Origin of the sequence: Enterococcus sp. DIV1682a (assembly GCF_051711005.1) — a bacterium.
Taxonomy (GTDB): Bacteria; Bacillota; Bacilli; order Lactobacillales; family Enterococcaceae; genus Enterococcus_B; species Enterococcus_B hirae.
Genome location: NZ_JBIOLT010000001.1, coordinates 2307501 through 2538186, shown reverse-complemented (window position 1 = coordinate 2538186; position 230686 = coordinate 2307501). Strand labels below are relative to the sequence as shown.

Genomic DNA, 230686 nt, shown 5'->3' with positions numbered 1-230686 from the left:
ACATTCTCACGGAAGAAACAAGTAGTAAAGCAATCCTTGAAGAAGCCAAACGTTTAAAAGAAGATATCCAAAAAGGAATCGAAGACTATGCGCTGACTAAAAACCAACAAGGAGAAACTATCTATGCTTATGAAGTTGATGGATTAGGAAACGCTTCTATTATGGATGACAGTAATGTACCTAATTTGATTGCTGCTCCGTATTTAGGTTACTGTTCTTCCACAGATGAACAATATTTGGCAACAAGAAAAACGTTACTAAGTAAAGAAAACCCTTACTTCTATGAAGGGAAATATGCAAAAGGGATCGGATCATCTCACACTCCAGAAAATTACATCTGGCCGATTGCATTAGCGATGGAAGGGATGACCACTGAAGATAAAGAAGAGAAAAAGCGGATTTTAGATTTATTAGTTGCGACAGATGCTGGTACACATTTGATGCACGAGGGGTTTGATGTCGATGATCCAAACAACTACACCAGAGAATGGTTCTCTTGGGCGAACATGATGTTTTGTGAATTAGTGATGGATTACTTTGATATTCGAGTAGCGAAATAGGAGGAATAAAATGAAAAAGAAAGTATATATCATTTCACACAGTCATTGGGATCGTGAATGGTACATGGCTTATGAACAGCATCATATGCGTTTAGTCGAATTGATGGATGATCTTTTGGAATTATTTGAAACCGATCCAGATTTCAATAGTTTCCATTTAGATGGACAAACGATTATTTTAGATGATTATTTACAAGTACGTCCAGAAAAGAAAGAAGCGGTGCAACGAGCAATTGACGCGGGGAAATTAAGGATCGGTCCTTTTTATATTTTACAAGATGATTTCTTGATCAGTTCAGAAGCGAATGTCCGTAATATGTTGATTGGAATGGAAGAAAGTAAGAAGTGGGGAACGCCTGTGATGCTCGGTTATTTCCCGGATACTTTTGGAAATATGGGGCAAACACCACAAATGATGAAACAAGCAGGACTTTCAGCTGCTGCTTTTGGACGAGGCGTAAAACCAATTGGCTTTGATAATCAAGTCTTGGAAGCAGAAAATTATTCTTCTCAATATTCTGAAATGTGGTGGAAAGGACCAGATAGCACAGAAATCTTTGGGTTACTGTTTGCCAATTGGTACAGTAATGGAAATGAAATCCCGACTGAAAAAGAGAAAGCAAGAGCCTTTTGGGACCAAAAGCTGGCAGATGCAGAGCAATACGCATCAACCGATCATCTGTTGATGATGAATGGAGTGGATCATCAACCGGTTCAAAAGGATGTAACAGCAGCAATCAAATTAGCGAATGAATTATATCCAGAGTATGAATTTATCCATTCCAATTTTGTCGATTATCTTGCAGCGGTGCAAAAGGACTTGCCAGAAGAACTTGGTTCCGTTGAGGGAGAGTTGACCAGTCAGGAAACAGATGGCTGGTATACGTTAGCGAATACTGCTTCAGCACGTGTCTATTTAAAACAATGGAATACTAAAGTTCAAAGACAAATTGAAAATATCGCTGAGCCATTAGCAACGATGGCTTATGAAGTTACTGGTAAATACCCCCATGATCAATTAGATTATGCGTGGAAAACGTTGATGCAAAATCATCCACATGACAGTATTTGCGGGTGTTCGGTTGATTCTGTCCATCGAGAAATGATGACACGTTTTGAAAAAGCAGATGAAGTAGGGAAGTATTTAGCAGAAGAAGCGATCAAACAACTTGCCCAAGCGATCGACACTAGCAGCTTACCAGCAAAAAGCTATCCTTTCTTAGTTATGAACACGGCTGGATCAGCAAAGACTGGTGAAGCAGAAATAACGATTGAGTTAGAAAGAAAATGTTTTGCAGAAGGAACACCTGAGAAATTATATGAAGAATTAGAAAAGCAACCACCAAAAAGCTATCATGTAGAAACATCCAATGGTGAAGAAGTCCCTGCATCACTATCAGAAACATTTGTGACGTTTGATTATGATCTGCCCAAAGATCGGTTTAGGATTCCTTACATGGCGAGAAAAATCACGGTCACTTTACCAGTGAGCGAAATGCCAGCTTTTTCTTGGAACACGTACGTATTAATAGAAGGAAAAGCTAAAGAAGAAAAAGAGACGATGATCCAAAAAGATGGACGAGTATTAGAAAATCAACAAGTTCGGCTAGAGATCCAACCGAATGGCACCTTGACGTTGAAAGACAAAACGACGGGCAAACAACTAGATGAATTATTGACATTCGAAGATGTTGGGGATATTGGAAATGAATATATCTTCAAACAGCCTGAAAATGACCAACCTATTTTATCAAAGGAAAATGATCAAAGTACCGTAGAAGTCGTAACTGATACGAGTGAATTAGCACAAGTAAAAGTTACCCAGGAATTATTGATTCCAGTAGCTGCTGATGAACGTTTAGCAAAAGAACAACAGATGGTCATTGAGTTTCGTCACCGTAAAGCAGGTCGTTCAAAAGAAAAGCGTATGTTAGAAGTAACAACTGTTATCACTTTAAGAAAAGACAGCAAAAAAATCGACTTTGAAACAAAAGTGAATAATCAAATGGATGATCATCGCTTACGTGTGTTGTTCCCAACAAAGTTACATGTGAAACAACATCAAGCTGATAGTATTTTTGAAGTGGTTACCCGTCCCAATGATGTATCAAGTAGTTGGGGAAATCCAACAAATCCACAGCATCAACAGGCGTTCGTTCATTTAGAAGGAAACGATTATGGAGTAACAGTTGGCAATTATGGATTAAATGAATATGAAGTAATCGATGACAGTGTGATTGCGGTGACTTTACTACGTTGTGTAGGGGAATTAGGAGATTGGGGATATTTTCCAACACCAGAAGCCCAATGTCATGGGGTACATTGCTTTAACTACAGTATCGAAGTGCATCAGCCAGAAGAAAAATTTACTAGTTACCATCATGCTTATAGCGCACAGATTCCTTTTTCTACCACGCAAATGGCGATTCAAACAGGAACCTTGCCAGCTGAAAACAGCTATTTAACTTGCGAAGGGGAAACGTTTGCAATTACTGCTTTGAAACGAAGTAAATTTAGTGATAAAGTAGTGGTGCGTGGGTTTAATCTGTCCGGTCTTGATTCACCATTACAAATCACTAAAAATGGGAAACAAGGGGAATTATTGAATCTGCTAGAAGAAACAGTTGAGCAAACGATTGCTCCGACCGTTAGACCTTATGAAATTCGGACAATCGGATTCGAGGAGGAATAAGCAATGTATGGTGGAATAGAAGCAGGGGGAACAAAATTCATCTGTGCCGTTTCAAATGAAGGCGTTATCGTAGAAAGAGTAAGTATTCCTACAACTACACCTGAAGAAACACTAAAGCAAGTATTTGATTTTTTTGATCAATATGAACTAGAGGCGTTAGGGATCGGTTCGTTTGGTCCGATCGGTATTGATAAAAATGCCGATAATTATGGGTATGTTTTAGCAACACCTAAACCTGGATGGGGCAACTACAATTTTTTAGGCAGCATCCAAGAACGTTACGGGATTCCGATGGCTTGGACGACAGATGTGAATGCAGCAGCTTACGGCGAATTGCTAAAAGGAGCCGCACAAGGGAAAAAGAGTTGTATTTATTTGACTGTCGGTACAGGGATCGGTGCCGGTGTGGTCCTTGAAGGAGATATTTTTTCTGGACTTGCCCACCCAGAAATGGGGCATATATGGGTAAAACGTCATCCAGAGGATACCTATGAAGGAACATGTCCTTACCACAAAGATTGTTTGGAGGGGTTAGCGGCTGGACCTTCAATTGAGGCACGAACTGGAATCAAAGGCCAAGAACTTCCTCAAGATCATCCAATATGGGACATCCAAGCCTATTATATTGCTCAAGCATTGATCAATTATACGTTGACGTTAGCTCCTGAAAAAATCATTTTAGGTGGCGGAGTGATGAATCAAGACCACTTGTTGCATAAAATTCGACAACAATTCGTTGAGTTAATGGGTGGGTACATGGAAACGCCACAAGTAGATGAGTACATTGTACGCTGGGGGCTGCCGAATGAGAGTGGAATTATTGGCAGTTTGCTTTTAGCAGAAAAAGAACATGGTAAACAATAAGGTGTATATATTCTATATATAGTAATAAAAAACGGCTAGAGGTGTATCCCTAGCCGTTTTTTGATTGTGATCAGTAGTGGATCGCTCCTTACAATAGTGTCTTTACCATAAACCAGGGAGGGCTTTTGCGACAATGGTTTCTTGCGTGAAAGGATGAGACATGTGTAATTCTAACGCATGGAGCATGAGACGGTTCGCAGGCCGTGTTTGGTAAAGTGGATCACCGACAATGGGATGACCAATGTGAGAGAGATGGACCCTGATTTGATGAGTACGTCCGGTTTCCAAGACACAGTAAACCTGAGTCTGGCCATTTACTACTTGATCAACGGAAACATGTGTGAGAGCCGTTTGACCTTTATGAGGATCTACCACCCGTTTTCTGCGATCGTGCCGATCACGACCGATTTTATCTTTTAAAATCAAATCCTCTTTGATTGTTCCCCAGACAAGTGCTTGGTATCGTCGATAAATCTTCTTTTGTTCCAACATTCTGCCTAGGATAGGTAAAACAAAGGGATTTTTAGCAAATAAAATTGCACCACTTGTTTCTTTGTCCAATCGATGCACGACATAAGGGCGTTGCTCTTTTTTCTTTAAATACGCAGCTAAATGATTCAATAAAGTATCATTTTCGGTTGGTTCATTCGGATGAGTTTTCATGCCGGCGGGTTTATTGACAATGAGTAAATGATCGTCTTCATATAATGGTTGGACGAAGGAAGCTTTACCCAATTGGACTTCTTGGTATTGATAATCAGTTTCTTCAAAACGTAACGTAATATGGTCACCAGCGTGGACTTCAAAATGAAATAAGGCAGGTTCTTGATTGATCCACACATTTTTTCTTATACGTAAAAAGTGGCGGACTTTTCTTGGAACGAGCCATTCTTGTTCTAATAATTCTCGAATGGTGGTTGTTGGCTGGGTGTCAGGTAACGTAATCGTGATTTCCATAAAAATACTCCTTTTAGCAAAAATGCAGCTCTATTGTACCATTTTTAAAACTTATTTAAGAAAAAAGTGACTAATTTCTGATACTTCTTATGCTAAACTATCGTCAAAACTTAAAAAAACAGTTTGCCTACATCTCAAGCAGGAAGAATGAAGAACGTACCTGTGGTAGAATAAGGCGATTCAATCAAATAGACAGGAGAAGAATAAATGGATTTTCAAAGCATTTTAAGTAAAATAAAAGCTGCTTTGATCAGTTTTTGGCATTGGATTAAACCTTATTTAGGGCGATTCCATCGATGGCGAAAACGTATATGGAAAAAGTATCATATCAATAAACTGATCCTATTGATTGGCTTGATCTGTGTATTGATCGTCAGTATCTATCTTTTTATTTTAGCAAAACAGGCAAATGTCTCCACATTAAAATCGGGGCTAAGTCAGTCTACCGTTATCTATGATAAAAAGAATGAAGAAGCAGGCACCCTGTATGCTCAAAAAGGAACTTATGTGGAATTGAATGCAATCTCTCCAGATATCCAAAATGCGGTTATCTCAACCGAAGATCGTAATTTTTATCAGCATCATGGATTTGATATCAAAGGGATCGCTCGGGCAGCAGTTCGGATGGTCCTTTCAGGTGGCACTTCTGGTGGAGGTGGGAGTACAATTACCCAACAATTAGCTAAAAATGCTTATTTGACACTTGATCAAACTTTTGACCGTAAAGCAAAAGAATTATTTTTAGCCATTGAAATTGAAAAGAAATACAGCAAAGAAGAGATTTTGACCATGTATCTCAACAATGCTTATTTTGGAAATGGGGTATGGGGCGTACAAGATGCTTCAAGGAAATACTTTGGGGTAGATGCTAATCAGGTTAATTTAGCAGAAGCGGCAACGTTAGCTGGGATGCTTAAAGGTCCGGGTATCTATAATCCGATCGATCACCCAGAAAATGCAAACAATCGAAAAAACACCGTATTGAGTGTCATGGAAGAAAACGGCAAGATCACGAAACAACAATACCAAACGGAAAGCAAAGTGGATATCAAACAATACGTGAAAGATACGTATGATAATTCGGAATCAGGCTATCGCTATCCTTATTACTTTGATGCCGTGATTGATGAAGCAGTCAATGATTATGGTTTAGATGAAGAAGATGTGATGAACAAAGGATACAAAATCTATACATCACTTGATCAAAATTATCAAAAACAATTAGAAACAACGTATCAAAACAATGCACTGTTTCCGGCAAATGCTGCGGATGGGGCAATGGTTCAATCCGCATCAGTCGCATTAGATCCTAAAACTGGTGGAGTTGAGGCGCTGGTAGGGCGACGTGGCGAACATGTTTTCCGAGGATTCAGTTTTGCAACACAAATGAAACGTTCTCCTGGCTCAACGATCAAACCTTTGAGTGTGTATGCACCAGCGTTAGAAGCGGGATACACCCCAGCAAGTATTTTGAAAGATGAACCATTATCTTATTATAAAGCTCATAATTACGACGGAACGTACCGTGGTGAAGTACCGATGTATCAGGCGGTTGCTGAAAGTTTGAATCTTCCTGCTGTATGGTTGCTTCATGAAATCGGTCTTCAAAAAGGTTATGATAAAGCAGAAGAATTTGGATTACCTCTATCGAAATCAGATAAGTATTATGGTTTAGCATTAGGTGGTTTAGCTAAGGGAGTTTCGCCGTTAACGATGGCTGGAGCTTACAGTGCATTTGCTAACGCTGGTAAAATGTACAAACCACATCTGATTACTAAAATCGTGGATTCAACGGGTGCAGTAATTGTTGACAAGACCAATGAAAAACCTAAACAAGTCATTTCAGAAGAAACGGCTAATCAAATGACTTCAATGCTGCTTGGGACTTTTTCTAATGGGACAGCCGTTGCAGCTAAACCGGCTGGTTATACAGTCGCAGGGAAAACAGGAACGACTGAAACCAATTTTGATCCTACCAAAGCTAACGACCAATGGATTGTTGGCTATACGCCTAATGTCGTGATTTCAACTTGGATGGGATATGAAGAATCTAGTGAATTGCATTATTTAGCAGGAACAAGTGGGAATGTGGTTGGTAAAGTCTTCAAATCGGCCGCAGAAGGCATTCTTCCTTATACTGAGCAAGAGCCTTTCCCTGTAGCAGATGCATATGCGACTGGCGGAAAAGTAGTCCCTGCTGATCAAGTCAATAATAATACGCAAACCAATGAGAACTCAGAACAATGGAAAGAAAATCTGAATAAATACGGGGAACAAGCTAAAGATGGGCTGAAAAATATCGGTGATATGGTAAAAGAAGGCGTAAGAGGTTTAGGTGAAGCTGCGAAAGATCTCTGGCGGAAATATCAAGGACAGTAATCCTATGAAAAACGATAAACAAATGGTACAATAAAACTAAACGATCTATAGAAAAGAGGCTAACTATGTCAAATATTTATGATAGCGCAAATCAAATCGAACGCGAGATTCGCGAATTGCAAGAATTCAAAGCTTTAGAAGAAGCCTATGCAAAAGTTAAAGCAAATGAAGAAGCACATCGTCTATTCAAAGATTTTCAAGCGATGCAAATCGAATTGCAGGAAAAACAAATGAGCGGGCAAGAATTTAGCGATGAAGATGCAATGAAAGCGCAAGAAATGGCAATGAAAATTCAATCAGAAGAAGTGATCAATGATTTGATGCAAAAAGAACAACAATTCAGCACGATCATCAATGACTTGAATCGCATCATCATGACACCAGTTAGAGATTTATACAGCGAGTAATTAACGTTGTAGAAAATAATTTAGCCAGAACAAGCAAAAGCAACGTAAAACAAAATTGTTTTGCGTTGCTTTTTTAGTATGAAGAAATCAGACGGGGATAACTCATAGAAAATTAGCTTATTTTTCATTGTTTAATAAATAATTATTGTTAACCTAGCTATAATAGCTGATTTTGTCTATTATAGAAGCGTAGAAATGTCTATTCAAGTAGTGAATTTCTCTCATATAAAGCAAGGAGGTGGAGCGATGAAACACAAAAAATTTTCTTGGAAAGATTTTTGGGAAATCAGTGGCTCGTATCTTTTCACGATTATTTTGCTACCCGCATTTTATTCTTTAACTACAAATCAGCCATTAACAAATGTTTTTAGCGACCAATATCTGATCGATATTCTTCTCTTGTTTCTTTTTGTGATCTTGCCATTAGCTATTTATAAAGGTGTGCGGTATCGAAAGTAAGATATGAGAGATATTTGATGATTGAGCATGAAAATAGCTAGCCATTGCAGTAATCGTCTGAAGTACCGATGAGTCTAAATAAGAAGATAGGCAACTAAAGTAGGTTAGACCAATAGAGAGAAATAAAGTAAGGTGCTACTAAAATTAATTTTTAGCTTGACCATTCTTTTTTTTAATGGTAAAGTAATTGACGTTGCTGAAAAAGAGAAAAAGATAGTGGAATTTATTTAGAAAAATTCATTGACATTTACTTTTTAAGGTGATAAGATAACTGAGTCGTAAAAAAGCGATAGCTTACGAAGCTTGATTCTATCGAAAAAAACTTCAAAAAAGTTGTTGACAAATAACAAACGACGAGTTATGATGAATGAGTTGCTGAAACACTTCTAAAAAACGAAGTCAAAAAAACTTTTAAAAAAAGAGTTGACAAACAAACGTCGCTCTGATATGATGTAAAAGTTGCTACGGCAATCTCAACTGATTAGCTTTTAATCAAGTAGACCTTTGAAAACTGAACAAAGCAAAGACAAACCAAATGTGTAGGGCGTCTTGATTGATTCAAGACAACAAACATTTTTAACAAGCAAGCAATATGCTAGCAAACAATTGAGCTTAACAATCGTAAGATTGTTCGAACTTTTTATGAGAGTTTGATCCTGGCTCAGGACGAACGCTGGCGGCGTGCCTAATACATGCAAGTCGAACGCTTCTTTTTCCACCGGAGCTTGCTCCACCGGAAAAAGAGGAGTGGCGAACGGGTGAGTAACACGTGGGTAACCTGCCCATCAGAAGGGGATAACACTTGGAAACAGGTGCTAATACCGTATAACAATCGAAACCGCATGGTTTTGATTTGAAAGGCGCTTTCGGGTGTCGCTGATGGATGGACCCGCGGTGCATTAGCTAGTTGGTGAGGTAACGGCTCACCAAGGCGACGATGCATAGCCGACCTGAGAGGGTGATCGGCCACATTGGGACTGAGACACGGCCCAAACTCCTACGGGAGGCAGCAGTAGGGAATCTTCGGCAATGGACGAAAGTCTGACCGAGCAACGCCGCGTGAGTGAAGAAGGTTTTCGGATCGTAAAACTCTGTTGTTAGAGAAGAACAAGGATGAGAGTAACTGTTCATCCCTTGACGGTATCTAACCAGAAAGCCACGGCTAACTACGTGCCAGCAGCCGCGGTAATACGTAGGTGGCAAGCGTTGTCCGGATTTATTGGGCGTAAAGCGAGCGCAGGCGGTTTCTTAAGTCTGATGTGAAAGCCCCCGGCTCAACCGGGGAGGGTCATTGGAAACTGGGAGACTTGAGTGCAGAAGAGGAGAGTGGAATTCCATGTGTAGCGGTGAAATGCGTAGATATATGGAGGAACACCAGTGGCGAAGGCGGCTCTCTGGTCTGTAACTGACGCTGAGGCTCGAAAGCGTGGGGAGCAAACAGGATTAGATACCCTGGTAGTCCACGCCGTAAACGATGAGTGCTAAGTGTTGGAGGGTTTCCGCCCTTCAGTGCTGCAGCTAACGCATTAAGCACTCCGCCTGGGGAGTACGACCGCAAGGTTGAAACTCAAAGGAATTGACGGGGGCCCGCACAAGCGGTGGAGCATGTGGTTTAATTCGAAGCAACGCGAAGAACCTTACCAGGTCTTGACATCCTTTGACCACTCTAGAGATAGAGCTTCCCCTTCGGGGGCAAAGTGACAGGTGGTGCATGGTTGTCGTCAGCTCGTGTCGTGAGATGTTGGGTTAAGTCCCGCAACGAGCGCAACCCTTATTGTTAGTTGCCATCATTTAGTTGGGCACTCTAGCAAGACTGCCGGTGACAAACCGGAGGAAGGTGGGGATGACGTCAAATCATCATGCCCCTTATGACCTGGGCTACACACGTGCTACAATGGGAAGTACAACGAGTCGCAAAGTCGCGAGGCTAAGCTAATCTCTTAAAGCTTCTCTCAGTTCGGATTGTAGGCTGCAACTCGCCTACATGAAGCCGGAATCGCTAGTAATCGCGGATCAGCACGCCGCGGTGAATACGTTCCCGGGCCTTGTACACACCGCCCGTCACACCACGAGAGTTTGTAACACCCGAAGTCGGTGAGGTAACCTTTTGGAGCCAGCCGCCTAAGGTGGGATAGATGATTGGGGTGAAGTCGTAACAAGGTAGCCGTATCGGAAGGTGCGGCTGGATCACCTCCTTTCTAAGGAATATTACGGAGACTACACTGTTTGTTTTTCACTTTGTTCAGTTTTGAGAGGTTTACTCTCAAAGAGATATTTTTGTTCATTGAAAACTGGATATTTGAAGTAAATTAGTAATACAAACCGAGAACACCGCGTTGAATGAGTTTTTTAATAAGTTCAATTGCTTATTTTCTTGATCGGACTTCTATCGCTAGAAGAAAGATCAAAACCCAACCGCAAGGTTGATAAGGTTAAGTGAATAAGGGCGCACGGTGGATGCCTTGGCACTAGGAGCCGATGAAGGACGGGACTAACACCGATATGCTTTGGGGAGCTGTACGTAAGCTATGATCCAGAGATTTCCGAATGGGGGAACCCAGCATCTTTTATAGGATGTTACGTTTGCGTGAATACATAGCGCATTCGAGGTAGACGCAGAGAACTGAAACATCTAAGTACCTGCAGGAAGAGAAAGAAAATTCGATTCCCTGAGTAGCGGCGAGCGAAACGGGAAAAGCCCAAACCAATGAGCTTGCTCATTGGGGTTGTAGGACTCCAATATGGTAGTTCTTTCAGATAGTCGAATGACTTGGAAAAGTCAGTCAAAGAGGGTAAAAACCCCGTAGATGAAATTTGGAAGGCACCTAGGAGGATCCTGAGTACGGCGGAACACGAGGAATTCCGTCGGAATCCGGGAGGACCATCTCCCAAGGCTAAATACTCCCTAGTGACCGATAGTGAACCAGTACCGTGAGGGAAAGGTGAAAAGCACCCCGGAAGGGGAGTGAAATAGAACCTGAAACCGTGTGCCTACAACAAGTCAAAGCCCGTTAATGGGTGATGGCGTGCCTTTTGTAGAATGAACCGGCGAGTTACGATTGCATGCGAGGTTAAGTTGAAGAGACGGAGCCGCAGCGAAAGCGAGTCTGAATAGGGCGTTTGAGTATGTAGTCGTAGACCCGAAACCATGTGATCTACCCATGTCCAGGTTGAAGGTGCGGTAAAACGCACTGGAGGACCGAACCCACGTACGTTGAAAAGTGCGGGGATGAGGTGTGGGTAGCGGAGAAATTCCAAACGAACTTGGAGATAGCTGGTTCTCTCCGAAATAGCTTTAGGGCTAGCCTCGGAATTGAGAATGATGGAGGTAGAGCACTGTTTGGACTAGGGGCCCATCTCGGGTTACCGAATTCAGATAAACTCCGAATGCCATTCATTCATATCCGGGAGTCAGACTGTGAGTGATAAGATCCATAGTCGAAAGGGAAACAGCCCAGACCACCAGCTAAGGTCCCAAAATATATGTTAAGTGGAAAAGGATGTGGGGTTGCACAGACAACTAGGATGTTGGCTTAGAAGCAGCCACCATTTAAAGAGTGCGTAATAGCTCACTAGTCGAGTGACCCTGCGCCGAAAATGTACCGGGGCTAAACATATTACCGAAGCTGTGGAGTACACCTTTAGGTGTATTGGTAGGAGAGCGTTCTAAGGGCGTTGAAGGCAGATCGTGAGGACTGCTGGAGCGCTTAGAAGTGAGAATGCCGGTATGAGTAGCGAAAGACAGGTGAGAATCCTGTCCACCGAATGACTAAGGTTTCCTGGGGAAGGCTCGTCCGCCCAGGGTTAGTCGGGACCTAAGCCGAGGCCGACAGGCGTAGGCGATGGACAACAGGTTGATATTCCTGTACTCGTTGTTTTTGTTTGAGCAATGGAGGGACGCAGGAGGCTAAGGAATGCAGACGATTGGAAATGTCTGTCTAAGCAGTAAGTCTTGATAGGAGTCAAATGCTTCTGTCTGTACGGACAAGCTGTGATGGGGAGGGAAATAATAGTACCGAAGTTCCTGATGTCACACTGCCGAGAAAAGCTTCTAGTGAGAAAACAACGACCCGTACCGCAAACCGACACAGGTAGTCGAGGAGAGAATCCTAAGGTGAGCGAGAGAACTCTCGTTAAGGAACTCGGCAAAATGACCCCGTAACTTCGGGAGAAGGGGTGCTGATCTAAGATCAGCCGCAGTGAATAGGCCCAAGCGACTGTTTATCAAAAACACAGGTCTCTGCAAAATCGTAAGATGAAGTATAGGGGCTGACGCCTGCCCGGTGCTGGAAGGTTAAGAGGAGTGCTTAGCGTATGCGAAGGTACGAATTGAAGCCCCAGTAAACGGCGGCCGTAACTATAACGGTCCTAAGGTAGCGAAATTCCTTGTCGGGTAAGTTCCGACCCGCACGAAAGGCGTAACGATTTGGGCACTGTCTCAACGAGAGACTCGGTGAAATTTTAGTACCTGTGAAGATGCAGGTTACCCGCGACAGGACGGAAAGACCCCATGGAGCTTTACTGTAGTTTGATATTGAGTGTCTGTACCGCATGTACAGGATAGGTAGGAGCCGTAGAAATCGGAACGCTAGTTTCGATGGAGGCGCTGGTGGGATACTACCCCTGCGTTATGGCCACTCTAACCCGCACCACTGATCGTGGTGGGAGACAGTGTCAGATGGGCAGTTTGACTGGGGCGGTCGCCTCCTAAAAGGTAACGGAGGCGCCCAAAGGTTCCCTCAGAATGGTTGGAAATCATTCGAAGAGTGTAAAGGCAGAAGGGAGCTTGACTGCGAGACCAACAAGTCGAGCAGGGACGAAAGTCGGGCTTAGTGATCCGGTGGTTCCGCATGGAAGGGCCATCGCTCAACGGATAAAAGCTACCCTGGGGATAACAGGCTTATCTCCCCCAAGAGTCCACATCGACGGGGAGGTTTGGCACCTCGATGTCGGCTCGTCGCATCCTGGGGCTGTAGTCGGTCCCAAGGGTTGGGCTGTTCGCCCATTAAAGCGGCACGCGAGCTGGGTTCAGAACGTCGTGAGACAGTTCGGTCCCTATCCGTCGCGGGCGTTGGAAATTTGAGAGGAGCTGTCCTTAGTACGAGAGGACCGGGATGGACTTACCGCTGGTGTACCAGTTGTTCTGCCAAGGGCATTGCTGGGTAGCTATGTAGGGAAGGGATAAACGCTGAAAGCATCTAAGTGTGAAGCCCACCTCAAGATGAGATTTCCCATTTCTTTAAGAAAGTAAGATCCCTGAGAGATGATCAGGTAGATAGGTCAGGAGTGGAAGTACAGTGATGTATGGAGCGGACTGATACTAATCGATCGAGGACTTAACCACATTGGTAAAGAAAAAAACTCGGTAGAGTTTACGAAATACTTCAAATCCAGTTTTGAGTGAGCAAAAGCAAACTCAATAATGATAACACCACAGTGTGGTGGCGATAGCGAGAAGGATACACCTGTAACCATGCCGAACACAGAAGTTAAGCTTCTTAGCGCCGATTGTAGTGAGGGGTTGCCCCTTGTGAGAGTAGGACGTCGCCACGCAAATGGTGAAAAGCAGATGAATTTAGTTCATCTGCTTTTTTGTTTGCATAAATTAAGAGAAAATAAAAAGTTAGGAATAATCGTATTTGGGATTGTTCCTAGCTTTTTTACAAACAAAGGAATATTAAAACAATGAAGATGGAAAAGCGAGGCATTCCTCCTATTTAGCTGGTTTTTAGTAAAAGATGAAAGGTGACAAAATTAAATATAGTTAACAGGTTGTTTGACGAAGTGAGGCTGCCAAGTAAAAAAATTGCACTGAAATTTGCAAACAGATTAAAGATAGACAGCTGGAAATACAAGTTACGCTACATATCAAAAGACAGTGTGTTAATTCCCCATTTTCTTTTTCTATCCTTTTAGAGAAAAAGGAGTAAATAATCCTCATGTTTCTACTTTTACCATAAAATACAAAAAAGTTAGGCATAAAGCAAGGGGAGAATTGGTCGGAGTAATCTATTCGAGTGAATGCGAACAAATTTTCGGTTTTTGATGAAAAAAAGCAATGAAAATGGTATGATAAAAGGGCATATAATTTTATAAAGCAGTACCTATTTTATAAAAATTATTCAAATAAAGCCGGATAAGGCATAAATTCATCTTGAGTAAAAAGGAGGACACTCGATGGTTAAATTCATCCATGCAGCTGATTTACATATCGATCGCTCTTTTGAAGGACTAGTAAATTTAGATAAATCGGTACAGGAAAAATTATTAGAGGTTAATTTAAAAGTTTTAGCAAATATTGTAGACAAGGCTATAATAAATGAAGTTGATTTTGTTTTACTTGCGGGAGACACCTTCCATCAAAATCGTCCTTCATTAAAAATTCAAAAACATTTTTTTGATCAAATCGAACGATTGAATGAAAAAGAGATTGCTGTCTATTTGACATTTGGAAATCATGATTATTATCAATCAGAGCGCTACTGGTTTACTTTTCCCGAAAATGTCCATTTATTTACTTCGGAAGAGGTAGAAACAAAGACATTTTTATCTAAAAAAGGGGAAAAGGTCGCCATCAGCGGGTTTAGTTATTTACACCAATGGATACAGGGAGATAAAGTTGCTGAATTTCCTTTACGACACTCAGTGGATTATCATATCGGTCTGTATCATGGCGAAATAGGGAGCAATCAGCGGGGAAACTATGCACCTTTTCAGCCGTCTAAAATGCAGGAAAAAGGCTATGATTATTGGGCATTAGGACATATCCATGTGCCAATGTCTTTAAACGAAAAAGAAACAATGAATTATCCAGGGGCACCTCAAGGCCATACCCAAAAAGAGCAGACAGCTAGAAATGTTTTATTGGTTGAATTGACCTCCAGTGAATGCCAGACGATTCCGCTAGAGGTCGCAGAAGTATACTGGGAGAGTAAGACCGTGTCTTTAAAAACTGCTCGGACTACGCAAGACGTGTTACAAGTGATCCAAGAGCAGTTAACTATGGGAAATCCAAAACTGACGTTGTTAGATTTAAAGGTAACAGAGTATCATCACTTGAACCAAGAAGTGATTGATCGAATCTATTCTGGCGAATTACTTGAGTATTTAATGGAAAAAATAGCCAACCTATCTACAAATTTACTTATTTGGCGTATATCTATTAAGGAAGATGAAAGAATGAATCGAGTATCGTTGAAGGTCTCACAGACATTAGTTGACCAACTCTTTGAAACTTATCGGGTAAGTGAAGATTTCCATCAGATTTTAGGTGAGATGTACAGTCATCCTGATGCGGTTCGCTTGATGAATGATTTACCTGAATATCAGGAAGGTACCTTGACTAAAGCCAAGGCAATACTGGAGCAAGATTTTGTGTTTGAGGAGGAAAGTATATGAGAATCCTTCGAATCGAAATAGCTGCATTTGGTAAGTGGAGACAAAAAACATTTGATTTTATTTCTGGAAATCAATTGATCTACGGTGAAAATGAAGCAGGCAAGTCAACGATTTACCAATTTATTCAGGCTGTATTATTTGGCTTCCCTTCAAAAGGAAAGAAGAAAAAAGACTATACGCCGAAAGATGGGGCTGCCTATGGTGGGAAAATTTGGTTAGAACATCCAGTTCATGGAGAAATACTAGTTGAACGTTACAAACAGCAAAATCGTGGGAAATCCAAAGTCCTTTTTAATGAGCAACAGGGAAGTGATGAATTATTAGAGAAATTACTTTCTCCACTAACAAAGGATTTATTTCAGCAGGTTTTTACTTTTCAACAAGAACAGTTAACTGAACTAGATCATCTACGAGAAAAAGAATTACATGATGCACTGATCTCATTAGGGATTACGGGTAGTTCGTATGTTTTTCAAAAAAGACAAGAATATTATCAGCAAGCCCAACAGCTTTTTAAGAAAAAAGGGCAGAAACTGCTTATCAATCAGAAATTGAATGAGTGGAAGAACCTTCAAGAAAGAGTCCATCAAAAACAAGAGCAGGAATCTTTTTTCGGTGAACTCGTTCGACAAGAACAAGCCTACAGTCAAGATCAAAGAGAGCTACAAAAAAAACTCCAAGAGATAAACGAAAAAATTTCTCAGATCAAGCAGCAAGAGCTGAATTATTCTTTATACGAAGAGTGGCAAACACTTAAAGCCAATACCTTACCACAAGTTCCTGAAGAACAGTTGCTTTTAGACTTAGAGGAATTCACTAAACGCTATCAGCAGATGACGGAACGCCTAGATGAGCTCGAAGCTACTTTAGAAAAACATAGCGGAATGGATCAACAGTCGGCACGATATTATTTCTATTTGGAACAAGAGCAAGTACTAAAAGAATTGCAACAACAGCAAACACAAATCGAACATTGGCTGAATGAGTGGCAAAGACTCCAAGTGGAAGAACGAGAAATTGATTCAGAATTAAAAATTTTAGAACAAAGCTGGCAATGGCAACGGACACAAGAGCCACAAGAATTTTTGCATACTGAAGAGTGGCAACAACTATTTTCTGAAAATCGTTTGTTGAAAGAACAAGTCAATCAATTATCAATCAGATCAGAAATCGTCTTAGAGCAGCAGCGGACGATTGAAGCGGAGATCAACCAATTAGAAGCCACACATCCAGAATTATTACAGTCGGCACCTTCAGAAGTTCGTTCAAAGAACAAAACACCGTTTGCTATTATCGGCGGATTCTTTTTTGTGGTGGGAATCTTCCTACCAATGCCTTGGAAACTAGGAGTCTTTTTATTAGCCTTAGGTACATTGGGGTATTCATTTTATGAAAGGAAATCACTGAATGGTCAGAAAAGTGATTTATCAGAAATCAAAGGTAAGTGGCAAGAAAAACTGGGACAATTAGACAATACGTTAGCTCAAATCGAAGAAATCAATCAAAGTAAAAATAAGCTAGTGATTGAACAACAAAAAATCCAACAAAAAGCCTTCGATTTTACAAAGGTCCATCACTTAGGAACGATGAATACCTTAGAAGCGATGAAGGAATATGGGCATGAAGTATCCGATTATCAAGACTTGTATAGCCGCTTGATCAAGAAACAAGAACGAGCAAATGAGATTCAACAAAAGTTGGTACAGCTTGATCGTCAGTTTGAATTGATTAAGGAATGGTTACCGTTACAAGATAAAGGAATCGCTGAAAAAATGGTGCTTTTAACGAACTTCATCCAAGAAATGGAACAATTGAAATTCGCTAGAAGTTACCAACAAAATACACTGTTGAAACAAGAAATCAACCAATTGAAAAAGAAACAAAAAAGTTTGATCGAACACTATAGCGGACAGATGGAACAGGTCGGACTTGCTTATCCATCCGAAGTAGCTGCTTATTTGCAAAAAGCGCAACAAACAAAAACACAACTTCAACGACTAAAAGAGTTGGATGAGATTCTCGCGCCACTTTTTCCAAAAAAACGGACACGGGAGCAATTAAGTACTGAACTGTATCATAATCAAGAGAAACAACGGCAGTATCAGTTTGAAGAAAAACAATTGATCGAACAACGTCAGCGGTTAAAGATCCAAATCGAGGAATTACAAAAAGATGGTACGTTGGATGAGATGTACCAAGAAGAAAGTTTATTGAGAGCACAACTGCAACAACTGATGGAACATTGGGGCGGTCTAATGGTCGCTGGGACTTTTTTAGGGGATCTGTCTACAGAAATGAGTGAACGTCAATTACCACAATTGTTAAAAGCTGCTGGTCACTATTTAGGAGTCTTAACACAAAATCATTACCAAGAGATATTATTGAGAAATGATACTTTGACGCTAACAGACGGTGTAACTGATTTTCCCATTTATGAATTATCTACAGGAACGAAAGATCAACTGATTATGGCCATGCGCTTTGCCTATCTATCGTTAGAATCAAAACGTTCGATTTGTCCAATCATCATTGATGACGGTTGGTTGCATTATGACCATCAAAGAAAATATCAATTAGCCAAATTGTTAGCTGATTTCGGTCAAAATTATCAAGTTATTTGTTTTTCTTCTGACCAAGAAATGGTAAGCTATTATCAGGAGCTTCAACAATCTGTGAATATATTAAAGGATGTATAAAGAATGAAAAAAATTCGTGAATTAGTTGTCGATGAACAATTTGAATTGTTTGTTTTAATTAAAAATGCTGATGTCAGAGTTGCGAAAAACGGAAAAAAATTTATTGCATTTACTTTTCAAGATACGTCTGGAACGATTGATGGCAAATATTGGGATGCTTCTGAAGAAGAGATCAACAAGTTTACTGCTGGGACAGTTGTTTTCTTAAGTGGGAAGCGGGAAATTTATCAAGGAAACCCACAAGTAAAGATTTTGCATATGCGATTGACTAAACTTGAAGAGCCAAGTGATCCTAGTTTTTATATGGAAAGGGCTCCTTTGAAAAAAGAAGAAATGGAAGAAGAAATCAATCAATTATTATTTGATATAACAAATGCTCATTGGAATCGGATTGTCCGTCATTTACTAAATAAATATCAAAAGCAATTTTTTGAATTTCCCGCAGCAAAACGGAATCATCATGCTTTTGCGAGTGGATTAGCTTACCACACATTGACTATGTTGCATTTAGGTAAAACGATTGCTGATGAATATCCAGAATTGAATCGATCGTTGTTATACGCAGGAATCATTTTACACGATCTCGGAAAAGTGATTGAATTATCTGGACCGATGAGTACGGAATATACTTTAGCGGGTAATCTAGTGGGGCATTTGGTACTAGTAGATGAAGAAATCACGAGAGCATGTATCGCATTGAAAATAAATGAAGCAGATGAAGATGTTTTGGTATTAAGACATATGGTCTTAGCACATCACGGCTTATTAGAATACGGATCGCCTGTTCGACCACGGATCATGGAAGCAGAAATCTTGCATCAGATCGATAATCTCGATGCTTCAATGCAAATGATGTTGACGTCGATTCGTCAAACAGAACCTGGAAAATACACTGAACGGATTTTTGGAATGGAAAATCGTAGTTTCTATGTTCCCAAAGAACTATAGATAACTAAAGGCACGTAGCCTAACACGAACTACTTGTGAGCCTACGTGTCTTTATTATTGGAAAATTTATTTTGTTATTGATAAAAATCTACAATAGTGTAAGATTGTAGTCAGATGAGAAACCGTTTTACTAATAGGGGGAAAATAGTTAATGAATCATTATATCCAATCTCTTGGCGTTCAAAGAGATCCGCTATTTTTCTGGGTATTGGGAATTTTCTTCTCAGTATGTTTGTTGTATATGGCTTATAAATTGAGAAACAAATCCAAGATTGCTTTGATTACTTTAACGACTACGGGCGTCTTTATTTGTATTTTTGCTATGTTTGCAACGATCGTTACACTGATGACCAGAATCAGTTACTAAAAAACAGCTCTTTGTCAAAGTGAATAGGTAGCGAAAAAACATCAAAGTCAATCATTTACTTTGGTGTTTTAATATATGCTTATCTTTTATAAAAAATAAGGTGGAAATTACGATCCTTCTTAGAAATTATAGCGTCAAAAAAAACAGACCTGGATAGGTCTGTTTTTTTCATTTTATTTGCTTGATGATTCAGTTGTTGATGATTCAGAAGTTTTTGTTGATTCAGTTGTTTTAGATTCAGAAGATTTTGTTGATTTTGTTTTAGACTCAGATGTATTGGTATTAGCTGTTTCCATAGTAAATGGCGTTAATACATTTTTAAAGGCATCATCTGTGACTTTTACATTTTCTTCTTTTAATACTTTAGCGATAATTTCTTTTTGTAGGTCTTGATCACTTTCTTTTGTATCTCGGGCGATTGATTCTAATTGTTTCTTGTATTTATTCATGTCATCGCCTTTATTTTGGTTTTTGACCATTTTTACAACATAATAATCTGTTGAGTATGAAGTTGTATTTGTCGCTGAGATAACGTCAGATACTTGACCGTCTTTTAATTTGAAGGCTGCTTCTTTCACTTCAGTTGGAACATCTGTCGTTTGAGAGTCAAATTTGATTTTTCCGCCATCTTTTTTAGTTGCTTCATCGGTTGATTTTTCTTTTGCCAGTTTCGCAAAATCAGTTCCATCATCTGCTGATTTTTTCACTTCTTTTGCTTCATCTTCACTGCTTACTTTAATGATTTGTGCTTCAACTTCTGGATGGAAAGTTTTCCAAGCTTCTTTTAAATCTTTTTCTGTCACTTTGACGTTAGCACTTATACCAGCTTTTAATACTAAACTGCTTCTAAGTGCTTGTTTATATGAGTCTTCTGTATAACCAGCTGCTTCTAATTGTGATTTAAAGGTGTCACCGTAAGTTTCTTCATTCTTTTTGTATTCAGCATTGACATCTTTATCCGTTACTTTATCGCCATATTTATTTTCAAAGGCTTTGTAAATAATCATATTTTGAACTAATTGTTGGTTGTTTTGCGTATGTTTTGCTTCATTATAAAAATCTTCAACCGTGATAGTTCCGCCTTTCATTGTGGCGATGTCTTTATTTGTACTACCTGAACAAGCAGCTAATGCTAATACAGCTAGCGCACTAGTTGCAGCTAAAATTATTTTTTTCTTTTTCATTAAAATTGCTCTCCTGTGATTTATTATTATTCTTACAATAATAACTATACCATATCTATTTATTAATAAAAACGTTCTCGTGATAGTTTCAAATAAAATTCAAATTTTGATCACATTCCTAACTAAAAATTAAAAAAACAATAAAATTAAAATCAAAAGTGTTATAAAATTCCGCATTATTGCATGTCTTGTGGCAAATCATTTGTTAATTTTTCAACTTGTTCTTGGATTTGTGCAATTCTTGGTTCTGCTTGAAATTTAAAATTTTCAATATCTTTTTTCATTGATTCTTGAAAAGCGGGGATCAAAGTATTAGCTGTTTCTTTTGTGTCAACTAATGCTTGTTTGAAATTATTAAGACTGTTATTTAAATCATTTGTTAATTCCGTTGCTTCGTCTAGTTCAGCGATCAATTTTTTTCTGGTTTCGTTCCCGCTTCTAGGAGCAAATAACAATCCAGATATAGCTCCAACGGTCGTTCCGAAAACGATTCCTTTTAAAAAGTTTTTAATCAATGTTCTTCACCTGCTTTACAATGGTATGTTGAATTTGTTGCAATTCTTCCGCACTATATTCTGACTGATGGTTACCAAAGTGGATCGAAAAATCATCTTCTTTACTATAGCGAGGGACCAAATGGACATGTGAATGAAATACAGATTGATAAGCCAATTCACGGTTATTATTCAAGATATTCAGTCCTTGCATCTCAGGAAAAGCTTCTTCAATTGAACGAGCGATTTTAGGGATACGTGAAAAGACATCAGCTGCTAGTACTTCGTCATATTCAAAAATATCAGAAACGTGTTGTTTTGGAATAACTAGTGTGTGTCCTTTTGTAGCTTGGGATATATCTAAAAATGCATAGACTTTTTCGTCTTCGTAGATTTTATAACTAGGGATTTCTTGCTTAATAATTTTACAAAAGATACAGTTTTCCATAGGAAACATCCTTTCCATCAAAAATATTATTTATGTTAACTTTACCATATGTTCAAAGATTTGTATGAAAAAAAATAAATTGACTTTGTTTTCTTCATGGTATAATAAAAACAATCGAACGACGGAGGAAAAATTATGAGTCTAATTGTGGAACATGTAACAGGTGGCTATGGACATCTACCTGTTTTAAAAGATATTAGTTTTAGTGTACAGCCTGGCGAAATGGTAGGATTGATCGGTTTAAATGGCGCTGGGAAAAGTACAACGATCAAACATATCATTGGCCTCTTAGAACAAAAAAAAGGATCTATCACGATTAATGATCTGAGTTTGAAAAAAAATACTGAAGAATACCGAAAACAAATCGGTTTTATACCTGAAACGCCTTCTTTATATGAAGAACTAACTTTAAGAGAACATATCGAAGTGACTGCGATGGCCTATGATATTCCAATCGATATAGCGATGCAACGAGCTGAGAAATTGTTACATACGTTTCGTTTAGAGAATCGTTTGGAATGGTTGCCAGCCAATTTTTCAAAAGGGATGAAACAAAAGGTGATGATCTTGTGTGCTTTCTTGATCGAGCCTTCTTTGTACATTATTGATGAGCCTTTTTTAGGATTAGATCCATTAGCAATCAATGCTCTTTTAGAACTAATGGTAGAAATGAAAAATGAAGGTTCAGGGATCTTGATGTCTACGCATATTTTAGCTACGGCAGAAAAATATTGTGATCGTTTTGTAGTTCTGCACAATGGAGAAATACGTGCAGATGGAACCTTAAAAGACTTACAGGAGGAATTCCGACTACCTGATTCTTCACTGGATGAAATTTATATCTCCTTGACAAAGGAGCAGGATCATGAATAATTTCTTTCAATTGCGATTAGCAAAACACCAGAAAAAAATGATGAAGTATTTGCGTTATGTACTAAATGATCATTTTGTATTGGTTTGCTTATTTCTATTTGGCGGAGTCGGCTTTTACTATTCAAACTGGTTAAAAACGTTAACGACTCCTTTTCAAATGGGTGGGATTATCCTTACGATCTTTTGGTTTATTTGTTTGTTTTTTGGTAAATTTGCCACTTTCACGCAAGCGGCCGATCTGGTTTTTCTACTACCGAAAGAAAAGGAGATGCATCAGTATCTCCAACGAGCTTTTCTTTATTCCAGTCTATTTCCTTTTCTGTTCTTAGGACTAGCTTGTGGCTTTTCAATGCCCCTCGTGGTTGTGACAACCGGGCAGCCTTTTTCTTTTTATTTCGTTTATTTACTGATTCTCTGGGGATTGAAGAGTAGTCAACTACAAATCAAACGAGTGGAGCTTTTCCGAATTGAAGAGAAAAAATTGATGGTATGGAAAGCTTCTTGGTATCTTTCGACATTGCTGATCTTGTTGCTTACGGTCTATGGATGGCTCTGGCTTGGATTGTTAGCTATGTTGATTCAATTAAATATTTACTTTTGGTTTTTATGGAAAAATATGACGTATCGGTTGGATTGGGAAAAAATGATACAAAAAGAAGAGCAACGTTTACATCAAATCTATCAATTCATCAATCTTTTTACTGACGTGCCGGAAATCACTTCTAAAGTCAAAAGAAGAAGGTATTTAGACCCGTTGCTTCAACATACGAAGAAAACGAAAGATAATACTTATTATTATCTTTATGTCAGAAGATTTATTAGAGGTTCTGATTTCAGTGGTCTTTTCTTACGCTTAGTGTTGATTGGAAGTATCTTGATTGCAGGTATTGAAGATGTTTATTTTATAACTGCTATTGGTGCGCTTTTTATCTATTTGATCGGATTCCAAGTGATTCCTTTATACAATCAATTTCGTTACATGACACTTGTCCAACTTTATCCAATCACGGAAAAGCAAAAAGAAGTTGCGCTGCAAAAGTTATTGTTAAATCTTTTGCTGATTGCCGCTAGTCTTTTTGGATTGATTGGTGCGATCGTATTAAATGGTCTAGACAAACTCATACCGATTATCAGTTATTTGATTGTCATCGGCTTGTTTATTAAAATCTATACACCGACTCGGATCAAGAAAATGAACGAATAAAAGAGGTGAAAAAACGAGAGAATAAGGCAGATTTGCTTTTTCTCTCGTTTTTTTGATAAAAGATGGTTTTTTAGAGAGGAATACAGGAAAAAAGAACGTATATGTGCTTGACGTTCGGGGCTTAGGCGACTAGAATAATAAGTACTGCAAATCATAGAGTTTAGAGGACGGGAGAATGCATGATGGAGTTTCAGTTAGACCAAGAATGGCGTTTACGCCCAATCAAAGGTGATACGGGAAAAACATACATAGGCATGCGCGATGAAGATAAGGTCTTTATTAAACGCAATACGACTCCAATGCTTGCTGCACTATCCCGAGAAGGAATTACACCAAAACTGGTATGGACGAAACGGACAGGAAATGGCGATACCTTAACAGCACAGGAATGGCTAGAAGGACGTTTATTAACTCCGACAGAGATCGGCCAGCGAAATGATGTTATTGATGTCTTGTATCATTTGCATCATTCTGCTTCACTTAAAACGATGTTGACTCGGATCGGTGGCAGAGTGATGACACCAGAAAAAATGTTGCAACAATATGAACTGGAGTTACCTGAGACACTCAGAAAGAATCGATTTTTACAAATCGTTCACCAGTTTTTGCGTCAACAAATTCCACAGATGGATAAAGAGAACTTTGCAGTTGTACACGGAGATGTCAATCATCGGAACTGGTTAGTGTGCAAAAATTATTTGTATCTAGTTGATTGGGATTCAATTATGTTTGCTGATCCAGCGGTGGATATTGCCACGATTTTAGGGAATTATGTTCCATTATCTAATTGGAATCAATGGCTCGTTACTTATGGGATTCGCCCAACGGATGAGATATTAGAAAAATTACATTGGTATGCTGCGATGAATCTTTTACAAGAGATTACCCGATATTGTCAGCGTGAAGATCATCGACGAATGAATGAAGAGATCTTACAGTTGAAAAGAATTTTTAGTGGTTGAGCAAAGAGTCAAAAAGAATGAGTACGGTGTACGAATAAAGCATTTATTGTCGATTATTTATTCAGAGTTAAGATCAGAAGAGTAGAACATCACTTGTCTGATCTTTATTTTTTTAGGAAAGAAAGGAATGGAGTTTTCATGCGTGTACGTAATCGCCCAGGTGCTGCTGAAATGCTAGCAGCGCATCCAGATCTAGTAATAAGTGAACCAACCAAGTGGAGAGGTAAGTGGAACGAACTATTTGGCAATGAGCAGCCGATCCATATTGAAATTGGTATGGGAAAAGGTCAGTTTATCACAGGAATGGCTAAGGCTCATCCTGAAATCAATTATATCGGGGTAGAAATGCAAGTCAGCGTTGTATCAATTGCTTTAGATAAATTAATTGAACAACCATTACCAAATTTAAAATTATTGCATGTTGATGGTTCAGCGTTGACGGAATATTTTGCAGATAGTGAGATTGATCAAATCTATTTGAACTTTTCTGATCCGTGGCCTAAAAAAAGACATGAAAAACGCCGGTTAACGTATCATACATTTTTAGCGGTGGATGAACAAATTCTACGCCCTAAAGGAGAAATCCATTTTAAAACAGATAACCAAGGACTATTTGAATATTCATTAGCTAGTTTTTCTCAATACGGCATGATCATCAAACAAGTATGGTTAGATTTACATCAAAGTAAATATGAAGGAAATATCATGACTGAATACGAAGAAAAATTTTCTTCAAGAGGTCAAAGAATCTATCGTGTTGAAGCTCAATTTCCAGATAAAACGAAGAAATAATGACTTCATTTAATCAAAAGCAACCGAAACATTTTTGTTTCGGTTGCTTTTTTGGTTGTAGATGCAGCTGTTCGAGCAAGGAAAAATTGTAGGACAAAATATTTTCGTATTTATTTTATATAGAAGGTTCAATCAAGTTAAATTTAGAAAATGAAAATAAGCCTTTATCTGTAATCTTTAATTCGGGGATGACAGATAATGTTAAAAATGAAAGTGTTAAAAATGGATCGAATGATTGACTGGCACCTAACGCATGTGCTTCTTTAGTTAAGGAAACTAACTGCTCATTCACAGCTAAAAAAGGTTCTTGAGACATTAAGCCACCGATTGGTAAGGGTAAACAAGCCAACTCTTGACCATCTGCAACAGCGATCATTCCGCCACCTTTTTTGATTAATTGGTTTGCTGCTATTAACATATCTTCGTCATTCGTTCCCACCACGACGATGTTATGGGAATCATGCGCAACAGTTGTTGCAAGAGCTCCTTTCTTTAGTTGAAATCCCTTAACGATCCCAACGCCAACATTTCCTGTTCGATGGTGACGTTCGATCACAGCAATTTTTAGTTGGTCGTTGGCAATTGAAGGAACAAAGACACCGTTTTTTGTGTCTACTTCTACGAGACAATCATTGGTCAATAAACTATTAGGAATGACTTCGATCATGTGGGCTTTTTCAGTACAAAGTGGTAAAGCAAAAGAATCGACCGTTAATGGTCTCACATCCAGTTTTGGTAATTTTTGAGCATAAGTATTTTTTTGTCTCTGAAATTGTTCCAGATTCAATTGTGCATCCTCTACCACGACTTTTCCATTAGAAAAGACAGTATTGATTGGAAGGTTCGTTAAATCATTGGTTAAGAAGAAATCAGCTTGATAGCCAGGTGCGATGGCGCCTAGCTGACTTAAGCCAAAACATTCGGCCGCGTTTAGTGTGGCCATTTGAATAGCTTGTAATGGTTCCATTCCTAAATGGATTGCTTGGCGTATGATGTGATCGATAGAGCCTTCTGCAACCAGATCATCGATCAGTTTATCATCCGTGACAAATAAACAACGTCGTGAATTTTCTGGTGTTACAACGGGCAGGAGTGCTTCGAGGTCTTTTGCAACTGTCCCTTCTCGAATCATTAAATACATCCCTAAAGCTAGACGTTCTTTTGCTTCTTGTGCGTTAGTCGCTTCATGGTCGGTTTTTATACCAGCTGTCAAATAGACGTTTAGCTCATCTCCTTGAATACCAGCTGCATGACCATCGATTTTCATATTTTTCTCATGCATCAATTGTAATTTATCAATGATGGTTTTTTCGTTATTTGCAACAGCTTGGTAGTTCATCACTTCAGCAAGTCCCAACACTTCAGGACGATCAAGAAAAGGAGTGAATGATTGGGCGTCTAGCACTGCGCCGCTTGTTTCAAAAGGTGTTACAGGAACGCAGGATGGCAGCATGATAAAAATATTCATTGGTACGGATTGGGCATCTTCAATCATAAAATCAAGCCCAATACTCCCTGCTACGTTTCCTATTTCATGAGGATCAGTAATTACCGAGGTGACGCCATGTAATAAAGAAATTTTTGCAAACTCGCTTGGAGATAAAAGTGAACTTTCGATATGCACATGCCCATCAATAAGTCCTGGTACGAGGTATTGATTTTTTGCATCATAGATTTCTTTGCCTTCGTATTGACCGATCCCCACGATTTTACCGTCACAAATCGCAACATCACCGGTTAGGATTTCTTTTGTAAAAACGTTGACGATTTGTGCATGTTTGATTACCAGATCAGCTGGTTCTTTTTTCCCAGCGACTAAAATATGCTTTGTTCGTAATGATTCCACCATGTTCCCTCCAAAATAAATTTTTAATAGTATAACATAAATTCGGATTTTGCCCATCTTTTAGCATTTAATGATACAAAAATAAAATAGTATTAGAAAAAAGACGTATGTTTTTTATGGAGGGGATAAGATGGATATAAAGAAGATATCAGATGATCTCATTAATGAAAGTTATAAAAAACGTGTTCAAGATATCTATATAATGCCTAATCAAACTGATTTCAATATTTATTACCGCTATAGTAAAAAACGAACATTCCAAAAAAGTATTGCATCAGATATTGGACAACAATTAATCTCACGCTTTAAATATTTAGGAGAGATGGATATCGGTGAGAGAAGAAAAGCGCAATTAGGTGCAATGACTTACGTCTTAAAAGAAAAAGAGGTCAGACTGAGACTGTCTTCTGTAGGTGATTACTTACAAAGAGAAAGTTTGGTGATTCGATTACTTTATGATTTGTCTGAAAAACAGTTCCGCTGTTTTTGTCCTGAGGATTTAAAGGTGATCAATGAGCGGAGTAAAAAGCGTGGGCTCTATTTGTTCAGCGGACCAGTTGGATCAGGAAAAACTTCTTTGATGTACTATTTGGCACAAGACAAAGAGGTACAAGTAATTACAATAGAGGACCCAGTAGAAATTGAAGAAACAGCCTTTTTACAATTACAAGTAAACGATAAAATCGAACAAACGTATGAGGAATTGCTGAAGCTTGCATTACGTCATCGTCCAGATTTATTGATCATTGGAGAAATCAGAGATAGCAAGACAGCGAATGTAGCAATTCGAGCAGCGTTGACAGGTCACCGTGTATTTGCGACGGTTCATGCCCGCCATTTAGATGGAACCGAAGCGAGAATTCTTGAATTAGTTGGCAGAAGCGATGAGTTTTTTGAATGTTTATCTGGCGTAATCTACCAAGAAATCCTTTTAGACCAAACACAAGCAGCAGCGGCTTTATGGGGTTACAACTTTACCTACAATGATTTTGAGAGGAAAGGGTGGGACCAAAGCTATGAAGAAGCAAAAAATAGTCGCTGGCGATCGTTTGCCTTCTAAGAAAATGTCACTGAACCATCAAGCAAAGTATATTCGACTGATGGGGGAGTTACTTGACCATGGATTTAGTATTCAAGAAGCAACGGAAATATTGTTGAAGATCACACCTGTCCCCCATATTTATTTACAGCAAGGACACCGTTTATTGCAAGAAGGACATTCTTTTTATGAGGTTCTACAAGCATTGGGTTTTACTCAAGACAAGCTTGTGCAAATCGAGTTAGCCAGTGCGCATGGGAACTTGATCCAAACATTGAATGGGATGGCAGAACAATTTCGTCTCGTAGCAGAATTTCGAAAAGAATTAAAAAAGATGATCAGTTACCCGTGTTTACTGTGTTTGTTTTTATTTGGGATCTTAGTTGCATTACGCCAATTTATTTTGCCACAGTTATTAACTTCGGAAATGGTCATGGATACGCATTGGGGAATCCGATTCTTGCAGTCCTTTCATTGGTATGTTCTTCTTGTTTTACTATCTGTTGGTTTATTATGTCTGTTTATCAAGATCAGGCTCCTAAAAATGGATATGATTCAACGAGGGGAATGGTTCAGCAACAAACCATTGATTGGTTCGCTTTTTTCCCTCTACCAGTCTTCTTATATCGCTTTAGAATTTGGAAAATTATTCTACGAGGGATTAGAATTGCGCCAAATTATTTTTTGTTTGAAAGAAACAAAACAAGGGAGTTTGATCCAACTATTAGCATTTCGTCTGACAAAAGGGTTAGAATCAGGAATTTCTTTAGCACAGCAGTTTGAGACTTATTCATTTTTAACGGCTGAATTTAGTCAAATCGTTTTACAAGGGGAAGCAAAAGGAAACTTAGGTAAAGAACTTTTGTTTTACAGTAAATTAGCAAGACAGCATTTTTTCCAAAAGGTGAACCGTGGACTTTCATGGATACAGCCAGTCCTTTTTCTAGGAATTGCCAGCTTGATTCTATTGATTTATGCAGCAATTTTACTGCCGGTTTATGGCAACATTGAGGAGGTTTTATTATGAAATATCTAGTCAATTTCAGACGAAAACAATTAAGGAATGTTGAAAGTTTTACGTTGATCGAAATGCTGATCGTCTTATTAGTGATCAGTGCATTAGTTCTCTTGTTCATCCCTAATATTTCCCGCTATCGAGATCATGTCAATCGAGAAGGCAAACAAGCAGTGATGCAATTGGTCGATGCTCAAAAAGAATTGTACTCTTTGCAAAATAATGGGAAAGTCCCAACGATCGCAGAACTCTTAAAGGAGGGATATATAAAGCAAGAACATGCAGATGCCTATAACCGCAAATAAACCAATTTGCTTTACTGGTTATACTTTGATTGAAACCTTATTTGTTTTGACGATCACTTTAGGATTATTTCTATTCCCTTCACTTTCGGTCTCAGCTTGGCAAAAGCAGATGACAATAGAGCAATTTTTTGCACAATTTGAAAGTAGGATATATGCCACGCAGAAAATAGCCATTGTCAGCCAACAAGCTACAAGAATCTTTTACGATCAATCAAAGAATCAAATTGTTTTTGACGTACCTAATCCAAATCTCGGTTGGTCAACTTTAGAGGTGCCAGATGAAATTACTGTCCAACAGATGGAAAAGCTCATATTCGCTTCGGGAACCGGCAATGAAAGTTCATTGCAAGCCTATCGGTTCTATTGGACAAATAAAAGACAAACAATCGTTTATCAATTTCAGCTAGGGAGTGGCCGATATATTAAAAAAATCGAATAGACATGCTTTTGTTCTATTAGAAACAGTAATGGCTTTATCCATTACCTTATCGTGTATCTTTCTTGTCAGCCATGGGAATTTGTATTTATTAAATGCAGAAAAGCAAAATAATCAGGAAATCTTATTACTTCGCAGGCTATATGAAGATGTAAAAACCTACCGAATGTATGAACAAATACCGAATCGAACGTTAAATGGACCAGATAGTCAGACAACCATAACCGCTAAAAAGAAAAAGATTGAAAAAGTGAAGCTCACACAAGGAGACAAAGTGATTGAGATTACCAAAATACCAGAATAAAGCTGCCTTTACACTGATTGAATGTTTGATTTCGCTTGCCATTTTAAGTGCTATTTTACTTTCAATCAGTCTTTTAATCAGGCAAACAACGAAAGTGGAACAATATTTACAACGAAAGGATCAAAAAGAGTGGCTGATTTTTTTAGCTCAGTTTGAAGAAGAAATAAAAAAAGGAAAAAATGTCGTCATTAAAGATAACCGTATTTATTATGAGTTGGAAAAGAAAACCTATTTATTTGAGCAATATCATGCGTTGATACGTAAACGAGAAGTATCAGGGGGACACCAACCTGTGTTGACACAAGTTAAGCATTGGGAAGTGAGAGATTCTACTGCAGCTATCACATTTTTAATCGAATTTATAAACGGAGAGAAGTATGAGGGAATTTGGACCAAGCCACTATCATAAAAAGCATAACAAGGGATTCAGTAGTAATATCTTATTCTCAACCTTACTATTGTTTTTAGTTTGTAGTTCCTTATTGTCGATCATTGTACAAACTTATCGCTCGACAGTAGATTTGAATCAACGCACCAAAAATTATTATGTAGCAAAAATAATCAAACAAATGGTTTTATCTGAAAGTAACGAGTTGAAAGAACAGGGAATGTATCAATATAATTTAGGAAAGGCTCATTACAAAAGAAAAGCGAATCAGCTAACGATCGAAATTCAGATCGAATCTCAGCATTTTCAGTTCATGGAAATGCTTAACAGTGATACAGAAAGTAACACAGAAATCGAGTGAATCCATGAAAACGCACTCTTTTCTGTGTTACCGCTGTTTACATAACGTTTATGTTTTTTATTTCACAAACAAAAAAGTGTGAAAACGATTGAAATTTTGCTCATAGTTCGTTAAAATTAAACAGGTAAAATAATTGTTATAATATATCTAGAAATGAGGTGCACCATGTTACCAGAAAAAATGGAACAGGGGTTTGAACAAAACCTAAAAGCGATTCAGCTTTTACAAAATGCATTGGGAACTTCCTTTTTAGAAGCCTATGTCGAAAATGCTGAAAACCTAATCGACAACTATCAAGTACGAGTGGTAGATGGAGTACCGTCTGAAGAAATCAAGCAACAGATTTCTGCTTTGTATAAAGAACTCAGTCAACTTTCCTTTGAACCAGAAGAGTGGCGCCGTCTGTCACAACTACTGTTACTAAAGGGGAGTCAGACAGAACATCTTCAAGCGAACCATCAACTTACTCCAGATAGTATTGGTTTTTTATTTGTCTTTTTAATTGAACAGCTATTCACAAATAAAGAAGAACCAATCAAGATTTTGGACATTGCAGCAGGAATGGGCAACTTGTTATTAACAGTTCTTTTAAACCTATCAAGTGCGGGATACCAAGCGGAAGGGATGGGTGTAGATATTGACGATACGTTATTAGCGGTTGCTGCTTCAACAAGTGATCTGACTCAGGCGAATGTTCAATATTTTCACCAAGATGGCTTACAAGAATTACTGATTGATCCAGTGGATGTAGCTATCAGCGATTTACCGATTGGTTATTATCCGAATGATCAAAAAGCAAAAGAGTTTTTAACAAGCACCACACAAGGGCATAGTTATGCCCATCATCTGCTATTAGAACAGGCAATGAAGTATGTCAAACCAGATGGATTCGGTCTGTTTTTGATGCCAAGTAACTTCTTAGAAACAGAACAAAGTGAAGAAGTCAAAAGATGGTTTAAAGAAGAAGGATATCTTCAAGGAATGATCCAATTACCAGATGAATTATTCCGTAACAAGCAATCACAAAAAAGTATTTTGATCTTGCAGAAAAAAGGAACAAAGGCAAAACAAGCACAAGAAGTATTACTTGTAAAACTTGATTCACTAAAGAAACCAGAGAAGGTGACTGAATTTTTTAAAGAATTTGAAACATGGAAATCGTCTTCTCTTTAATCACGCACTAAGAAGGAGAATTATATGTCTAAAACAATTGCTATCAACGCTGGAAGTTCAAGTTTAAAATGGCAGCTATATCAAATGCCAGAAGAAACCGTAATTGCTAAAGGAATTGTCGAAAGAATCGGTTTAGAAGATTCAATTTTTACGATCAAATATGGTGAAGATCAAAAATTTGAGAAAATCATGGACATCGATGATCATGAAGTAGCAGTAAAAATGTTGTTAGATCAACTGATTGCATTACAAATCTTAAGTTCTTACGATGAAATCACTGGTGTAGGACATCGTGTGGTTCATGGTGGAGAAACTTATGCTGATTCTGTAATCGTGGATGAAGCTGTGATGGATCGCATTGAAGAATTAGCAGAGTTTGCACCATTGCATAACCCTGCTAATCTAATGGGTATCAAAGCATTTAAAAAAATCTTACCAGATATCCAAAGCGTGGCTGTTTTTGACACGTCATTCCACGCAACAATGCCAAAAAGCAGTTATTTGTATAGCTTACCTGTTTCTTACTATGAAGATTTCAAAGTAAGAAAATATGGCTTCCATGGTACAAGTCATCGCTATGTAGCAGAACGTGCGGCTAAGATGTTAGAGAAACCAATCGAAGAGTTGAAATTGATCACTTGTCACTTAGGGAATGGTGTTTCAATTACGGCAGTAGATGGTGGAAAATCAGTTGATACTTCGATGGGATTCACACCACTGGCAGGTGTAACAATGGGAACACGCTCAGGGGACATCGATCCAGCTGTTTTACCTTATCTAATGGAAAAATTAGAGATTGATATTGATGAAATGGTCAACATTTTAAACAAAAAATCAGGTTTGTTAGGTCTAACAGGTTTATCAAGTGACATGCGTGATCTTGAGAAAAACTATGAACAAGAGCATATCCATTTGGCATATGACATCTTTGTAGACCGTATCCGTAAATATATTGGTGGATATGTGACAACGATGAACGGCGTTGACGCAATTGTTTTCACTGCTGGAATTGGCGAAAATGATGGGCACGTCCGTAGTGAAATCATTAAAGGCATGACATGGTTTGGTTGTGAAATTGATCCTGAAATGAATAAAAAACGTGGGGAAGAATTAGATATCTCCACAAAAGATTCAAAAGTCAAAGTACTTGTCATTCCAACTGATGAAGAATTGATGATCGCTCGTGACGTGGAACGTTTACGTAAATAAATATTCTAATGAAATAGTTGTTAGCCTTTTTTAGGTATGAAATAGTGTAACGAACGTATCATAATTTTAAGAATAAATTTTTTCCGAAGTGAACATTGTTCACTTCGTTTTTTTGTTTTGTCTATAAAAAGTGATTGATTGAAAAAAAGAAATGTTCTTTTTTAAATCAATAAAAAATATAGAAATAAAATAAAGTATTATGAAAAAAAGGGAGGAGATTGAATTGAGAAAAACAAATCGATTAACGATAACGATTATGAGTGTACTAATATTAGCTAATTCATCTATAACTGCCAGTCCATTTGTATACGCAGAACAAAATGAAGTCTCAGGAAAGAAAACAATGAAAAGTGAAATCAGCCAGGCAAATATTTCAGGTGAACATTCAGATGTGAAACAAACGAACATTCCTAATGATCAAAACGTTAAGAAAGCGACTGAGGCAGTGAAACTTCTGTTTGATGAAACAGGAGCAAAAACAAGTAATACCCAAGCAAAAATTAATGAAGTAAAGCTACAAGTAATGGAATTAACAGAAAGTGTACAAAAAACAAAATTATTTGAAAAAATTGTTCAAGCGCAAGAAATGTATGATTCAAAACAGACTAAAATGACAAATTCTAAAGAAAAAAATGGACAAAAAGAATTTGACGAAAAAACTCCTTCCTGTACGATCGACCCCTATATTTATGGAAATGTATACATGACTGGTGCTTATGAAGGGGAAATCAATCAATTTAAACTGATTGTTGGCGATAAAGAATATACCCCAGGTTTTACTTTGTTACCAAATAATCAGTTCAAACTTTATATTGGAAAGAAAATTCCGCCTTCAATTTTTTCAGTCACAGTAAAAATCTTTGATAAAAAAGGAAAAGAGACAAGTTCACAAAACGTTTCAGTTCAAGCACCGAAACTCACCATTAACAATTACACATTAGGAGAAAACTATGTCAAAGGTGAGTTTATTGGTGATGTTGCTAAATTTAAATTGAGGGTGGGGACCACAGGAAGCACGAAAGAATACACTCCAGGTTTTAGACGATTAGCGAATAATCAATTTGAAGTCTATGCGAAAGATAAAATATTACGTGGAAGTAAAAGAGTCGTTTTGGTTGCTCTGAATTCAGAAGGAGATTTGTTAAAATCTGGTTTAGTTAGAGTCCAATCTCCCTACTTAGATATAAATGACTATAAATTAGGAAATGAATATATTACAGGTACCTATGCTGGGGCAGTAAAGAAATTTAAGTTAGTAGTGGATGGAAAAGAGTATTTTCCAGGATTTAAATTGTTAAAGGATAATCAATTTGAAGTCTACGCGAAAAACAAGGTATCGGCGCTAACTAAATCTATTACTTTGATTAGTTTAGATGAACAAGAAAAAGAAATCGTTAGTAAGCAAGTGGTTTTCATTGATTCAACGAATAAAGACTGACTATTTTTATAGCTGAAGCATTAACGACTCGTATAAAAAGTTACTTGAATAGAAATAGAAGAACAGCCAGTGTCACAAACAAAAATTTTTTTACCGAAGTGAGTAACTTTAACATTGTTTTTTATTTTATAAAATAGTCTATTTAAAAAAATGACATTTTTTTTTAAATAATTAAAAAAAATAGCGAGCCCGAATAGGTTATTATTTCCTTAAATCAAATAAACAAAAAAGGGTGGTTTTTAATTGAAAAAGGGGAACTTGAAAAAGAATTTAGTGTCGTTTTCAACTACGAGTGCATTAGTATTATCTAGTTTATCTGGAGTAGTGACACCAATGGTCCATGCAGATCAAAATGGGGCGGGAGAAGGCATCACTATTACTACTTCGGAAAAAAATGAGAAAAAAGAAGAAGCAAATCAATCAAATCAATCAAGTCAGGCGAGTGAAACAAGTCAAACACACGCTTCAGAAGAAAAAGAAAATAAAAAAGTAGAAGAAACAACAACATCTTCCACTACAAAAGAACAGAACGCATCAAGTGTGCCAGTACCGGAACAGAAGAATACACTTGCAGATGAAGTGATTCAACATGCTACTGATGCAGTCAATAATCTATTTGATGGAAATGGAGCAAAAGTAGGCAATACTAAAGATCAAATTGATGCGGCGAAACAACAAGTCGAAAGCTTACCAGATAGTGATCAAAAAACAGCGTTGTTGGAAAAAGTCAATCAAGCACAAAAAGCATACGATACATTGATGCAAAAATGGCAAGTTGCGAATGAGACGATGGATAAACACTTTATTGATGGAGATATCGGTAATCCTAAAGGTAGTTTTACAACAGAAGAAATGATCGATCTTGCAGAAAAACTAGGTGAACTTCCTTATATAAACATTCCATTTTTAGAAGGCTATACGACCAATGAATTGCATGAAAAATACGATCAGTTAATTGCTGTATCAAACGCAACGCCAGTGGTGGATCGTCTGTTTTTTAATGGTAAACCAAGTACAAACAATACTCAAAATGATATTAATACTGCATTGAATCTTGTCCACCGTCTTGTGGATGGACCTTATAAAGACAGACTATTAGCGAAAGTACAAGAAGCACAAAAAGCTTATAATGATGCACATATTGTCCAAGATCCTGCAGAAAAACAAGCGGTAGAAGCTGTAAATCAGCTCTTTAATGGAGACACTCCCAAAGAAAGTAATACTCAAGAAGCAATAGATGAAGCTAGAAGAAAAGTAGATGCGGTAAATAATATATCTCCTGTTAAAGCACAATTATTGAAAAAATTAGAAATCGCTCAAGCAGCTTTGGATGATAGAGTAAATGCATTCAAAGTGGATGTTTATCATTATGGAAATGTCCATATGACGGGAGAATACAGTGGGAAAATCAAGAAGTTCAAGTTGATTGTTGATGGCAAAGAATACACACCAGGATTTAAATTATTAGCAAACAATAAATTTCAACTTTATATTGGGAAAAGGATTCCTTCGACAACAAAAACAGTTACAGTGAAAAGTTTTGATTCAAATGGAAAAGAAACAGGTACAAGAGAAGTTGCTGTACAATCACCTAAATTAACGGTGGAAGAATATACAGTAGGTAAAGATTACATCAAAGGTCAAATTGCAGGTGAGGCTAAACAATTCAAATTAATTGTTGATGGCAAAGAATATACACCAGGATTTAAACTTTTAGAGAATAATAATTTTGAAGTGTATGCAAAAAATAAAGTAACAGTAGATTCTAAAAAAGTGATTTTAAAAGTTTTAAATGCTGAAGGTATAGAAATCGGCATGCAAGAAATCACCCTTAACGCTCCAAGCTTAGTTGTAGATTATTATAAAGTAAACACTGATTATATTACAGGAAGCGTGACCGGCAATGTCAAGAAATTCAAATTGATAGTAGATGGAAAAGAGTACTACCCAGGATTTAAGTTGTTAAAGAATAATCGATTTGAAGTATATGCAAAAAATAAAGTATCAGCAACGTCTAAAACAATTACTTTAGTGAGCTTAGATGAACAAGGGAAAGAAATTTTGAGCAAACAAGTTTCTATCTTGAATTCAGCAATCGAAGATGCTTTAACGATAGTAAATAATTTGTTTGATGGAAATGGAGCAAAAGTAGGCAATACTAAAGCTCAAATTGATGCGGCGAAACAACAAGTCGAAAGCTTACCAGATAGTGATCAAAAAACAGCGTTATTGGAAAAAGTCAATCAAGCACAAAAAGCATACGATACATTGATGCAAAAATGGCAAGTTGCGAATGAGACGATGGATAAACACTTTATTGATGGAGATATCGGTAATCCTAAAGGTAGTTTTACAACAGAAGAAATGATCGATCTTGCAGAAAAACTAGGTGAACTTCCTTATATAAACATTCCATTTTTAGAAGGCTATACGACCAATGAATTGCATGAAAAATACGATCAGTTAATTGCTGTATCAAACGCAACGCCAGTGGTGGATCGTCTGTTTTTTAATGGTAAACCAAGTACAAACAATACTCAAAATGATATTAATACTGCATTGAATCTTGTCCACCGTCTTGTGGATGGACCTTATAAAGACAGACTGTTAGCGAAAGTACAAGAAGCACAAAAAGCTTATAATGATGCGCACATTATTGTACTTCCTAAAGGAAATAAATAGGCGAATTGATGACAAAGAAATATTTTTATCATGAAATCGATTAGGTTAGAAAAAATGATTGATTGGATAAATAATCTAAAAAAGAGCTTGGAACAAAAGAACGTGCCAAGCTCTTTAGCATATGTAAAAATAAATAAAAGCGGTTGTGACATACTTTTGTCACAACCGCTTGTTTAGTAATTAATCATTCTTTTTCAGGTAATTTATTCTCTAAATCAGTACGTACCACTAGAACATCACAAGTGGCGTTACGAATCACATATTCTGAAACAGAACCAATAAATAGACGTTCAACAGCATTCAATCCTGTTGCACCTAACATGATTAAATCTACATGGTTATCCTCAGGAATTTCTTTAGCGATGATTTGTTTCGGCGAGCCGTATTCAATCACGGTAGTAACATTGTTCAATCCCGCTTTTTTAGCATTTGCTTCATAATCAGCTAGCGTTTGCTTCGCCATTTCAGTTGCTTGCTCTGCCAACATGCCATCAAATGATGAAACGGTTTGGAAAGAACGAGTATCAATCACGTGTGCTAATAAAAGTTCTCCATTATTTCTGATAGCAACGTTTACGGCTTTTTTAAAAGCTAATTCAGCTTCATCAGAGCCATCTACGGCAACCATAATTTTTTTGTACTGTTGTAACATAAGCATTCACTCCTTCAGATAAATCAATCATTTATAATTCTATTGTAAAACAAGTTGAACAAAAAGAGAATTATTTACTGTTTGGTTTGACCATTTTCCGAGCGAAAGTAAAACTGAAGACAGAAGCAACAATAATGACCAAGAGCAGGTAAGCCAAAGCAATAAATCGTTGATTGAAGAAGGCGACAAAAATACCTAACACCCCTAGGAAAGCGTAAATGGCACCATAGAATTGTAAATAGCCACGATTTTTTTCTGTTTCTTCTATTAATACGAAAAAGATGGGTTGTTTTTTTAATAAATAATAGCTAACAAATAATAATAATAATGCGGCAATGCCCATTAAAAGTTGAATCATAGAAATTCCTCCAAAAGTCTAAAGATTGGTCAAATAATGTTTTTCAAGGGATCTACTCGAAAAAAAAGGAGCTGTACCAAGTAATTGGCATAGCCCCTTAATCTTCAAAAAATGGTAATCTCCGTTAATGCCGTTGTTCGTCCTGTAGTATTGATCCCGCGAATTCAAGCAGGTGGGTCCCACGGTCGTAGCCTCGAACTACCAAATGATAAGGCATGTTACCAGCAGTGACACAAGACGGGTCCCAAGATATCAATAAAAATGTTCGGTCAACACACAAAGAGGACAATTCGAACATCACAGATTTCCCACCTCTATAGTAGCATATGGAAATAAAAAGAGCAATGAGAGCGCTCATGGAAAATCAAGTCTATGTCGTTGGCTTATTGCCTCCTGATTTTTTCCATTCTTTGATTCGCTGATATTGTTGCCCAAGGGCTTGTTCATATTTCCCTGTAGTCTTCGGATGATAATAAGACGCTTGTTTTAATTTGTCGGGTAAATATTGTTGGTTCACCCAGGCTTGATCAAAATTGTGAGGGTATTGATAACCAATCCCACGATTCAATGCCTTGGCTCCTTGGTAATGACTGTCTCGTAAATGATCGGGCACTTCGCCAGCGTTGCCTGAGCGGATATCAGCAATCGCTTCATCTAAAGCGGCATAAGCAGAATTTGATTTAGGAGAGAGACAAAGATCAACTACGGCATCTGCTAAAGGAATCCTTGCTTCGGGAAGTCCTAGACGTTCAGCAGCTAAGACAGCATTGACAGTTCTAGCTGCGGCAGCAGGGTTTCCTAGACCAATATCTTCATAACCAATCACCATCAAGCGCCGACAGATACTTGCCAGGTCACCAGCTTCAACCAAACGGGCTAAATAATGAAGTGCTGCATCAACATCGCTTCCTCGGATCGATTTTTGAAATGCTGAAATCACGTCATAGTGAGCATCTCCATCTTTATCATGAGTAAGTGCTTTTCGTTGGACACATTCTTCAACGATCGTTAGCGTTAAGTGAATGATCCCCTGTTCATTTGGCTCGGTCGAACGAGCCGCTAATTCCAAGCCGTTAAGTGTGCTTCGAAGATCGCCGTTCGTTGCGCGTGATAGATGGAGCAAGGCGTTTTCGTCTAGTTGAATAGCTAGATGACCAAGTCCACGCTCTTTATCACTTAGTGCTGATCGAACCGCTTGCTGGATATCTAATTCGTTTAAGGGTTTTACTTCAAAAATCTGTGTTCGACTGCGAATAGCAGGATTAATCGTGATATAGGGGTTTTCAGTTGTTGCGCCAATCATGATGATGCGTCCATTTTCCAGATGAGGGAGCAAAAAATCTTGTTTCGTTTTATCAAGACGATGGATTTCATCAAGTAAGAGAATGACAGTGCCACTCATTTTGGCTTCTTCGGCAACTACTTGTAAGTCTTTCTTGGAATCAGTTGCTGCATTGAGCATGCGAAAGGCAAATTTGGTTGAGCCAGCAATCGCACTAGCAATACTGGTTTTACCAGTTCCTGGTGGACCATATAAAATCATGGAAGACAGCATTTTGGCATCAACCATTCGCCGAATAATTTTTCCTTCACCAACTAAATGTTCTTGTCCTACGACTTCATCGATCGTTCGTGGACGCATCCGATAAGCTAAAGGTTGCTGCATAAAACGGCCTCCTTTTTTTATTTTTCGTTCGTTAATTATACCATACATTAAGACAATCCACTTTATGGTAACGCTAATTTAGAACGCCGTAAACCGTAAAGTGAAAGGAAACGAGTTTACTCATATTCAAGCTAAGTTTAACAGAGAGGATCCTTATTGAAAGGACTGGGGGACTTTTAAAATAAAGCACCAGTTTCCTCGTTTATTCTGATTTGAGGTAAAATAAAGGGAGTGAAGACATAGATGGCTTGGAGGAGGAGAAAAATGAAAGCGACACGATTATTGAGTGAAACATTGTTACGAGCACAAGAACGGTTTGAAGAAACGTTAGACCAGCTAGATGTAGCAGAAGCAAATACGATGCCGGCACCTTTGATCAAATCAGTAACTTGGCTGATCTGGCATACTGCTCGAGAATTAGACCTTCAAATATCCGATTTGAAAAATAGTGAACCACTGTGGTTTAGTCAAGACTGGTCTGGAAAATTTGCATTAGATCTGCCTGATGATACGCAAGATTGGCAACACACACCTGCGGAAGCAAAAAAAGTCGTCGTAACAGACAAAAAACTACTTACAGATTATTTAGCTAATAGTGTTTCATTGACGATTGAGTACTTGGAACAAGTCGATGAAGGAACACTTGATGAAGTCATTGATTCCAACTGGACACCTCCTGTCACACGTGAAGATCGTCTCGTGTCGATCATTGATGATGCAGTGATGCATTCTGGTCAGGGAATCTATACTCGCCGACTGGTGATCGGTAAATAATGAATGCTAAACCTTGTTCTGGTTTGAACGGTCTATGTAAAATCCTATAAAAGGCTGTGACAGAAGTGTCTAGTTCTGAAAAATAAGCCGGAGAATCCGAAGATAGTTCTTCCTATTTTTGGGATTTTTCGGCTATTCTTATCTGCCTGTCTATTGCTGTAGGTTTTTCTTGGTTTCCATAGCTTATGCTTTCAATATTGTGTATGATAAGGGTGGTGAATAAAATGACAAATAAAGAGCAATTAGATGAACTTTTATTGAATAAAACAACACCCGAAGTTGCCAGAGATCTTTTAGGGATGTATTTAGAATATGTTACGCCAACTGGTACCGTTGGTGGTTACATCGTTGATGCAGAGGCATATCTTGGTCCAGAAGATGAAGCGGCTCATAGTTTTGGGATGCGCAGAACCCCACGAGTGGCAGCGATGTATGAAAAGCCAGGAACGATTTATCTTTATACGATGCACACCCACCGTATTTTAAATATTATTACGCAACCTGAAGGGATTCCACAAGGGGTAATGATTCGTGCGATCGAGCCTGCAACTGGTGTGGCTCAAATGAGCATTAACAGAGGTGGGAAGACTGGTCCTGATATTAGTAACGGTCCCGGAAAATTGGTAGCGGCATTAGGATTACCACAAGAACTTTATGGACAATCGATTTTAGACAGTCCGTTGCATTTTGTTTTTGAAAAAACAAAAATACCTAAGAAAATCATGGCTTTGCCAAGGATCGGTATTCCTAACAAAGGAGAATGGACAGACAAACCATTACGTTTTGTGGTGGCTGGAAATCCATATCTATCATTACAAAGAAAGAACCTGGTGGAGGAAGACTGGGGTTGGAGGAAGAGAAAATGAAAAAAACAAACTTACTTGACTACTTAGACAAAACAATCGAAAAAACGATCACTGATTATGATGTGGCATTAGACTGGGATACGAAAAACCATACGATTGAAATCATTGTCCGACTATTTGCAGAAAATAAAGCGCATTTGGAAATCGATGATGCCCAAGGTGTAGTTTCCGAAGAAGAAATCATTGAATTTGAAGATGGTATTTTATTGTTCAATCCACAAAAATCCCATTTTGATGAAAAAGATTATCTAGCGGTTATTCCTTATGAAGGGAAGAAAGGGATAGCCAAATCGGTCATTGATGCATTGATTGAGTATTTGAACGAAGTATTAGCGCAAGGGCAAAGTGATCTCTTAGATTTTCTTGATGCAGATGATGAAACGGCAGTGTTTGAGTTGAATTGGGACAATCAACAGTTAGCAAAACTAGTCGAAGAAAAACAGCAAAATGAGACGGACGTCTATTTGCCTTATCCAAGTTATTAAGGAGTGAATGTCATGAAATGGAATGAAGTAAAAGTTGAAACCGCCAGTGAAGCAGTGGAAGCTGTGGCTAATATACTAATGGAAGCAGGAGCAAGCGGTGTTGCGATTGAAGATGCTTTAGACGTAGAAAATTTCAAGTCTGATCAATATGGGGAAATCTTGAATAAAGAAGATTTTACTTCATTGACAGAAGGCGCACTGGTGATGGCTTATTTCCCTGAAACGATTTTTTTACCAGAAATTTTGCCTTTTATCAAAGACCGTGTAGCTCAACTCCCAGAATTTGGCTTGGCGATCGGTAAAAATATCATCACCGTTAGTGAAGTGGAAGAAAGCAACTGGGCAACTGCTTGGAAAAAGTATTATCACCCAGTACGGATCACCAGAATGTTAACGATCGTGCCTAGTTGGGAAGCGTATCAAACAAGTGATCCATTAGAAAAGATCATTACATTAGATCCTGGAATGGCATTTGGAACAGGGACACATCCAACTACCTCTTTAACATTGCAAGCATTAGAAACGGTATTGCGTGGCGGAGAAACACTTTTAGATGTAGGAACTGGTTCTGGCGTCTTAAGTATCGCAGCAAAATATTTAGGAGCCAAAGATGTTTATGCCTATGATCTGGATGAAGTGGCTGTTCGTGCAGCGAAAGAAAATATGGATATGAATGAAGTAGCCAAAGATGTTCACGTAGCTGCTAATGATTTATTGAACGGCATCACAATCGAAAGTGATGTTATCGTGGCGAACATCTTAGCAGATATTATTTTGTTGATGATCCCTGATGCTTGGCGCTTATTAAAACAAACGGGGCGCCTGATCGTATCTGGTATCATTGAAGAAAAAAAACAAATGGTCATTGACGCCATGAAAGAACAGGGATTTGTCGTTGATCAAATTTTCCAACAAAAAGATTGGTATGCAATTATCTTGAAAAAGCCTGAGGTGGAATAAATGCAACGTTACTTTTTAGAAGAGGCGTATCAACCAAATACACGCTTCGAACTTTCGGGAGAGGCATTTCATCATATCGTACGGGTCATGCGCATGGCGCCAAAAGATCAAGTCTATTTAGCATTCAACGATCAAGTATCGATTCGTGCAGAGATCACAGAAATCAGTGAAGATACCGTTTATTTGAGCGAGCTTGAAAAAGAAAAAAGCCAAAAGGAATTACCCAATAACATCACGATTGCCAGTGGTTATCCAAAAGGGGATAAACTAGACTGGATCGTTCAAAAAGGAACAGAATTAGGTGCGCATGGATTTATTGGCTTTCCAGCTAAAACATCTATTGTAAAATGGGATGCAAAAAAAAGAAACAAACGGCAAGAACGTTTGAACAAAATTGCTCAAGAAGCAGCTGAACAATCTCATAGACAGATTGCGCCCCAAGTGGAATTATTGGAAAGTCAGAAAGCTCTTTTTGATCGACTATCTGCTTATGATGTGTTGTTGATTGCTTATGAAGAGTCAGCAAAACAAGGAGAACTAGCCAATTTAGCTAAGGTATTCCAAGAACTCACTGATGGTAGTCGGATTTTAGCCATTTTTGGTCCTGAAGGAGGTCTTGCTCCTGAAGAAGTTGAAGCCTTTGTTGCAAAAGGTGGAATCTTATGTGGATTAGGACCACGGATTTTACGTACGGAGACGGCACCTCTTTATCTTTTAAGTGCGGCAAGTTATCAGTGGGAGCTCACTCACTGATAATAACTGAATAAAATCAGGAAAAATTGAAAAAATTCCGAACAATCTGTATAATAAAAACAATTATTTTATTGTAAACAACGGATGACATCAAATGAATGGTGTGCATGAGTTTGTTTCTAGTTATGTTATAAAAAAGAAGAATGGTTTTTAATATTATTCGGAGCAACAGCTGTTGTTCGTAACCTTTGAAAGGGGGATGTTCCATGCCAAAAGAAGAATTATTGACAGGTCCTGGAGTGATTAAATTGGTTAGCCAATACATGGGACCTGATCATGTAGCATTTGTTCAAAAAGCTTGCGATTATGCAACGGCTGCTCACGATGGCCAGTTTCGTAAATCAGGCGAACCATACATTATCCATCCTATCCAAGTTGCTGGGATCTTAGCTGATTTAAGAATGGACCCCCATACTGTTGCAACTGGTTTTTTGCATGATGTTGTAGAAGACACCGACGTTACTTTGGATGATTTGAAAGAAGAATTTGGTCCAGACGTTGCGATGTTAGTTGACGGTGTAACGAAACTAGGGAAAATCAAATACAAATCACATGAAGAACAATTAGCAGAAAATCATCGAAAGATGTTATTAGCTATGGCGCAAGATTTACGTGTAATTATGGTGAAATTAGCTGATCGACTACATAACATGCGTACGCTAAAACATCTTCGTGAAGATAAACAACGTCGAATCGCCCAAGAAACATTAGAGATTTATGCACCATTAGCTCATCGCTTGGGGATCAGTCGAATCAAATGGGAATTAGAAGATACCGCACTTCGCTATCTCAATCCTAAACAATATTATCGAATCGTGCATTTGATGCAAACGAAACGAGAAGAACGAGAAAAATATGTCAACGCCACAGTCGAAGATATTCGTCTAGCAACAGAAGAACTAGATATCTATGCAGAAATCTATGGACGTCCTAAACACATTTATTCCATTTATCGGAAAATGAAAGACCAAAAGAAACAATTCAATGAAATCTATGATTTACTTGCAATACGGGTAATCGTTGACTCTATCAAGGATTGTTATGCTGTTTTAGGAGCAATCCATACCAAATGGAAACCAATGCCAGGGCGGTTTAAAGATTATATTGCTATGCCTAAAGCAAATATGTATCAATCCTTGCATACAACAGTCATTGGACCAGCTGGAAATCCGGTAGAGATCCAGATACGAACTCAAGAAATGCACGAAATCGCCGAGTTCGGGGTGGCTGCACATTGGGCATACAAAGAAGGTAAAAATGATAAGGTCGAACCAGATGGTATCACGAAACAATTAAGCTGGTTCCACGAAATCATTGAACTGCAAGATGAAAGTTATGATGCTTCAGAATTTATGGAAGGTGTCAAAGGAGATATCTTTAGTGATAAGGTCTATGTTTTCACTCCTAAAGGGGACGTGACAGAACTGCCAAAAGGTTCTGGACCTTTAGATTTTGCTTATAGTATCCATACTGACATTGGAAATAAAACAACGGGTGCCAAAATCAACGGCAAAATGGTTCAATTAGATTATAAGTTGAAAAATGGAGACATTATTGAGATTTTGACTTCACCTAATTCGTTTGGTCCAAGTCGAGATTGGTTGAAATTAGTTGCTACGAGTAAAGCTCGCAATAAAATCAAACGTTTCTTCAAAGCGCAAGACAGAGAAGAAAATATCATCAAAGGACATGAAGCAATCACAAAATGTATCATCGATCTAGGCTTTGCACCAAAAGAAATTTTAGCAAAAAGTAAGCTGCAAGATGCTTTAGAAAAGCTGAATTATCAAACGGAAGATGATATGTATGCAGCTGTGGGTTATGGTGAAGTCAGTGCATTGACGATGGCGAACCGTTTGACTGAAAAAGAAAGAAAAGAACAAAAGATCGAGCAACAAAAACAAGAAGCTGAAGAAATCATGAACCAACCGAAAAAAGAACCGGAAAAAATGAAGGTTCGCCATGAAGGTGGTGTCGTGATTCAAGGTGTCGATAACTTGTTGATTCGGATCAGTCGTTGCTGTAACCCGATCCCTGGAGATGATATCGTGGGTTATATCACTAAAGGAAGAGGAATCTCGATTCACCGAAGAGACTGCCCGAATGTCCAAGTAGACAAGCCGAATGTGGCCGAACGCCTGATCGAAGTTGAATGGGAAGATACCTCGAATACCAGAAAAGAATATGATGCTGATCTGGAAATTTATGGTTATAATCGTTCCGGCATGTTAAATGATGTCTTACAAACGGTAAATACCATGACTAAAAACTTAAACAGCGTGGAAGCGAGAACCAACAAAGACAAAATGGCAACGATCCATTTAACAGTAGGGATCCAAAATCTTGCTCACCTAAAGAGCATCGTGGATAAAATCAAAGCTGTACCAGATGTGTATAGCGTGCGACGAACCAATGGTTAGGAGGAAAACACGTGAGAGCTGTTGTCCAGCGAGTAAGTAAAGCTTCAGTGACGATCGATCAACAAGAAGTTGGGAAGATCGATCAAGGGCTGGTTATTTTACTAGGTATTCATGAAAAAGATACGCAAGATGATGTTGATTATTTAGTAAAAAAAATTGCACAAATGCGTATTTTTGAAGATGAACAAGGAAAAATGAACCGTAGTGTAGAAGATGTCGAAGGACAAATTTTGAGTGTGTCCCAATTTACGCTGTTTGCAGATACTAAAAAAGGAAATCGTCCAAGTTTTATCTCAGCAGCTCGTCCCGAAACAGCTATTCCACTATACGAGGCTTTTAATGAAGGGATTAGAAATAGAGGGATTACCGTAGCAACCGGCCAATTTGGAGCTGACATGGCAGTATCTTTGATCAATGACGGTCCGGTTACTATCATTATTGATTCTCAAAATAAATAAGAGATATTAATGTATTCATAATTGATTGAAATAAGATGGGCACGGCTCGTCAAGACCTTTAACCGATCTTCAGAGATTCGCACAAGCGATGAATCTTTGAGTGATCGGTTTTTTGTGTGCCTACTCGAAAAGTGTCATACAGATGGGGGAACCTATTTTTTAAGGAAAAAAGAGTGATTTTAGAGGAGAAATAGTTCTAAAATCGAGTCCATTTGGTCTTTTTGGTTTTAGAACACTTTTTTTGTCAGCTATCTAAAAAAAAGATAAGCTAATAATAGATGAAGTGTTCTATTGGAGGAGATAAAAGATGAAAGAGGTACCAGTAGTCGATATAAAGATAACCGAGATTAAAAAAAGATATGAGCAAGGTTATCACTTGTTAGAGGAATTACGTAAAGAGGCAAATGCGCCAGTAGTGAAAGCAAAAATCTTCAATAAAGAAGCGATTGTGATCTACGGAAAAGAAGCCGCTCAAATTTTTTATGATCCAAGGAATTTCAAACGAAAAGGAGCAATGCCTAAATTAGTATTAAAAACGTTGTTTGGGAAAGATGGTGTTCAAACACTAGACGGTGCCCAACACCATCATCGCAAATCGATTTTTATGGATTTGATGACACCGGAAAGAATGGATACGTACCATCAAATTTTAGAAAAAAATTTGTCTCAAGCGTTAAACGAACAACATGGACAATTTGAATTATTTGATTTAAGTAAACAAGTACTATTTACTTCGATTTGTGAATGGTCAGGAATCAACTTAGCAGAATTGACCGATGAAGAAATCAATCAGCTCGCTGATTACCAAATTTCTATGATCAGTGGGACATTTACGTCGCCAATCGAACATATCAAAGGGGTTGAAAATCGTAAAAAATCTGAACAATGGGCTCAAAGGTTGATTGAGGATGCACGAGCAAACCCTGTTCCAGGTAAAAAAGATGTCGCTTTATATGCTTTTGCCCAAGCAACTGATCTTGATGGTAATTTGTTGCCAATCGAAGTGGCTGCGGTGGAATTGCTCAATATTATTCGACCAACTGTAGCATTGACAGTCTGGGCAGCTTTGATGGGACATGCTTTATTCAGTCGACCAGACTTAAAACAGCAGTTAAAAAATGACTTTACAGAACTTCAAGATCCGTTTATTCAGGAAATGCGTCGTTACTATCCATTTTTCCCAATGTTGCCAGCCATTGCTTTAAAAGATGTGTCAGTTGACGGCTATCTTATTCCTAAAGATAGTTGGGTTATTTTGGATCTATACGGGACGAATCATGATGAGCGTACAATCGATGCGCCAGATTCATTCATGATCAAACGTTATTTAGGGAAAGCAAAAGATCTTTCTTACGAAGAGGAATATGAGATGATTGCTCAAGGTGGAGGAGACTTTCGACAAATGCATCGCTGTGCAGGAGAATGGATCACTTTACACAGTTTACGGGTCTTTTCTGACCAATTAGTCAACCATTATGAATTTTCAGTACCTGAACAAGATTGGACGATCCCTAGTAATCAATTTCCAACTTATCCTAATAGTCGTGTACTCTTATATAAAGAATAGTGCGTAGAAAATAAAAAGTCTGAAATATAAATCTCATTCTGTAGCGCCCCCCAAAAAAAGTTAGACTAAAAAAACTAACTTTTGGGGGGCGCTTTATTTTTTATTCTAAAACAAGTAAACGGTGTTCAAAGAGCTGACCTTCGGCGATAAGTCAAAAAATCTCAAAACATGGGGAGCTGTTTCGAGATTTCCCTCCTTAACGCTCAGGTCAAAACGCTCTTTTCACAACCTCTAATTCACGGTGTTCAAGAAGCAACTCCTCAGCAATAAGCGATGATTTTCTAAAATATGAGAAGCTATTTTACAAAATCCTCTCTTATTCGCTCGGAGCTGATCGCTTCTTTCACAACCTCTTGTTTTAAACGGTGTTCAAGCAACAGCTCCTTGAAATAAGCCTGAATTTTTCAAAACATGAGAAGCTGTTTTAAAAAATCCTTTCTTATTGTCATCGGAGCTTCCCGTTGCTTTCACAACCTCTTTTTTCAAAAGTTCTTTTAGTTTAGCTTTTTTTCTTTTTGTTTTAGACTAAAGAAAAAAGGAGGAATTGCGAATGGCAGAAATAAGAATTGGACATTCACAAGTTTACGCTGAACAACTTGGCTTAGGAGCGAATGCGATCGGTGGTCATAATCTTTTTGCTAACTTAAAAGATGAAACTGGGAAAGAAGTTGTACGAACCGCTTTGCAAAACGGCATCAATTTAATTGATACTGCTTATGCTTATGGAAATGGACGTTCAGAAGAACTGATCGGTGAAGTCTTGCAAGAAAATGAATTTGATCGTTCACGGGTGATCATTGCCACTAAAGCTGCCCATGTTCCTGGACAAAAAGGGGTATTCAATAATTCACCAGAATTTTTGACCCGTTCTGTAGAAGAAGCACTCCGACGTTTACAAACTGATTATATTGATATTTTTTATATCCATTTTCCAGATAAAGAAACGCCAAAAAATGAAGCAGTCGCTGCCTTGCACAAACTAAAAGAAGCAGGGAAGATCCGTGCAATCGGAGTCTCTAATTTTTCGATGACTCAACTGAAAGAAGCAAATCAAGATGGCTATGTTGATGTTGTTGAAGATAAATTTAGTTTGATCCATCGTGAAGCTGAAAAAGAACGTTGGCCTTATCTTGAACAACATAACATTAGTTTTGTCCCTTATTTTCCGCTTGCTTCCGGCTTGTTAACGGGAAAATATCACTTAAATAGTCTTAAAAGTATGGCGTCAGATGACCCTCGTAAGAAGAATCCGGATTTTCAAGGAGAGAGGTTTGAAAAAATCATTCAGGCTGTCGAACAACTTGCACCGATTGCGAAAAACAATCAAGCTAGTATTGCTCAACTCGTTTTAGCTTGGTATATGAAAAATCCACGGATTTCTGTCGTGATACCTGGAGCAAAAAAACCGGAACAAGTTAGAGATAATGCTCGTGCATTAGATATTCATTTATCGTCCACTGATTACCATACCATTGATCAACTCTTTAAAGATTTTTAGAAAAATACAGAGAAGGTCGTGACAGAAGAAGTTAGCTCTGAAAAAATGAGCGTATGCTGGAATGAAGGATGCTAGTAATTAAGGAGATGTTTCATTCAGTTAGTCGGTTAGCACCTTATTAATTCTCAGTTGATTTACAGATTTTTCTTGACTTTACGCCTTGTTTTTAGTAGGTTATAGGTAATATTGAAAATATCAATGAAAGAGCGAGTAAGTTTCTGAAGCTTTACAAGAGAGGATCATCAAGGCTGAAAATGATCTAAAGTTTTAGGTTCTAAAAGACACTCTGGAGATGGACGAGTGAAAAGCCGTCCCGTGTACGAGCGTTAATCGTTAGAGGAAAGAGCAATCTTTCAAAAATAGGTGGTACCGTGTATGAATTAGTCATTCACCCTTGTTCGTAATGAATAAGGGTGGATTTTTTTTTACATAGAAAAGTAAAGGGGAGAAAAAAATGAGTTTCCAAAGACCAAAAGGAACAAATGATATTTTACCTGGTGAGTCAGAAAAATGGCAGTTCGTGGAAGAAACAGCGCGTTTATTGTTTAGAGATTATCAATACAATGAAATCCGCACGCCTATTTTTGAACACTATGAAGTCATTTCTCGAAGTGTAGGGGATACAACGGATATCGTGTCAAAAGAAATGTATGATTTCTATGACAAAGGGGAACGCCACATCACTTTACGTCCAGAAGGAACAGCACCGATCGTTCGTTCTTTTGTGGAACATAAATTATTTGGACCAGAATATGCAAAACCTTATAAAACATTTTATATGGGACCAATGTTTCGTTATGAACGCCCTCAAAAAGGTCGTTTACGTCAATTCCATCAAATCGGAGTAGAAGCTTTTGGTTCTGACAATCCAGCAACTGACGTGGAAAGTATGGTTATGGCCCTTGATTTCTTTAAACAATTAGGAATCACTCAAATTCGATTAGTGATCAACTCGCTAGGAGATAAAGAAACGCGTCAAGCATACCGTCAAGCATTGATCGACTATCTTTCACCATTTGAAAAAGAGTTGAGTGAAGATTCACAGCGTCGTTTGCATGAGAATCCGTTGCGGGTGTTAGATAGTAAAGACAAACGTGATCAAAAGTTTGTTGCTGATGCACCATCGATTTTAGATTTCCTAAGCGAAACAGCACAAAAACATTTTGATATGGTCGTTGCTATGTTGGATGCACTTAATATACCTTACGAAATCGATAGCACGATGGTTCGAGGGTTGGATTACTATACACATACAATCTTTGAGATTATGAGTGATGCACCAAAGATGGGCGCACAAGCGACGATTTGTGCAGGTGGACGTTACGATAATTTGGTTGAAGAACTAGGCGGACCTCAAACACCCGGTTTTGGTTTTGCGATGGGGATCGAACGCTTGCTGTTAACAATGGAAGCAGAAGAAGTCGTGATTCCGGCATTTAATGAATTAGATGCTTATGTTGTGGCTTTAGGCGAAGAAACGAATATCGAAGCATTGAAACTGGTGCAAACGATCCGCAATTTTGGGTTTTCAGCTGATCGTGATTTTATGGATCGTAAAGCAAAAGCACAATTCAAAACGGCTGATAAAGCGAATGCTAAGTTAGTGTTAGTTATTGGCGGAGATGAGCTGGAAAACCAAACGGTCACAGTCAAATCAATGGCTAATAGAAAAGAAAAAAGCTTTAGTTTAACAGAAGTTTATGAACATTTTGATGAAGTCTATGATGAAATGACTTTATTCGAGTAGGAGGAAAAAGAAAAATGGCACAAAGAACAACTTATTGCGGTTTGATTTCAGCAAAAGAACTAGATCAAACTGTTACATTAAAAGGGTGGGTACAAAAGCGAAGAGACCTAGGGGGAGTAATCTTTATTGATTTACGTGACCGAGAAGGAATCGTCCAAATCGTTTTCAATCCTGAAGTCAATAAAGAAGCATGGGAAATCGCGGATAAATGTCGGAGTGAATACGTGATTGAAATCACTGGTGTGGTTCGTAAACGTGAGGAGCTAGCCATCAACCCTAAAATGGTCACTGGTGAATATGAAGTATTTGCAAACGAAATTGTTATCTTGAACAAAGCAAAAACACCACCGTTTTTGATTGAAGACGATCAAACAGTCGGAGACGAGATCCGTATGAAATATCGTTATTTAGATTTGCGTCGACCAAAAATGACAAAAAATATCAAAATGAGAAATGAAACAACGAAAGCAATCCGTCATTATTTAGATGATAATGATTTCATGGATATCGAAACACCTTATTTAGGAAAATCAACGCCAGAAGGGGCTCGTGACTATCTTGTTCCTTCGCGTGTTTACCCAGGGCACTTTTATGCGTTACCTCAATCACCTCAGTTGTTTAAACAATTATTGATGAACGCAGGGTTTGATCGTTACTACCAAATCGTTCGTTGTTTCCGTGACGAAGATCTTCGTGGTGATCGTCAGCCAGAATTTACTCAAGTAGATATTGAAACGACATTCTTGACGGCAGAAGAAATCCAAGATTATACCGAAGGCTTGATTGCGAAAGTGATGAAAGATGTTCGTGGAATCGACGTTACTTTACCGTTTCCTCGCATGACGTATGACGAAGCAATGAATCGCTACGGTAGTGATAAACCAGATACACGTTTTGAGATGGAGTTGATCGACTTAAGTGAAATCGTCAAAGATGTTGATTTCAAAGTCTTCCAAATGGCTCTTGAAAAAGGTGGCGTCGTCAAAGTTTTAAATGCTAAAAATGCTTCAAGCAACTATTCTCGTAAAGATTTAGATAATCTTGGGCAATACGCTAGCCAATTTGGTGCGAAGGGATTAGCTTGGCTAAAAGTAGAAGAGGACGGCTTGAAAGGTCCAATCGCTAAATTTATGGGAGATGCAACAGAAGCAATCGTTCAAGCGACAAACGCTGAAGTTGGAGACATTTTATTATTTGGTGCGGATACAAAAGAAATCGTAGCTGCAACACTAGGGGCAATCCGTACACGCTTAGGAAAAGAATTAGGCTTAATTGATGAATCAAAATTCAATTTCTTGTGGATCACAGAATGGCCACAATTTGAATATTCTGCAGAAGAAGGACGCTACGTATCCGCTCATCATCCATTTACGATGCCAAAAGAAGAAGATCTTGAACGCTTGAGTACAGATCCAGCTAGTGTCTATGCAGAAGCATATGATATCGTATTGAATGGCTATGAGCTAGGCGGTGGCTCAATCCGGATCCATACTCGTGAAATTCAAGAAAAAGTCTTAGAAACTTTAGGCTTTACGAAGGAACAAATGGAGGAACAATTTGGTTTCCTATTAACTGCATTGGATTATGGGTTCCCACCACATGGCGGTATTGCTCTTGGCTTGGACCGTTTTGTGATGTTACTTGCTGGTGAAGAAAACATTCGTGAAGTTATTGCTTTCCCTAAAAATGGTAGAGCAGCAGATGTCATGAGTGATGCACCAAGTACGGTATCAGATGCCCAATTATTTGACTTGAATATTGATGTAACCAGCATGGACTAAGTTTATTCGTATTGAACAAAAGACTAGTAACTCAATTCCATTGATCGTTTTATAAATAATAAGTACGGGAGTCTGGACTAGGTGTAAAAAGACTCTCGTACTTGTTTATGTTGTCTTGATTTAATTCCAAAACGATTTATAATTAAGCCATAGCGTATAATGTCAGTTGAGTTTTAACCCATATTTTCAATGGATGCTACGTTTAGTGATGCGATAGGCGAAGAATGAATCCTTCTTTTTGGTTAGTGTAATGATGGATCATTATAGAGTAGTCACTGAACGTAATCGTTCGTTCTTTCATTATATACTACGTATCTTTACTCACTATCCAAATTAAAATTAAGAAAGGAAATTCCGGGAAAAGAGAGAAATTGACTTCCAGCCAATGATTGTCTCTTCATACGAATTCATATGAAAGTACGAGATCGTAACCGGAAATACAAAGCAATGAAAAAAACTTTCGAAAATTGGGCGCATCATGATTATACGACCAAGCTTTCGGTATCTATCGTTTATGCATTGATTGCATCAGTAGCACTAAACTTTTTTTATCAACCAGGACATATTTATTCAAGCGGAATCACTGGCTTGGCACAAATACTGACTACTTTATCTAAATCGTTGATTGGATTCGAAGTACCCGTCTCAACGACTTTATACTTATTGAATATTCCTTTATTTGTTCTTGCTTGGGTGAAAATCGGTAAGAAGTTTACGATTTTTACATTTATCACCGTGACATTGACGTCACTTTGTATCCATATCCTTCCTCTAACGGTTCTTTCAACTGATCCAATCATCTGCGCGATTTTTGGGGGTGCTGTGATGGGGTTAGGGATCGGGTTAGCCTTAAGAAATGGCTTATCCTCAGGTGGTTTGGATATCGTCAGTATCACTATTCGTAAAAAGACAGGAAAATCGATTGGTTCAATTTCGATTTACTTCAATGCATTGATTGTTTTCGTAGCTGGTATCCTTTTTGGCTGGCAATACATGTTTTATAGCGCACTTTCGATCTTTGTCAGTGGGAAAGTAACCGACGTGATGTATACGAAACAAAAGAAAATGCAAGTGATGATCGTAACGAAGCATCCCGAACGAGTAGTCAATGAAATCCAAAACTGTATGCGTCGTGGAATCACGATCATCAATGAGGCAGAAGGAGCTTACAAGCACGATAAACAAACGGTGTTGATGACGATCGTTACACGCTATGAGTTGCCTTTGTTAAGAGAAGCGATGAAAGCTTCTGATCCACAAGCGTTTGTCAGTATCGCCGAAAATGTCCAAATTCTTGGTCGGTTTTATGAAGAGGGCGTTTAGTGCAAGTGCAACTTATTGACAGAAAAAGTGACATATCCAAATAAATGAATCGATCAGTGTGGCTGGAAACAACTTTATTCTACAAATCGTTTGATAAAGTTGGGCATTGTGTAGCTTGATTTGTATCTGGAGGGTGAGAATCTTCAAACAGTTTATCCTGTTTTGAGATTTTCACCCTTCATTTTGCTAAATTTGTCGTAACGATCTTAGTAAAGTGATTCTTTCAGTTAGATGTAATCTTACTGAGACTTCAAGGTTATTTTTAGTTATATGTTGTTCATAGTTGAATTTTTATTAAAGTTGCGGAAAAAGTTATTCTTTTTTTCAAAGTTTTATGGGAAGATAGAAATGATAGCGAAAATCACATGAATTTTTCTTGCTATTTTTGTACAATACACGTATATTACAAATGAAAAAAGTTTATGAAAAGTTGGAATATTGAATGGAAAAACAAAAAAGGTTAAAAAATAGTCGCTACATTACTGGTTTTGACGGTATTCGTTCTTTGGCAGTAGTAGGAGTGATTTTGTACCATTTGCTCCCTACAAGTTTGAAGGGTGGTTATTTGGGCGTCCCGATATTTTTTGTTGTATCAGGCTATTTGATCACTGATTTACTACGGCAAGAATGGGAACAAAATGGCAAAATCAATATTTGGCAGTTTTATGTCCGACGAATGAAAAGGTTATATCCAGGATTAGTGTTTTTACTAATCACTGCATCTGCTTATATTACGTTATTTCAACGAGGGTTATTGAATAACTTACGAGGAACAGTCGTTAGTAGTTTATTGTATGTCAACAACTGGTGGCAAATAAAAAATGGTTTGTCTTATTTTGATCGATTTGCCAATGAATCACCGTTTACCCATATTTGGTCATTGGCGGTGGAAGGTCAAAACTACTTAGTTTGGCCCATTCTTTTTGTTTTGTTAATGGTTTTTGTACGTAAAAAGAAGTGGATCGTTTATACAGTCTTAGGAGGATCACTTATTTCTGCGATCCTCATGATGATCCTGTTTACGCCAGGCGGCGATCCAACTCGAGTATATTATGGAACAGATACGCGATTGTTTTCAATTTGGTTAGGAAGTGCTTTGGCTTTTGTCTGGCCAAGTACCCGATTGAAAAAAAATATTCCAAAGCAAGCAAAACGGGTGTTGAATCTAGCCGGATTGATTTCACTGATCGCATTGATCCTCTTCTTTTTCTTGTTAGATGATCATTATAGTTTTGTCTATTATGGGGGCATGCTGTTAGTTAGTCTCTTCTGTGTCGTTTTAGTTGCGGTAACAGCGCATCCAGGCGCAAGTGTGAACAAATGGTTAACCAATCCTGTGTTTTCTTGGATCGGTAAACGAAGTTACGGCATCTATTTGTATCAATTTCCAGTCATGATTTTTTATGAAGCAAAAGTTGCGAATATTGCGGATCATGTTTTGCTTCATACATTGATCGAGATTTCATTGATCCTGATCATTAGCGAACTTTCTTATCGCTACATTGAACGTCCTTTGGCACGATTCGATTATGGACAAACGATTCAAGTAGTCAAAGGCTGGTTCACTAAGCCGATTATCAGCAAGCAAAAACCTTGGGTCATTCCGGGAACATTGATGGTGTTGATCGCTCTTGTTGGTTTTGTTACAGCACCTAAGAATTCAGTGACTGCGGATCAAAAAAAATTACAAGCACAAATTGCTGAAAGTAAAAGATTGGCGGAGGAAAGCCAGAAAAATGAAGATAATAATTCCAACACCGTTGATCAAGCAGTTCTTGATAAATATGGGCTAACAGCTAAACAAGGAAAGAAAGCGCAGAAATTAGAATTGACAGCATTTGGGGACTCAGTCATGTTAGATGCAGCGACTGATTTGAAGGAGTTATATCCTAAAGTTGTTGTTGATGGAGACGTTGGTCGACAATTATATGCGAGTGAGCCATATATTGAAGAACTGAAAAAACAAAACCTATTGAAAGACACGGTTTTGATTGGCTTAGGAACAAATGGAGCCTTTTCTGAATCGCAATTTGATAGCATCATGAGTGCCTTAGGAGATCGTAAAGTTTACTGGGTAAATGTCCGCGTTCCTACAAAACGTTGGCAAAACGATGTGAATGCCTTGTTAGCACAAATGGCTAAAAAATACGATAATCTTACATTGATCGACTGGTATGATTATAGTAATAGCCACAATGATTGGTTTTATGATGACCAAGTACATCCAAATCCAGAAGGAATGAAACACTATATCCATTTAGTAAGTGAAACTTTATTAGGGAAAGATAAAACGAAGAAAACTGTTTCAAGTGAATCAACCCAAAATGATACGAATACTAATAGTGGTAGTGTAGCTAGTTCTGCTAATGGAAATGGTAGTACGGAATAGTTGAATAAGAGATAAGACATCTTGATTTTCCAGCTCTTTGTCAATAAGGACTGATAAGTGGTATAAATTCAAATACGGGTCAGAATGAACCTCATTCTGACCCGTATTTTTTGTTATTTCACGTTAATTAATTGATTGCTCAAAAAGATTCTAATATTCATGTTCTCAAATGATTTAAGTCCCTAAGCTACGCGTTTGATTGTCTTTATATGGGGATTCTTCTTCTGGAAGGTTTCGTAAGCAACCTTGGTAATCGTTAAATTTTTGTCTATTAATCTTAGCATTTTTTTGATAGGATCATTCATAGAGCATATCGTTCTCTCAGTTGTTTATTTTATGGTGATTTAATCATACTAGAGAACGATATGTTTTTTAATAGCAAAAATGAAAATGGGCCTGAAGAATCAATTCTGATTCATCAGACCCATAAATTATATTATTGATTATACCAATATTGATAACGGAAATTTTTATATACAAATACTCTACCATGCTTGAATTCTTTATCCGCAGTAACTACACCAGCTATAGCAAAGATTACATAACCAGGTAATCCAGGTATTATTTTAGCTATCGCACCAATTCCCAATGACTTTAAATTAGTTAATACATTTTTGCTAAGATAAATTTTAAAACTACCGGATGTTAATGCTCCTTGAATTTTGTTTACTCCATTAGACCTTGGAGCTATCATTACTGGAATGTCTTGTGAGTCTGCTATAGACTCGTATATCGCAGCATCAGAAAACGTAACTGTAAAATTATCTCCATCTATTTCAACATTATAATTCGGATTCTTATCAATCTCTTGTAACATCTCTCGCATCTCATCCGATTTTTGTTCCACTGACACTTCATTTACGTTCTCTTCCGCACTAACCTTACTTAAACTAATAAAACAAGGAAATAGTAATAATATTGAGCAAAAGTAAACACAAGTTTTCTTCATTCCTTTTTTCATCTTATTCCTCCTAGGTCAATTAATAGTTGAAAAAATAATAAATAAAACCAAAAGTATAATTCCAATCAGTGGTTCAATCCAAATTTTTTCTGAATTTATAAATACATTCTTTTTATTTTTAACTAGTCCACCACCATATTCTTTTGGAAGTATTAGTTCCAAGAGAAAACCAAATAATAATGGTATTAAAAATACATACTTAGATCCTTTTATTAGTAAGTAGACAGAAGAAAAACTAAGTAAGAACTGTATTACTTTGACTATTCTAATAGAACGAATCGTTTTTAATTTCAATATACTGTCACCTTTCGTTTATACAAGAATCATAACTTTATTTTTCCTATAAAGTTAATACGCCAGTGTATTGATAATATGCACCAATATGCGTGCCGTTTTTATACTTACCCGTCCACTTCACATAGCCTTGGTATTTTTTTCCGTCTTTATATTTAACTTGCCAAATTTTTGTCAAGCTTGGAATCCAACGACTTGATCCATGTGGTTTGTTTTGCATATAAACATACTCAGAAAAATTAAGCGTGCTGGCGCTACTATGTATCATTAATCCTGACATGTCATACTGTATATTATTAGTGGGTTCGGCTATAACTTCTTCAGTACCAGCCATAGTGTTTTCACTGGCAAAAGCAACTTCACCTATAATAATCATTGAACACGTCATTACCATGTATGTAGTTAAAATTAAGCCTTTTAGTATCACTTTTTTCATTATTCTTCACCTCCTTAAATTAATTTGACACCATACTTCCTATTTCAATTTACCACGTTAGCTTTAAATTTAGCCGATATTTTCACAAAGTATCGTTTTGAACTCATAACTGTTAATAATTTTTGATTTTCGATTGTAATTTTATGTAAAAATCATTAAATCCATAAAACGCCTCAATATTATTTTAATTATTTTTCAATAAGAACCGATGAGTGGTATAAATTCAAATACGGGTCAGAATGAACCTCATTCTGACCCGTATTTTTTGTTATTTAACGTCAATTAATTGATTGCTCAAAAAGATTCTAATATTCATGTTCTCAAATGATTTAAATCCGTAAGCTACACGTTTTGTTGTTTTTATATGGGGATTCTTCTGGAAGCTTTCGTAAGCAACCTCGATACATCATCAGTCCCATAAATTATAGAGCCGATTTTCCTCTATCAATAAGTGCTGAACTCATTTGAAAGGATCTCAAGATGTTTTTTCAATTGTTTGAAGTAGGTAACAATCAACAGCCAAAAAACTAATTTTTGTGTTTTTGTTTAGTTCTCGTACATTCCCTTAAAAGGTCGATTCAGCCCCAGTAATATTGACCCAAATTATTGTTCTGGCAACATGTGAGAGGGCTGTGTCTTTAAATACCGTTCTTTTTGAGTGCGCGTGAGTTTTTTAAAGGCTGCTTCGGCTTTTGTTGCGTCACTCCTAGTTGCAAACACCTCAGCATGGATCATTTTGACGGGTCGCCTTTTTTGTAATCGGGTATATTTAGCTCCTGTCCCATGATTGTGTTCTGCTAATCTTCTTGAAAGATCCGTCGTATAGCCACCGTAAAACGTGCCATCTTTACAAGCTAAGACATAAAAATAATGCTCACTGGCCATAAAGAATTTCTCGGATTTCATTTGTATAGCTACCATCAGGCATGTATGTGATCAACGGTGAAGCAACTTTAAAGCCATCTAATTTGCCTTCTTTGATTCCTTCGATCAACAAAATATTTGCCTCTTTCCCCATTTTTGGATAAACGAATTGAATTTTTTTAGGGGCGATACGGTGTTTTTCTAGTAACTGAATAATTTCTAAAAAGCGGTCTGGGCGATGGACCATTGCAAAGCGTCCATTGGTTTTTAATAATTTACTAGAAATTTGGATCACATCTTCAAGGGTAGTATGGATTTCATGTCGAGCAATCGCTAAATGCTCATTCGGATTTTTTTTATTGGTTGGTAATCCCTTAAAATAAGGGGGATTACAGACGACTAAATCACATGAATTATGACGAACAACGGATAAACTTTCTTTTAAATCAAGCGTATGGATGGTCATTTGGTGTGTTAGCTCGTTTAATTGGATACTACGTCTTGCCATATCCGCTAAACGTGGTTGAATTTCGATGCCATCAATCAACGCATTCGTTCGTTTGCTCAAAAAAAGACCGACTGCACCATTTCCTGCACAGAGGTCAATGATTTGTCCTTTTTTCGGTACACGTGCAAAATGAGCAAGTAAAACAGCATCTAGTGAAAAAGAAAAAACGTGAGGACTTTGAATGATTTTAATATCATTTGCATATAATTGATCGATCCGTTCATCTTCGTGAAGCATGGGTTCCCTCCAAAATGAAAAAACTAAGTGATTGTATTATACTATTTTTATAAAAAAGAACCAAGGTACCTTGTAAAGTTTCCTAAATTTAGGCATACTATGACCATACACCTAGAAAGGAAGAGACTATGTTCTATCGATTTATGAGAGGGCTAGTCCGAGTGATCTTAGCAGTGATCAACGGCAATGCCCGATATGAAAATAAAGAAGTTTTACCACAAGATGAGAATTATATTTTGGTAGCGCCACATCGAACTTGGTGGGATCCTTTATATCTTGCTGTAGCAGCTTCGCCTAAAGAATTTAGCTTTATGGCAAAAGAAGAATTATTCAAAAATCCAGTATTACGCTTTATTTTGACACATGCCCATGCGTTTCCAGTAAAAAGAGAAAATCCGGGACCTAGTGTCATCAAAACGCCAGTTAAAATTTTAAAATCTACTCATTTAGGTTTGATTATGTTCCCAAGTGGAACAAGACATGCAACGGAATTAAAAGGCGGAATGGCATTGATTTCTAAAATGTCAAAAGCAAAAATCGTTCCTGCTGTCTACCAAGGACCATTAACTTTGGGTGACTTATTCAAGCGAAAACGGGTGGTTGTGCGTTTTGGTGAACCGATCGATTTGTCTGATATCAAAAAAACAGACAAAGAAGGAATGGCAGAAATTGAACGTAGAACACAAGCCGCTTTCGATCAACTAGACAAAGAAGTCAATCCTGACTTTAAATATGAAATCAAAAATAAAAAGTAAATGATTCTTTTTCAATAAAAATCAAAGCGCAAGGTAATGATAAAAGTTGCGATTCTTTCTAAGCATGGGATTATCTATGTTTATACGGAATCAGCAACTTTTTTTCATCGCCTATTTGTTTTAGTCCGTAATGATCCTAGGTATCATGTAATGAGGGGAAGTGTTATAATAATTAGAAGGACATTTTTTGAGGTGATGAGATGCGTTTTTTACATACAGCTGATTGGCATATTGGAAAAAAACTACAAGGATACGATCGAATCAAGGAACAAGAGCATGTTTTAACCCAGATCTTAGCAATTGCAAAAGAAGAAAATGTTGATGCAATCGTGATTGCGGGAGATCTTTATGATCGAAGTGTTCCGTCAGTGGATGCCATTGAAGTGTTCAATCAATTGATGGTCGAATGGAATCTACGGGAAGAATTTCCGATTTTTGCGATATCCGGAAATCATGATAGCGGTATTCGACTTTCGACAGGAACACCTTGGTTCAGTCAGTCCGATTATTATTTACAAACTAGATTGGCAGAAGCCTTTCAACCAATCATATTCAAGGATACGCAATTTTTCCTTTTGCCTTATTTTGAACCAATCTCAGCGAGGATATATTTTGAAGACGAGCAGATACGCACCATTCAACAAGCAATGGAAAAAGTCATTGAGAAAATGAAAACGCAGTTTGACTCAACGAAAAAACAAGTATTAGTGAGTCACTTTTTTGTGACCGGGAGTATGAAATCAGATTCAGAAACCAAAATTGAAGTAGGCGGATTAGATGCTGTTCCAGGAGATTTACTTGAACCATTTGATTATGTCGCATTAGGACACCTCCACAATCAAGCAGCATTGAATCAAAAAAATGCCCGTTACAGTGGGTCGCCTTTAAAGTTTTCATTGTCAGAAATCAATCAAAAAAAAGGTGTTTGGATCGTAGATTTAGAAGAGGACGTCTCTTTGAATTTTCGAGAACTGACCCCGTTATATGATATTGAAGAAATAACAGCAAGTTTTAAAGAGCTGTTGAATCCAGATTTTTATCAGACGATCAATCGTGAAAATTATCTCCAAATTTATTTGGAAGATCGAACGATTATCCCTAACATGATGAATCAATTAAGAAAAATCTATCCACGGATACTTGGTGTGGAACGTTCAAACGGTCGAGTAGAACTGAAACAGGGAAAACAAAAAAAGATGATGACAAAGGATCCACATAAGATCGCACAAGGCTTTTTCAAAGAAATGACCAAGGAACAGTTGACGAACAAGCAGGAAATCTGGTTAAAAGAAACGCTACAAGAACTCACGGACAGGAATGATCAGTAATGAAACCCAAGAAATTACGACTAAAAAATTTTGGTCCTTTTATTGACGAGACAATTGATTTTGCGAAATTGACCGAAGCACCACTATTTTTGATTACTGGAAAAACAGGTGCAGGAAAAACGACTCTTTTTGATGGAATGACTTATGCATTGTTTGGTGAAACTTCTGGCAGAATCAGGACTGGTAAAGAAATGCGGTCTCTTTTTGCTACGCCTGAAGAAGAAACGTGTGTCTTTTTTTCATTTGAGCATCAGCGGCTGAATTATGAGATTGAACGTAAGCCAGAACAACTCTTGGCCAAACGTAAAGGTGAAGGCAATCGAAAGCAAGCAGCAAAAGTTTCTTTGACGATCTTTGATGAAGCGGGCAAAGAAATGCGCCAATACACGAAACGTAGTGAAGTGGATCAATTAATCAAAGAATTAATGAATCTGGATGCGAAACAGTTTTCTCAAATCGTTTTACTACCTCAAGGAGAATTTCGTAATTTTTTAATTTCATCAAGTAGTGAGAAAGAAATTGTCTTACGTAATTTGTTTGGCACGCAATTTTTCCAACAACTTAATGAACAATTGAAAGAAAAAGCCAAAGAACATCAAAAAAAATTAGATCATCTTGAGCAAGAATTGAGTTTGCTGCAAAAACGGTTTATCCCTTTGGACACAGGAACGGTTCCTGAAACCTTAAGTTTCGATGCGTTATTCACTTATTGGCAGGCAGAGCAAACAACATTACAAGAAAGACTTCTCCAAGAAAAAAATAAACTGGTTCATTTACAAGAACAACAAAAGCAATTAGAAGATACCTATTATCATTCGCAAACATTGCAAACACGTCAGGAAGAAAAGCAAAAATTAGAGCAAAAACATGCAGAATTGATCCAGCAAGAAAGTGAAATCAATGAAATAAAACAATGGATCATTCATTATGAATTTGCTGAACGACTGGTCGATACGTTGACACGAAGTCAAGAATACCAGAAAGAACAAGCAGAACTGATTGATAAAGAACAGACTTGTTCTGAAACATTCGTGCAACAAGAACAAGCGTATGCACAGTGGCGTAAAGATGAACCTGAACGAAAAAATGCCCAACAAGAAATGGAACATGCAGCGAATCGATTACAAGTCATGAAGTCATTGATCCCAATTGCGGAAGAATGGCAAAAAAAGAAAAATGAAAGTGAAGAATTACAAAAGGCAAAGAAAAAAGCAGAAGAAAAAGAACAAAAAATTCTTCAAGAACAAGTCCAGTTAAAAGAAGAAGAACAAAGACTAGCCGAACAGCTGCTTGACCAAGATCGCTTGCACAGTGATCAATTGTGTTACGAACAACTTCGGCATGAGCAAGAAAAGTACCAAACTATCCTTATAGAAAATCACCAGAATACAGAACAGTTAAAGATGAATCAAACCAAGTTGTCCGAACTGATCACAAAACTCCAAGCTCAACAAGTAATGTTAAGCAAACAAAATAATCAAGTTGATCTTTTAAAGAGTCAATGGGCAAGCCAACAAATTGCGAAGTTGCAATTGCTATTATTACCGGGGCAACCTTGTCCAGTTTGTGGGTCAACGGAGCATCCTAAACAACAAAATGAGCATGTATTGCCTAATCAAGAAGAATTTGTCCAACTGGAAGCAAATTTAGCCGAGGCAGAAACAAACCTTGAACAAATCAATCAAGAAATAGGGCGTAGTGAAGCAGAAAAAGCACAAATAGAACAAAAAATAGCTGACTTTGAAAACTTCGGAACAGAAAAACAAGTAGAGATCCAAAAAAGCAAAGAACGATTACAACATTTGATCCAGCAATCGTTTAAATTTGCCATAGCAGATGATCCTCTTGTATCCTTAGAAAAAATTCAGCATGATTTGGATTCGCGTGCAGAGGCCATCACACAGGCAAAAATCGCTACTCAAACACTAACTGAACGTTTAAGTCTTATCGAAGATCAGCGAAAGAAGATCACCGAACAAATCAGCCAAAACAAAGAAGAGCTCCAACAAGTACAAGGGGAGCTTGTTACCTTGACGAAACAGTTAGAAGGACAAAATACTCAGACTTTGATTGAGGATGTCAACCAATTAGAAGAAAATGTTGCGATGAAAGCCCAATGGTTAGCAGAAGAAAAAACAAAAGAACTTCGTTTTTCTCAAGAAATCAGTTTGTTAAAAGCGCAAATGGCTAATATTCATGAGCAACAGGCAAAAATTGAAAATAAAATTCAGCGTATCCAAGAGCAAATTTCAGCAAAAATAAAAGAGCAAGCTTACTTTAAAGAAGCAGATGAGGTATTGGCATTTGCTAAACAAACAGTTGAATACCAAGAGAAGAGTCAACTGGTCAACGCATATGAGAAAGAACGATTAATCGTTGAAGACCGCTTAAGCCAGTTGAACCATGTTGCTTTAGCTGAAACACTTCCTGATTTAGAACAATTGGAGCAACAACTAGATGAGCTAAAAGCTGCGGTTCAAACACAACAGGAACATTGTTATCACTTGCAAGAGCAAGAACAGCAGAATCAGCAAATCATCGAAGAATTTTCTTCGATTTATCAAGCGAGTCAAGAACAATTAGATGAATTGATCCAACTACAACAATTATCGCAAACGATGAATGGGGAAAACCCTAGAAAAACCAGCTTGGAAAGATACGTACTACAAGTGTATTTACAAGAAGTACTACAAGTGGCAAATGTGCGATTGCAACGTCTGACGAAAAATCGTTACCAATTTGAGCTTGCAGATGAAGTGGGAAGTTACCGTGGGAAAACAGGGTTGGAGATCAATATCTATGATGATGAAGCAGGTCTGACACGTGGGGCTCATACGCTATCTGGTGGCGAAAGTTTTATTGCAGCTTTATCCTTAGCGTTGGCTTTAGCTGAAGTGATCCAGACACAAGCCGGTGGTGTGTTGATCGAAGCGTTATTCATTGATGAAGGATTTGGATCGTTAGATGAAGAAGCACTTGAAATGGCGATTGAAGCATTAGAAACAATTGAAAGTGAAGGTCGTATGATCGGGATCATCAGCCATGTGAGAGAATTAAAAGAACGAGTAGTACAACAAATCAGAATCGAAACAGAAGGTAGCGGACAAAGTAAAGTACGCTATCATCTTGGATAAGAGGGGGATTAACTGATGAAATGGAGCATTCCAGAAAAAGTCATTGCAAGAGGACGTCAATATCTGCAAGAAGGACGGGTATTATCGGTTGTCCCTGACCAAGAAGAAAAAGTTTGGCATGCGGAAGTCTTAGGCAGTGAATTGTATATGGTCGATTTAGATGGGACAGCCAAAGAAGTCGATTTCTGCCAATGCCCTTATTGGGAAGAACATCATTATTGTAAGCATACAGTGGCAGTCGAACTGTACTTGCGCTCTAAGAATCTTTCACGAATAATCAAGGCAGATCAACCTACGTTAGAACCAGTCAAAAAAAGTAGCGAAGGTGAAATTTTAACGAAAGGTTTTTCAAGACTAACTGTCAAAAACCATTCACCACGGACGCAACCATTAATTGTGGAATATCAAGTAGAAACGATTGAGACCAATCATTATCATCCGGAATTAGCTATTTTAGCCGTTTATTTGCGGATTGGTTATTTAGATCAGCCAAAGAAAACGTATATCGTTAAAAACATTTTTGATTTTTTACATTCCTATATGGAAAATGAACGCTACACTGTGAATAAACAATACCAGTTCCATCTAGATCAACGAGCTTTTCAAGGAGAAGATCAAGTAATCTTAAAAACGTTAGCTGAGTGTGCCCAAACGCAACTTCTTTTAGGTGCAAACGGCCTACAAGTCAAAGGGAAATTAGATAAACGTTATTTGTTATTACCGATCGAACAAGCAAAAACATTGTTAGAACAGATGAACCAAACGACAAAACTCCAAATGAAGATCGGAGAAGTGAATTATCAAGGGGTTCGATTTTCTGATAATGAGCCTTCCTTAGAATTTGAAGTAACAAAAAAAGAAGAGACCTATCAATTAAGCGCACTGAATGACTTTGAGTTGTTCTTTACTCACTATCAATGGGGAATGATCCAAGGAACTTTTTATTCATTAACAAAACGTCAACAAGCAGTCTATTTAACTTGGAAACAGCTTATGAGAAGATTTGAGAAACCAGAAGTATTGTTTCTTAAGCAAGAACTATCCTCATTATTCAAAGAAATCATTCCATTGCTATCTGAAATTGGTCAAGTGAGCATAGCGGATGAAGTGAAAGCAGAAGTTGCTGACGTGCCAGTGGAATTTATTTTCTTCTTTAGAAAATCAAAAGGCAAGATCCAGGCTCGTGTTGATTTTGTCTATGATGAAGTCGTTTTTTCAACAGATAAAAAACATGAAGTTATTGCTGAAAATGCTTCTGAAGTGTTAAGAGACAAAGCCCAAGAACAACGTGTATTAGACTTGTTCAAAATGTATCGCTACCAACGAAATGATACAGGCTATGAACGTTTATTGCCAACAGGAGAAGAGTTGTATACTTTTTTCCGTACGGAGTTAGCCGTTTTTCGTCAGTTTGGTGAGGTCCGCCTTGGGAAAAAACTTCGGGAATTGTATTTAGATGCACATCGACATCAACCGAAGATCGAAGTGGAAGAAACCAGTTCATGGTTAGATATTCGTTTTGATGTGACTGGGATTGAGGAACAAGAAATCAATCAGGTCTTACAAAGTTTGTTGCGAAATGATGCTTTCTATACGTTAGAAAATGGGCAAGTATTGTCCTTTGATTCCGAAGAGTTTCAGCAAACAAGTCAAATCTTGCAACAATTCCGTGAATCGATCCGTTCAGAATCTGGAACGATCCATGTGCCTAAAAACCAAGGATTGATCATTCAAGATAAGTTAGCAGGAAGTTCAGCAACTTTTGGTGACTCCTATCAAAAAATGATCCAAGATCTAATACAACCTGAACAATATCAAGTATCCTTGCCAGCAGGTCTACAAGCTGAATTGCGTGATTACCAAAAACAAGGATTTCGATGGTTGAAAATGCTGGGAAATTACCAGTTTGGCGGAATTTTAGCAGATGAAATGGGTCTAGGAAAAACCCTTCAGACAATTGCCTATTTGCTTTCAGAAAAAGAAGAAAAAGGCGAACTCTCTGCTTTGATCGTCGCTCCTGCTAGTTTGATCTATAACTGGCAAGCAGAAGTGAAAAAATTTGCTCCTTCTTTGAGCATCCAAGTAATCAACGGGAATAAAAAGGAACGAGAAGAACTATTAGCTCGTAAGGCAGATATCAGAGTCACTTCTTATGCTAGTTTAAGACAAGATTTAGCAGATTATCAAAAACATGCGATTAATTATTTGATCCTTGATGAGGCTCAGATGGTTAAAAATAGTAGTACCAAAACAGCTCAAGCGCTACGAGAATTAAGTGTACCGCAACGTTTTGCCTTAAGTGGGACGCCAATTGAGAATAATCTGGAAGAACTATGGTCGCTCTTTGCGACGATTATGCCGGGATTTTTCCCGAATAAGACCCGCTTTAGAGAGCTGGCACCTGAAGAAATTGCCCGAATGATTCGTCCGTTTGTGTTACGAAGGGATAAGCAAACCGTGTTAAGCGATCTACCAGAAAAAACCGAGATGAATCTTTATTCTGCATTGACAGAAGAGCAAAAAACCGTGTACTTGGCTTATTTACGTCAGATGCGAGAAGAGATTTCTACTATGGACTCAGAAGCTTTTAAAAAGAATCGCATCGGTATTCTAGCTGGTTTGACACGATTACGCCAAATTTGCTGTGATCCAAGATTATTCTTGGAGGATTATGAAAGTGGCTCAGGAAAGCTAGAACAAGTCAAAGATCTACTGGTCGCAGCCAAAGAAAACAATCGGCGGGTTCTGTTGTTTTCTCAATTTACAGGTATGTTGACCATCTTACAAGAAGAACTAGCAGAATTAGGAATTTCTACTTTTTACTTAAGAGGAAGCACCAAACCGCAAGATCGTTTAACGATGGTAGATGCATTCAATGAAGGAGAACGAGATGTCTTTTTGATTTCATTGAAAGCTGGCGGAACCGGACTCAACTTAACGGGAGCAGACACGGTAATTCTGTATGATTTATGGTGGAACCCAGCCATTGAAGAACAAGCGGCAGGACGTGCGCACCGTATCGGACAAAAAAATGTGGTCGAAGTTTGGCGCATGATTGCAGAAGGAACGATTGAAGAGCGGATGGATTCGTTACAACAAGAAAAAAGAGAGTTATTCCAAAAAGTCATCCAAGGAAATGAAGACCAATTAACCAAATTAACGGAAGATGATATCCGGATGATTCTGAGTGTCGGAGACCTGGAAGACTAAAAATTTTGAAACAAAAAATAATTAAATCTTAAGACTCAATAATAAAAAACTCTCGAAACAAGATTATGTTTCGAGAGTTTTTTAGTTATTTGTTTTGCTAGGAGCTGTGCATGGATGCTTTAGCTGAAAATTACTTTCATCGTTTCTAATAATTGATCAAATGAGGTGATTTCGATATCACAGTTCAATGGACCATCAACTTTTCGTTCACGATGGTTAAACCAAAGCGCTTGCCAACCAGCTCTTTTAGCACCTAATACGTCATTGTCGTAGTTATCGCCTACATATAGAGTTTCTTCTGCAGTTAGATTGAAACGTTCTTCAGCAAGTTGAAAAATCTCTTTTTCTGGTTTCTGAAATCCTGTTGCTTGCGAAACGATCATATGCTGTGAAGGAATCCAGTTTGCTAATTGAAGTTGATTCAATTTTTTGGTTTGATGATCGGTGGGACCATTGGTAATGATTCCGAGAGGGATATTCATTTCAGTCAAGAAGTCCAATGTTTTCTTTACTTCCTCATGAAGACAGATATTATCTAATTCTTCTTCATAAACTTGTTGGAAATAAAGACCTTCTTCTTCAGTAATATGTGGATAATCTAAGTCTTTTAGTGATTGGCTGATTCGATGTGCACGCATATACTCCAAGGTCCATTTTCCTGCCATCACTTTAGGGAAATTTTCATCACTGTGATGACGGAACCGGAGATATAATGGTCCCATATCTATATCTGAAACAAGCGGCACTACTTTTTTTACCGCATTTCTAAATGGCTGTTGTTGATCGTACATCGTATCATCAACGTCAAAAACAACTGACTTAATCAAATTCTACACGCCTTTCGGTTTTCATCATTTTTTTCATAAATCCTCGACTATTGTATCAGAAAAATACCGGTTAAAACGTTGTTAAATAAAGGTTTTTATTACTATATTTCGCTTTTCTTGACAGAATAAGCTTTTTAAGTTTCAGTTTTTTTCACTAAAATAGTAAAATTGAATATCATTTGATTATCTGATGAATAAATTAATCCTCAATGAAACGAAATTCTGACTAATTTTAATAGAATAATCCTATTTTACTTGATAAAGAATGTTTTTTTTAATACAGAAAAACGAAAATGATTAAAATATAAAATAACACTTAATGATGACGATAAGGCGTTTTGTAGTGATTTTCATTTTATAACCATTGTAATATAAAAGGGTGCTTAATTAGCGGACAAAATAAGGGTTAGGTTCAATTAAAAGGACTGTTGTAATAGCAAACAAAATAAACCAGACAGAAATAAAAAACATAATTTTTTCAAAGAAACCGTTTTTTTGTGGGGTGAGTAATAAAATAATAGTACAACTTTAAAGCCTGTTTCAATGGCGGGTTATATTTGAATTAAATTTGAAAACTCTCATTTTTTAATTGCTAACTAAACGTAAAGCGTTGGTTTTACGGAATATAAATCTTAGATAACTTTCATTTTTTTGATAAAATATTATGAAAAAAGCTAGCTATTTAAAAGTTGATTATGTATAATAGAAACAGATGGAAGATTATAATGATCTTCTGTTACAAAAAAGTGACATTAGTCATGAAAAGGAGTGGTGCACGTTGTTAACACTATATACTTCCCCAAGTTGTACTTCCTGTAGAAAGGCCCGTGCGTGGTTACAAGAACATCAAATTCCATTTGTTGAACGAAATATCTTTTCTGAACCATTAAATAGTTCAGAATTAAAGGCAATCTTACAAATGACTGAAGATGGCACAGAAGAAATTATTTCAACACGTTCAAAAGTTTTCCAAAAACTAAACATGGATCTTGATGATTTACCATTGCAAGAACTGTTAGAACTCGTTCAAAATAACCCTGGATTGTTGCGTCGTCCGATTATGATCGATGACAAACGCCTACAAGTTGGTTTCAATGAAGATGAAATCCGTCGTTTCTTACCACGTGATGTACGTCAATTGGAATTGCGTCAAGCACAATTAATGGCTGGATTATAGAAAATAAACGTTAACTTAGAAAAACTATTTTTGTAGTTTTTCTAAGTTTTTTTTTACCAGAATAGAAAGTACATATAACTAGATGTAACATGCAAAGGAATTTTACTCTTTGGGTGATAGCAAGATTTGAGAAGACCAAAATACTTGGTATCAAAAATTCGATTTATTGTTAAGGATTACTTTTTGAATGCCGTTTATTCGTTCTCGCATTAGGAGTGGCTTTTTGTCCTAAGCTCTTTTTTACGTTTTGCTAAGTGAAAAAAATGATGTCAAGGTTAAATTAAAAACTTATTTTGATTTTAAATGGTAATTTTTTTTCTTTACATTTAAGCTTATTTCGCTACAATGAAGTTATATTGATAGTTGTGGCAAAGTGAGGTGTAGCCAGATGGAAATGGAACATATTAATGAAAATACGATCCGAGTAATGATCGGTCATGAAGATTTAGAAGAGCGAGGCGTCTCATTTTTAGACTTGCTTGGTAACCATAGAGAGATCGAAAATTTTTTCTACAGTATTTTAGAAGAAGTTGATATTGAAGATGAGTTCCGCAGTAGCGAAGCTGTTACATTTCAAGTGCTTCCTAAAGGAGACGGTTTAGAACTTTTTATTAGTAAAAACTTACCGAATGAAGAAATGCTCCAAGAAGACGAAGACTCTTTAGATTCTGATGATGTAACTGAATTTATCCAGCAACAAATCTTAAATAATGAAGAAGAAACGACTGAACGCATTTCCGATGAAACAGAACACCAAGCGATTTTTGCTTTTGAAGACTTTGAACAAATGATTCAACTAGCCAATGATGTCGAGTTGGAATCAGCCTGGACAGATTTGTATTTACTAGATGGTATCTACTATTTAGCCGTACATTTTTGGATGGAAGATTTAAACCAAACAGATGTCGCTAATGAAGTAGCTCGAATTTTAGAGTTTGCAGAAAGAAGCGATCGGACCATTGAAACATTGAACGAATATGCGCAATTACTTATGGAACGAAATGCTTTGGAACGTACAAAATTTTATTTTGCGTAAGCAGCAAATAATCAAAGAAACAATTTGAAGAATCTGATCAATGAAAATGATCAGGTTCTTTTTTTGACGTATTTTCTTTTAGAAGGGGGTCAGCTAATTTATGATGGTTGCAATCGATAAACATGGAAAAAGATTTCTGGCTACAACATGTACGAAACGGCAAAGTCTTTTCTGCCCAGCTTGTAAGGAACCAGTGATATTAAAAACTGGGCAGCAAAAAACAGCACATTTTGCTCACAAAAATTTACAGGATTGCTTTGGTTTTAGTGAGAAAGAAACAACGGAGCATCTCCAACTCAAAAAATATTTTTTTGAGTGGTGTAGACAATTTGTTACTCATCCGCCTGTCTTAGAAGCCTATTTACCAGCCCTTCGACAAAGACCAGATATCCTTTGCGGGGATCTAGCCATAGAAATTCAGTGTTCAGTTCTCGCTTATGAACGGATGAAAGAACGAACAAAAGGATATCTAAGCAAAAACTATCGTGTTTGGTGGATCTTAGGATCTGCTTTTTTCAAAAATGATCGTTTAAAAACGAGAGAAAAGTACTTTTGTATGTACAATGACACCATGGGCACTCATTTATGGAAAATCGATTGGCTGGAAAAAAGATTATATTTGTTTTATCATTTGGCAGAACTATTTTCTGGAACAGTAACCAATGAAACAATCAGCTGGCCTTTCTTTAGTGAATCTCCTGTAAGTCTATTAGAAAAACAGATGGAGAATCAAAATCGGCAAAAAGTTCTTACTAATGTTGGCTGTCAAAAATGGTTACAAAAAAAATTATACTATCGTCAGTCTAAATACGTTCATTTACAAAAACAATTCTATCTTAGAAAAAAACATTTACTTTATTTATCTCCGTGGATGTACGCAGAAAGTCGATTTTTTTTTATTTTCAAGAAAAAGTTTTCTTTTATCGTCTTTTATTTGAAGAAATCATCAGTGAACAAGCAGGCAGAAGCCAACAATGGAAGTATCTCAATTGGCTCCAAAAAATTGAACCAAATAAAACAACTTGGCTTTATCCAATGGTTGATAAGAAAAAGATTTTCCAATTGCTTTACCAGGAGTGTGAGGAGATATTCTTGATGTCAAACAGAAATAAATTATGATACACTAATTAAGAGTAGCTGATTTTAGTAGGCTTATTCATTTTTCTATTTTCAATATGAATTAGAAAAAAAGAGTGAAAACAATAAAGGAGTGTATTAAATGAGTGAAACGACCCAATTACCAAAACGAGAAGAATTGCCTGAAGAACTGACTTGGGATCTCACCAAAATCTTTTCTAGCGATCAAGAATTTGATGAAAAATACCAAGAATTAACAGAAGAATTAAAAAATTCCGATCAATATAAAGGAACATTAGCAAAGGGTGCGCCAGAATTTCTGAATGCGCTTGAATTTGTTTTAGATGTTTACCGAAAAGTGGAACTCATTTATGTCTATGCTCATTTAAAAAATGACCAAGATACAGCAAATACGACTTATCAAGCGTTATATGCGAGAGCAGGAAGTTTATTTTCTAAAGTAAGTGAAGCAGTCTCTTGGTATGAACCAGAAGTCCTTCAACTTTCGGATGAGCAGATTTGGCAGTATTTTGAGCAAGAGCCGAAGTTAGAACTGTATCGTCATTACGTAAAACAAATGGTGGATAATCGTGCGCATATATTATCTGCAGAACAAGAATCATTACTAGCTGGAGCAGGAGAAATTTTTGGCGCTTCCAGTGATACATTTGCTGTTTTAAACAATGCCGATCTAGAGTTTCCTACGATCGTGGGAGAAGATGGGAAAAAAATCCAGCTTTCTCATGGTGTCTATGGTCAATTGATGGAAAGCACAGATCGTACAGTTAGAGAAGCTGCATTCAAAGGGCTTTATCGTGTCTATGATCAATTTAAAAATACGTTTGCTTCAACTTTGAGTACCCATATCAAAGGGCACAATTACAAAGCAAAAATTCGCCATTATCATTCTGCTAGAGAAGCTTCTTTGAGCAACAATCATATCCCAGAAAGTGTTTATGATACATTGATTGAAGTAGTCAATAAAAATCTTCCGCTATTGCATCGCTATATGGAATTACGCAAACGTCTTTTAAATGTAGAAAAACTGCATATGTATGATCTATATACACCAGTATTAGGAGAAGCTCCTATCAAGTTCACTTACGAAGAAGCGAAACAGAAAGCTTTGGAAGCTTTGGCACCAATGGGGGAAGAATATCTGTCAGTGGTAGAAAAAGCTTTTGCTGACCGTTGGATCGATGTGGTCGAAAATAAAGGGAAACGAAGTGGCGCTTATTCTTCAGGAAGCTATGATACCAATCCTTATATTTTAATGAACTGGCATGATACGTTGGATCAATTATTTACGCTCGTACATGAAATGGGACATAGTGTGCATAGTTACTTTACTCGTTCAAACCAACCGTTTGTTTACGGTGATTATTCCATTTTCTTAGCAGAGATTGCTTCAACAACTAATGAAAATATTTTGACAGAATACTTGCTTGAAACTGAACAAGATCCACGTGTTCGTGCATATGTCTTGAATCATTATCTTGATGGATTCAAAGGAACGATTTTCAGACAAACACAATTTGCAGAATTTGAGCATTTCATGCATGAAGAAGATGCCAAAGGTGTACCTTTGACCAGTGAATATCTAAGCGACAGTTATGGGGAATTGAATGCCAAATATTATGGATCAGCGGTAGAAAAAGATCCGGAAATCAAATATGAATGGTCTCGTATCCCACATTTCTACTATAATTATTATGTTTATCAATATGCAACAGGATTTTCAGCTGCCTCTGCTTTGGCGCAGAAAATTTGGGGTCAAGAGCCAGATGCTCTAGAAAAATACCTTACTTATTTGAAATCAGGAAATAGTGATTACCCAGTTGAAGTCATGAAAAAAGCAGGCGTCGACATGACAAAAGCTGATTATATCGAATCAGCTATGACTAAGTTTGAACAACGATTAAATGAATTAGAGGAACTAGTTGAAAAATTGTCATAAGTGTTCGAGACAAGAATGCGTTGATTATCAAGAGATAGCTTCTGTTTCTTTTATCTGATCTAAATAGCTGAAACCCACAAAAGTCCTATGTGGATTTCTGTGGGTTTTAGTTATTTACCTCATAATTAAAATAAATAAGAGCATTTTATTTTTTTATAGTTGCTTGTTTATATTGACGTAAATTTTATTTTTTCTTATGCTATAGAAAATAATTTGTCTGATAGATGTTGGAGATGCCTATCAATACTTCTAAAAATACATAGATGGTATTCAAGTGTCAACTCTATGAAATAAGCCAAAATTTTTCTTATTTGTCAGAGAAGTTGCACAATATTTTTGTACCATACACATTCAAAAAAGAAATGGAAGGATGAATATGTCTTTTTGGGGATTTGAACAAGAGTCAGATGAAGTAGTGTTAACTTATGTCAATTGTCATGTACGTTGTCTGCGAGAAGCTGCTCGCTTGGAAATGAAGAAAAGAAGAGCAAAGAACGCGAAGAATAAAAAACAGAGCTATAATAGGAAGAAGGTGAGCCAGAAATGATGGAAGTACAAATCACTAGAAAAAGTGAGTTAACAGAAGGTGGTTGTAATGCCTGTGGTATCGTAGATGCTGCGATCTATTCGCTGCAATTAGGAACGAAAACAGCAATCATTGCTGATTTGACTGTGAGTTCGTTAGTTGACAGTCTAGCACTACTAGAAGGATATGAAGGTGAGGACATCTATGAAATGTTAGGAGAAGTTCGCCAGTTGAGTAGAGCGGGCAAGACGATCAATGTTTCTGACGAATTAGGGAATGTGACTTTTTGTACAGCTGATCAGCAACTGACCGTCAAAAATAGGATGGAGCGTCCAGCTTTATTTGAGCAAGTGAATCAGATCCTTCAACAGTTTTTTGAATTAGGACCATACAAATTTAAAGAAATAGCCACTGTACCAAAACATGATCCTGAATGGCAAAAACGAATCGAAGATCAAACGGATCATGCGTATTTATTTCAATAATAGCAGATGTTTTATTGAAATGGATATGGTGAGGAAATTAGCTGCAAAAAGACCGACCGCCAAAAGTTGTTTAAATGAACTTTTGGCGGTCAGTCTTTATTTTGACACTTATTTTCAGGTAGCATTTCATGATTATTTGTTTTTTTGAAAAGTGACGATCTTACTTTTGCTTTATTCTTTTGAAACGTAACGTTGAACTACCTTACATTTCTTTCATTGGATTAAGCTGAAACACTTTCTTCCATAATCTTTGTAGTACCATTGCCGATGTGTGCCACATAAAATTCTGGGGCGTAGCCAACGACGTCTAAGTATTCATCATAAACCTTGTTTTTAAAGTTAGGGATATTTTCTTCTTTGACTAATGCGATCGCACAGCCACCGAAGCCAGCTCCTGTCATACGGGCGCCTAGAACACCTTCTTGTTTTTGAGCTGCATCGACTAATGTATCAAGCTCGATACCAGTTACTTCATAATCATGTCTCAACGAATCGTGTGAGGCATTTAATAATTGACCAAAAGCAGCCAAGTTTCCTTGTACCAGTTCAGCTTTAGCTTCTAATGTTCGTTGGTTTTCAGTAACTGCATGACGAGCACGACGAATCAATGTGTCATCACCAATCAAATCAATGTTTGCTTCAAATGTTTCTTCGTCTAAATCACCTAATGCTTGAATAGCTAATTTTTGTTGGAGACGTTTTAGTGCTTCTTCACATTCACTACGTCGTTCATTATATTTAGAATCAGCTAATTCACGACGTTTATTTGTATTCATGATTACTACTGCATAGCCATCTAATTTTACTGGAACCATTTCATATTTTAACGTATTTGTATCAAGTAGAATAGCTTTGTCTAATTCGCCAAAGCCAATCGCAAATTGGTCCATGATCCCTGAGTTGACACCGATAAATTCATTTTCTACTTTTTTACCAATTTGAACTAATTCAAGTCGATCAATGGATAAATGGAATAAGTCTTCTAAGGCAACACCGACTAACAATTCTAAGGAAGCGCTACTTGAAAGTCCTGCACCATTAGGGATCGTCCCTTCAACTAAGAGTTCAAAACCATGTTCAATTGGGTAGCCTGCTTCGTTTAGTTTAACGATCATACCTTTGACATAGTTTGCCCATCCTGCTTGTTTGTCGTAATCAAGTTGGTCTAAAGTAAAGCTGATGACACCGTCGTCTTCAAAGTTTGTTGAGTAGACCAATACTTTATTATCCTCACGAGGTGCGGCAACTCCTTGTGTGCCATAAGTGATGGAGGCAGGGAAAACATGACCACCGTTATAATCTGTATGTTCACCAATCAAGTTGATTCTGCCTGGAGAAAAATATTGTGTGGTTTTTTTAGGTCCAAAGATTTCTGCGAATTTTGTATTTAAACTGCGTTTGATTTCCATAGTTAGATACCCTCTCTTGTGTCGATTTTAAATTCTGTAGTTGTTTCAAATGGTGTGTGTGCTGCTAAATGAATATTTCCAAAAGCTGGATACTGTTCTGCTCCGGGAGCGATTTGAGTCTCAAACGTGATACCACCGTGGTTGGCTAGTTTCTTTCCATGCATTTCTGGGGTATCTTGCCCAAAGTTAGCAGTGAAGATCACAACACTAGGTGAATCGGTCATGATGCTTACTTTGATTTGTTCATCGGGACTTAATAAATAAGCCGATACATGATTCATACCTGGGTTATTTAAAAAGAAAGGATGATCGATCCCATCAACAAGTTGTTTTTGTTCAAATTGACTTGTAAAGACGGTGGCTAATTTTTGAGGTGTTTGAAAATCAAAAGGTGTTTGAGCAACACTCGCTTTTTCGCCAGTTGGTATACTATCAGGTCGTAATGGAGCGAAAGACTCACTGTCTAGCCAAAGTGTATGTTGATCAATTGATTCTTCTACATCGCCACTTAAATTAAAATACACGTGGTTGGTCGGATTGAAAAGCGTATCCTGATCACTGATTGCTTGCGTTCTAACACGCCAAATGTTGTCTTCTGTCAAAGTATAACAAACTTCTACGGATAGATTTCCAGGAAAACCATGTTCTCCGTCGGGACTGGTAGTAGTAAATGTGACTGAGCTTTCTTTGTCTGTTTCACTTAGTTGATACGTCCATTTTTTCTGTTCAAATCCTGGTGTACCTCCATGAAGTGAATGCCCTGTCTGAGGATCGACACTCAATTGATAGGTTTGATCATTCAAAGAAAATTGGCCTTTTTCAATCCTACCTGCTGTTCGTCCGATCGTTGCTCCGATATAAGCATCTTTTGTCAAATATTCTTGTGCGGAGTCAAACCCTAAAATTAATTTCCGATCATTAGCAGTTAGTTGAACGATCCGTGCACCTAAGTCAGTGACGGCTAATTTAAGTCCGTGAGTATTGGATAATGTAATCAAATGGTACCCCTGACCAAAGTCTTTTTCTGTAATCGTCATAATATAATTCCTTTCTTAATGTTGTGGAATGATAAAGTCATCTTCTAATTCAGATGCGAGTTCTTCATGTGAAGCTAATTTATTTTCTAGTTCTTTGACGATTTGCGCATGTTTTTTCTCTGTCAAAGTGATCTTCCAAGCAAAAATGATGGCAGAAAAGAACATCAATGCTGCAGGAACATAAAATGCATACGCTTTAAAAGTCATGATCCCATGATTGGTAATATCAGCAGCAGAAGCATTTCCAGTCATACCAGCTGCGATTGCGACAAACCCAACGATCCCATTAGATAAAGCACCTGCAATTTTATCGAGCAGTGGGCGAATCGATAAAGTCACAGCTTCGTTACGAATCCCATTTTTCCATTGTCCATATTCCACAGAATCAGTAATCGTCATCAAGGCAGATAAAAAGATCAACTGTTGTGGGAAGTAAAATAAAACAAGTCCAACGATCACGATCGGTAAGCTAGTGCCTGCGATAGAGAAGAAGAAGTAAGAACTGATCATCATCGCAATGCCGCCGATATAGACATAACGTCTGGAAATCAATCGTGTCAAAGCAGGGAATAAAGGCACAGCGACTAGTCCAAGTAAAGCTGCTACTAAACCGACAATCCAGAATTGAGTTGGTTGACCTAAGACATATTTGAAAAAGTAGAATAAAACGGCAGTTGTTGCTACATTGGCAATAGCATAAGCAATATAAGAAAGTGCTAACCACATTAATTGGTCATTTTGGGCAATTGCTTTGAAGACATCTTTGATACTTGCTTTTTCATTTTGTTGACGAATCGCCGTGTCGACTTCTTTTGTTCCTAAAGCTGTAATAATTGCAGTTCCTCCAGAGATCACAGCGGTAATCACACCGAACCAGAACCAACCTGAAGCGCCTTCAACATGATGAGCAGTAACTAAATAAGTGAAAAATGTGACGATTGGTACGACGACCAAAGTAGTCCCGTTTGCTCCTAAGGAAGAACCGAATCGAGCAAAAGTCGCGAATTTTTCTCTTTCTTTGGTTTCAGTACTTAAAGCTGGAATCATTGACCAAAAAGCAATATCTTTAAATGAATAAAAACTATCTAATAATACAAAAACAATGGTAAAAAGGATGATAAACAAAGTTGTATTGTGAGTAGCAAGGCCAAAGAAATTAGTAAAAAGAAAAATCAAAAGGAATGAACTAACTAAACCACCAATGACCAGCCATGGTTTAAATTTTCCATATTTTGTTCGAGTATTATCAATAATCCCGCCAATCAATGGATCGAAAACGATTTCAATCAAACGAATACCAACGACTAAACTGGTCACCGTAGCGATCATTCGAGCAGTAGTTGCTTTATCTGTACCTGCAAACATCTCGCTTGTTACAAAAACCATAAAATAAGTGCTGAGAGTAACATAAAAAGTATCATGACCGAATGCGCCTAAAGCATAAGAAACCCGTTGTATCATTTTGTTCTTCATAGTATCTAATCCCTTCTTTGTTAAATATACAATAAAAAGTTAAACGGTTACAATAAATAAAAAAAGTTCTTTTTCTACTATTGACTTTATCAAGAAAACGCTTCCTGATGAATATATTTTTGTGACTAATATTTAACTTTTTGTTGCACGTTGTAGAACAAGAAGAGTAAAGTAAAAACAAAGGAGTGAGAGCGATGGAGCAAGCAATATTTTTAAAAAAAGAACGTCAAGAATTAGCTAAAGGGTGTTATTTTGACTTTTGTGGATTTTCAAAAACTTTGCCATATCATTCTTTCGGTCCAGCAATCAGACAAGATTATGTGTTACATGTCGTGATGGAAGGTAAAGGAACTTACCATGTGAAAGAACAGCAATATCAATTGCAAAAAGGGGATCTGTTTTTGATCCGGCCAGGGGATTCTACTTTTTATTTAGCAGATGGTGAAGAGCCTTGGGTCTACTGTTGGTTGTCTTTTGGAGGGCCATTAGCGAAAGAGATCATTGAACGTTCCTTATTCAAAGAAGATCAGTATACAATGGTTTCTGCAGGTATTTCGGCATATATAGATATTATTTTGGACTGTCTTCATTATTCACAAGACGGTTTAGCAGATGAATTAGAATTGACGGCTTTGACTTATCGCTTTTTATCCGTATTACTAAAAGATGGTGGGAAAATCGGTTTGGGAAATCAAAAGGTTTCTTCGCCACTAGCAATCGAGACAGTGAAGTATATTGAAGAACACTATCCAGAAAATTTAACAGTAGAGGAAATTGCTCGACAACTGTCAGTCAACCGGAGTCATCTATCAAGAGTCTTTAAAAATCAATTAGGAACGAGTATCAAAGAATATTTGATTGGCGTGCGAATCAACCGAGCAGCATTTTTATTATCGTTGACTGATGATTCAGTAGAGAGTATCGCTTATCAAGTTGGTTTTAATAGTTTAGTTGTATTTAGCCGAATGTTCAAAAAGACAACTGGAGAAACAGCAACAAATTATCGGAAACGGATGAAAAATGAAGCGTCCAAAAACCTTTCATTAGGTGCTTTGAAGAAAGAATTAGAAGAACAAGAGATTGTTTCCTGGTCTACCTAACCATAAGGCAGGAGACTAATGACATTTTGTGTTCTGTGCTAAACTAGGAAATAGCAAGAATGAAGAGGAGTCAAGAAATGAGAACTTTGATTATCGTTAGTCATCCTACGATTGAGACATCATTGAACCAACAGTTTTTCAAAGAAGCAACTGAAAATTTAACGGTTACTTGGCATCATTTGGAAAAACATTATCCAGATTGGACGATTGATCGTGATACAGAACTTGAATTATTAAAAACACATGACCGGATCATCTTCCAATTCCCTTTGTATTGGTATAGTGCGCCAGCTCATTTAAAACTATGGGAGGACACTGTATTGGAACACGCTGACGAAATTCTTAGAGGCAAAGAATTAGGGGTTGTCGTAACAACTGGCGTTTCTGAAAAAGAATATCAAGCAGGCGGGAAAGAAGAATATACCATTTCTGAATTATTAAGACCGTATCAGCGGATTGCCCACAAGTTTGAAATGACTTTTTTACCTCCATTTGTGATGGCGCAATTCATGTATCAAACAGAAGAAAAGCGTTGGGAGCGTTTAGTGGCGTATCAACAATACCTGACATTAGTAGGCAAACCGACCTTGATCCAGCGAATAAACTGGTTTATTGAGCGACTAAGCAGCAATCATTCTTTACAACAACTAGATCAGACCAAGCAAGCATTCTTAATCGACTATTTAGAGAATGAAAAAGAAGAGATTGAAGACCTCACATTTATCTTACAAGAATTAAAGGAGCAATAAAATGGCGGAAGAATGGTTTGTACGACAATTGGAAGAATTAAGTACATCGGTAGATTATGAAACAAAAGCTGTGTTGCATGAAACAAAAAAACTTTTACTGGAAATTTCAGAACGAAAAGTCCAATTACAAGGAGAAATCGATGGAGAATCCTGGAATCATCAAAAATGGTGAGTTTTGTTTATAAATAACACAGTTTAAAATGTTCAGAATGATGATTATTTGCTACAATGGGATTAAAGTAGGATTGAGAACGCTATTTTATATACTAATGGGTGGTGAAAGAAATGAACGAAGAAAACGAGCAAAGAGTCAATGTCCGAATGGCTCGTAGACAACAACAGAAAAAAGAAACGCAACGCCGATTGATCAAAATTGGTTCGGCTGTTGCCGTTTGCTTAGTCCTTATAGGTGCTGTTACAGCTCTTTATTTCCATGGAAAGAATAGTTCGAGTGCAGAAAGTTCGGTCGCAAAAACAAGCGAAACTACCACAAAAAAAGCCTCTTCCACAACGAAACCAAAAAATAAAGAAACTGCAAGTTCGACTCAAGAATCGAAAACAGGCACACTGACGGATCAGTTACAAACGATTATGACAGATTATACAAAGAAATTGGAAGAACAAACACCTCGTTTGATCGAAGAATACCAAGCTGAGATTCAGAACAATCAAAACGGTGTGATGGGGTTGTCTGCGATTGCTAATCAAAAGGCTCGAGCGCTACAAGCTATTTCTGATGAAGGGATCAGCAAATTACAAGCAACGTATCAAGCAGCACCAACCAAAGAAGGCGTAGATCTTGCAAATTGGATCAACCAACTTTCAGCAGATTATACGGAACAAGTAGCTAAAATTTCTGATATCTATCTCCGAACAAGTGCTTCGTTACAAGCAGAAACGTCAAGCAGTCAAACAACTAGTGAAACGGAAACTAGTGTTTCTCAGACGACTGACTCAACGACACAATCTTCCAGTCAAGCTACCCAAGGAACCGAAGGACAGACAGCAAGTGCTACTTCAAATGAGCAAGCTGCTACTACTGTCGTTCAACAAGGAGAAGGTCCCAACCAGATTGCGGAACGTACAGGAATACCAGTTGATAAGCTTTTATCATTGAATGGGATGACGATGGACAGCTATTTCTTCAGTCCTGGAGAAGTATTGAAATTGAATTAAGCCACTGACAAGATGCCTTGATCAGCAAAAATAAGCTAGCGACCAATCAATTGATTGGACACTAGCTTATTTTTTTGAATTGAAATGGTTTGTTTAAGTTCATCGTGAACTGAATAAAAGATATAGATAATAGTAAGATAGTGATACATAAATAAATAGTAGGAATTTTGTTTATTTTAGACCATAAAAAAGCAGGGTCCCATTTGATGGGGAGCCCTGCTTTTTTGATGAAGATTAGCGACTTTTCAGTCTTCGTTCACGTAGAAAATAATGAATCGTCATGTAGCACAAAAACACGAGACCAATAATCAATGGAATTCTTGTTTCTTGATTGATAAACATAAAAATCAAGACAATGGCTAAAAATAATAAAGTAAGATAATTGGTATAAGGTGATAATGGCATTTTAAATGGATGATCTCTCATTTCTTCTGGGTGTTGTTTTTTAAATTGGATCTCACTAAGTAAGATAACTACCCAAGGGACCATCCCCGGTAAAATACTGGAACTATAGACAAAAACGAAAATATTTTCTGCATGATTCACAAACAAAGGTAACAGGTAATTTAAAACTAGGCCAATCAATATCCCGCTAGAAATCGCTACGACTGGATAAAAAGGTACGCCATGACGGGTTAGTTTTAAAAATTTCCTCGACATTTTTCCATTGATTGCTAAGGTGTAGATCATTCGACTGGCACTGAAAATACCCGAATTACATCCAGATAAGGCAGCCGTCAAGACGACGAAATTGATCAATCCGGCAGCAAATGTGATCCCGATTTTAGAAAATGTTTGAACAAATGGGGAACCTATTGTGCCTAATTGATTCCATGGATAGATACTAACGATAATAAAAATAGCACCAATGTAAAAAATCAAGATTCGTCCAATAGTTGATTGAACAGCTTCAACGATCGTTTTTTTCGGATTTGCAGCTTCTCCAGCGGCCATTCCGATCAGCTCGATTCCTTGATAAGATGCAACAACAATGGATAGCGCAAAAAAGAAACCTTTTACTCCGCCGGTAAAGAAACCGCCGTTTTTCCAAAGATTAGAGATCCCGACTGCTTGGCCTTGATTTCCTAAGCCAAATAAGATGACACCTAGCCCTACCAGAATCATCAAAACGATCGTGCCGACTTTAATCATTGAAAACCAAAATTCTAGTTCACCAAAAGCTTTAACAGAAGCTAAGTTGGCAAGCATCAAAAAGAGGATGACAACAATCCCAGGAATGATTGTTGGCAGATGAGGCCACCAATAATTCATATATTCACCGACTGCAATGACTTCACTGATCCCGACAACAATAAACTGAAAGATGTTACTCCAAGCAGTTAAATAACCAGCGACAGGATGAAGATAATTACTAGCATAATTCGCAAAAGAACCCGTTGAAGGATCGACATAAAGCATTTCGCCAAGTGCTCGCATGATCAAATAAAGAAAGAGACCTGCGACAGCATAGGCAACCATTACTGAGGGACCTGTCCAACGAATGGTTGAGGAAGCACCCATAAACAATCCTACGCCGATCGTTCCTCCTAGTGCAATCATCTGAATGTGACGGGCACTAAGGCTTCGAGTTAATTTTTCTTCTTCCATACTAAAACTCCTTTCATTTTTGAGTAAAACAAGCAAATACGAATAAATGATAGACATTAATAACAAATAAATGATCAATAAAGACAATTTGCTTTTAAAACTCTTGATGTGATTTTACAGAAAGTTCTCACAAATTGCGAGCCTTTCTTGTAAAAAAAATCATGCGGGATACTTGAAAATGCTTTCGTCTTTAGTTAAACTATAATTAAATAAAAAGTTAGGTAAACCTAAAAGGAGTGGAGAATGTGTCAGAAGCGATCATTAATATCCAGCAATTAACCGTTGCTTATCAAGGAAAGTTAGCGTTAAACGAAGTTGATGTAATGATCCAACCCAAAAAAATCACTGGGATCATCGGTCCAAATGGTGCGGGAAAATCAACTTTTATGAAAGCTATACTGGCTTTGATTCCCAAAGTATCTGGAGAAATTTCTTTTGGCGGTTCATTGCTAAAAGAAGCACGTAAAAAAATCGCTTATGTTGAACAACGAAATGAATTGGATCTCTCTTTTCCAATTGATGTGTTAGGTGTGGTCTTATTGGGGACTTATCCATCATTAAGGTTGGGACAACGTCCGGGAAAAAAAGAAAAAGAACGAGCACAGCAAGCATTAGAAAAAGTCGGTATGGCTTCGTATGGGAAGCGACAAATAAGCGAATTGTCGGGTGGACAGTTACAACGTGTTTTTATTGCCCGCGCATTGGCGCAACAAGCAGAATGGATTTTTCTTGATGAGCCATTTGTAGGGATTGATGCCGTAAGTGAGAAAAAAATTTTTTCAATATTGAAAGAATTAAAAGCAGCAGGTAAAACGATCATCATTGTTCATCACGACTTGCACAAAGTAACAGAATATTTTGATGAAGTGATTTTATTGAATCAGCAATTGATCGCTGCCGGACCTGTTGCAACGACATTTACTTCAGAAAATCTGAAGATTGCTTATGGTGAAGTGATCGGGCAATTAGTGAAAGGAGCAAAAGAAAAATGATCCAATCGTTTATTGAAGGAATGATGAACTACCAGTTTTTACAATATGCATTGTTCACATCAATGCTCGTTGGTTTGGCTTCCGGGGTGATCGGATCTTTTATCATCTTACGAGGGATGTCGTTGATGGGAGATGCTATTTCACATGCGGTCTTACCAGGAGTAGCAATTTCCTACATGTTTGGCTTTAGTTATATTTTAGGTGCCACGGTCTTCGGCATGTTGACGGCAGGACTCATTGGTTTTGTTACCCAACGAAGTCGATTAAAGAATGATACAGCAATCGGTATCGTCTTTAGTTCATTCTTTGCATTAGGAGTCATTTTGATTTCTTTTGCCCAAAGTGCTACGGATCTGTACCATATATTATTTGGAAATGTGTTAGCGGTGAGAGAAAGCGACCTGCAGATGACGGCGATCGTTAGCGGTATTGTGTTATTGTTTGTGTTCATTTTCTATAAAGAACTCAAAATTACTTCTTTTGATCCGATGATGGCTAAAGCTTATGGGCTAAATATTACCTTGATCCACTATTTGCTCATGTTTTTCCTGACGTTAGTCGCAGTGGTTAGTTTACAGACAGTAGGGACGATCTTAGTGATTGCGATGTTGATCACACCAGCTGCTACAGCTTATCTATTAACGAATAGTTTAGTGAAAATGATTGCTATCTCATCAACAGTTGGTGTATTAAGTGCAATCTTGGGGGTATTTTTTAGTTATAGCTATAACTGGCCTTCCGGTGCAACCATCGTTTTAGCTTGCGCGCTATTCTTTCTGTTGGCATTTTGCTTTTCACCTTCTAAGGGAATCTTTTTTGCTCATAAACGGGTCATAAAAAGCGAGTAAAAAGAATGATCATGTAAAACAAATCATTTGAAAAAAGGAGTAATGAGATGAAAACCAATAACTATCGGATTTTTTTTGTAATGTTCGCAAGTTTCTTTTTGTTAGTGGGCTGTGGCAGTCAAGAAAAGCAGGAAGCTAATAAAGAAACGTCTAAAGAAACATTGAATGTTGTAGCAACCAACTCTATCTTAGCGGATATGGCAAAAGAAGTAGGAAAGGAACATGTAGCTGTTCATAGTATCGTGCCTGTAGGAACAGATCCTCATGAATATGAAGTGTTACCAGAAGACATCAAAAAAGCGAGTGATGCCGATGTGATTTTATATAATGGGCTAAATCTAGAAACTGGTAATGGCTGGTTTACGAATTTAATGGAAACCACACATAAAAAAGAAGAGAAAGATTATTTTGCAGTGAGTAAAAAAGTAACACCCATTTATTTATCAGGTGGGACTTCCAAGAGTAAAGCTGACCCTCATGCCTGGTTAGATTTATCGAATGGGATGAAATATGTAGAAGAAATTACCCGTATCTTTTCAGAAAAAGATGCTGAAAATAAAGCAGTCTATGAAGAAAACGCAAAAAAATATATTGAAAAGTTGAGCGAATTGGATGAAAAAGCTAAAATAAACTTTCAAACAATTCCTGAAGATAAAAGATTATTAGTAACGAGTGAAGGAGCCTTCAAATATTTTTCAAAAGCTTATGGAATCCCAGCAAGTTATATCTGGGAAATCAATACAGAAAGTCAGGGAACTCCTGAACAAATGAAACGAATCATCAATCAAGTAAGAGAATCTGCAGTACCCGCTTTGTTTGTCGAAACAAGTGTTGATCCTAGAAGCATGGAACGTGTGGCGAAAGAAACGGGAGTAGCTATCTATGATCGATTATATACAGACTCTATCGATAAGGAAGGTAAACCAGGAGATTCTTATTATAAGATGATGGACTGGAATATCCGAACGATCCATGATGGGTTGACTCAAGAAAAATAAATGGTAAAAATAACTTTCATTCAAAAAAACTAGAAAAGAATGCGTGCTAAATAGCCAGCCGAAGAGATCAAAATCAGTTCGTTAGATTTTGGTTTCTTCGGCTTATTTATGCTAAAAATCAAGATTCAAAAAACAAGAAGCAGGAGGATTCATTTACCCTGATTTATGTGGAAAGGAGATCAAGCGAAGGCTCACTTATTTTGCAAGTAAAAAAATAAAAAAAACGTCTGCTTTTTGTTAGTTTCGGATACCTTTTTTTGTTGTTTTCCGTTATAGTTAAAGATAAGAAAGGAAGGTAAAGCTATGAATTTTACGCGTAAAGATAAACAACTAATCAAAGAAGAAATCCTTAAAGTGATCGAACAACAGGATAGCTCTGATAAAGATCAAGACCTTCAATTTCTTGAAACAGAAATGGCTAAATTATTCATAGCAAGTCCAAGTGAATCGGATGTAGAAGAACGTTATCCGGGGAAATGGCTTTTTGATGAATTTCAGCCATTAGATGAACAGACTGGAATTGGTTATTTTGTCTCGATTTCTTCTGTTGGATTTATTCCAGGAGTATTAGTGAAACAAAATAATGAAATCAATATCAAGGCATGGCCAGCATTATTTTCCACAATGGGGACAGAAGGGGTCATTGAAAAAATTCAATCGGCTTATTATAAAAGTTCGTTTATTGCAAATAGTAAACTAATGAATACATTCTATAATCGTTTGGTTTTGATTGCCCGCCCAGGAGATATTCCACAAACATTTACCTACTCGCAGCAAAAGAATCTCTACGAAGAAACATTATATTCCAGAGATTTATCCACTTTTTCCGCAGTAGAACAGGTTCGATTGCATGAATTGTTGCATACTAAGCCAGTATCGCTCAACTTTTTTCAAGCGCTAGATAACCAAAGAAAATGGTTGTCTCTCAACTATTGGGAAATCTTTGCTACTAGAAAAAGATGGATGGAGGAACGAAAGATCGCAGATCAACAGATCCAATTTGTCCAGCTAAAAAGAGATCGGCTTTATTACGGAATTTATAGTCGCTTGCAATTATTTGAATAGGTGGAAAAGATGACAAAAACCTTAAAAGAAGAAATCATTGAAGAAAGCAAACGTTTAGGTATTGATAAAATCGGTTTTACGACGGCAGAACCCTTTGATTATTTAAAAGAGTCTTTAGAAGAACAAAAAGCCGCTGGACATACTTCGGGATTTGAACATCCAGTGATTGAAGAACGTTTATATTTAGAAAAAACTTTTGATCGCCCACAATCGATTATCGCTATTGCTTTAGCTTATCCAACCAAGATCCATGAAGAGGTCCCAAAAGATGAAAAAAGAGGACAATTTGCACGGGCATCTTGGGGAATCGATTACCATGATATTTTACGTGACCGTCTCAATCAATTGATTACTTTTATCCAAAGCAGAGCAAGTGTCTGGCAACAAGAAGAAGCTTGGCGGTTTGCCCCACAAGTGGATACTGGAGAATTAGTAGATGTGGCTGTTGCACAAAGAGCAGGACTAGGATTTATTGGTCGAAATGGGTTGCTGATCACAGAAGAATACGGTTCATTCGTGTATCTTGGAGAAATTGTCACCAATATCGTATTTGAACCTGATGAACCAGGTGTTTTTGGCTGTGGTGATTGTACTCGTTGTGTGACAGCTTGTCCGACAAAAGCTTTGTTAGGCGATGGCAGGATGAATGCACAAAAATGTTTATCTTATCAGACCCAAACCAAAGGGCTAATGCCAAATGAGTATCGGAAAAAAATGCGAAATGTCATTTACGGGTGCGATATCTGTCAGTTAGTCTGTCCTTATAATCAAGGGAAAGATTTCCATTTCCATGAAGAAATGGAACCAAAAGTAGAAGAAGTCTATCCGAAATTAAAACCAATGCTTTCTTTATCAAATAAAGAGTTTAAACAACAGTTTGGGCATTTAGCTGGTTCATGGCGAGGGAAAAAACCATTGCAAAGAAACGCTTTGATTGCTTTAGCAAACCTTGGGGATACTTCGGCTTTACCTGAGATCGAAAGCTGCTTAAGTGATGTTCGACCGGTTATTCGAGCAACCGCTGCTTGGTCGATTGGGCGTTTAGGTAGAAAAGAACCAGAAAAATGGTTGGAAACTTTAGAGCAAATGAAACAACGCGAAGAAGACCAAGAAGTGATCACAGAAATTATAGAAGCGCAAGAAATGTTAGCCAAGAAAACGAAGCGAAAAAAGAGGACGTGAAAGAAGCGGTCAGCTCCGAGCGAATAAGAGAAAATTTTATGTACAAGATTCCTTTCACTTCTATTAATAAGAAAAAAATAGAGTATTATGCTAAAACAAGCGTAGTACGACAAAGAGACTAGGACAGTTAGTTTGTTCTAGTCTTTTTATTGATTGAAGTAAAATAATGGATCATAACTAAATAATAAAAAGAATCTGTATTAGAAAAGTTCAATACTTAGAGTAGTATAATCCACTGAATGTTCGACTCGTTTGTAATTGAAGCAGTTCAAAAAATAGAATACTATCGGTTTTTTTTAGCAAAAAATCTAGAAATACCAGAAATTTCAAAAATATTAAAAAACTTATCCTAAAATTTTTTAGTAAAGGTTGTAATAATTACTCAATTTTTTGTCGTTTTGACACATAATTACTAAAAAAAAGGATAAATTAAATAAAAAAATCAAAAAAGTTAAAAAAAAATACTAGAAATATTACAAAATATAAGATTTTCTAAACTTTATAAGAAAATGTTAAAAAACGGTTTCTTTCATATGATATAAGGGTTCTAGGACTTTAGTCGTACTTTTTTGTCCAGAGTTATGTTACAAATGTTAAAAATTAGGATATTTTGTCATTAAATGTCATATTTCTTTTACCTATGAAATATTTCTAGATGATAAAGTTAATGACGTTGATAAATACATGGAAAAAAAAGGAGATAAACATGAATTCAATTAAGAAGATCGTTTTAGGAACAACTTTTGCTGCTGGTGCAACTGCAATGTTTGTAGGAACAACTGCTCATGCTGACGAAGTCTATACAATTAAATCAGGTGATTCACTATCAAAAATCTCACAAAAATTTGTTGGAGATAACTCATTGATCGATGCAATCGCTGAAAAAAATGGTATCAAAGACATCAACCGCATCTATGTTGGCGAAGAATTAACGATCCCGACTTCAAGTGATGCTTCAGCAAAAACAGTCGAAGCACCAAAAACAACTGAAACAGTAACGGAAGAACATACATATGTTGCTCCAGTTAAAACAGTTGAAGTAACACCTGCTGCTCCAGCTGCTCAAACAGCAACAGCTCCAAGCAATTCAAGTTCTGCAAAAGAATGGATTGCGAATAAAGAATCAGGCGGTTCTTACACAGCAACTAACGGCCGTTACATCGGACGTTACCAATTAGATGCATCATACTTAAATGGTGACTATTCTGCTGCAAACCAAGAACGCGTAGCTGATCAATATGTATCATCACGTTATGGCTCATGGGATGCTGCTCAAGCATTCTGGTTAGCAAACGGCTGGTACTAAGTCGATTATTGAATACTAATAAAAAGACAAAACCAAGAAATCGTGTCATTCGATTTCTTGGTTTTTTTGCTGTTTAGGGATGAGACAGTAATGACGAAAAATAAATGAATGAAATAGTTATCTCTTTGTTCATCTTAGGTTTTCTTGATGTAGTTATGGAGATCTTTTTGATAGTCCGTTCCATGCCACGTACCAGTGTTTATAAATTCAGCTAAGAGATAACCGATATAAGGACCAGTCGTTAAACCAGAAGAACCGAGTCCACTTGCGACGATCAGATTTGGTTCATCGAATAAAGGACCAAAAAACGGAGCAAAATCAGACGTATATGCCCTCGTTCCTACTTGTAACTGATAAGGCTGTGAAAGTAATTTTTCTGGTTGTACAAAAAAAGCTTTTGTCTGTTCAGTCAACTGTAAAAATGCTTCATTAGTAGGAGTCAGATCCCATCCTTGTTCATTTTCATGTGTAGCGCCTAATAAGATTTTTCCGTCATTGAAGGGAATGAGGTCTGCTTCTCCATCTAGCATGGCAACAGGCCATTTTTGGCTTTGGAGCTGATGAGTAGTAAAAGCGATCAACTGCCCTTTTTGAGGACGAAGATCGACCTGATAGCCTAATGGTTCCAATAAAGGCTTCAAGGAAGGACCAGGAGTCAAAATGACCCGGTCAAACGGTTCTTCACCAAATTCTCCGAGGATCAGCCAATCATCATTCCTTTTTTGTAGGCGAATCTTATCGTTTATTACTGTTACACCAGCCCTTTTCAAGCGTGCCGTTAAATAATGAAGGTAAGCTTTTCCGTCTAAACGGCCACCACCAGTGATGAATAAAGAGGGGGTCGGTTTTAATAAAGGAAGTAAATCAGCTGTTTGATCCGCTTTTAATAAATGGATTTCTCCGATCTCAGGTGCCTCTTTTTTTCGTTCTTCTGCAAGATCAAGTAATTCTGCTAATTGTTCTTTTTGTCGAAGCAAGAGTGTACCGGAACGAGCATAAACGGTCGGATCAAGTGCGAAATCTTGCACTAATTTTGGGAAAAATGCCGCACCGTCTTTGGCTAAACGATACCATGTTTTATTTCTTCTTTTGGATAACCATGGAGAAATGATTCCCGCACTTGCTTTGGTTGCCTGACCGATTCCATGGTCAAATAAGGTGATGCTGTATTTTGTGGTATCTACATAATTGGCTAATGTCATACCGATGATTCCACCACCGATAATGGCGATTTTTTCCATGTTTGATTCCTCCTTTACTTACAAATTGTATTTTTGCACAAAAAAACGGCAGTTGCAAACGACTGCCGTTTCAATCAATCATGAATGTTTTGTAGTTAAACTATAACGAATAAATAAGATAAAGCTGATAACTAATAGAAGAAGTAATACACCTAAAGCAACTTGTGAACCGAATGTCGTGGCGACTTTATAGCTCAAATCAGCATGCGCTTGAATAAGGTTGATAATGATTGCCACTAATGAAGTAGCAACGGCACCAGAAAATTGTTGTAAGGTATTAAAAACAGCATTGCCATCACTTTGATAGTCATCCGTTAAAGCATTCATCCCAGTGGTCATCATATTGCTATAAGACAAACCAATCCCTATCATATAGATCACGTGGCAAGTAATCAACAATAGCAATGAAACATGTCCTAGAAGAAAGACTAGTGCGGACCAACCAACAAGAGCAAGGAGTAATCCGGCAAAAATCGGTTTTTTGGGACCGTGTTGATCAAGCAGTTTTCCAGAAAAAGGCGATAATACAGCGCCAATCGTAGCTCCTGGCAACATGGCGATTCCAGCGATGAAAGGACTGTTTCCTTGAACAATCTGAACAAAATTTGGTAAGACAAAAGAAACGCCTAGCAATAAGAACTGGTAGATTAAAAAGCTAAATAAGAACAAGCGAAATGTTTTATTAGAAAAAATGGTTAGTTGGATCAATGGATAATCGGCTTTTTTTGTTCGTTGGTAAAAAAGGATCCCACCAATAATCGCTATTAGTAACGCAAACCAACTAAGCGGTTGTCCTAGCATACTCAAAAACGTTAAGCTACCGCTAAATAATAAACACAAACTAAATACACTCAACACATCCAAACGTCCACTTTTTTGAACGGGCATTGAAGGAATAGCAACTAAGCCGATGCCAAGAGAAAGAATCAAAATAGGAATCAAGAAAAGAAAGATATGATTCCAAGTGAAATTTGAAGTTAAGATTCCCCCATATGTTGGCCCGATAGCCGGAGCAATTGCTGTGGTCAGTGTTCCCACCCCCATCATCGCTCCGCGGCGGTTCATAGGCGCAAAGGTCAAAATAATATGGAACATTAGTGGTAAAGCAATCCCGGTAGCTGCCCCTTGTAAAAGCCGACCAAGTAATAAAATGAAGAAAGTCGGAGAAAAGAAGTCAACAATGATTCCTGCTAAAAAAAGCAGGTTTGAAAGTAAAAAGAGACTTCTAAGGCTGAAATTTCGTGTTAAATAAGTTGATAATGGCACGATGATCGAGATCATCAGCAGGTAAATCGTTGTCACCCATTGAACTTGTGCAGTCGTTAATTGAAACTGGTTGATCAACGTTGGAAATGTGACGTTCATTGCTGTTTCGATCAACACTCCCGCAAAAGACATCATGCCGGTTGCGATGACTGCAGGTACTAAGAGTAATTGTTTTTGTTTTGTCATATCCTCACCTCAAAAAATTTCGTAAAAAAAGAGAGTGATTTCTATTATAAAAATAGAAACCGCCTCTCTCTCGACACGTAATATACGTGTTATCTGTACGATTTATTTCCATCGCTTATTCTAGCATAGAGGTAAAAAAAGTGTCAACCAGGTTAGCCAAGTCTTTTGAAAAGAGTTATGATAGTAGAGAATAAATCATCGCAGGAGGAAAAAATGGCTACGATTGATTGGAAAAAAACGGAACCAGGTTATAGTAGTAAAAAAAAGCCACAGATCTTAACGTTATCCCCACAGAATTTTTTTAGCATAAAAGGAGTAGGGGATCCAAATGAAGACGATTTTCAGCGACGAGTGGCAGCTTTATATGCTGTTAGTTATGCGATCCGAATGGCCCCAAAGAAAAATTGGCAGATTCCTAACTATCTTCCTTACACTGTTTATCCATTAGAAGGACATTGGGGATTACAAGAAGCTTATTTGCAAGAAAAAGTAATGAAGAAGAGTCATTTTGCTTATCAGATCATGATCAAACAACCTGAATTTGTGACGAAAGAAGTTGCACATGAGGCTCTACTACGTGTAGCGGACAAAATTCCCAATGATTTGTTCGACCAAATAGTATTTAGTAGCATGGATGAAGGATTAGTCGCTCAGATGCTTCATGTGGGACCATATGAGGATGAGCCACAAACCTTTGAAAAATTAACAACGTTTATCGAAGAGCAAGGGTATCAACGGATAGCTAAAGAACATAAAGAAATTTATTTAGGGGATCCGCGCAGAGCCAACCCAGAAAAACTGAGAACGATTTTGCGTGTCAAGATTGCGCCAAAAAATCAACTAAAAAAATAAAAGTAAAAAATACCAAAAAAGGCAGAAAAACGATTATTTTTTTGCTATAATCAAAGACAAGAGGTGTCCGCTATGAAAAAAATCCAACGACAAGCATTGATTCGTCAAATCATTACAGAAAAACCAATCAGCACACAAGAAGAACTATTGCTTTGTCTTCAAGACGCAGGGGTTACAGCCACTCAAGCAACTATTTCGCGTGATATCCGTGAGCTGAAGTTAGTGAAGTCTACGGATGAAAATAAGCAAGTTCGTTACAATCTATTCAGTCAGCCTGCTGAAACGTTACATGAAGAACGACTACAAGCAGCTGTTAAAAGAGAAGTTTTGAAAATACAAGTTGTTCAATTTATGATTGTGGTGCTAACAGAAAAAGATGGGGCAGATGTCGTAACCAATTGGCTAGATGAAGTCGCTTATCCAGAAGTTGTTGCAACGATTGCTGGAGTGGATACATTCATTGTGATTTGCCGTTCGGAAGAAGAAGCACAAGATTTTGCAGAAAAATTAGAAAGAATGAGGGAATAAAAGAAGGGAGAATGATTTATGTCTTTGTTGAAAGCGCTACAAAACGGATCTGATATTCGAGGGATTGCCATGACGACGGAAACACATTCAGCTAATTTGACACCAGCTGAAATCCAAAAAATAAGTTGTGGCTTGGTTAATTGGTTAAAAAGGGATCATCCACGCAAATATCAAGAAGGTAAATTAACGGTAGGAGTGGGGCGGGATAGTCGAATCAGTGGTCCAACGTTAGAAAAAGCGCTGATTGACGGATTAATCGAACAAGGCATAAATGTTCTTGATTTTGAGTTAGCTACGACACCGGCGATGTTTATGGCTACTCAGTTTTCTCAATTCCAGTGTGATGCAAGTGTGATGCTAACAGCTAGTCATTTGCCGTTTTACTTTAACGGCATGAAGTTTTTTACAGCTAATGGCGGCGCAGAAAAAGAAGATATCGCATTTATTTTATCAGAAACAACACCAAATAAAACCAATCATAAGGGGACAGTCCAAAAAGCTGATCTGTTAACACCTTATGCAGAAGACTTAGTTCAAAAAATCAAAAATGGTATTAGAAAGAAAGGAATGTCTGACACAAAACCGTTAGCTGGCTGGCGGATCATCGTAGATGCAGGAAATGGCTCCGGTGGTTTTTTTGCTGAAAAAGTACTACAACGATTAGGAGCAGATACGGCAGGTTCGCAGTTTTTAGACCCCGATGGTCATTTTCCGAACCATATCCCGAATCCAGATAATGCTGAAGCCATGGCAAGTATCAAGCAAGCTGTTTTAGAAAGTCAAGCCGATTTAGGAGTGATCTTTGATACGGATGTTGACCGTTCGGCAGTAGTCAGTGCAAGTGGTCAAGTGATCAATCGTAACAATTTGATCGCCTTATTAAGTACGATCGTGTTAAAAGAATACCCTGGAGCGACGATCGTAACTAATTCACCAACGTCTAATCACCTAGAAACGTTTATTGAAGAAAAAGGTGGCAGACAAGATCGTTACATTTCAGGTTATCGTAATGTCATCAATCGTGCAATTGCATGCAATAAAGAAGGGATCGATGTTCCGTTAGCGATTGAAACAAGTGGACATGCAGCATTCAAGGAAAATTATTTTTTAGATGATGGTGCCTATGTCATTGCAAAAATTTTGATGCTTTTGCCAGAACTGAAACAAACAGAACAAACGTTGGAAGAGATTATCCACGACTTAAAACAGCCACAAGAAGTACAAGAAATTAGGTTAAGGCTTAGTGGAGAGGATCCGAAAAAACAAGGGGCAACAATTATTCAAGGGCTAGCGAACGAATTGAACGAAGAGGGACTGGTATTTCATCCGGAAAATGAAGAAGGAATTCGTTACGATCTAAAAGAACCATATGGGAATGGCTGGTTTTTATTACGAGCAAGTTTGCATGAACCATTACTGGTGCTTCAGATCGAAAATGATGAAGTTGGAAAAAATCAACACGTTTTACAGCTACTTGCGGAACATTTAAAGAAATACTCAAATGTTGAACCACTGATAGTGGATACTAAGGAAGCGAAGGGAAATGAAAAGTAAAAATGGTTGCGAACATAGTAATTTTTTTGACTGTATTAGTTTATGGTGTAAATTTTTTAGTTTTTCTTTATCTTAGAATCAATCATATCAAAAATTGTGTAGAGAAATTAGCTATTTATTTGGGAACAAACATGACTTTATTATTTACGAGTGGTATTTTTCTCTTTTTTGGAAAAATCATTGAAGATGGCATCCTTGTTTTTGAATAAGTAACTTTCATGAGAAAATAAACTAAAATGCTCATGTTAATCAAGAAGTCCTCAATCGTTGCAGTATGAATCTAGGAGCAGAATTTTTGAACAAATTGCTAGATATGCTTACACTGGTAATAGACGAAGTGTCATATCGAAAGGAGCAGTACAATGAAAAAATTATACGAAACAGCGATGATCAATCATGGTGGACGAGAAGGCGAAGTAGCAGCACCAAATGGTTCGATGCAAATGAAGATCACTCCTCCAGGCATCCATGCTGAAGGAACAAATCCGGAACAACTATTTGCTGCGGGCTATGCCTCATGTTTCAATGGTGCACTGCAACATATGATCAAAGAAGCTAATTTGTCCGTAGACTCCACAGTTAAAGCACGGGTTTCACTTTACACACTTGATGAGGGTGGTTATAAAATCGGTGTGGTATTAGAAGTACATGTTGACGATGTGAGCGAGGAACAAGCCAAGCAATTAGCGGAAGATGCCCATGATTACTGCCCTTATTCAAAAGCGACAAGAGGAAATATTGATGTTGAGGTAGTGACAGTTTAAACGATTTTTCTATCTGAGGAAGAAGTAAGTACCTTTAGATAAGTATTTTTTTATAAAAAACAGGACCGGTAGAGTTTTCTATCGGTCCTAAAAATGATGGTGACGAGTCTCAAACTATTCTTGGCTTATAAATGCCAATAGAAGCTAAAAAATGATCGACCAGCAAGCATTTCTACTGTTTTTAGTAGGAAAGTAATGGCTTGCTGGTCGATCATTCTTATTTTTATTCTGTTGAGTGGTAAGGACCCAAAGGATGTTGGACACAACCACTTTTGCATGTTTTATTTTTTACTTGGCGGTGTTCCATACATTTTTGGTGTAACCCGTTGTAATTTTGGCTTATCACCTTCAACTTTTGGTTCTGCTAACCATTGGTATTCGCCTTCACCATCTAAGGCTTCACCACTTGCCCAAGAACCTTTGCTGCTTTCATCACCATCTGAGAAATTATAAAAGTCATAGGCGATATCTTTTCGTTCGTTTTCACGATTGAACGTACTTGGTACAAGAATGGATCCTTCGTTTTCTTCCAATTCTTTCACGGCACTTGCCCATAAGTTTTGATGATAACTATCTCTTGCAAGTAAGACTGCCAGTAAATCTTTGACACCACGGTCATCGATCATTTCATAGATACGAGCGACTTGTAACCGTCCCTGAGATTCAGCATTTAGATTGGCACGGAAATCAGCTAACAAGTTTCCACTTGCAACGATATAACCGCCACTCCAAGGGTTGCCAACACTATCAGCAGGGCGTGGTCCTAAGCCAGCGACAATTGCATGCTGAGGATTCATACCAGAGATGATTGCGCCGATCGTAGGATCTTTTTTCATTGCTTCTTCTTGGTCTTCAACTGGCGCATCTTCTAATAATCGTGCGACCATCGTTGCTAACATTTCGACATGTCCAAGTTCTTCTGTTGCGATATCCATTAACATGTCTTTATATTTTTCTTCTCCTCGGCAGCTCCAACCTTGAAACAAGTATTGCATTGCCACACTCATCTCTCCGTATTGTCCACCGATAAGTTCTTGTAAATATTTTGCGATTAACGGATTCGGACGATCTGGTTTTGCTTCAAACTGTAGTTCCTTTTGGTGTCTGAACATCAAAAATTCCTCCTAATCTTTTATAAATACATTTACATTCTGCACTTTAAAATGAGAAAACACAAAGGAAATGCTTAGAAAAAGTACGGTGACAGATTTAATCTGATATATGAGTAGACACGCCTAATAAATTGTTATTTTCTGATTAAAATGATATCGTTATATTAAAATGTTATCGGTTGCAAATGGCGAAAGATAACCTTTTTATTAAAAAATGGAGGGATAAAATGAAAAAGTTGTTAGTTACTGGGGTGCTGGCAAGTACAGCATTATTTTTGTTGGGAGGTTGTGGTTCAAGTAGTGCAAAGTCAAACGCAGCTAGTTCATCTGAAAAAACAAGTGACGGGAAGAAAACTATTGATTTCTGGTCATTTTGGGGATCAGGAGCACGTAAAGAAGTGATCGAAGAGATCATTGACGATTACAATCAATCACAAGATAAGATCCAAGTAAATTATAAATACCAACCGTGGGGGGATATTTGGACCAAATCATTGTCAGCGATTACAGCGGGGAATGCACCAGACGTGATTGTTCAAGATATCAATTCAGTTGCTCAAAGAGCTGAAGCGCAACAGGCCACAAACTTATCTAAATATGTAGATGAAGAGACCTCAAAAGATTTTTATCCACAATTGTGGGATACAGTGGAGTACAAAGGTGATCCATATGCGATTCCGTTCAACACAGATACTCAAGTTATTTTTTATAATAAAAAATTATTTAAAGAAGCAGGAATCGCTGAAAAAGATTTACCAACTACATGGGATGAATTAGAAAAAACCGCCCATCAATTGGATAAAAAAGATAAAAAAGAATTCACACGAATTGGATTTTATCCTTTATGGAATTTAGGGGCAGATGTCTGGGCATTAAATGCAGATAATGGGACAAGCTGGTTTGATCAAGACGGCAAAATCAAAATCGATACGAAGAATAAAGTTGAAGCATTAGAGTGGATCCAAGATTGGCAAGACTATTATGGGAAAGATACGATCAATAAATTAGAGGCAGAATTTGGCTCAGGTGTTTCTGATCCATTCATCTCAGGTTTAGTCGCAATGCGTGCCCAAAATATCAATTATTATTCGAGCTTGATGGAAAATGCTCCAGAAGATTTTGATTTTGGTGTCATTCCGCTTCCAGAAAAAGAAAAAGGTTCTGGTCATTGGTCATGGGGCGGCGGCTTTGTACTCGAAGTACCTTATGGGGCAAAAGATCCAGAAGCTTCTTATGACTTTATCAAGTATCTTTCTTCACCAGAAGTTCAAGAAAAATTTGGCGAAAAGAGTTTTGATATCATGGCAAGTAAAACAGCCAATGAGAACTTAGTGAAGAATGAACAGCTAAGTGACAAGGGACGAATGATCTATCAAATGGCTGATGAGAATTTCAAAAATACGGTCATTACACCTGTCCCATTAGCAGCACCAGATTATACGACACTAGTGAACGAACAAATCGATCAAATTCTCTTAGGAACAAAAACACCAAAAGAAGGTTTAGCTGATGCTCAAAAAGCGGTGGAGAATCTAGTAAAACAAAATAACTAATCAACTGTTGACTAATTGAAAGAAAAAAGGAGGCAAGAAAATGAAGCGTTTATCAATCCGAAAGAAAAAAGAGGCAAGATGGGCCTATTTATTTATCTCGCCTTTTATTATTGGCTTTGTCGTCTTTATGTTAGGGCCCATGCTTTTTTCTGTTATCGGAAGTTTCACTGATTATAATTTGACTTCTAAAATGAATTTCATTGGATTAGCTAATTTTAGACGGATGTTTCTACACGATGATCTTTTTTGGAAATCATTATACAATACAGTGTATTTCGTCCTATTCAATGTTCCTTTAACCACAATATTTAGCGTATTTCTAGCAACGATTTTAAATCAAAAGATCAGAGGTATCAGTTTTTTCCGAACGATGTTTTATTTACCTGCAGTCCTATCTGGTGTTGCTGTTTATATTTTATGGATGCAACTGCTTTCACCTTCTGCCGGGTTGATCAATACGTTTCTAGGTTGGTTCAATATTTCTGGACCAGCCTGGTTGTTTGATCCTAACTGGACAAAGCCAGCTTTGATTTTAATGAAAATCTGGAGTTCTGGCGGAGCAATGTTGCTTTATTTAGCGACTTTGCAAAACGTTCCACGCTCTTTATACGAATCAGCAGCGATTGATGGTGCTGGCGTATGGGGGAAATTTAAAAATATCACGTTGCCATTGATCACACCGATTATCTTTTACGATGTGATTACTTCAACGATTGGTTCTTTTCAAATTTTTCAAGAAGCTTATGTGATGACTAAAAATGGAACAGGTGGACCAGCTAACTCTTTACTATTTTATAATCTTCACATGTGGAATAAAGCTTTTGTCGCATTCGACATGGGGTACGCAATGGCGATGTCAATGATCCTATTTTTGATCGTGTTAGTATTGACTTTTATTAATTTGAAACTGGCACCTAGATGGGTCTATTACTCTGGAGGTGATGGCAAATGATGGAATATTTCAAAAGAACAAGTGTTAACCGCCAAACCAAAAAAATCGTTAGTTATCTCCTCATGATGGCTATCGGGATCGTATTGATCACACCATTATTGTGGATGGTATTTACTTCTTTAAAACCAATGGAAGAGATCGTACGTTATCCTCCAACTTTTTTTCCAGAAAAAATTGTTTGGCAAAACTATCTGGATACAATTACTGCTTTCCCCTTCTGGCGTTATGCAAGGAATACTTTATTGATCACAGTCTTAGTGGTATTTGGCAATGTTCTCTCGAATTCCTTCATTGCTTATGGGTTTGCGAAATTAGATTTTCCAGGAAAAAAGCTAATGTTTGCTTTAGTCCTTTCTACGATGATGATTCCAGGTTTTGTGACCATGATCCCCCAATATGTTCTATTCTCAAAAATAGGCTGGGTAGGAACTTATTTACCATTGATCGTTCCATCATTTTTCGGCAATGCATTTAATATATTTTTGATGCGTCAATTTTATTTATCCATCAATGATGAATTAATTGAAGCGGCAGAAATCGATGGAGCAAATCATTTCTATATTTGGAGCCGTCTGATGCTGCCGCTGACTAAACCAGCGTTAATCACGATTGCGATCAATTCATTCAATGCGGCTTGGAACGATTTTTTAGGGCCGTTATTATACATCCAAGATCAAGAGAAGTATACTTTACAGATTGGGTTGCAAGTTTTCCAAAATCAGGCGACGACTCAATGGAATTATTTGATGGCAGGAGCCACACTTGTTTTGATCCCAACGATTTTGATGTTCTTCTTTGCGCAACGTTACTTTATTGAAGGAATGGATTTGACAGGAGGGTCAAAAGGCTAAATGAATAAAATTCATAGTGAAAAAATCAATCAGCATTTTTTGACAGTCATTGAATGGATTCCGTCATTGCTTATTTTGCAATTCTTATGGCTATTAACTAGCTTACCGCTGTTGACAATTGGCAGTGCTAGTCGTACGGTTATGTCTACCATTTATCACTACCACAAAAACGAAGAGAAAAAGATCCATACGTTGTTTTGGCAAGAACTTCGTCATAATTTTTTGACCTACCGTAAGCAAGACCTCATAGTCAGTTTCTATTTATTGCTTTTACTGATTGATAGTCGTATTTTTCTTTACTGGGGCGGAGCATGGGGATTGATATTGATGTATGCTTCGTTAAGTATCCTTTTTTTAAGTATCGTGATGGTTAGCTACCGTATGTTGCTCCAACTAGAGAGAGCAAACGAAGTCCCTCTTTTTACTGCTTTTATTTTATTTTTTTATCAATGGAAAAACGCTCTCTTACATTTAGGGGGAACACTGCTACTACTGCTTTTTTTATTCTTCCTGGGACCTATTTATGTGGTTTTAGTCGGAGGAAGTTCCTTGCTTTATTTACAAACATTTTTGTTTTTTGGACGGAAAGAAATAAAGAGCCCTTCAAAAGTTTAAGAATAGTCAAAAAATTTGCGATGAAAGAATCAACTACCTGACTAAATATTGAGGAATAAACCCATCGTTTCAGATGTAAGGCGTATGGAGAGAGAAATAGTTGAAAATATGGTTACTTGTCACGTTCGGCCTTCTTTGTTATGGTTATAGCAAGAAAGAAGTAGGAGGACAACAAGATGGCAAAAATTATGGTTGTAGAAGATGAAGAAATCATCCGCCAACTCATCATGGAAGAACTGGAAAAGTGGCAGTTTGAAACGTTCGGTACCTCTGATTTTAATCAAGTATTTGCAGACTTTGAAAAAGAAGAACCTCAACTTGTTTTATTAGATATCAATCTTCCGGTCTTTGATGGCTACTACTGGTGTCAAAAAATTCGAGAAGTCTCCAAAGTGCCGATTATTTTCATCTCCAGTCGAAATACCAATATGGATATGATCATGGCGATGAATATGGGCGCAGATGATTTTGTCACCAAGCCTTTTCAAATTGATGTGCTGATTGCCAAAATCAATGCTTTATTGCGACGTTCTTACAATTATGGGGAACTGTCGAGTGAAGTCATGAGTCATAATGGGATCACGTTGAATGTTGATAATGGGAGTATGGAAATCAACGGTGAAATCATCGATTTAAGTAAGAACGAATATCGATTACTATTTATCTTGATGAAGCAACATGGGAAAATCCTTAGCAGAGAAAAGTTATTGAGAGCATTATGGGATGATGAGCGGTTTGTTGATGACAATACATTGACAGTCAATATCAATCGTTTACGTCGGAAAATCGAACAAGCAGGGATCAAAGGATATATCGAAACAAAAGTCGGGCAGGGCTATATTGTTCCCTGAAAGGATGAAAATAAATAATGAATTTCTTTAAATACTTAAAGGATCAATGGTCGTTGCTCTTAGGCTGGCTCTTTTTTGTCTTGCTAACGATTTTTGTCATGTGGTTAGCACCTAATATTTTAGTCGACTGGACGATGGTTGGCTATCTGGCGCTTATTCAAGCCGTATTTTTGTTTTTTTATTTACTTGTCCGTTATTTAAGCAAACGTCATTGGTGGGAAAAACTTGCCGATCTCAAACAAATATCTCCGCTACAAAGTTATTTGAGTGGCGGTCATACAGAAGAAGAAAAATTAGTCGAAGATTATATCAATCAATTGATCCGTGAGCACCAAGAAGTCATGCAAGAGGCGATTAGTAACCAACAGGATCAAAAAGATTACATTGATTCGTGGGTCCATGAAATCAAGGTGCCTTTAGCAGCCTCTGAACTCTTGGTGCGTTCGATTGAATTCGATATTGATGATCAAAAATATACCCTACTAGAAAACGAATTAGCTAAAATCGATGAATATGTAGAACAAGTTCTTTATTATGCACGGTTGGATAGTTTTTCGAGAGATTATTTAATCCAAGAGTATGAATTAAAAAGCATCATTCAGCCAGTGATCCGCAGTCAGGCGAATTACTTTATTCAAAAAAATCTTCGGTATGAGATTATTGGAGAAGATCAAAGAGTTTTAACAGATGCCAAGTGGGTAGCTTTTATATTCAAACAAATTTTGAGCAATGCGATTAAATATACACCTGACCATCGAGAAATCATCATTTCGATCGAAAAGAACCAACAAGGGATCTCTTTAGCCATCAAAGACTCGGGCATCGGTATTCCTAAAGAAGACTTGTCGCGGATTTTTGACAAAGGATTCACAGGTTCTAATGGACGATTGAGTAAAACACATTCTACTGGTTTAGGGCTTTATTTGGCTAAATCCTTAGCTGAAAAACTTGGGATCCAACTACTTGCTGAATCAATTGTAGGAGAGGGAACAACGATGACCCTGTTTTTCCCAATCTTAAATTTCTATAATGAGAAACGTTAGAAAATAGTTAGAATCGAAAAAAACTTCTTGTGTTGTGAACGTTTTCGCTGATAAGTTTCATATCATGTGAAATAAAAGGAGATTAGTTATGGAAATTTTAATAGCATTAATCCCTATGGTAGCATGGGGAAGTATTGGTTTAGTAAGCGGGAAAATTGGTGGCGATGCCAATCAACAGACATTAGGGATGACGATTGGTGCATTTATCTTTTCATTAGTTGTCTTTTTCATCGTTAGCCCAACAATCACACCATGGATTTTCTTGATTGGATTCCTCTCTGGGTTAGCTTGGAGTGTTGGTCAAAACGGACAGTTCCATGGAATGAAATTTATGGGCGTTTCTGTTGGTTTGCCTTTATCGACTGGTTTTCAATTAATTTTGAATACGATTGCGGGAGCCGTTTTCTTTCATGAATGGACACAAACGAAAGATTATGTATACGGTATCCTAGCTTTAGCACTTCTTGTTAGCGGTGCCTATTTAACAGCTCGCCAAGATGATGAAGGAAAAGTTGATACTGACAATAAAATGCTTGATTTTGGTAAAGGGTTTAGAGCATTGATCTATTCAACGATTGGTTATGGTGTTTATACGATCATTGTGAACTGGGCTAACTTGGATGCGATGTCAATCATCTTACCTCAAAGTATCGGAATGATTTTAGGTGCAAGTTTCTTTGCCTTTCGTAAAGTGAAAGTGGATAAATTTGTTTGGAAGAACATGATTTGTGGTTTGCTATGGGGAATTGGGAACGTGTGCATGCTCTTAACTGTTAAATCACTTGGTTTAGCTGTTGGATTTTCATTATCACAGATGGGGATTATCATCTCAACTTTAGGTGGTATTTTCATTTTGGGAGAAAAGAAAACGAAAAAAGAACTTGTTTACGTTATTGTCGGTTGCCTTTTAGTCATTTTAGGTGGTATCATTTTAGGGTATATGAAAACGGCTTAATGGCCGTTTTCCAACCTAAAATAGGGAGGTACTGCCATGGATTTGTTTCGTAAGAAAGAAATCAATCTCAACCACACAAGTGGGATGAAGAAAGATCTGAAAACGTCCGATTTAATTATGCTTGGAATTGGCGCAATTATCGGCACAGGAATATTTGTAGTGACAGGGGTTGCGGCCAATCAAAATGCGGGTCCAGCACTGTCACTTTCATTCGTTTTAGCTGCAATCGTTGTCATTTTATCGGGGTTAAGCTTTGCTGAGTTTGCCTCACGTGTGCCAGTCATTGGTGGCCCGTATGCGTATCTTTATGTTGTTTTTGGTGAATTTGCCGCCTGGTTAACAGGTTGGTTGTTGATTGGCGAATTTCTATTAGCAGTTTCGTCGGTTGCTTCCGGCTGGTCTGGTTATGTTCAAGGGTTCTTGGAAGGATTTGGAGTCCATTTACCACAAGCCTTGACCAGTGGTTATAATCCTGACAATGGCACCTATGTCGATTTGATCGCAGTGTTCGTTGTCATATTTGTGACATACATCGTTTCTTTAGAAGCCAAAAAAGCATTAAGATTGAATAATATCATGGTTTTTGTGAAATTCGGTATTATTGCATTATTTATCGTTGTAGGGATTTTCTTTGTAAAACCTGAAAACTGGCAACCATTTACACCATTTGGTTTTTCAGGCGTTTTAGATGGAGCAGCTCTAGTCTTCTTCGCTTTCTTGGGATTTGATTCAGTTGCAATGGCAGCCGAAGAAGTGAAAGAGCCACAAAAAGACGTTCCTCGAGGGATCATTGGTTCGATCTTGATTGCCACAGCTTTATACATCGTAGTTACCTTGATTTTAACGGGGATTGTTCCGTTTACTGAATTAGGGGTCAGTGACCCAGTTGCCTTTGCGATGCGTTACGTTGGTCATGGAACAATCGGAGCTGTGATTGCAGTCGGTGCCATTTTGACGCTCTTGACCGTAACGATTTCTATGATGTATTCGCTAGCTCGGTTATTGTTTGCTGTAAGTAAAGACGGTCTTTTACCTAAATTTATGACAGAGATCGATGAAAAGCATCGGACGCCTAGAAAGGCGACTTTTGTAGCTGGGGTAGCGGCTTTATTTTTCGCTGGTTTCTTCCCATTGAATATTCTCGCTGAACTAACAAACATCATGGCGTTGACCTATTTGATGTTAGTCAGCTTAGGATTACTTAAACTAAGAAAAATGTTTGGTAAACCCAAAGCCGGTGAATTTAAAGTGCCATTTGTACCGATATTACCGATCATATCTATCGGTACATGCTTGGTATTGATGCTTCGTTTACAACCAGTCACATGGATCGTCTTCGGTATCGTGATGGCGATTGGATTAGTGATTTACTTTGGTTATGGGTACCAACATAGTAAAATGAATCAACAAAATTGATGATTCGTTCTTTTCAAACGACCTAGGTTTAGAACCTATAGCGTAATTTGATAAGACGAGTGTAAGACATCTTGAGTCCTTCGATGAATTGGTTAGCCAAATTCATTTTGAAGGATTTCGGGGTGTCTTTTCTATCCTTTTAAAGCATAAAAAAGATGTTGGCGAATTTCACCAACATCAAAAAGTATAGAGCCTTTTTTGATTGTTCCATGCAAAATAGTCTTATTGTGTTAAATCGAGTAATTTTTGTTTCAAGTCGTCTTCCATATGACCAAGTTCGACTTCTGCATGACGACGTTTTTCTTTTCCTTCTTTTTGGATGCGTAATGTTTCTTGGATCGTTTCGATCAAATCATTTTGAGTTGTTTGTAAGGTTTCAATATCAACGATCCCACGTTCATTTTCTTTTGCTGTTTCAATAGCAGAGATTTTCAACATTTCTGAATTTTTCTTCAATAGATCATTGGTTGTCTCAGAAACTTGACGTTGGGCAGTTACCGCATCTTTTTGGCGAAGTAACGTCAAGGCGATAACTACTTGGTTTTTCCATAGAGGGATCGCTGTTGCGATTGATGCTTGGATTTTTTCTGCTAACGCTTGGTTAGTATTTTGGATTAAACGGATCTGTGGTGCTTGCTGGATAGTGATCTGTCTTGCCAAACGTAAATCATGGGTTCGTTTGTCTAAACGATCTAGAAATTGAGTATAATCATTTGCGATTTGAACATCCATTTGATCGCCTGTTTCTTCGGCTTTTTTCATTGCTTTAGGAATGATCGTTGTTTGAAGTTCTTCCATCTTCAATTCGCCAGCTGCGATATAAATATTCAGTGCATCAAAATAATCTTTGTTTTTTTGATAGAGTTGTTCGAGCATCAAATTATCTTTTAAAAGCCCGTCTTTTTCTTTTTCTAGTTTAACAGAGATTTTATCGATTTGGGCACCGATCTTTTGATATTTTGCAGTCACTTCATAGATCGATTGTTTTACTTTGCCAAACATCCGTTGGAAAATATTGCCTTCGCCAGCTCGCAATTCATCAGGATTTGCTTCTTGCAGACGATACATCAATTCAGTCAATGAATCTCCGACAGGACCAATATCTTGTGCCTGTACATGATTTAACATGGATTGTGAAAATTCACTTAACTTCGTTTGTGCAGCAGAACCGTAGCTGATCACCGACTGTGCATCTGAAACATCGATTTTAGCTGCTAGCTCTTTGGCTTGCTCTTGTCGTTCAGCAGGTAGTTTATCAATCAAGCGTGCAGCGGTTTGTTGTTCTTGCAAAGCATTGATTTCTGACTGTTGTGTTTGGGTTAATTTATCTGTTGGGGTAGAGAACGGATTATTTAACAAATCATCTAACGTGTCATTTACAGGTGTTACCTCTTTAGGTTTATTATCCATTTAAAACTCCTCCTCGTGGTTCAATGTGATGCGATAGGTTCAGTGTTATCATTTTTGTAAAAAAACAGTTGTTCATCTTATTCATCTATTATAAAGGATAAACAAAAGAAAGGATAAGCAAAAGGAGTGTCTAAGAAACAAAACACTCCTTTATGATTCTATTAACCGATCATTGAGATTGATTGTTATCATCAGATAGATTCTCTCGTTTTAAGCTTTGTTTCGCAACTGATATTTCTACATCTAGATCATCTAAATCTTCAGAGACAAATTGTTGATAGTCTTGAGCGATCAGATGTGCTAGTTGATCAATGATTTGTGAACTTTCTTCTAACTTTTCATAAGTCTGTTTGTTTTTGATTTCATGGTCGTTGATCTCAATATATTTATTGGTCAAATCGACTAAGTTTGGTAAGTGAGTATAAAGAAATTGACTTGCTTCGTGTAATCGGTTGGGCTCTTTCACCAATGCTTTGAAGAGTGCTTTGGCCGCCTTCACTGTATCGTGACGAAGATCGACAGCTTTTAGTTTGGCTGTTTGTTGCATGTTTTGTTGCAATTGTTCAATTTCGACTTTCGTTTGATTCATTGTCTGTCTAAAGAAAGTAATCTCACTAGGTGTCATCCCGCTTTTTGTATAATGTGATTCAAGTTCATCAGATAAATCGGGCATTTCATTTTTTGCTGATTTTTTCTTGCCAGAGCCAAAGATTCCCCAAATCACTAAAGCTGCGCCGATAATCAAAATGACTGTTACTAAAGAAAAGTGACCTTGACGAATCAAAAGAAACACCAACAATAGACCTAAGATCCATCGCCAATTTAATTTTCGCATAATAAGCCCTCCATATATATTCCATCCATTTTAAGTAATGAAGCGTTGTTCTCATTTCCACCCTTATTTTAGCACACTCAACCTAAGAAAGAGTATGGGACTAAAGGAGGATTTTGTAGATTTAGAGAATTTCTAAGGTTTAGTTATGGTAAACTAAAAGAAAACTCTAGAAAAATTGAAAAGTAAACGAAAAGCGGGTATTATTACAAAGAAAGTGGGAGAAAGATGCTTGAATATGAGCAATTTGAAGAAAAAACGATCGAACGAAAAGAAATCTATCACGGAGCGATCATCGATGTTGCAGTAGATGACGTCCGCCTGCCAGATGGGAAACTTGCCAAACGTGAATTAGTGTTTCATCCGGGTGGTGTAGGGATCATCGCATTTGATGATCAGGATCGTTTATTATTAGTGAAACAGTTTCGGAAACCATTAGAAAAAGTGATTTTGGAGATCCCTGCTGGGAAAATCGATCCAGAAGAAAGCCAAACACCGGAACGTACCGCTGCAAGAGAACTGGAAGAAGAGACTGGGTATCGGGCAGGAAAGCTCAAACATGTTTCATCTATGTATCTTTCACCAGGATTTGCAAATGAGATCATGCATATTTATCATGCGATTGATTTACAGAAAGTAGAGAATCCGTTGGCTCAAGATGAAGATGAGGTGCTTGAATTATATGCACTGACTTTCGCAGAAGCTAAACAAGCAATAGATGATCAACTGATCTGTGATGCGAAAACCATGTATGCGATCCAATATTGGGAGCTATTGATTAAAGGAAAGTAGAGGGATCGGCTGATGGCCAAAGGACCGCTGATTACGAGAAGTGAATTACGTAAACGACAGCAGGCGCAAGCCCAAGAGTCATTAAAACGGCAAAGAAAAGAAGAGGCTGCTTATCAGCAAGAAGAAAAGAAAATTGCTAGTTTTTATCGAAAGGAACAAAAACGGAACAAACCTATCACAAAAACAAGAATCGGTGAACGTGAAAAAACGACGAAGTGGAATTCATTTTTGATGAAATCCTTGATTATTGTTATTCTATTATTGTGTGTCGTATTTTTTGCGGTCGCATTTATTTAGAAAGAAGGAAAAAGCTATGAAAATCGGTATTATCGGTGCAATGGAAGAAGAAATCAAAATTTTAAGAGAAAAGCTAAGTGAACCCTTGTCATGGGAACGAGCAGGAGCATTGTTCATTTCAGGCTCTTTAGGAAGACATGAAGTAATTGTGGTTCGTTCAGGGATCGGTAAAGTTTTGGCATCAGTCACTACTAGTTTATTGATCCAACAATATGGTGTAAATATGGTCATCAATACAGGTTCAGCGGGTGGTATCGGACAAGGGCTACAAGTAGGTGATATCGTAATCTCAGATAAAGTAGCTTATTTCGATGCAGATGCAACCGGATTTGGCTATAAGCCAGGACAAATACCAGGGATGCCGCTTTATTATGAAGCAAGTACGTATCTTCGCACAGAGATGGCAAGAGCAGCTAAAGCGATAGATCTGAATGTGAAAGAAGGCTTGATCGTTACTGGAGATACGTTTGTTGATTCTTCCGAAAAAGTAGAAGAGATTTTAACAAACTTTCCAGATGCGTTGGCTTGTGAAATGGAAGGAGCGGCTGTTGGACAAACGGCTCGTCAGTTCAATATTCCTTTCTTGATCGTTCGTGCGATGAGTGATACTGCTGATCATGCAGCGACACAAACCTTTGATGAGTTTATTGAAGATGCAGGGAAACGTTCTGCTGAGATGGTAATCGAATTTGTCAAACATCTTGTATAAGGAGCCCATTAATGAAAGCATTGATCTCGATTGATTACACGTATGATTTTGTGGCAGATGACGGGAAATTAACGACAGGTAAAGCTGGGCAAGTGATTGAACAAGCAGTGACGACTCACACGAAAAAGTTTATCGAAGAGGGAGACTTTGTGGTGTTTGCGATTGATGCGCATGACCCATCGGATAACTTCCATCCTGAAAATAAACTATTTCCTCCGCATAACGTGATTGGCACCAATGGTCGTGCCCTTTATGGTTCGCTACAAGCTGTTTACGAAAGAGCTCAAGAACAAGCCAATGTCTATTGGATCGATAAGCGACATTACTCTGCTTTTAGTGGAACAGATCTAGATATTCGGCTCCGTGAGCGGGGGATCACTGAACTCTATTTGACTGGCGTATGTACGGACATTTGTGTGTTGCACACAGCTGTTGATGCATATAATTTAGGCTATCAACTGTTTATTTTTGAAGATGCTGTAGCTAGCTTTGATCCAGTCGGTCATGACTGGGCACTACGTCATTTTGAAACAGTCCTCGGGGCAACGTTGATCAAGTAAATATATAATAAGCTTGTTAATGATTTGTGGGCCTAACTGGTTCATGAAGTAACCAGATCGTTCTGTTGTATATTCTGTCGTACGTCTGTCGTACGATAGAGTAAGTCAATACGGAAAAATAAACCGAAGGATTCGAACATAGTTTATCTATTTTCGAATTTCTTCGGTTTATTTTCTTTCATAATTTTGTAAGATTTTTTAAGTCAATCAATCAGTATCCATTTTAAGCCGATGGTTCGATTCTTTTCCAATCGCTGAAATAGCGGCTTTTATTAGGAGATAAAGAGTTGGTTTGCTAGTTTGTGCTTATGAATGAGTGGCAATAACTTATAGGTAAGCAAACTAGCTACGAACACAAGTAAGATATCGCAACTTAAATCAATCAATGTGGAAACTGCTAGCACACTGTAAAGAACATTCGTTTCTTTAAGGTAAAAGAATAAAATCAAGCATTTATACAACAGACCGATTAAATAGAGATAAAGTAATCCTGAATAGTTAATGATCAGGATTTTTTTTAATGGGAGCCATTTTCTGCGCCAGAACAATTTTGACAGTGTAGCTTGAATCAGTGGGAAAGTTGCAAAAGATAGTAGAAAGCCAAAACTAGGTTTAAAAATATAAAAAATACCTCCGCCACTAGCGAAAATCGGTAATCCAATGAGCCCTAGGATCAAATAACTGAATGTGACAATGAGCCCGTATTTTGTTCCTAATAAAGGATAAATCAGATAAATCGTTATAATTTGTAAAGATAAATAATCGAATAGTGGTAACGGAATCACTAGTTTTGCTGTGATGATCAATATTGCCATCATCATCGCCATCATGGTGATATCTCGCCTATTTGTATACATTTAAATGCCACTCCTTACTAAGTTCTCTTTTTTTTGTTCTCGATTTTAACCAATGAGTTAAATCCTCTAAATAGGGTAATTTGCCAATTTGTGTGATTCCTGTCTTATCTGTCATCCATTGGCTTAAATCTTCCATGTCATTCTTTTCATTTGCTTTACTTGAATTAAAAACCAGACCTGCTATTGGAATGTTTTCGCTTTGTAATAAACTAGTCGTTAGCAACGTATGATTGATTGCACCTAAATAATTATCCGAAACGAGAATAACCGGTAATTGCAAAAGTTTGATCATGTCTAACATGGTTTGCGAGTCATTAATGGGAGAAAGCAGACCACCTGCTAATTCAAAAATCGTGGGTCGATTTTTTTTCAAGACAACATTTGCTTTTTCCTTCAAGACAAGTAGATCGATCCATTGATGCTCTTTTCTGCTAGCGATATGTGGAGATGCTTCTAATGACATTGAATAGAAATGAACAATATTTTGTTTCTCAATATGGCAGGCTTGATAAAAATCTGTATCAGGAAACGGTCCTGTTTGGATCGGTTTCACGAGTAACGGTTCCTGATTTGTCAGATCACGTAAATATTCATAGAGTAAGACACTGATCACTGATTTTCCACAATCGGTATGAATCCCGCAAATAATATAATTATTCTTCATCACAGACACCAGCCACAACTAAACCTAAACGATCAAGCATTTTTTGATCTTCAGAAATAGGTGCTCCTTTCTCTGTCAAATAGTTGCCTAAAAAAATAGAATCCACGATCAATAAAGCAAATGGTTGGAGTTCTCCTAAATGAAACTCTCTTCCGGCACTTACCCTAAGTTCTGTAGTAGGGAATAGTAACCTCAGCATGGTTAAGATTTTTAAACATTTCATAGGGGTTAATTCATTGTGTTCCTCAAACATTGTTCCAGCAATTGGAAGTAAAAAATTGACTGGAACGGAATAAGGCTCTTGATCTTTTAAGTCAAAAGCCAGATCGACTAATTGTTCATCTGTTTCTCCCATGCCACAAATAAAACCAGAGCAAATATTCATTTTGTGCTGACGAAGTTTGTTTAATGTTTCTAACCGATCATCATAGGAATGGGTTGTTGTGATGTTTGGGTAATTATCTCGACTAGTATTAAGATTATGATTCAACCGATCTACTCCACACGATTTTAAATAATCAATTTGTTCCTCAGTAACTAAGCCAATGGATAAACAAATCTCAATCGACATTATGCTTTTGATCGTTTGAATTGCCTCACCTAAAAGGTGGATTTCTTTTTTTGATGGGCGTGTTCCGCTTAACGCAATGCAAAACACACTGGAATGATTCTTTTTAGCAATCAACGCTTTACGAATGATTTCTTTTTTGGGTAATAATCCATATGTTTCAATCGTTGCAGAACTTTTTTTTGATTGCGCACAATAACCACAATCTTCTCTACACAAGCCGCTCTTAGCATTCAGCAATGTATTCAGACGGATGATATTTTGTGACTTGTTTGTTTTGAGCTGAAGGGCTTGTGCATAATACCCCCATAAATTAGTTTTGTCTTTTAGTATCTCCAGACATGTTGTTTTTGTTAGCGGACCACAAGGTTCGAATAGATTTTCCATAAAAACACCTCTTTACTTTCGTTAACTAATTTTATTACAAAGGTTAACGAAAATAAAGAGGTAAATGAAATGATGTAGTTTTATGACTATTTATGGTCGGAAAGAGTAGATAACAGTAGAGAACAGTGAAGGAAGATGGAAGAATTTATTTTTCTTTATTAAGTGGAGTTGGTTTGTGGGTAGTCAAAATGTGCTTGGTAGAAAAGTAAATGATAATATTAAGAGAGGTTGAGACAAAAGTGTTCAGCATCAAGAAATAAGAAGGAATTTCCGAAAATTGACAAGAAACACAAAAACTCGTTTTTGATGTTGATTGTTACCTACTTGGTGCTTCTCAAATTTTTGGTAAATTTCGGCAAATTTTCCGAAGATGCTGCTTTTGTCTCACCGTGAACAAGAGGTCGTGAAAACATCGGGTAGCTCTGATGACAATAAGAAAGAATTTTTTGAAACAGCTCCTCATGTTTTGAAAAATTCAGGCTTATTGTTGAGGAGTTGCTTCTTGAACGCCGTTTATCCGTTTTTAGAGATACTAGAAAAGACTGAGACAACTTTTGTCTCAGTCCCTCGTAAAGAGAAAAATAGTGTTCAAACAATCGCTCCTTGAAATAAGTCAATTTTTTTATATGAGAGGTTGTTTCAAAAAATTTTCTTATTGCCATTGGAGCGTTTTTTAACTGTATTACCAGATATGCACTCGTTTTTCAGGTGGAAGATACATCGCGTCTTTTTCAGTGATCGCAAATGTTTCATAAAATTCCATCAAGTTTTGGGGTTGGATATTGGCACGTAATTTAGCAGGGGCATGAACGTCGATTTGTAACAACAATTGTTGGTATTCTTTTTTTGCTTTTGTCCGCCAAATCGTCGCCCAGCTGACGAAAAAGTCTGCTAGTGAGTGATCTGCTTCGGTTTTTGCTGCTTCTAAAGCACAACTTAGACCGCCCGCATCTGCGATATTTTCTGAAACAGTAAGCTTACCATTAACAGTACCATCAGCAAATGATAAGCCATCAAATTCTTCGATCATTGCTTGGGCTTTTTCTTGGAAGTGCGCTAGATCTTCTTCCGTCCACCAGTTATTTAAATTACCATATTCATCGAATAAGGCACCATTATTATCGAAGGCATGAGAGATTTCATGGGCGATGACGGCACCGATCCCACCGTAGTTTGCTGAACTTGATTGTTCTAAACTGTAAAATGGTGCTTGTAAAATAGCAGCTGGAAAAACAATGACATTTCTGAACGGATGGTAATAGGCGTTGACTGTATCAGCACTCATTTCCCATTCCGTCCGATCAACAGGTTGATTCCAGCGACCAAAACGTTCTTTCAATTCGATTTTGCTGAAGGCTAAAGCGTTGGAAAGCAAGGTTCCGCCTTCTTCTTGTGTCACTGTGTGGTACTTCGTATATAACGCAGGGATTTGGTCTGGATAGCCGACCTGAACTCCTAGTTTATCTAATTTGATGATCGCTTTTTTTCGAGTAGTATCGCTTAACCAGTTGTTTTTTTCTAAACGATCTTTATAGACAGAGATCATTTTTTCGATCATATGCTCAACATCTTTTTTGGCCGCTTCACCAAAGTATTTTTTGCCATAATAATCGCCAACGACTTGGTCAAATTGACCTGAAGCTAAGTAATAGGCAGCTTTTTTCTGCGGCATGGCTTCATCTGTGCCTGAGAGTGTCCGTGAGAAGATTCCGCTGAGTTGTCTAAAGTCTTCTGATAGATAGCTACTCAACGAACGAATCGTTCGGACGATCATCCAACTTTTGATCAATTGAAAATGTTCTGTGGTTAGTAGTTCGCCTAACTGTTCAAAATAAACAGGATCCGTCACGATTACTTTATCCGGTGTGGTACCAATCAATCCCACTGTCAACTTTTCCAGATCCAGTTTATCGGTATAGTGGATGAAGGTGTCAAATGACCGGGGATTGTACATTTTGCTGTAATCCGCTTTTTCTTCCGCACTTTTAACATGAGGCGCAACCAATCGATCAAATTGGATGGCTTGTTCAACGATTGCCTCTGCTTGGCTTTTTTCTTTTCCGGTTAATTCAACGAGTTGGACCATCATATCAAAGAAAACGCCTAATAGTTGCGCACCATTTGGATGTTCTGCAGTATAGTAAGTTTTGTCAGGTAAAAATAATGAAGGGGGATAAGCAAATAATGCGTTTGTTTGTGCATTTTTCATATCCGCATCGACATCTAAGCTAAACGGTAAAGGTAAACTATCCAATGTCCAAGTAGGAAATTGTTGGTTCAAGTCTTCAAAAGATTCGATTTTTTCAATTCGTTCAATTAAAGGAAGCAACGGTTTAGCAGCTAACTGGTTTCTTCGATCATAATCATTAGCTAATTGATAAAAATGAAGAAAGTGACGCATCATATCTGATTGGACTTTATCAGGTTCAGCCAGCATATGATCAATATCTGTCATCAAAAGATCATCGATACCGTCAACTAAGTCCTGGAAACCGCCAGTGGCTGGTTTATCAGCGGGGATCTTGGCTGTTTTTAGCCATTCTTCATTCACAGCTTCAAAAAAGTCTTGCTTTATAAGTTCTTTGTTCATTCGGTTATCGCTCCTTTTTATCTAATGTTCCTATTATCATATAAAAACAGCGAATAAACAAATAGAAAGAGGAAAGAAGCACTTGTTGGGGTCTTGCCGTAGTCACAGCAGAACTAGTCTATCTGATTTGTTTTTCTCCTTATTTCACTTATAATAAAAAAGACGGAGGTGATTCGTTCTTGAAAACTGTATTTGAACAATCAATCGAATGGAATCTAGATGGTATCAAGAAACGGTTAAGCGCTGTGGAACAGTTGGCGATGAAGGATGAAGAAAAGGGTTACGCTTTAATTTTTGAAGATGGTAGTTATGTCATCCTAGATCAAAACAAACAACCAATAGAATACGGTCCTGCGAGCCACTCCTACCCAGATGCAAGAAAAGCTTATCAACTCGTACCGATGACTGAAGCAGAAGTCACCAATATTTCTCGTTGGCTTGCAGATAATCGTGAAAAAGCTTTGATTGCGCCAAAGGAAAACGGACAAGAACTTTTGGATTGTTGGGTGGGATTGCCTGAACAACGGTTTTTAAACTATAAAAATTGGCGGACACCGTCTGGCTATCTTTGTGGGACCTATGCTGCAACTGTCCTTATTGCTTATTACCAAGATTTTCAAAACGAATTGTTTTTCTCTCCAACGTTACGTGAAAAAGGAACGAAAGACCATGCGCAACTAAGTGAAGCATTACGCCAAGCGATCCAGCCGCTAGGACTTCCGACGGTTCCCGGTCAAGTCAGTCATGGTATCACGAAGTTTTTAAAACATACAGGAAATCGAGTGTCTGCTAGAAGTACGATGCTTGGTTCTTGGCAGCGAGCGACTAAACGGATTCGCCAAGGAAAACCAGTGATCTTAGGGGTGTTGAAAGTATTAGGGAGCACCTATGGCAATCATTGGGTCACTGCATATGCATATTATCAATCCTCTTCTGGAGAACGCTTTTACAAAGTTCATGACAACTGGGGCAACACGGATCAATTGATTCCTGCTAGTTGGTGTAATGGAACTGTTTCGCTGCCTTAAAAATTATTTACAGAAATTACCAGAAAAACTGGAAAAAATATGTTAAACTATCGAAGAAGAGAGAACAATAGGGAGGACAACATGAGTAAAAAGTATCAGGATGACACATTGAAAATCTTTAGCTTGAATGGAAATCGACCACTGGCAGAAAAAATTGCCAAGGTGTTTGGAACGGAGCTAGGAAAAAGTGTCGTAAAACAATTTAGTGATGGAGAGATCTCGATCAATATCGAAGAAAGTATTCGTGGGGATCATGTTTATATCGTGCAATCAACCAATCAGCCAGTCAATGATTATTATATGGAATTATTGATCATGATCGATGCGATGAAACGTGCCAGTGCAAAAACAATCAATGTTGTGTTACCTTATTACGGTTATGCCAGACAAGACCGTACAGCAAAACCACATGAACCGATCACAGCTAAATTGATTGCTAATTTGATCCAAGAAGCTGGCGCAACTCGTGTGCTGACATTGGATTTGCATACAGTTCAAGTCCAAGGATTCTTTGATATCCCTGTAGATAACTTATTCACAATGCCATTGTTTGCTCACTATTACCGAGAACTTGGTTTAACAGGTGACGATATTGTTGTCGTTTCACCAAAAAATAGTGGTGTCCAACGTGCAAGAAGTCTTTCTGAATATTTGAATAGTACATTGGCGATCGTGGATCACGCCGATGATGCAGATGAAAATAGTGGATATGTGATTGGCAATGTCCAAGGAAAAACATGTATCATGGTCGATGACATCTTGAATACTGGTGCAACGCTTGCTCGAGCTGCTAATGTTTTGAAAGAAAACGGAGCAAAAGAGGTTTATGCTTGTGCTTCACACGGCTTGTTGTCTGTTCCTGCAAAACAAATTTTAGATGATGCACCGATTAAAGATATCTGCATCACTGATTCTGTATTTACTCAAGAAGAACGTCATCCTAACAATTTAACGATTGTTACTTGTTCAGAGTTGATGGGAGAAGCGGTTAAACGAATTCATGAAAATACACCAATGAGTCCATTGTTCCGTCTAGAAGAAAAAGTATTTGATTAATCATTTTTTGTTAAGTGATGAAATAAAATTCGTTCGACAATCGTGGTAGCACGAATTGTGGAACGAATTTTTTTCTAAAAGTTGGGAAACTATCCTGGTTTAGCGATTGTTTCTTTGGTAACTTTCTTATTTTATGCTAGAATGTGCCTAGTTCTATTTGGAAGGGATGAAAGAAGTTGGAAAAAATCTATTTGGATCATGCAGCGACGACGCCCATGCATCCCTACGTCATTCAAGAAATGACCACAATGATGCAAGAAACCTTTGGGAATCCTTCGAGTATCCATGGCTTCGGCCGAATTGCCCATGAAAAGTTAGAAACAGCAAGACAACTTATTGCTGATAGTTTACAAGTCAATGATCATGAAATCATTTTTAATAGTGGAGGGACAGAAGGCGATAATACAGCGATCCTTGAAACGGCTTTTTCACGAAAAAAAGACGGGAATCATTTGATCACTACCGCTATCGAACATCCTGCTGTCTTGAATACAATGAAATATCTGGAAACACAAGGCTTTGAAGTCACGTATTTACCAGTAGATGAAAAAGGCAATATTTCACTAACTGACTTTGATGAAGCATTAAGTGATGAAACGATTTTAGTCTCGATCATGTTTGGGAATAATGAAATCGGGAATTTGATGCCAATCAAAGAAATCGGCGAACGGTTGCGGGAACATCCTGCTTATTTTCATACCGATGCAGTTCAAGCTTATGGGAATCAGACGATTCATCCAAGGGAGTTAGGTGTGGATTTACTTAGCATCTCTGCCCATAAAATCAATGGACCAAAAGGCGTAGGATTTTTATATAAAAAAGATGGCATAAATATTCCTTCACTACTTTTAGGTGGAGAACAGGAAGAGAAGCGGCGAGCAGGTACTGAAAATCTCGCAGGTATCTGGGGAATGGCGCAAGCGGTCAAGCTTCTAACCGCTGAAGAACGTGAAGCTCGAAGTGAAAAATATGCTGGATTCCAAGAATTGATTTTGAATACCTTGGAAAAAGAAGGAATTTCTTATCAAGTCAACGGCGATTTAAAGAACAAATTACCACATGTGTTAAACCTTCGATTACCTGGTGTTGCGAATGACTTACTTTTGATGAAGTTGGATCTTAATGGGATTGCGATATCTACTGGGTCAGCATGTACAGCTGGTAATATCGAACCTTCGCATGTGCTGGAGGCAATGTATGGGAAAGATACACCAATCCTGAAAGAATCCATACGAATCAGTTTTGGTTACGGCAATACCAAAGAAGAAGTCCAACGTTTTCTTGATGTATTGATCCAATCAATCTAAGTTGGAAAAAACCTAGTAAATGATGCAAGAAACTTTTATAATAAAAGTAGAAATCAATTTACCGAGGTGAAAATCATGGCATTTGAAAAAACAGCCACAGTTTTAGGAGCAAAAACAAGTTATCGTTTACATCCAGATGCAAAACGTTATACATTGAGAGACAATGGATTTACCGAAACAAATGGCGGCAACTATCAGTTGATCCGTCCGCTAGATGCAACCCCACAAAGCAAAGAAGGGTTTAAACTAAAAATCACTGTTTCAAAGGATATCCAAACACTAAAAATGTCTATTACGACAGCTAACGGATTGAAAGCAGTCAATATTTTTAAAGACGACCGACAAAAAATGAGTCAAGATAAATTTTATTTTTTGATGGATGGTATGATCAGCCGAGGATTATTTGAAAAAGTCTAAGGAAGTCGAACGTATCTATCATTGTTGCCAGTAAAAAAAGCAAAGAGAACAGCTAGTAAAGCTGATTTCTTTGCTTTTTTACTATCTATTGAAACGGGACAATCGCTAGAGAATAACCATTCCTCTATTCTACTTTTGTCCACTCATCTAAGGATTTACCATTTTCATCAATGATTTCTAACCAGCTGTTTGTTCCACCGAAGTAGAGTAACAGACTTGCTTCATTGACGCTTTTGACGATAATATCTTTGCTCGTTTTATTTCCTACAATGCTATCTTTATAATCATCACGTAATTTATCCCCATATTTTGCCGCATAACTGACGGAACCGTCTTTATTTAAAGGGGCTTCCGCTAATAGTATAGCCCCCTTTTTGATCAACAGTTCATTTCGACTGATCCAATAAAGTGTTGCCTGACTGTTTCTAAAATTAACGGTAAAAGGGATCTCACTAACTTCCTTTGTCCAACGATGTCTTGCTTTTGCCGGCTTTTTCTTTTGAGGACTGCTTTTTTCTAAAGAGTAACCAAATACTGCCAAGATTTTTGTGATTTCTTCGACTGGTTCCGCTAACTTTTTGACTTGTACTTGAGGGATCGTTTCTTTTGCGGAATCATCGATTTCTACTGTCAATCCCGTTGATTCTGCCTGTTCTTGAAGTAGGTAGCTTAGATGACTGGCTTCAAGATCCCAAGGAAGTTGAACCAATACGATGTGATCCCAACTTTTAGGTACCACGGTTTGACCGATTGCGATACATTGTTTGTTTTTGAAAAATAGATAAAGTGAATGATCAGGTAGAGCTGGTTTTTCTTTTGTGATAGTCATCTTCCCATGTTCATTTGGTAACGTAATCTCGATTGCTGAAGGAGTCAGAGTAGTATGAAAGCTGATAGGCATAATCAATACCTCCTGTTTTTCCTTAAGTTTACCATGATTTACTTGTGATTACTTTTTTCTAGCATTGTACACAATAGGCAATGGGAACAATGAATAACCGCTTTTTAGTTAAACAGACAATCACTTTTGCTAGAAAAAGAGCTAACATTTGTTTAATTCTTTGATGTTGTTTACCCTAAAAGAAAAGGAAGTAAGAAGGGATCAGTATGAATTTTTTTATTAGTGATATGCACTTTTTTCATAAAAACTTGTTAGGCAAAAATGATTTTGCCCCTCGTTTATTTGCTAGTGTGGAAGAAATGAATCAGCAACTAATCAATAGCTGGAATAAAGTTGTCAAAGAAACCGATCATGTGTATCACTTAGGAGATCTGGCGATGCACCCACAATATGAAAAAGGTAGCCAAGACATACTGGAGTTGGTGCAACAACTCAATGGGACAATCCATTTGATCAAGGGGAACCATGACAGTCGTGCTTTTTTCAGATATTTAGAAAAACATGATCCAGGAAATAAGACCGGTTCAAAAAAGTTTTATTTTTATGATGTCGGAACTATCATCAAATTCAATCATCAGCAATACTATTTGACTCATTATCCGATGTTGCTGGGACCAAACGATAGTATCCGTAATCTTCATGGACATATCCATCATTATAGTGTACCGATCGGTAATGATGTGAATGTCGGTGTAGATGCGCCAGAAAGAGAACTGTTGAAAGTGCAACAACCCTTTGGCACACCGTTGTCAGAAGATGACATTGAAGAAATTTACGAAGCAAAACAACAAGAATTAGCACGTTTTCAACAAAAATAAGAACGTGAAATACTTCTGCTAGTCTATAAAAAATAAGGCTCTTAAGTTCGTCTGATAAGGCGAACTTAAGAGGCTTTTTAAATTCCGTTGGAGTTACTTCTATCGTTCGAATGTAACGAAAGTTTTTTTCTTTGCCGTTAATCAGATATCGTAATTTGGCTTTTATTCAAAAGTTTGATCAAAGGGAGCATATTCATTTTTGGAAAAATAATTGTATTGAGTCAGCTGATCATTAGTCGTTGTATCTACATGGTCATTAGTGACAGAGACAGCAAACAAAAGTGTCCATAAACAGGTGACGATATAAAAGAATTCAAATTCCACGGGTATTTCACTTAAGTTTTTATGGTAAAATAATAACAAGTTAAAAATAATTTTATATCTTTAAATTTATATTATATATGTTTTTTTATTAAGATGTAAACAAGGGGTAACAGCTAGGACGAAATAAATTAAAGCATAATTGTGAGCGGTGTTGTTTTTCTTTTACAATAATATCATAGATTATTATAAATTTCATTTAGAGGGTTATAGAAGGGGGAATAAACTTAGTCAATAATTATAATATTTATATGTTATTAAATTTTAGTTTTTATTTTATTTAAGATAACATATTTCTGAATCCTTTTTACTGGATTTTGGTCTTGTAATCGATTATTTCTAGAAAAAATGGTAAAAGGGTAGTTTTTTTAATAAATGTTTTTTTCACAGATTATGATAATTCTATTTTACTTTGTTCATAAATATAAAAGGAGAAGATGAGAATGAAGGCTTATCTAGTTGGTTTGGTGCTATCCATGTCAGTGTCTCTTGGGTGTGTGATAGCGCTTTACATGTATTATCTTGTTCTTAAAACTTTGGTTCCGTTCTTTCTTATCATGGTGTCAGGATTGATCGGTTTATTTTTTGCTACAAAAGTGAAGGCAAAAAAAATAAAAGGATTGTTACTGGTGATCAATTATCTATTTGCTACCCCAATTAATATTCCTATATTTTTCGAATGGCTCGTTCGTTTTTTTAAATGAACGATGATAAGAAAAAAATTTACGAAAAGAGGAAATTGTAGATGACGTTTCACGAAAAGAATCATAATAAAAGGATTTGTTTCATTTTATTAATTATTCCGATTATTTTTACGAGTTTTTATTTTGTTCCTAGCGTAAAGACGAATCCTTCTTTTTTAGGATTCACTATGTCTGGGTGTTGGATTAGTGGTGGAATCAATTTGATTTATTCCACCAAAATAGAGTCTAAAAGGAATCATTATTTTCCTTAATTTGATCTGTATTTATGGCTGGATTTTCTTTGTTGGATAAAATTATTGAAAAGGAAGTTTTGAAAAAAACAATTGGTTGCTAAGAATAAAAAGGAAATGTCAATGAATGATTATATTAATAGTTTAGGGCTATCCATGTCAGTGTCTATATGGTTTGGGATAGAGGTGTTTAGAACAGTCAATCAAAAATACATAAACAGATGAACTTTTAAGGAGTGAGGCAATGTTACCATTAACAAGTAAGACATGTACGAAGCTTTCGAAGATTTTCTTGGCTTGTAGTATTTTGCCGTTGGTTTTACTAGTAATGGCTTTTTACGGCAACGGCATGTTTAATCAATTATTTGTAGGTATCAAAAATGTAGCATACATATATTATCCTGGTTGTTTACTAAGTGGGTTTAGTTTGTTTTTTTCTACAAGATCCTATTCAAAAACGTTAAAAAGAAGTGCTACTTTCATTCATTTTAGCTATGTTTACTGTATTGTTCTCGTTTTTATCGGTTTTGTAGGTATCAAAAGATATGATTTTTTCATTGTACTAATTGCTTATTTACTGCTATCTATCCGATTATTGAAAAAAAACACAAACAATCAGAAAAAGATAGCAATCGTTTGCTTGGGAATACCGATGTTATTTTCAACAGGATTCTTTCTCAAAATCAATTACGATCTACTAACTTCGGGGACTAGCTGGGAATTGATTGGTTATGTGATTCTACTGAGTTGGTCTGGATTAATTGGACTCATCCTCTCAGTAAACATCAATAACGAGAACAGAAAAGTCAAATGGATGCTCTTAGGGTTGAATTATATATTTGCTGCTTATTTCCATATCGTCATTCTGATTATTGGTTTATAACTATAATCAAATAGTCGATAAAGGCAAGTGATTGAAAGAGGGAATCGTTCTTATTGAAAAAATACCAAAAGGAAACAACGAGATGGAAAGATGAAATGTTTGCTTTTAGATAATCAGTTGGCACCTAAGAAAGGGGAGTTATTGTATTTTTTTCACTAAAAAGTAAGGATTATACGAAAGTCTCATTGATTTTATTAACTATTTCGATTGTTTTCATAAGTTTTTATTTTATTCCTGACAAGAAGGCAAATCCAGCATTTTTTTCGTTTACATATAGGGGTATTAGATTAGTGGTGGGATCAATTTGATTATTCCACCAAAATATGAAGAACTGAAAGGAATCATTATTTTTCTTAATTTGATCTGTATTATTTTGGTTTTAAATGTTGGTTCCGTTCTTTCTTATCATGGTGTCAGGATTGGTTGGTTTATTTTTTGCTACATTTTTAAAAAATTAGTTAGGAAAATAAAAAAGGAGTGGTACAAATGCTATCGCTAAATAATAAGGCGTGTACGAAAGTTTCAAGAAATTTCTTAATCGGTAGTTTTTTCTTAATGATGTTGATGATTGTTGGTTTGTTTGGTAAAGTTTATGGATTTATTCCGTTAAGTGATCTTCCAGAAGGAAGTCTGATGATTTTCTATTATCTTAGCTGTTTACTCAGTGGTCTCAGTTTGATTTTTTCTACAGGTGCGCATTCAAAAATTTTAAAACGGACAGCGGCGATTGTCCATTTTAGTAGTGTTTATTGGTTTTCTCTCTTTATTTTCGGTTTTCTTTTTGTTGAAGTATTCCATGTACTTTTTTTTATCGTTCTTTATTTGTTCCTAGCTATCGTTTTACTGACAGCAAGCAAGCAGAAATGGCTAGCGATCACTTTCTTCGGGATACCGATGATTATTTCAATTGGCTTTTTTATCAAGCTCAATTACAAACTAATCCTTTATGGGGGGGAATGGTCATGGGACACCATTGTATACATAGTCATTCTTCATTTATTAGGTTTAAGTGGTCTGATTCTTTCAACGCAACTCGATAAGGGAAAAGCCAAGTGGATACTTTTGGGTATTAATTATTTATTTGCAACTTATTACCATATCTACATCTTTCTTCATTGAGACGTCTTACATACATATTGAGTATTAGAAAGGGAAGTGGCTTGCTAGAATATAAAAAGGTTTTTTGTTAGAAAGGAGTAGTATGGATGTTGTCGCTAACAAGTAAGACCTGTACGAAGTATTCAATGATTTTCTTCGTCTGTAGCATTTTCCTAGGTACATTATTGGTAATGAGGGGCTCTGTTGGGATAATTGTGAAATCTTTTCACAACCTTTCAGAAGTAAGTTTAGTGTTAATCTATTGTCTTTGCTTTTTACTCAGTGGACTTAGTTTGTTGTTTTCTACCGGAGTGTATGCCACCCCTTTAAAAAAATGGACAGCTATCGTTCATTTTGGCTGTCTTTATTGGGTTTTATATATTTTTATCGGTTTTATTGGTATTCAAAGATATGATTTAATTGCCTATTTGCTACTAACAATTTGGCTACTGAAAAAAAAGGATCAGAAACGCGAGGCGATCATTTGTTTGGGATTGCCAATGGCTTTGTCAGTCGGACTTTTTATAGAGATCAGTCTAGTGTTCATCTATTATCTTTGTTGTTTACTCAGTGGACTCAGTTTGCTTTTTTCTACTGGTGTACATTCAAAACTTTTAAAAAGATGGGCAGCTTTCATTCATTTTGCTTGTATTTTTGGAGTCGTATTTATTTTTATCGGCTTTGTTAGTATTGCAAGATTTGATTGGCTTATTGCGCTAATTGCTTATTTGCTACTATCTATCTGGTTACTGAAAACAAAAGATCAGAAACGAGTAGCGATCATTTGTTTAGGATTACCAATGATCTTGTCAGCTGGCTTTTTTATCAGGGTCCACTACAGTTACCTTACCTCTGGGGATTATTTGCGTACGCTTGGATTTTTGATTTTACTAAGTTTGTCTGGGGTGGTTGGTCTTATTCTTGCGGCGAACCTCAAGAACGAGAATAGAAAAGTCAAGTGGGTTCTCTTAGGGATCAATTATTTTTTTGCAACCTATTTCCATATCGTCGTTTGGATTTTTGGTCTATAACTATCAGGTATTTGACAAAGGCAAGTGTTTAGGAGAGATGAGTATTCTTATTAAAAATACTAAAAAATGTGTTTGAAGAATGAAAAGGAGAGAAGAAAATGATCCCATTAAAAAGTAAAACCTGTACCATCATTTCATTTGTTTTATTAGCGTTATCTTTTAGTGTTGCTTATGTTGGCTATATCCAAACAGATGAGCTTAATTTTCTATTGTTAGTGAGGATTACGTGTTGGTTATTAGGTGGCGCTAGCCTTTTCTTTGCTACCAAGATCAAATCTAATTATCTAAAAATAGTAGTGATCCTTTTAAATTTTATCAGTCTCTATAATTGGCTGTATAGCTGGCTTGATAATTGGTTTGATATTTGGCGAAGATTTAATTGAATCGGTTTGGCATTTTTAAAAATTATTGAAGGAGAAAAGATGAAAAAATATTTGACCATAAAGGGCTATGTCTTGCTATGATTCTATCGATTAGTTGTTTCCTAACGCTGTACTATATTTATGATTTTTACTTAGATATCGAAGGGTTATTTTTAGAATTATTGATGATTATTCTTGGTATTACAGGAATTTACTTATCAATGAAGATCCGACAGACACGTTGGCGATGGTTCTTATTAGGAATCAATTATTTTTTTGCTACCCATTTGCAAATACTTGTCGTTTTCAATACCTTTGTGAAATTTTTTTGGCAATGAGCGTAAAAATAAGAGCAAACGAACTTAAATGAGTAAGAACCAAGCAATGAACGGTGAGAGAAATGTTTCTATTGAAATTAGATCCAGTCTATAAAAAAGGAGCTGTGTGGATGATTTCAAAAAATAGTAAACCTGTACGATTGTTTCGTTGGGGTTGTTAGGTAGTTGTATCGCTTTAGGTGTTGTGCCATTCGTTATAAAGGAACAAGCAGCGTGGTTGCTCTTATCCTATTATTCTTGTTGCGTGTTGAGTGGAGTCAGCTTGATTTTTTCGAGAGGTAGCCGGTCTAAGTTCTTAAGAGGATTCGTCGTGATTGTCCATTTTCTTTGTGTCCATGGACTTGCCATTTTTATCGTTTTAGGACTTTTTATTTTTGAACCCTCTGGTTGGTTAATAATTATGGTAGGATTGTGCTATTTATTTGTATCAACGATGCTATTTTTTAGTTCACAAAAAAAATGGGGAAAAATGGTTATAGTTAGTTTACCATTGCTATTTTCACTTGCCTGTTTTATTTGGGGGAATTACTTATTAGCTGGACATTTTTCTTGGGAGATAATTGGGGCGTTGATTTTACTGACTTACTTTGGCTTGATTGGACTTATTCTTTCCGCACAACTCGAGGATGGAAAAATTAAGTGGGTATTACTAGGGATCAATTACTTCTTTGCTACTTATTTTCACGTGGTTCTTTTGATTAACGAAATTTCTTGGCTATAAAGAATAAGTTAAGAGTGGGGGAAAAGTAAAAAATTAATTGGCTAACAGGTAGTAATTAGTTCTTCACCACCTACTTTAAGCAATTTATTTATTAATAGAAGGCTATATTTTTTAGGAATATCCCTTGGTTTTATTATGCTTATTGTACAAGATACAACGTTGATTTTCTTATGCGATCGATTGTTGCTTGTTGGAGATGGAGTAGAGGGAGCTTGCTTTTTTTGAAAGTATTGCTTCTCAAGGATTAAAAAGATTAGTGATTATACTTAATCTTATTTGTATCTATGGTTGGATTTGGCTTTATTGTGATAGCGGATGAAAGGAGGAAAAAAGTGAATAAAAAAATTTATTTAATATGTCTAGGTTTGTCTATGTTTTGGTCAATTAGTAGCTTAGTATGTGTGCATTTTTATTATGGAGTAAATAGCCCCCAAGGACTGTTTTTAATCATGAGTATGATTATACCTGGAATAATTGGGCTCTACTGCTCCACCAAGGTTAGCCATCAAAAAATAAGAGGGATCCTACTTTTTACCAACTATCTATTTTTTACATATTTCAATTTTATGCAACTTAGGGAAATTATAGGTTATTTACTTAACTTTTTACAAAACAAATAAACAAAAAACATCACTTTTATTTCAAAGGAGAAAAAAGATGCCGTCATTAAAATTAAAAAAAGCTACGATGCTAACATCGTTTTTGTTACTTAGTCCGATTGTTTTGACTAGTTTGTACTTCATTCCACGTATCAACAACTATCATTACGTCTTTTTTATATTCGTGATGATGAGTTGTTGGATCATCGGAGGGGTTAACTTGTTTTTATCCACAAAAATTGAATCCAAATTCTTAAAAAGAATCATTATTTTCCTTAACCTAATCTGTATTTTGGGCTGGCTTTTTTTGGGGGGGTGAAAAAAATGATACAAATTGAAAAGAAGAAAAATCATTTTATTTAACGTATCAGGTATATCTTTTAACAAAGATGGTGCTATTAATCCTCAATTATTTGTTTGCTACTTATATTCTTTCCTTACGCTTATTTTCTTCATGTGGATAGTCTTTAACTATGATCAATCGACTGAACAAAAGCAAATGATAAAAAGACGATTCCAATTTTTTTGAAAGTCATTAAAAGGCTCTACTGATACTTTGATAAATAAGGGATGAAATTTTCAAAAATATATCGTATAATGTAAAGCACTGAAAAGTTGCGACCTTCAACTCGTAGATGATTTCAGAAAATCTAATTGAAATGATGGTGATACCATGAAAGACAACAGCAAGACACGTGTTGTCGTTGGGATGAGTGGCGGTGTCGACTCATCTGTAACAGCACTTTTACTAAAGGAACAAGGCTACGACGTCATTGGGATCTTTATGAAAAACTGGGATGACACGGATGAAAATGGTGTATGTACAGCTACGGAAGATTATAAAGATGTAGCGAAAGTTGCTTCACAAATCGGGATTCCTTATTATTCTGTCAATTTTGAAAAAGAATATTGGGATCGTGTATTTGAATATTTCTTAGCTGAATACCGAGCAGGACGGACACCTAATCCAGATGTGATGTGTAATAAAGAAATCAAATTTAAAGCATTTTTAGATTATGCGATGGATCTAGGTGCTGAATACGTAGCGACTGGGCATTATGCGCAAGTAGTGCGTGACGAAAATGGCGTAGCACATATGCTTCGTGGTGTAGATAACAACAAAGATCAAACTTATTTCTTAAGCCAATTGTCACAAGAACAATTAGCGAAAACAATGTTCCCACTAGGTGGTATGGAAAAAACACAAGTACGTGAAATTGCGGAACGTGCAGGTTTAGCAACTGCTAAAAAGAAAGATTCCACTGGGATTTGTTTTATAGGCGAAAAGAATTTTAAACAATTTTTAAGTAATTATTTACCAGCTAAAAAAGGAAATATGGTGACACTTGATGGTGAAGTCAAAGGTCAACATGCTGGATTGATGTATTACACGATCGGTCAAAGACAAGGCCTAGGGATTGGTGGTGGCGGTGCATCACAAGAACCTTGGTTTGTAGTCGGAAAAGATCTTGCAACGAATACGTTATATGTAGGACAAGGATTTCATCATCCTGCCTTATATGCAACAAGCCTTGATGCGAGCGAAATCCATTTTACAACGAATGAACCAATGCCAAAGGAATTTAAATGTACAGCTAAATTCCGCTACCGCCAACAAGATGTGCCGGTAACGGTTCGGTTATTAGAAGGTGATCGTGCCGAAGTGATTTTTGATGAACCTGTACGGGCGATCACACCAGGTCAAGCTGTCGTCTTTTATGATGGAATGGAGTGCCTTGGTGGTGGCTTGATTGATCATGCCTACAATAAAGAAAAAGTCTTGCAATATGTGTAAATCTTGCTTGCGAACAGCTCTTTGAACAACTTTCTTTTGTTAGAAGAACAAGAAAAGAGTTAAGACAAGTTTAGTTCTGAGAAATAAGCCGAAGAATCCGAAAATAGTTTCGTCTATTTTTGGTATTCCTCGGCTTTTTTTGCTAGAGTGTCTTCTGAAATATCCGTTAGGTGTTTTTGAAGCAAAGAGTTTTCAGATTTTTGTCTAATAATTTTTTCTGAAGAAAACAGTGTCAGGCGACTTTTTCAACAGGCGGTTCTATCTATTTGAAAGCGTTATTTTTAAAAAGAGAGTATAATAAAAAAGGAAACCGACCGTTTATCTCATTTACATGGCATCTAGGAGCGACGAGTGTTTCTTGGTTTGTTTGAGTATCAACGAATAGAAGGTAGTGAATCAAAAATATTGAAGAAAGCAAAAGGAGTGAAAAAGATGGAAATCACACATTTTGGACTGGAAGAATGGTTGAATAAGTGGGAAAAAGAAGCAGTATATGACCTTGCACAAAGTTCCATCGAAGCACTGACGTTAGAAGAACTGATTGGGTTAGACGGAACGACAGTTACTGATTTTTTTCAATCTTTGAGTAAAACGTCGTTGGATTATGGGTGGAGCGAGGGGACGGCAACTTTCAAACAAGAAGTCGCTTCTTTGTATCAATCGCTTTCTTCAGAAAACATTATTCAAACCAATGGGGCGACTGGTGCGAACCTTTTGGCGCTGTATGGATTGATTGAACCAGGAGATCATGTGGTCTCCATGTTGCCAACCTATCAGCAATTGTATGACTTACCCAAATCTTTAGGTGCAACTGTTGATTTCGTACCACTCACAGAAGAAGAGGAATGGCGTTTTGATAGTGTGAAATTAGTTGATGTGATCCAACCAAATACTAAAATGATTTGTTTAAACAGTGCCAATAATCCAACAGGTACATTGTTGGATCGCCAAACATTGGAAGAAATTATCGAAATTGCCGAAAAAGTCGATGCGTATATTTTGATGGATGAGGTGTATGCCCCATTAGCAGGGGGAGATTTTGTCTCAAGCGTGGATCTGTATGACAAGGGGATCACGACTAATTCATTGTCAAAGACTTATTCTGTTCCTGGTATACGCATCGGCTGGGTAGCAGCGAATCAAGAAATCATTGAGCGTTTAAGAAAATACCATACCTATTTAGTACTTAGCGGTGGTGTTTTGTCAGATGCATTAGCGGTTCACGCACTGAGGAATAAAGAAAAGATCCTTGCACGAAATAAAAAAATCGTTTCGGAGAATTTAGCCATCGTTGAAAAATGGCTGGCTGATGAACCAAATGTCCAATTAGTGTTACCGAATCACGTGTCAACGTCATTCATTCGCTTGAACATAACAGAAGACGATGAGCAATTTTGTATTGATCTTCTGAGAGAAACTGGTGTCCTACTGGTCCCTGGTAGTGCCTATGGGGTGCCTCAGCATGCGCGCTTAGGGTATTGTTGCAAGAAAGAAACATTAGAAAAAGGGTTAGCCTTACTTTCAGAATATCTAAAAGAACGTGGAAATAACAAAGTATGAGAAATTTAAGAGACCCCCAAAAGCTAGACTAAAAAATCTAACTTTTGGGGGCCTCTTCAATCTGGAATATGACGATGGTTCTTGTTTATCCAGATTGACTATTAGTAAGCGATCAATGTCCATGAGGTTGTGTGTGTTTGTCTGAAGAAAGGACAGGTGTATCGGATGTTCCTGATGAGTCAACAAGCTCATTGTCATGGATTTCTTGTGTGTTACGACGTACTAGTAAGAAGTTCACTAAAACAAGTAAAGAAGTGGAAAGAAAGACTCCTCGGTAACCAAACACACTTGAAACGCTCGAACCAATCATTGGACCAACGACATTCCCAGTTGCTTGGAAGGATTGATTGTAGCTAAAAATCCGACCGGCGGCGTGATGTGGGGAATATTTGGTGATCAAAGCTTGGACAGCTGGAAGCAAACAAGCATCTGAAATACCGATCAAAAAACGCAACGCAGCCAGTTCCCAGACATTCGTCACAAAGGCCATTGGGATATAAACTAAAATTGCAAATCCTAAGCCAATGGCTAAAATACGTTCACTCCCGATTTTATCGCCTAAGCGTCCAAAACGAGGAGCGGCGATCAATGTGGCAATTCCTGGGATCGAAGCAATGATCCCACTAATCAGTGTGACACTGCCATGTCCATTTAGTAACTGACGAATATATAAACTAATGATTGGGCTAATAGAATTATTCGAAGCTTGAATAATCATTGTTGTGACGAACATACCAATCACGACATGGGGATACTTCAATTCTTTGAATATTTGTTTGGCAGAAGCCATATTTTCTTTTTTAATAGGTACAAATGTTTCATGAACAAAGAAGAGACTCAATAAAAAGACGAGAAATAAAATGATTCCTGTGATGAAGAAAGTTGGACGATAACCAAATGCTGAGGCTGAAATCCCCCCAAGTAAAGGACCAAGCAACGTCCCTGTGACGGAACCAGTAGCCAATGTTCCTAGGACTTGACCACTTTTTTCTTTCGGAGTACCAGTAGCGACAAGGGCAGTAGCATTACTGATGTAACCAGAAAAGATCCCTTGTAACAACCGAAGTGCAACAAGTTGATATACACTGGTCACACAACCCATCAAGGCAATAACGACAGCCATCCCTAAGGAAGCACGCAAGAGCATCAATTTTCTGCCTTTCTGATCGGCTAATTTGCCCCACCAAGGAGAAATCAATGTGGTGACGAAGAACGTAGAAGAAAAGGTCAACCCACTCCAAAAATTCAATTGCGACGTACTATAGTTACCTAACGTATCTATGTATAGTGACATAAACGGCATGACTAAGCTAAACCCAATCCCTGCCATAAAAGTCCCAAACCATAAGACAAGTAAGTTTTGTTCCCAAGTTTCTCTTTTCCTAAATAATTTTTCTTTGATGCGTGTGGTCACTGTTATGTCCTTCTTTCTGAAAATTTTCATTTACATTCGTTTATTATAAACTACAATGTGTAGTTTATCAATGGAAGCCTCTTTTTTAAGTTCGTTTTTCATGGTAAACTAAAGTTGTTAAGTAGTTAACATACGAGAGGAACAATGAAATGAAAAAAAGAAATCTATCTCAAGAAAAAATCATCGCTTGCTTTCGTGGACTAGCGGAAGAGATGGATGTTCAACAAGTCACTTTTCAACACCTGGCTAAGGCGCTAGACGTCAAGTCTCCTTCCCTCTATAATCATTTTAAAAATATGCGTGATGTAAAGACCGCATTGACTGCAAAATTATTACAAGAGTTAAACGAAGCGTTGCGTCGTTCTTTGGTTGGAAAAAGTGGGGCAGAGGCGCTGCGTGTCTATGCACAAGTCTATCAGTCTTTTGCTTTTGCGAACCAGGCCGTTTACGAGTTGCTGATCAGTGTCCCTCACACCAATGAGGAGATTTTGTTAGAAGGAATCTATGAAACGAACCAGATCATTCTACAATTATTTGATGCCTTTGACTTGACCCGAAAAGAAAAAACGCATCGCAGCAGAGAATTGCGAAGTATCATCCATGGCTATTTGTCTTTACGATTTTTAGGCTATTTCACAAAGGAAGCAACTGTGTCTCCTGAAGAGAGTTATTCTTGGATGATCAATGACTTTATTGCCACTTTACCAAGTAAATAAGTAGTACGTTTCTTTAAAATAGACAAATTCATAAAATGTCCCTTTTATAAGAGAAATTTCTTGCAACTTTCTTGAAAAGTGTCTAAGATGAGTCTAGTAAAATCGTAGAGAAGGAGCACGAGTATGTATCAAGTAGTGACAATGTTCGGAGATAATGAGCCTTGGTGGTTCTTTGAGAATTGGGAAGAGGATATCGAAGTAGAAGAAACATTTGATTCTTTTGAAGAAGCACAGGTTAATTATGAACAAAAATGGCTTGCAATCAAAAATAAATACGAATATATCCATGCAAAAAGCAACTTTCTAAGTGCCTTCTGGAATGACGGAGACGAGCGCTGGTGTGAAGAATGTGATGATGATCTTCAACAATATAAAGGGTTAGCCTTATTGAAAAATCATCAGCCAATCACTTTAGAAAGCAGAAAGGAATTTTATGAAACAACTAATTCTAGCGGAAAAACCAAGCGTTGCGAAAGACCTAAGCAAGGTGCTTGGTGCTAATCAAAAACACAAAAATTATTACGAAGGACCCAAGGTGATCGTTACTTGGGCCCTTGGTCATTTGTTAGGGCTGAAAATGCCTGAAGACCTCAATAAAGAATGGCAAAGTTGGCAAATGGAAACGTTGCCGATGATTCCTAAAAATTTAGGAATCAAACCACTGCCTAAAACAGGTCACCAATTAAAAACAATCAAGCAATTGGCGCAACGTAAAGATGTGTCAGAGGCTGTGATCGCTACGGATGCCGGAAGAGAAGGGGAATTGGTTGCTCGGTGGATCTTGGAATATGTCCGCTTCAATAAACCAGTGAAACGTCTTTGGATTTCTTCCCAAACAGATAAAGCAATCAAGACAGGATTCAAACAATTGAAGCCCGCAAAAGACTATGATGCACTTTACTATTCGGCGCTAGCTAGAGCAAAGGCTGACTGGTTAGTAGGATTGAACGTAACACGGGCGCTGACTGTGAAGTATCAAGATAATCTATCTGCTGGTCGAGTTCAAACTCCAACACTCGCCTTGGTCAGAACACAAGAACGGAAAATTGAAACATTTAGACCACAAACTTATTTTTCAATTTTATTAGATGTAGAAAAACAACAAGCAAAGATGGTTCAAAAAAACCAATTCGCATTGAAATCTCATGAAGAAGCTCAATCGTTAGTGAAAGAGTTAGCTAAGAATAAAGGAACTGTGACAGCCATCCAAGAAAAAGTAAAAGTGGAGCCGGCGCCATTGCCTTATGATCTAACGGAGATCCAACGAGAAGCAAACCAGCGTTATGGCTACTCTGCTAAAAAAACTTTAGGACTGGTCCAAAGTTTATATGAAACGCATAAAATCGTGACATACCCTCGTACAGATAGTAAATATCTGACGAGTGATATGAAAAGTACGATGAAAGAACGTTTACAGGCGGTCAGCGATTTTTCACCAGAAGTGAAACAGTATTTAAAAAATGGGGCAGTTGTTCGTCAAACAAAAGTCTTCCAAGACAGTAAAGTCACTGATCACCATGCGTTACTACCAACTGAAAATCGTCCACGCTATGAGAAACTTAGCAACGAAGAACAAAAAATCTATCAGATGATTGTTACTCGATTCTTAGGTTTATTCGCTGAGCCACACAAAATCAGTCAAACAAAAGTGACTGTGACATTTAGCAAAGAACAATTTGTATTCCATCAAAATCAAGTCCTTCAAGCTGGCTGGAAAGATGTCAGTCAAAAGGAGAGCAATGAAGTGGACTGGGTGGAGGGAATGCGTATCCAACCAGAATTTACGATCAAGAAAGAACTATCGGCACCGCCTAAGCCTTTGACAGAGGCGAGTTTACTAGGATTTATGGAAAAACATAGTTTAGGAACACCGGCAACTCGTGCTGAAATCATTGAAAAGTTGATCAAATCGGAATTGATGGAACGAACACCGCAAGGCTTGCAAGTCTCACCAAAAGGGAAGCAATTATTGGAATTAGTCAATCCTTCCTTAGTGACCCCTGATTTAACAGAAAGCTGGGAGAAAGACTTAGAAGCAATTGCAGCGGGGCAAAAACAAGCCAGCCAATTTTTAATGGGCATTGAAAAAGAAACAAAACGATTGGTACAAGAAATCAAAACAAGTAAACAATCTTACCAAGATTTCTCGATCACACAGAAAAAATGTCCAGACTGCGGTTCCAATCTTAGAGAAAAAAATACTCGAGATGGCAAAATCTATGTCTGCACGAATCAAGATTGTCATTACCGTAGAAGAAAAGATCCAAAAGTCTCGAACCACCGTTGTCCGCAATGTCATCGGAAAATGGAGATCATCGAAGGCAAAAATGGCGCTTATTTCCGTTGTAAATATGATGGGACGACCGAAAAAATGTTAGATAAAAAAGAACAAAAGAAAAAAATGACGAAGCATGAAGAACGTCGTTTATTGAAAAAGTACACGCAAGCAGAAGAACCGGAAGAAAGCCCACTTGCTGCAGCTTTAAAAGCTGCAATGAAGAAATAGCGTGTCGTTTGTTGAAAATCAGCAATGGTTTTTGAGACCACTATTGTATGTTAAAAAATGGTGATTGGTTTCAAGTGATTGCTGTTTATGTAACATGGTTTAGAATGTGAAAGAAGCTTAGTCTGAGACATAAGTCATGAGGTTCCTCTTATAAATTGTTGTTTTTACGTACAATTTTTAGGAGGAACCTCATTTTTTGTATGTTGGGCTTTTTATCACAAATAGCCGTGCTTATAAATCTTCGTAGATAGGTGGATGTTCAAGGTATTCTAAAATCTTGATGAAATCTAAAAACGATAAGATCAATGTTGTCGTGTTGACATTTGGATGAAATCCTACGGTAGAGGTTTGATCAATGGCTGAGTCAATGACTACTTGAATCGCTTTTTCTTGATCATGCATCAATGCAAAAGGTGTAACAGTACCGGGAGCTACCCCTAATAAATCAAGGAGCTGTTCTTCTGAAAGAAAAGACAAACGCTTCTCATTCAGCTGTTCTGCAAGTTGTTTCAAATTTGCCTGCTTTTCATCAGGTAAGATAACAAGATAAATTTGTTTCCCTTTTTTTGCTTTTAACACGAGATTCTTCACTTGAGGTCCTGGTAGTGTAAATGGCAGATTTTTGACAGAAGTAATCGGTGGATGATCCACCTTTTGATAGGGAATGCCTAGTAAATCAAGTAATTGATAGGCTTCTTTTTCAGTAGCCAAAACCATCGATTGATCGCTTCCTTTCTTTTTCTTTCATTCATTATAAAAAAATAATTGACAAAAGAAAAATAATCGTGTAAATTACACGTAAGTTAAAATCAACGACATCGAAAAGAAGAGTAGCGATTAAATGTTTGAAGAGAGTCTCTGGCAGGTGGAAAGAGATAGCAGTTAATGGTGAAACACATCTTGGAGTCGATTTTCTGAAATACAGTAGGAAAATCCGGGAAGCCCGTTACAGCTGCGGTCATTGTTTGATGACCAGATAAGGTTAGTTTCCGTGAGGGACTAGCAAAAAAAGGTGGAACCACGTAATTTACGTCCTTTGGTCATTTGACCGAAGGACGTTTTTTTTATTTTCGTGTGAAGTAAATGTCCAACAACAATTACTTTTGTTTTACCTCATTTTCTGGAATGACTGCGTGAGGTTTCTTTTGTGAAAAAGAAACAAACAGAGGTGGGAACACGTGTGATGCGTCCTCTTGACGAGAGTCAAGGGGATTTTTTTATTTAAAAGGAGGAAGAAAGAAATGAATTATTTGCTGGAAGTCATGCCACAACTATTAGTAGGGGCTCTTACAACGTTGAAATTATTTATTTTTACCTTGATTGGATCATTGCCATTAGGGATCATTTTAGCATTAGGGTTGTCTTTACATTTTAAACCAATTCGTTATATCTTGCAGACCTATGTCTGGGTCATGCGTGGTACACCGTTATTACTACAATTGATTTTTGTTTTTTATGGATTGCCAACGATCGGGATCGTCTTTGACCGTTTTGAGGCAGCATTATTGGCTTTTGTTTTAAATTATGCCGCTTATTTTGCTGAGATTTTTCGTGGGGGGATTCAATCGATTCCCCAAGGACAATATGAAGCTGCGCAAGTGTTACAGTTGAGTCCTTTTCAAACCGTCACAAAAATCATTATCCCACAAGTGACAAAAATCGTTTTACCATCGGTTGGGAACGAAGTGATTAACTTAGTGAAAGACTCTTCATTGATCTATATCTTAGGACTAGGAGACGTTATGCGAGCAGGGAAGATTGCGATGGAACGTGATGCAACATTGCTACCATTACTAGGTGTGGCTTTCATCTATCTAGCACTAACCGGTATCTTAACGATCATCATGAAACAAGTAGAAGGAAAATTAAACTATTATCGCTAGGAGGAATGGACATGATTGAATTAAAGAAAGTAAGTAAAGCATTTGGAGAAAAGAAAGTAATCAACGCGTTAGATCTAGTCATTCCAGATGGTCAAACCATGGCGATCGTCGGTCCTTCTGGTGGAGGGAAAACGACACTTTTGAGAATATTAGCAGGATTGGAAAAAGCAGACAGTGGGGAATTTTATCTGGATGGTGTAGCCTTTGACCCATTTGAATTGAAAACGAAAGAGCAAGTCGTAGGTGTTGTTTTCCAAGATTTTCAACTGTTTCCACACTTAAGTATTTTTGACAATATCACTTTAGCGCCTAAAATGGTGTTGAAGCAATCGAAAGAAACGTATACGAAAAAAGCACAGGAATTAGCCGATTCACTTGGGATCAGTGATTTGCTCAACAACTATCCTTATCAATTATCTGGCGGTCAAAAACAACGGGTAGCGATCGCACGTGCCTTGGCAATGAATCCTCGAGTTCTTGCTTATGATGAACCGACAAGTGCCTTAGACCCTGAGCTGCGACAACAAGTAGAAAACTTGATCGTCTCATTGAAGGCAGAAGGTGTGACACAAATCATCGTAACCCATGATTTGGTGTTTGCGGAAAATGTGGGAGATCAACTCGTGAAGGTCATCCCAAACAAGTAAGAAGGAGGGACACTTGATGAAAAAAATCAGTTTGCTACTTGCGATAGTTGCAGGGATCGTCTTTCTTTCTGGTTGTAGGAATGAAAAGACAGATAAAGACAATTGGTCAACGATTCAATCAGAAAAAAAGATCATCATCGGGTTAGATGACACCTTTGTACCGATGGGGTTTCGTGATAAAGAAGGAAAACTAACAGGTTTTGATATTGACCTTGCTAGAGCAGTTTTTAGAGAATATGACATCAAAGTCGTTTTCCAACCCATTGACTGGTCCATGAAAGAGTTTGAATTGAATAATGGGACGATTGATCTTATTTGGAATGGGTATACTAAAACAGCTGAAAGAGCAAAAAAAGTCCAATTTTCAAAACCTTATATGCAAAACGAACAAGTCCTGATCACTACGAAAAAATCAGGGATCACCAGCTTTGCTCAAATGAAGGACAAAATCCTAGGAGCTCAAAATGGTTCTTCTGGTTATGATGCCTTTATCAAACAACCAAAAATATTAAAAGATATTGTAAAAAATCAGGATGCTGTTTTATATGATAGCTTTAATGAAGCATTGATCGATTTGAAGAGTGGACGGATCGATGGGTTATTGATGGATAAAGTATATGCTGGTTATTACTTGAAGCAAAAAAATGAGTTGGATCAGTTCAATATGATCAAAGGGGATTATCAAAGCGAAGATTTTGTCGTGGGTGCCCGAAAGAAAGACAAGGAATTAGTGAAGAAAATCAATGAAGGGATTGCGGAATTAGAAAAAACAGGAGAATTCCAACAAATCTCAGACAAATGGTTTGGTGAAGATGTGACACCCGTTCAGAAGTAAACAGGCAATCTAACATCATTGAGTGTCTTAAAAAGAAGCGTGGTAATTTGAGTGTCTCTTAGTTCACACGATAAAACCTATGAAATTAACCTGCGCCAAATGAATAAGCAAGAATTTTTGAAACACATATTTTAAAAAATTCTTGCTTATTTTTTGTCTGAAAAATTCCAATGATCATAAAATTGTTCAATGATTGATTTCTCCTTTTGTATTGAAAGGGGTTTCGTGTTATTCTTTTTTAGTAAGGATTGAAGCAAGAAAGGAAGAGATTGATGGAACACCAAAAATTAACTGAATTTCCCCAAGACTTTCTTTGGGGATCAGCCTCAGCGGCTTATCAAGTTGAAGGAGCCTGGCAAGAAGACGGCAAAGGAGAATCGGTCTGGGATCGTTTTGTCCGTATTCCAGGGAAAACTTTTAAAGGAACAAACGGCGATCTAGCGGTTGATCACTATCATCGCTTTAAAGAAGATATTGCTTTAATGAAAGAACAAGGATTGAAAGCGTATCGTTTTTCAGTTGCTTGGACTCGCATTTTTCCTAATGGTCGTGGGGAAATCAATCAAGCAGGGTTAGCTTTTTATGAAGAGCTGATCGACGAGTTGATTGAAAACGGGATTGAACCAATGTTGACATTGTATCATTGGGATCTTCCACAAGCCTTGCAAGATGAGTATGCAGGTTGGGAATCACGCCAAATCATTGAAGATTTCACTAATTATGCTGAAACATTATTTAATGCTTTTCGAGGAAAAGTCCATTATTGGATCAGCTTGAATGAACAAAATATTTTTACTTCACTAGGCTATTTATTAGCTGCTCATCCACCAGGTGTTACTGATCCGAAACGGATGTATCAAGTGAACCATATTGCTAACTTAGCAAATGCAGCAGTGATCAATAAATTTCATGAATTAGGAATGCCAGGTAAAATCGGTCCAAGTTTTGCTTACACACCTAATTATCCAATCAACAGCGATCCTAAAAATATTTTAGCTGCAGAAAATGCGGAAGATTTGATGGCTCATTACTGGATGGATGTCTACATGTGGGGCAAGTACCCGATCGCCGCTATGAAATTTTTAGAAGAACGTGGCTGGGCACCTGAAATGGTTGAAGGAGACGCAGAACTGCTTGAATCTGCTAAACCAGACTTCTTGGGGATCAACTATTATCAAACAGCTACTAATGCCTTTAATCCGTTGGATGGTGTAGGAGCTGGCAAAATGAATACGACTGGGAAAAAAGGATCTTCTGAAGAAACAGGCGTCCCAGGAATGTACAAAAAAGTCGACAATCCTTTCGTTGAACGTACGAATTGGGATTGGGAGATCGACCCAGAAGGATTGAGGATCGCTTTAAGACGGATTACGAGTCGCTACCGGATGCCTGTATTGATTACTGAAAATGGTTTAGGGGAATACGATGAATTGACAGAGGACAAAAAGATCCACGATGAGTATCGTATCGCTTACCTTTCAAGTCATGTCAAAGCGATTAAAGAAGCGATCTCAGATGGTGCTGAAGTCCTTGGCTATTGTACGTGGTCTTACACTGATCTGTTAAGTTGGTTGAATGGCTACCAAAAACGTTATGGATTTGTTTATGTCGATCAAGATGAAACTCAAGCAGGATCATTGGATCGCTACAAGAAAGATAGTTACTATTGGTACCAACAAGTGATCAAAGAAAATGGCTCAACGATCTGACCTTTTTGATAGTAAACGTTCAGGGAAATAAAGCGTGATCGCTTTTATCTAAAAATAGAAGCAGTGAGGATAAAACTTTCCAGCTTCATTGAGTTCACTGAATGAACCAAATGAATTGAATGAACCGAAATTCCCAAAAACTTTCTTGGTTTTTGTGGAATTTCGGTTTTTTTATCATAGTTTCTCGATAGGGGTGCAGGATCTAGCCATTGGTTATTTGAAAAAGTTTCTTAAAGTATATAAATACAGTGTTCGAAAAGAAAAACTTTAAACTTAGAAACAAAACTTTTGTTCCCTCGCTTTTTTTTGTATAATGGAACTTGATGAAATGAGGGATAAAAATGGCAAAGAAAAAACGTCCTGCAAAGAAAAAGAAAAAGACGAAAAAGCAACAACAGCAGCAGGAACAACTTCTTGCGATCAGTATCGGATTTGCATTGATCTTATTTGCCGTATTTGGCTTTTTAAAACTAGGTTTTTTAGGTATTTTAGTGGCAAATGGTTTTCGGATCATTGCAGGGAACACTTATCAGCTTCTCTGTATATTATTAGCTATTTTAGGTTTTTGGGTCGTTGTAAAAAATACCGATTTTAAAATCGGTAAAAGCCGTCGGTGGTTTGGAGGCATTCTTTTTTACTTAGGAATTCTTCTCTTTTTACATGCCCATCTATTCGGAAAACTCCATAGTGGCGAACCAAACATTCTAGGAACCACTTGGGATCTGTTAGCAAGTGACATCCAGCATGCTCGAGTCAGCAGTAATGTTGGTGGTGGGATGGTTGGAGCAGCACTCTATAATTTTACGTATTTCTTGATTGCTCAACCTGGTAGTTACTTTGTTGCCATTTTATTATTAATAAGTGGTGCAATTTTATTTAGCAATATCGAAGGCTATCAATTAGTCAATAGCTTGCAAGTGATGGGAGAACGAATGCAAGAACTGCTGGAAGGAGATCCTGCAAAGCAAGCGAAGAAACAAGCGGCGAAAGAAGAACGGCAAAAGCAACGAGCGAAAGCACGAGAAGAGAAAAAATTAGCAGCAAAAGAAGCGGCAGAAGCTGAGATTGCTGAGCTGGAAAAACGTCGTTCCGCTGAACAACAAGCAAAATCTGCGCCTTCTTATGAAAAAATAGCAGATGATGAACCAGAACAACTCAGTTTTGTACCAATCGATAGTTTTCAAGGAACTGTCCCATCTGCGACAATGGATATGCCAAAAGCAGAGCCAACGGTCACAACGCCTACTGCATCTGAACCGTTAGAAGCAGAGAGCTTAGAAGATGATGGGACAGCATTAGAATTTGAAATCGAAGCAGAGCAGGAAAATCAAGATTATGAATTACCGTCAATCGATTTACTGGACTCGGTAAAAACGACGGATCAAAGTGACGAGTATAAAAAAATCGAGAAAAATATCGGAGTCTTGGAACAAACTTTTCAAAGTTTTGGCGTAGATGCGAAAGTCGTCAAAGCAAGTTTAGGACCCTCTGTGACAAAATTTGAAGTCCAACCAGCAGTGGGTGTCAAAGTAAGTAAAATCGTCAGTTTAACGGATGACATTGCATTAGCATTAGCGGCTAAAGATGTTCGGATGGAAGCACCGATCCCAGGTAAATCATTGATCGGAATCGAAGTACCGAATAGCAAGATCAGCATGGTGTCATTTAGAGAAATCATCGAAGCACAACCCAACCATCCAGATAAGCTGTTAGAAGTACCATTAGGAAGAGATGTTTCTGGGCGAGTCCAAACCGCAGACCTTTCTAAAATGCCTCACTTATTAGTAGCCGGATCGACAGGTAGTGGGAAATCGGTAGCAATCAATGGAATCATTACCAGCATTTTGATGCGAGCAAAACCCCATGAAGTCAAATTGATGATGATCGACCCCAAAATGGTGGAATTGAACATGTACAATGGGATTCCTCATCTTTTGACGCCAGTTGTGACTAACCCGAGAAAAGCTGCTCAAGCGTTGCAGAAAGTCGTTCAAGAAATGGAAGAACGTTATGAAAAATTCGCTGCTACTGGTGTTAGAAATATTACTGGTTATAATGAATTTGTCCAACAAAAAAACTTGGAAAATGGAACGAAACATCCTACCTTACCATTTATCGTGGTGATTGTGGATGAATTAGCTGACTTGATGATGGTTGCCAGCAATGAAGTCGAAGATGCTATTATTCGTTTGGCCCAAATGGCACGGGCAGCGGGAATCCATATGATTTTAGCGACCCAACGTCCAAGTGTGGATGTTATCACAGGGATCATCAAAGCGAATGTTCCTTCTCGTATGGCATTTGCAGTCTCTAGTGGAACGGACTCACGTACGATCATTGACTCCAATGGTGCGGAAAAGCTTCTCGGACGTGGGGATATGCTCTTCTTGCCAATGGGTGAAAACAAACCGATACGGGTTCAAGGTGCATTTATTTCTGACCACGAAGTAGAACGAGTGGTCAACTTTGTAACAGATCAACAAGAAGCACATTATGAAGAAAAAATGATGCCTTCTGATGAAGTAGAATCAGGCGGTACCGCAGAACAACCACAAGATGAATTATTTGAAGAAGCTAAAGCACTTGTCATTGAAATGCAGACAGCAAGTATTTCATTATTGCAAAGAAGATTTAGAATTGGTTATAATCGGGCAGCACGCTTAGTCGATGAATTAGAAGCGCATGGCGTAGTAGGACCTTCAGAAGGAAGTAAGCCAAGAAAAGTCTTCATTGAGCAAGTCGAAGAACCAATGGATATGATGCCAACGGATCACGAAACATAGAAAAAGTGCGTATGTGCTTGTCAGTTCTAACAATGAAACCGAAGAAACGCCAAAAATAACTTTGGGTGTTCTTCGGTTTTTTTATGAGATTGATCACTTATTCATAAAAATCAAAAAAACGATAGTTAAAAAAGGAGGATCATCCATAAACAGCCTAAGATTTGGTATCTTTGTTTTGTGAACTATTGCATTAGTCGTTAGAATCAGTTATAGTATGTAGCGATACTTTGAAAAAAAGAGGGAAACGATTTTGGAAAAACAATCCATTTATGGTTTAACAATCGAAGAATTAACCAATTGGTTTTTAGAAAACGGCGAAAAAAAATTCCGTGCCGCCCAAGTGTGGGAATGGCTTTATCAAAAGCGTGTCAAAGACTTCTCCGAAATGACCAACTTGTCAAAAAACTTGATAACAAAGTTAACGGATCAGTTTGTGATCAATCCGTTAAAACAAATAGTGGTTCAAGAAGCAACGGATGGCACAGTCAAATATCTATTTGAATTACCAGATAAAAATATGATCGAAACAGTCTTGATGAGACAAGAATATGGATTATCTGTATGTGTGACGACACAAGTCGGCTGTAATATTGGTTGTACTTTTTGTGCAAGTGGTCTGTTAAAAAAGAATCGAGATTTGACAGCTGGAGAAATCGTGGCACAGATCATGATGGTTCAACACTATTTTGATGAACGACAAGAAGGAGAAAGAGTGTCCCATGTGGTTGTGATGGGCATTGGCGAACCGTTCGACAATTATGATAATGTCATGAACTTCTTACACATCATCAATGATGCCAAAGGGTTGGCAATTGGCGCACGACACATTACTGTTTCAACAAGTGGTTTGGCAAATAAGATCAAAGAATTTGCTGATAATGGGTTGCAAGTCAATTTAGCGATCTCATTACATGCACCAAATAACGAGATTCGGACCTCCATCATGCGGATCAATCGGAGTTTCCCAATCGAGAAATTGATGGCTGCAGTAGATGAATATCTTGAAAAAACCAATCGACGAATCACGTTTGAATACATCATGTTGAATCAGGTCAATGATCGTCCGGAGCATGCACAACAATTAGCGGATCTATTAAAAGACAAAAAGAAATTAACGTATGTGAATTTGATCCCTTATAATCCAGTCAGTGAACATGACCAATACTCTCGAAGTCCTAAAGCAGATGTGCTGAAATTTTATGATGTATTGAAAAAGAATGGTATCAATTGCGTGATCCGTAAAGAACACGGTACAGATATCGACGCTGCGTGTGGTCAATTACGGAGTAAACAAATGAAAAAAGAAAAAGCAACGACTAAATAGCATTAGCTAATATCCAACATCCATGGAGAAGAAACAACAAAGACGACAAAGCCTTATGCTTTGTCGTCTTTTGCTGAGTTTTCTTAGAACCTCAATTTACTGTTTGTTCTTGCGGTTCATCCCAATGCCATACAATATCCATGAGAGAACAAAACAGGATAATGCATACAGAATATCTTTTGTCACGTTCAAGACAGCAAGACTTGAGATGATTGATAATGATAAAAATAGTAACAGTTTCCGATCCTTCATAAGACTCCTCTATTATTTAGTAATTCTGCATACATTCTGATGCGTATAATCATTGAATCCTTTTTTATGCAAGTGAGGGGATTGAATGGAAACCAATGTTCCTAATCTGTCCCATTCGTTAGTGATTCGTTGCATGATTGTTTGTAAAGGGGTGTTATTGATCCTAATCATAATACTATTTATTTAGCCATGGATGAAAAAGCTATTTGTTAACGATTGGAGTCTATTAGTAAATTAATAATTTTTATAAGAAATGATAGTTCATCAATTTATTCTTGAAATGTCAGTTAGCACAGCTGTTTCAAAAAATTCTTTCTTATTGTCATCGGAGCTACCCGATGTTTTTACGACCTCTGATTCACGGCGTTCAAGAAGCAACTCCTCAGCAATAAGCGATGATTTTCTAAAATATGAGAAGCTATTTTAAAAAATCCTCTCTTATTCGCTCGGAGCTGAACGCTTCTTTCACGACCTTAAGCATAAACTTTTCTTTTTTCTTTCTAGTACTGCTAAAATAGGCAGAAAAGGGAGGGATAGCGATGATTATCAGTGAGTTTGATCGTGAGAATATTGTCTTGCGAGATCAGCTTGCAGATCTTTTAAGATTGACTTGGCCTGATGAGTATGGGACAGAGCCGATGAAAGAAGTCGAACAGTTGATGGTTCCAGAACGGATTGCTGTATCGGCGATTGAAGGGGAGGAATTGGTCGGTTTTGTTGGAGCGATCCCTCAATATGGCAAAACAGGGTGGGAGTTACATCCTTTGGTAGTAGCAAGCGCGCATCGCAAACAACAAATCGGGACACGATTGGTTTCCTACTTGGAAAAAGAAGTTGCTTCATATGGCGGCTTGGTTATCTATCTAGGGACAGATGATGTTGAAGGACAAACCAATTTAATTGCAACGGATTTATTTGAAGATACCTTTGCAAAGTTACAAGAAATCAAAAATATCAATCATCATCCCTATACATTTTATGAGAAACTTGGCTATCAGATCATCGGTGTGATCCCAGATGCGAATGGGTGGAACCAGCCTGATATTTGGTTAGCAAAACGAGTGGCCAAAAAGGAGCCAACGGAATAAATTAAGACACTAATATTAGAGAAATGAACGATCCATTTTGTTCTCTAGTATTAGTGTTTTTTTGTTAGAATAAAAAATTATAATCTTTTTATGAGCTAAATCCGAACATTATAGCTGTTTTTACGATTTATTTTTTTTTGATGAAAATTATTTTATTTTTTTATCAAGTAGAAATAAAACCTTATAAAATAAGTGTATTTTCAGAAAAGAACAATAAATATTTCACTATAATGACATTATTTTAAAAAAAACCGAGAAAAAAGTATTGCTTTTTTAATAATTATTCATTAAACTCTTAAACAACTCAGAAAAAACTAATTATTCTGAAAATTTCGACAAAAGGGGTACGGGAAATGAAAAAGAAATGGGCATTTAGTGTTGTAGCCTTGAGTGGGCTGGTACTTGCAGGCTGTTATGGCGGAAGCGCAAATACAAAAAGTAGTAATTCAGCGAGTGGCAACTCTACAGATGGAGGCGGAGTATTCAATTTAGTCGTACCTCAAGAAATGCCAACAGCAGATTTATCTTTAGCAACGGATACAATTAGTTTCACTGCACTAAATAATGTGTATGAGGGAATCTATCGTTTAGATAAGGATAGTAAACCACAACCAGCAGGAGCGAGTGAACTGGCAGAAGTTAGTGAAGATGGGTTGACTTACAAGATCAAATTGCGTGAAGACGCTAAATGGTCCAATGGTGATCCAGTAGTTGCGGCTGATTATGTTTATGGTTGGCAACGTACAGTGGATGCTGCCACAGCTTCTGAATATGCGTATCTTTTTGCTCCAGTAGCGAATGCAGAAGAAATCACAGCAGGCAAAAAAGATAAATCAGAATTAGGAATCAAAGCAGTAGGCGATCATGAATTAGAAATCACATTGACGAAACAAACGCCATACTTCCAATATTTACTTGCTTTCCCATCATTCTTCCCGCAAAAACAATCAGTGGTGGAAGAAAACGGTGATGCTTATGCTTCAGCAAGTGATAAAGCAGTATACAATGGACCATTTACCTTAACAGATTTTGACGGACCAGGGACAGATACTGAATGGTCATACAAGAAAAATGATAACTATTGGGATAAAGATGCAGTGAAGTTATCTGAAATCAAAGTTAGTGTGGTCAAAGAATCTTCTACAGCATTGAATCTCTTTAAAGACGGTCAAGCAGATGACGTCATCCTTTCAGGGGAACTCGCTCAACAAAATGCGAATGATCCAGCATATACGTCAGTCAAAGAAGCACGTACGAGCTATATTGAGTTGAACCAACGTGAAGCTGATTCACCATTTAAAAATGTCAACTTAAGAAAAGCTATTTCATACTCAATCAATCGTGATGCGTTAGTGAAACAAGTTCTAGGAGATGGATCGGTTGTGTCAACTGGCTTGATCCCAGCGGACATGTCTAAAAATCCAGAAACAAAGGAAGATTTTGCGAAAGAAGCAGGCAAACTTGTTTCTTACGATAAAGACAAAGCAAAAGAATATTGGGAAAAAGCGAAAAAAGAACTTGGCATTGATTCCCTTGAATTCAATTTGATGGCTTCAGATGATGATGCATCGAAAAAAGTGATCGAGTATATCCAAAACTCAATCCAAGAAAATTTAGATGGCGTAAAAGTTAAACCAACACCAGTCCCATTCTCCGTTCGTTTAGACCGTTCGTCTTCAGGTGATTTTGATACTGTATTAGGCGGTTGGGCAGCGGACTATGCTGATCCAAGCAGCTTTACGGACCTATTTGTTGCAGGTAACTCTTATAACCGCGGACAATGGAGTAATGCGGACTACGACAAAGTAGTAGATGACTCAGGGAATAAAGATGCCGGCGATGAGCAAGCACGTTGGGCGGATCTACAAGAAGCAACTAAAATCATGGCAGACGATATGGGTGTGATCCCAGTTTACCAAAAAGCAGAAGGACACTTAGTCAATGAAAAAGTCAAAGGAATTGTCCACCACGCTGCAGGAGCTTCATGGGATTACAAATGGACTTATGTAGAAGAATAGGCAAACATTAAGACAAAAAAAGCGGACTAGAGATTAAGGCAGTTGTCTTAATCTCTCTCCACTTTTTAAAGGTTACGTATCATAGAAACGAAAAAATCACCAGCACGATAGAAAGAGCAAGCAAGATTCCGGCAATGATCAGCCAAAAGGTATACATACCATAGCTGGCAGACGAGAGTGAAGAAAATTCTGGTTTTTTCTTGCGGTTTCTTGTTCGGGCTAAATAGATCGATCGTTGAAAATGATCAAAGAAACCCGAGGAAAAAACCCATAAAAATCCGCCGATAATCAAAAACGGCATCGCACATAAAAATAAATCATTTGATAATTGAGTGAGTGTTAGTTGATGATTCAAACTATTTTTTACAATAATCAGGAGAATCAAGACACCAGCAATCAGGTAGGGAAGAGACTTCTTTTTCATCAGTTTGCTCCTTTATCTTTGGTTCATTCATTAATAATGTAGCGAAACATTTGTCAGAAGTCAAAAGCTAGGGGGAAACATTAGTGAATAGTTATCTAAAATATGTATTGAAACGTGTCTTCTTTATGGCCATTACGCTTTGGTTGATTGCCACAATCACGTTCTTCTTAATGCAATTATTACCAGGAACACCTTATACCAACCAAGAGCGCTTGAGTCCTGAAACGATCGCTATGTTGAATCAACAAGTTGGACTGGATAAACCTGTGATCGTCCAATATGGTATTTACTTGTCAAATTTACTTCAAGGAGATTTCGGTATCTCTTTCCAATTTAAAAATCAGCCTGTTGCTCATTTATTAGCTGGTAGAGTAGGACCTTCATTACAACTAGGACTACAAGCGATTATTTTTGGAACAGTGATCGGTACGATCTTAGGAACGATTTCAGCAATGAAGCAAAACACTTGGGCAGATACTTCTTCCACGTTGGTTGCTATTTTGGGTCGCTCGATTCCTAACTTTGTTTTTGCAGTCTTATTACAATATATTTTTGCGATCCGCTTGCATGTACTGCCGATTGCTAAATGGGACGGCTTCATTTATACAATCCTTCCAACCATTGCATTGGCTATGTCACCTTTAGCCGATTCAGCTCGTTTTATCCGAACAGAAATGGTCGAAGTATTACACAGCGATTACGTGGAATTAGCGAGAGCCAAAGGATTAAGCCGTTGGGAGATCGCCTTTAAACATGGTCTTCGTAATAGTTTGATCCCATTAATGACATTGTTAGGACCGTTAGCAGTTGCTTTGATGACTGGTTCGTTAGTAGTCGAAAATATTTTTGCCATCCCTGGTATTGGTGAGCAATTCGTTAAATCGATCACGACGAATGATTATCCAACGATCATGGCAGTAACGATCCTTTACTCATTTATGTTGATCTTTGTGATTTTAGTCGTTGACCTGCTGTATGGTTTAGTTGATCCAAGAATCCGTGTTTCAGAAGGGAGTCGAAGCTAGATGGAACTGATACCAAAACGTTATGAAACAATAGCAGATATTCCTGCAGATAAATTTCTTCCGCTACAAAAAAACACTGAAGAAGAACGAGAACAAATTGCAGCTCCATCGCTAAATTTCATTCAAGATTCTTGGCGACGTTTAAAGAAAAACAAAGCCGCAGTCGTTTCGATGATTTTACTATCAGTGATCATTTTGATCTCGATCGTTACGATCTTTGTTTCGCCACACAACCCAACGGCACAAAATATTGATTACATCAATCTACCCCCACGTATTCCAGGGTTAAATATCGATGGATTGAATGGAAAAGCGATGGTTGGTGGTGAGTTAGTCGATAAATATGCCCAAGCAAATGTTCCAGCAAATGTGAATTTCTTTTTAGGAACGGATGGTCTAGGACGTGACGTATTAAGTCGGCTATTCATGGGAACACGAATTTCCTTACTGATCGCTTTTATTGCTGCATTATTAGATGTGACGATCGGTGTTGCTTATGGGCTGATTTCTGGTCTGCTAGGCGGACGAATCGACAACGGAATGCAACGTTTCTTAGAGATCTTATCTGGGATTCCTAATCTGGTAGTCATGATTTTAATGTTGGTTGTTTTTGAACCAGGTATTTTTTCCATCGTGGCAGCAATGGCGATCACGAACTGGATTCCGATGGCTCGTATCGTTCGAGCGCAAACCCTGAAACTGAAAGATCAAGAATATGTGTTAGCTGGTATGACATTAGGTGAATCGAAATTGAAAATTGCCTTCAAACACATTTTACCGAACATTTCCAGTGTAATCATTATTCAAATGATGTTTAGTATTCCATCGGCAATTTTCTTTGAAGCCTTTTTAAGTTTCATTGGTTTGGGGCTGACGCCACCATCTGCTTCATTGGGAACAATGCTGAGTGATGGCTATAAAACTTTCTTGTACCTGCCATATCTATTATGGATCCCTGCGGCAACGTTGTCTGTTATCATGATCGGCTTCAATTTACTAGCTGACGGATTACGTGATGCCTTTGACCCTAAAATGAAAGAGTGAGGAATATGACAAAAGTTCTTGAAGTTAAAAATTTGCAAATCTCATTTGATACGTACGCTGGGAAAGTCCGAGCGATCCGTGGTGTCAATTTTCATTTAAACAAAGGTGAGACTCTAGCAATTGTTGGAGAATCTGGTAGTGGGAAATCAGTCACTACCAGAAGTATCATGAGATTGTTATCAAGTAATGCTACGATCGATTCGGGCGAGATTTTATTCAAAGGGAAAAATATTGTTGATCAATCAGAAAAAGCCATGCAAAAAATTCGTGGAAAAGAAATCGCAATGATTTTCCAAGATCCAATGACTTCTCTCGATCCTACGATGACGATTGGGAAACAAGTGGCTGAATCCTTGCGAAAACACAATAAAGTTTCGAAAAAAGAAGGACAAAAAGCAGCATTGGAATTACTAAACTTAGTCGGGATTCCTGAGGCTGAAAAACGGATCAACAGTTATCCTCACCAATTTTCAGGAGGACAACGGCAACGGATCGTCATTGCGATTGCGTTGATCTGTTACCCGGAGATCTTGATCGCTGATGAACCAACAACTGCATTAGATGTTACGATTCAAGCCCAGATTTTAGAACTGCTAAAAGAAATCCAAACGAAAATCGATACCTCGATTATCTTCATCACACATGACTTAGGTGTAGTAGCAAATGTAGCGGATCGGGTAGCGGTGATGTATGGCGGAAAGATCATTGAAGTCGGAACCTCGGAAGAAATTTTTTATCATCCGCAACATCCTTACACTTGGGGCTTGTTAGGTTCGATGCCGACCTTAGATAGTGCGAATGAACGACTTTATGCGATCCCGGGTTCACCACCTGATTTATTGAACCCACCTAAAGGCGATGCCTTTTATCCACGGAATGAATATGCCTTGCAGATTGATGCAGAAGAAGAACCACCATTTTTTGAATTATCAAAAACACATCAAGCAGCAACTTGGCTTTTAGCACCTCAAGCACCAAAAGTAGAGCCACCTGAAGAAATCAAACGTCGTTGGGCGATTTTTGAAGAAAAGCAAAAAGCGAATGGAGGGATGACGAATGCCAAAAAAACTGCTAGAGGTTAATGGTCTAAAACAATATTTCAATATTGGGAAGAAAAATGAAGTTCACGCAGTCAATGATATTAGCTTTCATATTTATGAAGGGGAAACCTTTGGCTTAGTTGGTGAATCCGGTAGTGGTAAATCAACCACTGGGCGGACAGTCATTCGCTTAAATGAACCGACCGATGGCGAGATTTTCTTTGACGGAAAAGATGTCACCAAGCTAAAAGGAAAACAAGAAATGGCTAAGTTTCGCCGTGAGGTTCAGATGATCTTCCAAGACCCTTATGCATCATTGAATCCTCGAATGAAAGTTCGTGACATCATTGCAGAAGGGATCGATGTCAATGGATTGGTCAAGTCTCCAGAAGAACGTTCAGAAAAAGTGGATGAGCTTCTTCGAACGGTAGGATTGAATCCAAGCCATGGTACACGTTACCCTCATGAATTTTCAGGAGGACAACGACAACGGATCGGGATTGCACGTGCCTTAGCAGTTAATCCTCGTTTTATTATTTGTGATGAGCCGATTTCGGCTTTAGACGTATCGATTCAAGCGCAAGTGGTCAATTTATTACAGGATCTGCAAAAACAACAACAACTAACGTACTTATTCATTGCTCATGATTTATCCATGGTCAAACATATCAGTGATCGGATCGGTGTCATGCACAACGGTCGTTTATTGGAAATGGGAACTAGTGATGAGATTTACCATCATGGGGTTCATCCTTATACGGAAAGTTTATTATCTGCAATTCCACTACCAGATCCCGATCATGAAAGACAGCGGAAAAGAATCAAGTATCAACCAGAACCAGAAGATGGGCAAAAACGGACATTAAGAGAAATTGCCCCAGAGCATTTTGTCTATGCGACAGAGCAAGAAGTGGTTTATTACGCAAAAAAATTGAAACGACAAAAAGAAGCGAGCTTACTTGTGACGTCTTAGGAGGTAAGTGCTGATGCTAAAAGCCTTTAAATTCCGAATTTATCCCACGGCTTCACAAAAGCAATGGTTTGTTCAAAATTTTGGCTGTGTTCGTTTTACGTATAACCACTTACTAAAAGCCCGTCAGGAAAGCTACGCTAAAACAGGTGTCATCGATTATACACTGACTCCTGCTTCTTTAAAAAAGCAATATGATTTTTTAAAAAAAGCAGACAGCTTAGCGCTTGCGAATGCACAACTAAATCTAGATCGTGCGTTTCGTAATTATTTTAAAAAACGTGCCAGTTTTCCAAAATTGAAAAATAAAAAAAGTATGTGGCAGTCTTATACAACAAATAATCAAAAAGGCACAATTTATTTGAAAGATAAGTATCTAAAACTGCCAAAACAGAAAGAACTCATTCAGGTAAACCTCCATCGACCAATCGAAGGAGAGATTCGTTCAGCGACGATCTCCTCACGTTATAATGAAGCTTTTTATGTTTCTTTACTCTGTGAGGTTTCAGCGAAAGAAATAACAGAGTCTCGTCGTTGGATCGGTGTGGCTTATGATCCGCAAAAACTAATCGAGACATCCTCTCCAGTTGATGTACCATTACCATTGTTGAAAAAAACTGAAAAAGAAATGCAGCTGGCTAAGAGAAAATTAGGGATTAAGGGACGGGCAGCTCAGAAACGAAAAGCTCGTTTGGAACGATCGAAGAACTATCAAAAACAAAAGCGTAAAGTAATGGATCTTTATTTAAAACAAAAATTTCAAAAAGAAAATTATTTGGAACAGTTATCTGGCAAATTGATTCGTTATTATGACTATTTGTTTGTAGAAGCTGTCCCTAATGAAACTTTCTTGTCAGACTTCTCACTTCAAGATTGGTATAAATTAGTGACTAAGCTGAGGTATAAAGCAAACTGGTATAATAAAACGTTGATTTTGATCAATATGAATGAACAAACCGATCCTTTAGTGATTAAAAAAAGTCTAGAACTAGAAAAAATCGGGAAACAAGTGATTTTTGAATAAATGAACTGGTAGGAGCGCTAGGGATCGCCTTGTTGATAAAAAACACTTGCTGTTTTTGTTTCTAGGAATTTTCTTCTCAAGAAAAGCTCACTAATTATGATAAACCAAACAAGGAGGTAATGACCTTTCTGGCTAACCTCTAAAATAAGCCGAAGAATACCAAAAGCATTGCTTTTGTGTAATTCTTCGGCTTATTTATTTATGAGAAGTATTTATCCATCAGATGGTCATTAATGGGTGACTGATCAGGTATTTGCTGATTACAGAAAAATCCAATAAAAATCTTTGGTATTTCAGCTTTCTGAAATCTTCAACTTATTCATAGTTTCCAGGCTTCAACTGATAAATCTTGGATGGACGCCCGATTCCTACTGGTCGTTCACCAATTTCATCAAAGTATTGCAGCATCGCTTTTTTGAAATTTGAATGATCAATCATTTTAAAATCGATCCCTAAAAATTTTGCAAATACTTTTCGGGCTTCTGTAATCGTAAAATCTTTACCTAATACTTGTAAGACTTGTGGTTCATGTTCCATTTTATTTGTCACTCGATTAAATGCTTTCGTAATGATCTCACTATGGTCAAATGCTAAAGTATCTTTGCCAGAAGATTCACTTGTCAGTAAATCTAAAGAAATAGCAACTTCATCACTTGTTAGATGGATTTTGTTTCCTTGGCGTGTCAAGGTAAACCATCGGACTTCTTCTGCATCGTCACCAGCAATCAACGGTTCTTCACCAATAAAAGCCAAGTAACTGACAGTCACGACCCAGCCTCGAGGGTCTCGGTTCGGTGTGCTGAAGGTGTGTAGCTGCTCAATATTTTCCTGAGAAATCACGACACCCGTTTCCTCTTTGGTTTCACGTAAGACACTTTCACCAGTGGATTCATTCTTTTGGACAAAACCACCTGGTAAAGCCCATGAATTTCGGTAGGGATGCCCTTTTCTTTGGATCAGTAAAATTTTTAACTGGTCTTCTTCCTTGTTGTAACACATCAACACGATATCAACAGTCAAAGAAGGTTTGTCATATTCTGGGCGTTCTTGCTTTTGATACCAGTCAAGAAAATCAGCTTCACTTGCTTCATGTTCATAATATAACTTTTCCTCTTCTTTAGAAGCAAATTGTTTCATCTTTTAACCTCCTGATGACGTTCTTGTTTAAATATACTTTTATCTTATTTTAGCAGACTCCAAAAAAAAACCAAAGTTTTCCTTGGAGAAAGACTTCTATACTTAGATAGGGAATAAAAACGGTAGGAGTAAATTGAAGAAGAAGAAAAGTAAATAGATTAGTAACAGTTTTCTATTTTCTTCACGAAGCGTTACATACCCACAAAAAATGATATAAAAATTGAGAACAAAACGAAAAACTTGGGTAAATAAAAGAAACTGATTCAAGCTTCCTTGGAGGTTAAAATAACCATATAATCGTATATAAAAATAGCTGAACAGCCAGTGTAACACTGAAAGCAGTGCAATACTGATTGTAAAATAAAGATGTTTTTTTTGCATAAAATTTCAGCCTTTCTTGGACAATGAACTGTCTATTAGTCGTAAACATAAACAACCTATTTCAGATCCACTTGCTTTTGGGTTGTTATAAAAAGGTTTATTTAGAAGGGAGAACGATGTATTCTTCCTATAAGCAGCTATTAAGTCGAAGCTATGTTTCGTCAAAATAAAACAACGGAACTGCTACAAGATTCCGTGACATTGTGAGAGATAACCTACATGTAAACATGCTGCTTACTAAAAACGAAACTTACTGATTCCTAGGTTTCTTCTCACACACTATTAATTATTATAACATGTTTTACTAGGAAAATAATAAAGAGGAAAGGCATTTGTTAGAGGGTAGCGAAAAAATCGTCGCAGTCTTTTTGATTTATGGTATACTAGCAAGGAAATGAATTCGCATCATGCGATAAAGGAGGAAGAGCCCCATGGCAGAAAAGGAAACTTTTTATATTACGACGCCAATCTATTATCCAAGTGGCAAACTGCATATTGGTAATTCGTATACAACGATTGCCTGTGATGCAGTTGCACGTTATAAGCGATTGATGGGCTTTGATGTGTTTTATCTAACTGGGGTGGATGAACACGGTCAAAAAATAGAAAAAAAAGCAGCAGAATTAGGTGTTGAACCACAAGCCTATGTCGATAAGATGGCTGCGGATGTGAAAAAACTTTGGAAAACGCTGGATATCAGTTATGACAAATTCATTCGAACAACGGATGATTATCATAAAGCGGCTGTTCAAAAAATCTTTGATCGTCTAGTTGAACAAGGCGATATTTATCTTGGCGAATATGAAGGCTGGTATTCTGTTTCGGATGAAGAATTTTTCACTGAAACACAATTAGCAGAAGTTTATAAAGACGAAGAAGGAAATGTAATCGGTGGGAAAGCTCCAAGTGGGCATGAAGTCGAATTAGTCAAAGAAGAATCTTATTTCTTCCGTATGAGCAAATATGCTGATCGTCTTTTAGAGTATTACCAAGAGCATCCTGAATTTATCCAACCAGAATCTCGTAAGAAAGAAATGATCAATAACTTTATCAAACCAGGGTTAGAAGATCTTGCTGTTTCCAGAACAACATTTAGTTGGGGGATCCCTGTGAAAGACGACCCTAAACATGTCGTTTATGTTTGGATCGATGCGTTATCCAACTATATTACTGCATTAGGTTACGGCTCTGATGATGATAGCTTATTCCAAAAATATTGGCCGGCAGATGTCCATATGGTTGGAAAAGAAATTGTCCGTTTCCATACGATCTATTGGCCAATCATGTTGATGGCATTAGATTTACCGTTACCGAAAAAAGTCTTTGGTCACGGTTGGTTGTTGATGAAAGACGGAAAAATGTCTAAGTCAAAAGGAAACGTGGTTTATCCAGAGATGCTAGTTGAACGTTATGGTCTCGATGCGTTACGTTACTATTTACTTCGTGCTGTTCCATTTGGTTCAGATGGCGTATTTACACCAGAAGATTTTGTTTCTCGGGTCAACTATGACTTGGCGAACGATCTTGGAAACCTATTGAATCGTACCGTTGCAATGATCAATAAATATTGTGATGGGATCGTTCCTGACTATGCTTCTTTAGTGACTCCTTTTGATAGTGAATTATCAACAACAGCTGCAAATGTCGTCGGACGATATCATGATGCGATGGAAAAAATGGAGTTCAATACGGCATTAGCTGAAATTTGGGTCTTGATTTCTCGTGCAAATAAATATATCGATGAAACAGAGCCATGGGTTTTAGTCAAAGACGAGGACAAGAAAAAAGAATTAGCGAGTGTAATGATCCATCTAGCAGAATCATTACGGATCACTGCGATCTTATTGCAACCGATCATGACAGAAACGCCAATTAAAATTTTTAATCAATTAGGACTAGACCCAGAAACGATGAATCTTCAAGGCTTGCACTTTGGCGAATTTCCTTCTGGAACAAAAGTGGTTGCTAAAGGTACACCAATTTTCCCACGGTTGGACATGGAAGAAGAAATCAGCTATATCCAAGCGAAAATGTCTGAAGGAACACAAACGAATGAAGAATCAGTGAAATGGGACCCCGAAGAAACTGAGCTTGTTTCAGCTAAAGACAAACAAATCAAATTTGATGTATTTGAAAAAGTGGAATTAAAAGTAGCTGAAGTCATCAACTGTCAAAAAGTTGAAGGAGCAGATAAGCTATTGCAATTCCGTTTAGATGCGGGAGATAACCAAGACCGTCAAATTTTGTCAGGTATCGCTGAATTTTATCCTGATCCCAGTGAATTGATCGGCAAAAAACTAGTGATCGTAGCGAATTTGAAACCACGTAAGATGCGTGGACAAATCAGTCAAGGGATGATTCTTTCTGCAGAAGCACCCGATGGCACGTTACAAGTAGTCGAAGCGCCAAAATCAATGCCAAATGGTTCAGAAATTGGGTAAGATGAACATCCATATGATTTAGGTCAATAATCAGTAAGCGTGAATGGTGAGCCAATCATCATAAAAAGTAGTGTAGTCAAATGATGTTGGTAAAGAATAATCTTAGAATAATTTGGACAGAAAGAAGAAATACTTCTTTCTGTCTTTTTTATTTGGTTGGTTTTAACACGACGAATCATAAAACGTCGCAATAACTGGACTTCTAACAAAAGATCCTAGAGGGGACGACAAATGACAATGTGGATATTCTTCGGGCGTGTATTGAAGAGTATCTTTGCCAATCAATTAAATTTGCCATTATATTTTTTTGGGTTAAATTATTTTCCTCAAAATAGATAATTAGGTTTAGAATATTTAAAGTCCTTCGATAAGCTGAGTATAAGCCATTTTGAGTCCTCCTATGAATTGATTCGTCAAATTAATTCTAAAGGATTCCAGGTGTCTTTTTTACCCTTTTACATCATAAAAAAGATGTTGGCGAATTTCATCGACATCAAAGTTCATCTTGTTACAATTAAACTACCATGATATAATTTAAGTAGTGTATTTGTAACGAAAGAAGAGGTAAGTAAATGCAAGATAAATTGAAAGAATTGTTGGCTATTCGCGATGGAAATTTATCTATGAAGGAAGCCAGAAAATTTGGAATCGCAGCAACTACTGTACAAAGATTGGTGAATAAAGGAAAATTGATCAAAGTTGATCGTGGTTATTATGTAGAGGATGGTCATGGAATAGATGATTTATTTTGGCTTCAGCAACGATTTTCCAGGGGAATCTTTTCTCATGAAACGACTTTAGATATTTACCAGCTTTCTACGAATATGCCGAAATTCATTCATTTAACTTTTCCCCATGGATACAATGTTGATCGTTCAATTACAAAAGAGCAGCAGTTACAATTTCATTTCGTGAAGAAAGAAGTTTATGAGCTAGGAAAAGTAGAGGGAACTTCCTTCCAAGGGAATCCTATTACTATGTATGATAAAGAGCGTACACTTTGTGATATTTGGAATCCGAGATATGAAATTGAATACGAAATGAAATTAGCAGCATTAAAAGAGTACATGGAAGATCCATTGAGAGATCCGAGCAAATTAAGAGATTATATGACAAAACTACATGTAGAAAAAGAAATGAAATACCACATGCAAAGCTTATATTAATGGAGGGAAAAGATGACACCGACACAATTTGCATCAAAAACCAGAAATTTAGCAAAGAGTACAGGGCTAAATGCACAGTTAGTACAACGGCATTTTATGATGGATCGTTTAATTGAACAAATTTCTGAATCAAAGTACAAAAATGACTTCATTTTGAAAGGTGGCTTTTTATTAGGATCAAAATATGGAATCGATAGAAGGACAACAATTGATATCGACACGACATTTAGAAATAGCAAATTTTTTTTAAATGGAACTTGGGGATCTGGAAAAACTGAATGTTTAAATATGGTAAGCAATCAAGCAGAAGAAAAAAATTTTATATTTTTAAAATTGTGGGAGTTGAAAGATGAGATTGTCGATAGTCATTCAAGAATGTCGTTTTGGACACACCGACATTTTTGAATGACTATTGACAGTATTTATCAAAATTAGGACTTATTAACTTGATTTTAAACTGACGAAATTAATAATAAATTAATTAGGAGAATAAGCGATATAAATATTTTTTAAGCGAGGGTATTCGATTAAATCGATAGTAAACACTCCATCGTATGGGATAAGTTTATTTGATTTCAAAGATTTATTTTTTGTTTTATAGAGGCTAACTGTCATTTCGTCAGCACCACTTTCTACATAATACCCAGCTTCATTTCCTGTGATATGTAAAATAATTTTTAATTGATGGTCTTCAAGAAAAACTTCCTTTATTTCATGTTTCTTTAAGGTGGAAATTTCAGAATTTTTTGGAAGAACATCCTTAACAAAAATTATCGTAGGTTTTTTTGGATATAAAAGAAAAATGATAGTCCCAATAGCCACTAATAGTAATCCAGCCAAAATAACAGAGATCTTTTTTATCTTTTTTTTCTTTGTTAAATCATTATCCACGGCTTCCATTATTTTTTGATCTTCATTCAAAAGATAATCAAGAGATACACCTAAAACATTAGATATATCAATAATTGTTTGAATATCGGGATAATTTCTACCAATTTCCCAATTTGAAATCGCTGAACGACTTACATTTAATTGTTCAGCCAAATCCGCTTGGGTCAAATTCATTTTCTTCCTTTCTTGTTTTAACAGTTTTCCAAATTCCATAAAAACCTCCTATATTTCTTTTTCCTTTTTAATTATATTTAAACATAAAAAGAGGTACAATTAGTCAGAAATTGTGGAATATGACCATTATCATGATGTCACAGATTGTGACTTCATACAATCGAGATAACCAAGTTTTTGTAAACGATTTTAAAAGACGGAAAATAACAAAGCTGATATTTATGTAAAATGAATCAATTTTTAGGAGACTATTTTATAAATATGTAATACTTGTTCTAATCATATGATTAGCATTAAATAAACGAGGACGTCCATACGCCATTTTCTCTCTATTTTTTAGGTTGACACAATTAAGTTTTAAGAATATACTCTAAACGAATTGAATATTTCTTCGGGGCAGGGTGTAATTCCCGACCGACGGTGACGAGTTTACTCGAAGTCCGTGACCCACATTTTTGTGGTTGAGCCAGTGAGAATCTGGCACCGACAGTTAAAGTCTGGATGGGAGAAGAAAAATCGACTGAAGATCGGTTTTATTTGTATTAAAATCGATTATCTTTAGGTTTATTTAGTTATGCCCTGTGATTAATTTCGCAGGGCTTTTTTTGTTGAAAGGGGGAATTGATATGCACCAGTCTTTCATGATGGCTGCGATTGAAGAGGCAAAAAAAGGAAAGGGAAATACCTTTACCAATCCATTAGTTGGAGCAGCGATTGTAAAAGAAGGAAAGCTACTCTCACTAGGTGCCCATTTACAATATGGCGAGTCCCACGCTGAAGTAAATGCTATTCAAAATTGTGATTCCCCCGAAGAACTGTTTAATTCAACTCTATATGTTACCTTAGAACCTTGTAACCACCAAGGGAAACAGCCGCCTTGTACGCAAGCTATTATTCAGTCTGGTATCTCAACGGTAGTCATAGGTCAACTTGACCCAAATCCTTTAGTAGCAGGAAAAGGGAAAGAATTTTTACAAAATCATGGGATCAAAGTAATTGTAGGTGTGGAAGAAGAGAAATGTAGAGCACTGAACCCTTTTTATAACCATTTTTTTGAAAGGGATCGTCCCTATATCACATTAAAACAAGCTATTACACTAGATGGAAAGATTTCTTTAAAGGAAGGTTCGCGGTACTCAATAACAGGTACAGAGGCAATCTCAAGAGTACGGAAAGAGCGAGGAGAACATCAAGGAATCGTAGTGGGAAGCGAAACCGTTCTAGTTGATAACCCTATTTTGTTGCCTGATATCGTAACTAACTTTCCACCAGTGCGCATTGTTTTGGATCGTAGAGGGCGGATTCTTAAAAATCCTAAACTCAATCTTTTTCAAACGACTACAAATCCAGTCTGGATATTTACGGAAAACCCTAAGCTAAAGGAACTGTTTCCCCATGTAACTATTTTTTATACGCCTAAGTTTTCTTTTACCTTCTTTATTGAGACCATGAGAAAAAGAGGTGTTCAGTCGCTGTATATAGAAGGTGGAGCGAAAATTCATGATGCTTTTTTAGCAGAAAATCTCTGGGATGAAGTCATCAGTTATATTGCGCCCAAACTTTTTGGTGGAAAAAGTCCGATGTCCTTTCATAGTGAACGTTTAGTTTCTAAAGAACAACAATTAGTATTTTTGGAAGTTGAACAGCTTGGAAAAGACATTCGAGTTAGGGGGAAACGAAAGCAATGTTCACAGGATTAATCGCCGAGCAAGGAAAAGTCAAAGAAATTAGACGAAACCAACAAATGATCCAACTCACTTTCCAAGCTTCAAACAGTATACTAAGTGATTACAAAATTGGAGATAGCATGGCAGTCAATGGCGTGTGCTTAACTGCTATTGAGGTTTCAAGCACATTTTTTAAAGCTGAAATAATGCCTGAAACTTTTAAACGGACTACTTTCTCCACCGTAAAAGTTGGAGAGAGGGTAAATCTAGAACGAGCAGTTTTGATGACGCAACGCTTTGAAGGACATTTTGTTTCGGGACATATTGATACTGTTACAAGATTGATTAAGAAAATAGAGAATCAAAACGCATTAATTTTGACGTTTGCTTATCCAACCAAATATGCAGGTGAAATCATTCCGCAAGGATCAATTGCAATTAATGGAGTAAGTTTAACGGTTACGGAAACAACAACAGCAAGCTTTTCTGTTAGCCTGATTCCACATTCTAAATCCTTAACAAATCTGGGGAATTTAGGTGTAGGACATCTTGTGAATATAGAAACGGATATCGTTGGGAAATATGTAAAGGCACAGAGAAATAAATTTGAGATGTACAAGGAGAAGGACTTATTATGAGGAATATTACTGAAGCAATAAAGACCTTGAAAAAGGGCGGATTAATCATTGTAGCTGATGATGAAGATAGAGAATCAGAAGGAGATCTGGTTGGATTAGCCGAATATGTGACTCCTGAGGCAGTTAATTTTATGACAAAATTTGGTCGAGGATTAATCTGTGTGCCGATTTCTAATGACATTGCTCAACGCTTATCTTTAGGAGAAATGACAACTCATAATACTGATGCGTTTGGTACAGCTTTTACGATTAGTGTGGATCATAAACATACGAAGACTGGTATTTCAGTATTTGATCGAGCTACTTCCATTAAAGCATTGGCTGATCCTCATTCGAAATCAAGTGATTTTCTTAGACCAGGACATATTTTTCCTTTGATTAGTGTAGATGGCGGAACGCTTATACGTCGAGGACACACCGAAGCTGCAATTGATTTAGCCAAATTAGCTAATAGTGTAGAGGCTGCTTATATTTGTGAGATTCTGAAAGAAGATGGAACGATGGCAAGAATGAAAGATCTGACCCGTTTATCTGAAGAATGGCAATTACCCTTAATTACGATTGATGAGTTGGTAAATTATTTAGAAGAAAATAGTCATATAACCGTAAATTTACCAACAGATTATGGTGATTTCAAATTGACTATTTATGAAGACGGAGAAAAACGGGAGCATCTATTGTTAACAAAGGGAGATATTCAAAATAGTCAGTTTCCTACATTAGTCCGAGTTCATTCGGAATGTCTAACTGGTGATGTCTTCGGGTCTCAGCGTTGCGATTGTGGGGAACAGTTACATGAAGCGATGAGAATGATCGAGGAAGAGGGGACTGGAGCTATTCTTTATCTTCGTCAAGAAGGTCGCGGAATCGGATTGAGGAATAAGTTAAAAGCGTATCAATTGCAGGAAAAAGGATTGGATACTTATGAAGCAAATACTGAATTGGGCTTTGCTCCGGATGAACGGGATTATCACTTTGCAGCAGAAATTTTAAAATCAATTGGTGTAACGTCCATTCGTTTACTTACAAACAATCCCGATAAAGTAATAGAGTTACAACAAGATGGAATTACGATTGTCGATAGGGTACCAATTGAAACTGTTCCAAAAAAGGAAAACCAAGCCTATTTAAAAACAAAAAAAGATAAGTTTCACCATTACTTATCAGTATAAAAATAAAGGAGCAAGAAAATGACAATTTTTGAAGGAAATTATTCTCCAAAGGATCTTCGAATCGGAATTGTAGTCGCGCGTTTTAATGAATTTATCAATCAAAAATTATTACAAGGAGCATTGGATAATTTAAAAAGGCACGGTGTGAAAGAAGAACAAATTGATATTTATTGGGTACCAGGAGCTTTTGAAATTCCTTTTATTACCAAAAAGCTCAGCAAAAAGGACAGTTACGATGGGTTGATTACGTTGGGGACAGTTATCAGAGGTGCAACTACTCATTATGAATTGGTTTCCAATGAGGTAGCCAAAGGAGTCGCACATATTAACCTGGAGTCCAATATTCCAGTGATGTTCGGGGTATTAACCACGGAATCCATTGAACAAGCAATTGAACGAGCAGGGACGAAAGCAGGGAATAAAGGCAGTGAAGCTGCGCAAGGGTTAATTGAGATGATTTCTCTTTCACAACAAATTTAAGAATTCCTATTTTTTAGAGTATGATGAGTTTACTGTGTAAATAGCATTCTTCAGTTTACTAAATGTAACAAACGTAAATATTAATCTTAGTATGTTTTGCTTGAAATAGATACATTAAAGCGACCACCTAAAGTTAGAGCAAAAAATCTAACTTTAGGTGGTCGCTATACAAATTGACACTATTTTTTTGAGGGTATTTTTTTGAATCGCTCTTTTAAACGAGTTGGTAACAAGAAACTTAAAAGAGTAAAAGGTATCGATACAATGTACCAAAAAATCGTTCGGCCAATCCCATAGCGTTGGTAAAGTTTTTGCAACATCAAATGGAGTAGCACTAACCCAGCGAATAAACTGCTATAAAGGAACCAAGGATTATCGAGCTGTGAGAGCGTCCTTAACGACATGATCGTTGCAGGGTAAAAATAAAAGAAACCAGCAACTAAAGTGACTCGCCAATTTTTGGTGAAAGTACTGAGATTCAATAGAAAGAAAAGCGCAGATAAAATGATACCTAGAGGAGGGAAAAGGCTGATAAAAAAAGCATAAATGGCTCCCCATAGAATCATTCCGGGACCTTTGATCAGTGCAACTAGCAGAATCAAGCTAAACAACAAAAGCAACTGTTGAGTGAAAGTAGCAAGAATGAATGTCCCGAACAAAATCAGCGTGAACCAATGCCAAAGTGATTGTTGTGGTGATTTTCTGGAAATGGCAAAATGATCCTTTAGGAAAGATGCCAGTTTTGGGTAAGAACGATTAAATTCCATAATTGGTCCTCCTTTATCTAACCTACATTAATTATAATTGAGGTGAATGGAGGATTCATAGGTCTAAGGTGGTATCTTTCAATAAATTTACTGAAAAAAATGATGGTAAAACAAAATATTCTCCGTTATACTGAAAATTATATTAAAAACTGCGGGGAAAAGGGGAATGTGAATGAAAGGCAAGTTAAAACGAGAGATCAACTTATTTGGCGCATTAGCAACTGTTATGGGAACTGTAATTGGGGCAGGAGTTTTCTTTAAAACAGCGGCTGTTACGGCAAGTACACAATCGACTAGTTTGACCTTATTGGCATGGCTATTAGGAGGATTTTTAACGATCTGTGCTGGTCTAACGGTAGCTGAGTTGGCAACTGCGATCCCAGAAACGGGTGGTGCAGTCAAATATATTGAAGCCGCTTATGGAAAATTACCGAGCTTTTTACTGGGTTGGTCCCAAAGCTTGATTTATTTTCCAGCGAATATTGCGGCGCTTTCGATTATTTTTGCGACACAAATGACGAACTTATTACAAATATCTACGGATTATCTTCTATTAATTGCGATTATTACTGCTATTTCTGTTACTGGTTTGAATTTACTAGGAACAAAAGTGGGTACGACTGTCCAGTCTGCGACACTGATTATCAAATTGATTCCATTAGCTGTCATCGTTATTTGGGGACTGTTGACACCAGGTAGTGGAACGATCCAACTATTCCCATTCGAAGCAGGGAAAGATGTGTCTTTTGCAGAAGGCTTAAGTAGTGCTTTACTAGCAACTTTATTCGCTTATGATGGCTGGCTTGGTGTCGGTGCAATGGCGGGGGAAATGAAACGTCCCGAAAAAGATTTACCTAAAGCAATTATTTTAGGGTTAAGTTTTGTAACAGTGGTTTACTTATTGATCAACTTTGTTTTCTTAAAAACTCTGCCAATTGATCAGATTGCAGGTAACCTTAATGCAGCATCTGATGCATCAGCGGTTATTTTTGGAAATATCGGTGGAAAGATCGTGACGATCGGTATCTTGATTTCTGTTTATGGGGCACTGAATGGGTACACGTTGACCGGAATCCGTATTCCTTATGCGATGGCTTTGGAAGGTGAGTTACCTTTTAGTAAACAGTTAACGAAATTATCAAAAAAATTCACAGTGCCATATGTTCCAGCACTTTTTCAATTAGTGATTGCGTGCATTATGATGAGTTTAGGTTCATTCGACTTTTTAACTGATATGCTAATTTTTGTTATGTGGCTGTTTAGCTTATTGATATTTATCGGTGTATTTGTTTTAAGAAAAAAACAACCAGACTTACCAAGACCATACAAAGTACCTTTTTATCCCGTGATTCCATTGATTGCAATCTTTGGCGCTGTCTTTATTTTAGGGATGACTTTATTTACTCAAACAACTTTGGCAATGATCGGGATCGTTGTCACATTACTAGGTATCCCAGTGTATTATTACAAGAAAAAACAAGACGAGCGTTAATTTAATAGTCATGTAAAAGGGACTGGGACAAAAGTTGTCTCAGTCTCTTCTAGTCTCTCTAAAAACGGATAAACGGTGTTCAAAGAGCTGACCTTCGGCGATAAGTCAAAAAATCTCAAAACATGGGGAGCTGTTTCGAGATTTCCATCCTTAACGCTCAGGTCAAAACACTCTTTTCACGACCTCTTGTTCACGGTGAGACAAAAGTAGCATCTTCGGAAATAAGCCGAAATTTACCAAAAATTTGAGAAGCAATTTTCGGAAATTCCTTCTTATTTCTTGATGCTGAACACTTTTGTCTCAACCTCTTTTATTTACAACTAGAAATTTGCATTTCAATAAATTTGACCTGATTTTCGTCTTTCCTACTTCTGCCATAGCCACTTATATGCTAAAGTAATGAAGAAAAGGAGCGATAAAAAATGATATTTGATTCTCATACCCATTTGAATGCGGAACAATTTAATGATGATATTCCTGAAACTATTGAACGGGCCAAAGAGTTGGGCGTGACAAAAATGGCGGTAGTAGGTTTCGATACCCCAACGATCGAAAAATCATTACAGCTTAGTCACGATTATTCAAACATATATAGTATTATTGGTTGGCATCCTACTGAAGCAGGAAGTTATACTAAAGACGTTGAGAAAAAATTACAAGAGCAATTAACGATGCCGAAAGTGGTAGCGTTAGGTGAAATCGGCTTAGATTATTACTGGATGGAAGATCCGAAAGAAGTGCAAGCTGAAGTTTTTCGTAGACAAATTGCGATTGCGAAAGAAATGAATCTGCCGATCAGTATCCATACCAGAGAAGCGTTAGCAGATACTTATCAAATTTTAAAAGAAGAAGATATTCGTGATATTGGTGGAATCATGCACAGTTTTAGTGGCGATTTTGAATGGGCCAAACGATTTCTTGATTTAGGGATGCACATTTCATTTAGTGGGGTCGTGACTTTCAAAAAAGCGCAAGATGTTCAAGAAGCAGCCACTCATGTTCCACTCGATCGATTGCTAGTAGAAACGGATGCGCCTTACTTAGCTCCAGTACCTTATCGTGGGAAACGAAACGAGCCAGGTTATACCCGTTATACAGTTGAAAAAATTGCCGAATTACGTAATCTTCCGGTAGAAGAAGTGGCGCTCCAAACTTGGAAAAATGCTCATCGTCTATTTAGGATCGCTGAAAATGACTAAATTAAAAATCCAAGAAATTGTAGTCGTTGAGGGAAAAGACGATACTAGAAGACTCCAAGAAGTAGTCGACGTCGACACGATCGAAACGATTGGTTCAGCGATCAATGATGAAATACTCATGCAGATTGAACATGCGCAGGAAACACGTGGTGTGATCATCTTTACCGATCCTGATTTTTCGGGCGAGAAAATCCGCAAGACGATCATGGAAGTCGTTCCTCAGGCAAAACATGCTTTCTTACCTCGTCAGCAAGCACGTCCCAAAAAACAAGGAAGTCTTGGCGTTGAACATGCTAGTGACGAGGCCATCTTAGAAGCATTAAAAAAAGTAATCACCCCATCTTTTGAGGAAGACGAAACGGAAATTACTAGACAAGTGTTGATTTCTCATGGTTTAATAGCGGGAGCACAAGCAAAAGAAAAACGTGAAAAATTAGGGGACGAATTAAGAATTGGTTATACCAATGGGAAACAACTGGAGAAGCGTTTGAAAATGTTTCGGATCACACCAGAGGAATTTGCCCAAGCAATGAAAAAAGTGGAGGAACAACATGAGTGAACAGCGTGATATTGCGACACCTTCTAGAACAAAAGAAATCTTATTGAAACATGGATTTTCATTTAAAAAAAGTTTAGGTCAAAATTTTTTGACTGAGCCAAATATCTTAAGAAAAATCGTGGAAACTGGCGAAATCGATCAACAAACAAATGTCATCGAAGTTGGTCCAGGTATTGGAGCGTTGACGGAACAACTAGCACGTAATGCCAATCAAGTCGTTGCCTTTGAAATCGATGATCGCTTGATTCCTGTGTTAAAAGATACGTTAGCTCCTTATCCTAATGTGACTGTTGTTCATCAAGATATTTTAAAAACTAATTTAGATCAGGCAGCAACAACCTATTTTGAACAAGATTTACCGATCAAAGTTGTTGCAAATTTACCTTATTATATTACGACACCGATCATGATGCATTTCTTAGAATCAGATCTGCAAGTAGAAGAAATGGTTGTGATGATGCAAAAAGAAGTTGCTGATCGTATTTCTGCAAATCCCGGTACAAAAGCATATGGCTCATTATCAATCGCTGTACAGTATTATATGGAAGCATCTGTTGCTTTCATCGTACCTAAGACTGTTTTTGTTCCACAACCGAATGTCGATTCAGCTATCTTGAAACTAACCAGAAGAAAGCAACCAGCTGTAGCGGTTACTGATGAAAAGGCATTTTTCCGATTGATAAAAGCAGCGTTTCAGCAACGAAGAAAAACATTATGGAATAACTTACAATCTTCATATGGCAAAGATGAAGCAACGAAAGCTTGGTTAACGACTAGTTTAGAAAAAGCTAACATCGATCCTAAACGTCGTGGAGAAACCCTCTCATTAGCCGAATTTGCTGCATTAAGTAATGCAATGGAAGAGCTGAGCGAGAAAAATTAAGTTCTAATCTAATTCAATAAAGAAAGCAAAACGCCTAAAAGTCTAGCATACTAGCTTTTAGGCGTTTTGTTTATCTAAGTTCAGGATAGTCATCACTAATTGAAAAAATAAGTAAATGACTCCTGTAGCCCGATTCCTGTAATCTCAGTTTAAGATCATAATCGTTCATGTATTTAAGAATGGCTAACGGTTTAGACCGAAAAATAGTTTCTTATGAAAATAAATTTTTTTAGAATAAAACGATACTATAATCATAAATGAACACGATGAATTTTTAGAACTTATTTTGATTACTAAGGAGAAAGAAGGGTGAGTTAATGAACAAAATGAACCAATCGATTGTTTTGGGGTTAACATTGATTACCGTTGGCGGATCAATTGCCCCTGTTACCAATGTATTTGCTTCAGAAAAAGCTACGAACTTTACCGCCACAAACGAATTTGATAAATACTACAACGATTTATCAAATGAAAAGAAAGTAGAATTTGAACGATTAGTATCCGGTGCTCACTTATCCCAAGTGGAGCAATTACAAATATTAAAAGAAAAATACGAGTCCGATAGACAACCAACTCCTCGCTGGAAAATTGCCGTCATTAAAAAGATAGCCAAATGGTTAGTAGCTAAAACAGGTGAAAAAACGGTAAGTGATGTTACTAATTACTTATTCGAATGGCAAGATAATTTAGAACAAGGTGCAGAAAATTGGTTAGTGAATCACGGGTGGAATAGAACCGCAGCTCATTGGACTGTTAAGACTGCTAGCTTCATTTTCTTATAGGATGAGTGTAAGAAAATGAAAGGAACAAAGAGACTGATTTTTTGGGGACTGACACTATTTTTTTGTGTATCTAATTTCATTAGATTATTCATTCATGATGATTTTGGAAAAACAGTAAGAGTTTATTTCAGGGATGTTCCTGCCTATCTAAAAGTAATTTTTTTTATCGTGTTCATACTGTTGTTTTGGTGGAGCTATCCTTATAAAAAAGAAAAAAATTTTTTTGATTGAAGTAAAACAACCAAAAATAAACCTGTCATAAACTTCAGTGAGGGTGGACGGGTTTATTTTTGTATTAAAATCAGCAACCATTAAAATGGACTATACTTCAAGAGGGTGAGCCCAGTGTATCTCGTTGTTTTAGTGTGTATACCTTAGGGTAGGAAATTAGAATGATACTGGGGCTAAATAGGGTTCCAGGAAATATTGTTGTTGACATGTACATAGGGCGTACTTCTTTTTTGTATTTATCTTTCATCTATATAGACAAAAATTGAAGGAGATGATGTAGCTAGCAGAGACTGTAGTTTAAAACATATTTCTTGTATAAGCTTCATTCAAAATTTACTTTATCTGGTGTCGGATAATTGAATACATGAAAAAGGCTCATTCAACATTTTTCTGATTGATGTGTCTTGACACATCTTGTTGTTAAAGTTAAAATAAGATATCATAAAGGTGTCAAGACACATTAGGAGAGAAAAAAATGAAAAAAAAATCAGTACGATCCCTGACTATTTCTGCCTTGTTGATAGCTATGGGGGTTATTATTCCAATGGTTATGCCAAAAATCATGATTCCACCTGCTTCTTTTACTTTGGCTTCTCATGTACCCATATTTATTGCGATGTTTTTTTCACCAGGAATTGCGATTACCGTTGCTTTGGGTACAACATTTGGCTTCTTTTTGACCACACCAGTAATTATTGCGCTGCGTGCATTATCTCATTTGATTTTTGCAGTGATTGGTTCTTGGTATTTGCAAAAGAAACCAGAAATCGTTTTAAAAAATGGCCAATTTACTTTAGCCAACTGGCGCTTCCAAAGTTTCAATTTTGTGATAGGTATCATTCATTCGATTGCGGAAATGTTAGTGGTTAGTGTCTTTTTCTTTGTAGGGAACATGCCAGAAACTTATTATTCTGAAGGCTATTTTTATACAGTCTTTATCTTAATGGGGATTGGTGGGTTGATCCATAGTTTAGTCGATTACAATATTGCTTATTTTGTAGCCGGAACATTGAGCAAATACTTTGATATTCCAGTTTTCACTAAAGCTAAGCAAGTAAGTCAGAAGACACCTTCAACGAAATCAATCAAGAAAATGGCTTGAAAAAAGTACCATTATCAATCAGTTTTTCCTCTTTAACTAGAGATAACTCCTTTAAAATGAATAAGCCGAAAGTGCTGTGTATGAACACAGCACTTTCGGCTTATTTTTTATAGTTCTAGCTTTTGGCATAGTTTCTGCCAAAATTTACATCAAAAGCTGATTTTTTAATTTTTATGGCAATCCGATCACTTCTTCAGTTGATTTGTCAAAGAAATGTCCTTTGCTGATATTGAATGCTAAGTCGACCATTTCCCCTGGTTTATGGAAGTCACGTGCATCGACTTTTGAAATAAATTCAGTTGTACCTGTTCGGGTATAAAGCATGGTTTCTGCACCTAACAATTCTGATACAACAACTTCTGAATGAACAACTGCTTCGGGTTGTGCTTCTAACACCACTTGTTCACTGTGGATATCTTCAGGGCGAATACCAAAAACAACTTCTTTCCCTTCATATCCTTTTTCAACTAAGACTTTGTTTTTTCCTTCAGGGATTTTTAATTTTAAGCCATGACCGTCACTGATTACTCCATTGTTTAAAGTAACGTTGAAGAAGTTCATTGCGGGTGAACCGATAAATCCTGCGACGAACATATTGACTGGTGTGTCATACACTTCTTTTGGCGTACCGATCTGTTGGATAAAGCCATCTTTCATGATAACGATACGATCTGCCATCGTCATTGCTTCTGTTTGGTCGTGAGTTACATAGATGGTTGTTGTTTCTAAACGTTGATGGAGTTTGGCGATCTCAGCACGCATCGCTACCCGTAATTTTGCATCTAAGTTTGATAATGGTTCATCCATCAAGAAAACTTTTGCGTCACGAACGATGGCACGTCCTAAAGCAACCCGTTGACGTTGGCCACCTGAGAGAGCAGCAGGTTTACGTTTCAAATATTCAGTAAGCCCTAAAATCTCAGCAGCATTTTCTACCCGTTTTTTGATGTCTGCTTTGTCATACTTTCTCAACTTCAACCCAAAAGCCATATTGTCAAATACAGTCATGTGTGGGTATAACGCATAGTTCTGGAATACCATAGCGATATCACGATCTTTTGGTGCTACATCGTTCATTACTTTACCGCCGATGCTTAATTCTCCTTCCGAGATATCTTCTAGCCCAGCAATCATTCTTAATGTAGTTGATTTTCCACAACCAGAAGGTCCAACAAAGACAATAAATTCACGATCATCGATTGCTAAGTTAAAATCCGTTACGGAATAATTTTCTGCGTTGTCATATTGTTTGTATACATGTTTCAGTGCCATTTCTACCATGATTCATTCCACGCTTTCTGTTTAGTTTTAATGTTGAATTAAGTATAAATGAAAGCGTTATCTACGCTCAATGGCAACTTGAACAAGAATTGATTGTCTTTTTGGGCAATATGCTACACCTTGAGGTAAAATAGAGAGTAGGAACAAGATGTTGAGAGAGGAAAGGATGATCAATATGAAAATTGCTTTAATTGCTCATGACCGCAAAAAGCCCTTGATGATCAAGTTGACAACCGCCTATAAGGCAATCCTGGAAAAACATGAATTATTCGCAACTGGGACAACAGGTGGTAAAATCACCGAAGCAACTGGCTTAAAAGTCCATCGCTTTAAATCCGGTCCTTTAGGTGGTGACCAACAAATTGGTGCAATGATCTCAGAAGATCAATTAGACCTCGTGATTTTTCTGCGAGATCCGTTGGCTGCGCAGCCTCATGAACCGGATGTGACTGCACTGATCCGCTTATCGGATGTTTACGAAATTCCTTTAGCAACTAATATTGGAACAGCAGAAGTACTGTTGCGAGGACTAGAAGCTGGCTTTCTGGATTTCCGTACTGTAGTTCATGAGTTAGAAAATCGACCGTTGTCTCTGGAATAAAATTCGTTATTTGCTATTGATCGTCCATTTATGTTCGTTGAATGTGTGATTTTTCACGAACATGAATTACTTTTTATTCGGGAATGTATGTTTTTTTATTTACAGTCGTGTGTGATCTATGCTATAGTTTTGCTGGGAATGACTTCCCAAAAATAAACAGAGTAGAAAATAAAGCGTTAAGTGCTGAGAGGATGGGATGTTGCCTCTTTGACGAAGGACAAGTTGTTCGCGGTTTTATTTTCGCATTCGCTGCATGTAGGATGTAGCAGCTCTTAAAGGAGATGCTAAGAAATGAAGAAGAATCGATTAGACGCACGTATGATCGCTATCATGGGATTGTTGATTGCTTTGATGGTCACTTTATCCCGTTTGGTATCGATCGAAACCCCTTTTGTGAAGATCAGTGTCACATTTATTCCACAAATGATCATGGGGATTTTATTTGGCCCGTTTTGGTCTGGAATTGGGGGTGTATTAGCTGACTTAGTAGGAATGGCGTTATTTTCAAAAACAGCTTTCTTCATTGGTTTTACTTTGAATGCCTTTATTGAAGGAGCAATTTATGGTTTCTTTTTTTATCGAAAAGAGATTACTTGGAAAAATTCGCTATTAGCTACACTTTCGGTCACGCTGATCATTAATTTGCTATTGACTCCTTTGTGGCTAGCGATGATGTATCATGTTCCATTATTTAGTTGGATCGTCTGGGCACCAAGGTTATTAAAAACAGTCGTTTGGATTCCTATTCAAACCATTGCGATGTATTACGTCGGACGTAGTATTCCATACAAAAAGATTTTAAGAAGTATGACTCTTCACGCAAAATAGTCAACTCAGAAACAAAAGAAGCAACCTTCCCATCCCAGAAGGTTGCTTCTTTTGCTTATTTATTGTAAGAAAGGAGACGTTTATTTCTATAAAATAGTGAACAACGATTGAAAGAGATGATATATGGCCATACCACCTAGAATACTACTGATGATGGTCAAAAGGATTGTGACACTTTTAGAGGGCTTTGTTAATGAAAGATAGTAATAGGCAAGCCCAATTTGAAGATTGAAGTAGAAAATAGCACTTCCAGATCTAAAATTAGGGAAAAGTGTCATAATAATATTTATACACAGTGATATCTTTAACAATTCTTTGTACCAATTCTTTTTAGCCATTTAGGATAAACTCCTCGATTGCTTTTTCATTTTTTAGGCCAATTATTCGATCAATAACTTTCCCATCCACAATTTTTATTATGGCCGGGATAGAATTAATTCCTAAGCTGTCAGCCATTATTTCCAACTTATCCTCATTCTCTTTACGAGCGTTATCTGTATTATAATATCCCATAGATTGGTGCTGGTTGTTTAGTACTTTTCGCAAAATAGGCTCAAATTCTTTACATTGGGGGCATGTAGGTCTCCCTACATAAACAAATAAAGTATCCTTTCCATTCATTATTTTTTCTAAAGAAATACTATCCACTTCATATAAACCTTCTTTAGATGTTGCCATTTGAGTATAGACATATAAAATAGTAGGTAAACTAAAAATAATTAAAATGAAACACATCAATTTTTTTGGATTAATATTTATCATAAACACAACCAGTTTATAATTTAAAACATGCGACTACTCCACCGATGGCACCACCAGCAAGAGCGACAAAACCTGTTATACAAGCAGCACATACTAATGGAACTGCAAGACAAGCAGCAGCACATGTAGGGGCAATGATGTTAGCAACTGCACGGCTTATTCCTAAAACAATTGCTAGACAGGCTGCTTTTTCAGCCATTCCACGGGTTTGCTTCAAATGAAGAAACTCACTTTGAACTTCTTGTAACTGTTTTTTCAATTCATTATTTGGTATAAATTTATCTTCAAGAATTTGGTGAGTCATTTCTTCGCCATTGGAAAATGTTCTAATCTCGAAAGTATCTTTTTCTGATTGAGTGATCAAAGATTCTTGGACTCCCTTAATGTTGTACATCATATCAAAGATTACCGTAACACTGCTGAATAGATTATAGTGTTTATTTGTGATTGGTACAGTCAATGAATAATAATCTTTATTTTCTCCATTTTCACTTATAATTTGTAACGCTGTAGCATTGTCCAATGTTAAATATTTTTCTGAAACATGTAATTGAATAGTAGAGTCAAGTTTAGATGAAAATACGTCCATTAGTTTGTTTTTTTCTTTCGAGCTAATTTCTTTTGCTGTTTCAGACAAAATGACCATATTTTTAACGATTGATGTAGCTTCTTTCGAATTTATACCAGGAACCGTCACTGGATTACTTTCAAAATAGGTACTAATCGTTTGTGTCACTGGCACATAGTCAGTCTCTTGAATCATCTCTGCATTGACAATCATAGAAAAGTTAGGAATGATAAAGGAAGCTAGAGTTATAACAGCAATAAGACTTATAATGAATTTGTTTTTTAACATATTTTTTTAATTCCTTTAGATGATCCAGTTTAAGTAAAAAATAGTTACTCTTAGTCATGTGAATTCTTACATAACATTTCTTTTTTGTTCTTTGCAGTAAAAATAAGCACTTTATAACAATTTTCACAAATCACCTGATATTTTCTCCTTTACTATTATTTAAAGCGCTTTTATTACTTGTATCCATAGTATAGAATGAAAACGAGTAAATTATTTTATATGGTATCAATAGTCACATTGAATTTAAAAAAGGAAGTGAACGACGAATGGAAATTCATGAATTACTACGTAAATTTCGAAAGGAAAGGGGGTTATCTCAAAAAGAGTTAGCACATAAAATAACTTCTAGAGAATCTTTAGTAAAATACGAAAGTGGTAAAAATCAGATTCCATTGATTCCTTTATTAGCTTTTTTAAAAAAGATGAACATTGAGTTAGACGAATGTTTATTTTATTTAAATAAAATAAACGGAAATCATCCAAGACAAAAGTTAAATCAGCTACTTAGTCAATTGGAAGATGTCAAGTTACCAATTGACGACCGATTAAGAAATTTAGAATTAGATATCAAAAAAACAAAAAGCATTGTTGATAAGCGGAATTATCTAATAGCTAAAGGCTATCAATGGCATTTACTACCGAATGATGAAAGAAAGTTTACCCTACATGATAAGGTTTATATCAAAGCGATCATGAACCATCTAGAAAAAGTAGCAGAATATGGTCGTTTTGAAATAGTCACATTTACTTCACTGGCTTTTCTTTTTACAACAGAATTTATTCAAATGCAAGCTTCGAAAGTAGAAAGAATGGGTGATAACGAAAATTTTCTCTCTTCACTTTGCACGTTGTATCATGTTCTCTTTCTTTTAATGCTAGAAAGAAAAGAAAGCGGCTATTCAAAAGAATATTTAGAAAAATTAAAGATGGTTCGAGGTAGACTAGTGACACCACAAAAAACAGAGGTACACGAAAGGTTTGACGATTTGCTACTGAATAGCTTGGTCGAGCGTACAGCTAATCCTAAGCAATTAACAGATTTTTTTATGGGGATTAGGTTAATTGGTGCAACTCAACTTGAAGAGGAGTTTCTTTTAGCTTTAAAAAAATATGAGAGACTTTATGGTCTTTCTCTTTTACCTTCAATTATAGAATAAAAACCGTTGGTAGTAAGGAAGTTTTGGACAGCTAAGCTATTTAAAGATGAGCTAGGGATGAAATGTTTTGCTTTTGTTTTTTTATGAAGAAGTATAGTTTTGATAACCATTTACATATAAAGTGAGTCATGTCGCAAAGACGTTGTTCATGTTTTAGGAGTGAATGAATAGGTTCTTTTAATGCTTTTCTCTAATAAAATAATAACTGTCCCACAAAAGTTAGTGAAAAACTAGCTTTTGAGGGACAGTTACACTGATTTATTACAACTACTTTTTGATTGAGTTAACTATTTTTAGTAAACTGCGCTTGATATAGTTGATGGTAGTACCCGTCTTTTTGTAGTAATTCATCGTGGGTACCCATCTCAACGATGGCGCCTTGCTCCATGACTAAGATTTGATCGGCATTTTTGATTGTCGATAAACGGTGGGCAATCACAAAGCTCGTTTTGCCTTCCATCATTGTTAAAAAGGCATCTTGAATTTTCTTTTCCGTCAAAGTATCGACTGAACTAGTTGCTTCATCTAGGATCAACATAGGAGGGTTGCTGATCATTGTACGGGCGATCGTTAACAATTGTCTTTGTCCGTCAGAGATTTTCAGTCCTTGTCCGCCGATTTTTGTTGCTAACTTTTCAGGCAAGCGTTCCACAAATTCATACATATACGAAGCTTTGAGTGCTTGATTGATTTCTTCATCACTAGCATCTGGATTGCCATACTGTAGATTTTCTTTTAACGTACTGTCAAAGAGCCAAGTATCTTGTAAAACCATTCCAAAGCTTTTTCGCAAGCTATCTCTTTGGATATCTCGAATATCATACCCGTCGATCGTAATAGTTCCACCTGTCGCATCATAAAAACGCATCAACAGGTTAACTAACGTGGATTTACCAGCACCAGTCTTACCTACAATCGCAATCGTTTGCCCTGGTTTAGCAATAAAACTGAAATTTTCGATCAATCGTTGACTTGGTTCATAAGAAAAGGATACATGATTGAACGCTACTTCACCTTTGATTGTTGCTGGATTCAACGCATAAGCATTAGGTTCATCTGGCGTTTCTTCGGGTTGATCGATGAGTTCAAAGGCACGTTCTAATCCAGAAAAAGCGGTTTGGATCTGTGTCGTGATTCCAGAAAGTTCAATAAACGGTTTAGAAAACTGACTAGAATAGATCGTGAAACTAGAGATCACACCGACTGTAATGGCTGAGCCACTTCTTAATGCTAGTAAACCACCAACTAATCCAATCGAAAGATAAGCCAAGTGATCCACAAAACGAGAAGACGGATTCGTCAAAGAAGAAGAAAATTGGGCACGTTGTCCTTTTTGATAAAGATCAGTGTTCAATGCTTGGAATTGTCGCTGATTCATTTCTTCTTGTTGAAAGGCTTTGACAATTTTTTGATTCCCGATCCGTTCGGTGACAAAACCAGAGATATTCCCGATAATCTTTTGTTGATTGTCAAAGTCGTTTTGTGATGCACGGGCAACGATCCAACTCACAAGAAAAATGATCGGTGTGGAGCAAATCACGACGAGTGTCAATAAAGGACTAAGGCGTAACATAAATATAAAAGACAAGACGATGATAGCCACGCCGGCAAACATTTGGTTAAAAGCCGCAGAGATCGCAATGGAAATATTATCCATATCGTTGGTAAAACGACTAACGATATTCCCGTGTGAATTTTGATCATAGTAACGAAGCGGTAATTTATTCAAACGTGCAAAGGCATCTTTTCTTAATTTTGCTACGGAAAGATAAGCCAAGCGATTACTTAAGACTTGGATCAGCCATTGACTGATCACGTTGATCAATACGATCCCGCCAAATAATAATAAGAGGTGGAACAATTGAGCAAATCGGACTTGACCTGCGCCGATCATTTGGTCAATACTTTGACCAATCTGTAAAGTCATTACCACAGTAGCGATCCCGTTGATGATCCCTAAAAGGATCGCAAACCAGATATCTTTTGAATAGGCTGTAAGGTAAGGAACGAATCGTTTGAGGGTTTTCCAGGATAATTTTTTTGTTTTCATCTTATTCTTCCTCCTGTGATGCGACGATTTCGCGATACTCAACGGAATCCTTCAATAAATCTTCATGTTTCCCTTGCGCAACGATCTTTCCTTGATCCATCACGAGGATCTTATGTGCTTCTTGAATCGAGCGGATTCGTTGAGAAATAATAATGACTGTCGTATCTAGTGAGGTTTGTAATGCTTTTCTTAAGTTAAGATCGGTTTGATAATCTAACGCGCTTAAAGAATCATCTAAAATCAATAATTCAGGTTTGGCAATTAACGCACGTGCAATCGTTAGCCGTTGTTTTTGACCGCCAGAAAAGTTTTTTCCGTTTTCCATTACCTTTGTTTCTAATCCTTTAGGAAGTTGTCGAACAAAATCTTCTGCTTGAGCAATTCTAAGAGCTTCCCAACATTCTTCATCTGTGGCATCTTCTTTTCCCCATTGAAGGTTTTCACGGATAGTTCCAGTGAATAAAACAGCGGTTTGAGGAACTTGTGAGATTTGGCTTCTTAAAGGATCAAGTTTCCATGAGCGAACATCCACGTCATCAAAAGCAACGGAACCTGCGTTGACGTCATAGAAACGTGGAATCAATTGAGTTAAAGTTGTTTTTCCGCTACCGGTTGGTCCAATGATCCCCAAAACCGTGTTTCGTTTCAAAGCAAAAGTAATGTCTTGTAAAGATAATCCTGATTTTTCAGTATAACGAAAGTCGACATGTTCAAATTGAACGATGTTTTCGGATTGGAAATTCGGTGTCAAGGCATCTTCTGCATCTGTCAGTGTGGTGTCAGTTTCTAGGACTTCTTTGACCCGATTACCTGAAGCTTCGGCCCGGGTAAAGATAACGACCAGGTTAGATACGACGATCAATGCCAGTAACATTTGATTCATGTAATTAATCAACGCAAGGACTTGACCTTGTTGCAAATGTCCGATATTGACTTTGATCCCACCAACAGTCAACAAACAAATAATACCGATATTCATGATCAATGTGGTAGCCGGTGATAAGAGAGCTGAGATGTTTGAAACACGTAAATAGTTTTTAGCTAATTCATCGGTGTCCTCATCAAAAGTATCAATTTCTGTTTTTGTGCGGGAGAATGCCCGAATTACACGAACACCGCTTAGATTTTGACTAACCGTTTCATTTAAACGATCCAGTTTTTCTTGGACTTTTTGGTACAGTGGAATTGTTTTTTTGATGATAAAGTATAAAATGATTGAAAAAATCGGTAGGATAGCTAAGAAAAACAAGCCGATTTCCCAGTCAATCACAAAGGCCATGACGACTGAACCGATACTTAGAAATGGCGCACGGATCAATAAACGGATTACCATGGCTAATGCTAATTGGAGTTGGTTGATGTCGTTCGTCATTCGAGTGATCAATGTATCTGTACCAAAATGATTTAATTCACTATGTGAAAAGGAATTGATTTTCTTGATTAGTTGATTTCTAAGCTCAGTACCAAATCCTTGTGAAGCTATTGAAGCATAATATTGACAAATGATCGCACAAATCAATCCAACAACTGACATCACGACCATCCAGATCCCCATTTGGATGATCACACCACGATCATTCATCTTTAGACCGTTATCAATCAATGAGGCCATCAATAATGGCAAAATCAATTCAAAGACAGCTTCTAAGAATTTAAAAACGGGACCCAGAATGATTTGTTTACGGTAATCTCTTGCATAACGCAATAACTGAATCATATGATTCCTCCTAAAATATATTTACCATTAGCTAAGAAAAAGCCAAATAAATTTTCTCGAATTTCTTTCTTAGCTACTTAAACGGTAGGCACGGATTTAAGAGAAAGGGGAGTCAGTTGCAAGAAATTTCTGTCTATTTTACATTGATGACCCTTTGTCTTAAACGAGTACTTTCCTATGTATAAGTAGGTACTCTCACATTGTATCTTATGAAATTTAGAATGAAAAGTGAATAAGCCTTTTCATAAATGAAACTTTGAAGTGAATTAGCAAAAAAAGTCATTGACGAATCTCGTTTGTTTCTCCTTCTTTTTAGATAAAAATAGCTATTGACAAAATGAATGCGTTTCCTATGATGGAGAAGAGGTGAGAGAATGTTAAAAGAAGAAATCCAAGATTATTTAGAAAATCAAACGGCATTTATCGATTTAGCACAATTAAGTGATGTTTTTACAGCGAAATATTTAGCAGCATACTTTAAAGTGAAACGTAATACGGTCAGTCATTATCTTAATCAATTAAATGAAGCTGGCATTTTGGTTAAGATCAATTCTCGTCCGGTCTATTACTTTCATAAAATGGCTTTTGAACAGCAATTTTTTGCTTTAAGTAAAACGTATTATGCCTCAACTGAAGAAATAAGGGCTGAACAGCCTATTTTTTCAAGAAGTAAAGATCTGTTTTCTTTAGTGATCGGTCACGAAGCAAGCCTGAAAGAAAGCATTGAACAAATCAAAACAGCTCTTTTTTATCCAGATGGTGGGCTACCTGTGTTATTAACTGGAGAAAGTGGTACAGGGAAAAGCTTCTTAGTCAATATCGTTTATCAATACTGTTTAGAACATGATCTCTTACCAGAAAATGCGCCTTTCGTGACGTTGAATTGTGCCCAATATGCCGACAATCCAGAATTGTTGACGAGTAATTTATTTGGACATGTCAGTGGAGCATACACCGGTGCGACACAAGATAAGGTTGGCGCTTTTGAGGCAGCCGATGGGGGATTATTATTTTTAGATGAAGTTCATCGACTTAGCCCTGAAGGACAAGAAAAATTGTTTACGTATCTGGATCAAGGGATTATTTATCGAATGGGAGAAACGAATCAGGGGAAAAAAGTCGATGTTCGGCTCTTCTTTGCTACGACTGAAGAAGTCACCAAACATTTTCTGCCCACTTTTATGCGTCGGATTCCTTTTAAGATTGATCTGCCTTCTTTACGTGCTCGTGGAAAAGAAGAACGATTGGAGCTGATTTATTCTTTTTTCTTAAATGAACAAAGAAAAATCGAGCGACCAATGAAAGTGAGTGGTCAAGTGCTGTCATTATTGACGAACCAAAGTTTTTCGGGAAACATCGGCGAATTGAAAAATAGCGTAAAAGTAGCTGTAGCCAAAGCATTCGCTGAACAAAAAGAGGAAGAGAGCCTATCGATCAAACTCCAACATTTACAAAGATATCTTTTGAAGGTTCCCCATCAAGACAGCCCAGCCCAATCAGCTGTGTGGATCACTGAGAAAAAAGAATTAGCTCATTTGGTTGAAAAAAGACAACCAGAACAGGAGCGAATGATCCGCTGCTTTGAACAACTATTATTGACCTTTAAGAAAAATGGCGCAACAGTAAGTAACTGTGAGGAAAAATTAAAAGAAGAAGTCGTTTATTTATTTGATTTTTTACTCTTTGAAACGAGTCGCCAAGAAAAACATGAACTACTAGTCTACTGGTTGCACTCCATTCGAGAAACGCTAAAACAAATGGAAAGTGCCTATCAGATCAAGTTTGATGGTAACAGCGTCTATGCGCTAAGTTATTATCTCTATCAAAGAAGCACAGTAAAGTGGTTACCAGAAGATGGAGAAATCGAACAATTGATCAAGGAACTAGACCGCCAGTTAGAACTAATGTATCCAGCAAACTATCACTATGCCCATCGGATCTTGGAATTGACACAAGCCAAGTTAGATTTAGAAGTTACTTTATTAGATCATATTTTATTAACGATCTATTTGAGACGGACGAAATGGACAAAAGAACAAAGTGTGCCTAAAGCAATCATTGCTGCTCATGGTTATGCTACCGCTAGTAGTATGGCAAACGTTGCTAATCGACTGTTGGGAAATGATCTGTTTGAATCCTTTGATATGCCCTTAGATGTGACACCCCAGCAAATTGCGGATGAAATGATTGATTACAGTAATCGTCATGATATCTCTAATGGACTGATCATTTTAGTTGATATGGGCTCGTTAAAAGAAATCCATCAACTATTCAAAGATCAGGTCTTTGCCCCAATCGTTATTTTGAATAATGTGACAACACCATTAGTTATCAGTATTGGAGAAAAAATGCAAAAAATGACTGATCTGGAAGAAATCGTCAAGGAAGCGGTGGCCTCCTTGGAAGCAGAGTGGACGATCATTTACCCTCAAAAAAATAAACAAAAAGCATTACTGATCACTTGCATGACGGGGATCGGAACGGCTGTCCATATGAGTGAACTACTTGAAAAAAGTTTACCAGCAAACAGCGCACTTAAAATCATCCCTTATGAATACCAAGTATTAACCCAAAGAAAATTAACGGAATCGGTTTTTTCGATGTACGATGTGATTGGCATCATTGGGACAACGAATCCTCAAATCGACACGATGCCATATCTTTCGTTAGAGTCATTGATTTCAGGAGAGAAAATGGATGAACTTGTTCAATGGTTGGCTCCTATTTTTTCATTGAAAGAACAAGCTAACTTTGATCAGCAATTTGTCCGAAATTTTTCATTAGAAAAAGTACTGGAGTCGGTGACGATCCTTGATACAGAAAAAGTGATGACAGAAATCGAGCTGTTTATGCGCGAATTGGAGATGCGTTTTGATAAGAACATCACGACGCCACAAAAGATCGCCCTTTTTGTCCATGTCAGTTGTTTGATCGAGCGATTGATCAGGCAGATCCCGATTGAAAGTTACCATGGTCAAGAACAGTTGTTACAGTGTCAAAAAGAAACCTTGGATCGAATCAAAGAAGCATTTAGTGTCATCGAAGAACATTATAGTGTCACGATCCCACCATCAGAAGTCGCTTATATTTATGATATTCTCGAAAATGTAGAGGATAAAATAGGCTCAGAAGAAGAATTTTAATCGTAAGCAAGATACCGCCACTATGTTGGCACGTATCTTGCTTTATTTGTAGTGAGAGTAAGAAAGAGGTGGAAACATGGAAAGAACAATTATTCTAGCCTCCCATGGACGTTTTGCTTCAGGGATTTTAGATTCTTTGGAACTTATTTTTGGTAAAACGCATTCGATCCTAGCGTTAGATTGCTATGGAACTGAAACGTTTGATTTAGCAAAATCAGTGCAGCAATTGATTAACGATCATCAAGGGCAAGAGTTGATCATCATCACTGACTTATTTGGTGGCAGTGTAAACAATGAATTTTTGCAGTACATTAACCGACCGAATATCTACTTGATTGCTGGTTTGAATCTGCCATTGTTGATCGAGATTGCCACAAAAATTGAGACAGCTGATTCAATCGTTGAATTGATCCATCAGGTATTGAATGATTCAAAAGAAATGATCCAATTTTGTAATGAAAGTATCGAAAAAAAAATGGAAGAAGAAGAATTTTAGGAGGGATTGGAAATGATTATTTTAACAAGAGTCGATCATCGTTTATTACATGGTCAAGTCGCTTTTTCTTGGACACAGTCAATTGGCGCAGATTGTATTTTGATCGCAAATGATGATGTGCCAAACAATGAAATACGCAAAACAACCATTAAGCTGGCAAAGCCACAAGGAGTGAAACTAGTGATCAAATCGATTGAAGATTCGATCGCTGCATTACAAAGTGGCGTAACGGATAAATATAAACTATTTATCGTAGTAGAGTCTGTGAAAGATGCGTATCAATTAGCAAAAGCTTGTCCACAGATCAAGCAAATCAATTTAGGTGGGATTAAAGCAAAGGAAGGAACGCGGAGTCTAGGTAAAGCGGTCAACGTATTACCTGAAGAAGAAAAATTGTTGGAACAAATGATCGCTGATGGGATAGAAGTAGAAATTCGTCAAGTACCAGCAGATAAAAAAATAGCAGCAAAGGAAGTCTTATGAGAAAGGAAGAATAAAAGATGATCCTACAAGCAATTCTTTTAGGTCTGGTTGCCTTTATTGCGCAATCAGAGTATGCGTTAGGAACTTCCCTGCTTTCTCGTCCGATCGTAACGGGATTATTTACAGGGGTTGTTTTGGGAGATGTAAAAACAGGTATTATTATGGGAGCAACTTTGGAATTAGCTTTTATTGGTTCATTTTCAGTTGGAGCATCGATTCCACCAGACGTTGTGACCGGTGGAATCTTAGGAACTGCATTTGCCATTACTGCAGGAGCAGGAACAGAAACAGCATTACTATTAGGGTTACCAATTGCGACACTTACCCTTATTTTAAAAAATGTTTATTTAGGACTATTGATTCCGATCATGAACCACAGAGCAGATCGTTATGCGGAGGATGGGAATTATAAAGGGGTCGAACACATGCACTTATTAGCTGGTTTCGGCTTGTCATTGATGCTTGGTCTGGTAGTCATGATTTCTTATTTAGTCGGAAGTCAAACGATCGGGAATCTCTTAGCGAAAATACCAGATTTTGTGCAAAACGGCTTGACCGTTGCAACTGGGTTGATTCCAGCGCTTGGATTTGCCATGCTGGCACGTTTATTGATCAATAAAAAAGTAGCACCTTATTTCTTTTTAGGCTTTGCTGTAGCAGCTTACTTAGAGATTCCAGTAACAGGTATTGCCATCTTTGGGGCGATCTTAGCCGTCATTGTCGTCAATATCATGAACGTACGTCAAGTATCCGTTCAAACTTCAGCAAGGGAGGTAGAAGAGGATGAAGACTTCTAATCAAGAAGAACGCAAAGTGACCAAAAAAGAATTGAATCAGGTCTTTTGGCGCTCATTTCAAATGGAATTTTCATGGAACTATGAAAGACAGATGAATATGGCCTATGTCTTTGCCATTATTCCCATCTTGAAAAAGCTCTATCATACCAAAGAAGAAATGTCAGCGGCGCTTAAACGCCATTTAGAGTTTTTTAACACGACACCACATATCGTGACCCTGATCTTAGGGATCAATGCAGCAATGGAAGAAGAAAATAAAAATGACCCAGAGTTTGATGTAACAGCTATCGATAGTATCAAGACCTCACTAATGGGTCCTTTAGCAGGGTTAGGCGATTCATTCTTTTGGGGAACGTTGCGTTTGATTGCGACGGGTGTTGGGACTTCGCTAGCACTACAAGGAAATATTTTAGGACCAATTTTATTCCTTTTGATTTTCAATATCCCTCATGTTTTGTTTCGTTACTTGGCAACAAGTTGGGGCTATCGACTAGGTACTGGATTTTTAAAGAAAATCCAAGCAAACGGAATGATGGAAAGTTTAACGTTAGGTGCTTCAATCATTGGATTGATGGTAGTTGGCGGAATGACTGCGACGATGATCGATATCAATATTCCTTTGAAAATCGGAACAGGTGAAAATGCTGTCACGATCCAAAGTATTTTTGATGATATCGTTCCTCATATTTTAAGTTTAGGTGCCTTTGGAGCAGTCTTTTATTTATTGAAAAAAGAAGTCAAACCATTGATGATTTTGATTGGATTAGCTATTTTTGGGATTGCTGGTTCATGGATTGGTATCTTTTAGAAAAGGAGAGAACAAGATGGTCACAATGCTTGATTATATTCATGAAGAAAAAACAGTTTTATCAGCGATTCTTGAAAAGAATGATTCGTCACTTCATGTGTCTTATCAAAACATGCAACACGTTCTGATTCTGGCGACAGGTTCTTCGTATAATGCTTGTCTTGCTGCAAAGCCGGCACTAGAAAGCTATGGAGACATCACTGTGGATATCCAAGAACCTTATCATTTTAATCATTATGGGAAATTGTCAGAAGAAGTTGACACAGTCATCGCTGTTTCTCAAAGTGGGAAAAGTGCTTCGACAGTCGATGCCATTCGAAAGATTCGATCATCAAAACGACGGACGATCGCTTTAACTGGAGATGATCAAAGTCCGATCACCAAAGAAGTGGATCAAGTGATTGACTTGAATATGGGCGTGGAAAAAGTGGGGTTTGTTACCAAGGGCTATTCAGCAACCGTTCTTCAGTTGATTCTCTTAGGTCTAGCGATTGGAACCAGTAAAGATCGAATAACAGCAGCGCAAAAAGAAGAAAAACTAGTTCAACTAAGAGAAATCGTGATGAAAATTCCTCAGATCATTGCGCAAACAGAACAATTTTTTGAAAAAAATGAAGCACTCTTTCGTGTAGCAAAACGATTTATTGCGATCGGGTATGGACCGAATTGGGGAACAGCGAAAGAGTTTGAAACCAAGTTTACAGAAACTGTTCGGGAACCTTCCCAAGGCTTTGAATTAGAGGCATACATGCACGGTCCGTATTTAGAAGCCAATCCTGGTCACATCCTATTCTTCCTGGAAACCGATAGTGATAGTCAAAAACGTTCCCAGCGATTAGCACAATACATGAAACAATATGTTGGACAGGTCATTGTTGTAACGACTGAAGGAGAAACGACTGAGAATCAGCTTAGTCTGGGAATCACTAGCGAAGAAGAACTTTCTGTTTTAGCTTTAGTTGTACCGATCCAAGTTTTGGCTTATAAAATTGCGACTGCTAAAGGGATCGATTTAGGTCAAAGAATTTTTGATGATTTTGATGAAGTATTAAAAAGTAAAATTTAAGAGGTGGAGACTATGTTAAAATTCAATGAACAAAAACAAATCGAGGATATCAATGGGGCGCTAGCTTTACGTCCGCAAGTGGAACAAATCATTGACGGATTGGGAGAGGGATTCGATGCAATTTATTATTTAGGAATCGGCGGAACCTACGCGTCAGCGATGCAAGCTGTGACTTATATGAATGGTAAAAGTAACCTACCTGTTTATGTCCAACATGCAGCAGAATATTACACAACTGGCAACAAACGCCTAACAGAAAAATCAATTGTTGTCTTGTCTTCAGTTACTGGTACCACGCAAGAAGTCGTGCAAGCGGTCAAAGAAATCAAAACAGTGGGTGCGACACTGATCGGGTTTATTGATACAAAAGAGAGTATTCTCGCTGAACTTTGTGACCATACGATCACGTATCCTGCACCTGGAACTGAACAAATCAAATTCTTCATGGTCGCAGATCGTTTGATGTATAATCATGGCGAATTTGAAGACTACGAAACCTATTATCAACAATTAGAAGAGCACTTAGCAGTTGGCTTAGTCGAAGCCGAAAAACAAGCAGATGCTTTTGGATTAGCGTTTGCTGAAAAACATCGTCATGATTCGATGCACTATTTTATCGGTGCTGGGAACCAATGGGGCGCTGTCTATTCTTATGCGATGTGTTATTGGGAAGAGCAAAGTTGGTTGCCTTCTAAATCGATCCACGCTGCTGAATTTTTACATGGTACGCTAGAAGTGATTGAAGAAACGACACCAGTGACGTTGTTCTTAGGAGAAGATGAACAACGTGTACTTGCAGAAAGAGTCGCAAACCTATTACCAAAAATCTGTGCAAATTATACATTGATTGATACAAAAGACTATCCAATTGAAGGAATTGACGAAAGTTATCGTGGGCGTGTCCTTTCTTATTTGCTGATGCATGCGGTGACACAACGAATCGATGCACATATCGAGCAATTAAATTGTCACCCCTTAGAAATCAGAAGATATTACCGTCAATTTGAGTATTAAGCGACACAATCAGTTCTAAGAGGAACGATTTCGTAAAATAATAAAATAAAACATACCAATATGAATCGTCTGTCAGTGAGATAAGCGGTTCATACTGGTATGTTTTTTGGTTATGACATGGATCAAGTGAGCGATTTGATCCGTGTGTTGATATGTTGATAGCAGAATTTTTATGAATTGTTTGATAAGTCAGTTAAGAGATTACGAGGTTGGATATTCGCATCAATCACATTGTAAAAGGCATTTGAAGTATCATTCACATCCCAAACGGCTAAGATGACATGATAACCGAGATGATCACCTGGAATAGTGATCGTGTGTGTTAGATTTGTGTCGGCATCTTTCCCGTGACCGTCTACCTCACCTATAAATTGAAATTCATCGCGGGATAATGGTTTGTTTGGATTCCAATTATTTTTCGTGATATAGTAATGCCATTTAGCTGTTTTATGCGCGGCAGTATAAGACCAAGTGAATTTCGTTGGACCAGTTGAAAGGTTTTGTTTTGTCCAAATAGTAGCAGTTTGTTTGTCTAATTCAAATCCTTTGACACCATTTGCGGAAGCAATTTTTCCATCTGCAGGTCCACCATTTGGGAATCCTTTAGGTGCTTCTAGTGATTGTGGCTCAGTAATTATTTCACCGTATTTTTCAAGAGCTGCATGCCAATTCTTCTTACTGTCTAATTCTCCTTGATAGGCACGACTGATAGGTTTCTCCACATAACCGTGAGCATCCACATTAACTGTCGATAAGGCAGTTAAACCAGTTGTTGCTAAAACGAGACCTAATCCTACGACTAAACTTTTTTTCATCTTGATTCCCTCCATCAATTGCTTATTATGTGAAATAAATTTTTTCACAAAAATAGTATAAAACGAAAGGAGAAGAGGGTTAAATATTGTTTGTTATTGCAACAAAAAAAGTATGGTTCCTAAAAAAGTTCGCTCAGTTCGCTATCATGAAAAAGCGTTCGATAAAAGATAACTTCTTTCTGATACGCTCTTATTATTGATGAGTGGCAAAAGTGAAACGAAAAAGATCCCACGATGTTGAGCCTAGCAATACTAGAACTACCCATCGTGGGAAAGATTGAGCAAATGTTTTCAATAAACAGTAAAGAAAATGAAGAATGATTGATTGTTCAGTTAAAGAGAATCACATGGATTCATTTAAATCATTTAAGATACTACGAGGTTGGATATTCGCATCAATGACATTGTAGAAGGCATTTGATGTATCACTTACATCCCAAACTGCTAAAATCACATGATAACCTATCCGGTCATTTGGGATCGTAATGGTGTGAGTTGGACTCGTGCTAGCTTGCGCACCTTTTCCTTGGACTTCGCCGATCAATTGAAGTTCATTGCGAGAAAGTGGTTTATTCTGGTTCCAACCTGGTTTAGTGATATAGTAATGCCATTTACTAGTTGGGTGTGATTGCGTATACTTCCAAGTGAATTTTGTCGCTCCCCCTGTTAAATTTTGTTTCGTCCATAGACTAGAAGTTTGCTTATCTAATTCAAATCCTCTTGCACCATTTGCAGAAGCGATTTTTCCATCTGCTGGTCCACCTTTAGGGAATCCCTGAGGAGCTTCTAGTGATTGTGGTTCATTAATGATCGGACCATATTTTTGAACTGCGAAATCATAGCCAATGTTTTCTTTATCCAATTGACCTTGATAGGCACGGCTAATTGGCGAGATAACATAACCATGTGCTGAAACATTGACGGAAGATAATGTTGTCAATCCTGTCGTTGCTAAAACCAAACCTAACCCTAATAAAGAACTTTTTTTCATATTATAACTTTCCTCCAAAATGATTTTTATGAAAAGGTTTTCTTTTCATGAATTTAGTATAACGAGGAGAACAGTAAGCTTAGATTGTTTGTCTAGCATTACAACAAAAATAACATCTTCCGGTTCGTTATTGTTAATTAGCTTTGTTTTGTAAACTGCTTTCAATCAATGAATTTTTGAGATTACTAAAATATTCTTTAGCATTAGTCAAATCTAACCACTCAAAAAAACGAAGACCCTTTTCGATTTCCGGGATGGCTGAATGATCGCCATCTGCTAATCGATCCAAAGCCGCAAATAATTTATACTGGGCAAGATCAATTGACTGTTTGTGGTTTTGCGTTAATCTTTTCAGTTCGCATAGAAAAAGTTTTCTAAGAATCGCAGAATGACGGTTAAATGAGAGGCGTAAACCATTAAGAATAAAATTAGAGAAAAGTTCTGAATAGTAGGTAGCGTCTATGTACGTTTTCATTTTTGATACACTGGTTTGAAAGAGATGGATGATGTATTGATCATCAAAAATAAACAAACAGTTTGAAAAAATCGTTAGTTCAAAATGTCCCCAGGTTTCAATTTTTTCAAGATAATTTTTGATCACAAAAATTTCTTCTTCTATTTTCAAATTGGTATCAGTATGGTTGTAGAGGTAGTTCTAATTCTTGTTCGTGAGTGATTTTTTTGGATGAGATGAGATAGTTGGTTAATTTTTGTTTATTCGTAAGTGAATTGCTATTAAGAAGAAATTGATACTCTTCTAAAGTAATGTTCATTCGTTCAAGGTAGTTAACTAATAGTTCAAAACTGATCTTTGTTCCTCTTGATTCAAACGCTGCAAGGGTTCCTCGTTGTGAGATACCTCGTGTCAACTGTTCTTGTGTTAAGCCACGTTCTTTTCTTAACTTACGAATCAGAGACGAATGGTTAGTCATATCTTTATCCTCCTAGTGTTTTTTTATATATATTGTAGATGTTTTTTTAAATATATCACAAATGTAATAAAATTTAAATAAAGCGTCATTTTTGCGCGCTTTTAAAGAAAAAGTGCGTAATCGATTATTTGGGTGTTGCAATACTATGCAAATAATTGTAATCGTTTTAATTGGTGGTGTAATATGTTATGTAATAAAGAATAATGGAGGCGGTTTGATGAAGAAAAAACTAGTATTATTTTCTGTAGGCGTGTTTAGTGCAATAGTAAGTGGAGGTACGACGGTTTTTGCAGCTGATGCAGCAGACACGATGCCTGACCTCGCGAATAAACAAATTGCAGTCGGATACTATCATAACTGGCAAGCGGAACAAGGCGCAGGCTATCAAGGAGGTCGTCCAGCCGACATTGATTTGGCCAAAATAAATCCTTTTTACAATGTAGTGACGGTTTCGTTTATGAAAGGAGAAGGGATTCCTACTTTTAAACCTTATAATATGACGGATCAGGCCTTTCGTGAAAAAGTAGCAACATTGAATGCGCAAGGGCGAGCAGTCATTATTTCTCTAGGAGGAGCAGATTCACATATTGAATTACATCGTGGCCAGGAACAAGCTTTTGCGAATGAAATCATTCGGTTAGTAGAAGTATATGGCTTTGATGGATTAGATATTGATTTGGAACAAACTGCGGTGGCTGCTGGGGATAATCAAACAGTCATTCCGGCGGCATTAAAAATCGTTCGTGAGCATTACAAGAAAGAAAACAAACATTTTATTATCTCAATGGCGCCTGAATTTCCATACTTAAGAACAAATGGGGCATATGTACCATACATTACAGCTTTACAAAATGAATATGACTTTATTGCCCCTCAATTGTATAATCAAGCAGGCGATGGGATTAGTGTTGGGACGGAATGGATTGCCCAAAACAATGACAATAAAAAGTATGAATTTTTGTACGGGATTTCAAAATCATTTAATGAAGGAAGCGGTGGCTTTATCCAAATTCCGGCAAGTAAACTAGCTCTAGGGATCCCAGCTAACGAAGATGCCGCAGCGAATGGCTATGTTAAAGATCCTTCAAAGGTCTACCAAGTATTTGAACAAATGACAAAAGATCAAACGCCATTAAAAGGAATCATGACATGGAGTGTCAATTGGGACGAGGGCAGAAATAAAGCTGGGATTGCCTATAATCAGTCGTTTGCGAATGCTTATCAAGGATTGTTCAAAGAGCAAGTACCAGATACTGAGAAACCTTCTAAACCAGAAAATTTAAAAGGAACCGCAACGCAATCAAGCATTTCATTAAGCTGGTCAGCTTCTACTGATAATGTGCGTGTTTCTCATTATAATGTTTATCAAAACAAACAACTCATTGGCACTAGTAACACAACCAATTATACGGTGAGCAATTTATCCCCAGACACAACCTATTCATTTACGGTTGAAGCAGTCGATACTTCTGGAAATCGCTCAACATCGTCTGACGTATTAACGATCAGAACACAAGCTGGTTCACAATTACCAGCCCCTTCGATGCCAACTGGTCTAGTAGTAAAAGGTGTATCGCAAAACTCTGTGACACTCGGTTGGTCTGCAAATGATCCGAAAGAAGAGGTCATCGGCTATGAAATCTATCGAAATGGCGTTCTATTAACAACCACGATGACACCAGATTTTATAGACAAGGGATTAATGTCTGATACGACATACACTTATCAAATCGCAGCAGTCAATTCTTCTGGTATTTCTAAGAAAAGTCAACAAGTGACAGCGAAAACGACAGCAGATAATCAAGCAGAAGAATGGAAAATTGGGAAATTATATAATATTGGTGATATTGTGACCTATAAAGGAAATCTTTACCGTTGTCGTAACATCCACATGGGACAAATCGGTTGGGAACCTGATGTGGCTTTAGCATTATGGCTGAAGATCAGTTAATAAAGTTAACAAAATAAAAAAAGAGTCAGAGTGCAGTATGTCAGGGCTATTACAATGAGGATGTAATGAGGACATACACATATAAAGCGCACTCTGATTTTTTTACATAAAATTGTCAGAATCAAAAAAAGATAAGCCACGCAACCATTTTACATGCTCTGATCTAAATAGTTATTTTCAGTTGTTCAGGATGAGAGAATAAACAAAAGAAGAAAACACACAGTTCAATCTGAATTCTGGTGTTTTCTTCTTTTATCATTTAGTAACGATCGTACAAAAGTGATGGGACAAACGATGCAACCCATATCGCTGGAATAAAAATAACTGAAACATTAATTAAAATGGCGGTGTAACAGACCACATATTCTAGCCCCCCTTTCTAGTTGATTCAATGATTATTTATATGATAATTATAACGCTTTGAATGACATAAAATTAAAATGTATCTTAATACAACAATGTCAAGTGTTAAACAAACTGTTAAAACGGGAAAAATAGTTTTCAACATTTAGAGTATCTATACTATAATAGTTACTATCAACTATTTGGAGGAATATCAATGAAACAAAAAATTGCAGTTTTAGGCCCAGGCTCTTGGGGGACTGCTTTAGCGCAAACCTTAGCAGAAAACGGACATGATGTTCGTATTTGGGGAAATGTTCCTGAACAAATCGATGAAATTAATCAGTATCATACAAATAAACAATTTTTACCTAACCTAAAAATTTCCGAAACGATTATCGGTTATAAAGAATTAGCAGAAGCAGTGAAGGATGTCGATGCGGTTTTATTCGTTGTACCAACGAAAGCCATTCGTTCAGTTGCTCAAGAATTGATTGAGAAAATGAATACTAAACCAATCATCATTCATGCAAGTAAAGGGTTAGAGCAAGGAACACATAAACGCATTTCTGAAGTTATTGCTGAAGAGATTCCAGAGGAAAAAAGAAAGGCAATCGTCGTGCTTTCTGGACCAAGCCACGCGGAAGAAGTTGCTGTTCATGATATTACGACCATTACTGCTGCAAGCATTGATCAGCAAGCGGCAATCTATGTGCAAGATCTGTTTATGAATGATTATTTTAGAATTTATACGAATAATGATGTCATCGGAGTTGAAACGGGTGCGGCTTTAAAAAATATCATTGCTATCGGTGCTGGTGCCATCCATGGATTAGGTTTTGGTGATGATGCAAAAGCGGCGATCATGACTCGAGGATTAGCGGAGATTAGCCGTCTAGGAGTGGCAATGGGTGCCAATCCATTGACATTTATTGGCTTGAGTGGTGTAGGTGACTTGATCGTGACTTGTACAAGTGTTCATTCTCGTAACTGGCGAGCAGGAAATTTGCTTGGTCAAGGACATAAATTAGAAGAAGTACTTGAGAATATGGGAATGGTGGTTGAAGGAGTCTCTACTACTAAAGCTGCGGTTGAATTAGCGGAACAACTAGGGGTAGAGATGCCGATCACACAGACAATCTACAATGTATTATATAATGGAGAAGACATCAAACAAGCAGCCAAAGAAATCATGTTGCGAGATGGTAAAATAGAGAATGAATTTTCATTAAGCTAAGGGCTTATATTGAAATGAGAGGACGGGGTGTATGAAAGTTAAGAAAGCAATCATACCTGCAGGTGGTTTAGGTACGCGTTTTTTACCTGCGACAAAAGCAATGGCTAAAGAAATGCTTCCTATTGTTGACAAACCAACGATCCAATTCATTGTTGAAGAAGCATTAAAATCTGGGATTGAAGATATTTTAATTGTTACTGGGAAAGAAAAACGTCCGATCGAAGATCATTTTGATGCTAACCTTGAATTGGAATTAAATCTGCGTGAGAAGGGAAAACTCGATTTATTAAGTACCATCAAGGAAACGGAAGCTGTTAATCTTCATTTTATCCGACAATCTTACCCCAAAGGATTAGGGCATGCAGTTCTTCAGGCCAAAGCATTTGTAGGAGATGAACCATTTGTTGTCATGTTAGGGGACGACTTGATGGTGGATCAAGTCCCTTTGACAAAACAGCTAATGATGGACTTCGAGGAAACTCATTCATCAACGATTGCAGTGATGGAAGTTTTGCCAGAAGATACAGGGAAATATGGAATCATTGATCCTGGAGAGGAAGAAAAAACTGGGTTATATCGAGTAAGAAAAATGGTAGAAAAACCTACTCCTCAAGAGGCGCCTAGTAACCTTGCCATTATTGGACGCTATTTATTAACACCAGACATTTTTCCAATACTCGAAACGCAAACACCAGGTGCGGGCAATGAAATCCAATTAACGGATGCGATTGATACATTAAATCGCCATCAAAAAGTCTATGCAAGAAATTTTAAAGGGAGACGATATGATGTTGGTGATAAATATGGTTACATGCGAACCAATATTGATTATGGGTTACAACATCCAGAAATCGGCGCTGCCCTTAAAGAGTATCTGATACAACTTAGTAAAGAGTTATAATTTCTAAACTAAGGTACTTTTACTTGGTCTTATCTAGTTCGTTGCTTAAATTTTAGTAAAATACTTTTTGTTAGCTATTAAAATAAACGTCATTTTGCTTATTATGTAGTAATATAAAAGAGTTATGGCAAAATTGACTTTTAAATACAGAAAAGGTGTGTAGCTTTGTATGGGAAAATTGATTACAATCGGTCAAACACTTCTTGATGGATTGAAATGGCTGATGGAAGGAAATAACTGGTTGTTTTTGACTCCATTGGTGCTAATTTGTGGATATGTTTTCATTCAAATGGCTAGAAAAAAAGAGAAATTATTGATTTTTATCTGGTATTTAGCAACAATTTCTATTTTAAGTGTTATGCTTGAACTTGCTTTAGGTGCGTGGGAAGCTATGATTTTTGCTTTGATATTTATCATAGGTTATTTCATCATCTTTATCCCTTATTTCTTTAGAGGCGTTCATATCGGCAAAAAAGGCAGACACACGGCTTCTCATCGCAGAACAAAACGATCAGATAAACGCTAAAAGCAGTGAGTTAAGAAAGTTGATCCATGTAGCTTGCAACTACGGTTATTGCTCGCTTGAGTTTTTCGTTAGAACAAAGCAATCGCTGGTTAAATCCATTTTATTTGGATGAGCGGTTGCTTTTTTGTCTGGTTTTAGGGTCTGAGTATACCATTTAAGGAATGGGAGTTAGCAAAAAGCAGTAGGGGAGAGTCATCCTGGTAGGCTAAGCAAAAAAATGATCATGACATGTCTAATTGTGGACGGCAAATTTATTTATTTAAGTAGATATTGGCTGTTATCATTGACAAAAAATAAATCTAAAAACAAGAATCCTATCACGATAGGATTCTTGTTCAGTTAAAAAAGTTGATTTATATGTCAAGAAAACAGACCATGGTTTTTTTATTTTTTCGGACTTGCACTTGTCTGATAGATTACTTAAAATGATTGAAGATAGAAACAGCAGAATAAAAAAAGGCTCCCTAATAGTTAGCGGCAACTAACTATCAGGGAATGACCAGTCACACGTATACACCCTGACCGATCATTTGCCATAGTCAATGCAAGGCATCGACCGTATTTATTGTACCTAATTTCTGGGGAGATTTCTACCCTTGTGTCGGTTTTTCGATGGTCGGTAGCTCGTTTATTTACTATGTCAAGGTATTGGGCAGTATGCTCAATGCCTTTTTTTATCTTTCATTTTCAAGCAAAAGGTTGATACGTCTTAACTGATTTCTTTTTTTATGTTTTAGCGCACTTGCTGTTTTTGTTGTGAAATTAAAGGTGGAGAAATAAATGAGTTTACGCTATTTTGATTATTATCAGCAACTAGAAAAGAAATTAAGAATCGAAGAACCCTTGATGGTTCAAGCTGCTTCTTTAATTGCTCGTCAAGTTTCATTAGGTGGACGTTTACAAATCTTTGCTAGTCGTACACTAAGCGGGATAGCATTTGAGTTTTGGGAGCATTTACCTGAAATGATACCGGGCAAGTTAATTGAAAATCCGGCAAATGGGATATATGAAACTTTGGAAGGAACAGGAAAAGCGATCATTGATCAGCTCTCTGTCAAACAAGCAGATATTTTTCTACTTCTTTCCAATGAAGGCAGGGATCCAAGTATTGTGGAGTTAGCTCAATGGATCAAGTCAAATGGTCATTTACTGATTATTGTTACTGGATTTGATCTCTCGCGAAGTATCAAATCACAACACAGTAATGGGTTGCGACTGTTTGAATTTGCTGACCTAGTATTGGATAACCATGCACAAATGAATGATACCGCTTTATCATTGTCAGAAGTTGAGCTTGCTCTTTGTGATAGTTCCTCTATCGCTACCATATTACTATTGCAGCAAACCCTATATTTTACAGTCTGCCAGCTGATTCGTTAGGGAACGTAAAAATAGAATGAATGGAAACATTGCCTTGAAGTAGATGAAAAAGGGACACCTTTGAATAAAACTAGGGACATTCGGCGATTTCTAAGTGTTAGTGTAAAAAGTAGAGCAAGGTAGCATCTTTTTTCAATAGTTAAACAAGCAAAATATCACAAAGAAGAGACAAAAAAGAATTCACTTGAATTCTTTTTTGTCTCTTAATACACGTTGATGAAAGAGTCTTCCCCAAAACTCTTTACATTGCAATTATAGTACATTAGTTATGATTATTGCAATGAAGATTGTTTATAGATTAAAAAAAGTCTGAAGCAGCTATTTTTTCTCATAGACTATCTGTTTTTTTATTCGTTTTTTTTCGGATAAATAATGAATAAAAAATTCTATTTATATCGAATGTTGAAAAAATATACATATTTTAAAAATGATAAAATATAATTGGTTTTTCTTCATAAATAATAAAACAAGTAAAGATATCATATGAAACTAATTGATTATATCCTTGCATCACAAAATACAAGAGAATTATTTAACTTTTTTTGGTTGCTTTTAACAAAAATAAAAAAGATTGCTTTAATAGATAATTAATGTGTTTAGCGTTTTTTTGCTGTATAATCTAATCTGATATTGATTGTTTTATTCATAAAAATTTAAAGATAGAAAGGAAGACTTCATAGTGAAGAAGCAAGTGTCTTCGGGGAAATCCAAACGGGATCTCACAAAAATGACGACACCCCATACTTATGTCATCATTTTTGGAGTGGTCATCCTTGCTTGGTTGCTGACATTTATTGTACCAGCAGGAAAATTTAGTACACAAGATATCGAATACCAAGATGCAAATGGAGAAACAAGTACGCGAACTGTATTACGCCAAGATTCATTTCGTTATGCTTATGCCTTGGATCGCTCCTATGTATTTGATCAATTAGAGAAGTTACAAAATGATCCGACGGAAAGAGAGAAATTAAAAGTCCCTGAAAAAGGGTTAGAAGAAGTGATTTCTGAAGGTGAAAAGAAATTAACGCAAGAAAAGTTAGATGAAATCTCTTTAACAGATGATGTACTTTATGACCAATTTGGCGAACGCATTTATGATACTTCAAAAAAACTCCATAAAACGGCTCGAGTATGGGGGACCGATGATTTTGGTGGTTTCGGATTTTTGAATTTTGTCTTTGAAGGGTTAGTTTCAGGAGACAAGTATGGATCGGCTGTCGGAATCGCTGCGCTTATTTTAGTTGTTGGTGGTGCTTTTGGAATTATCATGCGCACCGGGGCAATTGATGCAGGGATCTATGCTTTCATCAGTAAGACAAGGGGACTGGAGCGTTTAGCCTTACCGCTATTATTTTTTGCTTTTTCATTCGGTGGCGCGACATTCGGCATGGCAGAGGAAGTCATTCCTTTTTCTATGGTGATGGTCCCATTTGTGATAGCTCTTGGTTATGACTCGATCGTTGCAGTAACAGTCACGTATGTCGCCTCTCAAGTCGGAAATGCGACTTCCTGGATGAGTCCGTTTAGTGTAGCAGTTGCTCAAGGGATCGCTGGCATTCCAGTGTTATCGGGTGCAACGTTCCGATTGATCATGTGGGTCGTTATCACAGCGTTATCTGCTGGCTATTTGATGATTTATGGGGAGAAAATCCGTAAAAACCCTGAAAGCTCATTGACGTATAAATCAGATGATTATTTCAGAAGTCATTTGAAAAAAACAACCGACGAGAAAAAAGCGTTTATGTTGGGACACAAATTGATTTTACTTGAAATGCTCATCGTATTGGTTTGGATCGTTTGGGGTGTTACGCAAGAAGGGTATTATATCCCAGAAATTGCTTCACAATTTTTTGTTATGGGATTAGTCGCAGGGATCATTGCAGTAATCTTCAAATTGGATGGCATGCGGATCAATGATATTGCCTCTTCTTTCCAATCGGGTGCTGCTGATCTAGCTGGAACAGCAATCGTTGTAGGGATGGCAAAAGGGATCTTATTAGTATTAGGTGGCTCAGATGCTTCTGTTCCTTCTGCTTTAAACACCATTTTACATGGCATCGGTACAGCTTTAGCAGGAGTACCAGCGGCTATCGGAGCGTGGGCAATGTATATTTTCCAAAGCCTGTTTAATTTAGTCGTGACATCCAATTCTGGTCAAGCGGCGTTAACGATGCCAATCATGGCACCACTTGCTGACTTAGTAGGGGTCTCTCGTCAAGTAGCTGTATTAGCTTATCAATTAGGCGCTGGATTTATGGATGCCTTTACCCCTGTATCAGCTAGTTTGATTGGTGTCTTAGGTGTTGCACGTATCGAGTGGGCAAAATGGGCAAGATTCCAAATCAAAATGCAAGGATTCTTTTTTGTCCTAGGTACTATCTTTATCATGATTGCGATAGCAATCGGCTTACAATAGCGAAGCAATAAAGTTAAGGCTAGTGAAGAATCCACGAATCGTGTTTTTTCTGATGACAGAGGAACTCGATGCTTTTTCAAACTTACTAGCCAAAAAGTTGACTTATAGAAAGCAAGCCGAAGAGACTGAAAATAGTTTGTCTTATTTTCATTATTCTTCGGCTTTTTTATAATAAAAATAGTTACTTTTGAAACAAAGAAAACCAAAATATCGGTATCAGAAAGGATGAAGTCAAATGAAAATCATTCGTCAAATTGAGGTCTATGCACCAGATTATTTAGGGGTCATGGATGTATTGATTGCCGGGGATAAAATTATTGCGCTTGAAGAAGCGTTGACCGGTGGCTATGCTGAGTTAGAAGTGGAAGAAATTTCCGGTAGTGGGAAAGTGTTGACACCGGGTTTTATTGATTGCCATTTTCACCTTTTAGGTGGAGGTGGAGAGGGTGGTTTTCAAAATCGTACGCCAGAAGTAACTTTAAGTCAATTGACGACAGCGGGTGTAACAACAGTTGTTGGGTGTTTGGGAACAGATGGTGAAGGACGTGACATGACTGCGCTTATTAGTAAGGCAAAAGGCTTAGAAGCAGAAGGAATCTCAACTTACGTCTATGAAGGTTCATATCGGTTACCACTCAAAACGGTTACGGATTCAATCATCAAAGATTTTTTGACAATTGATAAAATCATCGGAATTGGCGAAATTGCTGTTTCTGACCATCGATCATCTCAGCCTACATTTGAAGAATTTTCTCGAGCAACTGCTGATGCCCGAGTAGGAGGTATGTTGTCTGATAAAGCTGGTATCGTCAATGTCCATTTAGGTGGAGGAAAACGTAAACTAGAGTTATTAACAAGGGTAGTTGAGGAAACCGAGATTCCGATTACGCAATTTTTACCTACCCATGCCAACCGCACGCCAGAACTTTTAACAGCTTGTATCGAGTTTGCGAAAAAAGGTGGGACAATTGACTTCACAGCGAGCGAAGATCCTGATTTTTGGGAACGAACAGATGGGGAAGTCCGCTTTAGTAAAGCTTTAAAACAGTTGATCGAAGCTGGCGTTTCCCTTGATCATTTTACAATGTCATCTGATGGACAAGGAAGTTTACCTTACTTTGATGAAAAAAATCACTTTCTTGGTATGGGTGTTGGAAGCGCAAAATCACTACTGGTAGGTATCAAAGAAGCGGTAGAAAAAGAAGAGATTCCACTTGAAGTAGCCTTGCGAGCAATCACAGTCAATCCCGCTCGTGTGTTAAAGCTGGAGCGAAAAGGAACAATCAAAGTAGGGAACGATGCTGATCTATGTATACTTGACAAAGAAACCTTAGCCATCGAAACAGTGATCGCCAAAGGACAAGTAATGGTTGAAAACAAAGAAGTTAAAGTGTGGGGAACCTTTGAAAAAACGATCTAAGAGCATACTGTTTGTCTGTTTTTCAAGTTGATGATACCCTGATAATAGTTAGATAGTTAGAAATGAGAAATTTAAGGGAGGAATTAAGATGGCAGATTTAAAAGGACGTTCTGAAGATGCAAAAGACAAAGTAGTTGGTAAAGGAAAAGAAGCTTACGGTAAAGCAACAGATGATAAAAGCAAAGAAGCTGAAGGAAAAGCACAATCACTTGGTGCTGATATCAAAGAAAAAGCTCGTAATTTAGGCGATGATATCAAAGAAGGCTTTGAAGATGTCAAAGAAAAATTCTCCAAAAAAGATGATAAAAAATAGTTTCTCCAAAAGAGAAGTTTGGTTAAAACTTTGAGAATGATCCTCTGGTTTTGTCCAAAGCGAGTTCTTAAGGAAGATTGATTGTAAAAGACGATAGATTTGGTTTATTGTGTTTTGTACCTCTTATAGTTAGTAAACGAACTTTTGAGGTGCGCCACGATACCAATTCTACCGTCTTTTTTTAGTATGCGTTCCAGCAAATCTATCGATGTACTCTCTCGAATTATGATAAGTATAATTATAAGTCAATGAACTTAATAGAGCTTTGAAGTGATTTGTAGTAAGAAAGCTTTTATTGAGATCGAAAATCCTACTATAGTTATTTCTAAAAATATGGTAAAATAGACGGAGTATGTTTGTAACAGAAGAACGGATAAAAGTAGACAGTTTGTTAAATTGAGACTGTTTTAATCAACGACTTGAGGCAAGATTGGTTGTGCTTTATAAAACCAGGCTTTTTTTCTTGAAAATAGCAGATGCTAGCGATTTATCTAATTTGTTGTATAATGATGGGGAGTAGTCGAATCCATTGTTTTCGACTTTTGTGTTAAAAATAATCGATTCATCGCTTTAATGAAACTTATTCAAAAATGGCAGAAGATAAACAAGAGGACTGTCAATCAGCTGCTTTTTCTTGCTAAGCAATAGAAGAAGTCAGCTAAAATTTTGTGAGTTGCTCATTGAGATGAATCATCTATTTAGTTAAAGAAGAGAATCGATGTCTTTAAACTTGGGCATCATAAGAAGAGGTGAAATTTGTGAGTACCATTAAAATTATCCCTTTAGGCGGCGTACGTGAAAATGGAAAAAATATGTACATCGCTGAAGTGGGAGAAGATATTTTTGTTTTAGACTGTGGTTTAAAATATCCTGAAAACGAATTGTTAGGTATTGATGTAGTCATTCCTGACTTTACGTATCTGGAAGAAAACATTGATCGGGTAGCGGGAGTCTTTTTGACACATGGACATGCAGATGCGATCGGAGCGTTACCTTATTTACTTTCTAAGCTCTCTGTACCAGTATTTGGAACCGAGTTAACGATCGAGCTTGCTAAATTGAGTGTGGGACGAAACGATGCAGCGAAAGGTTTCAAAGATTTCCATGTAGTTGATGAACACACGGAGATTGATTTTGGCGAGACGATCGTCAGCTTTTTCCGAACTACTCACACGATTCCAGACTCAGTCGGGATCAACTTGAAAACCAAAGAGGGCAGTATCGTTTACACAGGCGATTTTAAATTCGATCAGACAGCTATTCCAATGTATCAAACTGATTATGCTCGTTTGGCAGAAATCGGTAAAGAAGGCGTATTGGCATTACTTAGTGAATCAGCGAACGCTGAAAACTCGGTTCCTGTAGCATCAGAGCTGCAGATTGCGGATGAAGTCTTCGATACGATCAAGTATTGGGAAGGTAGAATCATCGTTGCTTGTGTGGCAAGTAATCTACAGCGGGTTCAACAAGTCTTGGATGCAGCTGAAAAGGCACAAAGAAAAGTAGTATTGACAGGGCAAGATTTTGAACGGATCATCCGAACAGCAATGCGTCTGGAAAAACTACAACTTCCGAGTGAAGATTTGCTTGTGACCTTGAAGGACATGAAGAAATACAAACCAGAAGAAATCATCATTTTAGAAACTGGACGGATGGGTGAACCAATTAAGTCGTTGCAAAAAATGGCCAATAAAACCCACCGTAATATCAAAATCGAAGAAGGCGACTTAGTCTATATCACAACTACTCCAAGTATTGCGATGGAAACGATGGTAGCTAAAACAGAGGATATCATTTATCGTGCAGGTGGTACGGTCAAATTGATCTCTGAGAACATGCGAGTGTCTGGACATGCGAACCCTAACGATCTTCAGTTGATGCTTAATTTGATGAGACCAACTTATTTTATTCCTGTTCAAGGTGAATATCGTGAATTAGCTGCTCATGCTGATTTAGCTCATGCCGTCGGGATCCCTTACAAAAACATTTACATCACAGGACGTGGTGATGTGTTGGAATATAAAAATAAACGGATGAGTGTCGCTGGAACGATCAGTGCTGAAAATGTGATGATCGATGGTTTAGGAATTGGTGATATTGGTAATATTGTGTTACGTGACCGTAAAATCTTGTCAGAAGATGGTATTTTTGTAGCTGTAGTTACTATTAGTCGCCGTGAAAAGAAAATTGTCTCAAAACCACAAATCACATCTCGCGGTTTCGTTTATGTCAAAGCTAGTCGTGATTTGATGAAAGAAAGTGGGACGATGATCGAAGAAATCGTGGAAAAACACTTGGAAAGTAACGACTTTGAGTGGAGTAAATTAAAACAAGACATTCGAGATCAATTAGGACGCTACCTATTTGAACAAACAAAACGTCGTCCAGTGATTTTACCAGTGATCATGGAAGCAACACAACGTAGAGGCAAAAAATAATTGAAACAATAATGGTGTGGAAAAGGTCGTAATCTTTTAAAGAGGCGACTTTTCCATACCATTTTTTGTATCAGTTGAACCAAAGTTCTTGCTCGTTCTTTTTTTTCTATTTTTTTGTAAAATAAAAGAGAAGGAAATGGAAGGAAGATAGTAGATGAAAACAAAAGTAGAAGAATATTTAGAAAAAGAAAGAATTTCTTACGAAGCTCTGACATTTAATCAGACAGAATTGAATGATTTTCAAAAAATACTCAAGCAAAAACAGATTGATCAAAACAGTGTTTGTAAAACATTAGTTTTGAAAGGGGATAAAACAGGTGTAATCATTGCTGTTGTTCCATTGTCGGAACATTTAGATTACAAAAAAACCAGGAAAATTTCTGGTGATCACAAAGTCGGTTTTCCCGGAATGGATTTTGTGATGGCATCTACTGGTTATCCACATGGTGCAAATACACCGATCGGCATTTATCGTAAACACCCAGATTATCTTTTTTTAGTTGATGCATCTTTCAAAGAAAAGCAAATGTTGGTCATGTCAAGTGGCGAAATTGGCAGAAGCATTAAGATCGCTAGAACAGACTTCGAAAAAATAGTTCCTTTTACGTATGCAGAGTTAGTGGAGTAGCGTACTTAGAGTGGTTTGAGCTGATTTGCCACTTGGTACAAACTGTATTATCTGTTACAATGATTACGTATGTACTGTACTATTATTTAGGATTATTCTCTAAATGAAATCGGTTTATTTAATGTATGAAAGAAAGTAAAAGGAGTGAGAAAAGTGAAAATTACTTATCACGGACATTCATGTGTGTCGATCGAAATGAAAAATGGTGAACGCTTGATTATCGACCCGTTTATTACAGGCAATCCGTTAACAGATTTAACAGTGGATAAGGTAGAAGTAGACTGGGTTTTAGTTACTCATGGGCACAACGATCATGTAGGAGACATGGTGCCGATTGCTAAACAAAATGATGCAACGATTATCAGCATTGTTGAGATTACAAATTATGCGGAACAGTTAGGTGCCAAAGGACATGGGATGAATATTGGTGGAAAATATGAATTTCCATTTGGTATCGTAAAATTTGTTCCTGCCCAGCACAGCTCAAGTTATGAGGTAGCTGGCACACCGCTTTATATGGGCGAACCTAGTGGGATTGTGATCCAAGCAGAAGGAAAAACGATCTATCACGCAGGAGATACCGCTGATTTTAGTGATTTGGCTTTACTTGCCGAACAATTTACCATTGACGTTGCCTTTTTACCAATTGGTGATAATTTTACAATGGGACCAGAAGATGCAGCGAGAGCAGCAAAACGGATTGGCGCTAAGCTAGTCGTTCCTATCCATTACAATACATTTCCTGTTATCCAACAAGATCCTCAACTATTTATTGAGAAGTTGGCAGGGAACGAAGGAAAAATAATGAGCGTTTCTGAAACGCTGGAAGTGTAGGTTAAAGATATGGCGACGAAACATGACTTGATTTTAGAATATATCGAAAGCTTACCGGTTGGAAATCGTATTTCAGTCAGAAGTATAGCAAAAGAATTAAACGTAAGTGAAGGAACGGCCTATCGTGCCATCAAGGATGCTGAAAATATCGGATTAGTTTCAACGATCCAACGTGTCGGAACAATCCGGATTGAGCGAAAATTGAAAAAACATATTGAACGACTAACGTTTGGGGAAGTCGTCAGGATCATTGAAGGAGATGTATTGGGAGGCGCAACAGGATTAGACAAAGTATTGAATAAATTTGTGATCGGTGCGATGACGAAACATGCGATGGAACGCTATATCACACCAGGATCACTGATGATCGTCGGTAACCGCTCGGAAGTTCAAAAATTAGCTTTAGAAGATGGAGCCGCCGTGCTGATTACTGGTGGATTTGACACTACCCCCGAGATTGCTCGCTTAGCAGACGAATTAGCGATGCCGATTCTTCGTACGACTTATGATACCTTTACCGTAGCAACGATGATCAACCGTGCTTTAAGTGATCAATTGATTAAAAAAGACATTATGCTTGTCAGTGATATCTATATGTCAGCAGAAAAGACACACTACCTGCTACAAACAGATACGATCGCCGATTATCAAAAACTATCAGAGGAAACGCACCATTCACGATTTCCAGTAGTGAACCGTCACATGCGCTTGATGGGAATTATTACTGCTAAAGATGTACTTGGTAAAGCAGATACACAAGTAATTGAGCGGGTCATGACAAAAGACCCGATCAGTGTGAAAAAAACCATGAGTGTTGCTTCTGTCAGCCATCAAATGATTTGGGATGGTTTAGAAGTCATGCCAGTCGTTTCGGATGATTTGACACTTGAAGGGCTAATTACTCGGCAAGATGTGATGAAAGCCATGCAGTTAGTTCAGCGACAACCGCAAATTGCAGATACGATCTCTGACCAAATCTCAGGAGGAATCCAAACGATCGATCGAGACCGAGACGGGAATCTTTTGGCAAATCCAAAGTTTAAATTTATGGTTACCCCTCAAATGGTCAATGGGGTCGGTACGATTTCATTTGGTGTATTAAGTGAGATCCTTTCTGATGTTGCACAAAAAACCATGGTATTAAATCAACGCAGAAATATCATGATCGAACAGATGAGTCTCCATTATCTACGTTTAATCCAACTTGAAAGCGAATTGGATATTCGTCCAAGAGTGCTTGAAATTGGTCGGAGATCAGCCAAACTAGACATTGAAGTATATATCGAAAATACGATCGTTTCCAAGGCAATCGTTGTTTGCCAAGTAATGGAACGTTCATAGAAAGCAGGGAAATAATGACTGTCCAATCTGAAATTTTAGCAGAAATAAAAAAATATGATCGAATCATCATCCATCGACATCAACGTCCTGACCCAGATGCTTTAGGTTCTCAAGTAGGTTTAGCAGAGATTTTAAGAGCAACGTTTCCTCAAAAAGAAATTTACCAAGTCGGGGAAACTGTGGAGGGCTTGCGCTTTTTAGCAGAAATGCAAATAGTTGATGATCAAGTGTATGAAGGAGCTTTGGTCATCGTCACTGATACAGCAAATGCACCTAGAATCAGTGATGATCGTTTTAAGTTAGGTGAGAAATTAATAAAAATTGATCATCATCCAAATGATGAACCGTATGGTGATCTGGTCTGGGTCGATACGAAAGCCAGCAGTTGTAGTGAGATGATTACGGAGTTTGCCCTCATGTTTCCAAATGAGTTAACGTTGAATACCAGTGCAGCGCGTTTGCTTTATGCTGGGATTGTAGGAGATACAGGACGCTTCCTATATCCAGCTACAACCGCCAGGACGTTGGAAATTGCAGCAGATTTAAGACGTTATCCTTTTGATGCCAGTGCATTGAATCGTGAAATTGAACAAATGCCGATGAAAGTTGCTAAACTTTCAGGTTATTTATACCAAAATATCCAGGTTGATGAAAATGGCGCAGGAAAAGTGATTTTATCACAAGAACTCCTTTCGCAATACGGAATTGATGATTCTGAAACAGCAGCTGTTGTTTCCTTGCCTGGTGTCATTGATGAGGTATTAGCTTGGGGAATCTTTGTGCAACAACCTGAAGGATATTACCGTGTACGGTTACGTTCGAAAGGCCCGATCATTAATGAATTAGCGAAAAAGCATCATGGTGGTGGCCACCCGCTCGCAAGTGGCGCAAGTGCGAAAGATTTAGCGGAAGTGGCAGAAATTTATGACGAAATCAAAGAGATTTGTCATGCGTATCAAAGATAGTAACTATTTTAGAAGAGAGAGTTGTTCGTTGTAAAAATGATTTTTACTAAACTTTGTTTTAAAAATCACAAGTCTCTCTTTTCAAAAGACACGTTATCCGTTACAATAATGCTCAACGCTATTTTTAAAGGAGAAAGAAGATGACATTACCAAACTGCCCACAATGCGGCTCTGAATACACTTACGAAGATCGAGGATTATTTATTTGTCCTGAATGTGCAAATGAATGGACAAATGAAGAACAGGACCAAGTAGATGGCTTGATCGTTCTTGATGCTAATGGTAATCCTTTGGCAGAAGGCGATAGTGTGACAGTGATCAAAGATTTAAAAGTGAAAGGTGCATCTGGTGCCATCAAACAAGGAACAAAAGTGAAAAATATTCGTCTAGTGGAAGGCGACCATAACATTGATTGTAAAGTCGATGGATTTGGACCGATGAAATTAAAATCAGAATTTGTTAAAAAACTCTAATACACTCAAGGTATTTTCACCTTCTTTTTAGATCACTCATGGTAAAATAAGTTAAAATAAAAAGGAGTGGATTTATCATGTATGGATATGGCATGTATGGCTTTTTTGATCCTACATTTTTGTTAGTGATCATCGGATTAGTTATTTCCGGTATTGCCTCAGCTTATGTGAACAGTACTTTTCGTAAATATGACAAAATCAGAAGTAAGAATAACGTGACGGGTACTCAAGCAGCGCAATACATTTTACAAAGTCAACAAATTAATGATGTCGGTGTCCAACAAATTGCAGGAGATTTGACCGATAATTATAATTCAGGAAATAAAATGTTGAGCTTATCACAAGCAACGGCACAGTCTACTTCGGTAGCTGCAATTGGTGTTGCTGCCCATGAATGTGGGCATGCGGTACAAGATGCTGTTGGTTATGCGCCGCTAAAGATTCGTGCCGCACTGGTTCCAGTGGCTAATTTTGGTTCGATGATTTCATTTCCATTGATTTTGATTGGTGTTTTACTGAGCTGGAATGATACATTGATTAACATCGGTATTTTTGCTTTTTCACTTGCGCTTTTGTTTCAGCTAGTTACATTACCAGTTGAATTTAATGCATCCAGACGAGCCATTCAAATTCTAAGCGAAGGTGGTCTTCTGACAGCAGAAGAAGTACCAATGGCTAGACACGTACTCTTTGCCGCAGCATTGACATACGTAGCTGCAGCACTTGCCACTTTCTTACAATTGCTTCGTTTGATCTTATTATTCGGTGGTAATCGTAGAGACTAGTACATGGGACATTATTAAGGTCCTTACTAGCAATGAAAAATCGTAAGTAATTATCGTTAAACCGCTTTGACCTGGTTCAAACGCGAAGAGTTGAATAAGATAGGGCTATCTATCAAGATAATAGTTAAGTATAGGACAACAGGTTGTCCTATACTTTTTTGGCTTGTTTCAGCTATTTTCCAGCTTAAGGAAACAAAAGGATTATTTTTGGTGGAGTCTTTGTATCAGATGGAATAAATGGAGCCAAAGTTCATCTTCACGTTCAGGGTCAAGATAAAAGATATCTGCCGTTTGTTGTTGGGTATCGAACCAATCAGTGACGATTAAATCAGCTTCTTCAGGGTTTTCGGTGATTTGTAAAAACTGATGATTAAAAATATTTTTTAATAATTTTTCGATGTGGTAGTTTCCCGAAAAGACCTTGCTTATTTGTAGATGTATCGCTAATTTTTTATTTTCTTCCGATTTTAAAAGTGTATAGATCAGGCGACTAAGATGTTCGTGCAGTAAATTTTGGCTTGGTTGAGAAGTAAACGTGTCAGCGATGATCATTTGTATTTTTTTTAATCGTTGATCCGAGGCATCGATTTTCATATTTTCAGAAGGATAATAAAGTGCATGGAAGTAATCGATTTTTTCTTGGAATAAAAAAATAAACGTCGTCAGCATCATAATCAAATAATGGTAATAATATTTCTTTTCACCAGCAGATATCGAAGGGAATGACTCAGCTATTTTTTTGATCAGAAAAGAAACTTGTCGACAAAGCGAATGATTACTTTTAGAAAACTCATAGCCAAAGAGTGTTTTTTGTTGTTCGGGAATGAGGTTAGGAAAAAAATAGCAAAGTAAAAAATTAAAGTATAGTACTTCATTTTGGACAAGACTTTCAGGCAAGGATTGGGACAATTGTTTTTTCAATTCGCCGCTAAAATCTTTTGTAGAAGTTAAAATTTTCATTGTTTCATAGCTTTCTAAGAGGCTAGCATCTGGTAATTGATGATGAGCAGATCGCATTAAAAAGATTGCCACTAATAAGTAAACTTTTTCTTGTATCTTTGATGTTTTCTTGGTCATCAAAAGCTCATTGGATAAATGAGTATGCTTTACTTGGGAAAGTTTCATATTTGTCAAAGGCCAATCAATCCCCTGAAAAGCATCAGAAAAAAAGAAATACATATAAATTCTAATCGATAATTCATCGCCTTTCAAAATGTAACAATTTTGGCGAGAGATGATTTGCAGATGGAACTTTTTAAGTGATTTGTTTAATTGATTAGTTAGTTTTTCTAAATAAGAAGGAGATATGTACAACTTTTCCAGTAATATTTTTTTTGAAACACGGCTGTGTGGCGAATCAAAAAGTAACAATAAAAAATTAAAACGATTTGATTCGCGTAGGAAAAACAATTTTATATAATGAAAGATCGCCATTTTTTCATCTTTATGTTGTGAATCTAACTTCAATTCGCCTTTGGCAGTTGAGTAAATGAATCTAGGAATACTTAGTTGTTGAAAAATAGTCCCGTTTAATTTGCGGATGATTTCTTTGATCGTTCTCTTAGGGATTGATAGAACCTGAGATAATTCACGTAAGGAACATTTATTGGTTTGAACAATGGTATAGAATACTAACAATTCTTTCTTTTTTGCGTCCGTTAACATAAGTTGCTCCTTTTCCTTTTATTTTTTGTCCATGGGAGGACATAAACTGTGAGTGGAAAGAGTTTTTAATGTATGTTATTCTCACATAGTAGTAGTTGTTGTATGTGCATGTTGTTATTTAAATGGTATATAACAATCGTTTATTCTATTGTTGTTTTTTTCGCTCATTTTGTCAAGTTATAACAGATTAAATAATCAATTTATATAACAAAAACATTGTTATTTAGCTGATTTTGTTATGTTGGGTTTTGAGTGTTGAAGAAAGTTATTAATAAAATAAGCTTCTTGTTGAAATTGTACCTAAATATATTTTTTTGATGTTATGTTGTTATTTTTAATGGGGGATTAGTACTGTCCTCTAAATAATAATGTCTTTAATTTAGAGATGACTAAAAATAATGTCTTTTTAAAAGAAAATGATCAAAAGTGAGAAAGGAAGAATTGTATGAGTAGAGTAACAAATTTTAGCAAAGAGTATTTACTCTTTAAAAGTATGGTATATGCTGAAGAAAATGGCTTATCAAAGATAACAGCTAGGAGTTTAGCTTCTTTTTGTGGCTGTTCCACTTATCCGATTTATGCCCACTTTAAATCAATACGTATATTAAAAGAAAAAATACTTGAAGAAATAACGATCTGTTTTGATCGCTATTTATCAGAATATGTCATTGATGATTTCTTCAGTATCGTCCATCTATTAAAAGAGTTCTTTTCAATCCATGAAAGCATTCGTGGAGTAGTGATTAAGTCTGAGTTAGATATGGCTTCCTTGTTTAAACGTGCGTTTTCAGAATATGTCAAAGAACATACTGGGATCAAAGAGCCTTACTTATTAGAATTACTTTGGCTCAATGCATTAGGCAGTTTGAACTCAGACCGATCTTCTCATGAATTTTTTGAAACAATGACATTGATTTGGAATAAATTGGCTGAATTGGAAGAGAACTTGCCTGAAGTATTAACAAATATTGAATATTCCCCTAAGTAAATGGATGAAACGATGCTGAAGCGTCCTTTCATATAGATGATCAGAAAAATTGGTGGCAGCGTTTTATCTTTCGGCGATTTTGAAAGTGAAAAAGGGTAAATAGTTCGTTTATCTTTTTATCTATGCTATGATTAATATAGATAAAAGGAGCTGATAATGATGAAAACATCAACAAAAGTAACAATTGGATTAGGTGTCGCAGCAGCAGCAAGCGTAGCGACAGCAGTAGTTGTTTCGGGAAAAGTCATTGAAAAAATCCATCATTTGACGAACCGGGCAAAAGTAAAAAAGTTCGTTAATGAGACATTTGATGGAAACGAAAAACTACTAGATATCGTTGAACATTTATCGGATAGTGATTTAGATTCTTTGATGGGAATCCTGGCGAAGATCAAGTCAGGCAAAAAGAAAATTTCTGTCTATGGGGATTCTCTAAAAGGATCAACGGAAGATGTGAAAGACCGTTTACTCCATTACGTTGATAAAATCATGTGATGCAACAAAAAAAGTAAAGTTAAAAGTACAAAAAGAGCGAAAGTATTAGAAAATGGGACAAACATTATTGGTTTGTCTCATGAACGAATACTTTCGCTTTTTGTGTTCAATGTGTTTGTTCTTGCAGTAAGAGCAAATGACAAAACAGTAAATCATTTGCTTCTTTTAAGTTGAACCCAGTTTGTTCTTGGAATTTTTCGATTTTGTATTTCAATGTATTTCGATGAAGAAAGAGTGATTTAGCTGTCGAACTAATATTACCTAAATTTTTCCATAACACTGAAATGATCTCTTCCATTTCTGTCCGTTTGACCATCTCCTGATAACTTGCAATTAACTGATTGTTGTTCATTGTTCCTTTTGTATAATGATGTAAAGCCACCTCTGATAATGAGATTGCGCCACCATGTAAAGCAAAGTGCTTTTTTTCTTCAAAAAATATTTTCCGCTCCTCAAAAAACAGTTCTGAAAAATTGGGAGAAGGCAAATGAAATGAGCCAATAAATACTTGGGTAGTAATTTCAAAGTCTGCATCTAATGAAAGAAAAATACCTCTTAGCTCAGAAATTTCTAGATAACTAGGACATTTTTTTTCAATCAGTACAGCATCGGTTTCTGTATAAAAGAAAAAATCTTCTAAGTGGAAAAACATTTCACCGATTGTTTCTTGCCATTGGCGCTTAAGAAATTCTCCTCTTGGATCAATGTGAAATTGAATCATGCGAAAGCTTTCTTCTGCTACTAGCGGTTTATTTTCAAATAAATAATGATACCATGGATGATTATCTTCGACAGTAGCTACAGGGAATAACGCTTTCAAAATATTTGTTTCTTGTGTCGAAATCGTCGATTGATCGATCCATAAAAAATAATCATCAATTGCTAAAGAGAGAATTCCTTTATCGGAAGCAGGGGAATTTTTTTTCTGTGCATTAGGATAAAGTGTTATCAGTTTTGTCAAGTCCATCAAAGTCACCTCATGTTTTATTTTACCATAAGACAAAAAGCTAGTTACAACCTTTTTGACTTATGCTAAAGTTAAGCAAGAAAACGAAAAGTAGGGGATCGATTGGAAATGAAGGAAATCGATAATGAAAAACATGAAAAATGGATGCGTTTAGCCATTGAAGAAGCTCAGAAAGCCCAACAATTAGCGGAAGTACCAATTGGAGCGATTGTTGTTTTAAATGATGAAATTATTGGAAGAGGCTACAATTTAAGAGAAACCACACAAGACGCAACCACGCATGCGGAAATGATTGCGATCCGTGAAGCTTGTCAAAATGTTGGAAGTTGGCGTTTAGAAGAAGCCCAATTATATGTGACACTCGAGCCTTGTCCTATGTGTAGCGGTGCGATGATTTTATCTCGAGTCAAAGAAGTATACTTCGGTGCGTATGATCCAAAGGGCGGAACAGCGGGAACATTAATGAATTTGTTGACAGATGAACGCTTTAACCACCAAGCCCATGTAGTAGGAGGCGTTTTGGAAACGGAATGTGGCCAACTTTTAACGGATTTTTTTAGAGAGTTGCGCTTAAGAAAAAAGAAATTAAAAAAAGGCTAGCCAAATAAAAAAAAATCAGGTATACTATTATTTGCCGAAAGGCTAGGACAATGGCGGGCTTGTGAAGCGTGTCAGATCTGGAAGGAAGCAGCACTAAGCAGGATCCGCCATGTGTCTGATTAAAACGAATCTTAAAAGCGTGATAGGTAGTACTTTACTACTTGTTACGTTTTTTTTGTCTAATGAACCAGAGCCTCTTTAGTTTTTTAGGTACTTTATTTGTATTTTATAGAGAAGTAAATAGCTATAGAGAGTATAATTGTTATTGGTAGAAAGATACAGTTTCATACCAATGACCTAAAAATAAATAATCGAAAGAGGTACATATTGATGGTATTAACGTATCCAGCTGTTTTTTATTTAATGACCGATGATAAAGAACCATACTATTTTATACATTTTCCTGATATTGATGGAAACGGAACACAAGCAAATGATATAAACGACGGTATGCAGATGGCTAGTGACTATCTTGGGCTACAATTGTCTTATTATATTGAGGAAGAAAATAAATTGCCGTCTAGCTCAAGTGTAAACAATATTAATGTAGAAAACTATTTCCCTTTTGAGCAGACGAATACATACAATAAAGAGGATTCATTTGTCACGCTTGTTTCAGTTAATATAAAAGAGTATCTGGACATGGAAAAGAGAGAACGTAAAAATGTGTCTATTCCTAAGTGGGCAGATAAATTAGGCAAAGAATTGAAGATCAATTTTTCTGAAACATTGACACATGCGATTTTAAAGAAAGCAGAAGAAGTAAAAAATAATTAAAATAAATGACAAGAAAAAAGCCTGGAATAAAATTTAACTTTAGTCCAAAATATGAATTTTACAAATATTCACAACGAATATTTTGTAAAATTCTTTTTTTGAATAAGCAGAGAACTTGATAAAATGACAGCTCTAAATTTAATAGTGAACGAATAAATTGACTTAAGAACAGTGAAAAGTTGAAAGAATCATTTGAGTGATTTTGCTCAAATGATTCTTTTTTTTGTCACAAATTTTATTATTTTCCAACATATCTAAATGGAAACAAAAATCTTTAGCAAAGTAGTGAAAGGAAGGTCTGACAATGTAAAAAGAAGAATAGTGTATCAAACAAATGATGAAAGCTAAAAGCAAGGGACTCAAAACTGCAAACTAATGTCTGTTATGGAGGGCATTTCTTTCGCAGTCATTACGTTTAAAAGGAGGTGTTAGTATGACGGCATTAACGAAAGTCTTTGCTAGTGATCAAGCATTAATTCACAGTTTTTTTCTAGTGGTTCTATTAGATCTCATAACAGGTTGGCTTAAAGCAAAAGTCAATCATGTTTGGTATTCAACGCTAAGTTGGCGAGGACTTTGGAAAAAACTCAGTCATTTTGTGTTATTGATCCTGACGGGAGTCGTTGATTTTGTGTTGATCCAAAACGGCGTTCATTTTGAATTTACGTTAGTAAAGGTTTTTACGACTTGCCTGATTTTCACTGAGATTGGGAGCATTTTGACCAATATTGCTGAGTCAGAAGTAACGACTTATTTTGAGGGGATTTTAAAATCAATTCAAGACAAAATGAAACCAAAACAATAACGAAACAGAGAACGATTAGGAAGGATCAAAGTGAATTTACCGAGATACTACGTGATAATGACTTTTTTATTTACTAACAAAGCAACCTAGGCACAGCTTTTTAGAAAAAAGTGAAAGATTTTATTTTTTCTGTCACAAATCACTAAAATAGCTCACATATCTATGTGATTCGAATCAAATGATCAAAATAATTTTTTAGGAGGAGGAAAGATAACAGTAAGTAATAAGCTGTGTACATTTAAAGGCGCAACTAATATGAAAAAATGATTGAAAGTAAGGAGCGAACAATTATTATGGGACAATTTGAAACAGCAAAAACAATTTGGGATTACTTGGTCAGTCAAGGTTGGTCAAAAACCGCAGTTGCTGGATTATTAGGGAACATGCAATCAGAAAGTGGCATTATTGCCGACCGATGGGAGAGCGACATTGTCGGAAATATGTCTGGTGGATACGGACTAGTGCAATGGACACCAGCATCTAAATATATCAATTGGGCAAATGCGAATGGATTAAATTACAAAGACGTCATTTCTCAATGCAAACGTATTGAGTGGGAGGTAGCAAACAATCAACAATTTTATAATATATCTATGACGTTTCAACAATTTAAGACAAGTAACAAATCTCCAGAAGAACTGGCGAATATTTTCATTCAATATTATGAAAGACCGGCAAATGCAAACCAACCAGCAAGAGCGCAACAAGCTAGATACTGGTACCAACAATTAAACCGAACGAAAGTCGTGGATTGGTTCAACAAACATCGTGGACAGATAACCTATTCTATGACTGGCTCAAGAAACGGTACAGATGGAACGGCAGATTGTTCTGGAAGTATTACTCAAGCAGTCAAAGACAGCTCTGGAATTCCTTATAGCTATTTATATAATACGGTTACCCTAGGTGGTTATCTCCAAAGATGTGGTTATGTATTAGTTTTAGTCGGAAATTCAAACGCTTCCAATCTCTCTCAGCTGAAAGATGAGGATATTGTTTTACTTTCTGGTGGGTCCTCGATGGCTGATTCAGGTGGTGCGATTGGACATACAGGGGTGATTACTGGTGGTGGTAAAAACATCACTTCAACTTGTTACTATACGCAAGGAGAAAAAAAAACTGCGATTCAAGAATTACGTTTTGATAAAAATTATATCGTTGCAAATGGGTTTCATTATTATGAAGTTTGGCGTTTTTCTGGCGGTTTTAATCAATCAAGTTCAACAGGAATAACTAATGACCCAACGCCACCTTCATTTTCGACAAATGTTCATTATAGTTTACGAGTGTTGGGGGGAGCTTGGTTAGGAGAAATCACTAACTTTAACAATTCAGATTCTAATGGTTTTTCAGGATTACCGAATCATCAACACGATATGCTATATATCAAGGTTGATAAAGGAACATTACGTTATCGAGTACACACGATGACAAGCGGTTGGTTAGATTGGGTTAGTAAAGGTGATCCAAATGACATGGTCAATGGATGTGCAGGGAATCCTGGAGAAGCTATTGATGGGGTACAAATCTATTACACAACACCTGCTGGAGAAACTTATTCACAAGCATATTACCGTTCACAAACGACCGCTCGTGCTGACTGGTTACAAACTTGTTGCGATGATGGAACATCGATCGTCGGTTACGATGGTTGGGCAGGGATGTTTGGCGAACCGCTAGACCGTCTGCAAATCGGGATTGCGAAATCCAATCCTTTATTTACTTATTCACCAGGGGTAAATAATGGGGGAAGTTTTTCTACCAATGTTCACTATGGGTTACGTGTTTTGGGCGGAAGTTGGTTAGGAGAAATTACCAATTTCAATGATGTCGATTCCAATGGTTTTTCAGGATTGCCAAATAATCAACATGACATGCTTTATATAAAAGTAGATGCAGGAACGATTCGTTATCGAGTCCATACAGTAAAAAGTGGTTGGTTAGATTGGGTCAGCAAAGGTGATCCAAATGATATGGTCAATGGATGTGCAGGGAATCCTGGTGAAGCCATCGATGGTGTGCAACTTTACTATACGACACCTACAGGTAAGGCATTATCGCAAGCCTACTACCGTTCCCAAACGACCGCCCGAGCTGGTTGGCTAGGAGTATGTTGTGATGATGGCACCTCTATTGCTGGCTATGATGGCTGGGCAGGGATGTTTGGCGAACCATTGGATCGTCTACAAATCGGGATAGCTGCATCTAATCAATTTTTTGATTAAAAAAACTTTAATTAGTTGTCTGAAAAGAGAAAAATGAAGAAAACCATCTCCAAAAAATGAGAAACTGATTACTACTTGATTATTGCTGAAGAAGTAGGAATAGAAGAGTTAGTTTTAAGAAATAAGCCGAAGAATTCCGACATTCGTCCTGCGTATATTGGAAATTCTACGGCTTATTTCTGTCGATTTGATTGAACGTTGGTTGACGAATAAATGGGCAATGCCGATAGAATTATATCTATTGATCATGTTTTGCTGTAACGTATTTTTTCATCACTTTTCTACCCCGAATCGCTAGCTAGAGATAGACTGATTATTACTTTGATCCGATATTATCCACAAGGCTAACGTTTAGAATGGAGTCTATTCACAGCGGAGGAATTTGATTTTCTTTAAAATCTTTCAAAGTGAACAAAGAAAAAGCCTATGGTATGATAAAGAAAAGTGAGGCGAAAGAATAAGATGGAAAAAATAGTTCTATTACATACGAATGATTTACACTCGCATCTAGAAAACTGGCCTAAAATCAGAAGGTTTATTGAGCAAAAAAAGCGTGAAAACGAAAAAAAAGAAAATACCACGACCATCACTGTTGATTTAGGTGACTTTGTTGATCGCTGGCACCCGCTATCAGAAGCAACCGATGGACAAGCCAATGTTGAACTAATGAATAACGTAGGCTATGATGCTGTGACGATAGGTAATAATGAAGGCGTGGGAAATGCCAAGGATCAATTGAATCATCTTTATGATCAGGCAAACTTTGATATTTTATTGGATAATTTGTTTGATAAACATCTGTTGCAACCGCCGAAATGGGCAAAAAAGTACAAGATCATTGAAACTCCTCAACAGACTAAAATCGGCTTACTGGCTTTGACGGCTCCTTTTCCCTTAACATATAGTCCAAATGGTTGGGATATCAGAAACCCTTATGATATTTTACCTGAATTGGTGGAAGAACTAAGACCAAAAGTAGACATCTTGGTATTGATGAGCCATCTAGGTATCCAAGACGATCGTCAGATTGCCCAAGAACTTCCGTCAATCGATGTAATTTTAGGCTCACATACGCATCATTTGCTGATTGATGGTCAAATCGTTAATGGTGTTCAGCTTGCAGCAGCGGGAAAATATGGACAATACGTTGGAGAGGTTCACCTCACCGTTGATGAGCATAAAAACATCATCCAAAAATCAGCTCGGGCTATCCCAACAGAAACGATGACGACGTTTATTGAAGATGAGCAGGAAAGCCAAGATTATTTAACTAAAGGGCACGAACTATTAGCGGCAAAAAAAGTAGCCAAGTTACCTTATGATTTATCAGTAGATATTTTTGCGGAACATTCTTTTATCTATGAGGCGTTAGAAGCAGTCAAGTATCGTGGGCAAACACAAGGCGCAATGCTAAATAGTGGGTTGTTTTTAACTGGATTACCAGCAGGGCTGATCAATCAGGATCAACTGCATACGGCATTACCTCATCCAATGCATTTACTGAATGTCACACTTAAAGGAAGGGATTTGATTCGATTGGTATTAGAAATCGAAAAAAATCGTGCCTTTTTACGCAATTATCCAATCAGAGGTATGGGATTTCGGGGGAAAATTTTTGGACAAGTGGTTTATAGTGGAATCTCTTATGATGCAGTGAATCATCAAGTTCACTGGCTGAATCAGCCGATAGATAACGAGCGTCGATATACATTTACAACAGTGGATCATTTTATGTTTGTACCTTTCTTTCCAACGATTGAGATTGCTGGTGAAAATGAATTTTTATTTCCGGAATTTATTCGTAGCGTAGTAGGGGAATACTTAAATGCTCACTATCCAATAAAATAAAAACAAGGTATAATAGGAATGATAGGTGGTGAAAGCATGTCGGCAAAACAAAAAGAGCAACACGCCGTTGAAGCTAAAACAAAAGAAAAACAGACAGCGAAAAATGTCGAGGATCATACGGTGACAGAAGAAATCACCGCCGTGTTAGAAGAAATTATCGAAGAACCCAAACCGGAGAAAGTAAAAGGAGAAATCATTACTTTCATCGATGAGAAGAATTTTTTGATTGGCGAACAGCACTATCGCCTAGTAAAGGATCATCGAGAGGGGTTCAATCCAGAAAAACTTGGCGAAAGATATAGTGAAGTCTTGTCTCGTTATGACTATATCGTTGGTGATTGGGGCTATGAACAATTAAGATTAAAAGGATTTTTCCGTGTAGATAACAGACGTGCTCATCCCGACCAACGAATTGATGCTTTGGAAGATTATTTGTATGAGTATTGTAATTTTGGTTGCGCTTATTTTGTGATTGAACAAATCGGAGGTAAGAAGGAAAAAAATACTCCTCGCCGAAGAAAAAAGAAAAATCAAAACCAACATCGTGCGTACATTGATGAGAAAAAAGGACCCGTTTCTTCAAATCACAAAAAACCGGTCATCAAAAAAAGAAAAACAGAACAAAAAAAGACTGAAAAAACATCAACTAAACCAAAAGCCAACACTAATTTTACGATAAGACAAAGGGAAGAGTAAAGATGGATTATAAAGGATATTTGATTGATTTAGATGGAACGATTTATCGGGGGACTGAACCTATACCTGCTGGGAAACGTTTTGTGGAGGCTCTTCAGGCAAAAAAACAGCCTTTTCTGTTTGTTACGAATAACACCACAAAAAGTCCACAGGCAGTAGCCAATCGCTTGGCAGATGAATTTGATATACACGTTAGCCCAGAAACTGTTTATACAGCTTCTTTAGCAACGATCGATTTTATGCACGCTGCCGGGAAAGGAAACACGTTTTATGCCATAGGTGAAGCTGGTTTGATCGATTTGATTTTAGAAGCAGGGTTTGTCTGGGATGAAGAAAATCCCGATTATGTAGTGGTCGGTCTAGATAATTATCTGACGTATGAAAAAGTAGTCAAAGCGACTCTTGCGATCCAAAAAGGGGCAACATTTATTGGAACAAATCCAGATAAAAATATTCCAACTGAGCGTGGGTTGCTGCCAGGTGCAGGATCGGTTATTTCGTTTGTGGAGACAGCTACACAGACGCCACCGATTTATATTGGCAAACCAGAAGCGATCATTATGGATAAGGCGGTAGAAAAATTAGGTTTAACGAAAGCAGATGTCATCATGGTTGGAGACAACTATGAAACAGACATCCAAGCAGGGATTCGAAATGGGATTGATACGTTGTTGGTGCTCTCAGGATTTACGAAAGCTGAGGATGTACCTTTATTACCGGTACCTGCTACACACGTTCTCCGTTCGTTAGATGAGTGGAGTTTCTAGAATGAGAAAAACAAAATGGGTGTGGGGAGAATATGCGGGTTTGGTTTGTCTATTCCTCATGCTGATCAGTCTGGCGATCGCGATAACAATCAATTTTCGCTTTCTCTATGAACTAGACATCAAATATCTGAACATATTGGATCATACTACGCTTGATCAAGAAACTTTATTGAAAAATTTTGATCAATTAATGGCTTATTTAAATAATCCTTTTCAGAAGGAATTAAGTCTGCAAAATTTTCCTATTTCTGCAAGTGGAGCACATCATTTTTATGAAGTCAAAAAACTTTTTTTACTTAACTATTTTGTGCTGCTGTTGACGTTGATACCTAGTATCTACTATCTCTTTTATCTGAAACGTCATAAGCGTTTTTGGCGTTTAGTTCAACCGTTTAAGATTGGAATGCTCGTACCGATTGTTTTTGGCTTTTTTATGTTGGTAGGATTTGATCGCTTTTTTATCTTGTTCCATGAAACATTTTTTAACAACGACGATTGGCTGTTTGATCCGACAACCGATCCAATCATTAACGTCTTACCAGAACAATTTTTTATGCATAGTTTTATTTTATTTTTTATTTTAATTGAACTCTTTTTTGCTTTTTTTGTGATCATTGGAAAAAGAGAGCTAAAAAGAAGTTAAAATCAAACATAGAATAGAACAAATCATAATGCCTATTTTGTTTCAATAGAATAAAAAAAGCCCGAGACAAGGAGATTGTCTCGGGTTTTTGCTTTAAACGGTGTTCAAACATCAGCTCCTTGAAATAAGCCTGAATTTTTCAAAATATGAGAAGCTATTTTAAAAAATTCTTTCTTATTGTCATCGGAGCTATACGAGGTTTTCACAACCTCTGATTCACGGTGTTCAAGAAGCAACTCCTCAGCAATAAGCGATGATTTTCTAAAATATGAGAAGCTATTTTAAAAAATCCTCTCTTATTCGCTCGGAGCTGATCGCTTCTTTCACAACCTCTGATTCACGGTGTTCAAGAAGCAACTCCTCAGCAATAAGCGATGATTTTCTAAAATATAAGAAGCTATTTTAAAAAATCCTCTCTTATTCGCTCGGAGCTGATCGCTTCTTTCACAACCTCTTATTGAGTCAAACGACTGCGTTTTTCTGGCTCTTGGTGAGCAAGACGACTGGCAGCAGAGGCAGCGATTGCACCCACGATGTCATCCAAGAAAGTATGCACATTTTTTCCGTCATGGCTATTTAATTTTTGTAAAATACCAGGCTTTACTTTATCGATATAGCCATAATTAGTGAAACCGATTGTCCCATAGACATTTACAATTGATAAGGCTAGTATTTCATCGATCCCATACAGTCCTTCATCATCTTCAATGATATGTTGGAGCGGTGACATCAACTTATTTTCTTCTGCTAAAATATCTAATTGAACCCCAGTTATGATCGCGTTATGGACTTCACGTTTGGTTAAGACAGCGTGAACACTTTGGATACAATCTGCTAAAGTAAGATCAGTAATGTAATCTTTTTGTAAAAACATCACTAGCTCAGCAATGTCTTTAAGGGTTACTCCACGCTCATTGAGCAATTCACGTGCTTTTTCTTCTAGCGTTTCAGTTTTGATAACCATTTTCTTCCTCCTTTTGCTTCTGTGAATCAACTATATTGTTAGCCTACCAAATAAAAAAGCAAGAAACAAATGTTGTCTCCTCTGCTTTGGACAAAATGGTCAAAAATCATACAAGCTATCCTATTTAGGAGGAACTTTTTTATCGTATAAACTGGTACTATGTCCAGGTTGTGTGCGTTCTTTAGGGTTAATAAAGTGTAACGCATTATTGACAGCTGTAGGTGCTTCGCCAAATCCAGTAGCGATCAATTTTACTTTTCCTTTGTAAGAACAGATATCGCCAGCAGCATAAACGCCTGGTATCGAGGTTGACATATCTGAGTTTACTGAAATTGCATTTCTGGTACTTTCAAGTCCCCATGTTGAAAGATGTTCTAGATTTGAGGTGAATCCATAATTAACAATCAATGAATCAATCAGTAACTCAATTGTTTCCTCGCTTTTTACCCGTTTTAAGCGAACAGCAGTCAATTCCCCATTTTCTCCAGATAATTCATCAATGAGATAGGGAGTTAAAAGATTGACTGATGAAGCTTTCAATAAGTTTACACTATGCTCATGAGCTCTAAATTCTGGCCGGCGATGGATAAGATAAACTTCACTCGCAATCGGTTCTAGCATCAACGCCCAATCAATTGCTGAATCACCACCACCTGCAATTGCTACTTTTTTACCAGCATATTTCATTAAATCGTTCACAAAATAATCGAGACCGTGATGCTCATAAGTTGTTGCTTCTGGTACATTTAATTTTCTAGGTTGAAAAGAACCGCTTCCTAAAGTCAAAATGACTGCTTTTGAATAGTGGATTCCTTTAGTAGTTGTGATCTCAATTATTTCATCTTCTTTAGTAATAGAAAGAACTTCCTCATTCAAATGAAAAGAGTGATTGAATGTGGTTAACTGTTTTTCCAGATTTGCTACTAAGTCACTGGCTTTCACGGCGGGATAGCCGGGAATATCATAAATATATTTTTCTGGGTAAAGCGTTGCTAATTGCCCACCTAGTTGAGGTAAACTGTCAATGATCTTAGTTTTTGCTTGACGCATACCTGCGTAAAACGCTGCAAACATCCCTACTGGTCCTGCACCGATAATTGTAATATCATAGATTTCCATAGAAAACTTCCTCCTCATACCCACACTATAGCAGAATTTAATTGAGAATACTTCTCAAACAAATGATTTATTTCTAATTCTTAAGGAGGTTGGGGCAGAAGCGAAAACGATCTCTCGTGAAATCTACTGGTTCACATATTTAAAAATACTCGTGGATTATTTTTTAAGTCAGAGAAACGCAGAAAAGTATCTATCATTTGATAAAAAGTATATAATCATTTTTACATAAGGATGAGTCTTTTTGTTTTCTTAAGTTTCATGTAACAGCGAATAGAGAGAATATGTTATTATTACCAATGAAGGAATAATTTTTAGGAGGAAAAAGATATGGTATTCCCACAATTAAGCTTAGAAAATGAAAAAGGACCAAAGGCAGTAATAAAAACAAACCGTGGTGACATTACGGTCCAATTATTCCCAGAATTAGCGCCTAAAACAGTTAAAAATTTTATTGAACTTGCTAAAAAAGGATATTACGACGGAGTAATTTTCCACCGTGTCATCCCTGATTTTATGATTCAAGGTGGCGATCCAACTGGTACAGGTATGGGTGGCGAAAGCATCTATGGTGAAAGTTTTGAAGATGAATTTAGTCGTGAGTTGTTCAACTTACGTGGGGCGTTATCGATGGCTAACTCTGGACCAAATACAAACGGTAGCCAGTTCTTTATCGTGAATAATGAAAATGTACCAGCGAATATGCTAGATCAATTAGAAGGTGCAGGCTTCCCGGCTGAAATCATCGAAGCATACAAAGGTGGTGGGACACCTTGGCTAGATTTCCGTCATACTGTATTTGGTCATGTGATTGATGGCATGACTACCGTAGATGAAATTGCTAACGTACAACGTGGTCCACAAGATCGTCCAGTACATGATGTAGTGATCGAGAAAGTTGAAGTATCAGAATAATCACTCGCAATAGTAAGACATTTTAATTATTAACTAATCACAAAATAAACCAACTGGTTTCAATCATTGACCCAGTTGGTTTATTTTATTTCTAATTAGAATAGAACCTCGTTTAAAAGACGTCAAAAATGCTTTTGTTTTTTATGTGAAGGCTTTTTTTATCCGCATCAATCCATCTAGTAGTGTTTCTTCCGGACAAGCTAAATTCAATCGCATATGAGCATGACCGGCAGGACCAAATGAGATGCCAGGATTTAAAACAACTTTTCCTTTGGTAATCAATGTTTGTTCTAGCAACTCGTCATTCGCTTCATAAGCAGAAAAATCTAACCACATCAAATACGTTCCTTCAATCGTCATCACACCTAGTTGAGGTAAATGTTTTTCAAAAAAAGAAGTGGCAGTGGCCGCGTTTTTTTCTATATAAGGAAGCAGTTGACTAAGCCATTCTCTACCCGTTTCGTAAGTAGCTTGTGTACCGATTAGACCAAAAGTATTTATATCTTGTTGCTGATTCATTAGTAACCGCTGTTCAAATTGTTCTTTTAGTTTAGGATTTTTTATAAACACCATTGAGTTTTTAATCGCTGCTAAATTAAAGGTCTTGGTTGCCGAAGTAAACGTGATTAAAGACTGACTTAGGGTTTCATCAATCGTTAACATCGAGTTAAAATGGTTCGTTGAAAAAACTAAGTCTTGATGAATTTCATCACTAAAAAGCAGCACTTTGTGTTTCAAACATAGTTCGCTTAGTTGTGATAATTCTTCTTTAGTCCAAACACGCCCCCCTGGATTGTGGGGATTACAAAGGATTACCACTTTTACTTGTTGTTCAACGATCTTTTTTTCCATATCTTGAAAGTCCATCATGAATTTATTGTTTTGTTCAATTAATTGACTCCGTATAAGCTGACGGTGATTACTCTCGACGATTGCAGAAAAAGGTGGGTAAACGGGGTCATGGATCAGCACACTGTCACCTGGTTCAGTAAAAGTTTGAATTGCAACAGCTAAACTAGATAAAACACCGCTAGTAAAGACAATGTGTTCTTTTGTTAAAGATACCTGATGCTGTTGTTTTTCCCAATTGATGACTGCGTGATATAATTTTTCTGAAACGGTAGAGTAACCAAAAAGACCTTGAGAAACATAATTTTCAAAAACTTTTTTTACTCCAGCAGGTGATAAAAAATCCATGTCTGCAACCCATAAAGGCAATAAGTCGTCTCTTTGATAGGTTTCTTTAATTGAATCCCATTTTACGCTATCGGTATGTCTTCTTGAAACTTTCTTGTCAAATTCACTCATCTAAAGGACCCCTTTTTCTATTGAGTATTTTCAAAACTTCTTTTTTTAAATCATTTACAGTATAATGATAAATGCAAAGAGAGGGAAGTACATGACATATAAAATTGGACAAATAATTAAAGGAAAAATAACTGGAATACAGCCTTATGGTGCATTTGTGTCTTTAGACGAGGAAACACAAGGCTTGATTCACGTATCAGAAGTACAATCAGGTTACACGAAAAGTATTCACACATTGTTAAAAGTTGGTCAACCAGTAACTGTTCAAATCATTGATATTGATGAATATTCAAAAAAAATTAGTTTGTCGTTACGTACGTTGGAGAAGAAGAGCCCTGTTATTCCTTATCGAAGGAAAAGATACTTTACGAATAAAAATAAAAAGATCGGGTTTGCCACGATTGCGGAACAACTACCAAAATGGGTGGACGAAGCACTAGAAGAACTAGAACAGAAAGAAAATAAGAAATAAAAAGTGTATTTTTTCTGAAAATGTGCTAGAATTTTTATGTAAACCACAGAACAAGTTGATCGAGGTGGAAATTTTGGCAAGCAAAAAAGTAGCTGGTACAATCATGTTGCATTTGGAGGATGGATCAAAAAAATTTTTAGTCCATTCAATTGATGACAAGCTGGAGTTTGCATTAGCAGAGCTTTCAGAAGAAAAGACGGGGTTAGCAAACATACTTAGCTTTTTAAAAGAAATCGTTCATATTGATGTTAGCAAAATTAATTTGATGGAGTTGACCAATACACATATTAATCACGAAAATGTTCCATTGTTTGTTTTTGAAACTGAGCAAAAAAGTCAAAGTGAAGACTTAGGTAAAGGCTATCTTTGGGAAGACCCAGATCAAATGCGCTCTGTCCTTGGCACTTACGAAGTGGAAGGAGTTCCTTTCTTTTAATGTAGAATTAGACACCAAAAGAAACTTGAAAAAAATTCAAGTTTCTTTTTTTATGGTAACCGGTCCTCTTTAAAGGATGAAACGTTCAGTTTATCATGGATTATATTCGATAATGCAAACTTTTTTATGCTTCTTTTGAAGTAAAAGCGAATGATGATCTTTTGCTTGAATATTCTTTTGAAAAATTAAGTGAAAATGCTTGTTGACGTACCTTGGTTTACGTGATAAATTTATTAACGTTGATTTAAGAAACAGCGTAATGAAACTTTCTAAAAAAATAGCAGAAAAGTTCTTGACGTTTCTAAAAACACATGATAAGATAACTAAGTCGTTAAAAAACGACAGCTTACGAAGCTTGATTCTATCGAAAAAAACTTCAAAAAAGTTGTTGACAAATAACAAACGACGAGTTATGATAAATGAGTTGCTGAAACACTTCTGGAAAATGAAGTCAAAAAAACTTTTAAAAAAGAGTTGACAAACAAATGTCACTCTGATATGATATAAAAGTTGCTACGGCAATCTCAACTGATTAGCTTTTAATCAAGTAGACCTTTGAAAACTGAACAAAGCAAAGACAAACCAAATGTGTAGGGCGTCTTGATTGATTCAAGACAACAAACATTTTTAACAAGCAAGCAATATGCTAGCAAACAATTGAGCTTAACAATCGTAAGATTGTTCGAACTTTTTATGAGAGTTTGATCCTGGCTCAGGACGAACGCTGGCGGCGTGCCTAATACATGCAAGTCGAACGCTTCTTTTTCCACCGGAGCTTGCTCCACCGGAAAAAGAGGAGTGGCGAACGGGTGAGTAACACGTGGGTAACCTGCCCATCAGAAGGGGATAACACTTGGAAACAGGTGCTAATACCGTATAACAATCGAAACCGCATGGTTTTGATTTGAAAGGCGCTTTCGGGTGTCGCTGATGGATGGACCCGCGGTGCATTAGCTAGTTGGTGAGGTAACGGCTCACCAAGGCGACGATGCATAGCCGACCTGAGAGGGTGATCGGCCACATTGGGACTGAGACACGGCCCAAACTCCTACGGGAGGCAGCAGTAGGGAATCTTCGGCAATGGACGAAAGTCTGACCGAGCAACGCCGCGTGAGTGAAGAAGGTTTTCGGATCGTAAAACTCTGTTGTTAGAGAAGAACAAGGATGAGAGTAACTGTTCATCCCTTGACGGTATCTAACCAGAAAGCCACGGCTAACTACGTGCCAGCAGCCGCGGTAATACGTAGGTGGCAAGCGTTGTCCGGATTTATTGGGCGTAAAGCGAGCGCAGGCGGTTTCTTAAGTCTGATGTGAAAGCCCCCGGCTCAACCGGGGAGGGTCATTGGAAACTGGGAGACTTGAGTGCAGAAGAGGAGAGTGGAATTCCATGTGTAGCGGTGAAATGCGTAGATATATGGAGGAACACCAGTGGCGAAGGCGGCTCTCTGGTCTGTAACTGACGCTGAGGCTCGAAAGCGTGGGGAGCAAACAGGATTAGATACCCTGGTAGTCCACGCCGTAAACGATGAGTGCTAAGTGTTGGAGGGTTTCCGCCCTTCAGTGCTGCAGCTAACGCATTAAGCACTCCGCCTGGGGAGTACGACCGCAAGGTTGAAACTCAAAGGAATTGACGGGGGCCCGCACAAGCGGTGGAGCATGTGGTTTAATTCGAAGCAACGCGAAGAACCTTACCAGGTCTTGACATCCTTTGACCACTCTAGAGATAGAGCTTCCCCTTCGGGGGCAAAGTGACAGGTGGTGCATGGTTGTCGTCAGCTCGTGTCGTGAGATGTTGGGTTAAGTCCCGCAACGAGCGCAACCCTTATTGTTAGTTGCCATCATTTAGTTGGGCACTCTAGCAAGACTGCCGGTGACAAACCGGAGGAAGGTGGGGATGACGTCAAATCATCATGCCCCTTATGACCTGGGCTACACACGTGCTACAATGGGAAGTACAACGAGTCGCAAAGTCGCGAGGCTAAGCTAATCTCTTAAAGCTTCTCTCAGTTCGGATTGTAGGCTGCAACTCGCCTACATGAAGCCGGAATCGCTAGTAATCGCGGATCAGCACGCCGCGGTGAATACGTTCCCGGGCCTTGTACACACCGCCCGTCACACCACGAGAGTTTGTAACACCCGAAGTCGGTGAGGTAACCTTTTGGAGCCAGCCGCCTAAGGTGGGATAGATGATTGGGGTGAAGTCGTAACAAGGTAGCCGTATCGGAAGGTGCGGCTGGATCACCTCCTTTCTAAGGAATATTACGGAGACTACACTGTTTGTTTTTCACTTTGTTCAGTTTTGAGAGGTTTACTCTCAAAGATATATTTTTGTTCATTGAAAACTGGATATTTGAAGTAAATTAGTAATACAAACCGAGAACACCGCGTTGAATGAGTTTTTTAATAAGTTCAATTGCTTATTTTCTTGATTGGACTTCTATCGCTAGAAGAAAGATCAAAACCCAACCGTAAGGTTGATAAGGTTAAGTGAATAAGGGCGCACGGTGGATGCCTTGGCACTAGGAGCCGATGAAGGACGGGACTAACACCGATATGCTTTGGGGAGCTGTACGTAAGCTATGATCCAGAGATTTCCGAATGGGGGAACCCAGCATCTTTTATAGGATGTTACGTTTGCGTGAATACATAGCGCATTCGAGGTAGACGCAGAGAACTGAAACATCTAAGTACCTGCAGGAAGAGAAAGAAAATTCGATTCCCTGAGTAGCGGCGAGCGAAACGGGAAAAGCCCAAACCAATGAGCTTGCTCATTGGGGTTGTAGGACTCCGATATGGTAGTTCTTTCAGATAGTCGAATGACTTGGAAAAGTCAGTCAAAGAGGGTAAAAACCCCGTAGATGAAATTTGGAAGGCACCTAGGAGGATCCTGAGTACGGCGGAACACGAGGAATTCCGTCGGAATCCGGGAGGACCATCTCCCAAGGCTAAATACTCCCTAGTGACCGATAGTGAACCAGTACCGTGAGGGAAAGGTGAAAAGCACCCCGGAAGGGGAGTGAAATAGAACCTGAAACCGTGTGCCTACAACAAGTCAAAGCCCGTTAATGGGTGATGGCGTGCCTTTTGTAGAATGAACCGGCGAGTTACGATTGCATGCGAGGTTAAGTTGAAGAGACGGAGCCGCAGCGAAAGCGAGTCTGAATAGGGCGTTTGAGTATGTAGTCGTAGACCCGAAACCATGTGATCTACCCATGTCCAGGTTGAAGGTGCGGTAAAACGCACTGGAGGACCGAACCCACGTACGTTGAAAAGTGCGGGGATGAGGTGTGGGTAGCGGAGAAATTCCAAACGAACTTGGAGATAGCTGGTTCTCTCCGAAATAGCTTTAGGGCTAGCCTCGGAATTGAGAATGATGGAGGTAGAGCACTGTTTGGACTAGGGGCCCATCTCGGGTTACCGAATTCAGATAAACTCCGAATGCCATTCATTCATATCCGGGAGTCAGACTGTGAGTGATA

201 protein-coding genes, 5 rRNA genes, 2 other RNA genes, 6 pseudogenes, 2 riboswitches and 2 other annotated features (2 of these 218 only partly in view) are annotated in these 230686 nt (G+C 37.4%); of the genes and pseudogenes, 163 read left to right on the top strand and 51 right to left on the bottom strand.

Translation table 11 applies throughout. From position 1 onward, the window contains the following. The 3 genes in view from IGJ23_RS11620 to IGJ23_RS11610 are tightly spaced (at most 10 nt apart) and all read left to right on the top strand, a layout consistent with a single transcriptional unit that may run on beyond the window. Nucleotides 1–560 carry the 3' end of a glycoside hydrolase family 125 protein gene (locus tag IGJ23_RS11620; protein WP_438774988.1) on the top strand. The gene continues 742 nt to the left of window position 1, outside the view, so 560 of the gene's 1302 nt are visible here — the last part of the coding sequence; its start codon lies beyond the left edge, outside the window; the stop codon is at nt 558–560. 10 nt (nt 561–570) lie between these two features. Beyond that, entirely contained in the window at nt 571–3252 is a 2682-nt protein-coding gene (locus IGJ23_RS11615) for an alpha-mannosidase (RefSeq protein ID WP_438774987.1), read from the top strand. Between the two features lie 3 nt (nt 3253–3255). Next, nucleotides 3256–4116 (top strand): ROK family protein, encoded by an 861-nt coding sequence (locus tag IGJ23_RS11610; protein WP_034700407.1) that lies wholly within the window; start codon nt 3256–3258, stop codon nt 4114–4116. Between the two features lie 102 nt (nt 4117–4218). On the opposite strand, the gene IGJ23_RS11605 is transcribed toward IGJ23_RS11610, so the two are convergent. After that, nucleotides 4219–5073 carry an RluA family pseudouridine synthase gene (locus IGJ23_RS11605; RefSeq protein ID WP_053766248.1) on the bottom strand — a complete coding sequence of 285 codons (855 nt, stop codon included), beginning with the start codon at nt 5071–5073 and terminating at the stop codon, nt 4219–4221. 207 nt (nt 5074–5280) lie between these two features. Here IGJ23_RS11605 and IGJ23_RS11600 point away from each other — a divergent pair, with 207 nt between their 5' ends. The 10 genes and pseudogenes from IGJ23_RS11600 to IGJ23_RS11555 all read left to right on the top strand — a co-directional run bounded on the left by IGJ23_RS11600 (nt 5281) and on the right by IGJ23_RS11555 (nt 19727). Next, a complete protein-coding gene (locus IGJ23_RS11600) occupies nt 5281–7452 on the top strand; it encodes a PBP1A family penicillin-binding protein (RefSeq protein ID WP_034867921.1) in 2172 nt (723 codons plus the stop codon). A gap of 65 nt (nt 7453–7517) precedes the next feature. Then, nucleotides 7518–7859 carry a YlbF family regulator gene (locus tag IGJ23_RS11595; protein ID WP_010720913.1) on the top strand — a complete coding sequence of 114 codons (342 nt, stop codon included), beginning with the start codon at nt 7518–7520 and terminating at the stop codon, nt 7857–7859. Nucleotides 7860–8105: 246 nt separating this feature from the next. Continuing rightward, nucleotides 8106–8318, top strand: a complete 213-nt coding sequence (locus tag IGJ23_RS11590; protein ID WP_010720912.1) for a hypothetical protein — start codon at nt 8106–8108, stop codon at nt 8316–8318. 638 nt (nt 8319–8956) lie between these two features. Continuing rightward, nucleotides 8957–10516, top strand: a 16S ribosomal RNA gene (locus tag IGJ23_RS11585). A 232-nt stretch (nt 10517–10748) separates the two neighbouring features. Further along, nucleotides 10749–13662: ribosomal RNA gene (locus IGJ23_RS11580) — 23S ribosomal RNA — on the top strand. Between the two features lie 93 nt (nt 13663–13755). Next, nucleotides 13756–13871 (top strand): 5S ribosomal RNA (gene rrf, locus IGJ23_RS11575). Together the 16S, 23S and 5S rRNA genes form the textbook arrangement of a ribosomal RNA operon. A gap of 624 nt (nt 13872–14495) precedes the next feature. Beyond that, nucleotides 14496–15716, top strand: coding sequence for a metallophosphoesterase family protein (locus IGJ23_RS11570; RefSeq protein WP_088745263.1), 1221 nt, complete (start codon nt 14496–14498; stop codon nt 15714–15716). Then, a pseudogene (locus tag IGJ23_RS11565) lies at nt 15713–18432 on the top strand (AAA family ATPase). The gene IGJ23_RS11570 and the pseudogene IGJ23_RS11565 overlap by 4 nt, the downstream one beginning before the upstream one ends. After that, nucleotides 18416–19360 (top strand): 3'-5' exoribonuclease YhaM family protein, encoded by a 945-nt coding sequence (locus IGJ23_RS11560; RefSeq protein WP_010720909.1) that lies wholly within the window; start codon nt 18416–18418, stop codon nt 19358–19360. The pseudogene IGJ23_RS11565 and the gene IGJ23_RS11560 overlap by 17 nt, the downstream one beginning before the upstream one ends. Before the next feature lie 151 nt (nt 19361–19511). Continuing rightward, nucleotides 19512–19727 (top strand): hypothetical protein, encoded by a 216-nt coding sequence (locus tag IGJ23_RS11555; protein WP_010720908.1) that lies wholly within the window; start codon nt 19512–19514, stop codon nt 19725–19727. 173 nt (nt 19728–19900) lie between these two features. On the opposite strand, the gene IGJ23_RS11550 is transcribed toward IGJ23_RS11555, so the two are convergent. The 3 genes from IGJ23_RS11550 to IGJ23_RS11540 all read right to left on the bottom strand — a co-directional run bounded on the left by IGJ23_RS11550 (nt 19901) and on the right by IGJ23_RS11540 (nt 21853). Beyond that, nucleotides 19901–20911, bottom strand: coding sequence for a peptidylprolyl isomerase (locus tag IGJ23_RS11550; RefSeq protein WP_010737066.1), 1011 nt, complete (start codon nt 20909–20911; stop codon nt 19901–19903). Between the two features lie 176 nt (nt 20912–21087). Then, entirely contained in the window at nt 21088–21426 is a 339-nt protein-coding gene (locus IGJ23_RS11545) for a YtxH domain-containing protein (RefSeq protein WP_010720906.1), read from the bottom strand. Further along, entirely contained in the window at nt 21419–21853 is a 435-nt protein-coding gene (locus tag IGJ23_RS11540) for an HIT family protein (RefSeq protein ID WP_010720905.1), read from the bottom strand. The genes IGJ23_RS11545 and IGJ23_RS11540 overlap by 8 nt, the downstream gene beginning before the upstream one ends. Nucleotides 21854–21988: 135 nt before the next feature. On the opposite strand from IGJ23_RS11540, the gene IGJ23_RS11535 reads away from it, so the two are divergent. The 4 genes from IGJ23_RS11535 (at nt 21989) to trmB (ending at nt 25684) form a co-directional block, all read left to right on the top strand. After that, nucleotides 21989–22726, top strand: a complete 738-nt coding sequence (locus IGJ23_RS11535; protein WP_010720904.1) for an ABC transporter ATP-binding protein — start codon at nt 21989–21991, stop codon at nt 22724–22726. Further along, nucleotides 22719–23930 (top strand): ABC transporter permease, encoded by a 1212-nt coding sequence (locus IGJ23_RS11530; protein WP_010720903.1) that lies wholly within the window; start codon nt 22719–22721, stop codon nt 23928–23930. The genes IGJ23_RS11535 and IGJ23_RS11530 overlap by 8 nt, the downstream gene beginning before the upstream one ends. A 179-nt stretch (nt 23931–24109) precedes the next feature. After that, complete coding sequence (locus tag IGJ23_RS11525; RefSeq protein ID WP_010720902.1) at nt 24110–24892, top strand: phosphotransferase family protein; 783 nt, start codon at nt 24110–24112, stop codon at nt 24890–24892. 138 nt (nt 24893–25030) lie between these two features. After that, entirely contained in the window at nt 25031–25684 is a 654-nt protein-coding gene (gene trmB / locus IGJ23_RS11520; protein ID WP_010720901.1) for a tRNA (guanosine(46)-N7)-methyltransferase TrmB, read from the top strand. A gap of 115 nt (nt 25685–25799) precedes the next feature. On the opposite strand, the gene ade is transcribed toward trmB, so the two are convergent. After that, entirely contained in the window at nt 25800–27530 is a 1731-nt protein-coding gene (gene ade / locus IGJ23_RS11515; RefSeq protein WP_438774986.1) for an adenine deaminase, read from the bottom strand. A 130-nt stretch (nt 27531–27660) separates the two neighbouring features. Here ade and comGA point away from each other — a divergent pair, with 130 nt between their 5' ends. The 11 genes from comGA (at nt 27661) to IGJ23_RS11460 (ending at nt 37880) form a co-directional block, all read left to right on the top strand. Then, nucleotides 27661–28590: a competence type IV pilus ATPase ComGA gene (gene comGA / locus IGJ23_RS11510; protein WP_178287179.1), complete on the top strand. Its 930-nt coding sequence runs from the start codon at nt 27661–27663 to the stop codon at nt 28588–28590. Then, nucleotides 28547–29596 (top strand): competence type IV pilus assembly protein ComGB, encoded by a 1050-nt coding sequence (gene comGB / locus IGJ23_RS11505; RefSeq protein WP_438774985.1) that lies wholly within the window; start codon nt 28547–28549, stop codon nt 29594–29596. The genes comGA and comGB overlap by 44 nt, the downstream gene beginning before the upstream one ends. Beyond that, on the top strand, nt 29593–29889 hold the full coding sequence (gene comGC, locus IGJ23_RS11500) for a competence type IV pilus major pilin ComGC (protein ID WP_010720897.1): 297 nt from the start codon (nt 29593–29595) through the stop codon (nt 29887–29889). The genes comGB and comGC overlap by 4 nt, the downstream gene beginning before the upstream one ends. After that, nucleotides 29870–30328, top strand: coding sequence for a competence type IV pilus minor pilin ComGD (comGD, locus tag IGJ23_RS11495; protein WP_010720896.1), 459 nt, complete (start codon nt 29870–29872; stop codon nt 30326–30328). Before comGC ends, comGD begins: the two co-directional genes overlap by 20 nt. A gap of 28 nt (nt 30329–30356) precedes the next feature. Further along, entirely contained in the window at nt 30357–30629 is a 273-nt protein-coding gene (locus IGJ23_RS11490; RefSeq protein WP_368020452.1) for a hypothetical protein, read from the top strand. Beyond that, a complete protein-coding gene (gene comGF, locus IGJ23_RS11485) occupies nt 30604–31038 on the top strand; it encodes a competence type IV pilus minor pilin ComGF (RefSeq protein WP_368020451.1) in 435 nt (144 codons plus the stop codon). Before IGJ23_RS11490 ends, comGF begins: the two co-directional genes overlap by 26 nt. Then, a complete protein-coding gene (comGG, locus tag IGJ23_RS11480; RefSeq protein ID WP_438774983.1) occupies nt 31007–31378 on the top strand; it encodes a competence type IV pilus minor pilin ComGG in 372 nt (123 codons plus the stop codon). Before comGF ends, comGG begins: the two co-directional genes overlap by 32 nt. Before the next feature lie 165 nt (nt 31379–31543). Then, nucleotides 31544–32551 carry a class I SAM-dependent methyltransferase gene (locus IGJ23_RS11475; RefSeq protein WP_010720892.1) on the top strand — a complete coding sequence of 336 codons (1008 nt, stop codon included), beginning with the start codon at nt 31544–31546 and terminating at the stop codon, nt 32549–32551. A 24-nt stretch (nt 32552–32575) separates the two neighbouring features. Further along, nucleotides 32576–33760 (top strand): acetate/propionate family kinase, encoded by a 1185-nt coding sequence (locus IGJ23_RS11470; protein WP_010737077.1) that lies wholly within the window; start codon nt 32576–32578, stop codon nt 33758–33760. A gap of 223 nt (nt 33761–33983) precedes the next feature. Beyond that, nucleotides 33984–35198 (top strand): immunoglobulin-like domain-containing protein, encoded by a 1215-nt coding sequence (locus tag IGJ23_RS11465; protein WP_181915121.1) that lies wholly within the window; start codon nt 33984–33986, stop codon nt 35196–35198. A gap of 243 nt (nt 35199–35441) precedes the next feature. Next, nucleotides 35442–37880, top strand: coding sequence for an immunoglobulin-like domain-containing protein (locus IGJ23_RS11460; protein ID WP_438774981.1), 2439 nt, complete (start codon nt 35442–35444; stop codon nt 37878–37880). Between the two features lie 184 nt (nt 37881–38064). On the opposite strand, the gene IGJ23_RS11455 is transcribed toward IGJ23_RS11460, so the two are convergent. The 4 genes from IGJ23_RS11455 to IGJ23_RS11440 all read right to left on the bottom strand — a co-directional run bounded on the left by IGJ23_RS11455 (nt 38065) and on the right by IGJ23_RS11440 (nt 40556). Continuing rightward, entirely contained in the window at nt 38065–38532 is a 468-nt protein-coding gene (locus tag IGJ23_RS11455; RefSeq protein ID WP_010720888.1) for a universal stress protein, read from the bottom strand. A gap of 70 nt (nt 38533–38602) precedes the next feature. Continuing rightward, entirely contained in the window at nt 38603–38890 is a 288-nt protein-coding gene (locus IGJ23_RS11450; protein ID WP_010720887.1) for a hypothetical protein, read from the bottom strand. 114 nt (nt 38891–39004) lie between these two features. Continuing rightward, nucleotides 39005–39199: non-coding RNA, 6S RNA (gene ssrS, locus IGJ23_RS11445), on the bottom strand. Nucleotides 39200–39260: 61 nt separating this feature from the next. Continuing rightward, the gene (locus tag IGJ23_RS11440; RefSeq protein ID WP_207427775.1) at nt 39261–40556 is read right to left on the bottom strand and encodes a replication-associated recombination protein A; all 1296 of its coding nucleotides are present in this window, start codon (nt 40554–40556) and stop codon (nt 39261–39263) included. Nucleotides 40557–40820: 264 nt separating this feature from the next. On the opposite strand from IGJ23_RS11440, the gene IGJ23_RS11435 reads away from it, so the two are divergent. The 13 genes from IGJ23_RS11435 to IGJ23_RS11375 all read left to right on the top strand — a co-directional run bounded on the left by IGJ23_RS11435 (nt 40821) and on the right by IGJ23_RS11375 (nt 57577). Then, nucleotides 40821–41330, top strand: coding sequence for a DinB family protein (locus IGJ23_RS11435; RefSeq protein ID WP_010737081.1), 510 nt, complete (start codon nt 40821–40823; stop codon nt 41328–41330). A 224-nt stretch (nt 41331–41554) separates the two neighbouring features. Continuing rightward, nucleotides 41555–42196 carry a DNA-3-methyladenine glycosylase gene (locus IGJ23_RS11430; protein ID WP_010737082.1) on the top strand — a complete coding sequence of 214 codons (642 nt, stop codon included), beginning with the start codon at nt 41555–41557 and terminating at the stop codon, nt 42194–42196. Further along, nucleotides 42193–42681 (top strand): DUF3013 family protein, encoded by a 489-nt coding sequence (locus IGJ23_RS11425; RefSeq protein ID WP_053766270.1) that lies wholly within the window; start codon nt 42193–42195, stop codon nt 42679–42681. The genes IGJ23_RS11430 and IGJ23_RS11425 overlap by 4 nt, the downstream gene beginning before the upstream one ends. A gap of 12 nt (nt 42682–42693) precedes the next feature. Then, a complete protein-coding gene (prmA, locus tag IGJ23_RS11420) occupies nt 42694–43641 on the top strand; it encodes a 50S ribosomal protein L11 methyltransferase (protein ID WP_010720882.1) in 948 nt (315 codons plus the stop codon). Next, nucleotides 43642–44394 carry a 16S rRNA (uracil(1498)-N(3))-methyltransferase gene (locus IGJ23_RS11415; RefSeq protein WP_438774980.1) on the top strand — a complete coding sequence of 251 codons (753 nt, stop codon included), beginning with the start codon at nt 43642–43644 and terminating at the stop codon, nt 44392–44394. It abuts the gene before it with no gap. Between the two features lie 206 nt (nt 44395–44600). Further along, complete coding sequence (locus IGJ23_RS11410) at nt 44601–46814, top strand: RelA/SpoT family protein (RefSeq protein WP_010720880.1); 2214 nt, start codon at nt 44601–44603, stop codon at nt 46812–46814. A gap of 11 nt (nt 46815–46825) precedes the next feature. Beyond that, a complete protein-coding gene (gene dtd, locus IGJ23_RS11405) occupies nt 46826–47272 on the top strand; it encodes a D-aminoacyl-tRNA deacylase (RefSeq protein ID WP_034699948.1) in 447 nt (148 codons plus the stop codon). A 307-nt stretch (nt 47273–47579) separates the two neighbouring features. Then, the gene (locus IGJ23_RS11400) at nt 47580–48839 is read left to right on the top strand and encodes a cytochrome P450 (RefSeq protein ID WP_438774979.1); all 1260 of its coding nucleotides are present in this window, start codon (nt 47580–47582) and stop codon (nt 48837–48839) included. A gap of 550 nt (nt 48840–49389) precedes the next feature. Next, a complete protein-coding gene (locus IGJ23_RS11395; protein WP_063627543.1) occupies nt 49390–50337 on the top strand; it encodes an aldo/keto reductase in 948 nt (315 codons plus the stop codon). Between the two features lie 189 nt (nt 50338–50526). Then, nucleotides 50527–50736: a binding site (T-box leader), on the top strand. Nucleotides 50737–50791: 55 nt separating this feature from the next. Beyond that, nucleotides 50792–52084: a histidine--tRNA ligase gene (gene hisS / locus IGJ23_RS11390; protein WP_010720876.1), complete on the top strand. Its 1293-nt coding sequence runs from the start codon at nt 50792–50794 to the stop codon at nt 52082–52084. 14 nt (nt 52085–52098) lie between these two features. Beyond that, nucleotides 52099–53865 carry an aspartate--tRNA ligase gene (gene aspS, locus IGJ23_RS11385; RefSeq protein ID WP_034699943.1) on the top strand — a complete coding sequence of 589 codons (1767 nt, stop codon included), beginning with the start codon at nt 52099–52101 and terminating at the stop codon, nt 53863–53865. Nucleotides 53866–54312: 447 nt separating this feature from the next. After that, nucleotides 54313–55188, top strand: a complete 876-nt coding sequence (locus IGJ23_RS11380; RefSeq protein ID WP_010720874.1) for a YitT family protein — start codon at nt 54313–54315, stop codon at nt 55186–55188. 442 nt (nt 55189–55630) lie between these two features. After that, nucleotides 55631–57577 carry an acyltransferase family protein gene (locus tag IGJ23_RS11375; RefSeq protein ID WP_010720873.1) on the top strand — a complete coding sequence of 649 codons (1947 nt, stop codon included), beginning with the start codon at nt 55631–55633 and terminating at the stop codon, nt 57575–57577. Nucleotides 57578–58013: 436 nt separating this feature from the next. Here the strand turns inward: IGJ23_RS11375 and IGJ23_RS11370 are convergent, their stop codons facing one another. From IGJ23_RS11370 to IGJ23_RS11345, 6 genes and pseudogenes are all read right to left on the bottom strand, one after another. Further along, the gene (locus IGJ23_RS11370; protein WP_096708730.1) at nt 58014–58538 is read right to left on the bottom strand and encodes a hypothetical protein; all 525 of its coding nucleotides are present in this window, start codon (nt 58536–58538) and stop codon (nt 58014–58016) included. Nucleotides 58539–58553: 15 nt separating this feature from the next. Next, on the bottom strand, nt 58554–58832 hold the full coding sequence (locus IGJ23_RS11365; RefSeq protein WP_207496296.1) for a hypothetical protein: 279 nt from the start codon (nt 58830–58832) through the stop codon (nt 58554–58556). Between the two features lie 46 nt (nt 58833–58878). Further along, nucleotides 58879–59268, bottom strand: coding sequence for a hypothetical protein (locus IGJ23_RS11360; protein WP_096708731.1), 390 nt, complete (start codon nt 59266–59268; stop codon nt 58879–58881). Nucleotides 59269–59536: 268 nt separating this feature from the next. Further along, nucleotides 59537–59644, bottom strand: a pseudogene (locus IGJ23_RS11355) (transposase); the annotation flags it as partial. A 227-nt stretch (nt 59645–59871) separates the two neighbouring features. After that, on the bottom strand, nt 59872–60153 hold the full coding sequence (locus IGJ23_RS11350; RefSeq protein WP_053766274.1) for a GIY-YIG nuclease family protein: 282 nt from the start codon (nt 60151–60153) through the stop codon (nt 59872–59874). Further along, nucleotides 60143–60877, bottom strand: a complete 735-nt coding sequence (locus tag IGJ23_RS11345; protein ID WP_438774978.1) for a tRNA1(Val) (adenine(37)-N6)-methyltransferase — start codon at nt 60875–60877, stop codon at nt 60143–60145. The genes IGJ23_RS11350 and IGJ23_RS11345 overlap by 11 nt, the downstream gene beginning before the upstream one ends. Before the next feature lie 128 nt (nt 60878–61005). Between IGJ23_RS11345 and IGJ23_RS11340 the strand changes: the two genes are divergently transcribed. The 4 genes from IGJ23_RS11340 to IGJ23_RS11325 all read left to right on the top strand — a co-directional run bounded on the left by IGJ23_RS11340 (nt 61006) and on the right by IGJ23_RS11325 (nt 69304). Further along, nucleotides 61006–61632, top strand: a complete 627-nt coding sequence (locus tag IGJ23_RS11340) for a lysophospholipid acyltransferase family protein (RefSeq protein WP_010720870.1) — start codon at nt 61006–61008, stop codon at nt 61630–61632. Between the two features lie 200 nt (nt 61633–61832). Then, nucleotides 61833–62960, top strand: a complete 1128-nt coding sequence (locus IGJ23_RS11335) for an exonuclease SbcCD subunit D (RefSeq protein ID WP_126343157.1) — start codon at nt 61833–61835, stop codon at nt 62958–62960. Continuing rightward, nucleotides 62960–66094: an AAA family ATPase gene (locus IGJ23_RS11330; protein ID WP_438774977.1), complete on the top strand. Its 3135-nt coding sequence runs from the start codon at nt 62960–62962 to the stop codon at nt 66092–66094. Before IGJ23_RS11335 ends, IGJ23_RS11330 begins: the two co-directional genes overlap by 1 nt. A 15-nt stretch (nt 66095–66109) precedes the next feature. Continuing rightward, on the top strand, nt 66110–69304 hold the full coding sequence (locus IGJ23_RS11325; RefSeq protein ID WP_438774976.1) for a DEAD/DEAH box helicase: 3195 nt from the start codon (nt 66110–66112) through the stop codon (nt 69302–69304). A 119-nt stretch (nt 69305–69423) separates the two neighbouring features. Here IGJ23_RS11325 and IGJ23_RS11320 read toward each other — a convergent pair whose 3' ends face one another. Continuing rightward, the gene (locus tag IGJ23_RS11320) at nt 69424–70131 is read right to left on the bottom strand and encodes an HAD family hydrolase (protein WP_010720866.1); all 708 of its coding nucleotides are present in this window, start codon (nt 70129–70131) and stop codon (nt 69424–69426) included. 778 nt (nt 70132–70909) lie between these two features. On the opposite strand from IGJ23_RS11320, the gene spxA reads away from it, so the two are divergent. The 5 genes from spxA to IGJ23_RS11295 all read left to right on the top strand — a co-directional run bounded on the left by spxA (nt 70910) and on the right by IGJ23_RS11295 (nt 76389). After that, nucleotides 70910–71308, top strand: a complete 399-nt coding sequence (gene spxA, locus IGJ23_RS11315; RefSeq protein ID WP_002296384.1) for a transcriptional regulator SpxA — start codon at nt 70910–70912, stop codon at nt 71306–71308. A 388-nt stretch (nt 71309–71696) separates the two neighbouring features. Then, the gene (locus tag IGJ23_RS11310) at nt 71697–72344 is read left to right on the top strand and encodes an adaptor protein MecA (protein ID WP_010720865.1); all 648 of its coding nucleotides are present in this window, start codon (nt 71697–71699) and stop codon (nt 72342–72344) included. Nucleotides 72345–72444: 100 nt separating this feature from the next. Continuing rightward, nucleotides 72445–73440, top strand: a complete 996-nt coding sequence (locus IGJ23_RS11305; protein ID WP_438774975.1) for a competence protein CoiA — start codon at nt 72445–72447, stop codon at nt 73438–73440. Between the two features lie 123 nt (nt 73441–73563). Next, entirely contained in the window at nt 73564–75378 is a 1815-nt protein-coding gene (gene pepF, locus IGJ23_RS11300; RefSeq protein WP_438774974.1) for an oligoendopeptidase F, read from the top strand. A 543-nt stretch (nt 75379–75921) separates the two neighbouring features. Then, a complete protein-coding gene (locus tag IGJ23_RS11295) occupies nt 75922–76389 on the top strand; it encodes a DUF4809 family protein (RefSeq protein WP_438774973.1) in 468 nt (155 codons plus the stop codon). 221 nt (nt 76390–76610) lie between these two features. On the opposite strand, the gene IGJ23_RS11290 is transcribed toward IGJ23_RS11295, so the two are convergent. Genes IGJ23_RS11290 through IGJ23_RS11280 form a run of 3 tightly spaced genes read right to left on the bottom strand, consistent with a single transcriptional unit; the run spans nt 76611 to nt 80308 of the window. Beyond that, on the bottom strand, nt 76611–77798 hold the full coding sequence (locus IGJ23_RS11290; RefSeq protein WP_010720860.1) for a galactokinase: 1188 nt from the start codon (nt 77796–77798) through the stop codon (nt 76611–76613). A gap of 2 nt (nt 77799–77800) precedes the next feature. Then, nucleotides 77801–78835 carry an aldose epimerase family protein gene (locus IGJ23_RS11285; protein WP_438774972.1) on the bottom strand — a complete coding sequence of 345 codons (1035 nt, stop codon included), beginning with the start codon at nt 78833–78835 and terminating at the stop codon, nt 77801–77803. Between the two features lie 15 nt (nt 78836–78850). Continuing rightward, complete coding sequence (locus IGJ23_RS11280; RefSeq protein ID WP_034699920.1) at nt 78851–80308, bottom strand: glycoside-pentoside-hexuronide (GPH):cation symporter; 1458 nt, start codon at nt 80306–80308, stop codon at nt 78851–78853. Nucleotides 80309–80502: 194 nt separating this feature from the next. Between IGJ23_RS11280 and IGJ23_RS11275 the strand changes: the two genes are divergently transcribed. The 4 genes from IGJ23_RS11275 to IGJ23_RS11260 all read left to right on the top strand — a co-directional run bounded on the left by IGJ23_RS11275 (nt 80503) and on the right by IGJ23_RS11260 (nt 83333). After that, nucleotides 80503–81408: an AraC family transcriptional regulator gene (locus IGJ23_RS11275; RefSeq protein WP_034699918.1), complete on the top strand. Its 906-nt coding sequence runs from the start codon at nt 80503–80505 to the stop codon at nt 81406–81408. Between the two features lie 77 nt (nt 81409–81485). Next, nucleotides 81486–82157 (top strand): NAD(P)H-dependent oxidoreductase, encoded by a 672-nt coding sequence (locus IGJ23_RS11270; RefSeq protein WP_063627533.1) that lies wholly within the window; start codon nt 81486–81488, stop codon nt 82155–82157. 1 nt (nt 82158) lies between these two features. After that, nucleotides 82159–82329 carry a hypothetical protein gene (locus IGJ23_RS11265; protein ID WP_010720855.1) on the top strand — a complete coding sequence of 57 codons (171 nt, stop codon included), beginning with the start codon at nt 82159–82161 and terminating at the stop codon, nt 82327–82329. A 113-nt stretch (nt 82330–82442) separates the two neighbouring features. Continuing rightward, complete coding sequence (locus IGJ23_RS11260; RefSeq protein ID WP_438774971.1) at nt 82443–83333, top strand: LysM peptidoglycan-binding domain-containing protein; 891 nt, start codon at nt 82443–82445, stop codon at nt 83331–83333. Nucleotides 83334–83567: 234 nt separating this feature from the next. On the opposite strand, the gene IGJ23_RS11255 is transcribed toward IGJ23_RS11260, so the two are convergent. After that, on the bottom strand, nt 83568–84941 hold the full coding sequence (locus tag IGJ23_RS11255) for an amino acid permease (protein WP_010737111.1): 1374 nt from the start codon (nt 84939–84941) through the stop codon (nt 83568–83570). Nucleotides 84942–85186: 245 nt separating this feature from the next. Here IGJ23_RS11255 and IGJ23_RS11250 point away from each other — a divergent pair, with 245 nt between their 5' ends. The 6 genes from IGJ23_RS11250 (at nt 85187) to IGJ23_RS11225 (ending at nt 91332) form a co-directional block, all read left to right on the top strand. After that, complete coding sequence (locus IGJ23_RS11250; protein WP_010737112.1) at nt 85187–85933, top strand: metal ABC transporter ATP-binding protein; 747 nt, start codon at nt 85187–85189, stop codon at nt 85931–85933. Further along, the gene (locus IGJ23_RS11245) at nt 85930–86781 is read left to right on the top strand and encodes a metal ABC transporter permease (RefSeq protein ID WP_010720851.1); all 852 of its coding nucleotides are present in this window, start codon (nt 85930–85932) and stop codon (nt 86779–86781) included. The genes IGJ23_RS11250 and IGJ23_RS11245 overlap by 4 nt, the downstream gene beginning before the upstream one ends. A 47-nt stretch (nt 86782–86828) precedes the next feature. Continuing rightward, nucleotides 86829–87779 carry a metal ABC transporter solute-binding protein, Zn/Mn family gene (locus IGJ23_RS11240; protein ID WP_438774970.1) on the top strand — a complete coding sequence of 317 codons (951 nt, stop codon included), beginning with the start codon at nt 86829–86831 and terminating at the stop codon, nt 87777–87779. Nucleotides 87780–88082: 303 nt separating this feature from the next. Beyond that, entirely contained in the window at nt 88083–88844 is a 762-nt protein-coding gene (locus tag IGJ23_RS11235; protein ID WP_438774969.1) for a hypothetical protein, read from the top strand. A 9-nt stretch (nt 88845–88853) separates the two neighbouring features. Continuing rightward, nucleotides 88854–90026, top strand: coding sequence for a tRNA epoxyqueuosine(34) reductase QueG (gene queG, locus IGJ23_RS11230; protein ID WP_096709962.1), 1173 nt, complete (start codon nt 88854–88856; stop codon nt 90024–90026). Nucleotides 90027–90732: 706 nt separating this feature from the next. Continuing rightward, on the top strand, nt 90733–91332 hold the full coding sequence (locus IGJ23_RS11225; protein ID WP_010737115.1) for a LysM peptidoglycan-binding domain-containing protein: 600 nt from the start codon (nt 90733–90735) through the stop codon (nt 91330–91332). 134 nt (nt 91333–91466) lie between these two features. On the opposite strand, the gene IGJ23_RS11220 is transcribed toward IGJ23_RS11225, so the two are convergent. Together IGJ23_RS11220 and IGJ23_RS11215 are read right to left on the bottom strand one after the other, a co-directional pair. Next, the gene (locus IGJ23_RS11220; protein WP_438774968.1) at nt 91467–92573 is read right to left on the bottom strand and encodes an NAD(P)/FAD-dependent oxidoreductase; all 1107 of its coding nucleotides are present in this window, start codon (nt 92571–92573) and stop codon (nt 91467–91469) included. Between the two features lie 78 nt (nt 92574–92651). Continuing rightward, nucleotides 92652–94025: an MFS transporter gene (locus tag IGJ23_RS11215; protein ID WP_010737117.1), complete on the bottom strand. Its 1374-nt coding sequence runs from the start codon at nt 94023–94025 to the stop codon at nt 92652–92654. A 213-nt stretch (nt 94026–94238) separates the two neighbouring features. On the opposite strand from IGJ23_RS11215, the gene IGJ23_RS11210 reads away from it, so the two are divergent. The 5 genes from IGJ23_RS11210 (at nt 94239) to IGJ23_RS11190 (ending at nt 97723) form a co-directional block, all read left to right on the top strand. Next, nucleotides 94239–94877 carry a GyrI-like domain-containing protein gene (locus tag IGJ23_RS11210; protein ID WP_207431584.1) on the top strand — a complete coding sequence of 213 codons (639 nt, stop codon included), beginning with the start codon at nt 94239–94241 and terminating at the stop codon, nt 94875–94877. Nucleotides 94878–94949: 72 nt separating this feature from the next. Next, nucleotides 94950–95405 carry an arginine repressor gene (locus IGJ23_RS11205; RefSeq protein ID WP_010737119.1) on the top strand — a complete coding sequence of 152 codons (456 nt, stop codon included), beginning with the start codon at nt 94950–94952 and terminating at the stop codon, nt 95403–95405. 18 nt (nt 95406–95423) lie between these two features. Continuing rightward, entirely contained in the window at nt 95424–96959 is a 1536-nt protein-coding gene (locus IGJ23_RS11200) for a phosphomannomutase/phosphoglucomutase (RefSeq protein ID WP_207431585.1), read from the top strand. A gap of 2 nt (nt 96960–96961) precedes the next feature. Further along, nucleotides 96962–97168: a hypothetical protein gene (locus tag IGJ23_RS11195; protein ID WP_010720841.1), complete on the top strand. Its 207-nt coding sequence runs from the start codon at nt 96962–96964 to the stop codon at nt 97166–97168. A gap of 153 nt (nt 97169–97321) precedes the next feature. Beyond that, complete coding sequence (locus tag IGJ23_RS11190) at nt 97322–97723, top strand: organic hydroperoxide resistance protein (RefSeq protein ID WP_010720840.1); 402 nt, start codon at nt 97322–97324, stop codon at nt 97721–97723. Nucleotides 97724–98004: 281 nt separating this feature from the next. Here IGJ23_RS11190 and IGJ23_RS11185 read toward each other — a convergent pair whose 3' ends face one another. Further along, a complete protein-coding gene (locus IGJ23_RS11185; protein WP_207431586.1) occupies nt 98005–98835 on the bottom strand; it encodes a manganese catalase family protein in 831 nt (276 codons plus the stop codon). A 227-nt stretch (nt 98836–99062) separates the two neighbouring features. On the opposite strand from IGJ23_RS11185, the gene IGJ23_RS11180 reads away from it, so the two are divergent. The 8 genes from IGJ23_RS11180 (at nt 99063) to IGJ23_RS11145 (ending at nt 107071) form a co-directional block, all read left to right on the top strand. Further along, complete coding sequence (locus IGJ23_RS11180; protein WP_063627526.1) at nt 99063–100388, top strand: ABC transporter substrate-binding protein; 1326 nt, start codon at nt 99063–99065, stop codon at nt 100386–100388. Between the two features lie 40 nt (nt 100389–100428). Continuing rightward, complete coding sequence (locus IGJ23_RS11175) at nt 100429–101340, top strand: carbohydrate ABC transporter permease (RefSeq protein ID WP_438774967.1); 912 nt, start codon at nt 100429–100431, stop codon at nt 101338–101340. Beyond that, entirely contained in the window at nt 101337–102191 is an 855-nt protein-coding gene (locus IGJ23_RS11170; protein WP_081128456.1) for a carbohydrate ABC transporter permease, read from the top strand. The genes IGJ23_RS11175 and IGJ23_RS11170 overlap by 4 nt, the downstream gene beginning before the upstream one ends. Next, the gene (locus IGJ23_RS11165) at nt 102192–102806 is read left to right on the top strand and encodes a DUF624 domain-containing protein (protein ID WP_053766293.1); all 615 of its coding nucleotides are present in this window, start codon (nt 102192–102194) and stop codon (nt 102804–102806) included. A gap of 176 nt (nt 102807–102982) precedes the next feature. Then, nucleotides 102983–103657, top strand: a complete 675-nt coding sequence (sapR, locus tag IGJ23_RS11160) for a two-component system response regulator SapR (RefSeq protein WP_010720833.1) — start codon at nt 102983–102985, stop codon at nt 103655–103657. Between the two features lie 17 nt (nt 103658–103674). Continuing rightward, on the top strand, nt 103675–104700 hold the full coding sequence (gene sapS, locus IGJ23_RS11155; RefSeq protein ID WP_010720832.1) for a two-component system sensor histidine kinase SapS: 1026 nt from the start codon (nt 103675–103677) through the stop codon (nt 104698–104700). 88 nt (nt 104701–104788) lie between these two features. Next, nucleotides 104789–105655 (top strand): GRP family sugar transporter, encoded by an 867-nt coding sequence (locus tag IGJ23_RS11150; RefSeq protein ID WP_207431588.1) that lies wholly within the window; start codon nt 104789–104791, stop codon nt 105653–105655. A gap of 36 nt (nt 105656–105691) precedes the next feature. Next, nucleotides 105692–107071, top strand: a complete 1380-nt coding sequence (locus IGJ23_RS11145) for an APC family permease (protein WP_010720830.1) — start codon at nt 105692–105694, stop codon at nt 107069–107071. Between the two features lie 222 nt (nt 107072–107293). Here IGJ23_RS11145 and IGJ23_RS11140 read toward each other — a convergent pair whose 3' ends face one another. Both IGJ23_RS11140 and IGJ23_RS11135 read right to left on the bottom strand, forming a co-directional pair. Beyond that, a complete protein-coding gene (locus IGJ23_RS11140; protein WP_010720829.1) occupies nt 107294–108481 on the bottom strand; it encodes a toxic anion resistance protein in 1188 nt (395 codons plus the stop codon). A gap of 169 nt (nt 108482–108650) precedes the next feature. Further along, on the bottom strand, nt 108651–109316 hold the full coding sequence (locus IGJ23_RS11135; RefSeq protein ID WP_010737126.1) for a 5-bromo-4-chloroindolyl phosphate hydrolysis family protein: 666 nt from the start codon (nt 109314–109316) through the stop codon (nt 108651–108653). 225 nt (nt 109317–109541) lie between these two features. Here IGJ23_RS11135 and IGJ23_RS11130 point away from each other — a divergent pair, with 225 nt between their 5' ends. Genes IGJ23_RS11130 through IGJ23_RS11115 form a run of 4 tightly spaced genes read left to right on the top strand, consistent with a single transcriptional unit; the run spans nt 109542 to nt 111671 of the window. Continuing rightward, nucleotides 109542–110105 (top strand): NUDIX hydrolase, encoded by a 564-nt coding sequence (locus IGJ23_RS11130; RefSeq protein WP_010720827.1) that lies wholly within the window; start codon nt 109542–109544, stop codon nt 110103–110105. A 12-nt stretch (nt 110106–110117) separates the two neighbouring features. Continuing rightward, nucleotides 110118–110402: a cell wall synthase accessory phosphoprotein MacP gene (macP, locus tag IGJ23_RS11125; RefSeq protein ID WP_010720826.1), complete on the top strand. Its 285-nt coding sequence runs from the start codon at nt 110118–110120 to the stop codon at nt 110400–110402. 16 nt (nt 110403–110418) lie between these two features. After that, on the top strand, nt 110419–111111 hold the full coding sequence (locus tag IGJ23_RS11120; RefSeq protein ID WP_010737128.1) for a 5'-methylthioadenosine/adenosylhomocysteine nucleosidase: 693 nt from the start codon (nt 110419–110421) through the stop codon (nt 111109–111111). An 11-nt stretch (nt 111112–111122) separates the two neighbouring features. After that, complete coding sequence (locus tag IGJ23_RS11115; protein ID WP_081128460.1) at nt 111123–111671, top strand: cysteine hydrolase family protein; 549 nt, start codon at nt 111123–111125, stop codon at nt 111669–111671. A 272-nt stretch (nt 111672–111943) separates the two neighbouring features. On the opposite strand, the gene IGJ23_RS11110 is transcribed toward IGJ23_RS11115, so the two are convergent. From IGJ23_RS11110 to IGJ23_RS11095, 4 genes are all read right to left on the bottom strand, one after another. Further along, nucleotides 111944–112528 (bottom strand): biotin transporter BioY, encoded by a 585-nt coding sequence (locus tag IGJ23_RS11110; protein WP_438774966.1) that lies wholly within the window; start codon nt 112526–112528, stop codon nt 111944–111946. Continuing rightward, nucleotides 112515–113192: a dethiobiotin synthase gene (gene bioD, locus IGJ23_RS11105; protein WP_034699883.1), complete on the bottom strand. Its 678-nt coding sequence runs from the start codon at nt 113190–113192 to the stop codon at nt 112515–112517. The genes IGJ23_RS11110 and bioD overlap by 14 nt, the downstream gene beginning before the upstream one ends. Beyond that, nucleotides 113182–114147, bottom strand: a complete 966-nt coding sequence (gene bioB / locus IGJ23_RS11100; protein ID WP_010720821.1) for a biotin synthase BioB — start codon at nt 114145–114147, stop codon at nt 113182–113184. The genes bioD and bioB overlap by 11 nt, the downstream gene beginning before the upstream one ends. Nucleotides 114148–114829: 682 nt before the next feature. Then, complete coding sequence (locus IGJ23_RS11095; protein WP_284613056.1) at nt 114830–116737, bottom strand: M13 family metallopeptidase; 1908 nt, start codon at nt 116735–116737, stop codon at nt 114830–114832. Between the two features lie 179 nt (nt 116738–116916). Here IGJ23_RS11095 and IGJ23_RS11090 point away from each other — a divergent pair, with 179 nt between their 5' ends. The 4 genes from IGJ23_RS11090 to IGJ23_RS11075 all read left to right on the top strand — a co-directional run bounded on the left by IGJ23_RS11090 (nt 116917) and on the right by IGJ23_RS11075 (nt 120545). Further along, nucleotides 116917–117765: a hypothetical protein gene (locus tag IGJ23_RS11090; protein WP_010720819.1), complete on the top strand. Its 849-nt coding sequence runs from the start codon at nt 116917–116919 to the stop codon at nt 117763–117765. Between the two features lie 81 nt (nt 117766–117846). Further along, complete coding sequence (locus tag IGJ23_RS11085) at nt 117847–118821, top strand: ribose-phosphate diphosphokinase (protein ID WP_438774965.1); 975 nt, start codon at nt 117847–117849, stop codon at nt 118819–118821. 176 nt (nt 118822–118997) lie between these two features. Next, nucleotides 118998–120128, top strand: a complete 1131-nt coding sequence (locus IGJ23_RS11080) for a cysteine desulfurase family protein (RefSeq protein ID WP_438774964.1) — start codon at nt 118998–119000, stop codon at nt 120126–120128. Nucleotides 120129–120203: 75 nt separating this feature from the next. After that, nucleotides 120204–120545, top strand: a complete 342-nt coding sequence (locus tag IGJ23_RS11075) for a DUF1831 domain-containing protein (RefSeq protein ID WP_010720816.1) — start codon at nt 120204–120206, stop codon at nt 120543–120545. Between the two features lie 124 nt (nt 120546–120669). Here the strand turns inward: IGJ23_RS11075 and IGJ23_RS11070 are convergent, their stop codons facing one another. Further along, nucleotides 120670–121446: a hypothetical protein gene (locus IGJ23_RS11070; RefSeq protein ID WP_010720815.1), complete on the bottom strand. Its 777-nt coding sequence runs from the start codon at nt 121444–121446 to the stop codon at nt 120670–120672. A gap of 206 nt (nt 121447–121652) precedes the next feature. On the opposite strand from IGJ23_RS11070, the gene IGJ23_RS11065 reads away from it, so the two are divergent. Next, complete coding sequence (locus tag IGJ23_RS11065) at nt 121653–122264, top strand: metallophosphoesterase (RefSeq protein WP_438774963.1); 612 nt, start codon at nt 121653–121655, stop codon at nt 122262–122264. 162 nt (nt 122265–122426) lie between these two features. On the opposite strand, the gene IGJ23_RS11060 is transcribed toward IGJ23_RS11065, so the two are convergent. After that, nucleotides 122427–122588: a hypothetical protein gene (locus tag IGJ23_RS11060; protein WP_438774962.1), complete on the bottom strand. Its 162-nt coding sequence runs from the start codon at nt 122586–122588 to the stop codon at nt 122427–122429. Nucleotides 122589–123028: 440 nt separating this feature from the next. Between IGJ23_RS11060 and IGJ23_RS11055 the strand changes: the two genes are divergently transcribed. The 9 genes from IGJ23_RS11055 (at nt 123029) to IGJ23_RS11015 (ending at nt 131906) form a co-directional block, all read left to right on the top strand. Beyond that, a complete protein-coding gene (locus IGJ23_RS11055; RefSeq protein ID WP_438774961.1) occupies nt 123029–123289 on the top strand; it encodes a hypothetical protein in 261 nt (86 codons plus the stop codon). Between the two features lie 474 nt (nt 123290–123763). Then, complete coding sequence (locus IGJ23_RS11050) at nt 123764–124402, top strand: hypothetical protein (protein WP_438774960.1); 639 nt, start codon at nt 123764–123766, stop codon at nt 124400–124402. 486 nt (nt 124403–124888) lie between these two features. After that, nucleotides 124889–125521: a hypothetical protein gene (locus tag IGJ23_RS11045; RefSeq protein ID WP_438774959.1), complete on the top strand. Its 633-nt coding sequence runs from the start codon at nt 124889–124891 to the stop codon at nt 125519–125521. 230 nt (nt 125522–125751) lie between these two features. Then, nucleotides 125752–126531: a hypothetical protein gene (locus tag IGJ23_RS11040; RefSeq protein ID WP_349700360.1), complete on the top strand. Its 780-nt coding sequence runs from the start codon at nt 125752–125754 to the stop codon at nt 126529–126531. 98 nt (nt 126532–126629) lie between these two features. Beyond that, nucleotides 126630–126914: a hypothetical protein gene (locus tag IGJ23_RS11035; RefSeq protein ID WP_010720808.1), complete on the top strand. Its 285-nt coding sequence runs from the start codon at nt 126630–126632 to the stop codon at nt 126912–126914. Nucleotides 126915–126991: 77 nt separating this feature from the next. Further along, nucleotides 126992–127231, top strand: a complete 240-nt coding sequence (locus IGJ23_RS11030; protein WP_088745621.1) for a hypothetical protein — start codon at nt 126992–126994, stop codon at nt 127229–127231. 310 nt (nt 127232–127541) lie between these two features. Next, nucleotides 127542–127952, top strand: a complete 411-nt coding sequence (locus tag IGJ23_RS11025) for a hypothetical protein (protein ID WP_349702059.1) — start codon at nt 127542–127544, stop codon at nt 127950–127952. 1272 nt (nt 127953–129224) lie between these two features. Beyond that, nucleotides 129225–130346, top strand: coding sequence for a tRNA 2-thiouridine(34) synthase MnmA (gene mnmA, locus IGJ23_RS11020; protein WP_010720804.1), 1122 nt, complete (start codon nt 129225–129227; stop codon nt 130344–130346). Between the two features lie 432 nt (nt 130347–130778). After that, nucleotides 130779–131906 (top strand): aminotransferase, encoded by a 1128-nt coding sequence (locus tag IGJ23_RS11015; protein ID WP_438774957.1) that lies wholly within the window; start codon nt 130779–130781, stop codon nt 131904–131906. A gap of 112 nt (nt 131907–132018) precedes the next feature. On the opposite strand, the gene IGJ23_RS11010 is transcribed toward IGJ23_RS11015, so the two are convergent. Continuing rightward, nucleotides 132019–133320 (bottom strand): multidrug efflux MFS transporter, encoded by a 1302-nt coding sequence (locus tag IGJ23_RS11010; RefSeq protein ID WP_438774955.1) that lies wholly within the window; start codon nt 133318–133320, stop codon nt 132019–132021. A 149-nt stretch (nt 133321–133469) separates the two neighbouring features. Here IGJ23_RS11010 and IGJ23_RS11005 point away from each other — a divergent pair, with 149 nt between their 5' ends. From IGJ23_RS11005 to IGJ23_RS10995, 3 genes are all read left to right on the top strand, one after another. Then, the gene (locus IGJ23_RS11005) at nt 133470–134036 is read left to right on the top strand and encodes a TetR/AcrR family transcriptional regulator (RefSeq protein ID WP_010720801.1); all 567 of its coding nucleotides are present in this window, start codon (nt 133470–133472) and stop codon (nt 134034–134036) included. A 123-nt stretch (nt 134037–134159) separates the two neighbouring features. Beyond that, complete coding sequence (locus IGJ23_RS11000) at nt 134160–134537, top strand: DUF1033 family protein (protein WP_010720800.1); 378 nt, start codon at nt 134160–134162, stop codon at nt 134535–134537. Then, nucleotides 134470–136542, top strand: coding sequence for a DNA topoisomerase III (locus tag IGJ23_RS10995; RefSeq protein WP_438774954.1), 2073 nt, complete (start codon nt 134470–134472; stop codon nt 136540–136542). Before IGJ23_RS11000 ends, IGJ23_RS10995 begins: the two co-directional genes overlap by 68 nt. Nucleotides 136543–136773: 231 nt before the next feature. Here the strand turns inward: IGJ23_RS10995 and IGJ23_RS10990 are convergent, their stop codons facing one another. Continuing rightward, nucleotides 136774–137259 (bottom strand): prolyl-tRNA synthetase associated domain-containing protein, encoded by a 486-nt coding sequence (locus tag IGJ23_RS10990; protein WP_081128492.1) that lies wholly within the window; start codon nt 137257–137259, stop codon nt 136774–136776. Nucleotides 137260–137351: 92 nt separating this feature from the next. Then, nucleotides 137352–137582, top strand: a binding site (T-box leader). A gap of 201 nt (nt 137583–137783) precedes the next feature. Between IGJ23_RS10990 and IGJ23_RS10985 the strand changes: the two genes are divergently transcribed. From IGJ23_RS10985 to IGJ23_RS10950, 8 genes are all read left to right on the top strand, one after another. Then, the gene (locus IGJ23_RS10985) at nt 137784–138425 is read left to right on the top strand and encodes an amino acid ABC transporter permease (RefSeq protein WP_010720797.1); all 642 of its coding nucleotides are present in this window, start codon (nt 137784–137786) and stop codon (nt 138423–138425) included. A gap of 11 nt (nt 138426–138436) precedes the next feature. Further along, nucleotides 138437–139072: an amino acid ABC transporter ATP-binding protein gene (locus tag IGJ23_RS10980; protein ID WP_010720796.1), complete on the top strand. Its 636-nt coding sequence runs from the start codon at nt 138437–138439 to the stop codon at nt 139070–139072. A gap of 16 nt (nt 139073–139088) precedes the next feature. Continuing rightward, a complete protein-coding gene (locus tag IGJ23_RS10975; RefSeq protein ID WP_010720795.1) occupies nt 139089–139907 on the top strand; it encodes an amino acid ABC transporter substrate-binding protein in 819 nt (272 codons plus the stop codon). A gap of 272 nt (nt 139908–140179) precedes the next feature. After that, entirely contained in the window at nt 140180–141616 is a 1437-nt protein-coding gene (locus IGJ23_RS10970) for a glycoside hydrolase family 1 protein (protein ID WP_010720794.1), read from the top strand. Nucleotides 141617–141957: 341 nt separating this feature from the next. Continuing rightward, complete coding sequence (locus tag IGJ23_RS10965; protein WP_034700630.1) at nt 141958–144399, top strand: DNA translocase FtsK; 2442 nt, start codon at nt 141958–141960, stop codon at nt 144397–144399. 250 nt (nt 144400–144649) lie between these two features. Next, nucleotides 144650–145723 (top strand): 23S rRNA (adenine(2503)-C(2))-methyltransferase RlmN, encoded by a 1074-nt coding sequence (rlmN, locus tag IGJ23_RS10960; RefSeq protein WP_010737151.1) that lies wholly within the window; start codon nt 144650–144652, stop codon nt 145721–145723. A 791-nt stretch (nt 145724–146514) separates the two neighbouring features. Continuing rightward, nucleotides 146515–147063 (top strand): aminoglycoside N-acetyltransferase AAC(6')-Ii, encoded by a 549-nt coding sequence (gene aac(6') / locus IGJ23_RS10955; protein WP_438774953.1) that lies wholly within the window; start codon nt 146515–146517, stop codon nt 147061–147063. A gap of 353 nt (nt 147064–147416) precedes the next feature. After that, complete coding sequence (locus tag IGJ23_RS10950) at nt 147417–149081, top strand: peptide ABC transporter substrate-binding protein (protein WP_438774952.1); 1665 nt, start codon at nt 147417–147419, stop codon at nt 149079–149081. A gap of 79 nt (nt 149082–149160) precedes the next feature. On the opposite strand, the gene IGJ23_RS10945 is transcribed toward IGJ23_RS10950, so the two are convergent. Continuing rightward, nucleotides 149161–149505, bottom strand: a complete 345-nt coding sequence (locus IGJ23_RS10945) for a DUF3899 domain-containing protein (protein WP_010720788.1) — start codon at nt 149503–149505, stop codon at nt 149161–149163. An 83-nt stretch (nt 149506–149588) separates the two neighbouring features. On the opposite strand from IGJ23_RS10945, the gene opp3b reads away from it, so the two are divergent. From opp3b to IGJ23_RS10920, 5 genes are read left to right on the top strand one after another with little or no spacing between them, the layout of a single operon-like run. Further along, nucleotides 149589–150530: an oligopeptide ABC transporter permease gene (gene opp3b, locus IGJ23_RS10940; protein ID WP_010720787.1), complete on the top strand. Its 942-nt coding sequence runs from the start codon at nt 149589–149591 to the stop codon at nt 150528–150530. After that, nucleotides 150531–151574 carry an ABC transporter permease gene (locus IGJ23_RS10935; RefSeq protein WP_010737155.1) on the top strand — a complete coding sequence of 348 codons (1044 nt, stop codon included), beginning with the start codon at nt 150531–150533 and terminating at the stop codon, nt 151572–151574. It begins immediately after the preceding gene. A gap of 5 nt (nt 151575–151579) precedes the next feature. Next, complete coding sequence (locus IGJ23_RS10930; protein ID WP_010720785.1) at nt 151580–152656, top strand: ABC transporter ATP-binding protein; 1077 nt, start codon at nt 151580–151582, stop codon at nt 152654–152656. Next, complete coding sequence (locus IGJ23_RS10925; protein WP_178285690.1) at nt 152631–153587, top strand: ABC transporter ATP-binding protein; 957 nt, start codon at nt 152631–152633, stop codon at nt 153585–153587. The genes IGJ23_RS10930 and IGJ23_RS10925 overlap by 26 nt, the downstream gene beginning before the upstream one ends. A gap of 13 nt (nt 153588–153600) precedes the next feature. After that, nucleotides 153601–154608: an RNA-guided endonuclease TnpB family protein gene (locus IGJ23_RS10920; protein ID WP_034700625.1), complete on the top strand. Its 1008-nt coding sequence runs from the start codon at nt 153601–153603 to the stop codon at nt 154606–154608. Nucleotides 154609–154923: 315 nt separating this feature from the next. On the opposite strand, the gene IGJ23_RS10915 is transcribed toward IGJ23_RS10920, so the two are convergent. Both IGJ23_RS10915 and IGJ23_RS10910 read right to left on the bottom strand, forming a co-directional pair. Then, on the bottom strand, nt 154924–155745 hold the full coding sequence (locus IGJ23_RS10915; RefSeq protein WP_010737158.1) for an NUDIX domain-containing protein: 822 nt from the start codon (nt 155743–155745) through the stop codon (nt 154924–154926). Between the two features lie 102 nt (nt 155746–155847). Further along, the gene (locus tag IGJ23_RS10910; RefSeq protein WP_081128502.1) at nt 155848–156126 is read right to left on the bottom strand and encodes a hypothetical protein; all 279 of its coding nucleotides are present in this window, start codon (nt 156124–156126) and stop codon (nt 155848–155850) included. A gap of 431 nt (nt 156127–156557) precedes the next feature. On the opposite strand from IGJ23_RS10910, the gene metG reads away from it, so the two are divergent. From metG to IGJ23_RS10890, 4 genes and pseudogenes are all read left to right on the top strand, one after another. Then, on the top strand, nt 156558–158567 hold the full coding sequence (gene metG, locus IGJ23_RS10905) for a methionine--tRNA ligase (protein ID WP_438774951.1): 2010 nt from the start codon (nt 156558–156560) through the stop codon (nt 158565–158567). 572 nt (nt 158568–159139) lie between these two features. Continuing rightward, the gene (locus IGJ23_RS10900; RefSeq protein ID WP_010737159.1) at nt 159140–159733 is read left to right on the top strand and encodes a type IV toxin-antitoxin system AbiEi family antitoxin domain-containing protein; all 594 of its coding nucleotides are present in this window, start codon (nt 159140–159142) and stop codon (nt 159731–159733) included. 12 nt (nt 159734–159745) lie between these two features. Continuing rightward, nucleotides 159746–159973: pseudogene (locus tag IGJ23_RS10895) on the top strand (nucleotidyl transferase AbiEii/AbiGii toxin family protein); the annotation flags it as partial. Next, the gene (locus tag IGJ23_RS10890; protein ID WP_341352418.1) at nt 159947–160138 is read left to right on the top strand and encodes a P-loop NTPase fold protein; all 192 of its coding nucleotides are present in this window, start codon (nt 159947–159949) and stop codon (nt 160136–160138) included. The pseudogene IGJ23_RS10895 and the gene IGJ23_RS10890, both read left to right, overlap by 27 nt. A gap of 72 nt (nt 160139–160210) precedes the next feature. Here IGJ23_RS10890 and IGJ23_RS10885 read toward each other — a convergent pair whose 3' ends face one another. After that, nucleotides 160211–160837 carry a helix-turn-helix domain-containing protein gene (locus IGJ23_RS10885; protein ID WP_010720777.1) on the bottom strand — a complete coding sequence of 209 codons (627 nt, stop codon included), beginning with the start codon at nt 160835–160837 and terminating at the stop codon, nt 160211–160213. Nucleotides 160838–161181: 344 nt separating this feature from the next. Then, nucleotides 161182–161315: riboswitch (FMN riboswitch) on the top strand. A 109-nt stretch (nt 161316–161424) separates the two neighbouring features. On the opposite strand from IGJ23_RS10885, the gene ribD reads away from it, so the two are divergent. Genes ribD through ribH form a run of 4 tightly spaced genes read left to right on the top strand, consistent with a single transcriptional unit; the run spans nt 161425 to nt 164755 of the window. After that, nucleotides 161425–162498 carry a bifunctional diaminohydroxyphosphoribosylaminopyrimidine deaminase/5-amino-6-(5-phosphoribosylamino)uracil reductase RibD gene (gene ribD / locus IGJ23_RS10880; RefSeq protein ID WP_240273608.1) on the top strand — a complete coding sequence of 358 codons (1074 nt, stop codon included), beginning with the start codon at nt 161425–161427 and terminating at the stop codon, nt 162496–162498. Then, complete coding sequence (gene ribE, locus IGJ23_RS10875; protein ID WP_053766321.1) at nt 162483–163103, top strand: riboflavin synthase; 621 nt, start codon at nt 162483–162485, stop codon at nt 163101–163103. Before ribD ends, ribE begins: the two co-directional genes overlap by 16 nt. Beyond that, complete coding sequence (gene ribA, locus IGJ23_RS10870; protein ID WP_096708763.1) at nt 163100–164275, top strand: GTP cyclohydrolase II; 1176 nt, start codon at nt 163100–163102, stop codon at nt 164273–164275. Before ribE ends, ribA begins: the two co-directional genes overlap by 4 nt. An 18-nt stretch (nt 164276–164293) precedes the next feature. Next, nucleotides 164294–164755, top strand: coding sequence for a 6,7-dimethyl-8-ribityllumazine synthase (gene ribH, locus IGJ23_RS10865; RefSeq protein ID WP_010720773.1), 462 nt, complete (start codon nt 164294–164296; stop codon nt 164753–164755). 179 nt (nt 164756–164934) lie between these two features. Here the strand turns inward: ribH and IGJ23_RS10860 are convergent, their stop codons facing one another. Continuing rightward, nucleotides 164935–165522 (bottom strand): hypothetical protein, encoded by a 588-nt coding sequence (locus tag IGJ23_RS10860; protein WP_438774950.1) that lies wholly within the window; start codon nt 165520–165522, stop codon nt 164935–164937. A 172-nt stretch (nt 165523–165694) separates the two neighbouring features. Here IGJ23_RS10860 and IGJ23_RS10855 point away from each other — a divergent pair, with 172 nt between their 5' ends. The 6 genes from IGJ23_RS10855 (at nt 165695) to IGJ23_RS10830 (ending at nt 171770) form a co-directional block, all read left to right on the top strand. Further along, nucleotides 165695–167014, top strand: coding sequence for an APC family permease (locus IGJ23_RS10855; RefSeq protein WP_438774949.1), 1320 nt, complete (start codon nt 165695–165697; stop codon nt 167012–167014). Nucleotides 167015–167436: 422 nt separating this feature from the next. After that, on the top strand, nt 167437–168213 hold the full coding sequence (locus IGJ23_RS10850) for a TatD family hydrolase (RefSeq protein WP_010720770.1): 777 nt from the start codon (nt 167437–167439) through the stop codon (nt 168211–168213). Continuing rightward, entirely contained in the window at nt 168206–168772 is a 567-nt protein-coding gene (gene rnmV, locus IGJ23_RS10845) for a ribonuclease M5 (protein ID WP_010720769.1), read from the top strand. The genes IGJ23_RS10850 and rnmV overlap by 8 nt, the downstream gene beginning before the upstream one ends. Beyond that, entirely contained in the window at nt 168765–169655 is an 891-nt protein-coding gene (rsmA, locus tag IGJ23_RS10840) for a 16S rRNA (adenine(1518)-N(6)/adenine(1519)-N(6))-dimethyltransferase RsmA (protein ID WP_438774948.1), read from the top strand. Before rnmV ends, rsmA begins: the two co-directional genes overlap by 8 nt. A gap of 317 nt (nt 169656–169972) precedes the next feature. Then, entirely contained in the window at nt 169973–170437 is a 465-nt protein-coding gene (locus tag IGJ23_RS10835; protein WP_081128516.1) for a hypothetical protein, read from the top strand. Nucleotides 170438–171143: 706 nt separating this feature from the next. Next, nucleotides 171144–171770, top strand: a complete 627-nt coding sequence (locus tag IGJ23_RS10830; RefSeq protein ID WP_010720766.1) for a hypothetical protein — start codon at nt 171144–171146, stop codon at nt 171768–171770. A 171-nt stretch (nt 171771–171941) separates the two neighbouring features. Here IGJ23_RS10830 and IGJ23_RS10825 read toward each other — a convergent pair whose 3' ends face one another. Beyond that, complete coding sequence (locus tag IGJ23_RS10825) at nt 171942–173051, bottom strand: ABC transporter ATP-binding protein (RefSeq protein WP_010720765.1); 1110 nt, start codon at nt 173049–173051, stop codon at nt 171942–171944. 175 nt (nt 173052–173226) lie between these two features. Between IGJ23_RS10825 and mgsA the strand changes: the two genes are divergently transcribed. Both mgsA and IGJ23_RS10815 read left to right on the top strand, forming a co-directional pair. Then, nucleotides 173227–173652, top strand: coding sequence for a methylglyoxal synthase (gene mgsA / locus IGJ23_RS10820; protein WP_014834468.1), 426 nt, complete (start codon nt 173227–173229; stop codon nt 173650–173652). A 155-nt stretch (nt 173653–173807) separates the two neighbouring features. Next, a riboswitch (THF riboswitch) is annotated at nt 173808–173906 on the top strand. A 37-nt stretch (nt 173907–173943) separates the two neighbouring features. Next, nucleotides 173944–174480, top strand: a complete 537-nt coding sequence (locus tag IGJ23_RS10815; protein ID WP_010720763.1) for a folate family ECF transporter S component — start codon at nt 173944–173946, stop codon at nt 174478–174480. Nucleotides 174481–174810: 330 nt separating this feature from the next. Here the strand turns inward: IGJ23_RS10815 and IGJ23_RS10810 are convergent, their stop codons facing one another. Together IGJ23_RS10810 and IGJ23_RS10805 are read right to left on the bottom strand one after the other, a co-directional pair. After that, nucleotides 174811–175242, bottom strand: coding sequence for a thioredoxin family protein (locus IGJ23_RS10810; RefSeq protein WP_094940096.1), 432 nt, complete (start codon nt 175240–175242; stop codon nt 174811–174813). A 13-nt stretch (nt 175243–175255) separates the two neighbouring features. Continuing rightward, nucleotides 175256–176098, bottom strand: a complete 843-nt coding sequence (locus IGJ23_RS10805; RefSeq protein ID WP_438774947.1) for a hypothetical protein — start codon at nt 176096–176098, stop codon at nt 175256–175258. A 266-nt stretch (nt 176099–176364) separates the two neighbouring features. On the opposite strand from IGJ23_RS10805, the gene IGJ23_RS10800 reads away from it, so the two are divergent. Continuing rightward, entirely contained in the window at nt 176365–177255 is an 891-nt protein-coding gene (locus tag IGJ23_RS10800) for a helix-turn-helix domain-containing protein (RefSeq protein WP_081128522.1), read from the top strand. A 283-nt stretch (nt 177256–177538) separates the two neighbouring features. Here the strand turns inward: IGJ23_RS10800 and IGJ23_RS10795 are convergent, their stop codons facing one another. Next, nucleotides 177539–179305, bottom strand: coding sequence for an ABC transporter ATP-binding protein (locus IGJ23_RS10795; RefSeq protein ID WP_207414459.1), 1767 nt, complete (start codon nt 179303–179305; stop codon nt 177539–177541). A 1-nt stretch (nt 179306) separates the two neighbouring features. Next, nucleotides 179307–181022: an ABC transporter ATP-binding protein gene (locus tag IGJ23_RS10790; protein ID WP_096709999.1), complete on the bottom strand. Its 1716-nt coding sequence runs from the start codon at nt 181020–181022 to the stop codon at nt 179307–179309. Nucleotides 181023–181396: 374 nt separating this feature from the next. Here IGJ23_RS10790 and IGJ23_RS10785 point away from each other — a divergent pair, with 374 nt between their 5' ends. The 7 genes from IGJ23_RS10785 (at nt 181397) to IGJ23_RS10755 (ending at nt 188829) form a co-directional block, all read left to right on the top strand. After that, nucleotides 181397–184165, top strand: coding sequence for a sigma 54-interacting transcriptional regulator (locus IGJ23_RS10785; protein ID WP_088745473.1), 2769 nt, complete (start codon nt 181397–181399; stop codon nt 184163–184165). 76 nt (nt 184166–184241) lie between these two features. Then, nucleotides 184242–184661 (top strand): PTS sugar transporter subunit IIA, encoded by a 420-nt coding sequence (locus IGJ23_RS10780; RefSeq protein ID WP_010720759.1) that lies wholly within the window; start codon nt 184242–184244, stop codon nt 184659–184661. A gap of 12 nt (nt 184662–184673) precedes the next feature. Continuing rightward, on the top strand, nt 184674–185144 hold the full coding sequence (locus IGJ23_RS10775; protein ID WP_010720758.1) for a PTS sugar transporter subunit IIB: 471 nt from the start codon (nt 184674–184676) through the stop codon (nt 185142–185144). Between the two features lie 17 nt (nt 185145–185161). Further along, a complete protein-coding gene (locus tag IGJ23_RS10770) occupies nt 185162–185941 on the top strand; it encodes a PTS mannose/fructose/sorbose/N-acetylgalactosamine transporter subunit IIC (RefSeq protein ID WP_438774946.1) in 780 nt (259 codons plus the stop codon). Beyond that, the gene (locus IGJ23_RS10765) at nt 185928–186749 is read left to right on the top strand and encodes a PTS system mannose/fructose/sorbose family transporter subunit IID (protein WP_438774945.1); all 822 of its coding nucleotides are present in this window, start codon (nt 185928–185930) and stop codon (nt 186747–186749) included. The genes IGJ23_RS10770 and IGJ23_RS10765 overlap by 14 nt, the downstream gene beginning before the upstream one ends. Nucleotides 186750–186765: 16 nt before the next feature. Further along, nucleotides 186766–187815, top strand: a complete 1050-nt coding sequence (locus IGJ23_RS10760; protein WP_438774944.1) for an SIS domain-containing protein — start codon at nt 186766–186768, stop codon at nt 187813–187815. 12 nt (nt 187816–187827) lie between these two features. Continuing rightward, nucleotides 187828–188829, top strand: a complete 1002-nt coding sequence (locus IGJ23_RS10755) for an SIS domain-containing protein (protein WP_010737180.1) — start codon at nt 187828–187830, stop codon at nt 188827–188829. Nucleotides 188830–188999: 170 nt separating this feature from the next. On the opposite strand, the gene IGJ23_RS10750 is transcribed toward IGJ23_RS10755, so the two are convergent. The 3 genes and pseudogenes from IGJ23_RS10750 to IGJ23_RS10740 all read right to left on the bottom strand — a co-directional run bounded on the left by IGJ23_RS10750 (nt 189000) and on the right by IGJ23_RS10740 (nt 191567). Continuing rightward, a complete protein-coding gene (locus IGJ23_RS10750; protein ID WP_010720753.1) occupies nt 189000–189644 on the bottom strand; it encodes a lytic polysaccharide monooxygenase in 645 nt (214 codons plus the stop codon). Nucleotides 189645–189987: 343 nt separating this feature from the next. Next, complete coding sequence (locus IGJ23_RS10745) at nt 189988–190635, bottom strand: lytic polysaccharide monooxygenase auxiliary activity family 9 protein (protein ID WP_010737182.1); 648 nt, start codon at nt 190633–190635, stop codon at nt 189988–189990. A gap of 133 nt (nt 190636–190768) precedes the next feature. Continuing rightward, a pseudogene (locus IGJ23_RS10740) lies at nt 190769–191567 on the bottom strand (helix-turn-helix domain-containing protein). A gap of 217 nt (nt 191568–191784) precedes the next feature. Between IGJ23_RS10740 and IGJ23_RS10735 the strand changes: the two are divergent. The 15 genes from IGJ23_RS10735 (at nt 191785) to IGJ23_RS10665 (ending at nt 209520) form a co-directional block, all read left to right on the top strand. Further along, complete coding sequence (locus tag IGJ23_RS10735) at nt 191785–193518, top strand: fibronectin type III domain-containing protein (RefSeq protein ID WP_034700588.1); 1734 nt, start codon at nt 191785–191787, stop codon at nt 193516–193518. A gap of 559 nt (nt 193519–194077) precedes the next feature. Further along, a complete protein-coding gene (locus IGJ23_RS10730; RefSeq protein ID WP_094940103.1) occupies nt 194078–195097 on the top strand; it encodes an NAD(P)H-dependent glycerol-3-phosphate dehydrogenase in 1020 nt (339 codons plus the stop codon). Nucleotides 195098–195128: 31 nt separating this feature from the next. Then, nucleotides 195129–195998, top strand: a complete 870-nt coding sequence (gene galU / locus IGJ23_RS10725) for a UTP--glucose-1-phosphate uridylyltransferase GalU (protein WP_034700586.1) — start codon at nt 195129–195131, stop codon at nt 195996–195998. A gap of 169 nt (nt 195999–196167) precedes the next feature. Next, nucleotides 196168–196524 (top strand): hypothetical protein, encoded by a 357-nt coding sequence (locus tag IGJ23_RS10720; protein ID WP_010720747.1) that lies wholly within the window; start codon nt 196168–196170, stop codon nt 196522–196524. Nucleotides 196525–197304: 780 nt separating this feature from the next. Then, on the top strand, nt 197305–197904 hold the full coding sequence (locus tag IGJ23_RS10715; RefSeq protein WP_010737187.1) for an SIS domain-containing protein: 600 nt from the start codon (nt 197305–197307) through the stop codon (nt 197902–197904). Nucleotides 197905–198583: 679 nt separating this feature from the next. Then, nucleotides 198584–200323: a putative basic amino acid antiporter YfcC gene (gene yfcC / locus IGJ23_RS10710; RefSeq protein ID WP_010720745.1), complete on the top strand. Its 1740-nt coding sequence runs from the start codon at nt 198584–198586 to the stop codon at nt 200321–200323. A 235-nt stretch (nt 200324–200558) separates the two neighbouring features. Continuing rightward, complete coding sequence (iadA, locus tag IGJ23_RS10705) at nt 200559–201743, top strand: beta-aspartyl-peptidase (protein WP_409534887.1); 1185 nt, start codon at nt 200559–200561, stop codon at nt 201741–201743. A gap of 88 nt (nt 201744–201831) precedes the next feature. Then, nucleotides 201832–202056 (top strand): CsbD family protein, encoded by a 225-nt coding sequence (locus IGJ23_RS10700; protein WP_010720743.1) that lies wholly within the window; start codon nt 201832–201834, stop codon nt 202054–202056. A 758-nt stretch (nt 202057–202814) separates the two neighbouring features. Then, nucleotides 202815–204494, top strand: coding sequence for a ribonuclease J (locus tag IGJ23_RS10695; RefSeq protein ID WP_010720742.1), 1680 nt, complete (start codon nt 202815–202817; stop codon nt 204492–204494). A 154-nt stretch (nt 204495–204648) separates the two neighbouring features. Beyond that, nucleotides 204649–205122 (top strand): YbaK/EbsC family protein, encoded by a 474-nt coding sequence (locus IGJ23_RS10690; RefSeq protein WP_010720741.1) that lies wholly within the window; start codon nt 204649–204651, stop codon nt 205120–205122. A gap of 153 nt (nt 205123–205275) precedes the next feature. Next, a complete protein-coding gene (locus IGJ23_RS10685) occupies nt 205276–205956 on the top strand; it encodes a metal-dependent hydrolase (protein WP_010720740.1) in 681 nt (226 codons plus the stop codon). 9 nt (nt 205957–205965) lie between these two features. Continuing rightward, complete coding sequence (locus IGJ23_RS10680) at nt 205966–207297, top strand: DRTGG domain-containing protein (protein ID WP_010737191.1); 1332 nt, start codon at nt 205966–205968, stop codon at nt 207295–207297. 14 nt (nt 207298–207311) lie between these two features. Further along, complete coding sequence (locus IGJ23_RS10675; protein WP_088745465.1) at nt 207312–208262, top strand: DHH family phosphoesterase; 951 nt, start codon at nt 207312–207314, stop codon at nt 208260–208262. A gap of 140 nt (nt 208263–208402) precedes the next feature. Continuing rightward, the gene (locus IGJ23_RS10670) at nt 208403–208735 is read left to right on the top strand and encodes a zinc ribbon domain-containing protein YjdM (RefSeq protein WP_010720737.1); all 333 of its coding nucleotides are present in this window, start codon (nt 208403–208405) and stop codon (nt 208733–208735) included. 77 nt (nt 208736–208812) lie between these two features. Continuing rightward, nucleotides 208813–209520 carry a zinc metallopeptidase gene (locus IGJ23_RS10665; RefSeq protein WP_010720736.1) on the top strand — a complete coding sequence of 236 codons (708 nt, stop codon included), beginning with the start codon at nt 208813–208815 and terminating at the stop codon, nt 209518–209520. Between the two features lie 201 nt (nt 209521–209721). On the opposite strand, the gene IGJ23_RS10660 is transcribed toward IGJ23_RS10665, so the two are convergent. After that, entirely contained in the window at nt 209722–211185 is a 1464-nt protein-coding gene (locus tag IGJ23_RS10660; RefSeq protein ID WP_010737192.1) for a helix-turn-helix domain-containing protein, read from the bottom strand. 445 nt (nt 211186–211630) lie between these two features. Here IGJ23_RS10660 and IGJ23_RS10655 point away from each other — a divergent pair, with 445 nt between their 5' ends. Both IGJ23_RS10655 and IGJ23_RS10650 read left to right on the top strand, forming a co-directional pair. Continuing rightward, nucleotides 211631–212173, top strand: coding sequence for a hypothetical protein (locus tag IGJ23_RS10655; RefSeq protein ID WP_010720734.1), 543 nt, complete (start codon nt 211631–211633; stop codon nt 212171–212173). Between the two features lie 159 nt (nt 212174–212332). Continuing rightward, on the top strand, nt 212333–212668 hold the full coding sequence (locus tag IGJ23_RS10650) for a hypothetical protein (protein WP_010737193.1): 336 nt from the start codon (nt 212333–212335) through the stop codon (nt 212666–212668). A gap of 106 nt (nt 212669–212774) precedes the next feature. Here the strand turns inward: IGJ23_RS10650 and IGJ23_RS10645 are convergent, their stop codons facing one another. Then, nucleotides 212775–213635 (bottom strand): helix-turn-helix domain-containing protein, encoded by an 861-nt coding sequence (locus IGJ23_RS10645; protein ID WP_010720732.1) that lies wholly within the window; start codon nt 213633–213635, stop codon nt 212775–212777. Between the two features lie 108 nt (nt 213636–213743). On the opposite strand from IGJ23_RS10645, the gene tadA reads away from it, so the two are divergent. The 10 genes and pseudogenes from tadA (at nt 213744) to IGJ23_RS10595 (ending at nt 221996) form a co-directional block, all read left to right on the top strand. Next, complete coding sequence (gene tadA / locus IGJ23_RS10640; protein ID WP_010720731.1) at nt 213744–214235, top strand: tRNA adenosine(34) deaminase TadA; 492 nt, start codon at nt 213744–213746, stop codon at nt 214233–214235. Nucleotides 214236–214275: 40 nt separating this feature from the next. Beyond that, nucleotides 214276–214360, top strand: an RNA gene (ffs, locus tag IGJ23_RS10635) — signal recognition particle sRNA small type. Nucleotides 214361–214565: 205 nt separating this feature from the next. Continuing rightward, nucleotides 214566–215012, top strand: coding sequence for a type II toxin-antitoxin system HicB family antitoxin (locus IGJ23_RS10630; protein ID WP_010720730.1), 447 nt, complete (start codon nt 214566–214568; stop codon nt 215010–215012). 433 nt (nt 215013–215445) lie between these two features. Then, nucleotides 215446–215817: a phage holin family protein gene (locus tag IGJ23_RS10625; RefSeq protein ID WP_053766345.1), complete on the top strand. Its 372-nt coding sequence runs from the start codon at nt 215446–215448 to the stop codon at nt 215815–215817. A gap of 263 nt (nt 215818–216080) precedes the next feature. After that, nucleotides 216081–216488: pseudogene (locus IGJ23_RS10620) on the top strand (phage tail tip lysozyme); the annotation flags it as partial. 75 nt (nt 216489–216563) lie between these two features. After that, nucleotides 216564–217532, top strand: a pseudogene (locus IGJ23_RS10615) (peptidoglycan amidohydrolase family protein); the annotation flags it as partial. A gap of 972 nt (nt 217533–218504) precedes the next feature. Further along, a complete protein-coding gene (locus tag IGJ23_RS10610; RefSeq protein WP_207433581.1) occupies nt 218505–219890 on the top strand; it encodes a bifunctional metallophosphatase/5'-nucleotidase in 1386 nt (461 codons plus the stop codon). Between the two features lie 36 nt (nt 219891–219926). Continuing rightward, nucleotides 219927–220586 carry a YutD family protein gene (locus IGJ23_RS10605; RefSeq protein ID WP_010720726.1) on the top strand — a complete coding sequence of 220 codons (660 nt, stop codon included), beginning with the start codon at nt 219927–219929 and terminating at the stop codon, nt 220584–220586. A 2-nt stretch (nt 220587–220588) separates the two neighbouring features. Next, the gene (locus IGJ23_RS10600) at nt 220589–221353 is read left to right on the top strand and encodes a TIGR01457 family HAD-type hydrolase (protein WP_010720725.1); all 765 of its coding nucleotides are present in this window, start codon (nt 220589–220591) and stop codon (nt 221351–221353) included. 1 nt (nt 221354) lies between these two features. Further along, nucleotides 221355–221996, top strand: a complete 642-nt coding sequence (locus IGJ23_RS10595) for a TIGR01906 family membrane protein (protein WP_438774943.1) — start codon at nt 221355–221357, stop codon at nt 221994–221996. Nucleotides 221997–222450: 454 nt separating this feature from the next. On the opposite strand, the gene IGJ23_RS10590 is transcribed toward IGJ23_RS10595, so the two are convergent. Together IGJ23_RS10590 and IGJ23_RS10585 are read right to left on the bottom strand one after the other, a co-directional pair. Continuing rightward, entirely contained in the window at nt 222451–222960 is a 510-nt protein-coding gene (locus IGJ23_RS10590; protein ID WP_126343325.1) for a phosphatidylglycerophosphatase A family protein, read from the bottom strand. A gap of 120 nt (nt 222961–223080) precedes the next feature. Next, entirely contained in the window at nt 223081–224079 is a 999-nt protein-coding gene (locus IGJ23_RS10585) for an NAD(P)/FAD-dependent oxidoreductase (protein WP_034700569.1), read from the bottom strand. A 327-nt stretch (nt 224080–224406) separates the two neighbouring features. Here IGJ23_RS10585 and IGJ23_RS10580 point away from each other — a divergent pair, with 327 nt between their 5' ends. Next, a complete protein-coding gene (locus IGJ23_RS10580; RefSeq protein WP_010720721.1) occupies nt 224407–224991 on the top strand; it encodes a peptidylprolyl isomerase in 585 nt (194 codons plus the stop codon). Between the two features lie 141 nt (nt 224992–225132). Here the strand turns inward: IGJ23_RS10580 and IGJ23_RS10575 are convergent, their stop codons facing one another. Continuing rightward, a complete protein-coding gene (locus IGJ23_RS10575) occupies nt 225133–226299 on the bottom strand; it encodes a MalY/PatB family protein (RefSeq protein WP_438774942.1) in 1167 nt (388 codons plus the stop codon). A 91-nt stretch (nt 226300–226390) separates the two neighbouring features. Here IGJ23_RS10575 and IGJ23_RS10570 point away from each other — a divergent pair, with 91 nt between their 5' ends. From IGJ23_RS10570 to IGJ23_RS10555, 4 genes are all read left to right on the top strand, one after another. Next, nucleotides 226391–226771 (top strand): CvfD/Ygs/GSP13 family RNA-binding post-transcriptional regulator, encoded by a 381-nt coding sequence (locus IGJ23_RS10570; RefSeq protein WP_010720719.1) that lies wholly within the window; start codon nt 226391–226393, stop codon nt 226769–226771. 73 nt (nt 226772–226844) lie between these two features. Next, nucleotides 226845–227207 carry a hypothetical protein gene (locus IGJ23_RS10565; RefSeq protein ID WP_010720718.1) on the top strand — a complete coding sequence of 121 codons (363 nt, stop codon included), beginning with the start codon at nt 226845–226847 and terminating at the stop codon, nt 227205–227207. Nucleotides 227208–227896: 689 nt separating this feature from the next. Then, nucleotides 227897–229456 (top strand): 16S ribosomal RNA (locus IGJ23_RS10560). Nucleotides 229457–229688: 232 nt separating this feature from the next. Beyond that, a 23S ribosomal RNA gene (locus IGJ23_RS10555) occupies nt 229689–230686 on the top strand; it runs 1916 nt beyond the window's last position.

What these genes read in the sequence shown, in the direction of transcription:
- IGJ23_RS10690 (WP_010720741.1), top strand. Translation starts at nt 204,649, where the DNA reads ATGAAAACAAAAGTAGAAGAATATTTAGAAAAAGAAAGAATTTCTTAC.
- IGJ23_RS11435 (WP_010737081.1), top strand. Translation starts at nt 40,821, where the DNA reads ATGAAAGCGACACGATTATTGAGTGAAACATTGTTACGAGCACAAGAA.
- IGJ23_RS11085 (WP_438774965.1), top strand. Translation starts at nt 117,847, where the DNA reads ATGAGTAAAAAGTATCAGGATGACACATTGAAAATCTTTAGCTTGAAT.
- IGJ23_RS11115 (WP_081128460.1), top strand. Translation starts at nt 111,123, where the DNA reads ATGAAAGCATTGATCTCGATTGATTACACGTATGATTTTGTGGCAGAT.
- IGJ23_RS11195 (WP_010720841.1), top strand. Translation starts at nt 96,962, where the DNA reads ATGGTTGCGAACATAGTAATTTTTTTGACTGTATTAGTTTATGGTGTA.
- IGJ23_RS11290 (WP_010720860.1), bottom strand. Translation starts at nt 77,798, where the DNA reads ATGGAAATCAAACGCAGTTTAAATACAAAATTCGCAGAAATCTTTGGA.
- IGJ23_RS10650 (WP_010737193.1), top strand. Translation starts at nt 212,333, where the DNA reads ATGAAAACATCAACAAAAGTAACAATTGGATTAGGTGTCGCAGCAGCA.
- trmB (WP_010720901.1), top strand. Translation starts at nt 25,031, where the DNA reads ATGCGTGTACGTAATCGCCCAGGTGCTGCTGAAATGCTAGCAGCGCAT.
- IGJ23_RS11295 (WP_438774973.1), top strand. Translation starts at nt 75,922, where the DNA reads ATGATGGAAGTACAAATCACTAGAAAAAGTGAGTTAACAGAAGGTGGT.
- IGJ23_RS10945 (WP_010720788.1), bottom strand. Translation starts at nt 149,505, where the DNA reads ATGAAAAAGAAGTCTCTTCCCTACCTGATTGCTGGTGTCTTGATTCTC.
- IGJ23_RS10970 (WP_010720794.1), top strand. Translation starts at nt 140,180, where the DNA reads ATGGAACACCAAAAATTAACTGAATTTCCCCAAGACTTTCTTTGGGGA.
- sapR (WP_010720833.1), top strand. Translation starts at nt 102,983, where the DNA reads ATGGCAAAAATTATGGTTGTAGAAGATGAAGAAATCATCCGCCAACTC.
- IGJ23_RS11400 (WP_438774979.1), top strand. Translation starts at nt 47,580, where the DNA reads ATGAAAGAGGTACCAGTAGTCGATATAAAGATAACCGAGATTAAAAAA.
- IGJ23_RS10910 (WP_081128502.1), bottom strand. Translation starts at nt 156,126, where the DNA reads ATGCAAAAAAAACATCTTTATTTTACAATCAGTATTGCACTGCTTTCA.
- IGJ23_RS11070 (WP_010720815.1), bottom strand. Translation starts at nt 121,446, where the DNA reads ATGCCTATCAGCTTTCATACTACTCTGACTCCTTCAGCAATCGAGATT.
- IGJ23_RS10750 (WP_010720753.1), bottom strand. Translation starts at nt 189,644, where the DNA reads ATGAAAAAAAGTTTAGTCGTAGGATTAGGTCTCGTTTTAGCAACAACT.
- IGJ23_RS10995 (WP_438774954.1), top strand. Translation starts at nt 134,470, where the DNA reads ATGAAACAACTAATTCTAGCGGAAAAACCAAGCGTTGCGAAAGACCTA.
- IGJ23_RS11260 (WP_438774971.1), top strand. Translation starts at nt 82,443, where the DNA reads ATGAACGAAGAAAACGAGCAAAGAGTCAATGTCCGAATGGCTCGTAGA.
- pepF (WP_438774974.1), top strand. Translation starts at nt 73,564, where the DNA reads ATGAGTGAAACGACCCAATTACCAAAACGAGAAGAATTGCCTGAAGAA.
- IGJ23_RS10805 (WP_438774947.1), bottom strand. Translation starts at nt 176,098, where the DNA reads ATGTTAAAAAACAAATTCATTATAAGTCTTATTGCTGTTATAACTCTA.
- IGJ23_RS10625 (WP_053766345.1), top strand. Translation starts at nt 215,446, where the DNA reads ATGACGGCATTAACGAAAGTCTTTGCTAGTGATCAAGCATTAATTCAC.
- ribA (WP_096708763.1), top strand. Translation starts at nt 163,100, where the DNA reads ATGAGGAATATTACTGAAGCAATAAAGACCTTGAAAAAGGGCGGATTA.
- IGJ23_RS10595 (WP_438774943.1), top strand. Translation starts at nt 221,355, where the DNA reads ATGAGAAAAACAAAATGGGTGTGGGGAGAATATGCGGGTTTGGTTTGT.
- IGJ23_RS10795 (WP_207414459.1), bottom strand. Translation starts at nt 179,305, where the DNA reads ATGAAAACAAAAAAATTATCCTGGAAAACCCTCAAACGATTCGTTCCT.
- IGJ23_RS10815 (WP_010720763.1), top strand. Translation starts at nt 173,944, where the DNA reads ATGAAGAAGAATCGATTAGACGCACGTATGATCGCTATCATGGGATTG.
- IGJ23_RS10985 (WP_010720797.1), top strand. Translation starts at nt 137,784, where the DNA reads ATGAATTATTTGCTGGAAGTCATGCCACAACTATTAGTAGGGGCTCTT.
- IGJ23_RS11595 (WP_010720913.1), top strand. Translation starts at nt 7,518, where the DNA reads ATGTCAAATATTTATGATAGCGCAAATCAAATCGAACGCGAGATTCGC.
- IGJ23_RS11135 (WP_010737126.1), bottom strand. Translation starts at nt 109,316, where the DNA reads ATGCGAAAATTAAATTGGCGATGGATCTTAGGTCTATTGTTGGTGTTT.
- IGJ23_RS11270 (WP_063627533.1), top strand. Translation starts at nt 81,486, where the DNA reads ATGAGAACTTTGATTATCGTTAGTCATCCTACGATTGAGACATCATTG.
- IGJ23_RS11430 (WP_010737082.1), top strand. Translation starts at nt 41,555, where the DNA reads ATGACAAATAAAGAGCAATTAGATGAACTTTTATTGAATAAAACAACA.
- IGJ23_RS10700 (WP_010720743.1), top strand. Translation starts at nt 201,832, where the DNA reads ATGGCAGATTTAAAAGGACGTTCTGAAGATGCAAAAGACAAAGTAGTT.
- bioB (WP_010720821.1), bottom strand. Translation starts at nt 114,147, where the DNA reads ATGGAAAATCTATTCGAACCTTGTGGTCCGCTAACAAAAACAACATGT.
- IGJ23_RS10575 (WP_438774942.1), bottom strand. Translation starts at nt 226,299, where the DNA reads ATGAGTGAATTTGACAAGAAAGTTTCAAGAAGACATACCGATAGCGTA.
- IGJ23_RS11235 (WP_438774969.1), top strand. Translation starts at nt 88,083, where the DNA reads ATGAATTTTACGCGTAAAGATAAACAACTAATCAAAGAAGAAATCCTT.
- IGJ23_RS10660 (WP_010737192.1), bottom strand. Translation starts at nt 211,185, where the DNA reads ATGTTAACGGACGCAAAAAAGAAAGAATTGTTAGTATTCTATACCATT.
- IGJ23_RS11130 (WP_010720827.1), top strand. Translation starts at nt 109,542, where the DNA reads ATGCTTGAATATGAGCAATTTGAAGAAAAAACGATCGAACGAAAAGAA.
- prmA (WP_010720882.1), top strand. Translation starts at nt 42,694, where the DNA reads ATGAAATGGAATGAAGTAAAAGTTGAAACCGCCAGTGAAGCAGTGGAA.
- iadA (WP_409534887.1), top strand. Translation starts at nt 200,559, where the DNA reads ATGAAAATCATTCGTCAAATTGAGGTCTATGCACCAGATTATTTAGGG.
- IGJ23_RS10645 (WP_010720732.1), bottom strand. Translation starts at nt 213,635, where the DNA reads ATGGACTTGACAAAACTGATAACACTTTATCCTAATGCACAGAAAAAA.
- IGJ23_RS10765 (WP_438774945.1), top strand. Translation starts at nt 185,928, where the DNA reads ATGAAGACTTCTAATCAAGAAGAACGCAAAGTGACCAAAAAAGAATTG.
- IGJ23_RS10780 (WP_010720759.1), top strand. Translation starts at nt 184,242, where the DNA reads ATGGAAAGAACAATTATTCTAGCCTCCCATGGACGTTTTGCTTCAGGG.
- IGJ23_RS11590 (WP_010720912.1), top strand. Translation starts at nt 8,106, where the DNA reads ATGAAACACAAAAAATTTTCTTGGAAAGATTTTTGGGAAATCAGTGGC.
- IGJ23_RS11310 (WP_010720865.1), top strand. Translation starts at nt 71,697, where the DNA reads ATGGAAATGGAACATATTAATGAAAATACGATCCGAGTAATGATCGGT.
- IGJ23_RS10570 (WP_010720719.1), top strand. Translation starts at nt 226,391, where the DNA reads ATGACATATAAAATTGGACAAATAATTAAAGGAAAAATAACTGGAATA.
- IGJ23_RS10855 (WP_438774949.1), top strand. Translation starts at nt 165,695, where the DNA reads ATGAAAGGCAAGTTAAAACGAGAGATCAACTTATTTGGCGCATTAGCA.
- IGJ23_RS10950 (WP_438774952.1), top strand. Translation starts at nt 147,417, where the DNA reads ATGAAAAAGAAATGGGCATTTAGTGTTGTAGCCTTGAGTGGGCTGGTA.
- bioD (WP_034699883.1), bottom strand. Translation starts at nt 113,192, where the DNA reads ATGAAGAATAATTATATTATTTGCGGGATTCATACCGATTGTGGAAAA.
- IGJ23_RS11350 (WP_053766274.1), bottom strand. Translation starts at nt 60,153, where the DNA reads ATGGCCAGTGAGCATTATTTTTATGTCTTAGCTTGTAAAGATGGCACG.
- IGJ23_RS10975 (WP_010720795.1), top strand. Translation starts at nt 139,089, where the DNA reads ATGAAAAAAATCAGTTTGCTACTTGCGATAGTTGCAGGGATCGTCTTT.
- IGJ23_RS11305 (WP_438774975.1), top strand. Translation starts at nt 72,445, where the DNA reads ATGATGGTTGCAATCGATAAACATGGAAAAAGATTTCTGGCTACAACA.
- IGJ23_RS11550 (WP_010737066.1), bottom strand. Translation starts at nt 20,911, where the DNA reads ATGAAAAAGAAAAAAATAATTTTAGCTGCAACTAGTGCGCTAGCTGTA.
- comGC (WP_010720897.1), top strand. Translation starts at nt 29,593, where the DNA reads ATGAAATATCTAGTCAATTTCAGACGAAAACAATTAAGGAATGTTGAA.
- IGJ23_RS11095 (WP_284613056.1), bottom strand. Translation starts at nt 116,737, where the DNA reads ATGAACAAAGAACTTATAAAGCAAGACTTTTTTGAAGCTGTGAATGAA.
- IGJ23_RS10990 (WP_081128492.1), bottom strand. Translation starts at nt 137,259, where the DNA reads ATGGTTTTGGCTACTGAAAAAGAAGCCTATCAATTACTTGATTTACTA.
- IGJ23_RS11275 (WP_034699918.1), top strand. Translation starts at nt 80,503, where the DNA reads ATGGAGCAAGCAATATTTTTAAAAAAAGAACGTCAAGAATTAGCTAAA.
- IGJ23_RS11525 (WP_010720902.1), top strand. Translation starts at nt 24,110, where the DNA reads ATGATGGAGTTTCAGTTAGACCAAGAATGGCGTTTACGCCCAATCAAA.
- IGJ23_RS11170 (WP_081128456.1), top strand. Translation starts at nt 101,337, where the DNA reads ATGATGGAATATTTCAAAAGAACAAGTGTTAACCGCCAAACCAAAAAA.
- macP (WP_010720826.1), top strand. Translation starts at nt 110,118, where the DNA reads ATGGCCAAAGGACCGCTGATTACGAGAAGTGAATTACGTAAACGACAG.
- IGJ23_RS11440 (WP_207427775.1), bottom strand. Translation starts at nt 40,556, where the DNA reads ATGCAGCAACCTTTAGCTTATCGGATGCGTCCACGAACGATCGATGAA.
- IGJ23_RS10630 (WP_010720730.1), top strand. Translation starts at nt 214,566, where the DNA reads ATGGTATTAACGTATCCAGCTGTTTTTTATTTAATGACCGATGATAAA.
- IGJ23_RS11245 (WP_010720851.1), top strand. Translation starts at nt 85,930, where the DNA reads ATGATCCAATCGTTTATTGAAGGAATGATGAACTACCAGTTTTTACAA.
- IGJ23_RS10715 (WP_010737187.1), top strand. Translation starts at nt 197,305, where the DNA reads ATGAGTTTACGCTATTTTGATTATTATCAGCAACTAGAAAAGAAATTA.
- IGJ23_RS11055 (WP_438774961.1), top strand. Translation starts at nt 123,029, where the DNA reads ATGAAGGCTTATCTAGTTGGTTTGGTGCTATCCATGTCAGTGTCTCTT.
- IGJ23_RS11255 (WP_010737111.1), bottom strand. Translation starts at nt 84,941, where the DNA reads ATGGAAGAAGAAAAATTAACTCGAAGCCTTAGTGCCCGTCACATTCAG.
- IGJ23_RS10885 (WP_010720777.1), bottom strand. Translation starts at nt 160,837, where the DNA reads ATGGAATTTGGAAAACTGTTAAAACAAGAAAGGAAGAAAATGAATTTG.
- IGJ23_RS11335 (WP_126343157.1), top strand. Translation starts at nt 61,833, where the DNA reads ATGCGTTTTTTACATACAGCTGATTGGCATATTGGAAAAAAACTACAA.
- IGJ23_RS11470 (WP_010737077.1), top strand. Translation starts at nt 32,576, where the DNA reads ATGTCTAAAACAATTGCTATCAACGCTGGAAGTTCAAGTTTAAAATGG.
- IGJ23_RS11540 (WP_010720905.1), bottom strand. Translation starts at nt 21,853, where the DNA reads ATGGAAAACTGTATCTTTTGTAAAATTATTAAGCAAGAAATCCCTAGT.
- IGJ23_RS11075 (WP_010720816.1), top strand. Translation starts at nt 120,204, where the DNA reads ATGGCATTTGAAAAAACAGCCACAGTTTTAGGAGCAAAAACAAGTTAT.
- IGJ23_RS11285 (WP_438774972.1), bottom strand. Translation starts at nt 78,835, where the DNA reads ATGACGATTACAGAAAAAGACTTTGGTCAGGGGTACCATTTGATTACA.
- IGJ23_RS10675 (WP_088745465.1), top strand. Translation starts at nt 207,312, where the DNA reads ATGACTGTCCAATCTGAAATTTTAGCAGAAATAAAAAAATATGATCGA.
- IGJ23_RS10720 (WP_010720747.1), top strand. Translation starts at nt 196,168, where the DNA reads ATGGGAAAATTGATTACAATCGGTCAAACACTTCTTGATGGATTGAAA.
- IGJ23_RS11380 (WP_010720874.1), top strand. Translation starts at nt 54,313, where the DNA reads ATGAAAAAAACTTTCGAAAATTGGGCGCATCATGATTATACGACCAAG.
- IGJ23_RS11325 (WP_438774976.1), top strand. Translation starts at nt 66,110, where the DNA reads ATGAAATGGAGCATTCCAGAAAAAGTCATTGCAAGAGGACGTCAATAT.
- IGJ23_RS11560 (WP_010720909.1), top strand. Translation starts at nt 18,416, where the DNA reads ATGAAAAAAATTCGTGAATTAGTTGTCGATGAACAATTTGAATTGTTT.
- hisS (WP_010720876.1), top strand. Translation starts at nt 50,792, where the DNA reads ATGAGTTTCCAAAGACCAAAAGGAACAAATGATATTTTACCTGGTGAG.
- IGJ23_RS11605 (WP_053766248.1), bottom strand. Translation starts at nt 5,073, where the DNA reads ATGGAAATCACGATTACGTTACCTGACACCCAGCCAACAACCACCATT.
- IGJ23_RS11345 (WP_438774978.1), bottom strand. Translation starts at nt 60,877, where the DNA reads ATGCTTCACGAAGATGAACGGATCGATCAATTATATGCAAATGATATT.
- IGJ23_RS11395 (WP_063627543.1), top strand. Translation starts at nt 49,390, where the DNA reads ATGGCAGAAATAAGAATTGGACATTCACAAGTTTACGCTGAACAACTT.
- IGJ23_RS11530 (WP_010720903.1), top strand. Translation starts at nt 22,719, where the DNA reads ATGAATAATTTCTTTCAATTGCGATTAGCAAAACACCAGAAAAAAATG.
- tadA (WP_010720731.1), top strand. Translation starts at nt 213,744, where the DNA reads ATGAAGGAAATCGATAATGAAAAACATGAAAAATGGATGCGTTTAGCC.
- rnmV (WP_010720769.1), top strand. Translation starts at nt 168,206, where the DNA reads ATGACTAAATTAAAAATCCAAGAAATTGTAGTCGTTGAGGGAAAAGAC.
- ribD (WP_240273608.1), top strand. Translation starts at nt 161,425, where the DNA reads ATGCACCAGTCTTTCATGATGGCTGCGATTGAAGAGGCAAAAAAAGGA.
- IGJ23_RS10980 (WP_010720796.1), top strand. Translation starts at nt 138,437, where the DNA reads ATGATTGAATTAAAGAAAGTAAGTAAAGCATTTGGAGAAAAGAAAGTA.
- IGJ23_RS11150 (WP_207431588.1), top strand. Translation starts at nt 104,789, where the DNA reads ATGGAAATTTTAATAGCATTAATCCCTATGGTAGCATGGGGAAGTATT.
- IGJ23_RS11175 (WP_438774967.1), top strand. Translation starts at nt 100,429, where the DNA reads ATGAAGCGTTTATCAATCCGAAAGAAAAAAGAGGCAAGATGGGCCTAT.
- IGJ23_RS10735 (WP_034700588.1), top strand. Translation starts at nt 191,785, where the DNA reads ATGAAGAAAAAACTAGTATTATTTTCTGTAGGCGTGTTTAGTGCAATA.
- IGJ23_RS10930 (WP_010720785.1), top strand. Translation starts at nt 151,580, where the DNA reads ATGACAAAAGTTCTTGAAGTTAAAAATTTGCAAATCTCATTTGATACG.
- IGJ23_RS11140 (WP_010720829.1), bottom strand. Translation starts at nt 108,481, where the DNA reads ATGGATAATAAACCTAAAGAGGTAACACCTGTAAATGACACGTTAGAT.
- IGJ23_RS11065 (WP_438774963.1), top strand. Translation starts at nt 121,653, where the DNA reads ATGAATTTTTTTATTAGTGATATGCACTTTTTTCATAAAAACTTGTTA.
- IGJ23_RS11185 (WP_207431586.1), bottom strand. Translation starts at nt 98,835, where the DNA reads ATGTTCAGACACCAAAAGGAACTACAGTTTGAAGCAAAACCAGATCGT.
- IGJ23_RS11340 (WP_010720870.1), top strand. Translation starts at nt 61,006, where the DNA reads ATGTTCTATCGATTTATGAGAGGGCTAGTCCGAGTGATCTTAGCAGTG.
- IGJ23_RS10580 (WP_010720721.1), top strand. Translation starts at nt 224,407, where the DNA reads ATGGTATTCCCACAATTAAGCTTAGAAAATGAAAAAGGACCAAAGGCA.
- IGJ23_RS11205 (WP_010737119.1), top strand. Translation starts at nt 94,950, where the DNA reads ATGAAAAAAATCCAACGACAAGCATTGATTCGTCAAATCATTACAGAA.
- IGJ23_RS10800 (WP_081128522.1), top strand. Translation starts at nt 176,365, where the DNA reads ATGGAAATTCATGAATTACTACGTAAATTTCGAAAGGAAAGGGGGTTA.
- IGJ23_RS11050 (WP_438774960.1), top strand. Translation starts at nt 123,764, where the DNA reads ATGTTACCATTAACAAGTAAGACATGTACGAAGCTTTCGAAGATTTTC.
- IGJ23_RS11615 (WP_438774987.1), top strand. Translation starts at nt 571, where the DNA reads ATGAAAAAGAAAGTATATATCATTTCACACAGTCATTGGGATCGTGAA.
- metG (WP_438774951.1), top strand. Translation starts at nt 156,558, where the DNA reads ATGGCAGAAAAGGAAACTTTTTATATTACGACGCCAATCTATTATCCA.
- IGJ23_RS11240 (WP_438774970.1), top strand. Translation starts at nt 86,829, where the DNA reads ATGAAAACCAATAACTATCGGATTTTTTTTGTAATGTTCGCAAGTTTC.
- comGA (WP_178287179.1), top strand. Translation starts at nt 27,661, where the DNA reads ATGGATATAAAGAAGATATCAGATGATCTCATTAATGAAAGTTATAAA.
- comGG (WP_438774983.1), top strand. Translation starts at nt 31,007, where the DNA reads ATGAGGGAATTTGGACCAAGCCACTATCATAAAAAGCATAACAAGGGA.
- IGJ23_RS10585 (WP_034700569.1), bottom strand. Translation starts at nt 224,079, where the DNA reads ATGGAAATCTATGATATTACAATTATCGGTGCAGGACCAGTAGGGATG.
- IGJ23_RS11330 (WP_438774977.1), top strand. Translation starts at nt 62,960, where the DNA reads ATGAAACCCAAGAAATTACGACTAAAAAATTTTGGTCCTTTTATTGAC.
- IGJ23_RS10835 (WP_081128516.1), top strand. Translation starts at nt 169,973, where the DNA reads ATGAACAAAATGAACCAATCGATTGTTTTGGGGTTAACATTGATTACC.
- IGJ23_RS11110 (WP_438774966.1), bottom strand. Translation starts at nt 112,528, where the DNA reads ATGTATACAAATAGGCGAGATATCACCATGATGGCGATGATGATGGCA.
- IGJ23_RS11045 (WP_438774959.1), top strand. Translation starts at nt 124,889, where the DNA reads ATGCTATCGCTAAATAATAAGGCGTGTACGAAAGTTTCAAGAAATTTC.
- IGJ23_RS10745 (WP_010737182.1), bottom strand. Translation starts at nt 190,635, where the DNA reads ATGAAAAAAAGTTCTTTATTAGGGTTAGGTTTGGTTTTAGCAACGACA.
- IGJ23_RS10730 (WP_094940103.1), top strand. Translation starts at nt 194,078, where the DNA reads ATGAAACAAAAAATTGCAGTTTTAGGCCCAGGCTCTTGGGGGACTGCT.
- IGJ23_RS11180 (WP_063627526.1), top strand. Translation starts at nt 99,063, where the DNA reads ATGAAAAAGTTGTTAGTTACTGGGGTGCTGGCAAGTACAGCATTATTT.
- IGJ23_RS10680 (WP_010737191.1), top strand. Translation starts at nt 205,966, where the DNA reads ATGGCGACGAAACATGACTTGATTTTAGAATATATCGAAAGCTTACCG.
- IGJ23_RS10605 (WP_010720726.1), top strand. Translation starts at nt 219,927, where the DNA reads ATGTCGGCAAAACAAAAAGAGCAACACGCCGTTGAAGCTAAAACAAAA.
- IGJ23_RS11030 (WP_088745621.1), top strand. Translation starts at nt 126,992, where the DNA reads ATGATTCTATCGATTAGTTGTTTCCTAACGCTGTACTATATTTATGAT.
- aspS (WP_034699943.1), top strand. Translation starts at nt 52,099, where the DNA reads ATGGCACAAAGAACAACTTATTGCGGTTTGATTTCAGCAAAAGAACTA.
- IGJ23_RS10755 (WP_010737180.1), top strand. Translation starts at nt 187,828, where the DNA reads ATGTTAAAATTCAATGAACAAAAACAAATCGAGGATATCAATGGGGCG.
- IGJ23_RS11120 (WP_010737128.1), top strand. Translation starts at nt 110,419, where the DNA reads ATGAAAATCGGTATTATCGGTGCAATGGAAGAAGAAATCAAAATTTTA.
- IGJ23_RS11535 (WP_010720904.1), top strand. Translation starts at nt 21,989, where the DNA reads ATGAGTCTAATTGTGGAACATGTAACAGGTGGCTATGGACATCTACCT.
- IGJ23_RS11425 (WP_053766270.1), top strand. Translation starts at nt 42,193, where the DNA reads ATGAAAAAAACAAACTTACTTGACTACTTAGACAAAACAATCGAAAAA.
- IGJ23_RS11450 (WP_010720887.1), bottom strand. Translation starts at nt 38,890, where the DNA reads ATGATTCAACTTTTAATGGGCATTGCCGCATTATTATTATTATTTGTT.
- ribH (WP_010720773.1), top strand. Translation starts at nt 164,294, where the DNA reads ATGACAATTTTTGAAGGAAATTATTCTCCAAAGGATCTTCGAATCGGA.
- galU (WP_034700586.1), top strand. Translation starts at nt 195,129, where the DNA reads ATGAAAGTTAAGAAAGCAATCATACCTGCAGGTGGTTTAGGTACGCGT.
- IGJ23_RS11265 (WP_010720855.1), top strand. Translation starts at nt 82,159, where the DNA reads ATGGCGGAAGAATGGTTTGTACGACAATTGGAAGAATTAAGTACATCG.
- comGD (WP_010720896.1), top strand. Translation starts at nt 29,870, where the DNA reads ATGCCTATAACCGCAAATAAACCAATTTGCTTTACTGGTTATACTTTG.
- IGJ23_RS11015 (WP_438774957.1), top strand. Translation starts at nt 130,779, where the DNA reads ATGGAAATCACACATTTTGGACTGGAAGAATGGTTGAATAAGTGGGAA.
- IGJ23_RS11280 (WP_034699920.1), bottom strand. Translation starts at nt 80,308, where the DNA reads ATGAAGAACAAAATGATACAACGGGTTTCTTATGCTTTAGGCGCATTC.
- comGB (WP_438774985.1), top strand. Translation starts at nt 28,547, where the DNA reads ATGAAGAAGCAAAAAATAGTCGCTGGCGATCGTTTGCCTTCTAAGAAA.
- IGJ23_RS11220 (WP_438774968.1), bottom strand. Translation starts at nt 92,573, where the DNA reads ATGGAAAAAATCGCCATTATCGGTGGTGGAATCATCGGTATGACATTA.
- IGJ23_RS10830 (WP_010720766.1), top strand. Translation starts at nt 171,144, where the DNA reads ATGAAAAAAAAATCAGTACGATCCCTGACTATTTCTGCCTTGTTGATA.
- sapS (WP_010720832.1), top strand. Translation starts at nt 103,675, where the DNA reads ATGAATTTCTTTAAATACTTAAAGGATCAATGGTCGTTGCTCTTAGGC.
- IGJ23_RS10790 (WP_096709999.1), bottom strand. Translation starts at nt 181,022, where the DNA reads ATGATTCAGTTATTGCGTTATGCAAGAGATTACCGTAAACAAATCATT.
- IGJ23_RS11000 (WP_010720800.1), top strand. Translation starts at nt 134,160, where the DNA reads ATGTATCAAGTAGTGACAATGTTCGGAGATAATGAGCCTTGGTGGTTC.
- IGJ23_RS10810 (WP_094940096.1), bottom strand. Translation starts at nt 175,242, where the DNA reads ATGATAAATATTAATCCAAAAAAATTGATGTGTTTCATTTTAATTATT.
- IGJ23_RS11360 (WP_096708731.1), bottom strand. Translation starts at nt 59,268, where the DNA reads ATGAAAAAAGTGATACTAAAAGGCTTAATTTTAACTACATACATGGTA.
- IGJ23_RS10915 (WP_010737158.1), bottom strand. Translation starts at nt 155,745, where the DNA reads ATGAAACAATTTGCTTCTAAAGAAGAGGAAAAGTTATATTATGAACAT.
- IGJ23_RS11210 (WP_207431584.1), top strand. Translation starts at nt 94,239, where the DNA reads ATGGCTACGATTGATTGGAAAAAAACGGAACCAGGTTATAGTAGTAAA.
- IGJ23_RS10900 (WP_010737159.1), top strand. Translation starts at nt 159,140, where the DNA reads ATGCAAGATAAATTGAAAGAATTGTTGGCTATTCGCGATGGAAATTTA.
- IGJ23_RS11490 (WP_368020452.1), top strand. Translation starts at nt 30,357, where the DNA reads ATGGCTTTATCCATTACCTTATCGTGTATCTTTCTTGTCAGCCATGGG.
- queG (WP_096709962.1), top strand. Translation starts at nt 88,854, where the DNA reads ATGACAAAAACCTTAAAAGAAGAAATCATTGAAGAAAGCAAACGTTTA.
- IGJ23_RS11165 (WP_053766293.1), top strand. Translation starts at nt 102,192, where the DNA reads ATGAATAAAATTCATAGTGAAAAAATCAATCAGCATTTTTTGACAGTC.
- IGJ23_RS11455 (WP_010720888.1), bottom strand. Translation starts at nt 38,532, where the DNA reads ATGTTACAACAGTACAAAAAAATTATGGTTGCCGTAGATGGCTCTGAT.
- IGJ23_RS10610 (WP_207433581.1), top strand. Translation starts at nt 218,505, where the DNA reads ATGGAAAAAATAGTTCTATTACATACGAATGATTTACACTCGCATCTA.
- IGJ23_RS11555 (WP_010720908.1), top strand. Translation starts at nt 19,512, where the DNA reads ATGAATCATTATATCCAATCTCTTGGCGTTCAAAGAGATCCGCTATTT.
- IGJ23_RS11375 (WP_010720873.1), top strand. Translation starts at nt 55,631, where the DNA reads ATGGAAAAACAAAAAAGGTTAAAAAATAGTCGCTACATTACTGGTTTT.
- IGJ23_RS11610 (WP_034700407.1), top strand. Translation starts at nt 3,256, where the DNA reads ATGTATGGTGGAATAGAAGCAGGGGGAACAAAATTCATCTGTGCCGTT.
- IGJ23_RS11415 (WP_438774980.1), top strand. Translation starts at nt 43,642, where the DNA reads ATGCAACGTTACTTTTTAGAAGAGGCGTATCAACCAAATACACGCTTC.
- IGJ23_RS10920 (WP_034700625.1), top strand. Translation starts at nt 153,601, where the DNA reads ATGCTAAAAGCCTTTAAATTCCGAATTTATCCCACGGCTTCACAAAAG.
- IGJ23_RS10590 (WP_126343325.1), bottom strand. Translation starts at nt 222,960, where the DNA reads ATGGTTATCAAAACTGAAACGCTAGAAGAAAAAGCACGTGAATTGCTC.
- IGJ23_RS11035 (WP_010720808.1), top strand. Translation starts at nt 126,630, where the DNA reads ATGATCCCATTAAAAAGTAAAACCTGTACCATCATTTCATTTGTTTTA.
- IGJ23_RS10600 (WP_010720725.1), top strand. Translation starts at nt 220,589, where the DNA reads ATGGATTATAAAGGATATTTGATTGATTTAGATGGAACGATTTATCGG.
- IGJ23_RS11145 (WP_010720830.1), top strand. Translation starts at nt 105,692, where the DNA reads ATGGATTTGTTTCGTAAGAAAGAAATCAATCTCAACCACACAAGTGGG.
- mnmA (WP_010720804.1), top strand. Translation starts at nt 129,225, where the DNA reads ATGAAAGACAACAGCAAGACACGTGTTGTCGTTGGGATGAGTGGCGGT.
- IGJ23_RS10785 (WP_088745473.1), top strand. Translation starts at nt 181,397, where the DNA reads ATGTTAAAAGAAGAAATCCAAGATTATTTAGAAAATCAAACGGCATTT.
- IGJ23_RS10655 (WP_010720734.1), top strand. Translation starts at nt 211,631, where the DNA reads ATGAGTAGAGTAACAAATTTTAGCAAAGAGTATTTACTCTTTAAAAGT.
- IGJ23_RS11600 (WP_034867921.1), top strand. Translation starts at nt 5,281, where the DNA reads ATGGATTTTCAAAGCATTTTAAGTAAAATAAAAGCTGCTTTGATCAGT.
- IGJ23_RS11475 (WP_010720892.1), top strand. Translation starts at nt 31,544, where the DNA reads ATGTTACCAGAAAAAATGGAACAGGGGTTTGAACAAAACCTAAAAGCG.
- IGJ23_RS10775 (WP_010720758.1), top strand. Translation starts at nt 184,674, where the DNA reads ATGATTATTTTAACAAGAGTCGATCATCGTTTATTACATGGTCAAGTC.
- IGJ23_RS11005 (WP_010720801.1), top strand. Translation starts at nt 133,470, where the DNA reads ATGAAAAAAAGAAATCTATCTCAAGAAAAAATCATCGCTTGCTTTCGT.
- rsmA (WP_438774948.1), top strand. Translation starts at nt 168,765, where the DNA reads ATGAGTGAACAGCGTGATATTGCGACACCTTCTAGAACAAAAGAAATC.
- IGJ23_RS11200 (WP_207431585.1), top strand. Translation starts at nt 95,424, where the DNA reads ATGTCTTTGTTGAAAGCGCTACAAAACGGATCTGATATTCGAGGGATT.
- IGJ23_RS10665 (WP_010720736.1), top strand. Translation starts at nt 208,813, where the DNA reads ATGTATGGATATGGCATGTATGGCTTTTTTGATCCTACATTTTTGTTA.
- IGJ23_RS11225 (WP_010737115.1), top strand. Translation starts at nt 90,733, where the DNA reads ATGAATTCAATTAAGAAGATCGTTTTAGGAACAACTTTTGCTGCTGGT.
- IGJ23_RS10670 (WP_010720737.1), top strand. Translation starts at nt 208,403, where the DNA reads ATGACATTACCAAACTGCCCACAATGCGGCTCTGAATACACTTACGAA.
- mgsA (WP_014834468.1), top strand. Translation starts at nt 173,227, where the DNA reads ATGAAAATTGCTTTAATTGCTCATGACCGCAAAAAGCCCTTGATGATC.
- IGJ23_RS11190 (WP_010720840.1), top strand. Translation starts at nt 97,322, where the DNA reads ATGAAAAAATTATACGAAACAGCGATGATCAATCATGGTGGACGAGAA.
- IGJ23_RS10850 (WP_010720770.1), top strand. Translation starts at nt 167,437, where the DNA reads ATGATATTTGATTCTCATACCCATTTGAATGCGGAACAATTTAATGAT.
- IGJ23_RS11370 (WP_096708730.1), bottom strand. Translation starts at nt 58,538, where the DNA reads ATGAAAAAAGGAATGAAGAAAACTTGTGTTTACTTTTGCTCAATATTA.
- IGJ23_RS10965 (WP_034700630.1), top strand. Translation starts at nt 141,958, where the DNA reads ATGGCAAAGAAAAAACGTCCTGCAAAGAAAAAGAAAAAGACGAAAAAG.
- IGJ23_RS10935 (WP_010737155.1), top strand. Translation starts at nt 150,531, where the DNA reads ATGGAACTGATACCAAAACGTTATGAAACAATAGCAGATATTCCTGCA.
- IGJ23_RS10860 (WP_438774950.1), bottom strand. Translation starts at nt 165,522, where the DNA reads ATGGAATTTAATCGTTCTTACCCAAAACTGGCATCTTTCCTAAAGGAT.
- IGJ23_RS10770 (WP_438774946.1), top strand. Translation starts at nt 185,162, where the DNA reads ATGATCCTACAAGCAATTCTTTTAGGTCTGGTTGCCTTTATTGCGCAA.
- IGJ23_RS10925 (WP_178285690.1), top strand. Translation starts at nt 152,631, where the DNA reads ATGCCAAAAAAACTGCTAGAGGTTAATGGTCTAAAACAATATTTCAAT.
- IGJ23_RS10760 (WP_438774944.1), top strand. Translation starts at nt 186,766, where the DNA reads ATGGTCACAATGCTTGATTATATTCATGAAGAAAAAACAGTTTTATCA.
- IGJ23_RS10825 (WP_010720765.1), bottom strand. Translation starts at nt 173,051, where the DNA reads ATGGTAGAAATGGCACTGAAACATGTATACAAACAATATGACAACGCA.
- IGJ23_RS11410 (WP_010720880.1), top strand. Translation starts at nt 44,601, where the DNA reads ATGCCAAAAGAAGAATTATTGACAGGTCCTGGAGTGATTAAATTGGTT.
- IGJ23_RS11570 (WP_088745263.1), top strand. Translation starts at nt 14,496, where the DNA reads ATGGTTAAATTCATCCATGCAGCTGATTTACATATCGATCGCTCTTTT.
- IGJ23_RS11215 (WP_010737117.1), bottom strand. Translation starts at nt 94,025, where the DNA reads ATGACAAAACAAAAACAATTACTCTTAGTACCTGCAGTCATCGCAACC.
- ribE (WP_053766321.1), top strand. Translation starts at nt 162,483, where the DNA reads ATGTTCACAGGATTAATCGCCGAGCAAGGAAAAGTCAAAGAAATTAGA.